Genomic DNA, 230,686 nt, shown 5'->3' with positions numbered 1-230,686 from the left:
GCAGTAAGAAACGGAAACGTAACGATGTCTGCAGGAAACCTTATTTCTAACGGACAAAGAAGAACTATTAGAATTTTAGGCGAAGTAGACAATCCTTCTGAACTTGAAAATTTTGTAGTTAAAACACAAGGTGGAGCAATTTACTTAAAAGACATAGCAAAAGTTACTTTTAAAGATGTAGATAAAACCACTTATGCAAGAGAGTTTGGTAAAAGAGTGGTAATGCTAGACGTAAAAAAACGCGCTGGTAAAAATATGATTGAAGCTGCAGATAAAATCAAAACCATAATTAAAGATGCCGAAGAGAATGTTTTTCCAAAAGATTTACAAGTTACCATTGCAAATGATCAATCTTCAAGGACTTTAAACCAGGTTGATGATTTAGTAAATAATATCATTTTTGGTATTATTCTAGTAGTTGGCGTTTTAATGTTTTTCTTAGGATTCAGAAATGCGCTTTTTGTTGGTTTTGCAATTCCAATGTCTATGTTTATGTCGTTTATGATATTAAACGGACTAGGTTACACCATGAACACCATGATTCTTTTCGGGTTAATTATGGGACTTGGAATGCTTGTAGATAATGGAATTGTAGTTGTTGAAAACGTTTACCGCTTAATGGAAGACGAAGGAATGGGCCGAATTGAAGCAGCCAAAAAAGGGATTGGAGAAATTGCCTTACCTATTATTATTTCAACAGCAACTACAGTAGCAGCTTTCGTTCCACTAGGAATGTGGCCAGGAACAATGGGACAATTTATGATTTATTTCCCTATTACTTTATCTGTTGTATTAGGTTCTTCATTATTTGTAGCAATATTTTTCAACTCCGTTTTAGTATCTCAATTAATGGATATTAACGAGAAAATCTTATCTAAAAAATCATTAATTCGTTTAAGTATAATTCTTGGCGGATTAGGAGCTTTTATCTTAATTTTTGGTGGAGCATTTAGAGCTTTAGGTTCTGTAATGATCTTTACAGCAATCATGTTTTGGATTTATAAATACGTTATTAAAGGATGGACAACTTCATTCCAAAATAAGGTTTTAACGAAATGGGAAAATTGGTATGAAAAAAGTTTAAAATTCTTCTTATCAGGAAAAAAACCAATTATCGTTTTTGGTGGAATGATCTTAATGTTTTGGATAGTATTATTTTTATATTTCGGATGGAGCGTAGGTAGTGGAAGAACAAAAGTGGAATTTTTCCCTGACAATACTCCAAATCAAATTATTGTTTATGTGGAATATCCACAAGGAACAGACATTGAAAAAACAAATAAAATTACTGAATCTATTGAAAAACGTGTTTATGCTGTTTTAAACTCTAAAGAATTTATAAATTTAGATAATAACACTAATTATTTAGTAGAAAGTGCAGTAGCACAAGTAGGTGAAGGAGCTGGTAACCCTCAAACAGATGGTGGTTCAACTGCAGAAATGCCACATAAAGGTAAAATTACAGTTTCTATGCGTGAATATAAGTTTAGAAACGGTCTGGATTCGGAAGATTTACGTAAAAAAGTCCAAGAATCTTTAAAAGATATTTATCCTGGTGTTTCTATTTCAGTTGAAAAAGACGCTGTTGGTCCGCCTGCAGGTTATCCTATCAATATTGAAATTAAAGGAGATGATTATGCAGAGTTAATTAATACTGCAGAAAAAATGAAAGATTTCTTAACTACAAAAAACATTCCTGGTGTAGATGAATTAAAAATTGATGTAAACAAAGGAAAACCAGCAATGAAAGTTGTAGTTGATAGAGAAAAAGCAGGAGAAATGGGTGTTTCAGCTGGTCAAGTTGGTAATCAATTGCGTCGTTCTATCTTTGGAGAAAAAGCAGGTGTTTACAAAAAAGACGGAGAAGATTATGATATTTATGTTCGTTTTAACGAAGAAAATAGATACAATAAAAGTGCCATTTTTAACCAAAACATCACTTTTAGAGATATGGCTTCTGGTCAAATTAAGGAAATTCCGGTTTCTACAGTAGCTTCACAACAAAATACTTCTTCGTTTAGTGCTATTAAGCATAAAAACACAAAAAGAGTAGTTGTATTATATTCTGCCTTAGCTCCTGGATTTACAGATGCAGGTGCTGCGGTTGCTCAAATTCAAGCAGAAATGGCTAATTTTGATAAACCAAAAACAGTTGAGTTTGATTATACAGGACAATTAGAAGAACAAGGAAAACAAATGTCCTTCTTAATGGGAGCTTTATTTACAGGGTTATTCTTAATTTTCTTAATCTTAATTTTCCAATTTAATTCGGTTTCAAGACCAGCTATTATTATGGTTGCCGTATTTTTAAGTTTTATAGGTGTATTCTTAGGACTAATGTTAACAGGTTGGCCATTTGTTATTATGATGACTATGATGGGAATTATTTCCTTAGCGGGAATTGTGGTAAATAATGGTGTTGTATTGCTTGATTATACCGATTTATTAATTGCCCGAAGAAAAGAAGAATTGAATCTTCCTAGTGATGCACAATTAGAAAAAGAAGATATTTTTAATGCTATTGTTATTGGAGGTAAAGCTCGTTTAAGACCAGTTTTACTTACAGCAATCACTACAGTATTAGGTTTAATTCCATTAGCAATTGGTTTTAATATTGATTTCTTTAGCTTATTTGCAACTGGAAATCCTCATATTTATATGGGTGGAGACAACGTTATATTTTGGGGACCTTTAGCGTGGACTGTAATCTTCGGATTAATCTTTGCTACTTTCCTAACATTAGTAGTTGTACCTGTATTATTCTACTTAGTTAATATTTTTAAAATATGGTTAAAGAATAAAAAACTAACACCTGTTGAAGAATAAAAATTAAATTGAATCATAAAAAAAGCTCCTAATTAAATTAGGAGCTTTTTACTTTTATTATTTTCTTTAGTTATTTACCAAAGCATCTTGAGACCATTTTTTAACCGACTCCATTTTACTTTTAGAAAAATCAACTTCACTTAATGAATTCTCATTCCAAAAAAACCATTTCCCAACTTTAGCACCACTTTCATACTCACCCATTGTTTGTTTTGTTCCAGCTTCAGTATATGAAATCCACTTACCATGTAACTTCCCATCTAAATAAAAGCCTTCTTGACTAACCTGACCATTGTCAAAATAGTAAGTTGCTTTTACCATATTATCTACTACTTCAAATTTTGGTTTAATTTCTTGTGCAAAAAACATTCCCGAAACCAATAATGCCGCTACTAAAATTATCTTTTTCATATTTTCTTTATGTTTTAATTAATTATATAATATCAAATATATAAATTTATTTACAATAAAAAAACTTTCTCTTAACAATTTGGTAACATTGAGTAAAAACTTAACATTAGAAAAAAAGCCAACACATTGTGTTGGCTTAAAAAAAATACATATTTTAATTAGAACAACTAACTATTTCAATAAAGAATCTAACAATTCTACTAATGATGGTGATGATGGTCTTGGAGCGTCAGCATTAACAATTTCTCCATTTGGCCCAACAAGAATAAATCTTGGAATACCATTGATTTGATATTCCTTTACAAATTGTGAGTTCCAGTCGTTATCTGCGAATAACTGTATTCCACCTAATTCTTTATTTGTAACAAACTTTACCCATTTCTCATGGTCTTTTACTTTGTCAATAGAAATACTTACAAATTCAATATTATTAGCATGATACGCTTCTTCAACTTTCTTTAAATGTGGAATTTCAGCTATACATGGACCGCACCAAGTTGCCCAAACATCAATGTAAACATATTTCCCTTTTAAACTTTCTAATGATGTTTTCCCTCCTTTATGATTCTCATAATTAAATGTAGGTGATGGAGTTCCAACTAATTTAGCAGCAACCTTTTTTTGATTAAAAAACTGAGTCAACATCATTTCTTCCTGTGCAATAACAGGTTTTATTGCTTCAACTAATTTTTTATTTAAACCTTTACTCTCTAAAGCCGCTAAATCTTTCCCTTTTTTATCAGCTAAAGCCGCCTTAAATGTAGCTTCATCTTTTGCCATTAATTCTTCTAAAGACATTTCAAACTTTTCATCTGTTAATGCCTTTTGGGCAAGGTAATTACTCTCTTCTGCTCCTTTTCCTTTATAAACTATAGTCTCATCAAACTCTTTTGCATTCATTGTCAATTTTAAGTCGTCCCCATCTTTTAAAAATAATAACGATGATTCTTTACCGTCTGAAAATTGATGAAGTCCATCTGTAGTTTCAAAAGTAGCTTTAAAAACACCATTTTTTATTGGAATAACTTCTACAAAACGATTTGGACCATAGATTTTTAAAGTGTCGCTATTTCTATTTTCAATTTTAGCAGTAAACGTTACTTTGCTTTTCTTTTCAGTTTGACTAAAAGATACAAAAGACGAAAGCAATAATAAGTAGATTATTTTCTTCATAGTTTTATAAGTTTTTCGTAAAGTTATTTAATTATTTGAAAATAAAATTAAAAAAAGGTTAATCTTTAAAGGATAATAATTAGATTAAACTATTAAAATTAAATTTTGTTAGTACTTTTGCACCCGAGACCTGTGGTCGAACAGTATGAAATAAAAAACAATTTTCCAATGTACAGAAGTCATTCATGCGGAGCTTTAAACGCTTCACACATTAATACAGAAGTAACCCTTGCAGGTTGGGTTCAAAAATCACGTGATAAAGGATTCATGATTTGGGTCGATTTAAGAGATCGCTATGGAATAACTCAATTAATTTTTGACGAACAAAGAACTGACAAAACGGTTATTGAAAAAGCAAAATCATTAGGAAGAGAATTTGTAATTCAGGTAAAAGGAACTGTTATCGAAAGAGAATCTAAAAACCCTAACATGCCGACAGGTGAAATAGAAATTTTAGTTTCTGAACTTACTATTCTAAACGAAGCGCTTCTTCCTCCTTTTACAATTGAAGATGAAACTGATGGTGGTGAAGACATTCGAATGAAATATCGTTATTTAGACATTCGTAGAAATCCGGTAAAAAACAATTTAATTTTCCGTCATAAAGTAAGCATGGAAGTCCGTAAATTTCTTTCTGATGAAGGTTTTTGCGAGATTGAAACACCTTACTTAATTAAATCTACACCAGAAGGTGCTCGTGACTTTGTAGTGCCAAGTAGAATGAATGAAGGTCAGTTTTATGCACTTCCACAATCGCCACAAACGTTCAAGCAATTGTTGATGGTTGGCGGAATGGATAAATATTTCCAAATTGTGAAATGTTTCCGTGATGAAGATTTACGCGCAGACAGACAACCTGAGTTTACACAAATTGACTGTGAAATGGCTTTCGTAGAGCAAGAAGATATTTTAAATATTTTCGAAAACTTAACACGCCATTTATTAAAAGAAATTAAAGGTGTAGAAGTAGATAAGTTTCCTAGAATTACTTACGACTATGCCATGAAAACATACGGTAACGACAAACCAGATATTCGTTTTGACATGAAATTTGGTGAGTTGAATGCAGTTGCTCAACACAAAGAATTCCCAGTATTTAATGCTGCTGAATTAGTGGTTGGAATTGCTGTACCAGGTTGCGCATCGTACTCAAGAAAAGAAATTGACGCTTTGATTGATTGGGTAAAACGCCCTCAAGTTGGTGCTCTAGGAATGGTTTATGTGAAATGCGAAGCTGATGGAACTTTTAAATCATCAGTAGATAAATTTTATGATCAAGAAGATTTGCAGCAATGGGCTGAAGCTACCAATGCTAAAGCTGGAGATTTAATTTTAGTACTTTCTGGACCTGCTGATAAAACACGTGCACAACTTTCTGCACTTCGTATGGAGCTAGCAACACGATTAGGATTACGTAAAGCTGATGATTTTGCTCCTTTATGGGTTGTAGACTTTCCTTTATTAGAATGGGATGAAGAAAGTGGACGTTATCACGCAATGCACCATCCTTTTACTTCTCCTAAACCAGAAGATATTAAATTAATTGAAACAGAACCAGGAAAAGTAAGAGCAAATGCTTACGACATGGTTTTAAACGGAAATGAAATTGGCGGAGGTTCTATTCGTATTCACGATAGAGAATTACAGTCCAGAATGTTTGATTTATTAGGATTTAGCAAAGAAGAAGCATTGGCACAATTTGGATTCTTATTAAACGCCTTCGAATATGGAGCGCCACCACATGGAGGTTTAGCATTTGGTTTAGATAGATTAGTTTCAATTTTAGGCGGACAAGAAACCATTCGTGATTTTATTGCTTTTCCAAAAAATAATTCTGGAAGAGATGTAATGATTGACGCACCATCTAAAATTGACAACAAACAACTGGACGAATTACACATTCAATTGAATATAAAAAATTAACAATGAAGTATTTAATCAGATTACTTGTTCTTGCTGTTATTGGTTTTGTTTCTTATGGTTATTTTCATAAAAATCAAGGTAATATTGAAGGTGACAAATGGGTAGGAATAGGAATTTTGATTATGGCTTTAGTTTTAATGCCGGTATTTATTTACCACAGATATAGAACAAAAAACGCTAAAGATTATATGTTTAAAACTTACCAAAAAAAAGACGAAAACATTGAAAATCAATAATTTTATAAATAAAATGTCGTTTCAGTTATGTGTTTTTAGAAAATAAGTATATCTTTGGCGCATTATTAATTATTTTATATTACAAAATGGCTACAGGCACAGTTAAGTTCTTCAATGAAGAAAAAGGTTTCGGATTTATTACTAATGACGAAACAGGTAAAGATATTTTTGTACACGCTACAGGATTAAGAGTTGATTCTTTAAACGAAGGTGATAAAGTACAGTTCGAAGAAGAAGAAGGAAGAAAAGGTATCGTTGCTGCTCAAGTAGTAGTTATCGAAGACTAATAAAGATTTTGATTACCACAAAAAACCCAGCAAAAGCTGGGTTTTTTTATTTCACATCAAATTCATAATTTGAATACACATCTGCTATTTCGTCAAAGATTTTGAACAACCCTTCTAAATCATCAGTTGTTACTAATCGTTGTTTATATTCTTTAAAACTGTGAATTCCTTTAAAGTAGTTTGTATAATGTCTTCTCATTTCTACAATTCCCACTCGCTCATTTTTCCATTCTACAGACCAAATTAAATGATTTTTTGCAGCATCAATTCTATCTGCCATTGATGGTGGAGCTAAAATTTCGCCGGTATTAAAATAATGTTTTATTTCATTAAATATCCATGGATATCCAATTGCCGCTCGGCCAATCATCATTCCGTCAAGACCAAACTTATTTTTATATTCTAATGCTTTTTCTGGCGAATCAATATCTCCATTACCAAAAATAGGCATAGTAATTCTTGGATTATTTTTAACGCGAGCTATGTGAGACCAATCTGAATGCCCTTTATACATTTGCGCTCTTGTTCTTGCATGAACAGTTAATGCTTGTACTCCAATATCTTGTAAACGCTCTGCAACCTCATCAATATTTATAGAATTTTCATCCCAGCCTAAACGCGTTTTTACAGTAACTGGAAGACTTGTTCCTTTAATAACGGCTTTAGTTAAACGCACCATTAAATCTACATCTTTTAAAACCCCTGCTCCTGCTCCTTTACAAACAACTTTTTTTACAGGACAACCAAAATTAATATCTACTAAATCGGGCTGAACCGTTTCAACAATTTTAGCAGACATTTCCATGGCTTCTTCATCTCCTCCAAAAATTTGAATTCCAACTGGTCGTTCGTAATCAAAAATATCCAGTTTCTTTTTACTTTTCATAGCATCGCGAATTAACCCTTCTGAAGAAATAAATTCAGAATACATTAAATCTGCCCCATGCAATTTACAAAGTCTACGAAATGGCGGATCACTCACGTCTTCCATTGGCGCTAATAGTAAAGGAAAATCGGGTAATTCTATGTTTCCAATTTTTGGCATTAATTGTGTTTTTTTTTGCAAAAATACAATAAGATTTTTGATTGTCACTTTTTTGAATGTTGATTTCTATGAATTCTAACTTCAAGAAACCCATTTCTTACTATAACAATCCAAAACTTTGAATTATATTTGCAGATTATATGTTACTATATTGAAAAGCGTTAAGGATTGAAGCGACATCCTTTTGTGTAATGAAATGAAACAAAAGATATAGCGAAAAGCCTGACCGTAACGAAGAGGAGGTAACGCCCAAATAAATGAAGAATGAAGAACATTAGAAATTTTTGTATTATAGCTCATATTGACCACGGTAAAAGTACGTTGGCTGACAGATTATTAGGCGCAACGCAAACTGTAACTGCTCGTGAAGAAAAAGCACAATTGCTAGACAATATGGATTTAGAGCGTGAACGTGGTATTACCATTAAGAGTCACGCCATACAAATGAATTACAAACATAATGGTGAAGATTATATTTTAAATTTAATTGACACTCCAGGACACGTAGATTTTTCTTACGAAGTTTCTCGTTCTATTGCTGCTTGCGAAGGCGCTTTATTGATTGTAGATGCAGCGCAAAGTATACAAGCACAAACAATTTCAAATTTATATTTAGCGTTAGAAAATGACTTGGAAATTATTCCAGTTTTAAACAAAGTTGATTTACCAAGTGCAAACCCTGAAGAAGTTAGTGATGATATAATTGATTTATTAGGATGTAAACTAGAAGATATTATTCATGCCTCTGGTAAAACAGGCTTTGGAGTTGATAAAATTTTAGAAGCGATTATTGAAAAAGTTCCTGCTCCAAAAGGAAATGTAGAAGAACCTTTACAAGCCTTAATTTTTGACTCGCACTACAACCCTTTTAGAGGAATTGAAGTAATATTTCGTGTTGTTAATGGTGAAATTAAAAAAGGGCAAAAAATTAAATTCATGGCAACCGGCAATGAATATTTTGCTGATGAAGTTGGGACTTTAAAATTGAACCAAGTACCTAAAGACAAAATTTCTACAGGTGATGTTGGTTATTTAATTTCTGGAATTAAAGAAGCGAAAGAAGTTAAAGTTGGTGATACCATTACAGATGCAAAAACTCCAACTACAAATATGATTACTGGTTTTGAAGATGTAAAACCAATGGTATTTGCAGGAATTTATCCTGTTGACACCGAAGATTTTGAAGATTTACGTGCTTCAATGGAAAAATTACAATTGAATGATGCTTCTTTAGTATTTACTGCTGAAAGTTCTGCAGCATTAGGATTTGGTTTCCGTTGTGGATTTTTAGGAATGCTTCACATGGAAATCATCCAAGAACGTTTAGAACGTGAATTTGACATGACTGTTATTACAACAGTTCCTAACGTTTCATATCATGCTTACACAAAAAAAGAACCAGATACTGTTTTAATTGTTAATAATCCTTCTGATTTACCTGAACCTTCAAAATTAGATAGAGTTGAGGAACCATACATTAAAGCTACAATCATTACCAAAGCTGATTTTGTAGGTAATGTTATGAGTTTATGTATTGAAAAGCGTGGTGTAATTACCAATCAAACTTATTTAACTACTGAACGTGTTGAGTTAAATTTCGACATGCCTTTAGCAGAAATTGTATTTGATTTTTATGATCGATTAAAAACCGTTTCGAAAGGATATGCTTCTTTTGACTATGCTCCTATTGGAATGCGCGAATCTAAATTAGTAAAACTAGATGTTTTATTAAACGCACAATCTGTTGATGCACTTTCAGCTTTAATTCACGAAAGTAATGCTTACTATATTGGTAAGAAAATGTGTGAAAAACTGAAAGAATTGATTCCAAGACAACAATTTGACATTCCAATTCAAGCAGCTATTGGAGCCAAAATTATTGCTCGTGAAACGATAAAAGCATTAAGAAAAGACGTAACTGCCAAATGTTATGGTGGAGATATTTCTCGTAAGCGTAAACTTTTAGAAAAACAGAAAAAAGGTAAAAAGCGAATGCGTCAAGTAGGAAATGTTGAAATTCCACAAGAAGCGTTTATGGCTGTTTTAAAATTAAACGATTAGATTAGATTACATGTAATAAATGTTAAAAAAGTTTAGATATTTCAAAATATCTAAACTTTTTTGCTTTATTATTCTACTTTATTTAGCAAAGTTTATTAATTTTAGTTAAATTGATTTTTCCTCCCAAAGAAATCACTATGAAAAAAATATATTATTTAATTCTATTATTATCTACTAGTTTATTTTCTCAAACAATTATTGTTGATGATACAAGAACTGCAGATAACCTTGTTGACGTATTAGTAACCGATCCTTGTGTAGAAACATCTAACATATCTTTTTCGTCTGGTCAATCTGTTGCTTATTTTAATCAGAACGGATCTGTTTTCCCAATAACTGAAGGTGTAATAATTAGAAATGGTATTGCAGCAAATACTCAAGGAACCTACACCGGAACAAACTTAGGTACAACAGCAACTGGAGGTGGAACTGATGCTTTTTTACAAAATTTAAGCAACACAAATAGTGGTTCAACAGGAGCATTAGTCGATTTGGCTTATTTAGAATTTGAATTTACAACCTATTCAAATTCATTTAATTTTGATTTTGTATTTGCTTCAAATGAATATGGTGAGTTTCAATGTTTATCAAGAGACATTGTAGCATTTGAACTTACAAACATTAATACTGGAGTTATAACTAATATTGCTTTAGTACCTACTACTTCAAACCCAATATCTACAGCAACTATTAAGGACGAAATATATAATGCTTCTTGTAGCTCAACTAATCCAACGTATTTTGACGTATACAATGTAGCCAATCCTGCTGCATCAACATTGAATATGAGAGGTCATTCTATATCAATGAGTGGAAGCGCCAGTATAATACCACTTAATCCATATCGATTAAAATTAGTAATTGGAGATTATATTAGTACAAACTATGACTCTGCAATATTTATAAGTCCCTTAAATTTTACAAGAGATTTCTCTCTTGGAAATGACACTACCATTTGTACAGGAGATACTTTTCTATTAGACGCAACTATAGATAGTTCATATGATTATCAGTGGTTTTTAAATACTTTTCCAATATCTGGTGAAACCAACCCAACTTATACCGTAACTCAACCCGGAACGTATTATGTAGAAGTTACAAAAGGAGGTTGTGTCATTTCAGATGAAATTATTTTCAACTCATTAATGGTGAACAACCCGAGTGATTTGTCTACTTGTGATTCTGGAGGAGCTACAAACATTTATGATCTTACCATCAATAATGAATTTGCATTAGGAATTGACGATGTCATTTATGATGTATTTTATTTTGAGACAGCTGCTGACATTACATCAAATAACTTCATTCCTATTTCAGACTTAACGAATTATTCTGGTGCGGATGGACAGACTATTTATATTAAAATTTTAAACATAAATACAGGTAATTTTTGTGACGCAGTTTATTCATTTAACTTAACTGAAATTGCAAATATTATTGCAGGTTCTACTACTCCAGGTTCTACTTGTGAAAATCAATTAACTTATGATTTAAGCACTCACAATACCGAGGTAGAAAACGGCCAAACTGGAACAATCATAACATATTATAATAACCAAACAAATGCAATTGCCGGTACTGGTGCTATTGGAAATATTGGCACAATACCATCGGGATCAACTACATATACATTTTGGTTTAGAATTGAAGACGTAACCAATCCTAATTGTTTTGATGTAACTAGCGTGGTGGTTACAGTCTATCCATTACCATTAGTCGATACACTTACCAATATTCAAGAATGTCATTCTTATTTCTTACCAGTAATCACAAACGGAACCTATTATTTACTTTCTGGTGGACCAACTACTCCTGGTCAAATTCAATTTAATTCAGGCGATGAAATTGACCAAGGTGGTACTTATTATATTTTTTCAGGTCCAGATGCAAACGGTTGTACAAATGAAAGTAATTTTGAACTATATTTTGTAGATGAGTATGTTCCAATACTTGATAATTGTGGTGAATTTATAGTTCCGAATCCACCTTATGGAATTGGGGCATTCTATACTGCTCTTGGTGGGCCAAGCGGAACTGGAACTTTAATTCCTACTGGAACCACCTTTACCAACAATACACAATCATCTATTGTTGAAACTATCTATTATTATGCAGAAGTTCCTACCGGGACTCCATGTAGAGATGAACGTTTCGATATTAACATTCACCCTATTCCGCTTGTAGATACACCAATCGATGAAACTCGATGCAATTCATATACATTACCTCCACTTACAAACGGCATGTATTATACTGGATCTGGAGGAACAGGAACAAATTATCCTGTTGGTCAAGTAATAAACACTTCAGAAACTATTTATGTTTATAACACCGCTCCATACATAGATGTGAACGGAAATCCTCAAGTTTGTGATGACCAAAATTCTTTTCAAGTAAATATAATTGACCCTAATATTTTTGGAAATATTTTTGCTTGTGAAACATACACTCTCCCTTTATTATCATTTGGCGGATATTTTGACGCTCCAAATGGTGGTGGAAACCCAATTAATCAAGCAGACCCAATAACTTCTTCTCAAGTCGTTTATTTTTACGCTAATGTTACTGACGCTTCAAATTGTGCTGAATTTTTAAATTATAATATTACAATTTACCCGCAAGTTCCAGTTGATACAATAGACGACGGCAACTATTGTGGTGAATATATTTTACCAACATTAACAAACGGAACTTATTATACCTTATCAGGAGGGCCAACTGTTCCTGGACAAAGTACGTTAAGCGCTGGAGGCATTATAAATTTAACAGGTGGAATTTCACCAGGAACTTATTATATATACAATGAAATAATTCACAATAATGCAGACGGAACAACAAGAACTTGTTTTAATGAAGATCCTTTCACAATTACAATTTCTCCTTTTCCCGACTTGTATCAGTATGCTTCTAGTAGACCAGAATGTAATCCTTACTTTTTAGCAACACCTGCAGTTGGAGCTTATTACACAGAACCTGATGGTCCAAACGGAACAGGCGTGCTTGTAGACCCAAATATTGAATTCACAACAACTGAAACTTTTTATTTCTATTATGAAGATAATGTAAGTGGCTGTAGAGTTGATAAAAGATTTCAAATTTTATTTAATGGAGTTAATTTACCTCCTATTGACGATATCGTTTCTTGTGATAGTGCAATGTTAGATGCAAACCTATTAAACCATCTTCCTCCAGAAGGAGCTCAAGCCTTATATCATATAGAATTTCATTTAAATGATCCAACCGGACCAATTATTGATCCAAACACTTATGTATTTAATTCAACAAATACACCAACTCCTCAAACAATATGTTTATATGCTGTTAATGACGATGGGTTTTTAATTAATTGTCCAGATGAACAGTATTTTACTGTTTCTATATTAGAAACACCAGTATTGCCAAGCTATGCTGCATTAAACAATCAAAATTATTGTGGTGTATATACACTGCCAGCTTTACCAGTAATACCTGTTGTGACAACCGGAACATATACTGTAAATTATTATAGTCAATCTGGTGGAAACACAGCCAATATCATAAATCCTTCAAATTATACTTTTACAAATAATTCTACATCACCAGAAACGCATATTGTTTGGGTTTATGCCGAAACTACTATTGATGGAACTGTTATATGTTCTGATGAAGAAACGTTTCAATTCACCGTTTATCCATTATTAGACTTAACTATTGCTGGTGGTATTATTTGTGTTGATGCTAATGATCCAAGCGTAACCATATCGCCATTATTATTAGATTCTGGTTTAAATCCTGCTGATTTTACTGTAGAATGGTATTTAAACGGAAATCTAATGGGAACTGGCCCAACTTATCTTGCAACTACAGCAGGAACTTATGATGTAGTTACTATAAAAGTATTAGCCGACAATCCTCCAGATTGTAATTACAAACCTACCACTGTTTTAGTTGAGCAATCAAGCGCTGCAACTGCAACAGTAAGTGTTAGTGAACCATTTGATAATGTTGCAGTAATTACAATAAATATTGAGAATGGAATTGGTACATATATTTACCAATTAGACGACGGAGAATTTCAAACAAGTAATCAATTTACCAATGTTAGTTCAGGTGAACATATAATAACGGTAAGAGATATTTTTGGATATTGTGGTGATTTTATATTAAATGCTACAGTAATTAACTATCCTAGATATTTTACACCAAATGGTGATGCTACAAATGAAACATGGAACATATTTGACTTAGCAATTGACCATCCTGAATCAATAATATCAATTTTTGATAGGTATGGAAAATTAATCAAACAAATTTCGCCAAATGGAACGGGTTGGGATGGAACTTATAATGGCAAAAAACTTCCTTCAACTGATTATTGGTTCAATGTAAATTATATATATGAAGGGCAAGAAAAAATATTTAGAGCTCACTTCTCCTTAATAAGATAAAAAAAGACCGAGTAAAAACTCGGTCTTTTTTTAACTATTTTTTAAATTGATAATTTCTTGTTCTGTTAGAAATCTCCAATTTCCTCTTGGTAAATTTTTCTTTGTTAAACCTGCAAAAGTAACACGATCTAATTTAATTACATTGTATTTTAAATGTTCAAATATTTTACGGACTATCTTAACATTGGCAGTTTTCATCTTAATACCAATTTCACTTTTAGGCTGATCTTCTATATAAGTTACTTCTTCAACGTAAACTCTAAATTCGTCAATTGTTAAACCATTTGAAATTTTTTCCAAATCATCATACTTAAGATTTTTATCTAAAGTTACTTGATATAACTTAGATGATCTTTGATTTGGTGATGTAAATTTGGTAATAATATCAGTATCATTAGTAAATAACAACAAACCCGTTGTGGTTTTATCCATTCTTCCTACAGGCTGTAAGTTAGCTTTAGTAGCTCCTTTTACCAATTCCAACACATTTGAATCACCTCTATTCTCATCATTTACTGTTGAAAAATTCTTAGGCTTATTCAATAAAAGATATTCTTTCTTTTCAGGTGTAATGGTTGTTCCATCAAATTGAACCACATCGGTTAATTTCACTTTATAACCCATTTCGGTTACTGGAACTCCGTTTACCTTAACATTTCCGCTCTGAATATAAATATCCGCATCTCTACGGCTACACATCCCTGAATTGGCAATGTATTTATTTAATCTTATTTCATCTGGGTTTTTTGGCGCTTTTGGTGCTTTTGGTGCTTTTTGCTCCCCTGGTTTAGTCGCAAATTTTGATGCCGTTTTTCTTATCGGCGCATTTCCTCTAGAAGTACTTGGTTTTTTAGCTCCACCTTGTCTTGCTGAGGTTCCTTTTTTCTTACTGTTATCTCCTTGATGACGAGTCATTTCTTAATATATTTTTTGCAAAGATATAACTAATATGTGGATATCAATTTTTTTCCGTGCAACAAAACCTCAGGTTCTATTAAAACAATACAAAAAACGCCTGCTACAATAACTAATTTAATTAAAAAATGAAGTTTTAAAAAATCTTGTTTAGTTTTTGAATTCCAAAGTTTTAATAAGAAAAATATAAGAACTAAATAACTGATATAAAAATAAATATCCATATAGCCAACATCAAAAACATCTATTAAAAAGTAAACTGGAATAATCGTTAAAGCAGTTAAAATAGTAATAATATATTTTGCTCTTACTTCTCCATATAAAACTGGAATTGTTTTATAGTTTGATACTAAATCACCTTCGATATTTTCTAAATCTTTTACAAATTCTCTTATCAAAATCAGTAGGTATAAAAATGTAGCGTGAGCAAATACAACACTATAAAAATTCTTAAAATACATTAATACTCCAAAAAAAGGTAAAACGGCTAAAAGAGCAGCAACAAGGTTTCCAATAAAAGGGAACTTCTTTAACTTATGAGAATAATACCAAATAATAAAAATATAAGCAGAGAAAAACAAAATGGCTCTCCACGATATAAAACTGGCTAAAAAGGCAACAAATAAATTAATAGAAAAATAAACTTTTAGTTTAGTGTCTTGACTTACTAGTCTATCTATCATTGCTTTTCTAGGGCGATTAATTAAATCTTTTTTACTATCATAAAAATTATTAATAATATAACCTGAAGCAATGGTTAACGAAGATGCCATTACTATTAAAAACAACTTCACATCTAACAAAACATCAAGAGCCCGTCTGTCAGTTGCTAAAATAAATATTGCAGATAGATATTGTGCTAATGCAATAACCCAAATATTATAACCTCTAACAACAGAAAATAAACTGAAGATTTTAGTTATTAATAATTTAGCTTTTCTTGACAGCATTTAAAATTGGTAAACTACTTCTAATTTATAGTCTTTTAAAGATTCTTTTGCTTTATCGATATCTTGGGTGAAGCCTAAAATGTAACCTCCACCACCAGAACCACAAAGCTTAAGATAGTAATCGTTTGTATCAATGCCTTTTTGCCAAACTTGGTGAAATTGTTCTGGAATCATTGGTTTAAAATGACTTAAAACAACTTTAGATAGTTTTTTTGTATTTGCAAAAAGTGATTTAACATCTCCGTGTAGAAAGTTTTCCACACAATCATCAGTATATTTTATGAATTGAGATTTTAACATTTTACGGAACCCATTATCTTTCAAACTTTCCATAAAAAGAGTAACCATAGGTGCAGTTTCACCAACAATTCCTGAGTCTATTAAGAAAACAGCTCCTTTACCATCAACACTTTGAGAAGGAATTCCTGTTGGTTCAATATTATCTTTAGAATTAATTAAAATAGGTAAACTTAAATAACTGTTTAAAGGATCTAATCCAGAACTTTTACCATGGAAAAAAGATTCCATATTAGAAAAAATTGTTTTTAATTTCAATAATTTTTCTCTCGTTAGATTTTCTAAAACCGTGATTTTATCTGTTGCGTATTTATCATATATAGCAGCAACTAAAGCCCCACTACTTCCTACTCCATATCCTTGAGGAATACTAGAATCGAAATACATTCCGCTAGCAACATCGTTTTTCAAAGCAGCCAAATCAAAAGAAACCAATTCTGGTTTATCTTTTTGCATTTGACTTAAATAAGATGCAAATCGCAATAAACTTTCGTTAGACTTAATAGCTTCGTTTGAAGGGTTTTCAGAAACCTTTAGAGTTCCTTTGTAAAAATTATAAGGAATAGACAATCCTTTCGAATCTTCTATAATTCCGTATTCGCCAAAAAGTAATATTTTAGAATAAAATAAAGGGCCTTTCATATCTTTTAATTGATAATTAATAATGGACAATTAATAATTATTGTTTCTTTGAAGTATTTATTATACTGATAAGTAACTTTAATATTTCAATTATTTTTAATTTATTATTTTGAAAACACTCTTCTTTTAAAAAGCCTGTTTCAAACAGCAAATCTAACCAATATTCTGTTTCATTTGCTTCTTTAAGAGCAATTGATAGCTTATGAATAAAATCGGCTTTACTCTGTGCATGTTCTGCTTCACGAACATTTGCACCAATTGACGTACCTGAACGCAACAATTGTCTAGACAAAACAAACTCTTTTTTATCAGCCAAATCTTTATAAAGATATACAATTTCTTTAGCAAACTCAAAAGTTTTGTCTTTAATAACGTTTTTCTTCTCCATTATCAACTGTTAATTATTCATTATCAATTGACTTCCATTTCCAATTTGATCACAAATGTACTGCTCGTTTTGGCAATAGCCAACTAATTCATTGTTAATAAATTGCAAAACTTTATCTTTTACATTTTCTGGATACAAAACATGTACATTTGCACCTGCATCCAATGTAAAACAAACTGGAGTTTGCGTTGCATTTCTAAAACTCCAAATTTTATTAATAATTTCTAAAGTATTTGGTTTCATTAAAATAAAATAAGGCATCGAAGCCATCATCATAGCATGTAAAGTCAAGGCTTCACTTTCTACAATTTTAACAAATTCTTCAATATCTCCAGATGATAAAATTGCCTTAATTTTTGACAAATTTGTGTGCGCTTGTTCAAATCTTTGCTCAGCAAATGGATGTCCTTTCATTAAATTGTGACCCACTGTACTTGAAACTTGTTTTTCACCTTTATCTACTAATAAAATAGTGTCTTGGTAATTTTTAAAATTGGCATGTAAATTTTCAAATGGAACTCCGAATAAATCAGATGAATTTTCAGTTACTGAATGTCTTCCCCAAATTACCACTTCGCCTTTTACACTTCTACACGCGCTTCCCGAACCTAATCTGGCTAAAAAAGAAGCTTTTTGATAAAAATAATCATCTGTTATTGTTGAATTAAGTTCTTTTTCTAAACTCATTATATTCATGGCTATTGCTGCCATTCCCGAAGCAGAAGACGCAATTCCCGAACTGTGTGGAAATGTGTTCTCGGTATCAATTACAAAATGATATTCTTTTATATAAGGACAATATTGCTCAATTCTTTGAAAGAATTTTAAAATTTTAGGTTTAAAATCTTCTTTGGGTTTGCCTTCAAAAAATAAATCGAATGTAATTTCAGAATTGTCTGTTTTCCTAGTTACTGCTAAAGAAGTAATCGTTTTACAGTTGTTCAACGTAAAACTGATAGAAGGATTTGCAGGAATTTGCTTCGCCTGTTCGCCATTTTGGCTCGAGTGATTTTCTTTCTTTCCCCAATATTTTACCAAAGCAATATTACTTGGCGCACTCCATTTAAAGTTTGCTTTTTCAACAGAAGAAAATTGGGTTGCAATAAAATCCTTTTCAGTTAACATAATCGTTTATTTTATGCAAAAATACCAATTTAGATGAATTAGTTTATTGGAATAATCGTTAATTTGCATCAAAATTAGCATTTCATGAACAAGTATTTAAAAATAGCGTATTTCGTAATCATCTGTTTGGCTGTTGGCTACTTATCAAGTTTAGTCACTCAATCGTCAATTGCCACTTGGTATCCAACATTAGAAAAACCTGTTTTTAATCCACCTAATTGGGTTTTTGCACCTGTTTGGACATTGCTTTTCATTATGATGGGAGTTTCTGCTGGATTAATTTGGGGTAAAATTACAGAGCAAAAAGAATTGGTCAAAAAAGGATTGTTATTTTTTATTGTACAACTAGCTTTAAATGCACTTTGGTCGTATTTGTTTTTCGGACTTTGCAATGTTTTATTAGCTTCAATTGAAATTGTAATCTTACTTTTAGTGATTTACGAAACGTATTTAATTTTCAAAAAAATTGACAAAAAAGCAGCAATGTTATTGGTTCCGTATATGGCCTGGGTAAGTTTTGCTACTATTTTAACCGTTAGTATTTTAGTGTTGAATTGGTAATACTGATTTATAATTAAGTTTTTAATGATGATTTTTCGTCCGTTCGAGTGATTTTAGAAGAAAATTATATCAAGAACAAGAAAAAAATTTATTAAAAACGGTTCTCGATACATTTTTTGTTCCGTTTTACTACACAAAAAACACTCGAACTGACGTTTTAAATAGCTTCTGAAATTATAAAACCTCCTGTCCAGGCGTTTTGGAAATTAAAACCTCCGGTAATGGCATCAATATTTAATACTTCACCAGCTAAATACAGGTTTGGCAACAATTTACTTTCCATTGTTTTAAAGTTAATTTCTTTTAAATCAACTCCACCTGCAGTTACAAATTCTTCCTTAAAGGTACTTTTTCCATTTACCTGAAAAACGCCATTTGTCAATTGTTCTGCTAACTGATTAATTTGTTTTTTAGACAAATCTGCCCATTTAGTTTCTTCAGAAATTCCTGAAGCCAAAACCAAACTTTCCCACAAACGATTTGGGAATTCGAAAGGCGATTTTTTAATGATTGTCTTTTTTGTATGTTCTTCTTTCAGGTTTTTCAAAACATCAACAGCTTCTTCTAAACCGATATCATTTAGCCAATTAACCAAAAGAGCAAATTGGTAATTTTTATCGGCTAATTCTCGTGCTCCCCAAGCTGAAAGCCTTAAAATTCCAGGCCCGCTCATTCCCCAATGTGTAATTAACAAAGGTCCACTTGCGCTTAATTTAGAGCCTTTTACTTTTACCGAAGCAAAAGCCGACAAACCCATTAAATCTTTAATTCTAGGATCTTTGATATTAAATGTAAACAATGATGGAACAGGCGGAATAATTGTATGACCAAGTTCGGAAAGCATTTCCCAAACTTTAGGATTACTTCCTGCTGAAATAATTAATTTTTTACAAGCAAACGTTTCTTTATTGGTTTCTACTTTCCAAAATTCTTCGGTTTTAAACAAAGACTGAACACTTTGACCTGTTAAAACTTGAATGCCTAATTTATGAACATTGTCCGTAAAACAATCGATAATGGTTTGTGAAGAATTAGATTCAGGAAACATCCTTCCGTCTTCTTCAATTTTCAATGCAACTCCATGATTTTCGAACCATTCAATAGTATCTCCAGAACAAAACTGATGAAAGGGTCCGCGTAGTTCTTTTTCGCCACGAGGATAAAATTTAACTAAATCATTTGGTACAAAACAAGCATGCGTAACATTACATCTTCCGCCACCAGAAATTCGAACTTTCGACAAAACTTCTTTACCACGTTCTAAAATAGCAACTTTTAAATGTTTATTCTTTTCAGCAATATTTATAGCCGTAAAAAAACCAGCCGCACCACCACCTACAATAATTATATCAAAATCTGTATTCATATTCTATCTGGAAAATCGGAAATAATTCCGTTTATTTTATATTTCTTAATTCGTTCAATATCGGCAACATCATCAACGGTCCAAGTGTTGATTTTAAATCCTTTTTCGGTTGCCATTTTACAATTGTCTTCCGTTAATAATGAAAAATGCGGATGAATGTATTTTGCCGAAAACTCATCAGCCCACTCCATGGCTTGTTCCACACTTGCTTGCGTTAAAACCGCTAATGGAACATTTGAATTCAACTGACTTACTTTATAAAGTTCGTCTCTTTGGAAACTAGAAACAATGAAATTTTCCATTTTCCAATTGTATTCTTGTATATATTTTTCAATTATTTGCAGTGCTGGCTTTGCCGTATCATGTCCTTTTAATTCGATATTAACCTTGCATTTTCTGTTTATCAAGTTTAAAACCTCCTCTAATGTTGGAATTTCAAATACACCATCAACCTTTAGTTTTTTTAATTCTTCTAAAGAAAAGTTATGAATTTCCCCACTTCCATTGGTTATTCTATCTAAAGTAAAATCATGAAAAACCACTAATTCACCTGAAGCACAAACATGCACATCAAGTTCAATTCCATAAACATTTAAATCTAATGCTTTTTGAAAGGATGCCAATGTGTTTTCGCTTACGTAGCCTTTTGCTCCGCGATGCCCAAAAGATTGAATCATTTTAATTGAATTATCTTTACAAAGATATAATAGATTCTTTTGTATTCCGTTTAAATACAGAGAACACTTAAAAAAAGAAAGATGAAAAAGATAGTTTTAGGAATAATAGCTACTTTATTTATAATGTGCAGTCCTATTAAAACGGAAGTTAGAGACGATTTTAGAAGCAGTTCTAAACAAGAAACAAAAAATTTCTTGAAAGAAGTAAACGGAACTTCAAAGTCTAAAAGTGTATTGATTTTAACGAAAGGATACAAAGGTGAAAAGATAATGGCTACACAAGAAGGCAAAACAGTTTACTCTAAATATCCTATTACCAATCTGAAAACGCATTTAGCTGATTATTTTAGCTTTGACAACAACAAAACACTTATAATTAAAGATAACTTTTCTAAACAAGAAGTCATAATTGAACCTAAAAATGCAGCAAAATACAAGTTCATTTATCTAAGAAAAGACTATGTAAAAGATGTTGCTACTTATAAAATAACATTTAGTAATACTTTGAGGGCTTTATAAAAAAAAGGAATTACAAAATAAAAAAGCCTCTAACTAAAATAGTTAGAGGCTTTTTCTGTGCGGGTAAAAGGACTCGAACCTTCACACCTTGCGGCACCAGATCCTAAGTCTGGCGTGTCTACCAATTTCACCATACCCGCTGATATGATTTTGAGATTGCAAATATATATAAATGTTCTTTATTATGAAATAATTATTCATTATTAAAAATAAAATTTATATTTTTATCAATCATTAACCCTTTTTTATGAAAAAAACCTACTATAACCTTAAAACAATTGCTTTAACTCTATTTTTATTATTAAGTTTCAGCATAAATTACAGTCAAACTAAAGAAGATGTTGCTAAAATCACATCGGAATATGACTTAAAAAAAGGAGAACTTCTTTATGAGAAAGTCAAAAAAAGAGAACAATTAGAAAAACTAAAGGCTATTGAATTTGCCAAAGCTAACAACTTACCCATTTTCAAAGAAAAGGAAGATGGCTCTTTTGAAGAACTAATGTATCTTTTACCTACGGGAGAACCAGTATATTACGCACTTGATAATGCGAATGCTGCAACATCAACTCGTGTAAACTTTCTACGTTCTGGTGGAGGTTTAGGGTTGAATCTAACGGGAACCGGAATGGTTCCGCGTATTTGGGATGGAGGACCTATTAACGCTACTCATCAAGAATATAACGGAAGAACCGTATTTGGGGATGGGCAAACTACAACAAATACAAATAGTTTTCACGCAATTCATGTTACCGGAACGGTAATAGCCGCTGGAGTTGTTACAAATGCAAAAGGAATGGCTTATCAAGCTACTGCAAGAACTTTCGATTGGAATGATGATGAATCTGAAGCAATATCAGAAGCAATGAACGGAATGCTTTTATCAAATCATTCCTATGGAGTGCCAGTTTCTTCTGTGTCTAGCACACCTTGGTACATTGGTGCTTACTCTCAAGAATCATATAACTGGGATGTAATTGCTTATAATTTTCCTTTTTATTTACCCGTTATGTCTGCAGGAAATGATGGCTCAAATGCCAATCCAAGTCCTACAACCACAGGTTACGATAAATTAAATGGTAATAAAACCGCAAAAAATATACTAACTGTTGCCAATGCCCAAGATGCAACAGTTAATGCAACAACTGGAGCTATTACAGCATTTGGAACAATCAACTCTTCTTCAAGTCAAGGTCCTTCTGATGATAGAAGAATTAAACCAGACATTTCTGGAAATGGAACCACTCTATATTCTACTGGTAACGGAAGTGGTACTGGCGGAGGTAACACTTCTTATGCATCATTAACTGGAACATCAATGGCAGCTCCAAATGTTACCGGTACTTTAACTTTAATACAACAACATTACAATAACGTCAATGGAAAGTTCATGAAAGCCGCAACCTTAAAAGGTTTAGCTTGTCATACCGCTACTGATAGAGGAAGAACTGGGCCGGATGCTCAATATGGTTGGGGATATTTAGATGCTAAAACTTCTGCTGAAACAATTACTAATAATGGTTTGACTTCATGGATTTCAGAAGAAACTCTAACTCAAGGGCAAACTTTCACTATGCAAGTCGTCGCTACAGGTGGAGGAACTCCTTTATTGGGTTCAATTACTTGGACTGATGTTCCCGATGCTTCAAAAATTAATAGTGGAACTCTTAATGAATCTACTCCAGACTTAACCAACGATTTAGACATTAGAATAACACAAGGAGCTAATACGTTTTACCCATGGAAACTGCAATCTAGCGCTACTGCAAATGCAACGAGAACTGGAGACAACGATGTTGATAATGTTGAAAGAATTAATATTGATGCACCAACTGCTGGAGCCGTATATACAATTACTGTTACTCATAAAGGAACTTTAGCTGATGGACCTCAAAAATTCGCATTAGTAGTAACCGGAATTACTTCTAATTTTACTTTTAAATCAATGGCAGACACTAAAACTGTCTGTTCTAACGTTGGGAGCACTGTTTACGATTTTTCACTAACTAAAATTGGAGGTGCAAACGTAAATTTATCAGCTCAAAATGTTCCTGCAGGAGCAAACGTTGTAATATCTCCAACTTCAATGAGTGCAAGTGGCTCATTTACAGTGACAGTTAATAATTTATCAGCTGTTAGTGCAGGCACATATGAAATTGATATTATTGGAGATAACGGAAGTGAAACTGAAACAAGAAAAGTAACTTTAACTGTGTTTCACGATAACTTCACAAGCTATTCTCAAACCACACTTTTACCAGCTGATGGAAGTTTAACAATATCAACTTCTCCAACATTTACTTGGACAGAAAACATTAATGCTGAAAGCTATAATTTACAAGTTTCAACAAGCCCAACATTTTCTTCAACTGTAATTAATACTACAACCACTTTAACATCTTATTCAGCTACAGGTTTAAATGCTGAAACTGTATATTATTGGAGAGTAATTCCTTCAAACAGATGTGCAACAGGAAATAGCTCATTAATTAAATCGTTCCAAACCGGAACAATAAATTGCTCTTACAGTTATACAAATGGCACAAACGTAGCGATAAGTAATGCTGCAGATAACTCAGGTATTGGTGCTGGTAACGGATGGAGTATTTCTACGATTAATGTTCCTGATTCATTTACAATTGGAGATACTAATATGGACTTACTTCTTAATCATACCTATATACAAGATATGACAATGTATCTTGAAGCACCAAGTGGAGATTACATCATATTAGCTGAAGAAGTTTGTGGAGATAATGATAATATTAATGCAAAATTCATAGATTCAGGAGTTGCTCCAAGTTGTGTTACTGGTCCACCTGCACTTATTGGTAATGTTCTACCTACTGAGCCATTAAGTAATTTCCAAAACTTAAATTCTAATGGAGATTGGTTATTGTATGTAAATGACCCTTATGCAGGAGATGACGGTATTATTGATAGTTGGACTTTGAATTTATGTGGGTTAAGCGCTATCGGGAATTTACCTTCATTATTAAACAATGGGATAACTGTTTTAAATAACTCAACACATAATATTACTAATACAGAAGTAAGCGCAACAACTTCAGCACAAACAGCTGCACAACAAACCTATACTATTGTTTCTGTACCTGGAATTGGAAATATTAGAAGAAATTCTACTATATTAAACGTAGGAAGTACATTTACTCAAGACGAAGTTAATAATGGAATAATCAACTATATAAATACTGAAGTAGCAGCCAACACAACTACTTTTAAAGTTGACATTAAGAACTCAACAAATGGATGGCTTCCTAATCAAGTAATAAATATTAACATTGTTGAATGTGGCGACATTTCATCTACTTGGAATGGTTCTTCATGGTTAAATGGAACACCTAGTAAAGTAACAGCAGTTACTTTTGCAGGAAATTATAGTTCATCATCAGATATTGAAGCGTGTTCTGTAGTGGTTAATACTGGAGTTAATGTAACTTTTAATTCAGGAAATACATTAATTGTAAATGGAGCAGTTACTGTTAATGGAACAGGTTTGTTGTCTATTGAAAACAATGCTGGTTTACGTCAGATTGATGATAGTGCTGTAAATTCTGGAAACATTATTGTAAAAAGAACTGCTACACCAACTATTCGTTTAGATTATACCGCTTGGTCTTCTCCAGTTACTGGGCAACAATTACAGGCATTTTCACCAAACACAGTATCAACACGTTTTTACCAATACTTATATACAGGTACAACAACGCCAACCGCTTATCAATCTGTTACTGCAACAACTAATTTCTTAGCCGGTAAAGGATATATGATTCGTGCAGCGGATAATGCATCGTCTACTGTTGCTTCAGCTTATAACGGACAGTTTACTGGTGTTCCAAATAATGGAATTATAAACCAAAATATGGGTCAAGGTTTTAATTTGTTAGGTAATCCTTATGCATCGCCAATAAGTGCTAACTCATTTTTAACGGCAAATTCAAGTGTTGGAACCTTGTACTTCTGGACCAATACAACTGCAGCTAGTGGAGGTGTTTATCCTCAAAATAACTTTGCTGCCTATACTTCTGGTACAGGAGGTGTCGCTGCTTTTGCAAGTGGAAAGGTTCCAAATGGAACCATTCAAACAGGTCAAGGTTTTTATTTAAGAAAAACAACTGCAGGTACAACCAATGCTATATTTAATAATGCCCAAAGAGTCAATGCCTCAGTAAGCACACAATTTTACAGAAATGCAGAAACAACTTCTGTAGAAACAGAGAAACATAGAATTTGGTTAAACCTTAACGATAATTCAAATGCTTATAATCAAATTTTAGTAGGTTATGTTGAAGGAGCAACTAATGGTGCTGAAAATAATTTTGATGGTTTATCTTTAGAAAGTAGTTCATCATCTATATATAGCATTATTAATGATGATAAATACGTTATTCAGGGTAAGACCTTACCTTTTACCGATGAAGATATTGTCCCTTTAGGCCTTAATGCTATAACTGCAGGATTATACAACATCTCTTTAGAAACAATTGACGGATTATTTACAACCCAAGATGTTTTCTTGAAAGATAAATACACAAACATAACTCACAACATCAAACAATCAGCATATCAGTTCTCAACTCAAGACGGAATATTTGATGATAGATTTGAATTGGTATATAGAGCAGGTGTTTTATCAAATGATGACTTTACAAACGATAATGATGTTTTAGTGTATACTCAAAACAATCAAATTGAAGTGAATTCATTAAAAGAAAATATTGCAACAGTAAGAGTGTTTGATGTATTAGGTAGAAATATATTTACTGCTGAAAATGTAGGAGAAAAAGAATTATCTATCAGTTCTATAAATGCAAATAATCAAGCTTTATTTATAAAGGTAACGCTCACAACAGGAGAAGTGATTACTAAAAAGGTAATTTTCTAAAAAATTATATAGTAAATAAAAAAGCCCTTAAGTTTTTCTTAAGGGTTTTTTTATCTATTAAAAACTATATGAAAGACCGATTCCTAAAATTTGTTTCAATTGAATTTTAGGACCTTTTATAACTTGAACTCCCGCAACATCTTCTTTAGTTTTAATATCGTCATCATAAATCAAATGAGTCGTTATATTTGCTTTTACATATTTATTAACGGTCATTTCTAGCTGTAATTGCCAATCAACATCAATGTTTCCGAAGTTATTTAAGTAGTCAGAATATAAAGTAAGTCTGTTTTCCATTTCTATATTTTCGAAGATTGTTTTTTTCCATTTTCCAGAAATTAAAGCTCCCACTTCTGTTCGAATATTTTTTCCTTTTCGAATTAAATTTCCAAAATCATCATACTCTGCTTTTGTAACTCCATACGCTCCTTGATTAGCTAATCTCTCGTCAAAAACTAAAGTGGTTTTTAAAGTTAATGGAGACATGTAAACATCTAAATTTAAGTCTTCTCTAGTATAATTCGCTCCAATTCCTAAAAAAATATATGCTGGCGCAAAAGGCTTTGAAATTGCCAGTTCTGTATTGGGATAAGCATATCCATTAGCAAATTGAGTATTAAAAGTAAACTTTGCAACATGAAACCAATTGGAAATAGTATCTGTTCTATACCCAAAAGTAGAATTTAATAAAAATTGATCATCTGTTTTTCTTGCATCCTGACCTTCTTGCTTGTTAATTCCATAACGAATGACTAACTCATTATTCCACATCATATTATCCTTCAAATATTTTCTTTCAAAACTCCCTTTAGCCAATCCTGAAATAGAAGTATTTCCTCCAGCATTCCAATTAAGAAATGTAATTTGTGTAATATCTAAACCTACTTTATTTTTTTTTATCCAATTACTAGTTGTGTCTGGCAACGTAGTTCTTACAGTTTGCGCATAATTATTTTCTACTAAACAAAAAAGTAGAGCGAATAAAACAATTTTCTTCATGATTTTAAATAGTAATTATAGTTTTATAAATATAGTTAGGGTCTAATTTGCAAATATTTTGTAACTCAAGAACGCTTCCATGTTCAATAAAATTGTCAGGGATTCCTAAATTAACAACTTTGTTCTTGTATTCTTTTTTTGTAACAAATGAATTAATAATACTTCCAAAACCACCTTGTAAAGCTCCATCTTCAATGGTAATAATTTTGTCGTATTTTTTAAAAATAGCATGTAATTCCATTTCATTTATTGGTTTTATAACTGGAAAATGATAATGCGAAATAACTTGATTTGGCTCAAGTTTAGTAATTGCATTTTTAACATTTGAAGCAATTGTTCCTGTAGACAAAATGGCAATAGCTTTACCTTTAACTAAACATTTCACTTCGTTTAAGTCTAATTTTTGAAAACGTTGTTGCCAATTTACAATTTCTCCCCGACCTCTAGGGTAGCGAATTGCAATTGGCTGGTTTAAGCCTAAAGAAGCTGTATACATAATATTGCGTAACTCTACTTCATCTTTTGGAGCACAAATAATCATATTTGGAATACAATTTAAATACGAAATATCAAAAACACCATGATGGGTCGCTCCGTCTTCACCTACAAGACCAGCTCTATCTAAACAAAAAATAACAGGCAAATTTTGTAGTGCAACATCATGAATAATTTGATCATAAGCTCTTTGCAAAAAAGTAGAATAAATGTTACAAAAAACAACCATTCCTTGTGTTGCCATTCCTGCTGATAATGTAACAGCATGTTGCTCAGCAATTCCTACATCAAAAGCTCTTTTCGGAAAAGATTTCATCATATATTTCATAGAACTTCCTGTTGGCATTGCAGGTGTAATTCCAATAATTTTTTCGTTTTCGTTTGCTAATTCTACTAAGGTTAGTCCAAAAACATCTTGAAATTTTGGAGGTAAATTTTCTTCATTTTTTGGATGGATTTTTCCGGTTTTTGCTTCAAATTTTCCGGGAGCATGATATTTCACCTGATCTTCTTCAGCTAATTGAAGTCCTTTACCTTTGGTTGTAATAACATGTAAGAATTTTGGACCTTTAACTGATTTTAATCGAGTTAATTCTGATAGTAAAGCATTAAAATCGTGACCGTCAATTGGTCCAGAATAATCAAAATTTAAGGACTTAATGATGTTATTTTGTCTCGGATTCTTCCCTTCTTTAACAGCGGTTAAATAATCTTTTAAAGCACCCACACTTGGGTCAATTCCAATTGCATTATCATTTAATATTACCAATAAATTAGCATCGGTAACTCCAGCATGATTTAGTCCTTCAAATGCCATTCCACTTGCTATTGATGCATCGCCAATAACAGCAATATGTTGTTTTTCAGACTCTCCTTTTAATTGAGAGGCAATTGCCATTCCTAAAGCTGCTGAAATTGAAGTTGAAGAATGCCCTACTCCAAAAGCATCATAAATACTTTCACTTCGTTTTGGGAAACCAGAAATTCCATTTAATTCTCTATTCGTATGAAAAATAGATTTTCTTCCAGTTAATATTTTATGTCCATAAGCTTGATGACCAACATCCCAAATCAATTGATCTTCAGGCGTATTAAATATATAATGCAAAGCAATTGTTAATTCAATAACTCCTAAACTAGCGCCTAAATGTCCTCCTTTTTGCGAAACAATGTCAATGATAAAATCCCTTAACTCTTGAGCAAGTTGAGGCAGTTGATTTTCAGAAAGTTTCTTTAAATCACTAGGGTTTTGTATTTGAGAAAGTAAATTTTCTTTCATGTAACAAAAGTACTAATTGGAAGTTGTATTTTTGTACTTATGGAGAATATTTTTACTGACGAATATTTCATGAAAAAGGCTTTAGTGGAAGCAGAAACTGCTTTTGAAAATGGCGAAATTCCTGTTGGAGCAATTATTGTTATTGATAATAGAATAATTGCCCGTAGTCATAATTTAACTGAATTATTAAACGATGTTACGGCTCATGCGGAAATGCAAGCAATAACAAGTGCGGCAAATTTTTTAGGTGGAAAATATTTAAAAGGCTGTACTTTATATGTAACCTTAGAGCCTTGTCAAATGTGTGCAGGAGCATTATACTGGAGTCAAATTTCTAAAATTGTTTTTGGAGCATCTGATGAAAATCGTGGGTTTCAAAAAATGGGAACGCAATTACATCCAAAAACTCAAATTGTTTCTAGTGTTTTAGAAAATGAATGTGCCGATTTAATGCGTAAATTTTTTCAATCAAAAAGGAAGTAAATTAACTTAAATATTTGGTCTCATTTTTGTGTATATTATTTTAATTACTAATTTTTAATCTTCTTTACTATGTTAAAAAATTTATTGGATAAAATGGATTCAAAATCAATTTCTGCTATTATCATTGGTTTAGCAATTGTTGTTACATCTTATGTTTTAGGAGGTGCTTTTAAAAATAGAAATGAAAACTTAGATTCCATTTCTGTTGTAGGACTTGGCACCAAAGACTTTGTTTCTGATGAAATATTATGGACGGGAAGTTTTTCAACAAAAAGTAATGAAATTAAAGAAGCATATAATAAGATTATTTCCGATCAAAAAATTGTATCTGACTTTTTCATTAGTAAAGGATTTAAACCTACTGAATTTGCATTTGGAGCCGTAAATTTTAATAAAAAGTATAGAGAGATTAGAAAAGAGAATCCAGATAATCCCTATCAAAATCAGTACGAAACTATTTTTGACGGTTATGAAGCTACCCAAAGAATTACTTTTAAGGCTAAGAAAAATCCTGAGTTAATGAAGAAGATAGAGCAAGTATCTAGTAAAACAGCAGAGCTGATTAACTCTGGAATTGAACTTACTTCAAATCCTGTGCAATATACCTATTCTGATTTACCAGATTTAAAGCACAGTTTGATTGAAAAAGGATCGAAAGATGCGAGAGAACGAGCAGAAAAAATTGTAAAATCGGCAAACGGAAGTTTAGGTAAATTAAAAAGTGCTAATATGGGTGTTTTTCAAATTACTGGGCAAGGCTCAACCGAAGAAGACAGTTATGGTGGAAACTTTGATATTTACAGCAAAAATAAATCGGCAAGGATAACAGTAAGATTAGAATATGAATTGGAGTAAATTCGTAAAAAAATAGAAATAAAAAAACCGCTAATCAATTAAGAATAGCGGTTTTATTTTTTTACTTGATTTGTTCACCTTTTTCATTAAAAAAGTGATATTCAAGATACGTGTAAGCATCACGAGGTATAATTTTCACCCATTTTTTATGTTCAAAAAACCATTTTGAACGTATCGATGGAAAACCTTTCTCAAGGTAAGCTGCCACAAATGGATGTGTGTTTAACACAACTTTTTTATGGGCTTTAATAATTTTTTCTAGGTCAAACGCAATCTTGTCAATAATTAAAATTGGAGCTTCAATTTCCCCATTTTCATTAGGGTCTTCTTCTCTAGTTTTAATATTTACTTCAGGTCTAACTCTTTGTCTAGTAATTTGAATTAATCCAAATTTACTAGGAGGCAAGATTTTATGCTTGGCCTTATCGTCACTCATTTCTTCTCTTAAGAAATCATATAACTCTTTTCTATTTTCGGCATTTTGCATGTCAATAAAATCAACAACAATAATACCGCCCATATCTCTAAGACGCAATTGACGCGCAATTTCTGCAGCAGCAATTAAGTTAACTTCCAGTGCTGTTCCTTCTTGAGACTGTGCTTTGTTTGAACGATTACCACTGTTAACATCTACAACGTGTAGAGCTTCAGTATGTTCGATAATCAAATATGCACCTTTACTCATCGAAACAGTTTTACCAAAAGAAGTTTTAATTTGTCTTTCAATATTGTATTTTTCAAAAAGAGGTAAATCTTTTGATTGGTAGTGTTTTACGATAGACACTTTATCCGGAGCTATTTCTTGCAAATAGTCCTTGGTTTGCAAATACAAATCTTCATCATCAATTTGAATACTCGTAAAGGTATCATTAAAAACATCTCTTAATATTGAAGATGCTTTATTTACCTCTCCTAATACTTTTGATGGATGATGAGCTGTTTGTAATTTTTTGCACATTACAGACCATTTGTCTACTAATGTTTGTAAATCTTTGTCTAATTCAGCTACTTTTTTGCCTTCGGCTACTGTTCTCACAATAACCCCAAACCCTTTTGGTTTAATAGATTTTACAAGTCGTTTTAAACGCTCTTTTTCTTCTTTAGATTCTATTTTTTGAGAAATAGACACTCTTTCAGAAAACGGAACTAGAACTACATATCTACCCGCTAAGGAAATTTCAGAACTAATTCTGGGTCCTTTTGTAGATATTGGTTCTTTTACAACTTGAACTAATACAGATTGGTTAGCACTTAATACATCAGTGATAACACCATCTTTATTAATTTCAGTTTCAAATGGGTGGTTTTTGAGTGAATAATCTTTTAGTTTACCTGCGCTTACAAGTTTTATGAACTTCATCAAAGAAGGTAAATTAGGTCCTAAATCATGATAATGCAAAAAAGCATCTTTCTCATAACCTACGTTTACAAATGCAGCATTTAATCCTGCAACTGGCTTTCTTATTTTGGCAATAAAAATATCACCTACTTGAAAGTCGCCTCCTTTTTCTTCCTCTTTGTGTAATTCAATTAGTTTTCCATCTTTCAATAAGGCAAAATCTACAGCTTCAGAACTTGATCGAATAATTAATTCTTTGTTCATGCAGTACATTTTTATCCTAACTATTAGTTTACAGTTTATTGTTTACAGTATGAAACCGTAACTCATAACTCATAACTGAATCGCAAGGATGGATTAACATTTTTTTACAGGCTTTTACCCGATAATCAGTTTTTGCTGATTAATTTCAATGAACTTTTCTAAAACAGAAAAAGTAGTTTTAAACTACTTTTTCTTCTTGTGACGGTTAGCTCTCGCTCTCTTCTTGCGTTTGTGAGTCGCTACCTTATGTCTTTTTCTTTTTTTACCACTTGGCATAACGTGTAGTTTTTTTAGATTAATAATAATTTATACAGCTACTTCTGTTTTCGTTTTTATGCTTTCAACAAATACTTTTGCTGGCTTAAATGCTGGAATGTTGTGAGCAGGTATTTTAATAGTTGTATTTTTTGAAATATTTCTACCTGTTTTTTCTGCTCTAGTTTTAATTATAAAACTACCAAACCCTCTTAAGTAAACATTGTCTCCTGTTTCTAATGAGTTTTTTACTTCTTCCATAAAAGACTCTACTGTTGCTTGAACATCTCCCTTTTCAAGACCTAATTTTTCAGAAATTTTTGCTACGATGTCTGCTTTCGTCATTTTCTTTGCGTATTAATATAATATTTGTGTACTTTTTTTGAGGTTGCAAATATACAAATTAAAAAAAGAATAAATCAACCATAAATAAATTAAATTTCAGTGCTTTATTTATAATTTTGCTTTTTAAATAAATGCAATGGATTTTTCTAACTTATTATTAGATTGGTATTTACAAAATAAACGCAATCTTCCGTGGAGAAAAACGACAAATCCTTACCACATTTGGTTATCGGAAATTATATTACAACAAACAAGAGTTGCCCAAGGATTGCCTTATTACAAAGCTTTTTTAGATGAATTTCCCAACGTGAAAACTCTTGCAAATGCTGATGAAGAGAAGGTTTTAAAATTATGGCAAGGTTTAGGTTATTATTCTCGAGCAAGAAATTTGCATTTTACTGCCAAGGAAGTTTCAAAGGAATTAAATGGAGTTTTTCCAAAAGATTATAGTGGTTTGTTGAAGCTTAAAGGGGTTGGCGAATATACAGCTGCTGCAATTGCCTCTTTTTCTTATAACGAACCCGTTGCGGTGTTAGATGGAAATGTTTTCAGGGTTTTGTCTCGGTATTTCGGTATTGATTTAGATATTTCTTTACCTAAAACTAAAACAGAATTTCAAAAATTAGCACAAAGTCTTCTTCCTATTAATAACCCAGCAACCTTTAATCAAGCAATAATGGAATTTGGGGCATTGCAATGCGTTCCTAAAAGTCCTAATTGTAATGATTGCATTTTTAACTCAAGTTGTTATGCTTTACAAAAAAAGGAAGTTTCAAATTTACCTTTTAAATCTAAAAAAGTAAAAGTCACAAAACGTTTCTTAAATTATTTAATTATAGAAGATACAAACAATAACATTATTGTTGAAAAAAGAACAAATAAAGGGATTTGGCAAAATTTATTTCAATTTCCTCTTATTGAAGAGTTTGAAGAAAAAAGCAGTAATGCATCAATGAAATTAATCAAAAAATTTACTTTTAACAAAAAACAACCTAATGAGATAAGCGTAATTAACGAAGAATATATTAAACACAAACTTTCACATCAAGATTTACATATTCGTTTTTATAAATTGAGTTTTGACTGCGAAATAAAAGATGCAGAAAGTATCGAAAAAATAAAAGAATATCCATTTCCCATTGTATTGCATAATTTTATAGAAACAAACTTTTCATAATACATTCAAATATATTATATTTGATTAACTAAAATCATATACGCCATGAACGGAACATTAAATAAAGTTTTATTAATAGGACATTTAGGAGACGAAGTAAAAATGCATTATTTCGACGGAGGTAATTGCATAGGTAGATTTCCATTAGCTACAAATGAAGTTTACATTAATAAAACAACTGGTGAAAAAATTACTTCAACGGAATGGCACAATCTTGTTGTTAGAAACAAAGCAGCTGAAATTTGTGAAAAATATCTTTCAAAAGGAGATAAAATTTATGTTGAAGGTCGAATAAAATCAAGACAATGGCAAGCTGAAGATGGAACAACAAAATATACTAATGAAATACAAGTAACAGAGTTTACTTTTTTAACTACAAAAAAAGAATCTGAACCTTCAAGCAAGCAAAATTTCAAATCGGATAACACCGAATCAGGAAAAATGACTAATTTTGACAACAATAAAGAAAAAGGTGAAAACGATGATTTACCTTTTTAATGTTTAATTAATACCTTTTGAATTGGATACAGATCCTTCCAGTTTGCTTTCAACCATAGATGTTGAATTTACATTCAGCATAGTTGCTGTTTTGTTTTTACTTATTTGCTCTGCTTTTATTTCAGGTTCTGAAGTGGCTTTGTTTTCTTTGTCGCAAACTGACTTAGACGAACTTGCCGAGAAAGATTTCAACAAAAGCTCAAGTATTGAAGCGTTATTAAAAGCGCCAAAAAAATTATTAGCTACAATTTTAGTCACTAATAATTTTATAAATATCGCTGTTGTTATTTTATTCTCTTCATTAAGCGAAAAACTTTTCAAATCTGTCCCTGAAGGAATTTTTAGATTTGTTTTAGAAGTTGTAGTGGTTACTTTTTTAATATTATTGTTTGGAGAGGTATTACCTAAAATTTATGCAAGTAGAAACAATTTACATTTTTCTAAAATGGTTTCAACTCCAATTTTTATTTTAGATAAATTATTGTCGCCTGTTACAATTCCTATGCGAAACATAACCGTTTATATTGAGAAAAAATTTAGTGTTAAATCAAATTTTTCAATCAATCAGTTGTCACAAGCGTTAGAATTAACAAATCAATCTGAAACAACAGAAGAGGAACAAAAAATATTAGAAGGAATTGTAACCTTTGGAAACACCGAAGTTAGACAAATTATGTCTCCTAGAATTGATCTTTTTACGCTAGATATTGAAGAAAAATTTGAAGATATAATGATTAAAATTGTAGAAAAAGGTTATTCGCGAATTCCTGTTTATAAAGACAATATTGATCAAATTGAAGGCGTTTTATTTATTAAAGACTTAATTCCGCATATTGACTCAACAAATTTTGATTGGCAAAGCTTAATTAGAGCTCCTTTTTTTGTTCCCGAAAATAAAAAATTAGACAATTTGTTGAAAGATTTTCAAGGCATGAAAAATCATCTTGCAATTGTTGTTGATGAATATGGAGGAACTTGCGGATTAGTTTCTTTAGAAGATGTCTTAGAAGAAATTGTAGGTGATATTAGCGACGAGTTTGACGATGAAAATATAATTTATTCTAAAATTGACGATAAAAACTTTCTTTTCGAAGGCAAAATAAGCTTGAAAGATTTTTACAGAATTGTAGATGTTGTTGAAGAAGATTTTGAGCAATCTAAAGGTGAGGCAGAAACTTTAGCAGGGTTTATTTTAGAAATTTCTAGAAGCTTTCCAAAGAAAAACCAAAAAATAATTTTTAATAATTGTACGTTTACAATTGAAAATTTAGACTTAAAAAGAATAAAACAAATAAAAGTTACGTTAGCATAAAATGAAGTTTACTTATTTACATCGATTATTATTCTTTAGTTTCCTGTTCTTTTTAGTTTCTTGTGGAGATGAATCTATACCAAAACCAAATTGTCAGCTTAGTTTAGAATATCCAGACGCTACTTATGATAGATTAGCTTCAAAATGTAATTTTGAATTTGATGTAAATACACTTTCAAAAGTTTCTGTAAAAGATGATTGTGCATTAGAAGTAAATTATCCAAAAATGAAAGCAACTCTTTATTTAACTTATAAGCCTGTTAATAATAATATAGAAAAGTTATTAAGAGATGCTCAAAAACTAACCTATGAGCACGTTATTAAGGCTGATGACATACTAGAGCAGCCGTTTATAAATGCTGATAATAAAGTTTATGGTATGTTTTACGAAGTTGGAGGAAATGCCGCTACAAATGTTCAGTTTTATGTTACAGACAGTACTAAAAATTTTGTAACTGGAAGTTTATATTTTTATGCAAAACCAAATTTTGATTCAATACTTCCTGCTGCAGATTACATTAAAACTGATGTTCGTAAAATAATTGAAACAATGAAATGGAAATAAAAAAATCCTGCTAAAAGCAAGATTTTTTTATTTTTAGAAGTTTTAAAAACTAAATAGTGTCTTTTTTCTCAACTTCAGTAGCTTTATATGTTTCTCCACCGGCTACAGCATCGATAGTTTTAATTAATGAAGCTTTGTTTTGCTTAGTCTTGTCAAAAGACACAGTAGCTAGTTTGCTTTCAAAATCTACTTTTGCTTCTTGAACACCATCTAAACCTGCCAATTTACTTTCAATTGCATTAGCACAACCCATTTGACAAGTCATTCCTTCAATAGCAAAACTCTCAGTTTCAAGATTTTCAGCTGCAATTGTTTTAGAAACTGTATCAGTCGTAGTCTCAACAGGAATAACTTCTTTGCTTTCAGTCTTTTCATTCTTGCAACTTAAAAATGCCGCAGATGTAAAAACAACTAGCATAAAATTTTTTACATTTTTCATTCTTTTATTTTATTTAAATTGAGTACTCTATTTATTTATATTACAAAATTACTAAAAATTGAGGGGTTATTTAAAAATAAAGTCTGAATTTTGAACTCATAAATAACGAAAATGGAAAGCAAAAACACAAAATGGTATTTATTATTTTTTCTAGGTGCAGTTTGGGGGAGTTCTTTTTTATTAATGAAGTTAGGCTTAAAAGGTGTAAATTCTATTCAATTGGGAAGTTTGAGAATTTTATTTGCCGCTGCTTTTTTAATAATTATCGGGTTTAAACATTTACCAAAAATTCCATTACATAAATGGAAGTATATTGCTATAACTTCTTTATTTGGCACATTTTTACCTGTTTATTTGTTTGCAATTGCATTATCCAAAATAGACAGTTCTGTAAGTTCTATTTTAAACTCTTTAACCCCTTTAATGACTTTAATTATAGGAATGTTGTTGTTTAAAGTAGATACTCAAAGAAGGCAAATATTTGGAGTTTTAATTGGTTTTATTGGATGTTCTTTATTGGTTTTATTCGGTGAAGGAGAAAATACAACAGAAAATTATTATTATGCGCTATTAATTCTTTTAGCATCTTTATTTTACGGAATAAACGTAAATCTTATAAAAAAATATTTATCCGACTTAAAACCATTAACCATAAGTGCTGGAAATTTCACTATCATGACAATTCCAGCATTGACTGTTTTGATTTTTTCTGGTTTTTTTGAAATTGCAGACCAACCTATAGTTCAAAATTCATTAATTTACATTGCTATTTTAGGCGTTATAGGAACTGGACTTTCAAATATTTTATTTTTCAAATTAATTCAAATTTCTTCACCGGTTTTTGCATCGTCAGTTACATATATAATACCTGTTGTTGCAATTTTATTAGGCTATTTTGTAATGAACGAAACGCTTAATTTTATTCAAGGAATTGGGGCTTTAATTGTTTTATTAGGTGTTTACTTTTCGAGTAGAAAATAAAAAAAACGCTCAATTTCTTGAGCGCTTTTAAATATTTTATTGCTTTTCTTATTTGAAATCAGCATCTGTAACTCCTTCATTAATTTTAACTTCCGAAGTTATTAATTCTAATTCAATACCTACATTCATTTTAGTAATGTATGGGAATTTAATTCCTTTTACATCTTTATAATCTTCGTAGTAAGTTACTTGTGTCATTTTTTGACCTGCTTGTTCTAATTCTTTAGATTCTGCAACTTTTAATCCGCTTTCAACATCATAGAAATATGTTGTTTTTCCGTTTTTAATAGCATAAGCATCTTTACCGTTCATTGTTTCAATTCCTGATAAAACAACCTCTTTATTAGTAAGTAAGCTTAATTCCTTAAATGTTCCGGCAGCATCTTGCATGTTTTTTAAATCTTCACCTGTAAAGTCTTTTCTTTGACCTTGTTGAACCATGTAAGCTTCTTTTTCATTAACTACTTGTTTCATCATTGTCATTCCCATAGCTTTCATTTCAACCGCTAACTTATTAGGTGCAGTTTTGATAATCATTTCTAAAGGAGTTCCTTGAATTTCTCCATTTGAAAAAATAGCAATTGTTTTTACGTTTTTCAACGCTTTTTCACCACCAATAGCATCTATATGTTTTTTGATTACTGATTGAGCAGTTACGCCAGCAGGAATTTCTTTTTTAACTTCAGGTTTTTGAGTTGGGTTACCAAATTTATCAAAATAGAAAATTGGCAACTTTTTGTCTTTACTTAATCGTTCTAAACCAGGAAGAACATCTGCAGCTTTACCAACAATAACAACTCTTGTATTGCTGTCTAAAAAGTATTTTTTTGCAGCGTTTTGAATGTCTTGTGCTGTAACGGCATTGATATTTTTGATGTAATTTTCATAAAAATCCGCAGGAAGGTTTTGAGTTTCTTTGTTTAAAGCATAACGAGCAACCGTTTCTGGTTTTTCAATTTGCATTACAAAGTTTCCAATATATTTAGATTTTGCATTTTGTAAATCTTCATCAGAAACTAATTCTGTTCTAATTCTTTTTAATTCATTGAAAATTTCAACAACAGCACTATCTGTAACCGTATTTCTCACTGATGCGCTTGATCTAAATTTACCAATGTATTTTCCTGAAGACAATGAAGAATATGAACCGTAAGTCCAACCGTGTTTTTCACGTAAGTTTAAAAACAATCTTCCTTCACCACCACCACCAAGAATTTGATTTGCTAAAATTGCAGCAAAATAATCTTTGTCGGTCATTTTTAATTTCGAAAGATTTACTAATGAAACTTCAGATTGTACTGCATTTGAAGCATCAATAAAGTTAATTCTACTGTATTGAACATCTAAAGGATCAGAGTAACTTAACTGAGGAGCAATTGCTTTTTTCCAATCTCCAAATAAATCTTCAACTTCTTTTTTGATTGTTTTAAAGTTTACATCTCCAACAATTACTAAATAAGCATTTCCAGGAACATAATACGTATTGTAGTTTAACTTAACATCAGCTAAACTTACATTTTTAAGCGTTTCTTCTGAAGTATATTCTCCGTTATAATGTTCTTTTCCATAAGTTAGAATGTTTTCAACTCTTCTTGCAATTGAAGTAACGCTTTTTTCATCAGCCTTAATTCCTTCAATAATTTTAGCTTTCGCTTTATCAAATTCTTCTTGGCTAAATGTAGGGTTGATAACTCCATCAGACATTAATTCTAATATTCTTTTTGAATATCTAGATAAACCTGAAGCATAAGCACCGTTTGCCGAATAATTAATATTCGCTCCAAGGAAGTCTACTTCTTCATTAAAGTCGTCCTTTGAGATTTTTTCTGTTCCACTTCCTAATAAAGAGCTTAGCAAATCAGAAACACCTTTTTTGTTTCCTTCCGCATATGGAGGATTGTCAAGTGTTAAACTATACGTTACTCTAGGAAGTTTTGAATTTTCTACAACTAAAACTTTAAGTCCGTTTTTCAACGTAAAACTTTGAGGTTTTTTAATGTTAACCGTTGGTGAAGGTCCAGATTTTGGTTGCGTTCTATCTTGTGCTTGCATTGTTATTGTTAAAAATAAACAGGCTGCTATATAAACTATTTTTTTCATAATAAATATCTTAGTTTTTCGCTTTTTCTGCAGTTGGTACATAATCTAAAATCAATCTTTGATTTGGTTTTAAATATTTGTTTGCTACTTCTTTAATTTCTTCTCTAGTAATTGAACGGTAAATATCAATTTCAGTATTAATTAAATTAATATCTCCATAAAGTAAGTAGTAAGTTGCTAAATTATCAGCAATACCTTCAACACTTGCGTTGTTGTTTACATATTGGCTTTCAAACTTATTTTGTAATTTTAAATAATCTTTTTCAGAAATTAATTCTGTTTGCATTTTTAAAATTTCATCATCAATTTCTTTCAACATGTCAGCAGTTGTATTTGTTCCCATTGGTAAACCATAAATGAAATACAAACTGTAATCTTCTTGACTGTAATTAAAAGCTCCAATTTGTAAAGCCATTTTCTTTTCGTCTACCATTTTTTTGTAAAGTTTAGAACTTTTACCGTCAGATAAATAAGAAGAAATCATATCTAAAACTCTAGCATCTCTTGTTTTCATTGATGGAGTTCTATATGAAGCAACAAGCATAGGAATTTGAATATTTGGATCTTCCCATGAAGCTTTAAATTCTTTAGTAATAGGTTCCTCTACTGCTTTAGTTCTTGTAACTGGAGTCCCTTTTGGGATAGCAGCAAAGTATTTTTTAATCCATTCTTTAGCTTGTGCTTTGTCAAACTGACCTGCGACAACTAAAACCGCATTATTAGGGATGTAGAATTTCTTATTGAAAGCTTGAAACTCTTCTAAAGTTGCAGCATCTAAATGCTCCATTTCACCAATAGTAGTCCATCTGTATGGGTGATTTTTAAACATGTTTTCTTTAACAGCCTTGATAAGGTTCCCGTAAGGTTGATTGTCTACACGCAGTCTCTTTTCTTCCTTTACAACTTCATTTTGAGTATCAACACCTATTTGATTAATTACAGGATGCATTAATCTTTCCGATTCCATCCACAAAGCTAATTCTAAGTTGTTAGAAGGAAATATTTCATAATAATATGTTCTGTCGTCAGTAGTATTTGCATTGTTTTGACCACCATTAGCCGTAACAATTTTAAACCACTCACCGCGTTCGATGTTTTTTGTTCCTTCAAATAATAAATGTTCGAAAAAGTGAGCAAAACCAGTTCTGTTTGGCTGTTCATCCTTTGCTCCTACATGGTACATTACTGATGTAATAACTACTGGAGCTGAATTATCTTGATGCAAAACAACATGGAGTCCATTGTCTAAATCAAACTCTTCAAATTCTACTTTTTGCGCATTAGCAGAAGCGCTAATAAATAGAGCTGTACTTAAAGCCATTAAAGATTTTTTCATAAATTAATTATTGTTTAGTATTCTTCTTATAGATCAATTAGACGTAAATTTAAGATATTGTTACATATTAATGACGTCTTTTTTAATTTAAAAAAAATATTTAATTAGATATAATTGTTTGATATAATTATTGTTGTATATTTGCAAACTTGAAAAATTAACTAAATACACATTTGTTATGTATGCAATCGTAGAGATAGCAGGGCAACAATTTAAAGTAAGCAAAGACCAAAAGGTTTATGTACACCGTTTAGCAGAACAAGAAGGAGACAAGGTTTCTTTTGATAAAGTTATGTTATTAGACGATAATGGTACTATTACCCTAGGCGCCCCAGCTATAGATGGAGCTTCAGTTGAAGCAAAAATCTTAAAACACCTTAAAGGAGACAAAGTAATTGTTTTCAAAAAGAAAAGAAGAAAAGGTTACAAAGTTAAAAATGGTCACAGACAATCTTTAACTCAAATTGTAATTGAAGGAATTCAATCTTCAGGAGCAACTAAAAAAGCTGCACCTAAGAAAGAAACTGCTCCTAAAACAGAAGCTGCGCCAAAAGCAAAAGCATCTAAAAAAGGTGATGATTTAAAAAAGATTGAAGGAATTGGACCAAAAGCTGCTGAGGCTTTAGTTGCTGCAGGAGTAGATACTTTTGCTAAATTAGCTTCAACTAGTGTTGATTCAATCAAAGAAATTTTTGATGCATCAGCTTCAAAATTATCTCATTTAGATCCAACAACTTGGGCTCAACAAGCAACTTTAGCTGCTGAAGGGAAATGGGATGAATTACAAAAATTACAAGACGAGTTAAACGGTGGTAAAGCTGTTTAATTAATTATTAACTTAAAAACTTAAACATCATGGCTCACAAAAAAGGTGTCGGTAGTTCGAAGAATGGTAGAGAATCAGAATCGAAACGTTTAGGCGTAAAGATTTATGGTGGTCAAGCAGCTATTGCTGGGAATATCATTGTAAGACAAAGAGGTTCTAAACATAATCCAGGTGAAAATGTTTACATGGGTAAGGATCATACTTTGCATGCAAAAGTTGATGGAATTGTACAATTCCAAAAGAAGAAAGATAATAAATCTTTTGTTTCTATTACTCCATTTGAGGCGTAATATTGACTTATGTAAATATAAAAAACCCAATTCTTACGGATTGGGTTTTTTTTATTTCTTTATTTTCAAAGTCTCTAACTGAAATTTAATATTACTTAAAAACAATTTAAACACATTGTTCTGCAAATGCTTTTAAACAGTATTTTTACTTAAAACACATCTTCCAATAGGGAATAACCTTGACACAAAGGCTCTTTAATCGGTTAAAAAACTTCTAACACAAAGTGTTAAAATAAAAAAAATGCCTAATCATACAATTAGGCATTTTAATTAATTAATCAATAGCTTACTCAAAAATAATCTTTCTTGTAAGTTTTATATTCTCACCTTCTAAGTTTAATAGATAAACACCAGATTGATAATTTTTAACATTAATTGATTGCTCTAATGAGAAGTCATTTATTTCGTTTGAATAAACGACTCTTCCGTTTAAGTCTACTAAACTAACTTTTAATGAACCTGAATAATTAGCAATTGCAATATTAACAATACCATTAGAAGGGTTAGGATATATATTTATCCTATTATCAACAACAACATCTTGATTAGATAAAACTGTACTTGTAAACATCCCAGAGAAAATACCTCTTCCGTAAGTTGCAGCAAAAACAGTGTTGTCATTTCTTAAATCTAAATCTACAACTTTAACATTACTCATACCATTATAAGACTGATTCCATGTTGGAGATGCACTACTAAAGTTATTTGTATACCAAACTCCAAGCTCAGTTCCTATAATAACTTCTTCAAGATTTAATGGGTTTTGCAAAATTGCTTTTACAGGAATATCAGGAAAATTACCTTCTTTATTTTGCCATGTAGTTCCACCATTTGAAGTGTACCAAATACTAATTACATTATAATTATGCATGGTAACAAAAATCTCATTTTCCGATTGACCGTATTCCACATCAGAAATACTTCCTACAAAACCTGATCCTGTTATATCAGTCCATGTAGCAAATGAATTTGCATTTGTTAGCTTCAACAATTTACCATTTCTACAACCTATCAAAAGAGTGGTTGAAGTAGTTGTATATTTAGAAACTGTCATTGCAGTTGCTGAACTAGTCAACAAAGCATTTGTTAAAAGTGTTTTTCCAACTGTTCCTGACTTAAGGTTAGTATACCTTCTAATTTGGTAAACAGGGGCTGAAGTAGAGTAATCAGCATATAAAATATCTAAACTAGAGTCTAAAGTCATTGGCGCAATAAATGCACCATTACTTCCCGACTCACTATTTATTACTCGTGTAGCTCCTGCAGTAGTTCTATAATTAATACTATTATTGTATACATAATTAGAAATATAATATTTATCAACACCTTGATCAAACATTGTATAAGCACCATCTCCACCTTGAGATTGGAAACTAGCGTTTATACCCGCACCTACACCGCCGAAATACTGTGTTCCATTGTCTTGAGCACCTGCTGCAAAATATTCTCCTGATAAATTTCCTCCTGTAGCCCCCGTTGGAGCAACTCCAACACTATAAAACTGAGTAATATTTAAACCTCTATTTCTAGAAACAATAGTTGCTCCCGAATTACTTGAGTAAAACACACCTCCATCATTTCCAAAAACCATTACAGTTGAGCTCCCGTTTGCAAAAGCCATACCATGCTGATCTGAATGTACATTATTATAACCCCCAAGACCATACCAATGACTAATTTGAGACCAACTAGAGCCCGAATTTGAAGATTTAAACAAATCAATACCACCGGCATAAGCAATTTGGTCATTATTTGGATCAACTTCTAACATTAAATCATAAAAAGCTTGTCCCCTTGTAAAATCTGTTCCCATGCTTGTTTCCACATCAATAGGCACAGCTAATGTTGTAGTAGTCGCAAATCCATTATCAGTTCTATATAAGCCTACAGCTGCCGTTGTTGATAATTCTGCTAAAACATAAACTTTATCTGCAGCTTGTTTTGAAACAGCTATCTGAACTCTATCTCCATTTGCAACAGCATACCTTTGTGTAAAAGTATTACCATCAGTAGAAGAAAAGATAATTCCCCCTCCATCACCATAAACTACACTCCCAGTTGTTGAAAGCCATATTTTATTGTCAACCCCAATTTCAATATCATTTGGACAATGTTTATTCCCAGAAAATGTTAATGGTAAACTTACTTCTGTCCAAGTTGAACCTCCATTTACTGACTTATACAATCCAAAAGCAGGTCCTCCTAAATATGTTGCAGCATTAGCAGAACCGTAAAAAGAGTCTCCAGCAGCTACATAAATTTCAGAAGTTCCCCCATTATTCCTAACTTTTATATCATTGATATGTTGCTGGCCAGGAACCAAGTTACCTGTAAACCCTCCTGTAACGGTTGGATTTATTGTACCATTAACACTTCCTGCTCCTAGAGCAGCTTCTAAAATATCTCCATCTGATTGAGAAATCATCACTGAAGGAATGGTAATTGTAGCATCAGTTCCTCCCATTGGGATTGGGGTACCACCAACGTTATTCATCATAATTACAGCAACGGCCCCAGCATCTTGTGCAGCTTTTACTTTTATAACAAAAGAACACGAACCTCTTCTGATTAGAGCAATTTTACCATTTAATGCCGCAGCATTAGTTATTGTTTCACACCCATCAGAAGCTGGGGCTGTATTATCTTGAACAAGAACGATATCACGTGTTAAAGGCAAAGAACTTAAATCTCCAAATGCTGTTGTAGGATAACTAGCATAATTACCGGCAATTCCAGTTGGGCTATTAATTGTAATTGAAGACTCAGATTCAAATGTTGTAGGACCTGTAATTCCACCAAATATATTTGTCCATGTTGTTCCTCCATCAGTAGATTTCCAAACTCCATCTCCATTAACATCTCCACCAACATATGACTCACCCGTACCTACATAAAATACATTAGAGTTATTCGGGTCAACAGCAATTGAAGTAACGGCTAAATTATCTGGAATATTTACTCTTGACCATGTTGAAAGTGAATTAGAAATATTAGTATTTTTCCACAAACCACCACTTACTCCACCAGCAAAAACAGTCTCATTTGTTACATCATTTGGATCGAATAGAACTGCCCTAACACGTCCTCCAACATTATTAGGACCTCTTTCCACCCAATTATTATCACTTGCGTCTCCTGGCGTTCTTCCAGCAGCAAGATCTGCAGCTCTTTCGTCAGCAAGTTTTTTTCTTAAAAGCGCAACATTTATAGGATTAGGTTTTCCAGTTGAAGGGTCTATAGTTAATTCCCATTCTTGCTCATAATATTTATTAGGAGGCAATCCAGCTGATTTTCTTTCAGACTTTGATAATTGCATACTATTCTTGAAAGGAGAATTTGCTAAAAAATTTTCATGTTTTTTTCTTAAAACTTCTATCTCTGATAAATCTTTTGTTTCTTTTTGTGACGAAACTTGAGTTTTTACAGAAACTTTTTTTTCTTTTTCAAGAACCTTTACAACTTCATCAGTATTAGCAGTAATGACATTTTGAGATTCTTCTTTAACAGCTTTAACTGTGATTTCATTTGTTTTATTTAATAGTTGCTCATCATTTTTAGATTTTGAACAACTAAAAAACAAAAATGCAACAAAACTTAAAATTAAGAGTACATTTTTTTTCATAATATAGTTTTTTGGGTAATTTGAACAAAGAAAGCACATTTTTTTTACTTTTAGAAATAAAAATTGTGATATTCTTATAATTTTAACTCTTGTTTGATTGAATTGTATTAAATAACTGTAAAGCTTTACCATCAGTAAGCATAGAAACAAAGTGACAGATGTTCAACAATCTATCATAAAGGGATGCTTTTTCTTGTTGGTAACGCTCCGGCAACAATTTCAAGATTAAATTATCATAATTCGAAGGGTTTCCATTTGATTTATTGATATAAGCTGTGCAAAAAACATCTAAAAGGACATTGATTACTTTATAGCCAATTACTTCTTTTTCAATTACTTCTTTGCTTTGGTATACGTTTTTAACACTAATTTTTATAATATCATCCATTTGTGCTTTGTACTGACTTTTGTCCATTATCGCAAAAGGGAAGTTGCCTGAAAGTATTGCTTCTTCATTTGCCATAAATATCTTTACTGCATCTTGAATTAAACTTCCAATAGCCAAAGCACGTAAATAACTTATTCTATCTTCTGTAGTGGTAAGTTCGTTGTATTTTTTAGAATCGATTCCGTTTTTGACTAATTTGATTAAGTATTCTAATGCAAATTCTTCTTGAATTAACCCTAAGTTAATTCCATCTTCAAAATCGATAATGGTATAACAAATATCATCTGCTGCTTCTACTAAATAAGCCAACGGATGACGTTCAAAACCAATATCATTCCCAGATTTATTTGGAATTAAACCCAATTCTTTTGCGACTTCAGCAAAGAATTCTTTGTCTTGTTGAAAGAACCCGTATTTTTTATCGCAAATGTTTTTGGTTGGTTTTTTAGGCAAACTTTCTTTTGGATATTTTGTGAAAGTTCCAAGCGTTGCATAGGAAATTCTTAATGCCCCTTCTATCCCCTCACGAGAAGAAGTAAGCACCGAAAAACCATTTGCGTTTCCTTCAAAATCAATTAAATCTTGCCATTCTTTATCAGAAAGCTGGTCTTTATATTGTTGTCCGTTTCCGTTTGTGAAGTATTCGCCAATTGCTTTTTCACCAGAATGACCGAAAGGCGGATTTCCAATATCGTGTGCTAATGAAGCTGCTGCAACAATGGCTCCAAAATCGTTCATTTGGTAACCGTGAATTTCAGCCAAATAAGGCCTTTTTTCTAAAACTTGTTTCCCAACTAATCTCCCTAAAGAACGACCTACAACCGAAACTTCTAAACTGTGCGTTAATCTTGTGTGTACAAAGTCGGTTTTTGATAATGGAATAACTTGTGTTTTGTCTTGTAAACTACGAAACGCTGCCGAAAATATAATTCGGTCGTAATCGACTTCAAATCCTAAACGTGTATCGTCTTGTTCTTTTCGTAGTCGTTTACTTGTGTCGCCTTGTCTTTTTAAAGACAAAAGTTGTTCCCATTGCATCATAATGATTTAAGATTTTTGATTAACGATTTTTAATTTCAGAATTAAAATTTACTCTTTATCGTTTGCTAAAAAGAATACTTTTGATTTTTTTGGGTATTTATCGTAACTGATATCGCTTGGGTTTTCAATTATTGACTTGATGTTTACCTCATCACCAATTTTAAAACCAGCTACTACTTGTTTGTAATCTAACAAATAAGGACCACAGAAGAAATTTCCATCTGCATCTTTCTCAATAATTCCTGTATGAACTCCTTTTTTTTCTTTTGACATGTCTTTTTTATTTTATTTTTCAAATGTACGAATTGAAATGCAATTTTTATATAAAAGAAAAAGTGTCAGAAACAAACTGACACTTTTAATAAAATTATAATAATAGTTTTGCAACTTCAACAATTGCTTTTATCAATGTAGTAAGTAATTTGGTCTTTTGCCACCATTTAAATCTACCTTTTCGCATTCTTTATTGGATTTTAAAAATTAATAAATTGAATATTCTAAAAAAACTCAAGCTTCATAAAGTCTCGGAGCTATATCTTTCAATTTTAACATTTTATACAACAAAAAAACTTGGTGGTGTGATATCGATTTTATACTTTTGAAGTATGAAAAAAGTAGGTGAGGTAACCTCATCATCTTTATAGCTTAAAAATATAAATGGCCGGCAAGCTTTTAAATTTTAAGTTCCAAGTTAGGGATGTTGTAAAGCGTCCCTTTTTTTATACAATTTGTTTTTTTATTCCCTCAGCATTTATTTTAGAGATTATAATTCTTATAAAAGGCTTCAATTAAGAAGCCTTTATTATTATATATTGTTGATTATTTTGTAGTTTAAGAACCGCACATTTCACAGTCTTCTGGTCCTGCATCTTTAGCGCGAGCTAACATTGCTTTGAACTCATCTTCTGTCATTGCTGCATTTTCAGTTTCTACTGCAACGGCAATTGGTTCCGCTTTTTTATCGTTATTTAAAGTAAACTTAATAGCATCTACCGCAGCTTTTGTTCTTAAGTAGTACATTCCTGTTTTTAAGCCGCTTTTCCAAGCATAAAAATGCATAGAAGTTAATTTTGCCATTGTAGCGCCTTCCATAAACAAGTTTAACGATTGCGATTGATCAATAAAATAACCTCTTTGACGAGACATGTCAATAATGTCTTTCATACTCAATTCCCAAACTGTTTTGTACAATTCTTTAATGTCTTGAGGAATGATATCAATATTTTGAATAGAACCGTTATTACGCATGATTTCTTGCTTAAGATTTTCATTCCATAAACCAAGTTCTACTAAATCGTATAATAAATGTTTGTTAACAACAATGAATTCTCCAGACAATACTCTACGTGTATAAATATTTGAAGTATACGGTTCGAATGCTTCGTTATTTCCTAAAATTTGAGAAGTTGAAGCAGTTGGCATTGGCGCTAATAATAATGAGTTACGCACTCCGTTTGCCATTACTTCAGTTCTTAATGCTTTCCAATCCCATCTTCCAGATAAATCTTCGTCTTTTATGTTCCAAAGATTGTATTGGAATTCTCCTTTAGAAATTGGTGAACCTTCAAACGTTGAATATGGTCCTTCTTCTTTTGCTAATTCCATTGAAGCTGTAACTGCTGCAAAGTAAATTGTTTCGAAAATTTCTTCGTTTAATTTCTTAGCTTCATCACTTGTAAACGGCAACCTTAGTAAAATAAAAGCATCTGCTAAACCTTGTACTCCTAATCCAATTGGACGGTGACGCATGTTTGAATTCTCTGCTTCAATTACTGGATAATAATTTCTATCAATTACTCTGTTTAAGTTACGCGTAATTCTTTTGGTAACATCAAATAAGAATTGGTGATTGAATTTACCATCTTCTACAAACATTGGCAATGAAATAGAAGCCAAGTTACATACTGCAACCTCATCTGGCGATGTATATTCTAAAATTTCAGTACATAAATTAGAAGAACGAATAGTTCCTAAGTTCTTTTGATTTGATTTTCTGTTTGCTGCATCTTTGTACAACATATATGGAGTTCCTGTCTCAATTTGAGATTCAAGAATTTTTTCCCATAATTCACGAGCCTTAATGGTTTTTCTTCCTTTTCCAGCTTGTTCATATGATAAGTATAATGCTTCAAATTCATCTCCATATACATTATCTAAACCTGGACATTCATTTGGACACATTAAAGTCCAAGCTGCATCTTCTTCAACACGCTTCATGAATAAATCACACATCCACATTGCGAAGAATAAATCACGAGCACGCATTTCTTCTTTTCCGTGATTTTTCTTTAAATCTAAGAAATCAAAAATATCTGCATGCCAAGGCTCAATATAAATTGCAAAACTACCTTTACGTTTTCCACCACCTTGATCTACGTAACGAGCCGTATCGTTAAATACACGTAACATAGGTACAATTCCGTTTGAAGTACCGTTTGTTCCACGAATGTATGAACCTGTTGCTCTTACATTATGAATTGCTAAACCAATTCCTCCGGCAGATTGAGAAATTTTTGCAGTTTGTTTTAATGTATCGTAAATACCATCAATACTATCATCTTTCATTGTTAACAAGAAACAAGATGACATTTGCGGTTTTGGTGTTCCTGCGTTGAATAAAGTAGGCGTTGCATGTGTGAAGAATTTCTTCGACATTAACTCATACGTTTCAATAGCTGATTCGATATCGTTTAAATGAATACCAATAGAAACACGCATTAACATGTGTTGCGGACGCTCAACAATTTGTCCGTTTATTTTTAATAAATAGGAACGCTCTAAAGTTTTAAAACCGAAATAATCGTAATTAAAATCGCGATTATAGATAATTGTAGAATCTAACTTTTCAGCATTTTCCATAATTACATTATATACTTCCTCTGAAAGTAAAGGTGCTTTTTTACCTGTACGAGGATTCACATAATGATACATCTCTGTCATTGTTTCAGAGAATGATTTAGTAGTGTTTTTATGTAAATTAGAAACAGCAATACGCGCTGCTAACTGAGCATAATCAGGATGCGTAATAGTCATAGATGCAGCCGTTTCCGCAGCTAAATTATCTAACTCTGAAGTACTTACGCCGTCATATAAACCTTCAATTACACGCATAGCAACCTTAACCGGGTCGACTAACTCGTTTAACTCGTAGCATAAAAATCTAATTCTATCTGTAATTTTATCAAACATTACAGGTTCTCTTCTACCATCTCTTTTTACTACATTCATATGACTTTTGCTTTTAGTTTGTTTTATTTATTTTGTATTCTTTTGATTGCTTACTTATTAAAAGTCTGCATCAAAGCTTATTTTTCCAGATTCTGAATCGGTGTTCATTACACCTGCTTTTTGATATTCAGCAACACGTTTTTCAAAGAAATTAGTTTTCCCTTGTAATGAAATCATATCCATAAAATCGAATGGGTTTGAAGAGTTATATTCTCTTTCACAACCTAATTCTACCAATAATCTATCCGTTACAAATTCTAAGTATTGCGTCATTAAAGTTGCATTCATACCTATTAAACTTACTGGAAGCGACTCTGTAATGAATTCTCTTTCGATAGTTAAAGCATCTATAATAATTTCTCTAATTCTTGCTTTTGGCACTTTATTTACCAAGTGATGATTATGCAAATGCACGGCGAAATCACAATGCACACCTTCATCACGAGAAATTAATTCGTTCGAAAAAGTTAATCCTGGCATTAACCCACGTTTCTTTAACCAGAAAATTGAACAGAATGCTCCTGAAAAGAAAATTCCTTCTACGGCTGCAAAAGCAATTAATCGTTCTGCAAACGAATCAGATTCAATCCATTTTAAAGCCCAATCTGCTTTTTTCTTAATTGCAGGAAAAACTTCAAGTGCATGAAACAATTTATCTTTTTCAACCTCATCTTTAACATAAGTATCAATTAAAAGAGAATAGGTTTCACTGTGAATGTTTTCCATCATGATTTGAAATCCATAAAAGAATTTCGCTTCAGCATATTGCACTTCGTTTACGAAATTTTCTGCTAAATTTTCATTTACGATTCCGTCAGAAGCTGCGAAAAATGCCAAAATATGTTTGATGAAATATTTTTCATCATCGCTTAATTTATTATTCCAGTCTGAAATGTCTTGGTGTAAATCAATCTCTTCAGCAGTCCAAAAACTAGCTTCCATTTTCTTATACCATTCCCATATATCATGGTGTTTAATTGGAAAAATAACAAAACGGTCTTTATTTTCTTGTAATATTGGTTCGACTACTGACATAGTTACTTGATTTTTATTGTTTTAAAAAGAATAATATTTACTTCTAATGGGGTTTACAAAGTTTGTCATTTGAAACGAGAAATGAAAGTCAAACTTATTCACAATTAAGCCAAGTTTTTAACAACGAGTAAAAAAATTCCTACTCCTTGTGAAGGATTTAATTTATTGATTATCAACTATTTAAATAAAATAAAAAACAGAGGAAAACCACTCTTATCAGCGATTAAACCTACTGTTAAAGAGTGTTTTACAGAATACGCAAAAGGGGTTACTTTTTTAAATCTTCGGCAATTTTTTCTAATTCAGAATACCATTCTTCTCCAAATTTTCTAACTAGTGCTTCTTTTACAAATTTATAGATAGGAACACCAAGTTCTTTTCCTAATTCGCAAGCATCAGAACAAATATGCCATTTGTGATAATTAACCGCAGAAAAATCAGAGTATTCTTTTACACGAATAGGGTATAAGTGACAAGAAACTGGTTTTTTCCAATCAACAATACCTTCGTTATACGCTTGTTCTATTCCGCAAAGCGCAGTGTCTTTGTCAAAAATTACATACGCACAGTCTTTACCATCAATTAAAGTAGTTTCAAGCTCACCAAAATCAGAAACAGTATGTGTTCCTTGTTCTTCGATTGCTGCAATTCCTTCAGGACGAAGGAATGGCTTTACTTTTGGATAAATTTCTGCTAATATTTTAGTCTCTGCTTCGTCTAAAGGTGCACCAGCATCTCCGTCCACACAACACGCTCCTTTACAAGCAGATAAATTACAAACGAATTCTTTTTCTAGAATCTCTTCGGAAATAATGGTTTTATTTAACTGAAACATCTTAAAATAATTAGTTCACAAAGATAGCTATTTGATTTTTGATTGAAGATTGTTGAATAAAGATTTTGATTGTATTTCTAATTAATAAAGTATCGTTAAAATGAATTTAGCATTCATTACTTATATTTATATTTGCAAAAAATAAATGTAAGATGTTTGACTGGAAAGAGATTTTTACCATAAGTATGATTCTATTCGCTGTTATTGATATTGTAGGAAGCATTCCTATTATTGTTGATTTACGCAGTAAAATTGGCCATATTCAGTCTGAAAAAGCTACAATTGTTGCAGCAATAATTATGATTGCGTTCTTATTTGTAGGAGAAGAAATTTTAAAATTAATTGGCATTGACGCTAATTCATTTGCCGTTGCGGGTTCGTTTGTATTATTCTTTTTAGCACTAGAAATGATTTTAGGAATTCGACTTTACCGAGAAGACAATCCTACAACTGCTTCAATTGTTCCCATTGCTTTTCCTTTGATTGCTGGGGCTGGAACCATGACTACATTGCTTTCTTTAAGAGCAGAATACGACAAAATAAATATTATTATTGCCATAATAATTAACGTAATTGTGGTTTATGCTGTTTTAAAATTGTCTGGTAAAATTGAAAAAATATTGGGCGTTAACGGATTAGGCATAATACGTAAAATATTTGGCGTAATATTGCTTGCTATATCAGTTAAGCTTTTTGCAGCAAACGTAAAAGGTTTGTTTATTTAAAAAACTAAATTTAGATTAAAATGAAAATATTTACATACATCGTTATTGTCTTAGCCATATTACTAATTGGTTTAAACATTACTCAGATTGATCCAAAAAATCCTTTTGAAGGAAATTCTTCAGTTGCCCTAATTGGAATTGTTGCTACATTATGTGCAGTTATTTTAATTGTCATTTTAAAAATGTCAAAAACTATTGAAGAAAAAACAAAAAACTTGTAATTTATGTTCGATGCTTTAATTATTGGAGGAGGTGTTTCTTCAGTTTCATGTGCACTTGTATTAGGTTCGGCTCATAAAAAACCTTTTGCCGAAAATAAAAAAATTGGAGTTATTGTACATCAAAAGGCATCTTCTTTACAAAATGCCGTTTTTAATAACGCATATGGCATTCCAAAAGGCAAATTAGGATCAGAACTACTTACTGAAACTACTGAGCAATTAAAAGAATTGTATCCTCATGTTGTGCAAATTGAAGATGAAAAGGTTTTAAAAATTGAAAAACAAACTAAAGGTTTTTTAGTTGAAACCAATAAAAATAAATACACTTCAAAAATTGTTATTATAGGTATTGGAGCTGGTAATCCGTTTACCATTGAAGGCTTAGAGAACTACGTTATTCCTCATAAAAAACTTCCGCTAGAAAAAAACAGAATTCAGCTTAAAAATGAAGATCATTTTGTTGAAGAAGGTATTTATGTAATTGGTGTTTTAGCCGGACATAGAAGCCAACTTGCTATTGCATCAGGAAGTGGCGCAAGTGTAGCTACAGATGTATTAACGTTATGGAATGAAGGAAAACAAACTATGGTTCATGAAGCTGTGAATAAATAAAGTTATTTAATTTCCAACACCTTCTTTACCATTTCATCTTCATTTAAAATGATTTGGTAATACTCCTTTTCATCAAACAGTTGTTTGACAAATTCGGCAAATAAATAATTATTTACTTTTTCTTTTTCAGAAGAAAAGTTTAAAATAAATCCACTTTGTGCAACGTATTTTTTAAAACCTGATAAATACTTTTCATTATTCAGTAACTCTTCTCTTAATTGTTCTTTTGTTAATTTATTAAAAAAGTTTCTATCATTGTCTATTTGTTCAAAAACATAATAACTTAACAATCCAGATTGCATTATCATGAGAGTAACATCATCCATGTTTTTAGCTTGAAAAGGCACAAAAATATCAGGAGATATTCCGCCTCCGCCGTAAACGATTCTTCCTTTTTTGGTTTTAAACTTTAAACTGTCGGCTACCTTAATTGTGTCTGCTTCATATAATTCTCCGCTTTCAAAACGCTTTTCAAACTCATTAAAATATTGCGCTCCTTTGTCTGCATAAGGTTTTTGTATAGAACGACCAGAAGGCGTGTAATATCTTGCAACCGTTAATCTAACAGCAGATCCATCTCCTAAAGGCATTTCTCTTTGCACCAATCCTTTTCCAAAAGATCTTCTACCTACAATTGTTCCTCTATCGTTATCTTGAACCGCACCTGCTAAAATTTCACTTGCTGAAGCGCTATTTTCATTAATTAGAATATAGACTTTTCCGTTTTCAAAATCTCCTTTATTAGTTGCTAATGTTTTGTCTATATTACCTTTTTTATTTTTCGTTTTAACTATTAATACATTTTCTTTTAAAATTTCATCAGCAATTTGATTGGCAATTTCTAAATAACCGCCTCCGTTATCTCTTAAATCGATAATTAATTCATTCATGCCTTGTTTTTTCAAATCTAAAAGTGCTTTATGGAATTCGGTATAAGTAGTTTCTGCAAATCGGTTTATTTTAATGTAACCTTTCTTGTTATTAACCATTAAGGCTACATCAACGCTTTTTATTGGAACAACTCCCCTAGTTACAGTAAATTTAAATTTTTTATTGACTGATTTTCTATAAACTAAAAGTTCAATTTTTGAATTCTCTTGCCCTTTTAACTTAGCTAATAAAGTATCGTTTGTAATATTTTTATCGAACAATTGCGTTTTACCTGCAAATAAAATTCGGTCACCCGCTAAAATTCCTGCTTTTTCTGAAGGACCATTAGGTATTGGTTTAATAACAGCTAATGAATCTTTATACATATAAAAATTTACTCCAATCCCTACGAAGTCACCTTTCATGCTTTCGTTTACAAATTGAAGTTCGTTTTTAGCAATATAAACTGAATGTGGGTCTAAATTTTCAAGAATTCCATTTACGGTTAAATCTACTATAGAATCAGTATTGATTTCATCAACATATTCTCTTTCGATAAAATCTATGAGTTTATTAAGCTTATGTTTATATGTGTTTTTACCAGAAAGTTCAGGAGAATTATTCAAGTTATTACCCAAAAGCAATCCAAAAGCAACTGCCATTGCAATTATGATGGGAAAATAAATCTTATTAACTTTCATGTGTAATTATTTACTTAAGTCTGGAAACAATTCTACTTCTACTCCTGCTTTTCTTAAAAAATCTACACCTGAAGTATCTTTATATTCTTCGTGATAAACGACTCTTTTTATTCCGGATTGATGGATTAACTTACTACAATCTTTACAAGGAGAAAGAGTAATATATAACGTAGCGTTTTCACATGATTGTGTAGAACGTGCAACTTTTGAAATCGCATTTGCTTCTGCATGTAAAACATACCATTTTGTAAGATTGTCTTCATCTTCACAGCAATTTTCAAATCCAGAAGGTGTTCCATTGTAACCATCAGAAATAATCATTCTGTCTTTTACAATAATGGCTCCAACTTGTTTTCTTTTACAATAAGACAACTGTCCCCATTCTTTAGCAATTCTCAAATAAGCTTTGTCGTATTTTGATTTTTTCTCTGACATTATCTGTTCCAAATTTCATTTTCAATTAACATTGGCAAAACTAAACCAATTATAAAAGCTGACAATACTAATGCCCAATCTCTTTTAGAAAATCTAAAAAATGTTTGCGCTATGTAACTAATTACAAGAACTACAAATACTACAATTATTTGTGAAGCTTCTATTCCTAATGCAAATTCTAATAACGGTAATAATTTATCAGCTGCGCTTCCTGGCAAAATAGAATTAAAATAATTTGAAAAACCTAATCCATGAATTATTCCAAAAAACAAAGTAACAACAGCAACAAAAGAAATGCTTTCTTTTCTTGATGATTTTCCGGCGGTAAAAAGATGAAATACAGCGGTAATTAGTATCGTAATGGGAATTAAAAACTCAACATATTTTGGAGCAATAACTACTGTTCCAAAAACAGACAATATTAATGATAATGTATGTCCTAATGTAAAAAGAGAAACCAATAAAAAAATACGTTTCCAGTCCTTAAAAGCATAAGGAACCATTAAAGCAATTAAAAACATTACATGATCATAAGCATGAATGTCTAATACATGATCGAGACCTAATTTAAAATAAAGCCAGAATTGGGACATGAGTAAGTGTATTTTGATTTATTCAAACTTACAATTTATTTTATAATTTATTAAACGCTTTAATAAAACCTTGCAATTTTTTTCTAAAAAATGAAATATAAAGTATATTTGCATAACATTAATACATATAGCTATGTCATTTTCAGATTTATTTGATAACGAATTTAAAAACAGAAATAAAAGTCATTTTTCTGCAATTGTTAGAGTTGCTTTGTCTGACGGAGAATTGTCTTCAGAAGAAAGAGAATTTTTAGACAAATTAGCAATTAGACTTGATATTTCAAAAACAGAATATGAAGAGATTTTAGAAAACCCTTCAAAATATCCTATTAACCCTCCAGTTTTATATACTCAAAGATTAGAGAGATTGTATGATTTAGCTAGAATGGTTTATGCTGATCATGTTTTGGGACCAAAACAAAAACAAATTTTAACTCGCCTTTCATTAGGTTTAGGATTTACACCAAGTAATGTTGAATACATTGTGAATAAAGCGCTTTCATTATTAGTTCTAAATGTAGATTTAGATACTTTTATGTATGAAATGCAACACATGAATAAATAAAAAAAAGAAAAGCCCTTCATTTAATTGTGAAGGGCTTTTATTATTATGAATTCTTCATGAATTCTTCGGCTTTTTCTACCATATTAAAACTTCCACAAAAGAACGGAACTCTTTGATGTAATTCTGTAGGTTGAATTTCCATAATTCTATTATAACCATCAGATGCTTTTCCACCTGCTTGTTCTGCTAAAAATGCCATAGGATTACATTCATATAACAATCTTAGTTTACCTTTTGGAGCTTTAGAACTTGTTGGATAAATATAAATTCCTCCTTTAATCATATTTCTGTGAAAATCAGAAACCAAACTTCCAATATATCTAGATGTATAAGGACGATCGCCTTCTTCTGCTTGACAATATTTTAAATAATTTTTAACTCCTTGAGGAAAATGAATATAATTCCCTTCGTTTATTGAATAAATGTGTCCGTCTTTAGAAAATTGCATATTGGGATGCGATAAGTAAAATGTTCCAATAGCGGGATTTAATGTAAATCCATTAACACCGTGACCTGTTGTATAAACAATCATGGTAGATGTCCCATAAATAACATAACCCGCAGCAACTTGTTGTGTACCGGGTTGTAAAAAATCGGCTTCTGTTACTGGAGTGCCTACTGGGGAAACTCTTCTATACACTGAAAATATTGTCCCCACTGAAACATTTACATCAATATTTGAAGAACCATCTAAAGGATCCATTAAAACAACATATTTATTATTATGACTGTTATCTGAACCTGCAACAGTAATGAAATCGTCATTTTCTTCGGAAGCAATTCCACAAACAATTTCTCTATTAATTAAAGTTTGAATAAACACTTCATTTGCATAAACATCTAACTTCTGTTGATCTTCTCCTTGAATATTTTGTTCTCCAGCAGCACCAACAATATCTACTAATCCTGCTTTGTTTACTTTATAATTGACAACTTTTGCTGCCAAACGAATAGAGTTAATTATTCTCGATAATTCTCCAGTTGAATATTGAAATGAGGTTTGATTTTCAATAATAAATTCGCCTAAAGTGGTATTTCTTTCTTCCATTAGTACTATGTGTTGTTGTGTTATGCTACAAATATCGTGTTTTTTGTGAAATGAGTAAATTATTTCGGTATATGTTTATCAGAATCTTATTTTTGTACATCATAAATAAATCTTTACCCAAATGATTATTCGAAAAGGAGAACCAAAAGACATGCAAGCTGTTTTAGATTTAATCATAGAACTTGCAATATTTGAAAAAGAACCCGATGCAGTTGTGGTTACTGTAGAGGATTTAATTCGCGATGGTTTTTCTGAACAACCGCTTTTTCATACTTTTGTTGCTGAAAGAGATAATGAAATTATTGGAATTGCTCTTTATTATTATCGATATTCTACTTGGAAAGGAAAAACTATTCATTTAGAAGATTTAGTGGTTAAAGAATCAGCTCGTGGAACTGGTGCTGGCATTGCTTTGTATAGCGAAATAATTAAACAGGGTAAAAAAGACAATGTGCGAAGAATTGAATGGAATGTTTTAGATTGGAATACAAATGCAATAGAGTTCTATAAAAAATCAGGTGCAAAAATATTAGAAGATTGGTATGTAGTACAAATGGATGAAGCAGGTATTGAATCTTTTGTAAAAAATAACTAGAGGATAAGATTATTTCGTTCCTCGTAATGACATAAAAATGAAAATATTTAAATTTGGTGGAGCTTCTGTAAAAGATGCTGATGGAGTAAAAAACGTATTGAATGTAATGCAGCAAGTAGGGCATGAAAATGTCTTAGTGATTATTTCTGCAATGGGAAAAACCACTAATGCTTTTGAAGAAGTAATTAAAAATTATTTCGAAAAATCTCCAGCTTTACAATCGTCTATTCAAGAAGTAAAAAAATACCACAATCAAATTTTATTAGATTTATTTGATGATGAAGAGCACGACGTTTTTTATACGGTAAACAGTCATTTTGAAGATTTAGAATATTTTATTAGGAGTAACAAATCGCCAAACTACAATTTTGTATACGATCAAATTGTAAGTTTTGGAGAACTTTTATCAACAACAATTGTTAGTGCTTATTTTAACGAAAACGGATTGTATAACAATTGGATTGATGTGCGTAATCTTATTAAAACAGATAACACATACAGAGATGCAAATGTAGACTGGGAAGCCACTCAAAAAAGAATTACAAAAAACATAAAAAAGAACACTTTAAACATTACACAAGGTTTTATAGGCGCAGATGACAATAACTTTACAACTACTTTAGGACGTGAAGGTTCCGATTATTCTGCAGCAATTTTTGCTTATTGTATAGGTGCAGAAAGTGTTACTATTTGGAAAGATGTACCAGGAGTTTTAAATGCTGACCCAAGATATTTTGAAAATGCTCTTTTATTGAATCAAATTTCATATAGAGAAGCAATTGAATTGGCTTTTTATGGAGCAAGTGTTATTCACCCAAAAACATTACAACCGCTTCAAAAAAAAGAAATTCCTTTATACGTAAAGTCATTTATTAACCCGCTTTTAGCAGGAACAAGTGTTTCTCGTGGAGCCGATTTAGAACCGCACATTCCTTGCTATATTGTTAAAAAAGGACAATTGTTACTTTCGCTTTCTTCGTTAGATTTTTCATTTATTATGGAAGAGCATATCAGCGAAATTTTTGCGCTATTTCACCAACATAAATTAAAAGTAAATCTAATTCAAAATTCGGCCATTAGTTTTTCCGTTTGTATTGAAGACAAATTCAATAATTTTATGGAAGTGAAAAATATTTTGGCTAAAAAGTTCAAAGTAACATTCAACGAGAATGTATCGCTTTACACGATTAGACATTTTGACGAAAACGTAAAAGAAATTGTAGAAAACAATAAAACGGTTTTGCTAAAACAAATTTCAAGAGAAACCATGCAAATTGTAACGAAAGAGTAGTTTATTTTACTTAATTGACTAAAGAATTAGGCTTATAAATACTACTTTTGAAAAATAAGAGTTATAGTATTTATGGCACAAAGGTGGATTTTATGGGTTTTTCTGTTTTTTGTTTCTGGCATATTTGCTCAAGAAATAGAAACCCCTTATAAATCTAAAAAAATAGCCGTTTCAAAAGACACAATTTTTATTGAAAAAGTAAGTATTAACCAGGCTTTCTTTAAAATTTTAGACAAAAGTGGAAACCCTATTGATTCTACAAATTATGAAATAGATTTTAGGAAAAGTACGTTAATTTTTAAAGATAATTTTAATTCGAATGATTCACTGACTGTTCGCTATTTAAAATTTCCAGAATTTTTAACCAAAACTTATTCGATTTACGATGATGACAAAGTCGTTTCAAACGAAGCGGGAAAACTTTACACCATAAAAAACGAAACAAAAAATAATTTTAAACCTTTTGATGGCCTAACCACTTCTGGAAGTATTTCTCGAGGAATTACTGTTGGGAACAATCAAAACACGGTAGTAAATTCAAATTTAGATTTACAGATTACAGGAAAAATTTCAGATAAAGTAAATCTTAGAGCTTCTATTCAAGACAGTAATATTCCATTACAAGATGGTGGATATTCCCAAAAATTAGATGAGTTTGATCAAATTTTCATTGAATTATTTTCAGATAATTGGAACATAAGAGCAGGTGATTTATTTTTAGAAAACAGGCAATCTCAATTTTTAAATTTCAACAAAAAAGTTCAAGGTCTTTCTACACATTTCACTTTGGGCACACCCGAAAAAAAGACCGAAATTTTTGCCTCAGCAGCATTAGTACGTGGTCAATATGCAAGAAGTACGTTTACTGGTCAAGAAGGAAATCAAGGTCCGTATAAATTAAAAGGGAATAATGGCGAATTATATGTTTTAGTAATTTCAGGTTCTGAACGTGTTTATGTAAACGGAATTTTACTAGAACGCGGAGAAAACAACGATTATATAATTGATTATAATGCAGGCGAAGTCATTTTTAATTCGGTTTTTCCTATCACTTCTGAAATGCGTATTAATATAGAATATCAATATACCGATAGAAATTTTACGCGTTTTGTAACCTACGGAGGAATAACGCACGAACAAGAAAAGTTTAAAATTGGTGGTTTTATTTATTCTGAAAACGATGTAAAAAACCAACCTTTACAACAAAATTTATCGACGGAACAAGTTGATATTTTGCAAGATGCTGGTGACGACAGTGCTTTAATGACAGCTCCTTCTGCTTATTTAGATTCGTATTCTGATAATAAAATTTTATACAAAAAAGAGTTTATTGGAGCTGTCGAAGCCTTTGTTTTTTCTAATGATGAAACAGATGAATTATATAACGTACGATTTACTTTCGTAGGAAACAATCTTGGAAATTACATTTTAAGTAACAGCAATACAATTGGAAAAATTTACGAATATGTGGCTCCGGTTGCTGGAATTCCTCAAGGAAATTTTGAACCAACTATTCCGTTAATTGCACCTACAAAAATTCAAATTGCAACTGTTTTAGGAAGTTACACGCCTTCTGATAAAACAAATGTTGATTTTGAAGTTGCAGTGAGTAATAATGATAAAAATTTATATTCTAATATAGACGATAATGACAATAAAGGAATAGCAGGAAAACTAAATGCTAATCAACGAATTTTTACTGGGAAAATAGATATTGATGCTTTTGCAAATATTCAGTTTATTCAAAAAGATTTTAGAAGCATTGAACGTTTATTTACTATTGAATTCAATAGAGATTGGAATTTAACAAATCCATTGGGCAACCAAAGTTTAATTACTAACGGATTAAATTTTAATTTAAAAGAAAATGGTTTTGTAAAATATCAATTTGAAAAGTTAGATTTCTCAGAAACTTTTTCAGGAAACAAACATCAATTATCTGCAATAGTAAAACGTAAAAAAAGCGTTTTAAATACCGAAACTAGTATTTTAAAAAGTGATGGTTCTTATGCTAAATCAAATTTCTTTAGAACACAAAATCAACTGAAATATCATTTCTACAAAAACTGGATTGGTGGAAGTTTCAGACATGAAAACAATAAAGAAACCTTAACAAGTACAAATGCATTAAGTAATTTAAGTCAGCGTTTTTCTGAAGTTGGAGCTTTTGTAGGTCGTGGCGATTCTACTAAAGTTTTTATAGAACTTGGTTACTTAAACAGAGTGAATGATAGTTTACAAAGCGGCTTTTTAAAAAGAGTAAATCAGTCTAATTCTTATTATTTAAAATCGCAATTAATTAAAAACGAACAAAGTAATTTAAGTGTTTTTGTTAATTATAGAAATTTAAAATTTGATGATTCAGCAAAGGAAAATGAACCGTCATTAAATTCGAGAATTTTATACAACACTAACTTATTCAAACAATTAGTTCAACTAACAACTGTTTACGAAACCACATCTGGAACAATTGCACAACAAGAATTTACATATTTAGAAGTAGAGCCAGGACAAGGAGTTTATGCTTGGAATGATTATAATAATAACGGAATTCAGGAACTTCAAGAATTTGAAATTGCTCCATTTCCAGATCAAGCAAAATATGTTAGGGTCTTTTTACCTAATCAAGTTTTTGTCAAAACCAATAAAAATAAGTTTTCTCAGTCAATTATATTTAATGGTTTAGTCTGGCAAAATGAAACTGGTTTTAAAAAGGTTATATCTCACTTTTATAACCAAACTTCATTATTAGTAGAACGAAAAAACATTCGAAGTTCAAATGAATTTAATCTTAATCCGTTTGAAGGTTCAAGTGAAAATGTATTAGGACAAAACAATTCTTTTAGAAATAACTTATATTTTAATAGAGGAAAACAAAAACATTCAACCACTTATTCTTATTTAACCAATTCTGTTAAAAATCTATTAAGTATCGGTTCACAAGAAAACAATTTGCGTTCTCATCAATTGCAATATATGCATTTATTAAAAAAGAGTTGGTTGTTACAATTAAACAGTTCAATAGGAACTTCAGAGAGTATCTCAGATAATTATGCCACACGTAATTATTTTATAAACAGCTATGAATTGGCTCCAAAAATCTCTTATTTGTTTTCAAAAAACGCAAGTTTAGATGTATTTTACGAATTCAAAAATCAAGAAAACACTATTAATTTAATGGAAAAAGCTACTCAAAATAAATTTGGAACATCTTTTACATTTAATAGTGAAAAAGGATTTTCAATAAATGGAGAATACGCTTATTATGATAATAATTTTACTGGAAATGAAACATCACCTGTAGGATTTCAAATGCTAAAAGGATTACAAAACGGAAAAAACGGGGTTTGGCGTTTACTTTTACAAAAAAACATTACACAATATTTAGATGTAAATGTTAATTATCAAGGAAGGAAATCAGAAACAAGTAACACAATTCATATAGGAAGCATTCAATTAAGAGCATATTTTTAGTTAATTATTTAGAATTATTCTAATAATCTAATTAATTTTACATTTTTATACAAAAAACAGTCCAAAATGAAGCGTTTTCTAATTATTACTATATTATTTATTACTAACTTAACTGTTGCACAGTTGAGTAACAGACATTGGTTGCCACCATTGCATGCTAATGAAGAATCCGATTCAAATTTAATTTTAGATCATTACTTATATTTATCTACCCCTGAAGTAACATCTTTTCAAGTAATTGTAAAAAATGGAGCTGGAATTCCTATTTCTGGTTCGCCATTTACTATTTCACAAGGAAATCCTGTGAGAATTCAAATTGGAGCAGGACAGCCTTCTACAATGTTTTTAGACAAGATAGATGTTGGAAGTGTTAAATCTGACAAAGGTTTAATTTTAGAAGCTCCATTTGATTTTTATGCTAGTTTTAGAGTACGATCTGCAAATCATGCCGAATTTTTATCATCAAAAGGAGAAACTGGTGCAGGAACTGTTTTTAGGTTAGGTAGCCTACCTCAGTCAGATTTTGGAACTATCCGAAATTTTGTTTCTAGTTTTATGGCTACTGAAGATAATACAACGGTAAATCTAAGTGATTATGATCCTAATATTTCATTTATAATTGGCAATACTACTCAAGTTTTAGCAAATCAAAATTTTACATTAAACCAAGGACAAAGTGTTGTAATATCAGGGTATGCAAATACAACTGAAAATTTAGCCGGTTTTGTAGGTGCGTTATTAACTTCCGACAAACCAATTGTTGTTAATACGGGGAATTTAGCAGGCGGATTATCTCCTGCAAATCAAGGTCAGGATTTTAATTTAGATCAAATAGTACCCTTATCGCAAGTAGGTACAGAATATGTTATTGTAAAAGGTAGTGAAAATGATGAATCAGAATTTCCATTAGTAATAGCACATGTAAACAATACAGAAATTTTTGTAAATGGAAGCACAACACCATTAGTAACTCTAAATGCTGGTGAATATTTTTTAATCCCTCCTTCAAATTATAATGGAGCATCGGGTAATAGAAATATGTACATAAGAAGTAATGAAAAAATATTCTTATATCAAATAATTTCTGGAAGTAATTCAAGTAATGCTACTTCTGGGTTTTATTTTATTCCGCCATTAAGTTGTTTTTGGCAAAAAAGCGTAGATTTAATACCTTCATTTAATAGTATTGGAGGAACAAATTATTCTGGAAGCATTATAATTGCAGCTGAAACTGGATCCCAAATAAACATAAACAATATACCAACTACAGCTTCTCCAATTACGGTTGCTGGAAACCCAAATTGGGTTTCATATAAAATTACTGGATTAAATGGAAATGTAAAAGTAGAATCTACAGGAGCATTAGCTGTTGGGGTATATGGATTTAGTGGTAACGCTGGTTATGGAGGTTATTTTTCAGGTTTTGGAAACGTCCCAAATGATTCTCAAACTGTTATATGCACAGGCAATATTGTAAACCTTTTCGACAGAATACCAGGTAATCCAGATACTGGCGGTACATGGACACTTCCAGATGCTACAACATTTACAGGCACATTAATGTTTGACCCCGCAACTAGTCAAGTTGGGGTTTATACTTATACATTTACAAAAACATGTGATGGTATTAGTAGGAGTTATCCTATTTTATTAGATGTCTCAATACAACAAGGTCCTTACGCGGGAGCTAATTCAACTCAATCATATTGTACAACAGATGCAATAACCGATTTATTTAGCTTGCTTGGAACTGGTGTTACAACTGGTGGAAACTGGACTTTTAATGGTGTTGCTAGAGCAAATGGAAGTTTAGACCCATCGACAGATGTATCAGGAAATTATACTTATACAATCCCTGCAAGTGGTGTCTGTGATGCAACTTCTGCTACAATTACTATAACTGTAAATCAAACACCTTCAATTGTTGCAGTTTCTGATTATGAAGAATGCGATAATACTTTAGTTGATAGTGACGATACAAATGGACAAACGGTCTTTTCATTAACTACTAAAAATAGTGATGTATTAAATGGTCAAACAGGTATTAATGTTACATATCATGATTTAGAATCTCAAGCTATTGCAGGAACAAATGCAATTACAACCATTCATACAGCAAATAGAATTATTTATGTTCGCTTAACAAACACTTCAACTAATTGTTACGCTACAACTTCATTTAATTTGGTTGTAAACCCAAAACCTGTCGCTGTTAGTGAAATTTTTCTAAAACAATGTGATGATGATACTGATGCTAGTACAAACTTTAATTTAACTGATGCTAACGATTTTATTTCAACAGATACTAGCTTAATCTTTACTTATCATAACTCACAATCTGGAGCAAACAATAACAATGATTTAATTGCTAATGAGTTGAATCATATTGCATCAAACGGAAGTGTTATTTGGGTAAGAAGCGAAACGCCTAAAGGGTGTTACAGGGTAACTAAAGTTAATTTAGTAGTGTCTACAACTCAAATTCCTGCTTCGTTTAACCCAGCTCCATTAGAAGAGTGTGATGATTATGTAGACGCAACTAATTTAGCAAATGATGGTTTTGACAATTTTGATATTGAAACTGCCTTTACTCAATTAATTAAAAATGTATTCCCTGTTGGACAAAGACCTTTTCTTGAAATATCATATTACGAGTCTTACGATGATGCATTGTTAATTGTGAATCCAATTACTAATTCAACTGATTATAGAAATATAACGGCAAATGCTCAGCCTATTTGGGCAAGAGTAGACAGTAGTTTAAATACTGATAGTGGTTGTAAGGGTATTAAAGAGCTTCGACTTGTTGTAAACCCTTTACCAGATGTGGATTTAGGTGTAAACTTTACCCTTTGTGTTGATCCTGTAACAGGAATAGGTTCTGAAATTGTAGATGCTACACCCGCAACTCCTGGAAATTATCAATATGTATGGACTCCTTCCAACCCTAATGTTGATGCATTAGGAAATGAAAGTGCTCAATTTGATATTACACAAGCTGGTACTTTTTCAGTAATTGTTTCTAATTCTACTACAGGTTGTCAAAATTTCGACAGTATAACAGCAGACTTTTCTTCTGAACCTGCTACATTTACCGCTAATGTGATAACTCCAGCTTTTTCCACAGGCTTAACAACAATTGAATGCATTGCTACTGGTGGTTTTGGTACATATGAGTATAGTCTAAACCTTATTGATTGGCAAACTAGCCCAATATTTACAGATTTACCAAATGGAACTTACACCGCATATGTAAGAGATATTCAAGGCTGTGATATATTGTCAGTTCCTAATCTATTTGCAATAACTTATCCTAACTTTTTTACTCCAAATGGAGATGGGTATCATGATACATGGAATATAACTGATTTAGATGATACTTATAATGCTAATATTTTTATCTACGATAGATATGGAAAATTATTAAAGCAAATTACTCCTAATGGCCAAGGGTGGAATGGAACTTTTAATGGACAGCCATTACCATCAACAGATTATTGGTTTAGAATTGAATATACAGAAAGTAACGTGAGAAAAGAATTTAAATCACATTTTAGTTTAATTAGATAAGATGGACGGAGTAATTAAAACATCTATAGAAAATAATATTGCAACGGTAAGTTTTTTTCACCCCGCTAGTAATTCTTTTCCTAGTTTACTACTCGCAAATTTAACTCAAGAATTAAATGTCTTGAGCGAAAATAATTCAATTAATCTAATTGTTTTGAAAAGTGAAGGTAATGGTGCTTTTTGTGCTGGAGCCTCTTTTGACGAACTTTTAAAAGTGAATAATTTAGAAGAAGGTAGGTTGTTTTTCTCTGGCTTTGCCAATGTAGTTAATGCTATGCGTAATTGCTCAAAAATCATTATTGGAAGAGTTCATGGAAAAGCAGTTGGTGGTGGAGTAGGAATAATCTCCGCTTGTGATTATGTTTTTGCTACAAATAATGCTTCAACAAAATTATCTGAATTAGCAATTGGTATTGGTCCATTTGTAATTGAACCAGCGGTATCAAGAAAAATAGGTAAAACTGCAATGACAGAAATGACTCTTGCTGCTACCGAATGGAAAACAGCCGAATGGGGTCTAAATAAAGGCCTGTTTACTCAATTATTTAGTTCTTTAGATGAACTGGATAATTCTTTAAGTAACTTTGCTTTAAACCTTGCAAGTTATAACCCTGAAGCACTTACTGAAATAAAAAAAGTAATATGGGAAGGAACCGAAAACTGGAATACATTACTTTATGAAAGAGCTGAAATATCAGGAAAATTAGTTTTATCTGATTTTACAAAAAATGCTTTACAAAAATTCAAAACCAAATGAGTTATTTCGTAACATTACAACCTGCTACTATTGAAGAAAAAATAGCAAATGCACCTGACGAAAGTTATCAAATAGGATTAGCAATTGGCAGTTATTTGCCTTTTGTAGTTTTAATTATTATTGCCTATATAATGTACTATAGGGCTAAAAACAACAAACCTAAAGATTAATTTTTCTTGTTTTTAACCACCCTGTAATGCTTAATCTTTCTTGTTTTACAGGCTTTACTTCATGCTCAAGAATCTGGCTTTCAAAAACAACCATTCTTCCTTTTAATGGGTAAACCTTAATGTCATCTTCACCGTCTTTATAAATGACTAATTCTCCGCCATATTCTGGCAACCAATCTTCATCATTTAAATAACATACTAATGATAATTTTCTACTATCATCATTTTGAAAAGTATCTAAATGTCTTTTATAAAAAGTTCCTTCAGGGTATAGTGCATAATGAAATTCTCTTTCTTGAATTCCTAAAAAACAAGTCCTATTAAGGTAATTAGTAAAATGTTCTATTTTTTCAAAAAACGCTAATTCTTTTGCATTAGCTAGTTTTTCATCTATCCAAAAAATAAAATCACCTCTAATTGCTTTCACAATTAATTCATTGAATTGGTTTCCAATAGCAGCTTTTTTAAAATCTTCTTCATCATACTTATCAAGTAAGCTTGAACGGAGGTTTTCAACTTCTTTCATCAAAAAGAAGTCATCAACAATACTATATTGCTGGTTTAAAAGATCGTCAATTATCTTTTCGTATTGCGGGTTCAATTGTAGATCTTCCATATTTTAAAAGTGGGCAAATATAGTGTTAAATAGCATATAAAAATTAGTAAATTTTATTTAGTAAATTTGCAGTCATAATTATCTTAAATATGAGTAACATAAGAATAACAAAACAATTTACTTTTGAAACTGGCCACGCGTTATATGGATATGATGGAAAGTGTAAAAATGTTCATGGGCATAGCTATAAATTGTCAGTAACTGTAATAGGAAAACCGATAACTGATTCTTCAAATGTAAAATATGGAATGGTTATAGATTTTACAGATTTGAAAAAAATTGTAAAAGAAGAAATTGTTGACATCTTTGATCACGCAACTGTGTTCAATCAAAACACACCACATATTGAATTAGCCAAAGAATTAAAAGATAGAGATCATCATGTAATTTTAGTTGATTATCAACCTACCAGCGAAAATATGGTAATTGACTTTGCAAAAAAAATAAAAAAACGTCTTCCGGAAAACATTAATTTATTTTCTCTTAGACTACAAGAAACTGAAACTTCATTTGCAGAATGGTTTGCTTCTGATAATTAAAAAAAAGCCTCAATAAAATTTATTGAGGCTTTTTAAATATTAACTTAATTTAACTAACTTATTTTTTTACGATTAAGAATTCACTTCTTCTGTTTTGGGCATATTCTTCTTCAGTACATTTTTTACAATCTACTTTTGGTTCGCTTTCACCAAATCCTTGACCCGTAATTCTTTCTTTAGAAATTCCTTTAGAAATAATATACTGAACTGTAGATTTAGCTCTTCTGTCTGATAAATTCATGTTGTATTTATCTCCACCTCTACTATCTGTATGAGATTTAGCAAATATTACCATTTCTGGATATTCATTCATAACTTCAACTAATTTATCTAACTCAGCAGCTCCTTCTGCAGTAATATTACTTTTATTGAACTCAAAAAATATTGGTTGTAAAATAACTTCTGTTTCAGTAATAATTGGCTTAATTGGTTCTAAGTTTATTACAACTGTAGACTTACCTCCTTCAGATTTTTCCATTGTTCCTACTCCATTCTCATAACCTAATCTTGAAGCTTGAACGGCGTATTCCATATCACAGTTAACCTTAAATATGCTTTCTCCATTTTCTGAAGTTTCTGACTTTCCAACAAGTTCTAATTTCTCATCAATCATTGCTACAGTAGCGCCTTGTAATAGCTTACCTGTTTTAGCATCTTTTACAGTTACAGTAGTTTCTACTCCACAAATAGGGTCCGCAATGTAAATATTATCTACACCATCTCTATTACTAGAAAAGAAACCAACTTTGTTCTTTGTATTAAAACTAAAAGCAAAGTCATCTTTTTCAGAATTTACTGGTAACCCAAGATTCATTGGTTCAGAACTATCATTTAAATTAACTTTAAACACATCAAATCCTCCTAAACCAACTCTAGAGTCAGAAGAAAAATATAATATATTATCATCTGTTACGAAAGGGAAACTATCATTTCCTTCTGTATTAACTCGTGATCCTAAATTTTCAGGTGTTCCATAAGAATCTCCATTTACACTTACCTTCCAAATATCTTCTCCACCTAAACCTCCAGGCATATTTGAAGAAAAATATAATGTTTTTCCGTCTTTACTAATACTAGGGTTTCTTACAGAGTAGGCAACATTATTAAATGGTAATGCTTTTTTATTAGACCAAGAATCTCCTTCTTTGGTTGCTTTATAAAGATAAATTTTACCAAACTTTAATTGTTTTTCTTTATCTTTTTCAAAGCCTTTACTTTCATTAAAACTCTCACTTGCAAAATACATTGTTGAGCCGTCAGAAGTAATCGTAGCCGGACCATCATGCCATTTTGTATTTAAGTTATCCACAGTAGTAGCTTCACTTATTGTTTTATTTGAATTATAAGTTGCTTTATATAAATCCAAATAAGGCTCTTCATTTAAACCATACTCTTTTCTTGATGTGTTTCTTGCACTTGCAAAGTAAAGTGTATTGTCATTAGTTAAAAAAGCTCCAAAATCTGCTTTATCACTACTAATATCAGATTTGGTTGCTCCAAATAATTTGAATTGAGCATTAATGTCTGAAACATAATCTTGATTATCTGTAAAAGCTTTTGCTCTACTATCATTTGGCTTCATTGAAGCAAATGTCTTCATTTGTTTATTAGCTTCAGTATAGTTTCCTTCAGCTTTTAGCATTTGAGCATACTGAAAATATGTTTCAGCATCTTGTTTTTCTTCAACTAATTTTGCAAACCACTTTGTTGCTTCTTTAGTATTAAAGACATTATAATAACTATCCGCTAATTGCTTATATACATAATTATCAGCTTTGCCTTTGTCTACTAATTTTAAATATTCTTGTGCTGCCTCAGTATATTCATATCTATCGAATAACTTGTCAGCTGCTTTTGTGTCTTTGTTTTGTGCACTTAGTATTCCACTAGCGATTACAAAACTTAAGGTGATATATAATTTCTTCATGTTTTTGTCGCTTTATAATTAGAAATATCTTGGTGAACTTGATACTTTTTTAGAGAATTTCAAATCAAACAACAAAATAATTTCGTGTGAAGCTGGAGTTGAAACGTCTAAATCTGAAACAATATGGTCATATGCATAACCAATTCTAATGTCTGGTGTTATAGCATAATTTACCATAGCTCCAAAACTGTCATCTAATCTATAAGTTGCGCCTATTTCAAATTTCTCATTAAACAAAAAGTTTGTAGATAAATCTAAAGATGCTGGTGCACCAAATGCAGATTTCAACATAAAAAATGGTTTGAATTTAATAGATTCATTAACATCGAATACATATCCTCCAGTTAAAAAGTAATGTGAATATTCAGAACCATACTCTCTTCCATTAAAATCTAAATGTTTAGACTTTAACATATTTGGTACTGAAAACCCTAAATAATATTTATTGGTATAATAAAATAAACCAGAACCAATATTCAAATAAGCGTTACTCGTGTTCTCAGCAAAAGCTGGATCACTAGCGTCTGGTAATGTATTATAAACATCGCTATACAAACCTACTTTATGTAAAGTAACACCAGCTTTTAAACCAAATGCTAATTTATGTTCTTCACCTAAATTTAAGGTATATGAAAAATCTCCATAGATATTATTTTCCTCAACAGGACCAATTTTATCTGAGATAACAGACAAACCTAAACCTACATTTTTACCGGCACGTGTATGCCCAAAAAATGTTCCTGTTGTTGGAGCATCTTCAATATCAACCCACTGTTTTCTATACAATAAACCCAATGATAGATTTTCCTTACTTCCTGCATAAGCAGGATTCATAACACTCATATTGTACATATATTGTGTGTAATGAGGATCTTGTTGTGAAAAGCCTTCTATTACAAAGCTTAACAATAATATCGAAACTAAATATAGTTTGTTCATTTTTATTTTGATTAATTATAGAACTACTCTTACTTATAAAATAAGAGTAGTTCATAGTTGTATTTTATTGTTCTCTATTGATATAAACCCATCCAGTTCTTGAAGCCATGTCATTAAATTGAATAACATAGTAGTAAGTTCCATCTGGTAATTCATTTCCGTTATTAGACTTACCTACCCATTCATTTGTATAGTTTGATTTAGAATAAACTTCTTTACCATATCTATTAAATATTTCAACTTTTTTAACATCAAAACCAGATAAATCCCAACTATCGTTTAATCCATCTCCATTTGGAGAAACTCCTTTAGGAATAGTACAACTTTCAACAAATACAACTAATTCTCCAACTTGACTACATGAAGCATTGTTTGGAGTAAAGAAATAGGTTGTTGAACCTAAAACAGAAACATCAGCAACAGCTGGTGACCAAGTTCCGCTATATCCTTCTAGTGATTGAAGTGGTAATTGGAAATTTGAACCAACACATACTTCTACATCATTAAAAGTTGGAACTTCTTCACTATTTATAACTAATTCATACTGACTAGTTCCACTATTTATACAGTTTGTAGCGTCTTGAGCAAAAGTATAAGTAATAGTATAAGTACCTGGGAAGCTTGAAGATAAATCTACTTCTCCTGTTGAAGGGTTTATAACTATATTAGAATTATTTCCAGCGAATGTTCCTCCTGTGTTAAATCCAGTAACTGACGTATCAGGTAAAGGGTTAGAAGTGCTTGAAATACAAACTGGACTTACATATGTAAATGTTAGAACCGGATTAGTAAACACAAATGGATCAATTGTAAATGTATATGGTTCTGAGAAACAACCTGTAATTAAATCATGAACAATCAACGTATACGTTCCAGGAGTTACGCCTGTAAAGTCAACACTTGTTTGAGTTGTTGTTGATGTACCATTACTTAAGATATACTCATAATCTGTAACATATAATGTATAGAAACCAACATCTGAATAATCTTCTGGGTCAAGTAGTGACCAGTCTGCAGGATCCCAAGTAACGCTTGGTAAAGTTGCAGTAGTTAATCTTCTGTAAGTATATCCAACTCCAGGAGTAAACACTGTTCCGTTGATTCCCCAAACATCTAAAATTACATCTGTGCTATTTGATAAAGCAATTTGGTCATTGTTATTAACACCTCCACAAGTTGTAAAACTTAAATCTGGTGTAACTCCTCCTGTATTTGCACTTGTACTTAATTTAATGACAACTACATCGTTATTAGATAAAGTTCCTGATAAAACTAAATCACATGAAGGAGCTGCATTTCCGTTAGTATACACTTTTAACTTGTAATTACTTAGGTTAACAGTAGCTCCTGTTCCATTGTACACCTCAACATAAGTTAATGCTCCAGTAGCTGCGTCAGTAACTTCAGATATAAATAAATCTGAAGCGGTATTTAACTGCATATTTAATGGAGATAATACTTCAAATGTTGCTGTTTGATCAGCACATGTTGGTAACGAAGTAATATCTATTGTTGGAACAGGTACAGAGTTTACAACAATTGTAATTGTATTAGTCAATGTGTTATTACAAGTTCCATCATTAATGTTACTTAATAGAACAACTACATCAGTAGTAGGATTAGGAACTGTAATTGTAGCAGAACCTGTAGCGTCTAAATCAACCGTTTGAGCAGTAGCTGTACCTATCGTATAAGTTACAGTTGCATTTGGTGTTCCTGTGATGGTAAATTCAGCATCACTTCCTAAACAAATTGAAGGGTTAACAGCAGTTAAGCTAGTAACAGTAGGTAAGGCTCTTACCACAACTGTAGATGAATTTGTTAAAGCCGTGTTACAAGCTCCGTTATCAATATCTGATAAATTTAACACTACGTTTCCAACAGCTGGCGCCGTAACAGTAATTGTTACAATACCTGAAGCGTCAATCGGAATTGTTTGAGTAGCTCCCGTTCCTATTATATAACTTAAAGTAGTATTTGCCGAACCAGTTACAGTAAATACAGCATCCTCACCAACACAAATTGGAGTATTTGAAGTAACATTAGTTACTGAAGGAGCCGGGTTTACTACTACAGTATAAGGTGTAAACACTGTTGCACATTGACCTGCATCTGGCATAAATGTGTAAGTTGTTGTTTGTGTATTATCAACCGCAGGTGACCATGAACCTGTAAAGCCTTCTATAGATGTTGTTGGCAATGTAATCACATCTCCAACACAGAATGGGCCAACTTGAGTAAATGTTGGATTGTATACTGGGTCAACTAAAGTAATAGCAATAGCATCGTTTATTGTACAGCCATTTATTGTAAAATTAAATCCTGTATAATCTCCTGCAGGTAAATTTGAAATAATAATATCTCCATTTACATTGGCTGTATAATTAATTGGTCCTACTGGTGCCGTATCTTGTGTATAAGAAACTCCATAAGTATCTCCTGGTGTAAATCCAGAAACAGTAATAGATCCTTCTGTACCATTACAAGTTGAAGGGTTAACTGAAACAAATGAAGGCGCAGATTGTATTGAAAAAGTAGCTGAATAATATAATCCTCCATTGTCAAGGACAAGACTGTCATCACATTGAGTAGGGTCATCATTATCTCCAGTTACATCATAATAAACTTCAATAATATAATTACCAGGTGTATTTGTAGTTAAATCAATAGCAGAAGAAACTTCTTGCCATCTTTGATCTCCACTTGAACAAGAAGCACCTCCTGTTGGATAAGTACCCGTTGTACATTCTTCTAGTAATGGTAAGTTTACAACTGTAAATGCTCCAGGAGCACTAGAAGCTTCATACACTCTATAATTTAATCTTGCACTACAAACATTTGAAGTAGCTGTTTTAAAAGTTCTTAATTCTGCTCCATTAAAAATTAGGTTTCCAGAAGCTTGAACATAAGTACCTAAATCGCTATTTGGGAAAACATTCATTGCTGATCCTATAGTTTGAGAACCAGAAGTTGTATTGAAAAATTCACCGTTAGCGGTTGTATTACAATCATCTAATAAGACAGCACTAGCTATTGTACCAAAAGTACATGTAGCCAATACTTGAACATTTAAAGTGACTGTAGACGCACATTGTCCAGCATCTGGTGTAAATGTATAAGTACCTGATGTCATATTATCAACTAATGCAGGTAACCAAGATCCTATAATACCATTATTAGAAGTGTTAGAAAGTACTGGCGCTGTATCTCCAGAACAAATAGGTGCTGGTGAAATAAACGAAGGCACAGTTTCTGCATTTACTGTAATTGAAACATCTATTGGTATAGCACACTGACCTGCGTCTGGTGTAAATGTGTAAACTCCCGAATTCACATTATCAACTAAAGCAGGTAACCATGTTCCTGTAATTCCATTAGTTGAAGTATTAGGTAAAGTCGGCGCTGTAGTGTTTTCACAAAACGGAGCAATTGCATTAAAAGTTGGAGTTACTAAGTCTAAAACTGTTATTTCAACAAAATCAGAAGTTGCACAAAGTGAGTTAGTATCTGTAGATTGTACATTTACTGTATAAACTCCTGGTGCAGGAGGTGTAAACGTAACTGTAGAACCAGTAGTTGCACTTAATCCAGTATTTGGAGTCCAATTATAAATTCCGTTACCACCTGTTGCAGTTAAATTTACCGTTTCATTTATACAAATTGTTGGATTTACTGGTGTTAATTCAACGTCTGTAGAAGTTGAACCACCTGAAGTTACTGTAACAGAATAATCACAAACTGCTCCTGCATAACCATCAATCATTAAATAATATGTTTGACCAATAGTCAACCCTGTAAATGACAATGCATTTACTCCAGGGTTCATTGGAGAAAAACAATTTATAGAAGTTACAGGCCCACTACCACAAGTAGCAGCTGTAAATACATAAAACTGAATTCCTGAGCCATTCGTACAGTTTCCTACATTTACATCCATTGTAATTGAAGTTGCTGTTGCTTGAAAGGTCAAGAAAGAGTTGTTTTCAATAGAACCACAAAAAGCGGTTGTTAATTGAGACCATGTATTTACAGTATATGTGTTTGATGTGTTACCACAGTAACCATCTAAGTTACATACAGGCGCAGCTGTAGGACAGTCATTTCCTGCTGGCGAAGAACCACTACAACCAGGAAATAATGTATTAAACGTTCTAGGTCCTGACCAAAAACTTAAACCATCTGTAGAACCACAATCAGATAATACATAAAACTCATATGGAGTATTAGGGTTTAATCCAGTTACTGTAAAAGGATTAGATGAAGCATTAATTATTGTAGAAGCTCCTGTAGGATAACCTGAACCTGCAGGTTGAACCACAATTTGCCAATTAGAAACCCCAGTATTAGTATCCGTCCAAGACAATGTTGCCTCAGTTGAAGTAATACCTGTTACAGTTAATGCTGTAGGTTGTCTACAAGGAGGTGGAGGTGAACAAATAATTGTTGCATCCCAACCAATACCCGTTACTGATGAATCAGAATTAAATACAAATGTCAAACATCCTGAAGCGCTTGTCGCAGTATATTGAGGCGGTAATGCAGTTCCTGCATAAGTACCTACTAAAGGTGAAGCAGAAGTTGGACCATCATAAATTCTTAGACTATCACAACAGCTCTCTAAACCAAAAGTGTTAAAAATAACGGTTACAACTTCTCCAGCATTATCAGGACAAATTGTTGTAGTAACATTAGTTTGACTATTAGAATAGTTACCAGTAGCTCCTCCTTGATCATAAAAATGATCCCCAGCACAATAAAATGGCTGTGTTGTAAATGTTGCTTTTGTTGACCATAAACTTAAGTCAGTTGTAGGAGTACAAATAGCACGAACATAAACATCATATGTTGTTTGTGAATTTAAACCTGTAATTGTATATGGATTTAAACTTGTTGTAACACCCACAGAACCAGCAGTTGGAGCTGGTGAACCAGCTGGTAACCAAATTACTTCCCATTGAGTAGCAGAGCCTGTTTCAGTCCAGCCAACATTTGCAGTTGTAGCTATAATTGCTGTCATAGTTAAAGCTGTTGGTTTAGGACATGTTGGCACTGGTGCACAAGTTACGTTTGATGTCCATCCAACTCCTGTAACACTTCCATCTGAAGTGAAATTAAATGTCAAGCATCCATTTGCTGCCGAAGAAGTAAAGGCTGGCGGCATATTAGTACCTGTGTAAGTTCCTAATAAAGGTGCTGCTGTACTATTTCCATCATAAATTCTTAAAAAATCCCAGTTATTTTCAATATTAAATGATGTAAATGTAACCGTAACTAATTCCCCAGCATTTGTAGGGCAAATTGTAGTCGTAATGTTTTCACTATTAGAATAATTCCCTGAAGCACCACCAGAATCTACAAAATTACCTCCGCAAACAGGTGGTAAAGCTGTAGTTGTAAAATTCATTCCTCCAGACCAAGCACTTGAATTATCTGTTCCACACAATGCTCTTACATAGTATGTATAATTTGTTAAAGGAGAAAGACCTGTTAAGTTATAAGGTCTCGTTACTGGCGAAACGACTGTTCCTGTACCCTGAACAAAACCAGCAGGGCCATATTCAATTGCAAACTGAGTAGCAGGACCAGTATATGTCCAGTTTAAAGTTGCAGATGTAGATAATGGTGTAACAGTTAATGCCGTTGGCACTACAGTACATGCTTGATCTACATTTACATTATCAACAATCCATGCATCACCGTTGTCATTTTCCATAACAAACGCAATGTAAATACTTTGATTTGCATATGCTGTTAAAGGAATAACTTTTTGTTCAAAAGGAGCATTTATGATATCTAACTCTGTGTAGGTTACAAGTGTAGTTGTAAAATCCGCAGGATTATTTTGAGAAGCAGTAGAGATCTTTACTTTATAAATACTCCCCTGCTCTCCGTTAGCAATAGATCTTGCAAAAAACCTAAGTTGTCCATCTGTTGGAACCGTAACTAATGGAGTAACCATCCAATCTTCAGCTATTCCAGAAGTAACATCTTCTTTGTTAATAATTGCAGCCTTACCTCCGGCATAAACCCAGCCTAATCCAGTTGCAGTAGTTGTAGTCCAACTTCTTGTTGTACCAATCCCATTGTCAAAAGTAGTCCAACCCGTTGGTGGAAATGTCGCACCTTCGAAACCTTCAGACAATTGCCCGTAACTAAAGAAAGTGAATAATGACATGAAAAAAAGTAATAATTTTTTCATTATGTTATGTTTTTGTTATGATTTGATTAATTTTCAAAGTTAGTAATTATAAGTGTTCAGAAAACATCTGTCGATGAAATGTAACAATTATCCGATGAAATGTTTTTTTTAACATAGTATATTTTATGTATTTTTGCATACTCACATTTAAAATCAAAACTTGAAAGAAAAAAATAAAATATATTTTGCATCTGACCAACATTTTGGAGCACCTACATCAGAAAAAAGTTTTCCACGCGAACAAAAATTTGTAGCTTGGTTAGATGAAGTAAAAAAAGATGCTGATGCTATTTTTCTTTTGGGTGATTTATTTGATTTTTGGTTTGAATATAAAACAGTTGTTCCAAAAGGTTTTGTTAGAGTTTTAGGCAAATTAGCTGAAATTAGAGATTCTGGGATTCCGATTTATTTTTTTGTTGGAAATCACGATTTATGGATGCACGATTATTTTCAAAATGAATTAAACATTCCTGTTTTTCACGATAATGAAGAGTTTACTTTTAACGGAAAATCTTTTTTAATAGGACATGGTGACGGAAAAGGACCCGGAGACAAAGGATACAAACGCATGAAAAAAGTGTTTACAAATCCTTTTTCTAAATGGTTGTTTCGCTGGTTACATCCAGATATTGGTGTAAAACTAGCTCAATATTTATCGGTAAAAAATAAATTAATTTCTGGGGAGGAAGACGTAAAATTTCTAGGAGAAGAAAACGAATGGTTAGTTCAGTATGCCAAACGCAAACTAGAAACCAAACACTACGATTATTTTATTTTTGGACATCGTCATCTACCAATGATTATTGAGGTTTCTGAAAATTCTAAATATGTCAATTTAGGAGATTGGATAGGTTACTTTACCTATGGTGTTTTTGATGGAGAAACTTTCGAATTGAAAGAATATAAAAATTAATCTTGTTGTTCTAATTCTTCAACCTCTTTTTCTAAATCTAATTTTCTGAATGAAGGAGAAACAATAGCTGTCCCAAAAACTGTCACTAAAGTCATACACCCTCCAAAAACAACAGCTGGCACAACTCCCATTAATTTAGCGGTTAAACCACTTTCGAAAGCACCTAATTCATTAGAAGAACCCACAAAAATAGAATTCACAGAAGAGACTCTTCCACGCATATTGTCTGGAGTATGTAATTGCAATATAGTATTTCGAATCACGACTGAAACACCATCGGCAACACCACTTAAAAATAAGGCTACAACAGAAATCCAAAATATTTCTGAAACACCAAAAACAATTATACAAAGTCCAAATACAAAAATGGCCGTTAATAATTTTACCCCCGCATTTTTATTCAACGAAAAATAAGCTGCTGCTAACATGGTTACGATAGAACCTACCGCTGGTGCAGCACGAAGAATTCCAAAACCTTCCGACCCAACTTTTAAGATGTCTTGCGCAAAAATGGGCAATAATGCAACTGCTCCTCCAAATAAAACTGCAAACATATCTAAAGAAATAGCTCCTAAAATAGTTTTATTATTGAATACAAATTTTACCCCTTCTTTTAAACTTTGAAATATAGGTTCACCAATTTTAGGATTTAAAATAGGCTTTTTAGAAATTTGGGTCAACCAAAACAAAGCAAACAGAGTACATCCAAAAACCAAACACATTGACCAATGTACTCCTATAATTCCAATAGAAACTCCAGCTAAAGCGGGACCAAACATAGAACCCATTTGCCAAGTTGAACTACTCCAAGTTGCAGCATTTGGGTAATTTTTCTTTGGAACAATTAAAGATAAAAGTGAAAAAACAGTTGGACCAATAAAAGCTCTCACTAATCCTCCGCAAAAAACCAAAGCATAAATAATTCCTAAAGTTGTCGATGTAGAAAGTGACTCAACAACACTTGGAACCGTTACTAAAAAAAGTCCTAAACTAATGATTGAAAAACCTAAAAGGCATTTCATAAGCAGACTTCTTTTTTCATTCTGGTCAACGATATGTCCTGCAAATAAAGCCATTGAAACAGCTGGAATAATTTCCATTAAACCAATAATTCCTAATGAAAGTGGATCTTTTGTTAAACTATAAACTTCCCATTCAATAATTACAAATTGCATGGACCAAGCAAAAACCAATGCGAATCGCATGGAAAGAAAAAAACGAAACTCTTTAAATCGTAATGCTGCGTATGGGTCTTTTTTAGCCATTTGAAGGTTTGATATCGCGTAATTGAAGCTGCAAAGTTACAACATCTCGCCATTCATTTTCTTCTAAAGAAACAATTGCATCAAACTTTTGCAAATTTTTAACAACTGATAATTTATCCCCAATTTTAAACCCAATTGCTCCAAAACTTTGCGAATTATCCTGCTTAACAAAAGCTTTTAAATGTTCGTCATCTGAACCTAAACTTTTAGCATAACCAGAATCAGTTAGTTCTTTTACTAAAAACAAAGGCGTCATATTTTGAGGGCCAAAAGGTTCAAATTGTTTTAAAATACGCATCAATTTTGGGTTCAATTCTGTTAAACGAATTTCAGCATCATATTCTAATTCTGGAATCAACAAATCAGGATGAATGGTTTCTTTTACTGTTTTTTCAAATGCACTTTTGAAGTTTTCGTAATTTTCTTCTAGGAGTGTCATTCCGGCTGCATACATATGTCCGCCAAATTGTTCCAAATGTTCTTCGCAAGCTTCTAATGCATTATAGACATCAAAATCTTTTACCGAACGTGCAGAAGCAGCTAATTTATCGCCACTTTTTGTAAAAACAATTGTGGGTCTATAATAGGTTTCGATTAATCGAGAAGCTACAATACCAATTACGCCTTTGTGCCAATTTTCTTGATACACCACAGTAGAAAATCTTTTTTCTTCATTTGAAATGGTAATTTGAGATAAAGCTTCTTTGGTAATTTGTTTGTCTAATCCTTTACGTTCGTTATTATTGTCTTCAATTTCTTTGGCAAACTCTTCGGCTTGAGCCAAATTGAATTCGGTTAATAAACGCACCGCATAATCGCCATGCTTAATTCGGCCAGCAGCATTGATTCGAGGAGCCACAACAAAAACAACGTCGGTTATGGTAATTTCTTTCTTTTTTATGGATTGAGTTAATGCCTTTATTCCTGGTCTTGGATTAGAATTTATTACTTCTAATCCAAATTTCGCTAACGTTCTATTTTCTCCCGTAATAGGAACAATATCAGCCGCAATTGCAGTCGCAACCAAATCTAAATATGGAATTAAATCTTCTGTTGTTTGATTTCTATTTTGACCTAAAGCTTGAATTAATTTGAACCCAACTCCACAACCGCATAATTCATCATAAGGATACAAACAATCTTCACGTTTTGGATCTAAAACGGCAACGGCTTCGGGCAATTTATCTCCAGGTCGGTGATGATCACAAATGATAAAATCAATGTCTTTTTCTGCAGCATAATTTACATGGTCAATCGATTTTATTCCGCAATCTAAAGCTATAATTAAAGTAATTCCGTTGTCTTCAGCAAAGTCAATTCCTTTATAGGAAATTCCGTAACCTTCGGCATAACGATCTGGAATATAAGTAGCAACATTGGGGTAAAATGTTCGTAAATAACTTGAAACCAATGAAACTGCTGTTGTTCCATCTACATCGTAATCGCCAAAAACCATTATATTTTCATTGGCAGCAATTGCTTTTTCAATTCGCGCAACCGCTTTATCCATATCTTTCATTAAATATGGATCATGTAAGTCGTCTAAAGATGGACGGAAAAAAGTTTTGGCTTGTTCGAAGGTTTCAATTCCTCTTTGAACGAGTAAAGTCGCAATAATTTCATCGACTTGAAGTGCATTTTGTAAGGCTTGTACTTTTTGTTTTTCGGGCTTTGATTTTAAATTCCAACGCATACCTAATTATGAATTAAAAATTATGAATTATTTTGAATGGCTTATATAATACAAATGTATGATTATTTTTTCTCAGAAAGCGCATTTGCTTCAAAATGAATTCCTTCCCAACCAAACTTCATAAAATTTCGAATATTTTGATGGTCTTCTTCGTTTGGTGTTTGTAGAACTTTTTGGTAATGTTCGCCAAATAAAAACAAAGTCACTGTTGCATCTAATTGGTGTAGTTTTGCAAATGAAAACACTTTACAAGAGCCATTATTTGTGTTTGCTTCGTTGACAAAATCTCCGTTTTTGAATTTTGTAGGAGTAAACTCAAATGCATTATCAATTGTATTTATGACTTCTGAAAAATTAATAATTTCAGCTTTTTTTACTTTATTTATGAGTTCTAAAATAGTCATTTTATTTGTTTGTTTTATTGTCATTTCGACGTTAGGAGAAATCACATTGTCTAATTTATTCAAAATGATGATTTAAAAATTCAAATTCAGAATTAAACTTTTTTATTAATTCTAATTTCTTTTCTCTTCTCCATTTTTTCAGTTCTTTTTCTCTTGCAATAGCTTCCTCAACCCAAACAAATTTTTCGTAATAAACTAAAAATCCTAAATTATATTTTGAAGCAAACGTTTTGTTTCCTTGTTCTAAATTTTCTTTGTGTTGCTGTAATCGTTGTTTTAAATTATTTGTCATACCAATATAAAAAGTAGATCTATATTTATTGGTAATTATATAAACATAATAAGAATGAAAGTCTAATTACGGATTGAATTCATTCATGATTTAATTTTACTTTATGTGATTTCTCCTTGCGTCGAAATGACAAAGTCTTACTTATGAAAAATAGTCTTTATATCAACAGTTGCAAACTTTCTAAACATTTCCATTACACCACAGTATTTTTCAACTGATAAATCAACAGCGCGTTGTAATTTCTTCTCATTTAAATTATTTCCATAAAAATGATATTCAACCGTTACGTGGTCGTACACTTTTGGATGTTCTTCTGTTAAGTTTGCAGATGTTTCAATTTTAAAATCAGTTACTTCTAACTTCATTTTTTCTATTAATGAAGCCACATCAAGACCCGAACAACCCGCTAAAGCAGAAAGCATCATTGCTTTTGGTCTTAAACCTGCTCCTTCGCCACCATTTTCTTCTCCGGCATTGATTAATACAGTTTCTCCACTAGGATTTGTAGATTCAAATTGCATTTTCCCTTTCCAAGTTGTAGTTACGTTGTGTGTTGTCATTTTTTATATTTAGCTAAAAGTTTCCATTTCCCAATCTTCAAAATCTGGTACAACATCATATTTAGAATCACAAATACTTCTTATATACTTAGCTGCTCTAGTGATTGAATAAGATTGATTTAATACTTTCCCTTCATGATTTAATTCCAAGTTATTCAAATAAACGCTATAAACTGTTTGAACAAATGTCGCTTCTTCTTTTAATTCTTCTCTATAGTCAATTCCTTCAAGAATCGTTTTATCATCAATTACAAAGTTTAAATTACCATTTGTATAATAATAAACGAACAACATCAAACTTTTTTTAAAATCAATACTTAATTCCATAAAACAACATTTACTTTAAACTCTTCCCACCAACACAAACCACAATTTCGCCTTTTGCAGGTTTCGCTTCAAAGTGTTTTAGAACTTCATCGGCAGTTCCACGAACGGTTTCCTCGTGTAGTTTCGACAATTCACGAGAAACAGAAACGGGTCTGTCGGCACCAAAGTATTGCACATATTCGGCAAGCGTTTTATTTAATTTATGAGGCGAAACGTAGAAAATCATGGTTCTTGTTTCTTCGGCTAAAGCTAAAAAACGCGTTTGACGACCTTTTTTATCGGGTAAAAAACCTTCGAAAACGAATTTATCATTAGGCAAACCACTATTTACTAAAGCAGGCACAAAAGCAGTGGCACCAGGTAAACATTCTACTTCCACTCCGTTTTCTACACAAGCACGCGTCAATAAAAAACCCGGATCGGAAATAGCTGGAGTTCCAGCATCACTAATAAGTGCAATGGTTTCGCCAGCTTGCATGCGTTTTACCAAATTTTCAACGGTTTTATGTTCGTTGTGCATGTGGTGACTGTGCATGCGTGTAGCAATTTCGAAATGCTTTAGCAATTTTCCGCTTGTACGAGTATCTTCGGCTAAAATTAAATCGACTTCTTTTAAAACGCGAATTGCTCTAAAAGTCATGTCTTCAAGATTACCTATTGGTGTTGGAACTAAATATAATTTTCCCATTAAACTTGTTGTATAAAATACAGCTTTTATAAATTATTTTTAAACACATAGGCACATAGTTTAACTATGTTTCTGTTAGAAATTTTAGAAAATACTTTTTACACAGTAGCTATGTAAACTAATAAAACCTTAACTATTTTATATAAAACTCTATGTTTCTATGTGGTGAAAAGCTACAATTAATTGAATTTTTTTTCTACTATTTCCAAGAAACGATTTTCGAATTCTTCTTTTCCGTCCCAATTGTTATAATCTGGCTTAACGAAATCGTTGATAAATCCTTGCGCTTCATCAAAAGAATCGAATGTGTTTAATTGAGAAAGCACTCGGTTGAAATCATCTGAACTTCCTCCAAATAATTTTTTCTCAAAAGCAATTCTATCGTTTAGTCCTATGTTTATTCCTTTCGTTAATCTATCGTTAAGCGACATTGTTTTTGGTTCTTCAAAAACTACTTCAGGAACTTTTTCAATTATAATTTCTTCTTTTACTTCTGCAACAGCTTCTTCTTTTGCTTCAAACAAATCTTCAGCTATTTCAGGTTTTGATGCTTCAACAGCTTCAAAAGTAAGTTCTGCAACTTGCTCTACTTCTACGGGAACATCATTTACTTTTACAAAATCGGGTTCTTGAAAATCTCCACCAAAAACATCGTCAAATAAAACCGATTGAGGTTGCTTAAGGTCGTCTTCATGAACTAAAGATTTTTCTTCTTCAACTTCTTCCTCGGTTTCCGCTTCCGATACAACTTCCTCTTCAATAATTGATTCTTCAACTGGTTCTTCTGTCTTAGCTTCAACAACTGGTTCTTCAATTTTTTCCTCAACTACCGCTTTTTCTAGTACATCAGAAACTTTTTGATTTTCTAATTTATGCTCTAAGTCTTCACGAGAAATTTCTTTTTCAGCGATAGCAATATTTTCTTCATAAAAACGTAAAACCGTTAATTGATCGTACAGTTTTTTTGTCTCTTCATGTAGTTGAACCGTTTCAGAACGATTTTTTAACTTCAAAACTCGGTGTGCAATGCTGATTAGTTCGGCTTCTAACTTTTTCTTCATAACTTAAAGGAATAGAAATTGAATAATTATAAATTTCTTGTAAAAATATTATTTTAAAACTTGAAAATAAAGAACTTACTTAAAAACTTATATTGTTTGTCTTTAGTGTAAATTTACGTAAGTTTGTTACGACTACAAAAGTAGTGGATTCTAATATTAATTGACCGAAATATACGAAATGTTTCTTGAAAATACAGTAAATCAACACGAACAATTTGGCTGGATAGAAGTAATCTGCGGCTCAATGTTTTCTGGAAAAACAGAAGAACTCATTCGTCGTTTAAAAAGAGCTCAATTTGCCAAACAAAAAGTTGAAATTTTTAAACCGGCAGTTGATACTCGTTACGATGATGAAATGGTGGTTTCTCATAATAAAAATGAAATTCGTTCTACGCCAGTACCAGCTGCTGAAAATATACGAATTCTTGCTCAAGGTTGCGACGTTGTAGGTATTGATGAAGCTCAATTTTTTGACGATGAAATTGTTGCTGTTTGTAATGATTTGGCTAATAGCGGAATTAGGGTTATTGTTGCTGGCTTAGATATGGACTTTAAAGGAAATCCTTTTGGACCAATGCCTGCGCTTATGGCAACTGCCGAATATGTTACTAAAGTTCATGCGGTTTGTACACGTACCGGAAATTTAGCAAATTATAGTTTTAGAAAGTCTGAAAACGACAAATTGGTAATGCTTGGTGAAACTGAAGAGTATGAACCATTAAGTAGAGCTGCTTATTATAAAGCGCTTAGAGAAAACTTAGAAAAATAAATTCTTTTGAATTATACTTTACAACATATTATATCTACTTTAGACATTAAAAATCAAGAAAATTTTCCTGATTTTAATGTAGATAATATTTCTATTGACAGCCGTTCTTTGCAAAACAACAGCGGAACACTTTTTTTTGCTTTAAAAGGCAATAATCACGATGGACATCAATTTATTGAACAACTTATTAAAAAAGGAGTTGCTTTTTTTGTTGTAGAATACATTCCAAATCATTTAAAAAATAAAGCGCACTTTATTGTAGTTAAAAACACTTTAAAAGCGCTACAAAAAACGGCAATTTATTATCGTAATCTATTTCAATTTCCAACCATAGGAATTACAGGAAGTAACGGAAAAACAATTGTGAAAGAATGGCTTAACTTTCTTTTGAGCCCTAATTTTAACATAGTAAGGAGTCCGAAAAGTTATAATTCACAAGTTGGGGTTCCATTATCGATTTTTGGAATCAATGAAAATCATAATTTAGGAATTTTTGAAGCCGGAATTTCCCAAAAAGGAGAAATGGAAAAACTTCAAGAAATTATTCAGCCAACTATTGGAGTTTTTACCCATTTAAGTAGTGCTCATGATGAAAGTTTCGCGAATTTGGATGAAAAAATAAAAGAAAAAACAGCACTTTTTAAAAAATGTGAAGTTGTACTTTTAGAAAAAAATGCAGAAGTAGAAAAATACATCAGTTCACCAATAATTACTTGGAGTTTTGACAATAATAAAGCTGATTATTTTTTGTCTAAAAACACAAAGAGTAATAAACTTACAGAAATAGAAATTACAGGGAAAAACCTTGATTTTAAAGTTTCAATTCCTTTTAATGATGAAGCTTCAATAAAAAACGCAACTACGTGTATTATTGCAATGCTGTATTTAAAATATGAAATAAAAGATATTCAAGAACGAATTCAACAATTGTATCCTATTGAACTTCGATTGCAAGCTAAAAAAGGGATTAATAATTGTTTACTAATTGATGATTCTTATTCGTCAGATTACCAATCCTTACAAATAGCATTAGATTTTTTAGAACAACAAAAATTACACAGTAAAAAAACTATAATTCTTTCTGATGTTTTTCAGGGCGGATTACCTTTAAATGAGTTGTATCAAAAAGTTGCAAGCGCTATACAAAACAACAAAATAGACAGAGTAATTGCAATTGGCGAAACCATTAGCGGATATTTGAATGAATTGCCAAATGTAATTTCATTTCCAAATACAAATGACTTTTTAAAGCAGTTTAACCTCAATTCATTTGAAAACGAAACCATTTTAATTAAAGGAGCTCGAAATTTTTATTTTGATGAAATTGTGGTGGTTTTAGAAGAAAAAAATCACGAAACTGTTTTAGAAATTAATCTTGATGCCTTAAGTCATAATCTAAATTTTTACAAATCGAAACTATCTCCTAAAACCAAAATTATGGTTATGGTAAAAGCTTTTGGTTACGGAAATGGCGGTTATGAAATTGCAAAACTATTAGAACATAATAATGTTGATTATTTAGGTGTTGCTTTTGCTGATGAAGGAATTTCATTAAGAAAAGCCGGAATTAAAATTCCAATTATGGTGTTGAATCCAGAAAACAGTAGTTTTCATGCCATGATTGCTTACGATTTAGAACCTGAAATATATTCTTTAACAGGATTAGAAGCTTTTTTAAAAGTCGCCAAGCAACAAAATATTACTTCATACCCAATACATTTAAAAGTAGATACGGGTATGCATCGTTTGGGTTTTGAATCACATGAATTACCTGAATTGAAGAAGCTTTTAAAAAACAATAATTTTATTGAGGTAAAAAGTGTTTTTTCACATTTAGCCGCTTCAGATGATATTACATTTAAAGAATTTACCGAATTACAATTTAATAGGTTTGAAAAATTCTATAATGAACTAATTAGTGTATTGCAAAAAAAACCAATCCGACATATTTTAAACACTTCAGGTATATTTAATTATCCTCATTATCAAATGGAAATGGCACGCCTTGGAATAGGACTTTATGGTGCAGGAAATTCTGATAATGAAAACAAAAATCTTCAAAATGTAAGTACTTTAAAAAGTATTATTTCGCAAATTAGAACAGTTGAAAATGGCGAAAGTATTGGTTATAGCCGAAAATATTTAGTCAAAGAAAAAATGAAAGTAGCCACAATTCCTATTGGTTACGCAGATGGAATTAGAAGAGGTTGGGGAAATGGCGTTGGGTACATTTTAATTCACAATCAAAAGGCTCCAATTTTGGGTAATATTTGTATGGATATGCTTATGGTTGATGTAACTTCTATAAATTGTAATCCTGGTGACGAAGTTATAATTTTTGGTGAGCAGTTAACCGTAAATGAAATTGCAGAAAAAACAAACACCATTTCTTATGAAATTCTTACAGGTATTTCTCAACGTGTGAAACGTGTTTTTTACAAAAATTAAAAGCAATGTCCCTTATTTTTTATAAATTCGCAAATAATTAACCAATTAAACTAAATAAATATGTTAAAAGAGTTCAAAAATTTCATAATGACAGGAAATGTAGTTGAGTTTGCTGTTGCTGTAATTATGGCTGGTGCTGTTGGCGGAGTTGTAAATGGTTTCGTTAATGACATTGTAATGCCTTTCGTAGGTTATTTCAGTGGAGGTGTTGACTTTGCAGATAAAAAAATCATCTTAACAGAAGCCGTTGCTGCATCTGAAGGGGTTGCTGAAGTTGCTGAAGTTGCAATTCGTTATGGTACTTGGGTTAATACATTAGTAAACTTAGTAATTGTAGGTTTTGTAATGTTTATGATTGTAAAAGCTTATAATAAAACTAAAAAACCAGTTGTTGAAGAAGCTTCTGCTCCAGCAGGACCATCTCAAGAAGAATTATTAGCAGAAATTAGAGATTTATTAAAAAAATAGTCACATCGCTACATTATATATTCTAACTAAATCCCGTTTTACAAGCGGGATTTTTCTTTTTGATAAATTTTTGTGAAAAATTCATGAAGTCTCATTATTCCAAATAATATTCTATACTTTTGTATTCTAAATTCATAAAAATGAAAGTAGCAGTAGTAGGCGCAACCGGAATGGTTGGTGAAATTATGCTAAAAGTATTAGCAGAAAGAAATTTTCCGGTAACAGAATTAATTCCTGTTGCATCTGAGAAATCAGTTGGAAAAGAAATAGAATGGAATGGAAAATCTTATAAAGTAGTTGGTTTACAAACTGCTGTAGAAATGCGTCCTGATATTGCATTATTTTCTGCAGGCGGAGAAACTTCATTAGAATGGGCTCCAAAATTTGCTGAAGTGGGAACGACAGTTATTGATAATTCTTCTGCTTGGAGAATGGATCCTTCAAAAAAACTAGTAGTGCCAGAAATTAATGCTTCATCTTTAACAAAAGAAGATAAAATTATTGCAAACCCAAACTGCTCTACTATTCAAATGGTGTTAACATTAGCTCCTTTACATGCAAAATATAAAATAAAAAGAGTTGTTGTTTCTACTTATCAGTCTATTACGGGTACTGGTGTAAAAGCAGTACAACAATTAGAAAGTGAATATGCAGGTACAAAAGGTGAAATGGCTTACAAATACCAAATCCATAGAAATGCAATTCCTCAATGTGATGTTTTTGAAGAAAACGGATATACAAAAGAGGAAATGAAATTAGTTCGTGAAACACAAAAAATATTAAACGACAAAACTATTGCTGTAACTGCAACTGCTGTTCGTGTGCCAATTGTTGGCGGTCATAGTGAAGCAGTTAATGTGCAATTTGAAAACGATTTTGAAGTGAATGAAATTCGTGAAATTTTACACAATACTTCTGGAATAACGTTACAAGATAATTTAGATGCTTTTACTTATCCAATGCCTTTGTATGCAGAAGGAAAAGACGATGTTTTTGTGGGTAGAATTCGAAGAGACGAAAGTCAACCAAACACTTTAAATATGTGGATTGTAGCTGATAATTTAAGAAAAGGTGCTGCTACTAACACCATTCAAATTGCCGAATACTTAGTTGCCAATAAATTGGTATAAAATACAAATGAAGAAAAAGTTTGCCATATTAAATTTCATTTTGATGCTTTCGGTATTATTTGCCGTTAGCTATCAATCGTTGCATACTTTTTCACACCATAAACACGAGGAAATAAAATCTGTTTCTTTAGAAAAAACTTTTACAAAAAACTTATCAGAGAAAGAAAATTGTCCGGTTTGTGATTTCAAATTTACCAGTTTTCTTTCTCCAGAGGTTTTTACTTTTACTTTCTTTCCTCCTCATTTTGAGATTCCTTATCAGTTTTCAGTTAATGAAAATTTTAATTCAATTTGTGATTGTTTATTCTCTCCTAGAGGACCACCTTATCTAGTTTAATTTACTATTTATTTTTGCAAAAATGAGCTTCAACTTTATTTTAAGTTGTAGCAATTTCTTTATATATATTAATTAAACTACAATGAAAAAAATAATTCAATTAGTCATCATATTTACATCTTTATTAAGTTATTCACAAAATAAACTTACTGGAAAAATAACAACGGAAAAGAATATTCCTTTACAAAACGCCATAATTCATATTACAGAAAACAACACTTTTACAGAAACAAATGAATTGGGTATTTACACATTTGAAAATATTCCCAAGGGAGAAATAACAATAGTTGTACACTTATTAGGTTACGAACAAAAGACAGAAAAAACAAACAGTATTTCTTCTACAGAATTAAATTTTATTCTTCAAGAAAAAGAACAACATTTAGACGAAGTAATTGTTTCAACGGCTTTCAATAAAATGCAATCGCAAAATGTGATGAAAGTAGAACATCAGTCTGTTAAAGAAATGCGTAAAAACGGAAACATAGCTTTGATGGATGGATTATCAGAAGTTCCTGGTGTAAGTCAAATTTCAACCGGAACTTCTATTGGAAAACCGGTAATTAGAGGCTTAAGCGCATCTAGAGTTTTGGTTTACGCGCAAGGAATTCGATTAGAAAACCAACAATTTGGCGAAGAACACGGACTTGGATTAAGTGCTTCTGGAATTGAAAGTGTAGAAATTATTAAAGGTCCTGCTTCTTTATTATATGGTTCTGATGCAATAGGCGGAGTAGTCTATTTTAATCCTGAAAAATATGCTCAATTTGGAAAACAGGAAGCTAATTTTTTACAACAATTTTCAAGCAATACGCAAGGCACAAACACTTCTTTTGGATATAAAGCAACACCAGGGAATTGGAAATTTTTAATAAGAGGAAATTATAATTCTCAAGCAGATTATAAAATTCCAAATGGAGATAGAGTCATCAACACGCGTTCAATTGAAAAGGATTTAAAATATGGAATTGGTTATTCTAATTCGCATTTTTCAACCGATTTTCGATACAATTATAACAACTTAAATTTAGGGTTACCTGAAGAAGATATTGAAAATTCAGGTTTTAGAAATCCGTTGTTTCCGAAACAAGATATTGACAATCATATTTTAAGTTTAAACCAAAAATTTTATTTCAAAAACTCAAAATTAGAAGCAGATTTAGGTTATATTTTTAACAACAGAAAAGAAATAGAAGACATAGATGAAACAGCTTTGCATATGAAATTAAAAACAGCAAACTATAACATCAAATACTATTTTCCAAAATGGAAAAATTTTGAAACTATTGTTGGAATTCAAGGAATGAATCAAACCAATTTAAACTTTGGGGAAGAACGATTAATTCCTGATGCAATAATTAAAGACTTTGGCGCATTTATGACTTCAAATTACGAATGGAACAAAAACGCTATTCAGGCAGGAATTCGTTTTGATAAAAGATCCATTTCAACTTCAGAATATGGAAATTTTGGAGACGAAGGTTATTTTGAAGCTTTAGATAAACAATTTGAAAGTTTTAATTTCGCATTGGGATACAAAACAAACTTAACTGAAAAAATCACAACCAGATTCAACTTAGCTTCTGGATTTAGAGCGCCAAATCTATCTGAATTAACTTCAAATGGAGTTCATGAAGGAAGTAATCGTTATGAAATAGGGAATTCTAACTTAAAAAACGAACAAAATTTTCAAGCCGATTTAAATTTGGAATACAACAGTGAACATTTTGAAATTTTTGCAAATGGCTTTTACAATCATGTAAATAACTACATTTATATTGAACCAACTTCTACAACTATAGATGGAAATGATGTGTACAATTACGTTCAAAACAATGCGTATTTATTTGGTGGAGAAGCAGGAATTCACTTTCATCCACATCCGTTAGATTGGTTGCATTTTACTAGTAGTTTTGAAAACGTAACCGCTAAACAAGAAAATGGGGATTATCTTCCATTAATTCCTGCAAATCAATGGAAAAACAATTTAAAAACGAACTTTAACTTGTCTAACTGGTTCCAAAAAAATTATATTTCAGCACAAATAAATTATACTTATAATCAAAATAACACAAGTGCTTTTGAAACAAAATCGAAAGATTATACTTTGGTAAATTTAGGTTTTGGAGGAGAAATGAATTTTGGTAAACAAAAAATTGATGTTTATTTAAATGCAAACAACTTGTTTGACAAAAATTATATTGCTCATTTGTCACGATTAAAAAATGACGGCATTCCAAATATGGGTCGAAATATTGTTTTAGGATTGAATTTTGATTTTTAATTAACAACTACTTTAAAATCAAATTCTTATTTTTGATAAAACTGAAAAAGCAAACATGAAAAAAACAATAACAATAGCAACTATTGTTTGTACATTAACTATGAACGCACAAACAAAAATTAATTATCCGGTAACTAAAAAAATAGATCACGTAGATACTTATTTTGAAGAATCTTTAAATGACCCTTATCGTTGGCTAGAAGACGACAGAAGTGCTGAAACAGAAGCTTGGGTTAAAGCTCAAAACGAAGTTACTTTTGGATATTTAGAAAAAATTCCTTACCGAAATAAGTTGAAAACTCGAATGGAAAAATTATGGAATTATGAAAAAATTTCAGCTCCATTTAAAGAAGGAAAATATACATATTATTACAAAAATAACGGTCTACAAAATCAATCGGTTGTATATAGAAAAGATACTAAAGGTAAAGAAGAAATCTTTTTAGATCCAAATACTTTTTCAAAAGACGGAACAACTTCTCTTGGTGGTTTAAACTTTTCAAAAGACGGTTCGCTTGTTGCTTATGCGATTTCAGAAGGCGGAAGCGATTGGAGAAAAGTTATTGTGATGAAGACTGCAAACAAAGAAATTATTGGGGATACAATTGTCGACATTAAATTTAGTGGTGTTTCTTGGTACAAAAACGAAGGTTTCTATTACTCAAGTTACGATAAACCAAAAGGAAGTGAACTTTCTGCAAAAACTGATCAACATAAACTGTATTTCCATAAATTGAATACTGCTCAAAAAGACGACAAAGTTATTTTCGGGTTAAATGAAAAAAGAAGGTATGTTGGAGGTTATGTTACTGAAGATGAAAATTATTTAATTATTTCTGGAGCAACTTCTACTTCAGGAAATGAGTTATATTATAAAGATTTATCTAAAAACGGACCTATTATAAACATCGTTAATAATTTTGACAATGATAATAATGTTTTAGACAATGTAGGAACTAAATTTTATATATCTACTAATTATAACGCACCAAATAAACGAATTGTAACTTTCGATTTAGCAAAACCAAGTCAAGAAAACTGGGTAGATTTTATTCCAGAAACTGAAAACGTATTATCGCCTTCAACTGGTGGTGGTTTTATTTTTGCGGAATACATGAAAGACGCCGTTTCACAAATCAAACAATACGATTATGATGGAAAATTAGTCCGTGAAGTTGAATTGCCTGGAATTGGTTCGGCAGGTGGATTTGGTGGCAAAAAAGAAGAAACGACTTTATATTATTCTTTCACTAATTATGTTACTCCTGGTACAATATATTCGTTTGATCCAAAAACAGGAAGTTCTAAAATATATAACAAGCCAAAAGTAGATTTCAAAAGTGAAGACTTCGAATCAAAACAAGTGTTTTATACTTCGAAAGACGGTACAAAAATACCTATGATTATTACCTATAAAAAAGGAACTGAACTAAATGGAAAAAACCCAACGATGCTTTACGGTTATGGTGGATTCAACATTAGTTTAACACCAAGTTTTAGTATTGCTAATGCTGTATGGTTAGAAAACGGCGGAGTTTATGCAGTTGCTAATTTACGTGGTGGTGGTGAATATGGTAAAAAATGGCACAATGCAGGAACGCAAATGCAAAAACAAAATGTATTTGACGATTTTATCGCTGCGGCTGAATATTTAATTGCAGAGAAATATACTTCTTCTGATTATTTAGCGATTTCTGGTCGTTCAAATGGAGGATTATTAGTTGGTGCAACGATGACACAAAGACCCGATTTAATGAAAGTAGCATTGCCAGGCGTTGGTGTTTTAGACATGTTGCGTTACCATACTTTTACAGCTGGTGCAGGTTGGGCTTACGATTATGGAACAAGTGAACAAAGCAAAGAAATGTTTGATTATTTAAAAGAATATTCACCAGTACATAATGTAAAAGCAGGAACAAAATATCCTGCAACTATGGTTACGACTGGAGATCATGATGACAGAGTAGTTCCTGCACATAGTTTTAAATTTGCTGCAGAATTACAGGCAAAACAAGCGGGTTCTAACCCAACATTAATTCGTATTGATGTTAATGCTGGTCATGGTGCTGGAAAATCTGTTGCAGCAACCATACAAGAATTTGTAGATATGCAGGTATTTACGTTATACAATATGGGGGTTAGAGAATTGAAAAACTAATCCTATTATAAAACGAGACCTGACAGGTTTTAAAAAACCTGTCAGGTCTGTAAAAATCCCGATTTAAATTAAATCGGGATTTTTTATATACGATAGTTAATTTCCATCTTGTGTGATTTCTCCCTATGGTCGAAATGACAAAAAAACATACTAAAACCTATTATCTCCATCTAAAAGATTTCCAAGACCGCCAAGTAAGCTTCCTTCTCCTTTATCTTTTCCACCCATTTGTGGTGCAGATTGTATAATTCTATCGGCTAAACGACTAAATGGTAACGATTGAATATAAGCAATTCCAGGTCCTCGAAGCGTAGCGAAGAAAACACCTTCACCGCCAAAAATGGTGTTTTTTATTCCACCTACAAATTCAATATCGTAGTTGATGTCTTTGGTAAAACCAACAATACAACCTGTGTCAACTTTTAAAACTTCTCCTGCTTGTAATTCTCTTCTTGCCAATGTTCCACCGGCATGAACAAAAGCCATTCCATCTCCTTCCAGTTTTTGCATAATAAAACCTTCTCCGCCAAACAAACCTCTTCCAAGTTTTCTAGAAAAATCAATTCCTACAGAAACACCTTTTGCAGCACATAAGAATGCGTCTTTTTGGCAAACAAATTTTCCACCGTATTTATTCAAGTCAATTGGAACAATTTTCCCAGGATAAGGTGATGCAAAAGACACTTTTTTCTTGCCGTATTCAATATTTTGATAAGCTGTCATAAACAAACTTTCACCGGTTAATACACGTTTCCCAGCAGACAATAATTTTCCGAAAATTCCACCCTCTTGTTGGCTTCCATCGCCAAAAATAGTTTCCATTTTGATTCCACTATCCATCATCATAAAACTTCCAGCTTCAGCTACAACAATTTCTTGCGGATCTAGTTCTATTTCTACATATTGCATTTCTTCACCAAAAATTTGGTAATCTATTTCGTGTGCTTGCATAATTTTATAGTTTTATTAATTGGTCGAGGATTTTAAAAAAATGTTACGAAATATTTTAAAGGCAAAAAAAAGCCTCACGATTTGTGAAGCTAATAATTTATATAAACTAATAATCTAATTTCACGTAACCAATATATTTGCTAATTTTTGCTTTGCGTTTATTAATATATGATGATGAATTTGTTGCTTTAAACCTTCTTGGATTTGGTAAAATTGCAGCTATTCCTGCAGCTTCATATTTAGTCAAATTTTTAGCTTCTTTTTTATACCAATGTTTAGCCGCAGCTTGAGCACCATAAACACCATCACCCATTTCAATACTATTTAAATACACTTCCATGATGCGTTCTTTACCCCAAATTAATTCAATAAGCACGGTGAAATAAGCTTCTAAACCTTTTCGTAAATAACTTCTTCCTTGCCAAAGGAAAACGTTTTTAGCTGTTTGTTGAGAAATGGTACTTCCGCCTTTTAGTTTTTTACCTTTTTGATTGCTTTCAAATGCTTTTTGCATGGATTTAAAATCGAATCCATTGTGTTCTAAAAACAAACCGTCTTCACTTGAAATAACTGCTTTTTGAAGGTTAGGAGAAATGTGTTCTAACGCTACCCAATCATGAGAACAAACCATTTCTTTATTTTCAGAATTTTGTTCAAAAGCTCTAATTGCCATTAATGGTGTAAATGGTACAGGTACAAATTTAAATAGAATCACAAAAAATAAACTGATCCCAAAAAACCATAAAAACATTTTAAAGAAGAAAAATAAAATTCTTTTTCCTGGACTTTTTTTAGAAGTTTTTGGAGAACTTTTTTTCTTTATTTTTTTTGCTACTGCCATATTTTAAACTAAATCTGCTAATTCTTTTCCTATTAAACTTCCTATTGCAACTCCCATTCCACCTAAACGAACCCCACAAAAAACATTGTTAGAAAGTTGTTCTACAATTGGTTTTTTATGATTTCCAACACCCATAACTCCACTCCAGCGGTGTTCAATTTCAAAATTTTGATGGGGTAAAATTACTGTTTTTAATAATTCCTCCAACTTGTCTTGAATAATTTTTGATTGAGATAAATCGGTTGTAGTTTCTCCATCAAAATCAAGATTTCTTCCTCCTCCAAATAAGATTCTGTTTCCAATGTTTCGAAAATAATAATATCCTTTATCTAAATGAAAAGTTCCTTTAATATCTAAATTTTCAATAGGTTTTGTAATTAAAACTTGTGCTCTTGCAGGCTGAACTTTATTATTCGTTAACTCTGAAGCAAAACCATTGGTTGCAAATAATAATTTATTAGTAACAAACGAAATTTCATTGGTAACAACCTTAACTTTATCATTTAAATCTTGAAAAGAAGTCACGTTTTGCTGATTTAAAATCAGAATATCTTTTGAAATGGCTTCCTTTAATAAAGCTTGCATCATATTTCCGGTATCAATTTGTCCTTCAAACGGATTGAAAATTAGATTTTCGAAAATATTTTGAAAATTAAATCGATCTATTTCTTTTGCAAAAACATCGGCTTTAAATAAAGGTTTTAAAATGTCATTTATAAAGGGTAACTTTTGAATACATTCGTTATAAAAAGCTTCGTCGTTTTTTAAAAATAGCTCGTAACCGCCGTAAGGTTTGAAATCGACAACATTATCTCCTAAACGATTTCGAAGTAATTTTAGCCCTTGAATTCTTTTTTGAACCAATTGAATTACTTCTTCTTCTGTATGGGTTTTTAAATCGTCTATAATTTCTGAAATACTTCCAAAACAAGCAAATCCAGCATTTTTTGTACTTGCTCCTTGTGGTAAAATTCCTTTTTCTAAAACAAGAATTTTTGCTTTTGGAAATTTATCTCTGAGTGCTAACGCACAATGTAATCCAACAATTCCACTACCTACAATTGTATAATCGACATTGGTAAACCAATTTTTTAATTCCCAATAACTCAACTGCATTATTCTTTATTTTTAAGAAGTTTTTTTTGCTTGAAATAGTTCCAAACTAAAGGAAATGTTGTAATTGCAATTAGTGTAAGAATAATCGTTTCAATATGCTTTTTCAAATCGATATCAAATTGCTCTAGAAATATATTATAAAGATAATGTCCTGCAAAAACTAAAGTAAACGACCACAGTAAAGAACTAAGAATGTTATACAACATAAACTTACTTTTTTTCATGTGAACAATTCCAGCTATGATGGGTACAAAAGTTCTAATTATAGGTAAGAAACGAGCAAAAATGATTGCTTTTCCTCCATGTTTTTCAAAAAATATTTGAGATTCTATTAAATATTTTTTCTTAAAAAAGAAACTATCTTCTTTATTGTATAAAAATTGCCCGCTTCTTGATCCAAACCAATATCCAAAAACATTTCCTAAAGTAGCGGCAGTTGCAATAAGTAAAGAAAGAATAGTAACATTTGATAAATCACTTGGAATTAAAAAGAATGTTTCCACTAATTCTCTGGTATAAATTCCTGATAAAAACAACAAACTATCTCCTGGTAAAAAGAAACCAGCAAATAAACCTGTTTCGGCAAACACAATGAACAAAACCATGTAAATCCCTATAGGAATTCCATTTATTTCCATCGTTATATAAAACTCTGGGTTAAATAATTTTGTCCAGTGAAATTCATTCATTATTAATTGGTTTAGTTTCCCATTTATCGATTACAGCTGTTGCTAACGAATTTCCTAATACATTTGTCATACTCCTAGCCATATCACAAAAATGATCAATTGGCAATATTAAAGCGATTCCTTCGGGAGGAATTCCAAACATAGCACATGTTGCAACAATTACTATTAAAGAAGCACGAGGTACCCCAGCAACTCCTTTACTAGTTAGCATAAGAACAAGTAACATTGTTAATTGCTCTCCAACAGACATATCAATACCATAAACTTGAGCAATAAAAACACTTGCAAAAGTCATGTACATCATGCTTCCATCTAAGTTAAATGAATAACCTAATGGTAAAGTAAAGGAAACTATTTTATTTTGACAACCAAAACGCTCTAATTCTTCAACTAATTTTGGAAAAACAGCTTCAGAACTTGTAGTAGAAAAAGCTATTAATAATGGGTTTTTAATTCTTTGAAGTAAAATGAATAATCTTTTACCTAAAAACAAATAACCAACGATTAAAAGTATAATCCATAAAACGGCAATACCTATTACGAATGCTATTAAATAATGTGCATATAATTCAAAAATACCAAATCCATGTTTAGCTACAGCCGCGGCGACTGACCCAAAAACACCAAATGGTGCAACCCACATAATATAGGTTACCATTTTAAGAATTACATGAGACAAGGTGTCTAATGAAGAAATAATTAATTTTCCTTTTCTACCTAATGAAGCTAAGGCTATACCAAATAAAATTGAAAAAATTACAATTTGCAGAATTTCATTAGTTGCCATTGCTTCAAAAATACTTTTAGGCACTAAATGTTTTACAAACTCTTCCAATGAAAACGTTTGTGTTTTTTCAATTATTTCAGAAGCTCCATCTAATTGATCTAATGAAATTTCCGTTTTTTTACCAGGATTTAAAGTATTAACTAAAACTAACCCAAGTAATAATGAAATTAATGAAGCTGTTACAAACCAAGCCATTGCTTTAGCTCCTACTCTGCCAACCATTTTTAAATCGCCCATTTTTGCTATTCCTACAACTAATGTTGAAAAAACTAATGGCGCAATTATCATTTGAACCATCCTAATAAAAATGGTTCCTAATAATTTTACATTTTTTGAAAATTCTTCTTGAAAACTTGGGTAATAATAATGAGTAATTGCTCCTGCAAAAACCCCTAAAATTAAAGCTACAATAATAGCAACGAATAATTTATTGTTTTTCACTGATTTTTTAAATTATTCAGTAAATGTATGTAAAAAAGGAATTAGTTATTCTAGTTTATCAACGGATTTTGCAACAACCATCGATACAGCTGCATCACCAGTTACATTAACCATTGTTCTACACATATCTAATGGCCTATCTATTGCAAAAATAAGCGCCAATCCGGCTTCAGGAATTCCAGCTTGCGCCAATACAATTACCAACATAACCATTCCTGCTCCAGGTACTGCAGCACTTCCAATTGATGCTAATGTTGCTGTTGCTATAATTCCTAACTGAACTCCAAAACTTAAATCCATACCAAATGCTTGTGCAATAAAAACCGCCGCAACGGCTTGATACAAACTTGTACCGTCCATATTAATTGTGGCTCCTATTGGCAGTACAAAACTCGCTACCTCATCATCAACTCCTAAATTATCAACCACTCTTTCCATTGTGACTGGTAAAGTAGCCGCACTAGAACTTGTAGAAAATGCTAATAATTGGGCAGGAGCAATTCCGTTAAGGAAAAATTTTGGGCTTCTATTAGTAAGCACTTTTACAATTAGGAGATAAATTCCTATCATAATAGCTAAACCTAAAACAACGGTTAAACCATACATTCCAAGTGCTTTAAATAAATCTAGACTTGGAGATTCTGCTACTAAAGATGCTAATAATGCGAAAACCCCAAAAGGCGCTGCAAGCATTATAATATCAATCATTTTTAGAATTGCTTCATTGAATCCATCAAAAAATGCTTTTACAGGCATGGCTTGTTCTGCAGGAATTAGTATTAATGCAATTCCAAAGAAAACTGCAAAGAAAATTACTTGAAGCATATTTCCATTATCTGCCGCTGCACCGACAATATTACTTGGAACAATATCTTCTAATGCTTGAAGCGGTCCTGCTTCTTTTTGGTTTTCCGCAGCGGCGATTTTTGAATTGGCATCGTTAGAATAACTACCTACCAATTCTGTTCTTGTTTCTTCAGAAATAAAACTTCCCGGTTTAATAACATTTACTACAACCAAACCTATAGAAACCGCAAAAACTGTTGTAAGAATATATAACCCAATGGTTCTTCCACCCATTTGAGAAAGTTTTGAAATATCTTTTAAATCAGAAACACCCTTAATTAAAGAAGCTAAAATTAACGGAACTGCAATAAGTTTTAATAAATTGATAAATATGTTACCAAAAGGTTTTACCCAGTCAACAATTACTTGTTTTCCCCAATCAAATTGTATTAAAATAAAAGCAAATAATACCCCTAATAACATTCCTAGTAATATTTGCCAATGCAGTGCCAGTTTCTTCATATTGTATACTTTCTATTTTAAAACGTGAAAATAGGGATATTTTTCAAAAAATCAGTAATTTTAGCCTAGATATTAAATTTATAAGAATGAAAAAGTATTTAATTTTAATTTTAAGTATAACTAGTTTAACAATGACCGCACAAGATATAATGACTCCTGAATTATTATGGAAATTAGGTAAAGTTTCTCCTCTTGGAATTTCTAAAGATGGGAAAAACATCATTTATAAAGTAAGTACCCCTTCGGTTGAAGAAAATAAATCCAATTCCAAATACTATAGCATTCCTGTTTCTGGCGGAAAAGCCATAGAACTTAAAGAATATAAAAGTCTAATTAACGATAAAAACATTTCCGCAGATGGAAAATGGACACTTTCAGATAAAGAAGTGAAAATAAATAAAGTTGATGGAAAGGATTTTTATCCAGAGTTAGAAAAAAGTGATGTTAAAATTTATGATGCACTTGACTATCGTCATTGGGATACTTTTAATCACGGAAATCATAATCATGTAATTTTAACCAATTCAAATGGAGAAGAAATAGACATCATGAAAGACGAACCATATGACGCACCTCAAAAACCTTTTGGTGGAGATGAAGATTATATTTGGTCGCCTGATGGTTCTAAAGTAATTTACGTATCTAAAAAGAAAATAGGAACGGCTTATGCTACTTCAACAAATACCAATTTGTATGAATACGATTTAACTTCAAAAACAACTAAAAACTTAACTGAACAGAATTTAGGTTATGATGTTGCTCCACAGTTTTCACCTAACGGAGATTTATCTTGGTTGCAAATGAAACGCGATGGTTTTGAAGCCGATAAAAACGACATCATTGTTCGTCACAAAGGATTAGACATAAACTTAACATCAAATTGGGATGGTACTGTAGATAGTTTTACTTGGAGTAAAGACGGCAAAAAAGTGTATTTCTTAGCGCCAGTTGATGGAACAAAGCAATTGTTTGAAGTCAACTTTCCAGGATTAACAAAAATTGCAGTTCGAGTTCGTCAAATTACAGAAGGTCAATTTGATGTGAACCAAATTATAGGTCTTCATGAAAACACTGTTTTGGTTACCCAAAGCGATATGAATCATGCCAATGAAATATTCAGTTTTGATTTAAAGAAAAATTCTTGGAAACAAATTACCAATATAAATACAGAAGTATATTCAAAATTAGCTTTACCAAAGGTTGAAAAACGAATGGTAAAAACTACCGATGGGAAAGAGATGTTGGTTTGGGTTATTTTACCTCCAAATTTTGATGCAAAAAAGAAATATCCAACACTTTTATATTGTCAAGGTGGACCGCAAGGCGCATTATCTCAGTTTTATTCATTTAGATGGAATTTTCAAGTAATGGCTTCACAAGGTTATATTATTGTGGCTCCAAATAGACGTGGAATGCCGGGTCATGGTGTAGAATGGAACGAACAAATTAGTAAAGATTGGGGCGGACAAGCAATGGACGATTATTTAAGCGCTATTGATGATGTTGCAAAAGAATCTTATGTTGATAATGAACGATTGGGTGCGGTTGGCGCAAGTTATGGCGGATATTCGGTGTTTTATTTAGCTGGAATTCACAAAAACAGATTTAAAACATTTATTGCTCACGCTGGAATTTTCAACACACAAAGTATGTATGGAACTACAGAAGAAGTATTCTTTACCAATTGGGATATGGGTGGCGCTTATTGGGAAAAAGAAAATGTTTCTGCACAAAAAGCAGTTAACGAATTCAACCCAATTAATTTAGTAAACAACTGGAATACGCCTATATTCATTATCCAAGGAGCGAAGGACTATAGAGTTCCTATTGGACAAAGTCAAGAAGCATTTCAAGCAGCACAATTAAAAGGAATTAAGAGCCGATTTATGCTATTCCCTGAAGAAAATCATTGGGTTTTAAAACCACAAAATGGGTTGGTTTGGCAACGCGAATTTTTTAAATGGTTGAAAGAAACGCTTTAAAAACACAAAATCAATAACAATTTCAAGTTTCAAACTTGTTGTTGATTTTTGAAATTTAAATTTGTACTTGAATATGATGCCATTTGAAGAAATTGAGTTTACTATAAAAAAGTTTCATGATTTAGAAATGACTATTGAAGCGGCTGAATTTTTAATTAAAAACTACGAATTAGAACATCCTAATTTTAAAGGTTTTGAATTGAGAGAAAAAGCCGAACCCAGTTTTATATTGTTTACAACCGAAGGTGTTTTTGGAAAACCTCAAATTATTAGAATTCCCGAAAACACTTTTGAATTTCCATTGGTTTTAAATCTAAACTTATTGGCACATGAAATGTTGCATGTAAAACAAAAATATAAGATAAGTATTGTTGAAGATAAAAACGAACGCGAATGGCAGGCTTATTATGAAAATTTATTTCACAAAGAATTTCCTTTAATTCCTGAATTAACTGATTTTCATAAAAAAGCATTTGCCAACAAAGCATTAGAATATTATAACCGAATGGGGGAAAATTCAGAATTACAATTAAAATATAGAGAACAGAAAAATGAAGTTGAGCAATTAGTTTCTTCACAATAAAAAAAGTCCTGCAATGCAGGACTTTTTTGCTTTTATATTTTGAATACTAATAACCTAGTTTCGTTCGAACACGTTGTAAAACGCCATTGGCCACTTTACTTGCTTTTTCAGCTCCTTTTAACAACAAAGCGTCTACTTCTTCTAAATTGTTAATGTAGTAATTGTATTTTTCTCTTTCGGTAGCGAACTTTTCAACGATAAGTTCAAATAATTCTTGTTTTGCATGTCCGTATCCGTAGTTTCCACCTTCATAATTAGCGCGCATTTTTTCTATTTGAACTGGAGAAGCTAATAGTTTATATAAAGTAAAACAATTACAAGTATCTGGGTTTTTTGGTTCTTCAAGTGGTGTACTATCTGTTTCAATAGACATTATTTGTTTTCGCAAAGCTTTATCATCTAAAAATATATTGATAAAATTATTTGCCGATTTACTCATTTTTCCACCATTTGTTCCTGGAATAATCATAGTTCCTTCGTCAATTTTAGCTTCAGGCAAAACAAATGTTTCTCCCATTTGATGATTGAAACGAGAAGCCACATCGCGGGTAATTTCTAAATGCTGTAATTGATCTTTTCCAACTGGTACTAATTCTGCATCGTATAATAAAATATCGGCCGCCATAAGCATTGGATAAGTAAACAAACCTGCATTAACATCATCTAATCTATCTGCTTTATCTTTAAACGAATGTGCTAATGTTAAACGTTGAAACGGAAAGAAACAACTTAAATACCAAGATAATTCGGTAGTTTGCGGAACATCTGATTGACGATAAAAAACCACTTTATTCACATCTAAACCACAAGCTAACCAAGCCGCAGCAGTACTGTAAGTGTTTTCGCGAAGCGTTTTTCCGTCTTTAATTTGAGTAATTGAATGTAAGTCAGCAATAAACAAAAACGGTTCGTTATTAGGGTCATTTGCCATTTTAATTGCCGGAATAATTGCTCCTAATAAATTTCCTAAATGTGGAGTTCCTGTACTTTGAACTCCCGTTAATATTTTTGCCATTTTTATATATTTTGTACAAAAATAGGTTTTTTACCCAAATGGTAAAAGAGTAATGCTAAAAGGTTGAAGAATATTGCTATTTTTGACCTTCATATAAAAAAGGTAATTAGTTTGTGCTCTAACCCTGATGGAAGTGATAGCTTACTGAACTTGTTTCAGTAACTAAAACGAACAGCAGGAATGTAATTTAAAAAATGCCCGAAAGTTGGGTTTTAAAATATTGTAAATGAAATTATTTAAAATAGTCTTTTGGATTCTTTGGCGCATTTGGTTTTATGTGTTGATAATGGCTCCTATTATTGTTTTATTTCCAGTTCTGTTTGTTTTGGTTTTATCTGACAAAACCTATCCTCAGTTTTATAAAGTTGCTCGTTTTTGGGGAAAATTAATTTTATTTGGAATGGGTTTTTACTATAAAATTGATTTTGAACAACAGCTTGAAAAAGGAAAAAGTTATATGCTTGTTGCCAATCATACCTCAATGACAGATATTATGCTGATGTTGGCAGTTGTAAAAGATAATCCTTTTGTTTTTGTAGGAAAAAGAGAATTAGTAAAAATTCCTGTTTTTGGTTTTTTCTATAAACGTGTATGTATATTGGTTGACAGAAGTAGTAGTAAAAGTAGGTTTAAAGTGTTTGAATTGGCTCAAAAAAGACTTCATCAAGGATTAAGTATTTGTATTTTTCCTGAAGGTGGAGTTCCTGATGATGAAAGTATAGTTTTAGATACTTTTAAAGACGGTGCATTTAGATTAGCTATTGAGCACAAAATTGCTGTTATACCTATGACATTTGCCGATAATAAAAAACGTTTTTCGTTTACTTTTTTAAGTGGAAGCCCGGGAAAAATGCGCGTAAAAGTTCACAAAGCAATAGAAACTCAAAACCTTGTTATTGAAGACAAAGGAAAAGTAAAAGACGAAGTAAGAACTATTATTTTAGAACAACTAAATACTTTTAATAATTAACTAAAAAAAGTCTCGCAAATTGCGAGACTTTTTAAGTTTCAAAAGTATGGGATTTGAAACAAACTTAACTTAAGCTTAACCAACAAAGCTTAAAAACTAAAACTTATCCCAGAATACAATCCTATAAAATAAGGCTTGAAATTTCCAGAATCATTACTAAAAGTATTGATTTGGTATTTAAACATTGGTTGAAAATTTGCTTGAAAAGATTTCCAAAACGCATATTTAAAACCCAAACCGACATTACTACTAAAATGTATATTGTTTAAATTATTTGCTTTACCTATTTCCATTTCTGTTCCATTTGAAACCAATGATACGGAATTAGAATTTAAAAAAAGAGTACTCATTCCTCCTACTAAATTAATTCCAAATTTTTTATCTAACAATTTATAGTTTAACTCTAATGGAATTTCTATGTAACTAATATTTTGACTTAAAGAACCTGTGTTGTTTTGAACGTAATTTTCAACATCATTGCTATTACTCATTGCTTGTTTATTGGCTAAAATAATGTTTTCACCATTTCTATTTCTTTCTATTGTCTTAACATTATAATTTACAGAGCGTAAAGTGGTTGTGTAATAAACATCGTTTGTTGAATAATTAAAAGCTAATGTATTTACTCCTGATTTTAAACTAAACTTATTAGACATTTCATATTCTAGACCTAAACCAAAACTTAATGAATTTTCATATGATTTAGAATTGTCCTTAAATTGCTCATCTATAGCCGAACCACTAGATGTTGAATTAAAATAAACAGGCGAAGCGTTTGTGCTAACCGCCCATTTATTTCTTTTCTCTTTTTCTTTTTCATCAGCATCTTCCCCTTCTAACTTTTCTTTAAGCAATTTCTCCAATGGGTTTTCTTCAGTTTCAACTGAAGCCAAAAGGATACTATCTTCAACTGCATTTGCAATTATATTTTCATTCTCTATTAATAGAGAATCTGTTTTTTCTATACTTGATGAGTTTTCTGAAACAACCATTTCATTATTAATACCTTTATTTGAATTTAATAACTTAAGTTTAGATTTATTAATTAAACTGTTGTTTTCTCCCTCTTTCTTATTGAAAACCAACTGACTATCCTCTTTAGAATTAGCATTTTGCTTTACAAACAATTGTTCGTTACTCTCAATATTTGATTTATTTTGTGTTTTATCATTAGTTACTAAATTTTGGTTTTCACTAATAGAATTTAAACTATTTACAAATAATTGATTATTGTCTTTTTGGTTTGATTTTTTTTGCAATTTATTATTAGTTGCTAAACTTTGATTTTTACTAATAGAATTCGAATTGTTTTCGTTAACAGATAATTGTTTATTATTTGATTTCGTTTGTGTTTTATTATTGGTCACTAGACTTTGATTGCTAAACACTTCTCTTTTATTGATAGAAGGTTTATTGTTCTTTTTTTGACTTTTGTTTGAAACGACTCCTCTATTTGAATTGCTATTTATGGTATTGTATGTGTTTTTATCCAATTCTTTACTATTGACAGAATTCTTGTTCTCTAAGACAACATTGCTGTTGTTGTTTAACATTTTTTCATCTAACAAACCTTCGCTTTTAATTGACGTTGGATTTAATTGATTGTTGAATTCGTTTCCTTTTGTATTTGCTTCTACGTTTGAAATAGAATTTTCATTTATATTATCTGAATCATTATTTATTAAACTTGTGTCGTTTCCTTTATTTATAAAAACAAAAAAAACAATTGCTAAAGAAGCAGCTATTCCGCTTGTCTTAAACCAAAATGGGATAACTCTTTTTTTCTTTTCTTTTTTATTTAAACGTGCTGCAATATTATTCCAAGAATCTGAAGGTGGGTTGACTTCAAAATCTTTAAATTTTTCTTGAAAAAGACGTTCTAAATTTTTACTTTCTTTCATTTTACTTTGGGAATTGAAGATTGCTCATTCAACTCTATCTTTTCTTTTAATATTCCTTTTGCTCTAGCTAAATTTGATTTAGACGTTCCAACACTTATTCCTAACATTTGTGCTATTTCTTTGTGTGAATACCCATCCATTACATATAAATTAAAAACTAACCTATAACGGTCTGGTAATTCTTGTATTATTTTGGTTAAAAATTCTATCGAAACAGTATCATCTTCAATTTCCAAACTTGTTTCGTCTGGAATGTTTTCTGAAATTATTTCAAATACATTTTGATTTCTATATTGTTGTAAAACATAATTTATTACAACTCTTTTACACCAACCTTCAAAAGAACCTTTAAAATCATATTTATCAATTTTTTCAAAAATCAACAAAAAACCTTCCTGTAAATTATCTTGAGCTTCTGCATAACTTCTCGAATACTTAAGACAAACTGCAAAAATTTTAGGACTTAGAGTCTTATAAACCTGCTCTTGTGCTTTAGTATTTCTTCTTTTACAGTCATTTATAAGTTGCTCTATAATCACCTATGATTTACTAATTAATCAACAACAGGAACTTCTACTTCGAGAAAAATATCTTCTCCGCTTGTATTTGTTCCTTGCCAAAATTTAAAAATATATGATCCGTTGTTTGTTACATAAAAATACATTGTTGCTTCAACTAATTCTTGTTCTAAATCTTGACATGAAGAGCTTTCGCTTACAATGCTTTGTACTGCTATTGTTCTAATATTTAAATCTTTTTCATAATAAAACCCATTAAACCCATGACAAGTTGTTGGTTTATAATACCAAACTTTTATAGGATGTGTTTCACCTAATATAAATGAACTAGGGAGCTCAACCTCAACAACAGGTAAATTTTCATAATGAACATTAGGTCCGTCATCTTCAGGACTACATGATATTGTTAAAAATATAAAGCTTAAAAGCATTAGTATTCTTTTCATATACTTACATTGTTTAATTTACAGATGCAAAATAATTAAATAGGTTGCGTGTAAAAACAAAAAAATCACGTTTTTCAACGTGATTTTTTATTTAACTATTTTTTTCCTTCAAAAATTCTTTAATTTTTAATTCTAATTCATCCATTAGTTCTGGATTATCTTTAATTAAAGATTTAACTGCATCACGTCCTTGCCCTAACTTAGTTTCTCCATAGCTGAACCAAGAACCACTTTTCTTTACAATTTCGAATTCAACTGCTAAATCTAAAATCTCTCCTACTTTAGAAACTCCTTCTCCATACATGATGTCAAATTCTGCAGTTCTAAAAGGCGGTGCAACTTTATTTTTTACAATTTTAACTTTAGTTCTATTTCCTATAACGTTATCGCCATCTTTAATTTGAGTAGATCTTCTAATATCAACCCTTACAGAAGCATAGAATTTCAATGCATTTCCTCCTGTTGTAGTTTCTGGACTTCCAAACATTACTCCAATTTTATCACGTAATTGGTTAATGAAAAATACCGTACATTTCGTTTTGTGAATTGTTCCGGTTAATTTTCTTAATGCTTGAGACATCAAACGAGCATGTAATCCCATTTTAGAATCTCCCATATCGCCTTCAATTTCACTCTTTGGTGTTAACGCAGCAACTGAGTCAATTACAACAATATCAACTGCTCCCGAACGAATTAAACTTTCTGCAATTTCTAATGCTTGTTCTCCATTATCTGGTTGTGAAATAATTAAATTATCAATATCAATTCCTAATTTTTCAGCATAAAAACGATCAAAAGCATGCTCTGCATCAATAAAAGCAGCAATCCCACCTGCTTTTTGCGTTTCTGCAATAGCGTGTAATGTTAAAGTCGTTTTTCCTGATGATTCAGGACCGTATATTTCAATAATTCTTCCTTTCGGATATCCATTTACTCCTAATGCAATATCTAAACCTAATGATCCTGACGAAATTGTTTCTACTTCTTCTACAGCAGAATCTCCCATTTTCATTACTGTTCCTTTACCATAAGTTTTATCAAGCTTATCTAATGTAAGTTGTAAAGCCTTTAATTTAGCGTCTTTTTCTGAACTCATTTTCTGTATATTTTTCGTAAAAATACTTCTTTTTTTTATGGAAACAAATATTGTTAATATGTTTCCTTTTAACCTTATATTTTGTCTAACTTATATAAATTCATACCTTTGCAAAAATATTTTTCTCACTTAAAACGTTTATAGCATGCAACTGTATAACACCTTAAGCGCAGAAGAAAGAGCTCAATTAATTGATGAAGCAGGTAAGCAACGTCTTACACTATCTTTCTATGCGTATGCCAAAATTGAAGATACTAAAAAATTTCGCGACGAATTATTTATTGCTTGGAATGCACTTGATGCTCTAGGCCGAATTTATGTTGCCAACGAAGGAATTAATGCTCAAATGAGTGTTCCTGCCGATAATTTTGAAGCTTTTAAAGAAACTTTAGAAGTGTATGATTTCATGAAAGGGATAAGATTAAATGTTGCAGTTGACCAAGACGATCACTCCTTTTTAAAGCTAACCATAAAAGTGAGGCATAAAATTGTTGCCGATGGATTAAATGATGACACTTTTGACGTTACTAATAAAGGAATTCACTTAAAAGCACAAGAATTTAATAATTTATTAGAAGATCCAAATACTATTGTAGTCGATTTTAGAAATCACTACGAAAGTGAAGTTGGACATTTTAAAGGAGCTATAACTCCAGATGTAGAAACATTTAGAGAAAGTCTACCCATTATTAACGAGCAATTACAAAACCATAAAGAAGATAAAAATCTTTTAATGTATTGTACAGGTGGAATACGTTGTGAAAAAGCAAGTGCGTATTTTAAACACCAGGGCTTTAAAAACGTCTACCAACTAGAAGGTGGAATTATTGAATATACACGTCAAATAAAAGAAGATAAAATTGAAAGTAAATTCATTGGTAAAAACTTTGTTTTCGATCACAGATTAGGAGAAAGAATTACCGACGATATTGTTTCTCAATGCCACCAATGTGGAAAACCTTGTGATAATCACACCAATTGTTTTAACGACGGATGCCATTTATTATTCATTCAATGTGACGAATGCCAAGCCGCAATGGAGAATTGTTGTTCTACCGAATGTTTAGAAATCACCCATTTACCTTTAGACGAACAAGTAAAGCTAAGAAGAGGAAAGCAAGTTGGAAATAAAGTTTTCCGTAAAGGAAAATCTGATGCTTTGAAATTTAAAAATTCTGGCGAGCTTCCAAATAAACCTTTAGCAAAGGTAATAAGTAAAAACATTCGCCAAAAAATAACCGTTAAAAAAGTATTAGTTGGAAAAGCCGAACATTATTTCACAAAATCAAAAGTTGCACAGTTTTTAATTGAAAACAAAGAACTTTCTGTTGGCGACAAAATACTTATTTCAGGTCCAACAACTGGAGAACAAGAATTGACAATCACTACTCTTTTTGTAGACGGAAAATCTTGTGAAACATCAAAAAAAGGAGATCAAATTACTTTTGAAGTGCCTTTCAGAATTCGCTTATCGGACAAATTATATAAAATTTTAGGATAATGACTACTTCTGGAAAAATTGAATTGATGGCGCCAGCTGGAAATTTCGAATCCATGCAAGCCGCTTTAGATAATGGTTGCGATTCTATTTATTTTGGTGTCGAACAATTAAACATGCGAGCTCGTGCAACAGTAAATTTCGTTTTAGATGATTTACCTGAAATTGCTCGTAGATGCAACCAAAAAAACGTTAGAACCTATCTAACCTTAAATACTATTATTTACGATCACGATTTATCAATTGTAAAAACACTATTAACAAAAGCCAAAGAAGCAGGTATTACAGCCGTTATTGCTTCTGATCAAGCGGTAATTATGTCAGCCAAAACAATGGGAATTGAGGTGCATATTTCTACCCAATTGAATGTTACCAACATCGAAACCGTTAAATTTTATGCTTTATTTGCCGATACAATTGTACTTTCTCGAGAACTGAGTTTGCGTCAAGTAAAAAAAATAACGGAAGATATTGAGAAAGAACAAATTAAAGGCCCAAGTGGCAATTTAGTTGAAATTGAAATCTTCGGTCACGGAGCTTTATGCATGGCGGTTTCGGGAAAATGTTATTTGAGTTTACATTCGCATAATTCCTCTGCAAATCGTGGTGCTTGTAAACAAAATTGTAGAAAAAAATATACGGTAATTGACCAAGAATCTGGTTTTGAAATAGAAATGGACAACGAATACATGATGTCTCCAAAAGATTTATGTACGTTAGATTTTCTAGACCAAGTTATCGATTCGGGAATAAAAGTATTAAAAATTGAAGGTCGAGGTCGTGCTGCTGATTATGTGGCAACGGTTATCAAAACCTATCGCGAAGCAATTGATTCTTATTACGAAGGAACTTTTACCAAAGAAAAAATTAGTATTTGGATGGAAACTTTGTCAACCGTTTACAATCGTGGTTTTTGGAGTGGTTATTATTTGGGACAAAAATTAGGTGAATGGTCAGATAATCCGGGTTCGAGCGCAACTCAGAAAAAAGTATATGTTGGAAAAGGAATGCATTATTTTCCAAAATCTAATATTGCTGAATTCAAAATTGAAGCTTACGACATTAAAAAAGGAGATAAACTTTTAGTTACAGGCCCAAGTACAGGTGCACAAGAACTAATTTTAGAAGATTTTTTGGTAAACGATTTAGCTTCCGAAAAAGCATCAAAAGGAGACAGTTGTACTATGAAAGTGCCGTTTAGAATTCGTTTATCAGATAAACTCTATAAAATTGTAGAAAACTAATGATCGTTGTTACTTTACAAAGAGATAAATGTATTGGTTGTAATTACTGTGTAGAAATGGCTCCAGCACAATTTCAAATGTCAAAAAAAGACGGAAAAACAGTTTTAATAAATTCAACCAATTCAAAAGGTTTTCATACTATAAAATCAAATGATTATCTAATATTAGAAAATTGTGAACTAGCAGAAAAAGCATGTCCCGTTAAGATCATATCTGTTAAGGTTACTTAAATCTAAAGTGAAATATACTTTTCAAAACCTATTTACGTTAAAAATGTAAATAGGTTTTTGCGTTATCACTAAAATTTCAGTTTATTTTTGTTTAAAAATTATACTATCTTTACACTCAAATACACTATTGACAAGTAGTTCTGTATAACAGAACAATCACTATATATTCAAAAATTATGGCATGTACAAACTGTTCTACGGGGACCGATGGCGGAGCTCCAAAAGGATGTAAAAATAATGGGACTTGCGGCACCGATAGCTGCAACAAACTAACTGTTTTCGATTGGCTTTCAAACATGAGTTTACCTCAAGGTCAAGAACCTTTTGATTGTGTTGAAGTGCGTTTTAAAAACGGACGAAAAGAATTTTATAGAAATACAGAAAAATTACCTTTATCTATTGGTGATATTGTAGCTACAGAATCTTCTCCAGGTCACGATGTAGGAATTATTAGTCTTTCAGGAGAATTGGTAAAAATCCAAATGAAAAAAAAGCACGTAGATCCAAAAGGCGAAGTGCCAAAGATTTACAGAAAAGCGACTCAAAAAGATATTGATATTTGGAGCGAAGCTCGTGCCAAGGAAGAAAAAGTAAAAGTAAAAGCTAGAGAATTAGCCATTTCATTGAAATTAGAAATGAAAATTTCTGATATTGAATTTCAAGGAGATGCCTCTAAAGCAACTTTTTATTACACAGCTAATGACAGAGTAGATTTTAGACAACTTATTAAAGAATTTGCACAAGAATTCAAAATAAGAATCGAAATGAAACAAGTTGGTTTTCGTCAAGAAGCAGCTCGTCTTGGAGGAATTGGATCTTGTGGTAGAGAACTGTGTTGTTCAACTTGGTTAACAGATTTTAGAAGCGTAAACACAGCAGCAGCACGTTATCAACAACTTTCATTAAATCCGCAAAAACTTGCGGGTCAATGTGGTAAGCTTAAATGTTGTTTAAATTATGAGTTAGACACTTATTTAGACGCTTTAAAAAGTATTCCAGATATGGATACAAAGCTTTATACCGAAAAAGGTTCTGCCGCTTGTCAAAAAATAGATATCTTTAAAGAATTAATGTGGTTTTCATATGAAAATCAATCTTCTCAGTGGCATATTTTATCTGTAAAACAGGTAAAAGAAATTATCGAATTAAATAAGCAAAAGAAAAAAGTTCTTGCTCTTGAAGATTTTGTAATTGAACAACCAAAAGCAAATACTGAAAACTTCCAAAATGTTGTAGGACAAGATAGTTTAACTCGTTTTGATAAACCAAAAAAGAAAAACAATAATAATAAAAATAAAAAAAGAACTAAACCAACTATTAACAAAAATGTTACTAAGAAAAAATAAGTTTGCTTTTATACTATTAATTGGCCTAAGTTTTATGTCTTGCGACAAAGACCGAGTTTTTGATGAATATAAAAACATAAATGGTTCTTGGAAAAAAACAGATACCATTAGTTTTTCATTTGAACAAAATGACACTATTAAACCGTATGATTTATTTTTAAACATAAGAAGTAATAACGATTATCCTTATAATAATTTATATTTAATTGTATCGTTAAAACAACCCGATAATTTGGTTAAAACAGATACTTTAGAGTATTTAATGGCTAATCCAGATGGTTCATTAATGGGAGAAGGTTTTTCAGATATTAAAGAAAGTAAGCTTTGGTATCAAGAAGGGTTTATTTTTAATAAAAAAGGAAAGTACAATATATCTATTTCACAAGCAGTAAGGGAAACTGGCGATATCGAAGGTGTTCAAGATTTAAAAGGAATTACAGACCTTGGCTTTAGAATAGAAAAAACAAAATAATTTATGGCAAAAAATCAAACTAATAACCAAGATTTTTCAAAATATATTAAAACATTTTGGAAGCTATTTTTATTTGGTGTTATAGGGGTAATTTTATTATTCTTATTTGCATCATGGGGATTTTTTGGAGAAATGCCAAGTTTTGAAAAATTAGAAAATCCAGATTCAAATGTAGCTACAGAAATTATTTCTTCAGACGGTGAAGTAATTGGGAAATTTTATGCAGAAAACAGAGTTCCTGTAAAATATGCCGATCTTCCTAAACATTTAGTAGACGCCTTAGTTGCTACAGAAGATGAACGTTTTTATGAACATTCTGGTATTGACGCTAAAGGTACATTTAGAGCAGCGCTATCTTTAGGAAGTAGCGGTGGTGCAAGTACAATTACACAACAATTGGCTAAAAATTTATTTCATGGTGCAGATGGCTCAAAAAACATTGTATTAAGGGTTCTTCAAAAAATAAAAGAATGGGTAATAGCCGTTCGTTTGGAAAGACAGTATTCAAAAAAAGAGATTCTTGCCATGTACTTAAACGAAGTAGATTTTGTTAACGGAGCCGTAGGAATTCGTTCAGCTTCTAAAATTTACTTCAATAAAGAACCTAAAAATTTAACAATAAATGAAGCAGCAGTTTTTGTAGGAATGCTTAAAAACCCTTCTTTATATAATCCAAATAGAGAAAAAAGAATTCAAAGAGTAACAGATAGAAGAAATACTGTTTTAGGCCAAATGGTTAAAAACAATTTACTATCAAAAGAAGAAAAAGAAAAACTGGAGAAAGAACCTATTGTTTTAGATTTTAAACCAGAAAGTCATAGTGAAGGTAGTGCAACTTATTTTAGAGAATATTTGCGTGATTACATGAAAAAATGGGTAAAAGATCATCCAAAAGAAGATGGTACTGAATATGACATTTATAGAGATGGTTTAAAAATATATACAACCATCGATTCACGTATGCAAAAATATGCCGAAGAAGCAGTTACTGAACATTTAACAAATCTTCAAGCAGAATTTTTTAAAAATGCAAAGGGAAAGAAAAATGCACCTTTTGTAAATATAACTGAAGACCAAACAAACGGAATTATTACCAGAGCGATGAAATCTTCAGAAAGATGGAGACTTCTAAAAGATGACGGTAAAACAGAAGATGAAATTATTAAATCTTTCGACATAAAAACCAAAATGAAAATTTTCACTTGGGCAGGAGAAAGAGATACAATCATGACGCCTAAAGATTCTATCATATATTACAAACATATGTTACAAACCGGAATGATGGCTATGGAGCCACAAACCGGACATATAAAAGTATGGGTAGGAGGAATTAATTACAAACATTTTCAATATGACCATGTGGGTCAAGGTGCTAGACAAGTTGGATCAACATTTAAACCTTTTGTTTATGCAACAGCAATTGAGCAATTAGGGATGTCTCCTTGCGATTCAATAATTGACTCACCATTTACAATGCCAAAAGGAAAATGGAATATCGATGAAGCATGGTCGCCAGGAAATTCTGATGGTAAATTTAGAGGATTACTTACTTTAAAAAGCGCATTGGCAAACTCTGTAAACACTATTTCTGCAAAACTAATGGATAGAATTGGTCCAAAAACAGTTGTTGATATGGTTCATGAATTAGGTGTAACTTCTGAAATTCCAGAAAGACCAGCGATTGCATTAGGAGCTGTTGAAATTACTGTTGAAGAAATGGTAGCTGCATATAGTACTTTCGCAAATCAAGGAGTATATATAAAACCAACATTTATCACTAAAATTTCTGATAAAAATGATGTGGTTATAGACCAAATTATACCTGTAAGTAAAGACGTTGTTAATACAGATGTTGCTTATGCTGTATTGAAATTATTAGAAGGAGTTACCGAGGGAGGTTCTGGAACAAGACTACGTTGGGGAGGAGCTGGTTTTAGAAACTATGATTATAGTTTTACAAACCCTATTGCAGGTAAAACAGGTACAACCCAAAATAATAGTGATGGATGGTTTGTAGGAATGGTTCCTAATTTAGCTGCTGGAGTTTGGGTTGGAAACGATGATCGTTCGGCTCACTTTAGATCTACTTTTTACGGTCAAGGTGCAACTATGGCTTTACCTATTTGGGGTTTATTCATGAAAAAATGTTATAAAGATTCTGATTTAAGTGTATCTAAAGATGCGTTTGATAGACCCGCAAAACTTTCTATAAAAGTAGATTGTTGGAAAAAACCTGCAGTTGATACAACAGCAGTTGATGAACCAGACATGGATGAATTTGGATTATAATTTATAAAAAGAAATAATGATAAGTAGAAAAGTTAATAATGTTCAAGAAGCCTTACAAGGTATTGAAAACGGTATGACTATTATGTTAGGCGGTTTTGGTCTTTCTGGAATTCCAGAAAATAGTATTGCCGAATTGGTGCATAAAAACGTAAACAACTTAACTTGTATTTCAAATAATGCAGGTGTAGATGATTTCGGATTAGGTTTACTATTACAAAAACGTCAAATTAAAAAAATGATTTCTTCTTATGTAGGAGAAAACGCAGAGTTTGAGCGTCAAATGCTTTCTGGAGAATTAGATGTAGAATTAACGCCTCAAGGAACTTTAGCTGAAAAATGTCGTGCTGCACAAGCAGGAATCCCTGCATTTTTTACTCCAGCTGGTTATGGAACAGAAGTTGCCGAAGGAAAAGAAACACGCGAATTCAACGGAAAAATGCATATAATGGAATTGGCTTATGAAGCCGATTTTTCAATTGTAAAAGCATGGAAGGGTGACGAGGCAGGAAATTTAATTTTTAAAGGAACAGCACGAAATTTTAACGCACCAATGGCTGGAGCTGCAAAAATTACTATTGCAGAAGTAGAAGAATTAGTGCCTGTAGGAACTTTAGACCCTAATGAAATTCATATTCCAGGAATTATGGTAAATAGAATTTTTCAAGGGGAAAAGTTTGAAAAAAGAATTGAGCAACGTACCACAAGAAAAAAAGATTAAAATGGCTTTAGATAAAAATCAAATTGCACAGCGAATAGCAAAAGAAGTAAAAGATGGTTATTATGTAAACCTTGGAATTGGTATTCCTACTTTAGTTGCAAATTATGTTCGAACTGATATTTCTGTAGAATTTCAATCTGAAAATGGGGTTCTAGGAATGGGTCCTTTTCCTTTTGAAGGAGAAGAAGATGCCGATATTATAAACGCAGGAAAACAAACCATAACAACATTGCCAGGAGCAAGTTTTTTTGACTCCGCTTTTAGTTTTGGAATGATAAGAAGTCAAAAGGTCGATTTAACTATTCTTGGAGCAATGGAAGTTTCAGAAAATGGCGACATTGCCAACTGGAAAATTCCCGGCAAAATGGTAAAAGGAATGGGTGGTGCTATGGATTTAGTAGCTTCAGCCGAAAATATTATCGTTGCTATGATGCATGTAAACAAAGCAGGTGAATCTAAATTACTTAAAAAATGTAGTTTACCATTAACTGGTGTTGGTTGTGTGAAAAAAGTAGTAACAGAATTAGCTGTTTTAGAAATAACGGATAAAGGATTCAAACTTTTAGAAAGAGCACCTGGAGTTACGGTTGAAGAAATTCAAAAAGCAACAGAAGGGACTTTAATTATTGAAGGAGATATTCCTGAAATGAAGTTTTAGATTTTAACGAAAAATCACAATTTAAAACCTGCACAACCGCAGGTTTTTTTATATAACAAAAAAATAATTATTATATAAAACTTATTTTTTTAACATTTTTAATAAAATATATGTAATTTTTTTTCAATTAGTGTTGATATATTTGACAATCAAATCTTATTTAACACAAACTACTAATTATGAAAAAAAATCTACACAAGAAAATTGCCTTGCTAACAGCAGTTTCATTTTTTTCTTTAACAGCCTCAGCTCAAGAAGTAAACAAATCAATTAAATTAAAAAAAACAGACGTTTTTGGCCAAACAAGTTTTTTATCTTTTAATGAAAATTCAACTTATAAATCAAATGATTTTGAAAAAGTATTTAAAGAACAATTAAACATTCAAGACGGAACTCAATTTGTAAAGTTGTATACAGAAACTGATAAATTAGGTTTCACCCATGATAAATACCAAATGTATCAAAATGGCGTTAAAATTGAATTTGCTACATATACTGTACATTCAAAAAATGGAAAAATAACCGCAATGAATGGAGAAATGTACAAAACCAATGCCGTTTCTCTTGTCCCAGAAATCACTTCTCAAGACGCACTACAAAAAGCAATGCAACACCTTAATGCCAAACAATATCTTTGGGACAATCCTACCGAGGCTTCAAAATTAGATAATTATAAAAAACCACAAGGTGAACTTGTTTTGTTGCCTATGTTCGATGATAACTCAAAAAAAATATCTGAAGCATCAAACTTAAAATTAGCTTATAAATTTGATATTTATGCAACTCAACCTTTAAGCAGAGGAGATGTATATGTAGATGCTCAAACTGGAGATGTTTTGTTCTATAATGCAACGATAAAACACGCAACACATTTTGGCTATTCTTCTTCAATATTTAATAAAGATTCTAAATGCGACACTTTTTTAACTCAAGAAGAAACGAAAAAAATTGCAACATGTTTTGATGCTTTGGTTTCTGGAACCGCAGCAACACGTTACAGTGGCTCAAAAACGATTCAGACTACATTATCTGGTTCAAATTACGTTTTAAAAGACGCTACTCGTGGCAGTGGAATAAATACCTACGACTTAAATACAAGTACGAATTATAATTCAGCAGTTAACTTTACAGATAACGATAACAACTGGACCACTGCAGAACATACAGCAAACAAAGATAACGGTGCTTTAGATGCGCACTGGGGAGCTGAAATGACATACGACTATTGGATGACAAAACACAACCGTAATAGTTTTAATAATTCAGGAGCAACAATAAACAGTTACGTTCACTATAGTTCTAATTATGATAATGCTTTTTGGGACGGTTCAAGAATGACTTATGGTGACGGAAGTGGAACCTATTTCGACATCCTTACATCTTTAGATGTAGCAGCTCACGAAATTGGACATGCAGTTTGTACTTACACTGCTAATTTGGCTTACCAAAGAGAGTCAGGAGCTATGAACGAAGGTTTCTCTGATATTTGGGGAGCTACAGTAGAATATTACGCTGCACCAAATAAAAGCACATGGTTAATTGGTGAAGATATTGAAAGACGTTCAGGTCATTTGGCTCTACGTTCAATGAGTAACCCAAAAAGTGAAGGACAACCAGATACTTACGGTGGAACATATTGGATAAACCCAAACTGCGGAACACCAACACAAAGTAATGATTATTGTGGCGTACACACAAATTCAGGAGTTTTAAATCATTGGTTTTATATTTTAGTTCAAGGAAAATCTGGAACAAATGACATTGGCAGTTCTTATAACGTTACAGGAATAGGAATGGACAAAGCTGCAAATATTGCTTATCGTTTAGAAAGTGTCTATTTATCAGCAAATTCAACTTTTGCAAATGCCAGAACCTACGGAATACAAGCAGCAACAGATTTATATGGAGCAAACTCTGCTGAAGTTATTGCTACAACAAATGCTTTTTATGCAGTAGGTATAGGTAGTGCTTACCAAGGTGCGACAGACACACAAGCACCAACTGTTCCAACAAATTTAATTGCAAGCGGTACAACAAATACAACAACAACTCTAAACTGGACTGCTTCAACTGACAATGTGGGTGTTGTAGGATATGATATTTACCAAGGTACTTCAAATCTTGGGACAGTTACTGGTACTTCAGCAAATATTACTGGTTTAACTGCAAGCACAACTTATTCATTTTCTGTTAGAGCTAAAGATGCGGCCGGAAATGTTTCTGGATCAAGTAATACAGTAAACGTAACTACAACTGGCTCTTCTACAGGATGTTCTGGAGCAATATCTTCGTTCCCATATTCTGAAGGATTTGAAAACACTATTGGAGCTTGGACACAAGATTCGGCAGATGATTTTGATTGGATTGTAGATGCAAATGGAACACCTTCAAGTAATACAGGACCTTCTTCAGCAATTCAAGGAACGTATTATATTTATGTAGAAGCATCAAGTCCAAACTATTCAAACAAAAAAACTATTTTAAACTCACCTTGTTTCAATTTAACAAATGCTCCATCTGCAACTTTCAATTTCAAATACCATATGTATGGTGCTTCAACAATGGGAGCTTTAAAATTAGAAGCAAGCACAAATAATGGTTCAACTTGGACTGAAATTTGGAGTAAATCTGGTAACCAAGGAAACAGTTGGTTAACTGCAAATGTAAGTTTAGCAAGTTACATTGGAAACACAGTTCAATTACGCTTTGTAGGATCAACAGCTGCAACATGGCAAGGAGACATTGCTGTAGATGATGTTTCATTAACTACTGCTTCAGCTCCTGTTTGTACTAATGTAAACATTAACATGACATTTGACAATTACCCAGAAGAAACAAGTTGGGAAATTTTAAACGCAAGTAATCAGGTTGTGTTTTCTGGTGGTACATACGGAAGTCAAGCAGACGGATCTTCATTAACTGTAACAAAATGTTTAGATGCTGGTTGTTATACATTTACAATTAAGGATACATATGGAGACGGAATTTGTTGTTCTTATGGAAATGGTAGTTATACTGTAACTTCAAACGGAATAACATTTGCAAGCGGTGGAACTTTTGGAGCAAGTCAATCTACTAACTTTTGTGTAGGAACTTCTTCTTTAATTTCGAATGTATCTACTACAACAGAAACCCAAACAGAAATTCCATTTTCTATTTACCCAAACCCTGTTAAAGGAGACATTTTAAATGTTCAAATTGGGAAAGACTTAGAAGATTATAAAATCTACAACATTATGGGGCAACTGGTTTTACAAGGGAAAATTAGCAACGGACAAATCAATGTTAGTTCTTTAAATACTGGAGTTTTCATAATTGAAACAAATACATACAAAGAAAAAATAGCAAAAAAATTCATTAAAGAATAAATTTCCCTTAGTTAAGTAAATGAAAAGGCTGCTCTAGATTTCTAGGCAGCCTTTTCTCTTTTAAAATATTTATCTATTTACAAATTCGCAAAGAAATCATTTCCCTTATCATCGGTAATAATGAATGCTGGGAAATCTTTAACTGTAATTTTACGAACCGCTTCCATTCCTAATTCTTCAAAATCAACAACCTCAACTTTTAAGATATTGTCTTTTGCTAAAATAGCAGCTGGTCCTCCAATAGAACCTAAATAGAAGCCGCCATGTTTTGCACAAGCATCAGTAACTTGTTGCGAACGATTTCCTTTGGCTAGCATAATCATACTTCCGCCTGCCGCTTGAAACTCATTTACATAAGGATCCATTCTACCCGCTGTTGTTGGTCCGAAACTTCCTGAAGGCATTCCGTCTGGAGTTTTTGCAGGTCCAGCATAGTATATTGGATGGTTTTTAAAGTAATCAGGCATTGGTTTACCCGCATCTAATAATTCTTTAATTTTAGCATGAGCAATATCACGAGCCACAATAACTGTTCCGCTCAATTTTAAACGTGTTTTGATTGGATATTTTGTCAATTCAGCTAAAACTTCATTCATTGGTTTGTTTAAATCAATTTCAACAGCTGGTTCTAAATGAGGTGCTACTTCTGGTAAAAACTGACCTGGATTGGTTTCTAATTGTTCTACGAAAATACCATCTTTGGTAATTTTACCCTTAATATTTCTATCGGCAGAACACGAAACTCCTAGTCCAACCGGACAAGAAGCTGCATGACGTGGTAAACGAATTACACGAACATCATGTGTAAAGTATTTTCCTCCAAATTGTGCACCAATAGCGCTTTCTTGACAAATTTCTTGTACTCTTTTTTCCCATTCTAAATCACGGAAAGCTTGACCGGCCATATTTCCTGAAGTTGGTAACTCATCAAAATAACCAGCAGATGCTTTTTTAACCGTTGCTAAATTGGCTTCGGCAGATGTTCCTCCAATTACTAAAGCTAAATGGTAAGGTGGACAAGCAGATGTTCCTAAATCTTTGATTTTTTCACGAACAAATTCTTCCATTCCTTTCTCATTCAATAATGATTTCGTTTTTTGGTATAAGAATGTTTTATTTGCCGAACCTCCACCTTTTGCTAAGAATAAAAATTCGTAAGAACTTCCTTTTTTAGCATAAATATCTATTTGTGCAGGTAAGTTGGAACCCGAATTCTTTTCTTCAAACATGCTAATAGGCACAATTTGAGAATAACGAAGGTTCTTCTTTTCGTAGGTATTGAAAATCCCTTTTGAAAGCCATTCAGCATCATCTACGCCTGTAAATACGTTTTCTCCTTTTTTAGCCATTACGATAGCGGTTCCTGTATCTTGACAAGAAGGCAATTCGCCTTCAATAGCAACAGAAGCATTTTGTAATAAATTATACGCCACAAAACGATCGTTATCGGTCGCTTCTGGGTCATCTAATATGTTTGCTAAACTTTTTAAATGTTTTGTTCTAAGCATAAATGAAACATCGTTCATTGCTACTTCAGATAATAACTCTAATCCTTTTGGATCAATAGTTAAAATTTCTCTGTCGCCTAGCTTTTCAACTTTTACGTATTCTGAAGAAATTTTCTTGTATTGTGTATCGTCTTTTAAAATAGGATACGGGTCTTGGTATATAAAATCCATGTGTGTTGTTTTTAAAAACGTAAAGTTAAGGATAATTGAAGTATTTGTGAAATTCTAGTTTATCAAAAAAATTAATTACATTTTATTCATTAATGTTTTAAAAGCTCTATATAATTATTAGCAATTTCTTCAACTAAAGAATCGTCCTTTATTTTTGATTTATTAGCTAACATAACAATAACTAGTTTAGAATTAGGATAAATTTTTAGTTCACTTCTAGCAGAAATAGCACCACCTCCATGACCATAATAAAAATTATTATATCCATCCTTACGTGCAAAAAAACCCATTCCGTAATCTGTTTTACGGCCATCAATTAACTTTTGAGATTTTATTAACTCTATTAATGTTTCTTGTTTTAATATTCTATTTGGAAATAAATACCCATTTCCTAACTTAATTAAATCTTCTGAAGTTGATAAATGACATCCTGAAGAATACATTGAATTATTATAAACATATTTTGCTTTTTCTTTTTTCTCGTCTATAGACGAATAAAAGGTAACAGTATTGTCATCATATATTCCATCATTAATAAAAGTATTACTCATTTTTAAAGGCTCAAAAATAAATTCATTCTGAACTTGAAATATATCTTTATTTGTAACTTTTTCTATTATAAACCCAAGTAACTTATAACCATAGTTACTGTAACAAAATTTCGTGTAAGGTTTTATTAATAATGAATCTTTACGAAAAACTCTGTAAAAATCTTTTTTTGAATAAGTGTTTTCAGGTGTCCAATCCTCTTCACTAGGATGTCTAATTAACCCTGCAATGTGTCCAGCAATTTGTTTGATTGTAAAACTATATTGTTTTTTAGGAAGACTATCTAAATATAAATAAGGACTTTTGTCCCAATCTAAAGTTCCATTTTCAAACAGTTTGCCTAAAACTGAAGCGGTTATTGTTTTTGTTATACTAGCAATTTCAAACTTTGTTTTAGAAGGTATGACAGGTGTCTTTTTGTCTAAATCAGCAAATCCAAATCCTTCAGAAAATATTATAGTATCATTATAAGAAATACTAATCGACATCGCTGGAATATTTTCTTTTTTAAGATATTTTATCGCAAGCCTTTTTGTTTTCTCATTTGTTTTACTAAAATCAAGTTGAGAAAAACTAATAAAAGGAATAAATAAAAATAGTAAAAACCTCATAAATTAATATTTTAAAAAAACCAAGTCGCCACAAAAATGGCAGTAATTACACAAATTAAATCTACTAAAAGCATCGTAGTTAATGCATAACGAGTATTTTTTATATTCACAGAGCCAAAATAAACCGCAATTACATAAAAAGTGCTCTCTGCACTACATTGAAAAATACTGCTCAATCTTCCGGTTAAGGAATCGGCTCCAAAAGTATTCATCGAATCAATCAAAAATCCCCTTGAACCTGCAGAACTAAAAGGTCGTAATAAAGCAACTGGTAAGGAATCGACAATTTGTTTATTTACACCAATATTTGAAAAAACAAAAGCCAAACCATTACTTATAATATCAAACAATCCGCTATTTCTAAATAATGAAATGGCAGCTAACATTCCTAAAACATATGGAAAAATAGTAACGCCAGTTTTTACACCGTTATTTGCACCTTTTACAAAAGCATCAAAAACGGTTGTATTCGCTTCGGCAAATAATTTCTCTTTTTTGAACGCATAAAGCAAGGTAAAACCAATTATTGCTAATAATATTAATCCCGAAAGATTAGATGTAAAATAATTTTTTCCAATAATATCCAAATGATTTACATACATCAATAAGCCAATAATTGCCCCAATTAATGTCATTAAGCCAATTGCCAATGAAGCACTTTTGAAATTGATTTTTTGTTTGATTCCCACAATTATAAAGGCTGCGATGGTACCAATAAATGAAGTAATAATACAAGGCAACATCACATCTGCAGGGTTACTAGAACCGGCCGCTGCTCTATATCCAATAATTGAAGTTGCAATTAACGTTAAACCGGAAGCATGCAAACACATAAACATAATTTGCGCATCACTAGCTCTATCTTTATCTTCATTGAGCTCTTGCAAACTTTCCATAGCTTTTAAACCAAAAGGTGTTGCAGCAGAATCCAATCCTAAAAAGTTGGCCGCAAAATTCAACGTCATATAGGAAATAGAAGGATGATTTTTAGGAATACTTGGAAATACTTTTACAAAAACTGGACTCAAAACTTTGGCTAATTTTCCGGAAACTCCAGATATAATTAACAATTCCATCAATCCACAAAAGAAAGCTAAATAAGCTATAAGCGGTATTATTATATCTACTAAGCTGCTTTTGCAAGTTGCCAATAATCCATCCGATTTTTGAACACCGCTGTAAATTTGTACCGTTTGATTTTTGTATACATACGTCGTATCAGGATCTGACAAATTACGATTAACAATCATTGTTTTATCGTCTTTCAGTTGGATACTGTCTTTTATAAAAGCAGGAACTTGATCTATATATTTTTCAGATATTAAAATAGGATTTCCTTTTTCGCCATTCAACACATAATCAATAGTATATGTTGTACCAGAAAACAAACTGATTACCACAAAGACAATTGATGAAATAAAAATTGCTAACCAAAACCTACTTAATACCATAATTTGAATTTTTTAACCACTAGGTTCACAAAGATAAAAACTAAGTTCACTAAGCCATTTATTTTTTAAACAAAGTGTTTTGAAATTTATACATGAATTATTTCATCGTCAATTAAAAGCTCTTCTCTTCTAAAACGGAGAAAAACTTGTGCCACTGCAATAACGTCTTTTTCGCAGTAGGTTATAATTCTATCGATATCGTTTTCAATATAAAAAACTCGAGCCACTTCGCTACCATCAATATCTCCTTTTGGAGAAGGAACACCTAATACTTTCGTTAATAATTTTAGCGAAGTAAAATGTTTGTAATCACCAAATTTCCACAATTCTAAAGTATCTAAATGTGGAACTTCCCAAGGTTTTTTTCCAAATAAATTCAACTTATCCGGCAAGGCAACCGAATTGATAATCATTCTTCTGGCAATAAACGGAATGTCAAATTCCTTTGCATTATGTCCGCATAAAACATGTTGCGCACCATTAAAATGTTGGTTCAATAAATTAGAGAAATCTTGAAGAATTTTCTTTTCTTCACCCCAAAAACTAGTGACTCTAAAATTTCTAACATCTGCTTTATTGACAAAATAACCCACTGAAATAGTAATGATTTTCCCAAATTCAGCCCAGATACCAGCACGTTCATAAAAATCTTCGGCTGTAACCTCATCACGACGCTGGTATTGTGTTTTATTTTCCCAAAGTTTTTTGGTTTCTTCATCCATTCCTAAATATGAATCATACTCAGGAACCGTTTCAATATCTAAAAATAGAATATTGTTAAGGTTAATTTTTTCAATCATATAATTAATTAATGAGTTGTTTTTCTTTTTTCTAACATCTTATACGCTTCTTCTACATAAACATATAAATCATTGCTGTGCGGATCAGTTTCTGTTTGCAATCCTTTTAAATGCCCTAGACGAACAATAATTAAATTATCTTGAGGAATAACAATTACAAACTGACCTAGATGACCGCGCATATAAAATAAGTCTTTGCCTTTTATAGCATGTAACCACCAGCCATATCCATATTGTGGACTTTCAGCGAAACGAGGCGTAATGCATTTTTTAATAAACGTTGAGTCTAAAATTTGTTGTCCGTTCCAATTTCCATTATTTAAATACAGTTTTCCAAAACGAGCAAAATCGCGCGCATTACTTGCAATACAACAATAGGCTTTTTCAATTCCATCCGGTTCATGATCTAATTGCCAAAGCGCTTCGTTTTCTGCTCCCATTGGTTGCCAAAAGTATTTAGAAACATAATCTGAAACATATTCACCAGTTGCTTTTTCAATACACATGGCTAACAATTGTGTTGCACCGCTTAAATATTTAAAAGATTGTCCTGGTTTTTTATTGATTTCTAAACCAAGCATTACTTTCTTTAAATCGTCATCAAAATAAGCACGCGTAACAATAGAAAGTGGACTGTAATATTGCTCATCCCAATTTAATCCTGAAGCCATTGAAGATAAATCGCCAACGGTAACTTCTTTTGCAAATTCGCCTTTTAACTCAGGAATAAAGTCGATTACTTTTTGATCCAAACTTTTAATTTTTCCTTCCATTATAGCTTTACCAAGTGCCATGGTAATCACACTTTTTGCCATTGAAAAAGAATTAGATTTTGAATCTTTGTTATAACCATCAAAATAACTTTCGTGAAAAACACTATCGTTTTGAATAATTAAAAAAGCTGCCGTTTGCAGTTCTTTATGTGTTTTTTCTAAAGTTGAAGTAGCTTCTATTGAATTATAATCTTTGGCTAGTGCCCAAGGTTGAGCAGTTCCCTTTTTAATTGCTCTATTAGGGAAATCTTTATAATCTTCTAAAAAAGCTGTGGTATAGCCTTTAAAATAAATTGTTTTTACCGCTCGAAGTAAGTAATCTACATCGAAAATATACATTAAGATAATTATAGATACTAATACTATGGCGAGCCATTTGAAAAAACCTTTTAGAAACTTCATGTTTTCATTTTAAGAATGTGATATAAAAGTAAGAAAAAAGAATATTTTTAAAAGAGTTTTAGAAAAGAGTTTGTTGTTTAAGCGGATTTTCATGATCAATAAGCCATTTCTTACGCCAAAGTCCGCCTGCGTAACCTGTTAAAGAACCATCTGAACCAATTACTCTATGACATGGTACAACTATCCAAAGTGGATTTTTGCCATTTGCAGAAGCTACTGCTCTAATTGCTTTTACATCGCCTAATTGTTTAGATAAATCTAGATAAGAGATCGTTTTTCCATAAGGAATTTCTAAAAGTGCTTTCCATACTTTTTTTTGGAAATCAGTTCCTTTTGGATTCATTAAAAAAGTAAATTTCTTTCTATTGCCTTCAAAATATTCATTTATTTCTTTAACTGCAGACTTCAACTCTAAAGGGATTGTTTTAGAAATTTCACCTTCTTGTAGAACTGAAATAAGACAAACCCCATTTTCATCACCTTTAATTTTTGCGGTTCCTAGTGGTGTATTTATAAAAACTGTTTCCATTTTATAAATATAAAAAAAACCACTCAAAAATGAGTGGTTTTCTAACCTTAAGATGTAATAGTTGAATTAATATATTTTTATTTTACAGAACCTTTGATAATAAGAACCTTTGGCGCAGCCCCTTCTTCATTTGTAGTTACAGTAATTGTTTTGTGAAAATTTCCTGGTGCAGCTGCATTATAAGTAGCTTCAACTGTTCCTTTTTCTCCTGGTTTAATTGGAGTTTTTGTATAATTTGCAGCAGTACAACCACAAGATGGTTTTACATTAGTTAGCAAAACCGTTTCTTTTGATGTATTAGTAAAAGTAAATTCATAAGTTACTGGTTTACCTTTTTCAATATCTCCAAAATCGTGTGTTTCACTAACCCATTTCATAGAAGAAATAGTTGCAGGTGCTGATTGATTTGTTACAAGAGCTTTTGCTTCTTGTGTTGTTGGAGCTTGAGCAAAAGACAAAGCCGATATAAATAAGGCTGCAATTGTTACTTTTAATGTTTTCATGATATAATTTTTTGTTTTTTTATAATTTTGATAAGCAAATCTAATAAGTAAATAGTAGTTTTGTTGTTAAGCATTCATTAATTGTTGTTAATGACATGTTAACGGTAAATAAAAATGAAATTAAACAAACTAAATATAGTAATTATTATAGGTTTTCTTGCCATTATAGGTACAATGGTAATGCAATTGTTTTTATTAAATCAAGCTTATTTATTTGAAAAAAGAGAAATTGAAGATAAAATTCATTCTTCATTACTTAAAGTTGTTTCTAGAATTTATGCTGATAATAATAATGATTTACCACATGTTGATTTTATTAAAAAAACTTCCTCAAATTATTACATTGTTAATGTCCAAAATGTTTTTGAAAACGTAATATTAGAACATTATTTAAAAACTGAATTTGCAAAAGTAAAACTCGACCTTGACTTTGAATATGCCATTTACGATTGTGGAACAAACAAAATGGTTTATGGAAATTATATTTCAACGAAAGGAGAATCTGACAATAAGTGCGAAGATTGTTTTACAAAAAACGATGAATTAATTTATTATTTTGCACTAAGATTTCCAAACTTAAGCGAAAATCTATTCAGTAGTTTATATAAATATTGGGCATATAGTTTTGTTCTTTTTATTGTACTTATCATTTATGTTTATTCGGTAATTTTACTCTTAAAGCAAAAACAATACACTGAACTACAAAATGATTTTATTAATAATATGACGCATGAATTTAAAACACCGTTAGCTTCAATATTAATAGCTTCAAACTATGCAAAAAAACAAAAAGAAATAATTGAAAATCCTAAACTATCAAAATACATTGAGATTATCATTAATCAAAGTGCTAAACTAAACGAACATATTGAGAATATTTTAACTGTTGCGAAATCTAGTAATAACTCTATAGAACTTCAAAAAAGTAAAGTGGAAATTCTTAAAAACTTAGATTTAATTAAAGAAAATATTGAACTCAAGCATCAAAAAGAAGTTGTCTTTAAGATTTTGTTTCAAAAAAATTATTTAATAAATGCCGATGAATTTCATTTTTATAATTTATTGTTTAATTTATTAGATAATGCAGCAAAATATTCAATTGAAAAAACAGTTATAGAAATTAATTTTTTTGAAACCGATAAAAACTACAACTTAACTATAAGTGATAACGGGCCAGGAATTCCTGAAAAAGACCTGCCTTTTGTTTTTGATAAGTTTTACAGGGTTGCTCGAAAAAACAATAAGGACATTGAAGGGTTTGGAATTGGATTAGCTTATGTTAAAAAAATATGTGAATTACATAACTGGAAAATAAAATTATCAAACAAAAATAATGGTTTGTTAGCTGTAATTGAAATTCCAAAAAAAGACATTTATGAATAAGAAAAAGATTTTATATGTTGAAGATGATGAAACTCTAGCTTTTTTAACAGCAGATAATCTAGAGCAACATTTTGATGTCACCCATTCTAATAACGGAAAAGAAGCTTTTGAATTATTTTGTAATTCTGATTTTGATTTATGTGTATTAGACATTATGTTACCAGACATGGATGGCTTTGAAATTGTATCAGCAATTAGAAAAAGAAATGAAGAAATTCCAATTATTTTTTTATCAGCAAAAACATTAAAAGAAGATAAAATTAACGGATTAAAACTTGGCGCAGATGATTATTTAATAAAACCCTATTCTATTGAAGAACTTATTTTAAAAATTGAAATATTCTTAAACAGAAGTCAAAAAAACAGTATTGGAACTCATCAAAACTATAATATAGGCTCGTTTATTTTCGAACCTGAAAATTTTTTATTAAAAACTGGAACTAAAAAAATAACACTTACAGAACGAGAGACAACACTCTTAAAATTATTTCTAGACAATGCTAATAGTGTTTTAAAAAGAGAGAAAATTCTAAATACTTTATGGGGAAATGATGATTACTTTTCAGGAAGAAGTTTAGATGTTTTTATTTCAAGATTAAGAAAAATATTTAAAGACGAAACCCACGTAAGAATTGAAAACATTCCTCGCGTGGGCTTTAAACTAATTATTGAATAAATGTCATTAAAAACTATGAATATACGCTTCTAATGATTGTAATTCTTCATCACTCATAGCTTTAGTAATAGCAAAATTTGCTTTCATTACTTCATATTGAGACGGGTCTACAATTGCTTCTCCTTCTCCTTTTAAAAAGGTTACAATGCTGGAGTTTTTCTCTTTATAAATACCTGAAATTTCTTTTAAACTTGGTCCAACAACTTTTGTAGATGGTTGATGGCAAGCTACACAAGTTCCTTTTCCTTCAAAAATTTCTTTTCCCTTATTTACTATTGCTAAATCGCCATCAGAAATATTTTCTGTAGCTTCGTTAGTAGTAGTAACTTCCTCAGTAGTTTCAATTTTTCCAAAAGGCTCTTCCTTTTTCTTATCTGAACAACTAACAATTGCTAACATTGCAATTGCCAACAAACTTGTTTTAAATACTTTCATAATGCTAATTATTTATTCCTTCAAATGTATTTACTTCTAATTAAATATTTTATGATAAATGTCAGAAAAGTTACTTTTTAAAAAAAACACTCCCTTAAAAATACATTTTGCAATTGTTAATAAAATTTGTTGATAAAATTTTGCAATTGTTCTTGTTTAGTTAACTTTGCCTTATGATGATAGAAAAACACATAGCAGCATTATTATATAGATTTCAATGCGTTACCTTACCGGGTTTTGGTGCTTTTATTAGCGAACTAGAATCTGCTAAAGTTGCTGGAAGTGCTAGCACATTTAATCCGCCAAAGAAAAAAATAACTTTTAATCCAAACGTTAAAAATAACGATGGACTATTAGCTAATCATATTGCATTACAAGAAAACATTAGCTTTGAGAAAGCTTCTGAAGTTATTGCTTTTCAAGTTTCAAAATGGATCACATCTTTGGAACAAAGAGAAAAAGTGGTTTTAGCTAAAATTGGTGAAATTTCTACAAATGCAGATTTAAATTGGGTTTTTGAACCTTATGAAGATGTAAATTACCTAACCTCATCTTTTGGGTTAACAAGCTTTGTTTCGCCTCTTATTACAAGAGAACAGTTAAAAACTCAAGTAGAAGAACTTGAAGAAAAAGCTCCAATTATTTTTACTCCTGAAAGAAAAAACAATTATAGTTTTGTGAAATACGCAGCTTCAATTGTTCTTTTTTTAGGCTTAGGAACTGTTGGATACAAAATGTACAATGATCAGCAAGTTGCTAATCAAACTTTATTCGTTGAAAAACAAGTACAAGAAAAAGTTAATCACAAAATACAAGAAGCTACTTTTTTCATAAGCAATCCGTTAAGTACGGTTGAACTGCCCGTAAAAGAAGAGTTAAAGCCTTATCATATTGTGGCCGGAGCTTTTAGAAATGAAGAAAATGCTCAAACAACATTAAACAACTTAAAAGAAAAAGGTTTTTCTGCTCGCCTTTTAGAAAAAAATAAATCGGGTTTAATTCCTGTTGCTTATGAAAGTTACTCTTCTCTCGAAGAAGCGCAATTGGCAAAACAAAAAATACAAACCGAACAAAATACTGAAGCTTGGCTTTTAATTGAATAACAAAAAATCCCAAAATTTGGGATTTTTTTATGTCTTATTATTTCTTTGGTTCTTACCTTTGTAAAAAAACAAATGGAAGCAAAATTCTCTTCTGATTCTCTTACTACTTTAACTGATTTAGTTTTACCTGGTGAAACCAATCCATTAAATAATTTATTTGGTGGTGAATTATTAGCTCGAATGGATAGAGCTGCAAGTATAACTGCACGTCGTCATTCTAGAAGAATTTGTGTAACGGCATCGGTAAATCATGTTGCTTTTAACAGAGCCATTCCTCTAGGAAGTGTTGTTACGGTAGAATCGAAAGTTTCTAGAACTTTCAATTCATCAATGGAAATATACATAGATGTTTGGATTGAAGACCGTGAATCTGGAATTAAAAACAAAGCAAACGAAGGCATTTACACATTTGTAGCTGTTGATGAAACTGGAAGACCGGTTCCAGTACCTCCGGTTGTACCACAAACCGATATTGAAAAACAACGATTTGAAGCTGCTTTACGCAGAAAACAACTGAGTTTAGTTTTAGCAGGGAAAATGAAACCGAGTGAAGCAACAGAATTAAAAGCCTTGTTTTCGTAAAACATATTTAATAAAAAAGGACACTTTACGTGTCCTTTTTTATTCTACAAACCCATATTCTGGATACGTTTCTTTTAGATAATCTTCAGCTTTTGATGGAATAATAACAATTACAATATAAGAAGACAAAAACAGAGCAACTAAAATTAAGCTTATTCCAAAAAGCACATAATCATTTGGTAAAGTATCAATTTTATTTGAAAAGCCATTAAAAACATGTATGGGTAACATTAAAATTGCAGAAAAAGAGCCATAACCCGAAATTATTTCTTCAAACATCCATTTTTTACCTGTTTTTTTGGTTCTTTTTTTAAACTTTTTTCGTTCAAAAATTAGCGCAACTATCGTTAAAAAGAAAATAACTATTATTGCTACAGTAAAAATTTCATAAAAAAAGACGAGTTTAAAGAGCCAAAATAGACCAAATACTAATGTGATGGTGAGGAATATTTTTGGTATCGTAAAAAAAGCTTTAAAATGCTTCCAAATTAATTTGTTGTATTTTTTCCCTAAAGCAGCTTGCCTTTTTTCAACCACATCCATGAACCCAAAAACACCAAACTTTTTAAATTCAATTTGTAAAGCGTCTTCAAAGTCTATTTTAGGGTTTTCTTGCCATTGCGTTTCTATAGAATTAGCCAAATGATCTACTAACTCAGTTTGTAAATCATACCATTCTACATAATGTTGGCGTGTAAATTCGTATAAACGATCTATTTGCTGTTTATTTAGTTTCATATAAATAATTCTTCTTAAAGGAATTAAACTTAACAACTGTTTTTATAAAATAAAACATATATGCTATTATAACATAAGAAAAAACAGTAAATATATAAGGTGAATTCGTTGACTTAAAAGTTGGAGAAAGAAACAGTTGTAAATAATAAATTATTGCTAAAATGCCTCCAAGTTTTTCAATATAATAAAAACGTTCTTTTAAATAAACATGAAAGTATATTACTTGAAAAAGTGCCAAACACATAATTATTATAAAAAACAAATTACCAAATGTAAAAGCTTTAGAAAAGAACTCGTTTATTCCTCCAAATTTAATAACAAAGAAAAGTAATAGCCCTAAAACAACATTAAAAGGTTTTGCTAAAAAAAACAAAAAATGTTTAATTGAATGTAATGAATATTGAGACTTACTATCTGTTTTACTTTGCTTCATAATTTCCTTTTTATGAGCAATCATATAACTTTTAAAAGCGTCATAAAAATTAAGGTTTTCAACTTCCATTTTCTCTTCTACTGCGTTTGCAACATGATCTACCATTTCCATTCGAATATCGACATATACAAAGCCTTCATGCTTGAGATAATTGTCTATAGATTGTATACTTTCTTTTGATAGTTTCATCTCAATAACTCAATTTAGGATTCACAATAGTTTGCATATTTTTAATGAACTCTTCCAATTCAGCTAAACGATTTACGGTTTCTGTTGTACCTTTTTCAGTGAGTTTATAATATTTTCTTAAACGATTGTCTACTTTCTCCACTTCAACATCAAGCAAACCTTCCGCTTCTAATTTATGTAAAGCAGGATACAAAGCTCCTTCGGTAATGTTCAATTCGCCTTTGGTAATCTCTTTTACTTTTTGGGTAATTTCATAACCATACATTCTTCCTTTTTCTTCCAAAAGCTTCATAATAATGGTATTTAAACTTCCTTTATACAATTGTGAGTTTTTCATCCTGATGATTTTAGCACTACAAATCTATACATAATTTTCTTATGTATAAAACTCTTAGGTATATTTTTTTGTTTCTTATCGTTATAATCTTTAGTATTTTTGTAAAAAATAAAAACATGTCAACATTTTATAAACTTGCTGTAAAAGAAGTTAGAAGAGAAACACCAAGTTCGGTTTCTATACTTTTTAATATACCTGAAGAATTAAAACCCAACTATACATTTATTGCCGGTCAATATGTTACCTTAAAACTAACTTTAGATGGTCAAGAAGTGCGTAGAGCGTATTCTATTTGCTCTTCTCCAAAAAGTGGCGAATTACGAATTGCGGTAAAAGCAGTTAAAAATGGTTTTTTCTCCACTTTTGCTAACGAAAAATTAGCTGCTGGAAATGTAATTGAAGTAGGAACACCCGAAGGTAAATTTACTTTTGCACCAAGTTTTGATAAACAAAAAAATTACGTTGCTTTTGCAGCTGGTAGTGGAATTACACCTATTTTATCAATTATTAAAACGGTTTTAGAAGAAGAACCAAAAAGCACTTTTGTTTTGGTTTACGGAAATAAATCGCCTGAAGAAACTATTTTCCATGAAGAATTACACCAATTGCATTTACAAAATGTAGCCCGCTTTTTTGTTCATTATGTTTACAGTAAATCGAACATTGATGGGGAATTATTTGGAAGAATAGATAAATCAGCTGTGAACTTTGTTCTAAAAAACAAGCACAGCGAAAAATCTTTTGATAAATACTATTTGTGTGGTCCAGAAGAAATGATCAACTTGGTTTCAGAGGTTTTAAAAGAAAACAACATTGTTGAAAAAGATATAAAATTTGAATTATTTACTGCTTCTACTGCAGAAAATAAAGAAGCTGGAACGTTAGAAGGACATACAAAAATTACAGTTTTAGTAGATGATGAAGAAGCAACTTTTGAAATGAGCCAAAAACAAACTCTTCTAGAAGCAGCTTTAAAACAAGGTTTAGACGCTCCTTATTCTTGCCAAGGCGGAATTTGCTCTAGTTGTATTTGTAGAGTTACAGAAGGATCTGCTGTAATGAAAAAGAATTCTATTTTAACCGATTCAGAAATTGCAGAAGGTTTAGTTTTAGCTTGTCAAGCATTACCAACAACAGATGTTATAAAAGTAGATTTTGACGATGTTTAAAATATAAATGAAACACAAAAAAAGGAGCTAATTAAGCTCCTTTTTTATTTTATCTACTACCGTTTTAGGTATAATACTTCGCATTACATCATCATAGCCTTCCACTTTTTTATTTCCATAAACAGATGTTGGCAATAAAGGATATTGTGCTCTATTTGAAGTAATAGAATTTTCTAAAGGCTGATTAAACGGTTTAAAACCCGCATAAGGATGCGTTGCTCCCCATAAAGTAATTACTTTAACACCTAACATTGCCGCAATATGTGCATTTCCACTGTCCATTGAAAGCATTACGTCTAAATTAGAGATAAGTTCTAATTCTTGTTTTAATTTAATTTTTCCTGCAATTACGATTACATTCTGATGATTTCCTCTTAACTGATTCAGTTTTTGAATTTCTTCATTTCCACCACCAAAAAGAACAATTTTATAGGTTTCTTCTTTTGCTAAATCGTCAATTACATTTTGCATTAAATCTAATGGATACACTTTAGAATCATACTGTGCAAAAGGAGCAATCCCAATTAACTTCATTCCCTTGAAAAACAGAATCTCTTTTAAAATTTCTTCTGACAAAATTGTCTTTTTTGGAAAAATTGGATTTGATAAATCTATTGAAAAACCTAATTTATTAAATGTTTCAACGTGACGGTCAAACATTGATTTAACAGGCTTAAAAACCTTGTTTACTGCTCTTGTTAATGCTTTTTTATCTGCTCTTCCTTTATCTGTTGCGGCAACTTTTGTTCCTGATAATTTAAAAAAAGTTCGAATAACTTGAGTTCGAAGCACATTATGTAAATCGGCTATTGCTGTAATTTCTAACTTTCGTAAATCTAAAAACAAACGCCATAAACCTAAAAATCCTTTATGTCTTTCTTTTAAATCTATTGGAAAAAAATCAAGATTAGGAATCTCATTAAAAAAAGGCTCGAAAAAAGGTCTGGAAACCACCGTGATTTTTACATCAGGGTACTGAATAGAAAAAGCCCTCAACACAGGAACGGTCATTGCGACATCGCCCATAGCAGAGAGCCTTATTACTACTATATGTTTTTGTTTAGACATCTAAAGATGACTATTTTTTGTTTTGATACAAAACAGGATTTAAATCATCATCGTTATACATTTTCATTTGTTTGTATACTTTCATGAATTTATCACCCTTTTCAATATCTGCAATTAATTGACTAATAGAAGCAAACATATCGTTCTTTTGATCTAAAAGTACATTTAACTTTTCTTGACACTTTGCTTTATGTTCAGCAGAAGCAGAAGTACGTGTTGCTTCTTCATTCATGTGGTAAATTTTTAATGCTAAAATAGATAATCTATCAATTGCCCATGCTGGACTTTCAGTATTGATTTTAGCATCAGGCTTTACTTGAACATCTTTATATTTATCTAAAAAATAACTATCAATATATTCAACCATATCAGTACGAACTTGGTTAGAAGCATCAATTTGTCTTTTCAATGTTAATGCGGCAACAGGGTCAATATTTGGATCACGAATAATATCTTCATAATGCCACTGAACAGTATCTACCCAGTTTTTAGCAAATAATAAATGTTCAATTGAACCTTTTTCATAAGGGTTTTGAGTAGGCTGATACGCATCATCAATAACATGATATAGTTTTATACTCTCTTCAAAAATAGGGTAGGCAAATTCTGCAAACATTATTAAATGGTTTTAATTTCTACAAAAATAAGGATTTTTTGTACTTTTATCCTGAAAAAACAAACTTTATTCCAATGCAAATTCACTATATCTCTGAGCAGAACAGTATCTTAAATCATTTTTTAACACAAATAAGAGATGTTAATATCCAAAAGGACAGTATGCGTTTTAGAAAAAACATAGAGCGTATAGGTGAAATAATGGCTTATGAGCTAAGTAAAACATTAGAGTACAAAGAAATTAGTGTACAAACACCTTTAGGCATAAAGCACACTACAACTATTGCAGACAACGTAGTCTTATGCTCTATTTTAAGAGCAGGATTAGCACTACATACTGGATTCATGGATTTTTTTGATGATGCTGAAAACGGATTTGTGTCAGCCTACAGACATCATTATAATAACGATGACAAGTTTGAAATTTTAGTTGAATACCAAGCTGCACCTTCTTTTCAAGATAAAAACCTGATTCTTATTGACCCAATGTTAGCAACGGGGCAATCATTAGTAGCTGTTTTTAATAAATTAATTGTTGAAGAAACGCCCAAAGAAATCCATATAGCAGTTGTAATTGCAACACCAGAAGGAATTCAGTTTTTAGAAGAGAATTTACCTCAAAATTGTCATTTATGGGTTGCTGCTTTAGATGAAAAACTAAACGAAAAAAACTATATTATTCCAGGACTTGGAGACGCTGGAGATTTAGCTTATGGAGATAAACTATAATTGAGTTATAAAAAAGAAAACGCCTAGAAAAAAGAATATATAAAGTGTTGTTTCTTTTACCCAATTTGTTTTTAAATCTTCCAAAAAATTAGCTCCAATAATAGCTAAAGGCGCTAAACTAAAAGCCAAATATCCGTTGTTTTTATTGGCAGAAAGAATAAAAATTCCAACGCCTAAGACAAAAGAAAAAAGCACCTTTTTGTAAGACGTTTGCATATTTAACATTTTCTGATTCATCCCCATTATAAAACTTACAAATAGTAATAATGATACAGAAGTAAAAATTGCCAGCGCTAAATTTTGATATACGTTTTCAAAATAAGAGAAGTTAAATCCAACGTAAGTTTTGTTAATTAGCCTTTCATAGAGTGAATTATCTAAAACATCATTAAACAAAAAAAATAAAATAGCTACTGTAAAAAGTGCAATAAAAGGAATTAACCAATTTTTAAAATCTCTTGATACATCTAATATAATTGAAATAAACACTAAAATGATGTAAAAAATACTCCAAAAATGAAATAATGCAGATAGAAATATCCAAAATGAAGCATCAAATATTTTTTCTTTGGTATTGAGCATCGATTTCAAAGAGATTAACCTTCTTAAGGCCAATAACAGTAAAAAATTAGAAATTAGAATATTCTTATTTTCAAATATAGCTGGAAAAAACATCATGAAAATAAAAAACAATAATGCCGCGTACGTATTGTTCTTAGTTAAATTGTTCTTTAGAGAAATAAAGTTTACTAATACAGTTGAAGCAATAATTAAAAATAAAAATAATGATTGATTTAAGACATTTGGCCAATCAAAATAGAGTTTATTTTCACTAATAATCAATGAAAAAAAACAAATAACTATTAAAAACCCAATTAATAAATAATTAATTGGTCTTGTTTTACTAAAAACGCTTGCTATCATAAAGATATTTTATACTTTTGTGATGTAAATATAACATTTTATATAATGAAATCATTTTTTGAAGCTATAGGTAGTCTTTTTTCAGACTTTTTATTTTTACCTTTTGACGCACTAAGACAGTTAGAATTAACAAACTGGTGGGCAGCTAATTTTATCAACTGGTTCTTTATTCTTATTTGTTGTGGTGCTTTTGTGTATTGGATTAAACAATTGAACATTTTCAAAGCAAATAATGAAGATGATCAAGATACAACGGCACACTCATTCTTAAAATAAAAATTCCCCTTTTTTAAAGAGGAATTTAATATCATAAATCAAATCCGATATCTTTTCGGTAATTCATCTTATCAAAGTGTAACTTATTTATATTTTGATAAGATTTTTTTATGGCTTCCTCAAAGCTATTTCCATATGATGTTATAGCCAAAACTCTACCTCCATTACTAAGAACTTTACCGTTTTCTAGTTTTGTACCTGCATGAAAAACCAATGAATCTTCAACAGTATCAAGTCCTGAAATTTCTTTTCCTTTCTCATAATCTTCAGGATAACCACCAGAAACAACCATTATTGTAGTTGCGCTTCTTTCGTCTATTTCCAACTCAATTTTATCTAATTCTTGTTTTGCCATAGCATCAAAAATCGCAACCAAATCAGATTTTAATCTTGGCATCACCACCTCTGTTTCAGGATCACCCATTCTTACATTATATTCAATAACGATTGGTTCTCCTTTTACATTAATTAGTCCAATAAAAACAAAACCTTTGTATTCAATATTGTCTTTTTGCAAACCTTCAATAGTAGGTTTCACAATTCTTGTTTCTATTTTTTCAAGCAAAATAGCATCCGCAAAAGGAACTGGAGAAACTGCCCCCATTCCACCAGTATTTAAACCTGTATCGCCTTCACCTATTCTTTTATAATCTTTAGCTGTTGGAAGAATTTTGTAATTTTTACCATCTGTTAAAACAAAACAACTTAATTCAATTCCGTCTAAAAACTCTTCGATAACCACTTTTGAACTTGCATCGCCAAATTTAGCATCGACCAACATGTTTCTAAGTTCGGTTTTAGCTTCTTCTAAATCTTGTAAAATTAAAACACCTTTTCCTGCGGCTAAACCATCCGCTTTTAAAACATAAGGAGCTTTTAATGTTTCTAAGAAAGCGCAACCCGCCTCAACAGTATCTTTTGTAAAACTATCGTAAGCTGCAGTTGGAATATTATGTTTTACCAAAAATTCTTTGGCAAATTCTTTACTTCCTTCTAACTGCGCACCTAATTTTGATGGACCAATTACTGGAATCGTTGCTAATTGAGAATCATTTTTAAAGAAATCATAGATTCCGTTTACCAATGGATCTTCAGGCCCAACCACAACCATTTGAATGTTTTCGGCTAAAACCAATTGTTTAACCGCTTGAAAATCATTTGGATTTATAGCAACATTTGTTGCAATTGCTTCTGTTCCAGCATTTCCTGGTGCAACAAAAAGTTTTGTGCAATGTTTGCTTTGCAGCATTTTCCAAGCTAAAGCATGTTCTCTTCCGCCAGAACCTAAAAGTAAAATAGTCATGTTGTTGTGTTGTTTGTTGCTGCAAAAATACTTTGTTTTATTTTTAAAAAAAAGTTTGAAGTTAATAGTTTAAGGATTTTGGTTTTTTTATTTTTGATTCAAATAAATTCCAATGTTTAACTTATTTAATCTTACTTTAAAACTAAATGGTTTTCCAATTAAGAAAGCGCAAGCTGACTTTAAGGAAATATTGAATGTTACTGATGAAGATTACGCTAAATATATTGAGCATAAAAAGCGAGAAATTGTTGAATTTCACTTAAAAAACAATACTTTTTATAAAAATTTAGCGGAAAAGGAAACTTTTGAAAACTGGAATAATTTACCAATTTTAAATAAAAAAAACTTACAAAAACCACTAAAAGAAAGACTTTCTAAAGGTTATTCAGAAAAATCAGTATTTGTAAATAAAACTTCTGGTTCAAGCGGCGATCCTTTTGTTTTTGCAAAAGATAAAGAAGCACATGCGATTACTTGGGCTTCTATAATTCATCGTTTTGGTTGGTATAATGTTGATTTTAACAAGTCTTATCAAGCGAGATTTTACGGAATTCCATTAGATTTTATAGGCTATCAAAAAGAACGTTTAAAAGATTATTTAAGTAAGCGCTATCGATTTCCAATCTTTGATTTATCGGATAAAAAATTAGATGGCGTTCTTAACCATTTTAAAACCAAAAAATTCGATTACATTAACGGATACACAAGTTCAATAGTTTTATTTGGGAAATATTTAAAAAGTAAAAATATAATACTAACAGATGTTTGTCCGGCTTTAAAAGTCTGTATGGTGACTTCTGAAATGTTGTTTGATGAAGATAAAGCTCTTCTCGAAAAACATCTTGGAATTCCAATAGTGAATGAATATGGAGCTTCAGAATTGGATTTAATTGCTTTTCAAAATCCAAAAGGAGAATGGCAAGTAAACTCGGAAACTTTGTTTGTAGAAATTTTAGACGAAAATAATCAACCCGTTCCAAATGGTGTAGAAGGAAAAATTGTAATTACTTCATTATACAATAAAGCACATCCGTTTATTAGATATGAAATTGGAGATGTTGGTGTTTTAGACGAAAAAAGTACCGCCAAGAAACCCATTTTAAAAAAATTAATTGGAAGAACAAGTGATGTAGCGCTTTTACCTAGCGGAAAAAAATCGCCTGGTTTAACTTTTTACTACGTAACTAAAAGTATTATTGAAGACGATGGAAATGTAAAAGAATTTATAGTTCGTCAAACGAAATTAGATACTTTTGAGATAGATTATGTAAGCGAAATAGAACTCAGTAAAGAACAAATTGACGCAATTGAAAAAGCAATAGAAAAGTACTTAGAACCAGGTTTACTTTTTACTTATAATAGAAAAGAAATATTGAAACGAACCCAAAGAGGAAAATTAAAGCAATTTCAATCGATGCTTTAATTACGATATTTCATAAATCCGCGGTACATCCAATGGAGCATATAATATAATGATTGGAATGTGTTTAACTTTTCAACATCACGATAAAACTCCCATTGATATTTTAATAAATTCAATTTGTTTCTTGAAAGTGAATTTTCTCTAATTCTATAAATAGCTTGAGTTTGTTGTATTCCACTAGCATAAGGAATCTCTTTTAAATATTGCAACCACAAACCCATATCTTGACGTTTTCTAATCTTTGGCATATATTTCTTGCCTAAAGTATTTATGTCTAAAAACGCGGTTAAACAACTTATAGAGTTGCTTTTTAAAACATCTGTATAAGTTACTTTTTGAGGAACTATAAAGTCAGAATATACAAATTCTAAATCTTCATTAGAACGCCTATAAGATGAAAAAACAAATGGAGCATTACTTGTTTGAATTGCCTCAATACTGTTTTGTATAAATTCAGGAAACCAAATGTCATCAGAATCAATAAAAGTCATGTACTCGCCCGATGCTTTTTCAATTCCTTTATTTCTGGCAACACCACTTCCTGAGTTTTGATCTAACTTAAAAAAATGTATTCGAGTGTCAGATTGTTGGATTTTCTTAACTATCTCTTCAGTGTTGTCTGAAGAACAATCATCCACTATAATCATTTCCCAATTGGTATAGGTTTGATTTTGAACCGACTGTATGGTTTCGGCAATATATTTTGCAGAATTATAACTAGGCGTTATTATAGAAACTAATCCGCTCATTAATATGCTTTTTCTTCGCCTTTAAAAATATTAATAACGGTTTGAAATATAATTTTAACATCCATTAGTAACGACCAATTCTCAATATAGAATACGTCAAATTTTATTCTGTTAATCATATCATCATCCGTTTCTATTTCTCCTCTATATCCTTTTACTTGTGCTAAACCGGTTATGCCAGGTTTGACATAATGTCTCACCATATATTTTTGAATTTTTGAAGCGTAAATTTTGTTTTGTGACCATAAATGAGGTCTTGGCCCTACAATTGACATATCACCAAGTAAAACATTAAAAAATTGAGGCAACTCATCTATGCTTGTTTTACGAATAAATTTCCCAATTTTTGTAACCCTTGGGTCATTCCTTGAAGCTTCCATTTCAGTACTTTCATTTATTTTCATAGAACGAAACTTATAACAAACAAAATCAGACTCGTTTATACCTGGCCTATTTTGTTTAAAAAATATTGGTCCTTTAGATTCAAGTTTTATAAGTATTGCCATTAATGGAACTAGCCATGATAATAAAAGCGTAATAACAAAGAAAGAAAAAACAACATCAAAAACTCTTTTAAAAGCTTTTATATAGGGTTCATCTAAAGGGGTTTTTCGCAAAGAAAGAACAGGAAACAACTCGTAATAATCTACCTTAAGATTTTTTGAAAAAATAGCTTTAGTATCAGGTATAAACTTTAATTCAATTTTATTTTGATCGGTAAAAAATATTAAATCCTTTAATTTTTCATTTGAAATTTCATTTAAGGAACAATATATTTCATCTATTTTTTCAGACATGCAGAAATCTTTTATTAAATCTGATTTACCAATTATGTTTTTATTTTCTTTTTTATCAGAAAAAAATCCTTTAAAATGATAACCATAATCTGGTCTGTTCTCAAAAATATTTTTTAAATCAATAGCTTCTTTAGTATAACCTACAATAATTGTATTTCTATAGTTATTACCGGTAATTAGTCTGTACTTTTTAATGTAAAAGAATAAAAAAGCTTTAAAAATCAAAACAACACACAATAATGCTGTTGAGTAAAGAGCTATAGCCGAGCCACTAAAATTAGACGTCTTATAAAAAGGAAAAAAAGAAATTACAACTAATAAGAATAATAGAAATTGTACCGTGACTTTAGTTAAAATTTGAACAGGAGTGGTAAATCGATATACCGCATAAAGCTTTGAGAAAAAAGACAAAATAGTCCATGCTAAAAAAAGATAGGTCCCAAAAAAAAGATAGGACACATTAGAACCTTTAAAAAAGTAAGGAAAAAGTAACAATACAGCTACAATATCAAAAAAGTAACTAATTGGCCTTAAATATTTAGAATATCTTTTTTGCACTAATATTTAGTAAATATATTTGGTAAAATCTTTATGTTCTTCTTTCGCTAATTCTTCTGCAGACAATGACTTAAAGTATTCATAAGTAATTTTCATTCCTTCAGCTCTACCAACTTTTGGTTCCCATCCCAAAATTTCTCTTGCTTTTGTAATATCTGGTTGACGTTGCAAAGGATCATTCATGGGAAGATCTTTATAAATAATTTTTTGAGTTGTACCGGTCAATTTAATAATTTCTTCCGCAAAATCTTTAATGGTTATTTCATCTGGATTACCAATGTTTACAGGCATATGATAATCTGAATGCAATAATCTCCATATTCCTTCTACTTGATCATCTACATAACAAAATGAACGTGTTTGACCACCATCTCCAAAAACAGTTAAATCTTCACCTCTTAAAGCTTGCCCAATAAACGCCGGAATTACACGGCCGTCATTTAGTCGCATTCTGGGACCATATGTATTAAATATTCTTAAAATGCGAGTTTCTACTCCGTGAAAAGTATGATATGCCATGGTTATAGACTCTTGAAAACGCTTGGCTTCATCATAAACCCCTCGAGGACCAATCGTATTTACATTTCCATAATATTCTTCAGTTTGTGGATGTATTAATGGATCTCCATATATTTCAGAAGTGGATGCAATAAGTATTCGTGCTTTTTTAACTCGTGCTAAACCTAATAAATTATGCGTTCCTAATGACCCAACTTTTAAAGTTTGAATAGGAATTCTTAAATAATCGATTGGGCTTGCTGGCGATGCAAAATGTAATATATAATCTAATTCACCTGGAACATGAACAAATGTTGTTATATCATGATGGTAAAATTCGAAATTTTTTTCCTTAAATAAATGTTCAATATTTTTCAAGTCACCTGTAATAAGGTTATCCATTCCGATAACAAAATATCCTTCTGCTAAAAAACGATCACATAAGTGTGAACCTAAAAACCCTGCTGCACCTGTTATTAAAACTCTTTTCATTCTAATTTTCTTCTTTTTTGTTATAGTTAAATAAGCAATAAAATAGTGTAAAAAACACAACACCTCTTTGCCTCCATAAAAAAGACTCCGTCAAAAATAAGCTTATCATTAGGATTGCAAAAGCAATATGCATAAAATTTTTGCTTTGAAAAGCATTTTTTATATTAATAAACAATATAATCAAAAAAAACACAAAGCCTATTAACCCTAACTCTGCAAAAACTTGTACATATTGATTATGAAAATTCTTTTTTTGGTAACCTTCTTTATATTCGTTTCCTGGGAAAACATTATATTTTATTCCTTTCTCTTCTATTTTCTGATAAGATGCATTAAGACCAAAACCTTTTAAAAAAATAGATTCTTCTTTTAAAAACTCAAAAAACAAACGAGCTTGATAAACTCTAAATGCAGTTCCTGGGAAGAAATCATTTGGCGAAAAGGTTTTATTATTCCATGCTTCATATATAGTAACCTTGTGCTTTTCAGAAGGGAGTCCAGAAATCACATCATGTCCAATGCCTTTACTCGTGTTGGTTTTAAATTCATGAATAAAAAAATTATTTATCGTTTTGTAAAAAAGTGAGCTAATTAAAATTGAAATAATTAAAATCAAATTTCTTAAACGCATTCTATTTGATGTTTTAGAATAAAAAGAAAAATAAATTCCAACTAGTACAGCGGTTGAAAACAGTATCGCATTTACATTCAGCATAAAAATAAAAACAAGCAAAAGAACCACAATAAAATAATCCAATTTGCTTTTTGTTTGTTTAATTAAAAAGTAAATAAATGCTAAGCTAGAAAAAGCGCCAACATAAACAGCATTTAATTCTTTAGGAACTAATCCTAAATCAGAAGTATATTCTCCATGAAAGAAAAATACACTTGTGTTTTTCAAAATAAAAAACCTTGCTATTGCTCTTAAAATAAAATACAATGCTATAATAAACATACTATAACTAAACCATTTTGAAACAACAGTTAAATAGTTTTTTTGAAAAACCAAAAAACTTAGAGGAAAAATAAAAAAACTAGTTTGCCTAATTATGGCGTTAAAAGTATCTTCTTTATTTATTGTCCAAATAAAAGAAAGTGTTAACCAAGCAAAAAAAAGAAAAAAAGCATAATCTGAAAAACTATTTTTTTTAATGCTTAATTTATTAATATTAAGAAGTGTTGCAAGTAACAATAATACAATAAAAACACTGTTAATTATTAATGGAAACGTGAGTGTTGACAAAATACATAGTAGTAAAATCAAAAATAAATTCGATTTTACTAAATTTAAGTAAGTCTGAAAAAAATTAATTTTCACAATCTAAAGTATTATCGATTGCAATTTAACTAAAGTTTTTAAAACTAATCAATATTAATAATTTAAATAAAACAAACTCTTATTGCAATAATTTTTGTTTACTAATTTTTAATAAGTTTAAAAGTTTGTTGTTTATTTGTATTTTATATATTATTAAAGATATTCTTAATGAAAACAGCCTTAATTACAGGAATAAATGGACAAGACGGGTCTTATTTAGCAGAATTATTATTAGAAAAGGGTTATGAAGTACACGGAATCATAAGAAGAAGCTCAACTTTTAATACAGAGAGAATTGAACACTTATATATTGACAGTTTAATTAAAGACCTTCATAAAAAGAAGAAAATAAACCTTCATTATGGTGATATGACCGACTCTACCAATCTGATACGAGTAGTGCAACAAATTCAACCAGATGAAATTTACAATTTAGCAGCGCAATCGCATGTAAAGGTTTCTTTCGACATGCCAGAATATACGGCAGAAACTGATGGAATTGGTACTTTGCGCCTTTTAGAAGCATTAAGAATATGTGGTTTAACTCATAAAACAAAAATTTACCAAGCTTCCACTTCTGAACTTTATGGTAAAGTACAAGAAATACCTCAAACAGAAACAACTCCTTTCTACCCAAGATCTCCATATGGAGTAGCAAAAATGTATGCATTTTGGATTACTAAAAATTATCGTGAATCATATGGAATGTATGCTGTAAACGGAATTCTTTTTAATCATGAATCTGAACGTAGAGGAGAAACATTTGTAACGCGAAAAATTACTTTGGCTGCTGCAAGAATCAAACACGGCATACAGGATAAATTATACTTAGGTAATTTAGACGCCTTAAGAGATTGGGGTTATGCAAAAGACTATGTGGAGTGCATGTGGTTAATGCTACAACAAGATGTTCCTGAAGATTATGTAATTGCAACGGGTTTACAATATTCTGTTCGATATTTTTGTGAATTAGCATTTAAAGAAGCCGGTATTGAAATTGAATGGCAAGGTAAAAATGAAAACGAAAAAGGGGTTTGTAAAGAAACTGGTGTTGTATTGATTGAAATTGATGAGAATTACTATAGACCCGCTGAAGTTGAAACCCTATTAGGTGACCCAACAAAAGCAAAAACAAAGCTAGGCTGGAACCCAAGCAAAACTTCAATAGAAGAGTTGGTAAAAATAATGATGAAGCACGATTTACAATACGTTAAATTACCTAGAGTATGCTAAAGAATTCGAAAATATATATTGCAGGTTCAAACGGAATGGTGGGCTCAGCTATTCTAAGAAACCTAAAGGAAAATGGGTTTGAAAATATAATTACAAAATCATCAAAAGAGCTAGATTTAAGAAATCAAAAGGCGGTTTTGGATTTTTTTGAATTGGAAAAACCAGAATTTGTTTTTTTAGCTGCGGCTAAAGTTGGTGGGATTCACGCTAATAGCACTTATCCAGCAGGTTTTATTTATGATAACATGATGATTCAAAACAATATAATTCATTCAGCTCATATTCATAAAGTTAAAAAACTATTGTTCTTAGGTAGTTCATGTATTTACCCGAAATTTGCCGAACAACCTTTAAAGGAAAACTGTTTACTTACGGGAGCTTTAGAGCCAACTAATGAAGCTTATGCAATTGCAAAAATTTCAGGTTTAAAAATGTGCGAGTTTTATAAAAAACAATATGGAAGTAATTTTATCTCGGCTATGCCTACTAACTTATATGGCATAAATGATAATTTTGATCTAGAAAACTCGCATGTTCTGCCAGCTTTATTACGAAAATTTATTGAAGCAAAGAATAACAACAAAAAAGAAGTTGTAGTTTGGGGATCAGGAACACCTTTGCGAGAATTTTTATTTGTTGACGACTTAGCTGAGGCTTGTATTTTTTTAATGCATAATTATAACGACACGGAATTTGTAAACATTGGTACTGGTTTAGACGTAACTATAAAAGAATTAGCAGAAACCATAAAAGAAATCGTTGGCTTTTCTGGAAACTTAGTTTTTGATGCTTCAAAGCCAGATGGAACCCCCAGAAAACTTCTCGATGTTTCAAAAATAAATAATTTAGGTTGGAAATATAAAGTTGATTTAAAAAATGGAATTGAAAAAACACTAGAATGGGCAAAAGAAAATGATTTTAAAGTGTTTAAAGTTTAAACAAAAAAGTGCAAGATTAATCTTGCACTTTTTTGTTTATCCACTTTAGGGTAATATCTACTCCATTTTCTAAATTATAAGGTAATTTTCCACATATTTTTTCTAGTTCAGATGTGTCGTAAACCATATTTGTTATCATGTTATTATATCTAAATGTAGTGAGAGGAACTTGCTTCCATCCTAATTTAGCAAGAATGTCACCTAGAATTGCAATTGATTTCAAAATATAAACAGGAATCTCTCTTGTAGTTCTTCCGTTTGTTTTTTTTGTAATTAAATCAGACCATGTTTTAAGTTCTAATGGAGGGTAATCAGTTAAATAATATGTTTTATCTTTGTTTAAAACTTGTGTTGAACAAAACAATAAATTTTCTAATTGATATACTGAATTACCAACAAATCCAAATGATTTTTTAGGATTATGCCCTTTAGGCAAGAAAAAAGTGCCGTTTTTTATTGTGTCAAAAAAAGTACGATATGGAACATGGAAAAAAGGCCCCCAAATAGATGTTGGCCTAACTATAATATAATCATGTACTGCATTTTTTTTAACAATTCCCTCTCCTATCATTTTACTCTCTCCATACAAATTTGGTGGACAGTAATCATTATAATCTTTTGGGGTATAATCAATACTGCAAACCATTCTACTCGAAGCATAAATTGTTCTTTTGACTGATTTTAATTCATTCACAACTTTAACAATGTTCTCTACTCCTTTGATATTTGCAGAATATCCGTTTATGTCTTTATTTTCGTCTAAATCAGTTCTAGCGGCAAAATGAAAAATATAATCTGGATTAAACTTTTTTATTGTTGAACTTAATTGATTATAATCTAAAACATCTCCTTCTACCCATTTATTAATGTGTAAATTGTCAATTGGTTTTTTAATGTCATAATTTAAAACCTCGTTGTTTTTATCGCAAAAAAAACGAACCAAATTAGATCCTATAAAACCTGAGCCTCCAGTAATTAATATTCTTTGCATACTACTTAATTCTGTTTTTTATAATTTTAGCAGGATTTCCATAACAAACTACACCTTCTGGTATGTCTTTAAAAACCACACTACGAACTCCAATTACTGCACCTTTATTAACAGTTACGCCAGGAGAGACGTAAACTTCACTTGTAATCCAAACTTGATCATTAATTGTTATTGGTTTTGCAAAAATATCAAATGTAGTTTTTATATATTCATGTCCTCCGGTATTGAAAAAATTCCTATGAGCTATAGAAACATTAGACCCAATTTTTATTTCAGCCAAATTGTATAAATAACAATCTTCCCCAATCCATGTATTATCACCTATAGACAACTTCCATGGATAAGTAATTTTTACACTTGGTCTAATTAAAACGTTTTTACCAATTTTTGCCCCAAAGATCTTTAATAAGAAATTTCTATACCCGTACATAAATTGTGGCGAAGTGTGAAACAAAAAGTATTGAACTAACCCCCAAAGCTGTACTTTAAACTTTCCGCCTCCTCTAAACTTTTCTGGTACTTTAAAAGTACTTAAATCTTGGTATAACATAATAAAAGTAATAACAACAAACTTAAGCATTACTTTGAAAATTTTAAAGTATAATAATATAAATATATGAAGAAGGTGAAATTTAAATTAAAACCAGTATTTTTTAATGATAATAATTATCAATACTTTTACCTGATTTTAATTTAAATTAAGTCTTAAGTTGAAAATAAATTTAAAAAAATACTTATTATATTCTTCAATTCTCATTATTTTTAGTGAAGCGCTTTACTTTAAATTTTTAATTGATTGGAAGTTATTTTATGTAATAATTTTAAGTAATTTTTATTTTCTTAGCCGATTAAAAAAGATTGTAGTTGACAAAAATATTTTTTTAATATTTTTGTTCTTACTAATTCATGGGTTAATTAATTATTTTTTTCTTTGGATACCTATAAATTTTTTACTGTCTCAACTAATTGGAATTGGTCTTATATCTACATATTATTACAACTTTGTTAATTACTTTAACAAGAAGAAGATAATTGAGTTTTATTGCAAGACAGCTCTATTTATAGCGGCTATTGGGTATCCTATGTGGCTTTTAGATATTAATCTAAATGATGGTATTCGATTCCAAAGTATTTTTACAGAACCGGCACATTATGCAATTGTTGTAATTCCTGCTTGTTATTATTTTTTAAAAGAAGAAAAATATAAAAATTTTATAATTATTTTCGGTTCGTTAATTTTAAGTCAATCTTCTATAGGTTTTTTAGGTTGTGCATTAATGTTCATATTGCCAAATATTAACAAAAAAAGAATTGGTTACTTTTTTAGCCTTATACCAATTTTAGTTATTATAACATGGGCGCTATACGAATACAACCCAAGGGTTAATTTAAGAGTTAATGGAACTTATGAAGCTTTAAAATCTTTAAATCATGGAAAGTTTGACTATAAAACAAATGAAAGTAGTTATGCTTTATTAAGCAATTTGTTTGTAGCAAAAGAAAATTTTTTAGACCACCCCTTAGGATCAGGGCTTGGAAGTCACCATTATATGCATACAAAAAAATATTATTTTGAAATGCGACCACCATCCTATATGATTGAACTAAAAACTTCAACTATAAACTCAAAAGATGCTGCTTCTCTTTCAATTCGTTTATTTTCAGAATTAGGAATATTTGGCTTGCTCTTTATATGTATTTTGATTTATATTTTTATTCAAGTATTTAGCTTAAAAGATATGTATTTTGAACAAGGAATTATAATTTATTTAATTTTAAAACTTATTAGAGATGGTCATTATTTTCCTCCAGAATTCTATTTCTTTGTATTTATATTATATTTCTCATTAAGAGATAAAGTTAAAATTTTTGGTAATGAGAGAAATTAATCATATAACTGAAAACGTATCGTTTGAAAGCGGTGGTGTAAGGACTGTTCTTTTGTTGTTACACGAATATTTATTAAAAAATAATATAAATTCTAAAATAATAACTAACAAAAAAGAAGTTATTGATGAATTCATTGAATTTAAAACAGATAAAATATGGTGTTATTCATCACAAATAAAATCTTTTTTAAATACCTTAAATGAGAATAATTCCTTTCATTTGCATGGCGTTTATACATATAGTCAATTTATTGCTTCGGAAATTGCTATTGAAAAAAAACTCCCCTATATAGTTTCTCCTCATGGAATGTTAGAACCTTGGATTCTTGAAAAGAATCCAATAAAAAAAAGAGTTTATTTAAAGTTAATTTTAAATAAAATTTTAAATAATGCTAAAGTATTACATTGTATTACCCCACTTGAAAAAGATAGTTTATTCCAACTAACTAATCATAAAAACATTGTTGAAATACCTAATTTAATAAACCTAAATAACATTCCAACAAACTTAAAACACGAACCAAATGAAGACTATTTTATTTTTATTGGGAGAATTGACCCAAAAAAAGGAATAGACTTATTAATAAATGTATTTAATAGTATTAAAAAAAATAAGGTAAAACTAAAAATACTGGGAAGTGAAAACGAATATTGCATTCAGCTTAAATTGCTTGTAAAAAAATTGAATTTAGAAAATAACGTTGAATTTCTTGGCGGTGTTTTTGGAGAAGAAAAATATCATTTAATAGCTAACGCAAGGGCATTAATTGCGCCTTCGTATTCAGAAGCTATAGGAATGGTTAATCTTGAGGCTGCTTCGTGTAAGACACCTGTAATAACTACTTATCAGACTGGTTTAAAAAGAGAGTGGAACGATAATGGCGGGATATTAATTAATCCAAATATTGAAGAGTTAACAAAAGCCATTAACGAAAGTCTAAATTGGGGTATTCGTGAAAGAAATGAAAGGGGAGTTTCATTATATAATTTTGTAGATAATAATTATAGCTGGGCTAAAAAAGGGATGCTATGGAAAGAATTATATAACAACATATAAAAAAAGGGCTTTTTCGAAGCCCTTTTTTTATATGTTGTTATATTTTTAGAAATTACTTAACAGATGAAGATAAAACCGATTTCATTTCTAGGTTACCAATGAAAGAAGGTGGGTAAATTTTATCATGAATTAATTTATGAACTGAAGTTGGGATGTCTAATACCATACCATCATTATTAGCATAATATTTTAAATAATCTTCCGGTTTATAAACTAAATCTTCTCCGTTCTTAATAGTAATACCTTTCAAAGTAAAAGTTGCTTGCTCAGCATTTAAACTAAATCCAATCCCCAGATTAAAAGGGGTATATCCATTAGGTAAATCAAATTGAATAGTCTGTGGTTCTGTAGATCCTATTATTGCTTTTTTAATTCTACTATTAGCAACCTCATAGTCATTTTCATCATAAACAAAAAGTTGAACAGTATCATTTTTTTCGTAAATAGCGTCTAATAAAACTACATAACTATTTGATTCAACATTTTCTACAGAAGAAGTATCTTCTTGTTGGTCTGCTTGTTTCTCTTTTCCACATGAAAAGAATAATGTTGCAATAACTAAAATTAAAGCTGTTTTTTTCATTTTTAAAATTTGATTTTTATGGTACAAATATAATATATTTTTAATTTGATTTGTTTTTTTTTTTATTGTATAAACAACTGACTTACAATGTCTTGAATAAAAAGAGCTTGTTGAATAATCATTTAAAGGGTTTCAATTAGAGTTATTTAAAATAATAATCGCTAATTTCGATTTAAAATTTAGATAATGAAATCTAAAAAAATTACAATTATTACTGCCAATTATTATCCAGAAGATACAGCCATAGGATTATATACTTCCCAATTTGCAGAATATTTAAAAAACAATAGTTTTAACGTTACTGTTTTAACTGGATTCCCTTATTATCCAAATTGGAAAATTCCAGAAAACTATGAAAACAAACCTTCTTTTTATAAAGAAATCAATAACGGTGTTGAAGTAATTAGATACAAACAATATGTACCATCAAAAGTGAATTTTAAAAGTAGAATATTAATGATTCTAAGTTTTAATTTTGGATTGTTGGTTAATTTATTTAAACTTAAAAAATCTGACTTAGTTATTTGTATTGTTCCTTTTACTACAAACTGTTTTATAGGTAAACTATATTCATTAATTTACAAAACTAAATTTTGGATACATCTTCAAGATTTTGAATTTGATTTGTTAATTGATTCTGGTATAGGATCTAAAAAATCTTTTTTTACTAAATTGTTTTTTAAATTTCTTTTAAAAACTGAAAGTATTATTCTAAACTCTGCAGATCTAGTTAGCACAATTAGTAATTCTATGATGGGTAAGGTTTACGAAAAATCAAATCCAAAAAACACTTTTTTCTTCCCTAACTGGGTTTCTATTAATAATATAAATCCTGAGACATCTAAAAAACACAACTACTTTAACCCATTAAAATACAATTTACTGTATTCTGGAAATATTGGTGAAAAACAGGATTGGAACTTTTTTATTGAGTTTTGTAAACTAATAAATAAAGATGATAATATTGAAATTGTTATAGTGGGTAATGGTGGTTATAGTGATAAATTAAAAGAGAGGGCTGGCATCTATGATTTTATAAAATTTAAAGATGTTGTGCCTTATAGTGAATTATCAGATTTACTTTGTTCTGCAGATATTCACTTTTTGTTTCAAAAATATGATGTAGTAGATTCGGTAATGCCTTCCAAATTATTAGGAATGATGGCAAGCACAAGACCTTCGATAGTAACAGGTAGCAGCGAATCTGAAGTAAATACAATTCTAACAAACTCTAAAGGTGGTTTTTATTGTTCTTCAAATAAGCCTGTTGATGTATATCAGAAAATAATTGAACTGAAAAATAATGCTGAAAAAACATTTGTAATGGGACAAAATGCTAGAAAATATGTTGAAGAACATTTTGATTCAGAATCTGTTCTAAGCTCTTTCTTGTCTAAGGTAAATCAAATTACACATGAAAAATAAACTTATAATAATATTAAATTTTGCAGTAATAAGCTTATTTCTTTTTCCTTTTTTTAAGGAAAATATTTCTTCCTTGTTTTTGATAGTAACTTCTATTTTAACTTTTTTTAATCTTATAATTAATAAAATTAAGTTTAAATTTTCTAAAGAGACTTTGCTTTATAGTTTACCTTTTTTTATAATACTATTCACAAACTTATTTGCAGTAGACGCAGAAATTGATTGGAAAAACATAAGTAAATCATTAATGTTTTTAATATTTCCTGTTGTATTTTTAAATATAAATGGTGATGTTTTTAAAGAATTAGAGAGTAAGTATATTTATTACTTTAAATATGCATGTATTGTTATAGGTATATATTATATAGTTAGTTTTTTATTTAATCATTCTTTTCTAGACTTTTTCAAAGAAGATTATAATGAGTCTGTTTTTAGAAGATATGTTTATAACGATGTTGCTATTTTTAAAATTCACCCTACTTATTATTCCTTGTTTTTAAATGTTGGTATTGTTCATTCATTAACCAAAAGTAAAGAAGAAAAAAAGAGTTTGAATGTTGTTTTTATTTTGTTTTTTATAATAATGATTTTATTGCTTTCATCTAAAATGATTATTATAATAACTCTTTTTTCTATTTTATACATTACACTTAAAAACAACTCTTTCAAAAAAAGATACTTAGTGGGGATTATGGTATTGTTCTTGACAGGAATATCTTTTTTACCTGGAATAAAATCTAGATTTATAGAAATGGTTAATGATTATAAAGGTCCTCCAAAGGGACTTTACTTTAACTCTACAAATATTAGGAAAAGTATTTTTGATTGTTCATTAACAATTCTAAAAGAAAACTATATTAAAGGTGTTGGTTTTTCAAATATACAAACAGAATTAAATAATTGTTATAAATCGAATTATGACTCTAGCTTTTTTGAAAATCATAACTATCTAACTCATAATTATTTCATGTACATATTTATTGGCTCTGGTATATTAGGCTTTCTGTTTTTTCTAATATATTTAGGAAACATAATTAGAAATTGCTTAAAGTTTAACAACCCTATTTTGAACACAATTCTTTTTAGTAGTATTATTGTTTTCTTTTTTGAAGATTTCTTATACAGACATTATGGTCTTTTTTTCTTCAACTTGTTTATATTTAGCTATATTAAATACTACGAATATTACGACCAACAAAGTGCTTTAAATGGGCAATAAAAAAATCTATATAACACAATATACTGTTTCTTTTATTCACTTCTATTTTAACCCTTAAAGCCTCTTTTAGAGCGCTATTAACATTTGTGCTAATTCCACCATGTTGCATAACTGCTGTAATCTCATTTATATAAAACGAATTGATTAATTCTAGGTTCTTTAAAAAGAAAAAATAATCACTTGCTGACTTATATTTTAAACTAAACTTTTCGTTCTGAAATAATGATTTATGATGAAACGAACCTACATGTGCAATTTTCATATATTGATGAAATTGTTTTTTAATAATAGGAGTGCCTAAAATTTTTAATTGCTTATCATTTTCATCCACAAGTCTAACTTTTGAATGCAAATAATTAAAGTTTGTGTTTATGTTAGAATGATATATCTCTAAAGCGTTCTCTATATAATAATCATCGGAGCCTAAAAAACTTATCCATTCACCAGACGCCAACAACAAACCTTTATTCCAGGCGTCATATATACCCTTATCTGGTTCAGATATATACTTAAAAGATATGTCTTTATCTGTAAACTCTTTTTCGTATTTTTTTACAATGCTCAATGTGCTGTCTGATGAGTTTCCATCAATAATTAAATATTCAAAATTTTTAAAAGATTGATTTAATAGAGACTTAATCGTTCTTTCAAGTGTTTTTTCGCTATTATACGTTGCAGTGATTATTGAGAAAGTAAAACTCATCTTCTATTTTAAAATTATAATTTTTAAGACAAACATTGTGATGGAAAATATTATCCATTTAACAAATTTTATTTATTAAAAAGCCTACCTAAAGCACTCAATGGTTTATATAAAAAATTCACTTTTTTAAGGTGATAATTAAAATAATACTTAGATAATTTAATTTTTGTTGAAAAATTAATTTTTTCATTTTTGTTAACAAAAAACAAATCACACTTCCATATGAAAATAAAATCAAATCCTTTTGAATCCATATACTGAATTAGCTCTTCTTCATTGCAATTATTCTCTATCGAAAACGTTGAAAAATAAATAGAATCAAAGTTTATTGTTTTAATAATATTAAACTCTCCGCCTTCAGTATCAATACTACAGTAGTCAACTCTAGTAATATTGTTTTCTTGTAAAACATTATTTAAATGATAGGTTTGTATGTTTATTTCTTCACACCCACTGTTCTTTTCTCTCTTTAACTCTTCCTCTACCCTAATCAATTGCTCCTCATTAAAAAAATCTGAAAAACCACTAAACATCTCTAAGTCTTTATTTCCATAAAATGACTTAAACAATAATGTTGTTTCTTTTTCACTTACACCGCCATTAATCAATTTACACTTTCTGGCTTTAGATAACTTTTTAAAGATGATAGGGTTTGGCTCAAAACAAATTCCCTTCCAATTATTACTTTTTTCGAAAAAAAATGAGTTTGAAAAAGTAACCCCATCATATGCCCCTATGTCGACAAAAAAGCCATCTCTTTTATTTTTTAAAAGAGTATTTACTATTTCATCTTGGTTAAATTGTGACTGAAAAATATTTGACATAATGATTAAATTTGCTTTCTAATTGACTTTAAACTTAGCTTTATAACAATTGAATACAAAGAAACTAAATATATTGTTGAACTTATAATTAAATATATTTTTAAATCTTTTAATTCAGAAAAATAATTGAACCCGATAATAGTTGCAAGACAAAGAAGTATAGAAATTGTTAAATACAATAAATTAATTTTATTAAAGATTAACTTTTCTTTAATTTCCTTGTGAAAGATCCTAATTAAATAACTAGCGCTAATAATAGTTGCTAAAGATGAAGAAATTACAACAGCATTACCACCGTATAATTTTCCGAAAAAGTAACTAAATGTTATAATAATGACTGTCATCAAAAAATGAGCTTTTATTAATAACAAAAGTTCTCCTTTTGCAATACATGCAAAATAAGCCGGGGAACTTAAAATATTTACAAAGACTCCAACTGCTAGTAAATACATACTAAACATAAAATACTGGTTAAAATCACCAATCCAAAAATAAGAAATTAGTGGTGTTAATATTATCAAAGTAGACATTAATAATAAACTTAATAAGTATGTTAAGCTAAAATTTATTAAATATATGTTTTCTGTTTTTTGTTTACTCGTATTCATTGAATGCACTAAAACCGGAATCATTACTTGATTAGCATTTACAATAAATGCTCTAACTTGAAAAATTAACTTGTTTGCCATTTCATAATATCCGAGAAAAGATAACCCTCCAAATTTTCCAAGAAATGCTTTTGTGATTGGGTCGGCAAACATAACTAATATCGAAATTAGTTGAAACTTTAAACCAAAGCTAGTTACAACCTTAAATGTTTTTGTATTCCAATTCGATATTTTAATTAATAGGTTTTTAAATTCAAAGGCGACCAATAAATATGAAGCAATTAATAAAAATAAAGCTTGTAATAATTGTCCATAAGCGACACCAATTAAACCATATTTGTCTGTAAGAAAAATAACGCTCAACAAAAAAATAATTGATGATAAAATTAGTAGCACATTTTTAAAATAATTTTTTTGAATTCCTTCTAAAACTGAAGTAAATATACCTGACAAAGAGTTTATAATCAGGGATAATAAAGAAAGTGGAACTATACTAACTGCGTAAGAATAAAATTTTTCTTCAACTATATATTTAAGAATATATTTACTAAATGGAAAAATAACAGCTGAAAGTACTAAGAAGAATCCCAGCAATGATAAAAATGAAGTAAAAATTATTTTATTGATTGAATCAGTATCTTTTTGCGCATAAGATTCTGCTACAAACTTTACTATACCTGATGTAATTCCAAGGTTTGCAATATTTGCTACTGAAGTTGTGGCAAGTATCAAAGACCAAATTCCAAGTTGTTGAGCTCCAAGTTTTTCTAATAAAATTTTATATATTACCAAATAAACCAGACCAACTATACCTACTTGAAGTACAGAAAAAACAACATTTATAGATATTCTCTTTTTTGAATTTAATTCCATTAATAATCTAAAATTAATCTTCCCAAACTAAATTCAACAACATTAGGGTTTTCTAATGGTTGATTTTTAATAATTACATCTCCTGTTGAATAAATATTACCTATTAAACTTTTAGTAGGAAAAAAAGTCATGTCATTTGAACCTCTATGAAAAAATGAAAGTGTATTTGTTACCGTTAAATTTGTTCCGTTAAACTTTCCGTTTCCCCAAGCAAAAAAAACATTCATATCAAATGTATTTCCAGAAATAGTGAAATTTGATACATTGTTACTTTCTACATATATAAAGTCGCTAACAACTTCTAAATAAAAATCACCTGTTCCTGCTCCGTCACTTAAATCCATTGAGAATAATTTTAAATTTGGATAAGTCAACACCCCATCACTCTTAATATCTTGATCTGTTTTACAATGTATTTCTTCAAGGTTAGGTGTAGTAACATAAACAATCGTTTGTCCATAATCTCTAGCTAAATTACAAGTAGAGTTATCTTTTACGATTAACATACCTTCTTTTACTTCAACATCTAAATTATCAATAATATTATCTGATGTTTTTATTGTAACATCATAAGTTGGACCTTCTTTTATAACAAGTCCAACTCCATCATACACTTTAATTTTAGTGAAATTTTCTAACGGAAAGGTTTGCGTTATTCTACTGCCGTTGCCTTTAAAACAATCTTCAGATATACCACAACTCGTTAGTATAAATAATAAACTTGTAATTAATATATAGTTATAGTGCTTCATCATAATCTAATTCCTAAGGTTGCTTCAATAGCTTCTGCTCTTCCTCCGTGGGTTTTTAGACCAACTCCAGTAAAAATGTTCTTATAAATATAATATTTTGCTCCTAATCGTTGGTAAATATCAATTTCATAGTCAAATGGTTTATACACATAATAACCTACCTGAGCTTCTATAGATAATTTATTAATAAACAATTCATGTCCTACAAATAAACCAATTCTCTTATAATCGGTATTTGGATCAACAGGTGGCTTGTCTGGAAAAGCAACTGAAGAAAACTCAATATAATCTTTTAAATATCTCGAAAAGAAAACATCGGTACCTAATTGCAAAGCGCTTTTTCTTCCAATACGCTTATCAGCATATAAACCAATATGATAAAACTGACGCTGTCCTAAACCGGGAACTGGTCCTTCTGAAACACCTGTTCTAAAAGCAATATTATATTTAATTCGTTCTTTATAAAATTGTTTTGGAGGCAAAGAATCAACTATAAATTCTTTTGTGTCGTTAAGATTATAATTTAAGCCAACATTAAAAGCAATAGTGTTAATTCCGCTATTAGGTGCTTTAAACCTTCCATTTGAAAAATGAGTAAGCATAAATCCTGCCTGAAAACCTATTCTATCAATAATATTTTCTTTTTTATATTGTAATAAAAAGTAATTATTATCCATTATTTTAGTTCCAAATGCGTTATTTTTATTGTTTGTTTCTTTATCATAAGGATGAGATGTCATTCCAATTCCTTGAGAAACTCGAAACATTAAATGACGATTTAAAAAATAAAAATTATAATGCACGCCAAGTGCTACATTATAACCTAAATAATGATTCTTAAAGTCTAAATAATGAAATGAAACACCATAGTCTGGATAATTATATACTTGTTCCCATTCTTTTTTACCATAGGTTTTCCAGTTATAACTTAACATAAAACCATCTGGATGACCTGTAATTAAGTGACCAATATCATTTGTATGCTTATACACATTACCTCTAAAAATTTGTGCATCTATATAAGTATTGTTCTTGTCTTCTTGAGCCAAGACAGGAATAGTTATAAAAAGTAAAAATAATAGAATGCTTTTTTTCATTTTTAGTTTATAGCAATTGGGTACACTTTTTTAAACTTTCTTTCCAATTATTAATTGGAATTCCAAATGTAGTTGTAATCTTTGTTTTATCCAAAACACTATATTTTGGTCTTTTTGCCGATGTTGGATAAGCTTCCGTTGGAATAGATTTTAAATTAATTTGAATGTGATTTAATGTAAAAATTTCTTTTGCAAAATCATACCAAGAACATTCACCTTTATTTGAAAAATGATAAATACCAAAACTTTTGATTTTCATCTTTTGATTTTCAACTATAAAAAGTAATACTTCTGCTAAATCAATTGCATTTGTAGGTGTGCCAATTTGGTCGGAAACAACAGACAATTCGTCCTTTTCATTTCCTAAACGAATCATGGTTTTCATAAAATTATTTCCAAATGGAGAATACACCCAAGAGGTCCTAATGATAAAATGCTTATTCCAAGTGTTCTGAATGGCAATTTCACCATCTAGTTTAGTTTGCCCATAAACTCCTGTTGGATTTGGGACATCGTCTTCTGTGTATGATTTTTTAGCAGTTCCATCAAAAACAAAATCGGTAGAAATATGAAGTAAAATAGTATTATATTGTTTACAAACTTCTGCTACATTTTTAGCGCCAGTTACATTAATTAAATGTGCTTTTTCGGGTTCGCTTTCTGCTTTATCAACTGCAGTGTATGCAGCAGCATTAATACAAAATTGAGGTTTATATTGCTTAAAAATGGCTTCGCAATTCGCAGAATTTGTAATATCTAAATCACTAGAAGAACAAAACACAAAATCGATTGAAGGGTAATTATCAACAATCGATTGAATTGCTTGACCTAACTGTCCGTTGGCTCCGGTTACTAAAACTACCATACTTTTTTGGCGTTTTCTAAAGTAGGTAAAAACTTATCTTTTTCAGAAATTATTAATTTCTCGGAAGGAAAATTCCAATCAATATTTATAGTATTATCGTTAAAAATAATACCGCCTTCGCTTTCTTTATTATAAAAATTATCACACTTGTAAAAGAAAGTTGCTGTATCGGATAAAACTAAAAAACCATGTGCAAAACCTCTTGGAATAAAAAATTGTTTTTGGTTTTCAGCTGAAAGCAATACCGATTCATATTGACCAAAGGTTGCTGATTCTGGACGAATATCAACAGCAATATCTAAAACTTCACCTTGTAAAACACGAACTAACTTTGCTTGCGCGTGTTCTCCACATTGATAATGTAAACCTCTTAAAACTCCTTTTTTAGAAACAGACTGATTGTCTTGAACAAAGTGAACATTTTGTCCTACTCCTTTTGCAAATGTTTTCTCATTATAGCTTTCCATAAAACTACCTCTTTCGTCAGAAATAATTTTGGGTTCAATAATAAAACAACCTTGTAATTTAGTAGCTGTAAAGTTCATGTTTATTTTTTAATCAAACTCATTAAATGCGTACCATAACCGCTTTTTAATAATGGTTCTGCTAATTTTTCCAATTGTGCAGCATCAATAAACCCCATTTTATAGGCTGCTTCTTCAATAGCACCAATTTTTAATCCCTGGCGTTCTTCAATAACTTGAACAAACTGTCCGGCTTGCATTAACGAATTAAAAGTTCCTGTATCTAACCAAGCAGTTCCTCTATCTAAAATACTTACTTGTAGTTTTCCTTGTTTTAAATATTCTTTATTTACATCAGTTATTTCTAATTCACCACGATGACTAGGTTTAATGTTTGCGGCTATTTCAAGGACAGAATTGTCATAAAAATAAATTCCTGGAACAGCATAGTTTGATTTAGGGTGTGAGGGTTTTTCATCAATAGATAGAACTTTACCTTCAGTATCAAAATCAACTACTCCATAACGTTCTGGATCAAGCACATGGTAAGCATATACAATTCCTCCGTTTGGATTGTTATTGGCTTGTAATAATTCGGCTAAACCAGTTCCATAAAAAATATTATCTCCAAGAATTAAAGCAACTTTATCGTTACCCACAAATTCTTTTCCAATGATAAATGCTTCAGCTAAACCATTTGGGTTTTCTTGTACTGCGTATTCAAATCGACAACCTAAATTACTTCCGTCACCTAATAATTTTTCAAATAAAGGCAAATCTTGAGGAGTAGAAATAATTAAAATTTCGCGAATACCAGCCGTCATTAAAGTAGACAATGGGTAATATATCATTGGTTTATCATAAATAGGCATCAATTGCTTACTTACGGCCAATGTTAAAGGGTGTAAACGTGTTCCTGAACCTCCTGCTAATATAATTCCTTTCATATTTTTATAAACTTAAACTAAATAGATACTCCGTAGTTACTCCATAGATACTCCATACATAACCCATATAAACCTTTTTCTATTTTTTAAACTTTTCTAAATACCATTCTATGGTTTTAAGAATTCCTGTATCAAAATTTTCATCGGCTTTCCAACCTAAATCATTTTCAATTTTAGTAGCATCAATTGCATAACGCATATCATGACCCGGGCGATCTTTTACAAACGTAATTAAATCTTGATATTTTCCTTCTTTTAATGGAATTTTTGAATTTAATATTTCACAAATAGTATTTACTATCTGCAAATTATTTCTTTCATTTCTTCCACCAATATTATAGGTTTCACCTGCTTTACCAATTTTAAAAGCCAATTCAATGCCTTTACAATGATCTAAAACATACAGCCAATCGCGTACATTTTTTCCATCGCCATAAATGGGAATAGGTTCACCTGTAATTGCTTTACGAATGATTGTTGGAATCAACTTTTCGTTATGTTGTTTTGGTCCGTAATTATTAGAACAATTAGTAGTAATCACATTCATTCCGTAGGTGTGAAAATAACTTCTAACTATCATATCTGAACCTGCTTTTGAAGCAGAATACGGACTATTTGGCGCATAAGGTGTGGTTTCTTCAAACAAACCAATTTCGCCAAGTGTTCCATAAACCTCATCGGTAGAAACATGGTGAAAACGAGCATTTTTAAAGTTTTCTTTATAATCATTTGGGCCGTTCATCCAAAGTTTTCTGGCTGTGTCTAATAAATTAAACGTTCCTAAAACATTAGTTTTAATAAAAGCTTCCGGACCAGAAATAGAATTATCTACATGGCTTTCGGCAGCGAAGTGAACTACATCATGAAATTGATGTTTAATAAATAATTCTTTTATAAAATTACCATCACAAATATCTCCTTGTATAAAAGTGTATCTATTATGATTTTCAGTTTCTTTTAAGTTTGCTAAATCACCCGCATAAGTTAATAAGTCAAGGTTAACTATATGATAATCTTGGTTTTTTTCCAAAAAATAAGGAATAAAATTAGATCCAATAAATCCAGCTCCACCTGTTACTAAAATATGTTTCATAACTAAGCTATGTTTCTTTTACTAATTTGACGTTTGTAAAATATTTGTAAACCAGAAAAAATAAAAAATAAAAAGAGGAATAAAAAAGGTAGTATTAATTTCATTTTACCATTTACACCTTTAGTATCTTTTATATTAATAATTGAACTTACTTGTTTTATAGTCTTATCGTTATTAATCAAATTAATTTTATGAATACCTTGCTCACTAACCAATGCATCTTTAGTTTTAATAATTTCGTTTAATTGGTTGTTTTCATTATAATAAACTAATTTATCGCTTTTTTGTTCATTTGAAGATGTCTTAGCAAAATCATTTAACAATTCATTAATTTGAGAAATTGTACTGTCGTTCGCAATCATTTTTAACTGTATATTATTAATATACTCTTTTTGAATAGTATTATAATAATTAGAACTGTTTAAAAACGCTAAAATAGGTTGAACAGTTGCCTCTTCTGTAGTTTGACCTATTGTTGAAAAATTAATAATATGATATGGATAATTTTTACTAGTTAAACCATCTTTTAAAATTGTTTCCAAATCTCCATCTTCAGCCATAAGTCTTATTAACTCAAAATTTAAATTGGCTTTATCGTTATTTTGGTTTTCTATAAATTTATAAACATCAATTATAGGTTCAATCTTAAAAGAATTAATTTTTGAAGGTTTTTTAATTCCAATTTCTTTTAAATAAACCGTATCATTTTCTTTTCTTTTTGCTTCTAGTAAATCAATTTGAGAGTATAAATAATCAGTACTTCCAAAATTTGGAATAACAATAACCTGATGGTTATAAGATTTATTATTTTTATCTAAAAAATAACCTGCAACTATTCCAATAATTAATAAAACAGTTAGCAGTAAAAATTTCTTTTTTATAAATAAAAACAAATCAAATATAGAATCAATTCCTTTTTGAAATAAAGATCCTACTTTAGTAAACACTTGACCTAAATCTATTTCTTGGTCTTGAGGGTTTGAGCTCATAATGATTATTTAACGTTGAAAATTTGTTCTAGAATTTTAATGGTAATTAAGTACGTTGGTTTTACACCTGTTGTTCCTAATCCTCCTGAAGCTAGTGTGCTACCTGTTTCCAAAGGGTTATCAGATGCATAATAAGCATATCGAACTTTTACATTTGGGTTAATACTTTTTCTAATTTTAGAAGCCGATTGAATTGCTTTTTGATAATAAGCTCCTTCCATTTCTAAACCTATAGCTTTCCAAGTTGATTCATGGAAAAACTTTAATAAATCTCTATTTTGTAAAGAGGTACCAAGAACAGTAACCATTGGTCCTGCAAAAACAGGCATATCATGTCCTTTAAACATTTCTGCTGTTAATTCATTTTCAAAAGGGTAATTGTCTGCAGTTCCTTCGTTTATGTGTGCACAAGGAATCATAATGTCTCCTTTTCCGCCTTCAAGAATTCCAGCTTTACCCATTATCGAAACCGATTCAACATTAATAAATGTTTTGTCTTTTCCTTTTTTATATGGTTTTAAAAGCTCATCAATAGTTTCGTAGGCTTGTTCCCCAAAAGCATAATCCATTACAATTAAAACGGGTTTTTCACCATTAATTTGTGCAGTTGGAAATGCTGATTTCTTTAAATCAATCTTTGCAGTATCAAAAATTTGAACATCAATATTGGTTCCTGAAGTATCTGGTAAAAAAACCATTCCTTGTTGCATGGCAACAGTTTCTACTTTTTTACGTAAATCGTTATTAGAAGAACTGCTTAAATCTTCATAAATCACATAATCAGACTTTCCTTTGTATTTAGATTCTAAAACGGGTTTAGCAAAAATAGAATTCATTACACTGTGCATATTGGCACTTATAACATGAATTGGTCTTTGTAATAAATTATTTTTTTCTAAAACTTCTTTAATGTTATTTGCCCAAATTTCTCCATAAATATGGTGTCCTAAGCGCTCTCTAAGAATAGGACTAAAAGTAATAGTACGTTTATTATTATCTACTACTTCTTCAATAGCTAGTTTTCCTAACCAATATACAATATGTAAAAAACGTTCTGGAGCATCTGCTGTAGCAAAATCTGGGTAAATACTTTGTACTTCTGCAAATGTTCTTCCTAAAATATTAGCGGCATGAGAAATTGCTTTTTCTCTTTCCACTAAAGTAAGTTTTTTAGTATTTAAAACTGTTTCTTCTAATTTTTCCCAATCGCGAGAAACCTTTCCTTCTTCATCAATTAAAACGCGATCTTTAATTTTATGAGATTCAATAAAAATAAAGGTTAAATGGGTTAAAATATCATAAATATCTGAACGTCCACGTGTAATTTCAATATTCATTTGTTCATCGTCAATACGATAACAATTTCTTCTTCTTTTTGGAGGAACAATTGCTTTAAAATGAGAATTTGAATATCCTTCATCTGAAGTTAAATTAATATATCTGCATTGTTCGATACCAATAGGTAATCGCTCAATTACATATAATAATCCGCTTAATTCTACTTTTTCTTCTGCAATACTTCCGTAAATTTCTGGTCGAAGTGATAGTAAGGCTTCTCTTAAAGTTTCTCCTGAAACACCCATTGGTTTATAAAAACCTCTGTTAAATAAATGTCTCATGGTAATGTACAGTCGTTCAATAGCTGCTGACGACTCTTGCGCTCTAGAACGCGAAATGTTTTTAATTTCTTTCATTTATATTATTTATATCTAACCAACAAAGGTAAGATTTTTTATTATTAGTTAGTAAGGATTAGATTTATAGCAGGTTCATTGATGCTAATTTGCTCTAGTGGATCTTCATTGTTAATGAGTTTATACCATTTTCCACCCGTAAAAACAAAATAAAAATCACGATCCACATGATTGTATAAAACATATGGTTGATATCCTTTTGATGTTCTGTTATCTGAGATTAATAGTTTTTCATAAGCTACAAAAATTCCATTGGTTGGCATGGTTAAATTGAATTCTGAAACATCAAATTTATGTTTTATAACTCCTTTTTTTACAGTAACAATAAAATCTCTATTTAATAATTCATAACTTGGATTTCCTAAAGAATCAACGCTGAAAAAACGAATTTTTAGAGAAGCGCTGTCAATTCTACAATCGGTAAAAATGGTGACTTTTTTTATGAATTTTAGTTTCTTGTATTTTGAATCATAAGGAAAATATTTTGCTTCCACTTTTGGACCGTTATCAAAAGCTTGCATAATAGTGTGATCTACATTTCCAATTTCTAAATACTTGGATTGTTTCTTCATTAAAACAACCACATCATTAAGTTCATACAATTTTGGCATAAGCTCAATATTCATGAATTCGGCTTGTTTTAAAGTCTGTGTTTCATATCCTAAAACAGAGATGATTAATTTTTTATCTTTTTCCTTAACGTTAATAGAAAATGTTCCGTCTATTTCAGTAGTAGTTCCAATATTCTCATTTTCAACCCAAATATTTACAAATGGAATAGGTTCGCCAGTACTGTTATCTTTAACGATTCCTTTTACTTGTGCGGAAAGGGAAAATGTAGTTAGTAATAAGAAAAAAAATTGCTTCATATTAATTGGTTAATGTGATTTGTAAGCTTATATCGTGAAAACCTTCTTGATTTTTTGCTTTATAAATCATTAAAAAGGCTTTGTTGTTTGAAATGGAGTAAACTGTTGCTTCATTATTAAAAAAACCTTTAATTTTAGGTTCATAACTAATTCCTTTGTGTTTGCCTTTTTGTCCTTCAATTGTATAAATATATTCGAATTTGTTTTCTTCTATAACTAAATTTTCAAATCCAATCATTAAGCCTTCTTCAGGAAAAATAATATTATATTCTGAAATATCTATCGTTTGAATTTGTTTTCCTTTTTTACAGGTAATAATAATATCTTCTTTTATTAAATCATCTTTAATTATGTTAAGTGAATCGATTGTAAATAATCTTAATTTAAGTATTGAGTTTTTTACTCTTGAGTTAGTAATGAACTTAATTTCTTTAACATGTTTAAAAACGTAAAATTTATCTTCAAATTGGAATAGTTTGGCCCAAATATGTGATGTTCCTCCATTACTAAAACCAGTTCCTTTTTTCTTTATATCTCCAATAATTAATTCCTCATTGTTTCTTTTATCAGTAACAACAACTTCATTTAAGTTATAAATTTTTGGAGCAAGTTTTATAATTAAATTTGAATCTTTGGATATTTTTTTATCAAAATAACCCAAATTAGAAGCATGAATTATGTTTAAAGAATCTTTTTGAGGTAAAATAAAATTTCCGTTTTCATCTGTGTTTACTCCAATTTTAGAGTTTTCATACATAACTGCTGCATAAACAATAGGCTTATCTGAAATACTATCCAAAACAATTCCTTTTACTTGAGCAGAAAGGGAAAATGCAGCAATGAATAAAATCAAACTCAAAAATCTTTTCTCTTTCATCTTTTTTCTATTCTCTTTTTTCTATTCTCTTTCTAATTTATCAGCAATAATTCTATTATCACTTAATCTTGGTAATTTATTTTGTCCGCCTAATTTTCCAATAGATTTCATATACTCTTGAAAACCATTTTTAATTACTTTAGTAATTACCAATGTTCTTAAAACTTTACCTACAATTAAATCGTCATAATAAATGTTTTGCTTTCGCATAGCATTATCTATTTGTAACGCAAATTCTTCTAAATTATTAGGTTCGTTTTCAAATTCAATAAACCATTCATGATATGGTAAGCCTGAAGTTGGGTTAATTTGTGGTGCAACAGTAAATTCGTTTATTCTTACATCTGAGTTTTCTGTTGCTTCTTGTAAAGCACTTTCTACTTCTTTTGCAATGACATGTTCTCCAAAAGCCGATATAAAATGTTTTATTCGCCCGGAAACAATTATTCTGTAAGGTTTTAAAGAAGTAAATTGAACGGTATCGCCAATATTATAGGCCCAAAGTCCTGCATTGGTAGAAATGATTAGAACGTAGTTTACATTAAGTTCAACTTCACCAATAGTAAGTCGTTTTGGATTTTCAGTGTAAAATTCATCTGCTCTTATAAATTCGTAAAAAATTCCCGAGTTCAACAGCAGCAACATTCCTTTTTCTTTTTGGGAATCTTGGTAAGCGAAAAAACCTTCTGAAGCTGGAAAAAGTTCTATAGAATCTACTTTTCTTCCTAATAAATTTTCAAACTTAGCTCTGTAAGGTTCGAAATTAACGCCACCATAAATGAATAAATTAAAGTTTTTGAAAATTTCGCCCACAGGCTTATTTGCTTTTTCTTTTAACTTTTCAAAATACATTTGTACCCAAGAAGGAATTCCGGAAATAACCGACATATCTTCATGAATTGTTTCTTCAACAATTGCATTTACTTTGGTTTCCCAATCTTCAATACAATTGGTTTCCCAACTGGGCATTCGGTTTTTTTGTAAATATTTTGGAACAAAATGTGCTACAATTCCGGAAAGTCGGCCTAACTGAACTCCGTTTTTATCTTCTAAAACCGGACTTCCTTGTAAGAATATCATTTTTCCATTTACAAAATCGGCTTTTCCTGTTTCTTGAATGTAACTCAAAATAGCATTTCGAGCCGCTTGAATGTGAAAAGGCATTGATTCTTTTGTAAGCGGAATGTATTTTGCTCCAGAAGTAGTTCCAGATGTTTTGGCAAAATATAAAGGTTTTCCTTTCCAAAGTATATTTTCTTCGCCTTTTACAACTCTATCTATATAAGGTTTCAGTTGTTCATAATCGCGAACAGGAACTTGCTCAGCAAATTCTTGAAACGTTTTTATTGTATGGAAATTATGATCTTTACCAAACTGTGTTTCTTTGGCCATAGCCAGTAATTCTTGAAACGTTTTTTCTTGAGTAACTATAGGATTAGTTGCCCATTTTTGTGTGGCAGTATGAATTCTTTTCGCAAATAATTTTGCTGCAAAAGCTTTTAAAGTCATAAGTTATTCAAAATTAATGAATTGTGTGGGGTCAATAGGGAAACCATCTTTCCAAAGTTCAAAATGAAGATTTGTACTTGTATTATTAGATGTTGAATTACCCGCTAAAGCAATAACTTCTCCTGAGCGAACAGTATCACCTTGATTTTTAGTTAAAGAAGCCGCGTTTTTATAGACCGATAAAATAACATCTTGATGTCTTATAATAATTACATATCCGTTTGACGGTGTCCAATCGGCAAAAACAATGGTTCCGTTAGCAATAGATTTAATTGGTGTATTGTTTGCAACAGCAATTTTAACGGCTAAATGTTTATTTGTAGTATTGAATTTTTCAATAACTGGACCTTGAACAGGTGGAAATAATACAAAGTTAACTTTTGGTTTTGCTGACTCAAAGACGTTATATTTATCTTCATTTTTTGTTTGTTCTTTCAGTTGAATTTCGGCTTCAGAAGCTGCAGTTTTAGAAACATCTAATTTTGCCCTTTCGGCTGCTATTAATGAATCTTTACTCAATTTAGCATATTCGACATCTCCAGTTAATATTTTTTTAATAGAAGAAATATATAAATCATTTAATTTAACTGCATTTTCTAAAGAGTCTGTTTTAATCGTTAAATGTAAAGCGTCTTTTTTTAGTTTAGTGGAAGCATAACCTGGAATATATTCTCTTAATGATGTAAATGCAATTATGTAAGTAGTAATCCCTATTAAAAAAATAGAAGAAAGCATTAGAACCACAAAAACATTCATTAAATTTAGCTTTAATGAAAATGTTTCTTCAAAAGTATCTTCATTTAAAACAACCAACCTTCTCTTATTTAAGAGTTTTCGAAAGATTTTTCTGAAAAAAAGTTTTCTTTTTAAATTTTTAGTAGACATTTAAGCTAAAATTGTTTCTACAAATATAGTAATTACTATGCGTTTTTGTAATTAGGTGTATAATAATTCGTTAAAAAATATAAGATTGTTATTTTCTTTTTATCTTTGCTGTATAATTTTTGAAATCATGAATACATTATCAATATTTTTAGGTGTTATTGGAGCGCCGCAAGTTATATTAATTGTTGTTATTGTTTTATTACTTTTTGGTGGTAAAAAAATTCCAGAATTGATGAAAGGACTTGGTGGAGGTGTTAAAGAATTTAAAAACGCCATGAAAGACGAAGAAAATAAAGAGTCTAAAAAAGACGAAGAAACTACTACTAAAGAGTAATTCTTTTCTTTTTTAAATAAAAATCCCAAACACAAAAAAGCGTTTGGGATTTTTTTTATTTTCTATAATATCATCGAAAGTTGAATTCGTTTTCTTGCTTCATCCACCTCAACTACTTTTACTTGCACGTGTTGGTGTAGCTTTACTACTTCGTTTACATCTGAAACATAACCTTCTTTTAGTTGGGAAATATGTACTAGTCCGCTTTCTTTAATTCCAACATCTACAAAACAACCAAACGCGGTGATGTTATTTACAATTCCGGGTAAAATCATTCCGGTTTTTAAATCCTTCATGGAACGAACATTAGCGTCAAATTCAAATACTTTTGCTGCTTTTCTTGGATCTAAACCTGGTTTCTCTAATTCTTTTAAAATATCTTGTAAACTTAAAATTCCTATTTCTTCTGAAACATATTTTTCAGGTTGAATCTTACTTATCATTTCTTTATTAGCAATCAATTCGTTCACCGAAACTTTTAAATCTTTTGCCATTTTTTCGACAATTTTATAAGCTTCTGGATGAACGGCTGAATTGTCTAATGGATTTTTTCCGTCTTTAATTCTAATGAAAGCTGCTGCTTGTTGGAATGCTTTTTCGCCTAATCTCGGTACTTTTTTAATTTGCTTTCGGTCTTCAAATGGTCCGTTTTCGGAACGATAATTCACAATGTTTTCGGCCATTTTTTCACCAATTCCAGAAACATAACTCAATAACGATTTACTGGCTGTATTAATATTAATTCCTACAGAATTTACACAACGAACCACAACCGTATCTAATTCTTCTTTTAATTTATTTTGGTCCACATCGTGCTGGTATTGCCCAACTCCAATAGATTTTGCATCAATTTTTACCAATTCGGCCAAAGGATCTGAAAGTCGTCTTCCAATCGAAACTGCTCCACGAACGGTTACATCATAACTTGGAAATTCATCTCTTGCAATTTTAGAAGCAGAATAAACCGAAGCACCAGCTTCTGAAACTACAAAAACCTGTACCGGCTTGTCGAATGCTATTCTTTTAATGAAGAATTCGGTTTCACGACTAGCTGTTCCATTTCCTATCGAAATTGCTTCAATATTGTAAGCATTTACCATAGAACGGATTTTTTTCATTGCCATGGCACTTTCGTTTTGTGGCGCATGTGGATAAATGGTTTCGTTGTATAATAAATCGCCTTTTTCGTCTAAACAAACTACTTTACATCCGCTTTTATAACCTGGATCGATAGCTAAAACTCGTTTTTCACCTAATGGTGGCGCTAATAAAAGTTGACCTAAATTTCCAGCAAAAACATCTATTGCTTTAGCATCGGCTTTTGTTTTTGCTTCTTGTAAGGTTTCGTTAGAAATAGCGGGCTCTAATAAACGTTTATAACTGTCTTTTATGGCTAATTCTATATGCGAAGCACAATCTGATTTTTTATTTTTTATGATATTTTCTTCAATGAAAGCAATTGCTTCTTCTTTATCAATTTCCACTCTAAATTTGATGAAACCTTCATTTTCTGCTCTAAGTATAGCTAATAATCGATGCGAAGGTACTTTTGAAATAGGCTCTGACCAATCAAAATATTGTACAAACTTTTGCGCTCCTTCATCGTCTTTTTTAGCTTTTACCACTTTCGTAGTAATTTCCGCCTGACGCTGGAACATTCTTCTTAAACTCTTACGAATGTAGATGTTTTCATTAATCCATTCGGCAACGATGTCTCTTGCACCTTGCAACGCTTCATCTTCATTTACAACTTTTTCATTCAAGTATTTTGAAGCCAAAAACTCAACATCATCAGTATTTTGTGCCATGATGATTTTTGCTAATGGTTCTAATCCGTTTTCACGAGCTGTATCGGCTTTTGTTTTGCGCGTTTTTTTATACGGTAAATAGAAATCTTCTAATTCTTGTAAATCGAAACTATTTTCAATTTTCAATTTTAATTCGGGCGAAAGTGCGTTTTGCTCTTCAATTGATTTTAGAATAGAATCTTTTCGTTTTACAATTTCTTCATATTGTTTGGCAAGTTTGGCAATATTTTCAATTTGAACCTCATCTAAATTTCCAGTAAAATCTTTTCGATATCGCGAAATAAAAGGAATCGTACAATCTTCTGAAAGTAATTGTAAAGTAGCTTGTATGTTTTTATCTGAAGTAGCAACTTCTTTTTTAATGAATTGTATGTTTGTCATGATGAATTTAAACTATAAGTAGATTAAAGTGCTAAAATACTATCTTTGGGTAAAACTCTAAACTTTTGAAATCAATATTAATTTATTTTATTATAATAAACACTTTTACTTTCTTTTGTTTTGGTTATGACAAACAATTGGCAAGAAAAAACAAATGGCGTATTCCTGAACGAACTCTTTTCTTTTTAGTTTTAGTTGGCGGAACAATTGGTGGTTTAGGAGCTATGCAAGTTTTTAGACACAAGACGAATAAAACCTCTTTTATGTTAGTCGTTTATGGTATTTTAATTCTTCAATTGGTATTACTTTATTTTGGAACGGATTTCTTGAAACGCTTTACCTAAATTTTCAATTACATCGGTTATTAACATACTTTCTTCACTTTGTGTTTGTAAAGTGATATCTGCTGAAAGGCCGTGCATGAAAACAGCTAATTTTGCAGCATTTATAGGTTCATAACCTTGTGCTAAAAAAGCTAAAACAATTCCGGTTAATGCATCGCCAGAACCTCCTTTTGCTAATCCGGCATTTCCAGTTGTATTTATGAAAGAAGTTATTCCATTTGTAATAAACGTTTTGTGTCCTTTTAAAACAATAATACATTTGAATTCTTTCGCTTTTGCTATTGCTGTATTTCTTCTTTCTTCTTCTGAATTATGATTTCCAAATAAACGATCGAACTCTTTTGGATGTGGTGTTAAAATTGAATTTTTAGGCAATTGAATGAACCAGTCTTGATTTTTTGCCAATATGTTTAAAGCATCTGCATCAATAACTATTGGATAGTTTGCTTTTAAAAGTACCGAATAAACTAATTTTTGTGAACCATCATCTAATTCTAAACCTGGACCTACTGCAAGACTATTGAATTTTAAAAAATCTATTTGTTCTTCTCTAAAATGAAGCATTGCTTCTGGAATTGAGCCGTACATTGAACTTCGTTCTTCTTTAGGAATAGAAACGGTTAATAAACCTACACCGTTTCTTAAACATGCTCTTGAAGCAATAATTGCAGCGCCCATTTTTTGTTTACTTCCAGCAATCAGCAATGCATGACCAAAATCGCCTTTGTGAGAATTTGGTAGCCTTTTTTTTAATAGTTTACTTATAGTATCAATTTCTAAATTTTTCATTTGTAAAAATTAAAAATCGTTTTCGTCAAATTTAAAATTACGTTTCATGAAATTTAAAGCTACTTCTACAATTTCACCCATTGAATCAGCTTTTTTAAATTCAAGATCAAAAGTATAATCGTAAATTTCTTCCCGAAGTTGTTCAATATGCGACTGAGGAGCCAATTTTGTAGATTTCATTGCTTCTAGCAAATCGTTTAATCTAATTTCAGAATCTAATAATCTTTTTACTAAAATAGAGCGTTCTTCATTTTGATATTGTTCTATAGCATCTTGGTTTAATTTATCTAAAACCAACTTATTAAAAAGAAAGTTTTCTTTAAATAAATGGGGTTTATAAAGTTTAAAACTTCCTTCATAACATTGTTGATCAAAATCAATTGCTCTAATTCTAAAAACCCTTTGATCAAAATCATAAAAAGGAACAATTACAAAATTATAAGCACGCATATCCCCTAGTAGCCCAATTGTACATCGTTCGTTAAACTTTACAAATTCTTTTGCAATTTGTGCTTTTTCTAATTCGCTACAATTTTTTAAATTGTTTTCTAAAAAAATGTCGCCAGGGATTCCTAAAATATGTTCCTCAATTAAAGTGTCTCCAAAAACTAAAAAATTAATTCTATTTGGAGATAAAATATGCTCTAGCTCTAAACCAAATACACGCGAAGCGTCGGCTTTTTTTATATAAAAATGAGTATAATTATCATTTAAAATATTTCTTATTTTTATACGAAAAGGTTGTGAATTTCCAAAAGTGCAAAAATCGATATAATCTACATTAAGAAATTGAATGTTTTTTATATCACCATCGGAGTGTAAAAGAGTGTAAATCTTTTTTAAACTATTATCTATCTCAACTTTTTCAAATTCATTATAATAAACCCTAACCCATAAAGTATCTTTATCATCTTTATCGAAAACAGAAATAGCTCCTTGAAACCTAAGTAAGTCGTCATAAAAAATATTAATACGTGTTAATCTTTTATACTTTTCTAAATAACTTCTTAATTCTTCATTTATAGGGTAATTCTCTTTTTTAAACTGTGGTTTATTATCGCTCATGTAAAATTTAAAATTAGTAGGTAAATTTAACGAATAAAGCTGTTCCAAAAAATGAAACAGCTTTATAATTATTAATTTAGTTGATTTATTGTATTTGAATTACACAATCATCTTGTTCTATCATTGATTTTTCTTTAAGTACAACTTTAGTAATTACTCCAGCTCTTGGTGCGCAAATGGTGGTTTCCATTTTCATAGCTTCAATAATAAATAAAGGAGTATCTTTTTCTATTTTTTCGCCTTCAGTAACCAGTATTTTAAGTAAACTTCCTTGTAAAGGAGCGCCAATATCATTTGGTCCGTTTACTTTTGCATTGGTAACTTTAACTGATTTTACAGATTTATCTTTTACCAAAACGTTTCTGGTTTGACCATTAATTTGAAAAAACACTTCTCTAAAACCTTCATCATTTGGTTCTCCAACATATCTTAATTTAATAATGATGTTTTTTCCTAAATCTAAATTTACAATTATTTCTTCATTTGGTTCTAAAGGATAATAAAAACTAGGAGTTGGTAATTTTTCAACTCTTCCAAAGTACTTTCTAAAATTATAAAAGTCTTCAAAAACTTTTGGAAACATAATATAAGATAATAAATCTTCAACGGTTAATTTAGTGTCAAATTTTTGATGTAATTCTTTTAATTGTGCTTCAAAATCAATTGGTTTTAAATGTGCATTTGGTTTTTCAGTATAAGGTTGTTCTTTCTTAAGAATTAATTTTTGTAGTTCTTTTGGAAAACCTCCGTATGGTTGACCCAAATCGCCTCTAAAAAGTTGTTTTACCGATTCTGGAAAAGCCAATGTATCTCCTTTTTCAATTACTTCTTGAGCAGATAAATTATTAGAAGTCATGAACAATGCCATATCTCCCACAACTTTTGAAGACGGAGTTACTTTTACAATATCACCAAATAAATGATTGACAATTTTATAATTCTCTTTAATGGTTTCAAATTTATCTTCTAAACCTAAACCTCTAGCTTGTGGCAATAAATTAGAATATTGTCCGCCTGGAATTTCGTGGTCATACACTTCAGCAGTTCCAGCTTTTAATTCACTTTCAAACGGATAATAATATTCACGAACTACTTCAAAATAATTAGAATATTCGTTTAATTTTTTAAGATTAATCGGGTTTTCTCTTTCCGTACCTTCTAAAGTAGCTACTAACGAATTAAAATTAGGTTGTGATGTTAATCCGCTCATAGATGCTAAAGCAACATCTACCACATCTACTCCTGCTTCGATAGCTTTTAAGTAAGTTGTAGATTGAATTGACGAAGTATCATGTGTATGCAAGTGAATGGGTATAGAAATATGTTTCTTTAACTCCGTTATTAACACTTGTGCCGCATAAGGTTTTAATAAACCAGCCATATCTTTAATGGTTAACATATGTGCTCCTGCAGCTTCTAGTTCTTTGGCTAAATTTACATAATATTCTAAATTGAATTTTTGGCGTTCTGGATTTAAAATGTCACCTGTATAACAAATACAAGCTTCTGCAATAGCATTTGTTTTTTCGTTTACCACTTTTATACTGTGCTTCATTCCTTCAATCCAGTTTAGCGAATCGAAAATTCTAAACACATCGATACCGTTTTCGGCACTTTTAATGATAAATTGTTCTAAAACATTATCAGGATAAGCCGAATAACCAACCGCATTACTTCCTCTAAATAACATTTGAAGTAAAACATTTGGCGCTGCTTTTCTAATGTGTCTTAAGCGTTCCCATGGATCTTCATGTAAGAAACGCATCGTAACATCAAAGGTAGCTCCACCCCAAACTTCTAATGAAAAAAGTTGTGGGAAATTTTTAGCCATTCCTTCGGTTACTTTTAAAATATCATGATTACGTAATCTCGTTGCAAAAAGCGATTGGTGAGCATCGCGCAAAGTAGTATCGGTATAGAAAATTTTAGTTTCATTTTTAATGTATTGGATAAATTTTTCTCTACCCATTTCATTTAATAAATCTTTTGTTCCTTTTGGATATTCTGTTTCTAAAACTTGTGGAACATGTGGTTTTCTAAATACTTTATCAGTATCTATTTTTTTAACATCTGGATGACCGTTTACTTTAACTTCGGCTAAATATTTGATTAATTTAGTTGCTCTATCTTTTGAATATTCATAACGTGGAACTAATAAGTGTGGATTTTCTGGTATGAAATTTACGGTTGCCTCTCCATTTCTAAAAGTTTCGTTAGACATTACATTGGTTAAAAACGGAATATTTGTTTTTACACCTCTAATTCTAAATTCTTCTAAAGTTCTTCTTAATCTGTCAGAAGCCCCTTTTAATGTTCTTCCGCTTGACGAAACTTTTACCAGCATAGAATCGAAGAAAGGTGAAATAGTTACCCCAGAATAACAGTTTCCTTCGTCTAAACGAATTCCGTAACCAGCAGCATTTCTATAAGCTATGATAGTTCCATAATCGGGCTTGAAATCATTTTCAGAATCTTCTGTAGTAATTCTACATTGAATTGCCCAACCTTTACAAGGAACATCTTCTTGGCTATGAATAAATATTTGATTGTGCGATAACGGATGACCAGCAGCAATAATTAATTGCGAACGAACAATATCAATTCCTGTAATTTCTTCAGTAATGGTATGTTCTACTTGAATTCTTGGGTTTACTTCAATAAAGTAAATATTTTCTTCTTGATCGACTAAAAACTCAACGGTTCCTGCGTTATTATAATTTACATATTTTGCAATTTTAATTGCATAATCGTATAATTTTTGTTTTGTTTCATCTTTTAAAATAGAAGGAGCAATTTCAATTACTTTTTGAAAACGTCTTTGAACAGAACAGTCTCTTTCATATAAATGCACTACGTTTCCATAGTTATCTCCTAATATTTGTACTTCAATATGTTTTGGGTTATCAATAAATTTTTCAATAAAAAGAGTATCATCTCCAAAAGATTTTAAAGCTTCGCTTTTTGCATTAACAAAAGCAGTTTTAATTTCTTCAGCACTTCGAATAACGCGCATTCCTCTACCACCACCACCTGCAGCAGCTTTAAGCATTACTGGAAAACCAATTGCTTTTGCTTCTGACAAAGCATCTTCAATTGTTTCAAGGTTTATTTTTGAATCTTGGATAAGTGGAACCCCAATTGCTCTTGCTACTTTTTTAGCTTCTACTTTGTCACCTAATTGTAACATTGCTTCTACTTTTGGTCCCACAAAAATAATCCCTTCTTCAGAACACCTTTTAGCAAAAGTTACGTTTTCAGATAAAAAGCCGTAACCAGGATGAATAGCATCGACCTGATTTTCTTTTGCAACCTTAATGATTTCTTCAATATCTAAGTAAGGTTTAATCGCTTCAGAATCGTTACCAATTTGAAAACTTTGGTCGGCTTTGTAACGATGTAAGGAATAACGGTCTTCAAAAGTATAAACTGCAACTGTTTGAATTCTTAATTCAGTAGCTGCTCTAAATACACGAATAGCAATTTCTCCTCTATTAGCAACAAGGAGTTTTTTAATAATAAAAGTAGTAGACATATAATTTTGAGTATGTGTTGTTCCTCAAAATTATAAAATATTTAAACTAAAAATTATCTAAAATATAGGTTTTTAAATAAAGAGGTGAATTTATATGTATTTGATAATTATAAGGTTAAATTTTAAGAATATGATAAAATAATTAATCCTGAACTATAAAATCTTTAGGGTCTTCTTTTTTAAATTCAGGTTGAATATTTATGTGATTAATTCCAAATTTTTCGAAAAGTACCTCTTCAATTTGATGCAATAAGCTATTAAACTCACTCATTTTTATATCTTCCTCACAATCTAAATGTGCTTCTAAATGCAATTCTTCTTCATTTAAATGCCAAACATGTATGTGATGTAATTTTTTTACTCCATTTATTTTATGTACTTCTTTAACGAGCTCTTTAATGTTAATTTCTTCAGGTGTAAAAAGCATGAGCATTTTTGTTGCTTTTTTTAGTAAATCTATTCCAACAACAATTAGATAAATAGCTATTAATAAAGTAAGAATAGAATCGATCCAATAAATTTTATAAAATAGCATTAATAATCCTCCAACTAAAACCGCTACAGAGGCCATCATATCGGTAAGTAAATGTAAATAAGCCGATTTCATGTTTAGATTTTTATCGGCATCTTTTTTTAACAAAAGAACCGAAACTCCATTGACTACAATACCTAATAAAGCCAACCATATTACTAAAGTAGGCTGAATTTCTTGTGGTTTTAAAAAACGTGTTAAGGCTTCAAATATTAGATAAAAAGCTACTAAAACTAAAGTAAAAGCATTTACAAAAGCTGCTATTAATTCTGCGCGTTTTAATCCAAAAGTTTGGTCTAAAGAAGCTTTTTTTCGAGATAGTTTATGAGCAACATAACTAAAAACTAGTGATAAAACATCAGAAAAATTATGAAGAGCATCAGAAAGTAAAGCTAAACTTCCTGAAATAATTCCGCCAATTACTTGTGCCAATGTAATAACCACATTTAGTATTATGGAAAAAAATAAATTTTTTCCTTGGACTTTGTGATTATGACTATGACTCATTTTTTTATAAAATTAGATAGTAAGAAAGTTGGACAGGTTAAAAAAAATTCTAAAAGTCTATTATTTACAAGCAATTTTATTTACTCTATTGGCATGTCGGCCACCTTCAAACTTTGTATTTAAAAAAGTATCTACCATATCAACAGCTTGTTGAATTGAAGTATATCTTGCTGGAATACTTATAACATTGGCATCGTTATGTTGACGAGCCAATTCTGCAATTTCTTTTGTCCAACACAATGCAGCACGAACACCTTGATGTTTATTAGCTGTCATAGCAATTCCGTTTCCTGAACCACAAATAACAATTCCTAAATCGGCATTTTTCATTTGCACATCATAGGCTACCTCATGTCCAAAATCTGGATAATCAACACTGTCAAAAGTATCTGTTCCATGATTAATAACAGTGTGCATTTTTTCTTCTAAATACAGTAAAATTGCTCTTTTATAATCTGGACCTGCGTGGTCATTTCCTATTGAAATTTTCATAATGTAGTTGTGTGTTGTTATTTTACAAAAATACTAAAGTAATTTTGTATAATTTATAATATTATTTTTAATATTTTTATAAAAACTAATTTTATTTAAATGAAGCAATTATTACTTATACTTTTAATTACATTTTCAGGATATAGTCAAACATTAATTGGTGATAAACTTTATGGAGAAGTTGCAGAAGATATATTTGGGGAACATGTAGCAATATCATCAGACGGAAACACTATTATTGTTAGTGCTCGTTTAAATGATCAAAATGCTGATTTATGTGGAAGTGCGGTTGTATATAAAAACATTACAAACGTTTGGACTCAAGTAGGGGCAAGATTTTATGGAACTTCTTACCTTGAAGGTGTAGGTAAAAATGTTGCTATATCAGCTGATGGTTCTATTATTGCTATTGCGGCAAATAAATTAGATAATGGTTCTTCTCAATCTGAAGGTGTAGTTTATGTATATCAAAATATTTTAGATAATTGGGTTTTATTAGGCCAACCCATTTTAGGTAAAAACTATGGAGATTTTGCAGGTACAAATATAGATTTATCCTCAGATGGTACAATTATTGCAATAACTTCACCAGGAAATGATGATAATGGAAGTAATTCTGGGCAATTAAGAATTTTTCAATACATTTCAAACACATGGACACAAATAGGACAAGACATTAACGGATTAAATGCTTTAGATGCTTTAGGTTATGATGTTTCTTTGTCAAATAATGGCACTAGAGTTGCTGTAAGTGCAATAAATGATCTCAATAATAACCAAACCGGATTTGTAAAGGTTTTTGATTATATTAATAATATTTGGACACAAATAGGGCAAACTATAAATGGTATTGCTGCTGAAGATCGTTTTGGAACATCAATTGCTTTATCAGGAAATGGAAACACATTAATTATAGGTGCGACAGGTAGTGATGTTAATGGTTCAAATTCTGGAGCTGTTTCTATCTATGATTATGTATCAAATAATTGGGTTCAAGCAGGACAAACAATTTATGGAACTAGTAGTTTTGGTTGGGAAGTATCCATTACTGAAGATGGTAATATAATTGCAACGGGTTCTTTATTTATTAATTATTATAAAGGTCAGATTAAAATTTTTCAAAGAAACTCAAATAATTGGATACAAATAGGAAATAACATTGATGGAGATTTTAATTATGATAATTTTGGTACAAATATGATATCGTCTGATGGAACCACAATTATAACAGGAGCTCAATACAATGATTTTATAGGAAGTAATGCTGGACAAGTAAAAGTATATGATTTAACATCTCTTTTAAATAGTAATGGGTTTGTACAGGCTAATTTTTTAGTTTACCCTAACCCAACATATGAAACACTTACAATTGAATTAAAAAACAACTTAGAATTAAAAAAAGTAAATTTTTATAATACTTTAGGACAAATTGTAAAAACTTCTAAAAATACTACTACAAACGTTTCAGATTTAGCTAAAGGAACTTATTTTGTAGAAATTATTACCAATCAAGGTAAAGCAACTAAAACGATTGTTATTGAATAATTAGCTTATAAAATTTAGATTTAAATAGGTTTACTTTTCAGTAAACCTATTTTGCTTTTAATATATAACTATATATAAATCAATACTTTAATAACTTAAAATTTACATTGTTAATTAAAAAACGTAATTAATTGATAATCAGTTAATCTTAATTTAACATAAGTTGTTAATAACTAAATATAGAAAATAAGAAGTTTTTTTAGATTATAATATAAATTTTTATAAGCAAAAAGAGGAATGAATAAAACATAAAAAGTTGTTGAATTTTATTTAAAAGTTATTAGCTTTTTTTAATAGGTTATTAACAAAAAATAGATAGGTAACTTTTCTACAAAACATATAAAAATTTGAAATGAACAGTTGTTAATAACTAAAAAGTAAAAAAAGTTTAGAAGATAAAAATCAGTAGTTTATATAAAAATTACATTGTTAATAGTTTTGTATAACTAAGTAAAACTTAAAAAAGAACAGAAAAAATAAAAAGTTTTAGCAACTATTAACAAGCTATAATAACCATCATTTTTTTTAAATTTAATTAAATCTTTTTTTGTTGTATTTAATATATGTTGAAAACTTTCAATTTTTATTTTAGTTATATTTAGGTTAATTCTGAAATGTAAATTCTTAATTCTAATTAGTATTTCGTAACTTTCAACTTTAATTAGAAAATGATACATGAGTAAGAAACCAAAAAAATTTGGAAAAAAAGTAAAAGATTTCACTGCACAAATATTTAAAATCCTTTCAAAAGATCCTTCAAAGTCTTTTAACTACAAGCAAATTGCTGCTTCATTAGAACTTAATGATACCAAAAGTAGAAACGAAATCATTCGCGATTTAAAACTTTTAAAAGCACAAGACAAAATTCACGAAACCGAAATAGGAAAATATCAAGTAATTTCTAAAGCAGAATATTACGAAGGATATTTAGATATGACGTCACGTAAAACTGGTTATTTTGTTTGCGATGAACTAGAAGATGATGTTTTTGTACCCAAACAAAATTTAAATCACGCTTTAGATAAAGATAAAGTAAGAGTATATATTTATAACCGTAGAAGTTCTCGTAAACCAGAAGCTGAAATTTTAGAAATTTTAGAAAGAGCTAAAACAGAGTTTGTTGGTGTAATTGATATTCAAAAAAACTTTGCTTTTGTTACTACTACAAATGCTAAAATGTATACCGATATTTTTATTCCAAAAAATAATTTAGGCGATGCAGAAAATGGAGATGTAGTTTTAGTAGAAATGGAAGATTGGCCTAAAAAAGCCGATTCTCCTTTTGGAAAAGTAATAAAAGTGCTAGGTAAACCTGGAGAACATAATACCGAAATTCACGCTATTTTAGCTGAATACGGTTTACCTTATGATTTTCCTATTGAAGTTGAAGCGTATGCTAATAAAATAGATACTTCTATAACAGCTGAAGAAATTGCAAAACGTAGAGATATGCGCGATGTTTTAACATTTACCATAGATCCAAAAGATGCAAAAGATTTTGATGATGCTTTATCGTTTCAAGTGTTAGAAAATGGAAATTATGAAATAGGAATTCATATTGCCGATGTTTCGCATTATTTACAAGAAGGCACTATTTTAGATGATGAAGCGTATAATAGAGCAACTTCTGTTTATTTAGTAGATAGAGTAGTTCCAATGTTACCAGAAGTACTTTCAAATTTTGCTTGTTCGCTACGTCCACACGAAGAAAAATATACTTTTTCAGCTGTTTTTCAATTGAATAATAAAGCAGAAATTGTAGATTCTTGGTTTGGAAGAACAGTAATATATTCTGATCAACGTTTTGCTTATGAAGAAGCACAGCAAATAATAGAAACAAAAGAAGATATTATTCCAGCTGAAATTTCAATTACTGGAAAAGAATATAAAGTTCCAAAACCTATAGTTGAGGCGACTTTAAAATTAGACGAATTAGCAAAAATTCTTCGTTCGAAACGAATGAAAAACGGAGCTATTTCCTTTGATAAAGTAGAAGTAAAATTCAACTTAAATGAAGAGGCTGAACCAATTGGAGTTTATTTTAAAGTTTCTAAAGATGCCAATCATCTTATTGAAGAATTCATGCTTTTAGCGAATAGAAAAGTAGCTGAATTTATTGGTAAACAAAAGAAAACCTTTATTTATAGAGTACATGATGAACCTAATGATGATAAACTTTTTGGTTTACAAAATTTGATTTCAAAATTTGGTTACAAATTAGATTTGCGAAATAAAAAAGATATTTCTAAATCGTTAAACCAATTAATGCAAGATGTTAACGGTAAAAAAGAGCAAAATTTAATTGATACACTTGCAATAAGAACCATGAGTAAAGCAAGTTATTCTACCGAAAACATTGGTCATTACGGATTAGCTTTTGATTATTACAGTCATTTTACATCACCTATTAGACGTTATCCTGATGTTATGGTACATCGATTACTTCAATATTATTTAGACGGCGGAAAAAGCGCCGATGAAGAAGTATATGAAGAAAAATGTAATCATTCTTCAAACATGGAAGGTTTAGCTACACATGCTGAAAGAGATTCTATCAAATACATGCAGGTTAAATACATGCAAGATCATAAAGATGAAGAGTTTTTAGGTGTAATTTCTGGTGTTACCGAATGGGGAATTTATGTAGAAATCATTGAAAATAAATGCGAAGGAATGTGTCGTATTCGTGAAATTAGAGACGATTACTATACGTTTGATGATAAACAATATGCTCTTGTAGGTGAAGTTTCTAAAAATATTTTACAATTAGGTGATGAAGTTTACGTTAAAGTTAAAAATGCCGATTTAGTTAAAAAACAATTAGATTTTACGTATTTAAGAAAAAAGGAATAGTTTTTGAATTATAAAACTATTGTAAATTTAAACTTAAAAACAATGAAAAAAATAGTCTTTACCTTATTATTAATCAGCTCAGTAGCTTTTTCTCAAGTCGAAAAAAAATTAGGAGAATTTAATAAAGTAACTTCATTTGATAAAATAGATGTTACTTTAATTCAAGGAACTGAAAACAAAATTATCCTTCATGGAGCAAGTGCAAATGAAGTAGAAATTGTAAATAAAAATGGTGAATTAAAAATAAAAATGCCATTAACTAAAATGTTAAGTGGCGATAATATTTCTGCAACCGTTTATTTTACAAAATTAGATGCTGTTGAAGCAAATGAAGGAAGCAGAATTGCAACAAAAGATGCAATTTCAGCTATTAGTTTTGATATTATTTGTAAAGAAAATTCAGAAGTAAAATTATTAAACCTACAAGCTGATAAATTACAAGTTAGAACTACACAAGGAAGTATAGTTACACTTAAAGGAAAAGTAAAAAACCAAGATGTTTTATCAAATTCTGGTGGAAAATACGACGGTCAAGATTGTGTAACTGAACAAACTGTTGTTACCGTAAACGCTGGTGGAATTGCAAATGTTTTCGCAACTGATTTAGTAGAAGCGAAAACAAGAGCGGGTGGTGAAATAAAAATTTATGGTAAACCAAAACAAATCAACCAAAAAACAATTGCTGGTGGAACAATAGTTCAAGTTAAATAAATTATTTTTTTTAACTTCGTAGTTCAAACATCTATAACCCTATTTTTTAATGCTGCATGATATTTTAACAGCAATTCCATTAGGAATATTATTAGCTTTTACTATTGGACCAGTTTTTTTTGTATTACTTGAAACTAGTATTACAAAAGGCTTTAGAGCTGCTATGGTATTTGATTTTGGTGTTATTTTTGGGGATTTAGTTTTTATTTTAATAGCTTATTTTAGTACTAATCAACTTTTAGAAAAATTAAAAGACGATCCAAGTTTATTTTTTCTTGGAGGAGTTATCATGTTAAGTTATGGAATTATATCTTTTATTAAACAAAAAAGAAGTTTTAAACTTCAAATAGAAGTAGATGTTAAAGACGAAATTAACCAGCCTAATAATTATTTAAATCTTTTTTTTAAAGGCTTCTTACTTAATTTCATTAATATTGGAGTTCTAGGTTTTTGGATGGTTATGATTATATCATTTGGACCAAAATTAAATATGGAACCTAATAGAATTATTGTTTTTATTGCTACTATTTTAATTGTTTATTTACTTATTGATAGTGTTAAAATAATAATTGCTAAGCAGTTAAAAAGTAAATTAACACCCTTTATTATTTATAAGATTAAAAATGTAATAAGTATAATTCTTATTATTTTCGGAATTTTTTTAATGATGCAAGGCTTTTTTCCTGATGAGAAAAAAATGATTGAAAAGAAATTAGAATTACTTAAAAAATAAAAAAGAGCTACAATATGTAGCTCTTTTTTTTGAGGCATCGTCCGGATTCGAACCGGAGTAGACGGTTTTGCAGACCGGTGCCTAGCCGCTCGGCCACGACGCCCTTCTTAATTCGAAAGCAAATTTACATATATTTTATAGTAACGCAAGAAATATTAAGTAAATTTTAATTTTAATCTTCAAATTTCTTAGTTAATTAAACCTAGTTTTGATGCAAAATAGTAATATTCAACAATATGAAGAAATTTCAATATTTAAAACCTTTATTAAATTTTGTATTAATTGCTTTATTAATAAATACAATTAGTAGAATATTTTTATTTTTCTGTTTTAAAGAACGTGTTTTTGAAACAGAAAACTATTACCAAATATTTTTTATTGGTTTACGTTTTGATTTAATTGTTATTACTTATTTGTCTGTTTTACCTGCACTTTTATTGAGTTTATTATCTGATAATTTTCTCCAAAAAATAAAAGGGTTCTTTAAAATATACTTCATTTTATTTTTATTTATCTTTTTATTAATGGAATTATCTACTCTAGATTTTATCCATCAATACGATACAAGACCTAATAGATTGTTTCTAGATTATTTAATTTACCCAAAAGAAGTAATTGGAACTTTACTTAAAAGTTATTTACCATCTTTAATTATTTCTATCGTTTTATTAGGTTTAGCTTTATTTATTGCTTTTAAATACGCTAAAAAATTATTTTATCCAGTTTTAGGAACACCCTACAAATCAAAATTAATTCTATTTCCATTAGTTGCATTTTTTCTTTTTTTAGGAGCACGTTCTAGCTTAACCTCTAAACGACCTATAAATGCTAGTAATGCCATTTTTTGTTCTGATCAAATGACCAATTCATTAGGTTTAAATTCAACTTATACCGTTGCTTTTGCAGCTTATTCATTAAAAGAAGAAGGAAGTGTAAAAAAATATGGAAAAATGGATGAACTTGAAGCCTTTTCTCGTGTAAAAAAATACATGAACGCTACTGATTTTATTGATGATGATATTCCATTTTTACACATTCAAAAACCTGATTCGGTTTCAGAAAAATACAATGTTGTTTTCTTTTTACAAGAAAGTCTTGGTGCAGAATATGTGGGTAGTCTTGGCGGTTTACCATTAACTCCTGAGTTTGATAAACTTACTAAAGAAGGCTTATTGTTTACCAATTTGTATTGTACAGGTACACGAAGTGTAAGAGGTATTGAAGCAGTTGCAACCGGTTTTATTCCAAATCCTTCTGAAAGTGTGGTGAAACTAAGTAACGCACAACAAGGTTTTTTTAGTTTAGCTGATGTTTATGGAAGATTAAATTATGATACCAGTTTCATTTATGGTGGTATGGCTAATTTTGATAATATGGCTTCTTTCTTTAATGGTAATGGTTATAAAAACATTATCGACGAAACAGATTTCGATAACGACGGACAAAAACATGCTTTTAAAGGAACTTGGGGATATTCTGATGAAGACTTAGCTGTAAAAGCAAATGAATACTTTAAATCACTTGGAAATAAGCCTTTTTACTCATTAATGTTTTCTACTTCTAATCATGAACCATTTGAATTTCCTGATGGTAGAATTGAATTATACGACAAAACAAAAAATACAGTAAATAATGCTATGAAGTATGCCGATTTCTCTATTGGCAAATTTTTTGAATTGGCTAAAAAAGAAGCTTATTTTAAGAATACAATTTTCGTTGTTATTGCAGATCATAATACAAGAACCTATGGTAAAAATTTAGTTCCTGTTCATAAATTTCATATTCCAGCTTTAATAATAGCTCCTAATGTTGAAAAAGGAAGTACTTATACTAAACTTTCTAGCCAAATGGATATTCCATCCACTGTTTTAGCTTTATCTGGTGTTACTTCTCAAACAACAATGGTAGGAAGAAATTTATTAAAATTACCAGAATCAACTAAAGGAAGAACGATTATGTTATTTCATGAAACGTATGCTTTTAGAGTAGGTGATGATGTAATTATTATTAATCCAAATACAAAACCTTTACAGTTTAAAATAGAAAATAACGATCAAACTTTAACTCCAGTTGCATTAGATGAAGAGCTGGCTAAAGATGCACTAGCACACATTATAACATCTAGTATTTTATATAAAGAAAGAAAGTATAAGTTAAAAAATTAAATTAAAAAAAGCCCTGAATTTTCAGGGCTTTTTTAATTATCTACTTTCTTTCATTTCAATTGTAACCATTTCAACATCACCACCAATAGGAGGATTTATTTTCGAAACAGCAACTTTAACTTTAGTTACCGTTTTACTTTCTTTAAGTACTCTATCGATTATCCTTTTTGCAACATGTTCTAGTAAATGCGAACGAACAGCCATTTCTGTAACCACAATTTTATTTAGTAAAACATAATCTACCGTATCGTGTAAATCGTCTGTTTCTGCAGATGGTTTTAAGTTGGTTTTAACTTCTAAATCCACTTTATAATCACTACCTATTTTTCCTTCTTCTATTAAACAACCATGATAAGAATAAGTACGAATGTTTTTTAATTTTATTGTTCCCATATTTTTTACTTTAAAAAGTTTATAACCTAAAACCTATAACCTATAACCTTTTTTTTATCTTTGTCAAAATTAATAATTCTTATGTCAACTGAAGAAAAATCATTGAATTTTATAGAACAAATCATTGAAGAAGATTTAAAAAATGGTTTGTCAAAAGATAAATTACGTTTCCGTTTTCCGCCTGAACCAAATGGATATTTACATTTAGGTCATGCAAGTGCAATTTGCTTAAATTTTGGACTAGGAATCGATTATGATGCCCCTGTAAATTTACGTTTTGACGATACTAATCCATCTAAAGAAGAACAAGAATTTGTAGATTCTATTAAAAAAGATGTAGAATGGCTTGGTTTTTCTTGGGATAAAGAATGTTATGCATCTGATTATTTTCAACAATTATACGATTGGGCTGTTGAGTTAATTAAAAATGACAAAGCTTATGTAGATAGTATTTCTGCTGAAGAAATGGCAATTCTTAAAGGAACTCCAACTCAAAAAGGTACCGATTCTCCTTATAGAAATCGTTCTGTTGAAGAAAATTTAGATTTGTTTGAGCGCATGAAAAAGGGTGAGTTTGAAAAAGGAGCTCATGTTTTACGTGCCAAAATAAGTATGGGTGCAACCAATATGTTAATGCGTGATCCTATTATTTATAGAATTATGCATGCACATCACCATAGAACAGGAAACGATTGGTGTATTTATCCAATGTATGACTGGGCCCATGGTGAAAGTGATTATTTAGAACAAGTTTCGCATTCTTTTTGTACATTAGAATTTTTACCACATAGAGAATTATACGATTGGTTTTTAAATCAAATTTATGATGAAACCAAAGTAAGACCAAAACAACGTGAATTTGCTCGTAGAAATCTTTCACATACTGTTGTTTCTAAAAGAAAATTAGCACAATTAGTGGAAGAAAAGCATGTTTCAGGCTGGGATGATCCTCGTATGAGCACCATTTCTGGTATGCGCAGAAGAGGAATTACTTCAACTGCTATTCGTAATTTTGCAAAGACTATTGGTATTGCAAAACGTGATAATTTAATAGATGTTTCATTATTAGATTTTTGTATTCGTGAAGATTTAAACAAAGTTGCTCCTCGTGTAATGGCAGTTTTAAATCCGGTTAAATTAGTAATTACTAATTATCCAGAAGGTCAAGAAGAATGGTTAGAAGCAGAAAACAATCCAGAAGATGAAGTAATGACTTATCGTCAATTGCCTTTTTCTAGAGAATTATATATCGAAAGAGAAGATTTCCAGGAAGAAGCACATAAGAAATTTTTCAGATTGACTTTAGGAACAGAAGTTCGTTTAAAAAATGCGTATTTCATTAAAGGTGAATCAGTTGTAAAAGATGCTGAAGGCAATATTACTGAAATTCACTGTACATATGACGTAGATACTAAGTCAGGAAGTGGTACAGAAGCAAGTCAACGTAAAGTAAAAGGAACTATTCATTGGGTTTCCGTAAAACATGCAGTTGAGGCAGAAGTAAGACTTTATGATAGATTATTTACTACTGAAAACCCAGATGGAAATAAAGATGTAGACTTTAAAGAATTTATCAATCCAAATTCTCTAGAAGTAATTACTGGTTATGTAGAACCAAGTTTACAAACAGCAAAAGAACTAGATCATTTTCAATTTCAACGTTTAGGTTATTTTTGTGTAGATAATGATTCATCTGCTGAAAAATTAGTTTTTAACAAAACAGTTGGATTAAGAGATACTTGGGCAAAAGTTAGTTCTCGATAAAACTATTTTGTTTTACTGAATTAATTTGAGCATCATTAATCAAATTATAAACGTGTCTGGTTTTTAAACTTGACACGTTTTTTATTTATCAATTATTATTATCGATTATTTATTTCATATTAGTATTATCTATTATTATGAAAAACTATCAATTAATATTTTTTAATAAATTTAAACTTTTAAAAACAGCTTTCATATTTAGATTTTAGTCCATTTTTAAATTTAGGTAATATGATTTTATATTTTAGTAAATAAAGTTGTCAGAAAAAGCTTTATTTTAAGTTTGAAGAAAAAAACACCTTAAGTTTGACATCTAACCCTGATGGAAGTGAAAATCTTGTTATTGCGTAATAATATTTACTTTTTTGATTGCTTCGTTTCTCGCAATGACAAATTGAAACGAACAGCAGGAATTACATTTAAAAAATACGCTTACGTTTGGTTTAAAAAAAGCCACCAATTAAAAAATTGATGGCTTTAAGGTTTATTTGTTGGTTAAGAAATATTATTCTTCATTTTCTGGCTCTACTTCTGTGCTTCCTCCAAAAATATCTTTTTTACCAGTTCCTACTCTTTTATTACTATTTGCTTTTTTCATAGCTTCCCCAACCTGATTACTTGCTGTAAAACTAGCAACCATGTTATTTAACATTTCGCTACCCGCTTGAGGTGAATTAGGTAATAAAATTAAGTTAGAATTAGTATCAGCACCAATTGCTTGTAACGTATCGTAATGTTGTGTAACTACAATTAATGCCGAAGCTTCTTGTGAGTTAATACCTACTCTATTCAATACATCAACACTTTCTACAAGTCCACGTGCAATTTCTCTACGTTGGTCTGCAATACCTTGTCCTTGTAATCTTTTGCTTTCTGCTTCTGCTTTCGCTTTTGCTACAATTCTAATTCTTCCTGCTTCTGCTTCATATTCTGCAGCTGTTTTTTCACGATCAGCGGCATTAATACGGTTCATTGCATTTTTAACTTGAATATCCGGGTCAATATCTGTAATTAAGGTATTGATGATATCGTAACCGTAAGTAGACATTGCCTCGTTTAATTCACGTTTTACTGCAACCGCAATATCGTCTTTTCTTTCGAAAACATCATCTAATTTTAATTTTGGAACTTCGGCACGTACAACATCAAATACATACGATGTAATTTGATCGTGCGGATATTCTAATTTATAAAAAGCTTCATATACTTTTTCTTGTAATACTTTAAATTGAACAGATACTTTCAATTTAACGAATACGTTATCTTTTGTTTTTGTTTCAATGATAACATCTAACTGTTGAATTCTTAGGTTTACTTTTCCTGCAATTCTATCTACGACCGGGATTTTTAACTGTAGTCCAGAAGTTCTTGTACTGGCATATTTTCCAAAACGCTCAATAATAGCAGCTGTTTGTTGTTTTACTGTAAAAAAGGATGCAAAAAGTAAAAACAATCCTAAAACTAAAATAATGGGTAAAAACATAATATAAGTTTAATTGGTTATAACTATTATACGCTTTTTTAAGAGAAAAGTTACATCTTTTAAATAATAAACTTACTTTTGCCACCCAAACATAACATTATGAATAAGATTTTAGTAGTATTAGTTACTTTTTTAACATTCTCTGTGAGTGCTCAAAGAGGTTTTAAAGACAGTAATAGAATAGGTATTGGTGCAGGTTTAACCCAAATGAATATTTATACAGATAATTTTTCTGTTAACCCTGAAATGGGTTGGATAGGTGGTTTTAGTGTAAGAGGAAATTATTATAACGATTGGCAAATGAGTTTTGGTATGTTTTTTACCGAAAGTAATTTTTCTATTCCAACTCTCGGAACTTCAGGAACTGAAGATTTAAGTTTTAAACTTTCTGCTGTACAAATTTATATTTTACCAAGTTATGTATTATCTGAAAACCATCTTAATTTAGAGTTTGGTCCTGTTTTACAAGTAAACGGTAAACTTGGTGTGGATAAGGATAAAGAGACAAATATTTTATTAGATCAACCTACTTTAGTTGCTAAAGATATTTTAGATGTTTCTAAGTTTAATGCTAATTTTTATGTTGGTTTAAACGCCGGAGTTAAAAACTTTAGAGCAAGAATTGGTTACCAATATGGGTTAACAAACATGTTTGGAAATTTAAAAAACAACGATAAGGTTAAATTATCAGGTGAAAAGTTTAAAGGTCACTTAGGCTTAATCAGCGGACAATTAACGATTTATTTATAAGAAAATATATTTTAACAAAAAAGCCCTGAATTTTCAGGGCTTTTCTTTTATAAACTAGCAATTGCTTTTTCAATTCGTTTTATACTTTCTTCTTTTCCTATCATTTCAATGATATCAAATAAATGCGGTCCTTTTAAAGCGCCTACTAAGCTTAATCGTAGCGGTTGCATTACTTTACCCATTCCTATTTCATTGGTTGTCATCCACTCTTTTAAAAGCGTTTCAATGTTTAATGAAGTAAAATCTTCTATTTTATTCAATTCAGCAATTACTTGTTGCATTAAAGCTGGCGTTTCTTCTTTCCAATTTTTAGCTGCTTTTTCATCATAACTTGTTGGAGCCACAAAAAAGTAATCAGCTAAATCGTATAAATCCGTTACAAAATTTGCTCTTTCTTTTACTAATCCAACTATTTTTGTTATTTGTTCATCCGTCATGCTGAGCTTGTCGAAGCACTTTTTATCCAATTCAACTTTAAATAATTCTGCTAATTCAGCATCTTCTTTTGTAATTAAATATTGGTGATTGAACCATTTGTTTTTCTCAGGGTCAAACTTCGCACCCGATTTATTTACTCTATTTAAATCAAATTTTGCAACCAATTCTTCTAGTGAAAATAATTCTTGTTCAGTTCCATCGTTCCAACCTAATAATGCTAGAAAGTTCACAACCGCTTCTGGGAAAAATCCGTTTTCTCTATAACCCATTGAAGTTCCTTCTTCTGTTTGCCATTCTAGTGGAAATACTGGGAAGCCTAATTTATCACCATCACGTTTAGAAAGTTTTCCGTTTCCAATTGGTTTTAAAATTAACGGTAAATGTGCAAATTCAGGTGCATCCCAACCAAAAGCTCTGTACAATAAAACATGTAAAGGCATTGATGGCAACCATTCTTCACCACGAATAACATGCGAAGTTTCCATTAAATGGTCGTCCACAATATTCGCTAAATGATAGGTTGGCATTCCGTCACTTTTAAACAAAACTTTATCGTCTAAAAGATTGGTATCAAACTTAACATCACCTCTAATAATATCTTTTAATTCTAAAATTTCATTTGTTGGTGTTTTAAAACGCACTACATAATGTTCTCCATTAGCAATTCGTTCCTTCACTTTTTCACGTGAAACAGTTAATGAATTGTCTAATTGCTCTCTAATGGTATGGTTGTAAATAAACGTTTCTTTATTTGCTTCTTTCTCTTTTCGTAAAGCATCTAAAGCTTCTGGTGTATCAAATGCATAATAGGCCCACCCCGATTTTATCAGTTGGTCTGCATATTGCTTATACATTTCTTTACGTTCGCTTTGTTTGTAAGGTCCAAATTTTTCATTCTTTCCTATCGTTTCATCAGGAGCAATTCCTAACCATTCTAATGCTTCAAAAATATAAGCTTCAGCACCTGGAACAAAACGTGTTTGATCGGTATCTTCTATTCGTAAATAAAAAGTCCCGTTATTTTTCTTAGCAAATAAGTAATTGAATAAAGCAGTTCTTACACCACCTATATGTAAAGGTCCTGTCGGACTTGGAGCAAATCGTACTCTTACTGGTTTTGACATTTTTCTTGAAATTTGATGCAAAGATACAATTTGATGTATTGTTTTGCTAATCACTAATTACTTTTGACTAATTACTTTTTATATCGTATTTTTATCAGTTATTAACAAGTTATCTACATTTTGGAAGCTAAGAACACAATTTACAACAAGTTAGAAGACTTCATTAAGAAGTTTTACTATAACGAACTTATAAAAGGAAGCATTCTTTTTTTAGGAATAGGTTTGTTGTATTTTATTGCTACGCTTTTAGCCGAGCATTTTCTTTGGCTTTCAACGTTTGGTAGAAGTTTTCTTTTCGGAATTTTTATCCTTTTCGAATTGTTTTTGCTTTTCCGATTTATTCTTTTTCCAATATTTAAATTGGTAAAACTTCAAAAAGGATTAAATTATTTTGATGCATCGCAAATAATAGGAACACATTTTACCGAAGTAAAAGACAAACTTTTAAATTTCCTTCAACTTGCGAATCAAGATAATCCATCAGAATTATTATTAGCTTCGATAGACCAAAAAGCAAATACATTACAACCGGTTCCTTTTTCCAACGCTATTAATTATTCGAAAAATAAAAAGTTTCTTCCTTATTTAATAGCACCAATTGTTTTAATTTTCCTTTTTATTTTTTCGGGAAATCTAACTATTTTATCAAACAGTTTTGATAGAGTGGTTCATTTCACCAAACAGTATGAATCTCCTGCTCCATTTAAATTTGTAGTGTTGAACAAAGAATTGAATGTAAAACAAAATCAGAATTTTACATTACAAGTTTCAACTGTTGGTAAAATTGCTCCCGAAAATATCAGTGTTATTATTAATGATGCTTCGTACTTTTTAGAAGAAGTTAAACCGGGTTTGTTTCAATATACGTTTGAAAATGTAAATAAAAACATTGCTTTTTCATTAGAAGCAAACGATGTTAGTTCTCAAAATTATACGTTGAATGTTATTGATGTGCCATCGATTCAATCGTTTAAAATGATTTTGAATTTCCCAAAGTATTTAAACCGTAAACAGGAAATTGTAAGCGGACTTGGAAATGCTATTGTTCCTGAAGGCACTGTTGTAAATTGGCAAATTCAAACTGCTTCAACTTCGCGTATTGATTTTGTTACACAACAAACGGCTTCTTTCAATAAAAACGAAAACACTTTTTCTTTACAACGAAAAATCAATTCTAATTTAGATTACGCAATTGTTACTTCAAACAAAACCATTAAAAACTACGAAAAACTAGAATATCAAATCACAGTAAGTAAAGATCAATTTCCAACTATTACAACCCAACTTGCTCCCGATTCTTTGAAATTGAAAAGTAAAATTATCGTGGGTCAAGTTGCAGATGATTTTGGTTTATCCAAATTATATGTTGTGTATTACCCTAAAGGAAATGCAAGTCAAACTAAAAAAGGTGTTTTACCTATAAAAAACGGAACGGTTGATCAATTTATTTATAGTTTTCCAAATGGTTTATCTCTTGATAAAGGTTTAGAATACGAATATTACTTCGAAGTGTTTGATAATGATGCCGTTAATGGTTTAAAGAGTTCAAAATCAAGTGTTTATTTACATTATGAGCTTACTAATTCGCAAAAAGAAGACAAACAACTAAAAGAACAGCAAGAAAATATCAATAGCCTTGAAAAATCGCTTAAAAATCAAGACAAGCAATTTTCTGAAATGGATAAGTTGGAGAAATTAAACAAAGAGAAATCACAACTTGATTTTAAAGACCAAAAGAAAATTGATCAGTTTTTGGAGAAACAAAAAAAACAAGATGAAATGATGAAAGAGTTTTCTAAAAACCTTTCTAAAAACTTGGAGGAATTCAAATCTACTGATAAAGAAAAAGAAGAGTTAATTCGTCGTTTAGAGGAAACCCAAAAACAATCTGAAAGAAATGAAAAACTTTTAAAAGAATTAGAAGAGCTTTCTAAAAAATTACAAAAGGAAGAATTATTTGAAAAAGCAGATAAGTTAAAACAAAACAGTAAAAATCAATCTAAAAATCTAGAACAATTAGTTGAGCTTACTAAGCGTTTTTATGTTGAAAAAAAGGCTGAACAAATTGCGGATAAACTAAATGAATTAGCAAAAAAAGAAAATAAACTTTCAGACGATAAACAGAATAATACATCTGAAAAGCAGGCTGAAATTTACAAAGAGTTTAAAGAATTATCAAAAGAATTAGAGGAGTTAAATAAACAAAACGAAGAGTTAAAAAGTCCTTTAGAAATTCCTGACACAAAAGCGGAAGAGAAATCTGTTGAAGAAGATTTAAATAAAGCCAAAGAAAAATTGGACAATAAAAATCTAGATGGTGCAAAACCAAAACAGAAATCTGCTGCCAAGAAAATGGAAGAAATGAGTCAGTCGATGTCTGCTTCTATGCAAGGTGCTGAAATGGAACAAATGGAAGAAGACGCAAAAGCATTGCGTCAAATTTTAGATAATTTATTGACCTTTTCTTTTGATGAAGAAACCTTAATTACAACTACTAAAGAAACTCAATCACGTTCTTTACAGTTCAACAGAATCTTAAAGAAACAACAAGAACTAAAGAATCAGTTCAAACATATCGATGATAGTTTGTTTGCTGTTTCATTGCGTAATCCTATGATTAGCGAAATAGTTCTAAATGAAATTGGTGAAATACATTATAATTTAGATAAGACACTAGAAACCTTAGCGGATAATAATATTCAAAAAGGCGCTTCTCACCAACAATATGTTTTATCATCTGCAAATAAGTTAGCTGATTTTTTAAGTAATGTTCAAAACCAAATGCAGATGCAGATGTCGGGTCAAGGACAAGGTAAACCTAAAAAAGGAAAAGGAAGTGGAATGCAACTTCCAGATATTATAAAGAAACAAGAAGGTTTAGGTGAGAAAATGAAAGACGGAATGAAACCCGGAGAGAAAGAAGGTCAAGGAAAAAAACCGGGTGAAAAAGGAAAAGAAGGTGAATCAGGAAAGGGTTCAGAAGAAGGTGAAAATGGTTCAGTAGGTAATGCAGGCAAAGTGCTTGAAATTTTAAAAGAACAACAACAACTTCGTGAAGCATTACAAAACGAATTAAATAAGCAAGGAATGTCTGGTGTTGGACAAAGTGCTTTGGATAAAATGAAAGAGATCGAAAAACAATTAATTAATAAAGGTTTTAAAAACGAAACACTACAAAAGATGTTGAATTTAAAACACGAATTACTAAAATTAGAGAAGGCTATTCAACAGCAAGGAGAAGATACAAAAAGGAAATCTAATACAAATAAAGATGATTTTAATGGCACCACTACTCCAATTTCTGAAGAGCTAAAAGAATATTTAAATAGTATTGAAATTTTAAACAGACAAAGCCTACCTTTGCAACCAAATTTTAATAACAAAGTACAACACTATTTTAAGCACAATGATTAGTTTTAATTACGAAACCGATTTTGAATTAGAGAACGAAGAAGCTTTTGAAAATTGGATTATTGATATTGTAGATTCTGAAGCCTCTGCTGTTGGTGAAATAAATTATGTTTTTTGTGATGATGAATACCTTCATAAAATCAATGTTGAGTATTTAAATCACGATACTTTAACAGACATTATAAGCTTCGATTACACAGTAGGAAATTTAATACAAGGAGATATTTTTATTTCTATCGAAAGAGTAATCGATAATGCGAATGATTTTAAGGTTTCTTTTGAAGAAGAGTTGAAACGAGTTATGGCGCATGGTATTTTACATTATTGTGGATATAAGGATAAGACGGATGCTGATGCAGAATTAATGCGTAAAAAAGAAGAAGAGAAAATTAAACTGTTCCACGTGGAACAGTAATTTTTAAATATTAATCTAATGTTTCACGTGGAACAATGAGTTTATTTCAAAATACATACGATGTAATTGTAGTTGGCGGCGGTCACGCTGGTTCCGAAGCGGCAGCTTCGGCGGCAAATTTAGGCTGCTCTACCCTATTGGTTACAATGAATATACAAAACATTGCACAAATGTCTTGTAATCCTGCTATGGGAGGAATTGCAAAGGGACAAATTGTAAGAGAGATTGATGCGCTTGGAGGTTATTCTGGAATTGTTTCGGATGCTTCAGCAATTCAATTCAAAATGTTGAACAAATCAAAAGGTCCTGCAATGTGGTCTCCACGAGTTCAAAGCGACAGAATGAAGTTTGCTGAAGAATGGAGAATGATGTTGGAGGGAACACCTAATTTGGATTTTTATCAAGAAATGGTTTCTGGACTTTTAACTGAGAACGGAAAAGTTGTGGGTGTAAAAACATCCTTGGGACAAATTATAAAAGCAAAAACAGTCGTTCTTACTAATGGAACTTTCTTAAATGGTTTAATGCATATTGGCGATAAACAATTTGGAGGTGGTCGTGCTGGTGAAGGTGCTGCTTTCGGAATTACCGAAGATTTGGTTAAGTTAGGTTTTGAATCGGGTAGAATGAAAACAGGAACACCTCCTCGTGTAGATGGTCGTTCCTTGGATTATTCTAAAATGATAGAACAACCTGGCGATGCTATCCCTGAAAAATTTTCTTATTTAGATAGTTCAAAAGCTTTAACCGAACAACGTTCATGTTGGATGACATACACTTCTCCTGAAGTACATGATTTACTTCGAGAAGGATTTGAGCGTAGTCCAATGTTTAACGGTAGGATAAAAAGTATTGGACCTAGATATTGTCCTTCTATTGAAGATAAAATTAATCGTTTTGCCGATAAAGATAGACACCAGTTGTTTGTTGAACCTGAAGGTTGGAATACATGTGAGATGTATGTAAACGGATTTTCTACTTCTCTTCCAGAGGAAGTTCAATTTAAAGCGATGCGTTCTGTAGCTGGTTTTGAAAATGTGAAATTCTTTAGACCTGGTTATGCTATTGAATACGATTATTTCCCTCCTACTCAATTGAAACATACTTTAGAAACTAAGTTAGTTGAAGGTTTATTTTTTGCTGGACAAATAAATGGAACTACAGGATATGAAGAAGCAGCTTCTCAAGGTTTAATGGCAGGTATAAATGCGGCTTTAAAAGTTCAAGAAAAAGAACCTTTTATATTAAAACGTAATGAAGCGTATATAGGCGTTTTGATTGACGATTTAATTACGAAAGGTACAGAAGAACCTTATCGTATGTTTACTTCTCGTGCAGAATATAGAACACTATTGCGTCAGGACAATGCCGATTTCAGATTAACTCCAAAAGGACATGCTTTAGGTCTTGCTTCTGATGAGCGTTTAATTCGTATGGAAAAGAAGCTTTCTCAATCATCTGAAATGGTAAACTTTTTTAGAGAAACAAGTATCAAGCCAGAAGAAGCAAATCCGGTTTTAGAAGAAAAAGGATCTTCACCAATGGCTCAACCTGATAAAATGTTTAAAGTGCTTTCTCGTCCCCAAATTGATTTAGACGATTTTCTTAAGTTTAAAAAAGTAGCAGCTTATGTTGAGGAAAGAAATTTAGATAGAGAAGTAATTGAACAAGCAGAAATTCAAGTGAAGTATTCTGGTTATATTGAAAAAGAGAAAAATCATGCAGATAAATTGAATCGTTTAGAAGATGCAATTATTCCTGAGAATTTTGATTTCGATAAAATTAAATCTATTTCAATTGAAGCAAAACAAAAGCTAAATAAAATCAGACCTAAAACAATTGCGCAAGCATCTCGTATAAGCGGTGTTTCACCAAGTGATATTTCGGTCTTATTAATTCATATGGGACGATAATATAATTTAAGAATGTTGATTGCCGGTTTTTGATTTTTGAAGTTTTTTGTATTCTGAAATCAAAAATCGTTAATCTTCAATCAAAAATCAAATGTTTCACGTGAAACAATTTGGTTAAGCACTACTCTACTTATGTTTTTTAAAAATAATTTAAAGTGAACTTTACAAATAGTACTACATATATAAAAGTTTCAGATCATTCGGTTTCAAAAGAATCGTTTGATTTGCTTTTTAATGAGGAATATGAAATTTTAAAAACAACTCCTCAACCAAGTTTAGAAAAACTTCCTTTTTATTATGAAAGCGAAGATTATATTTCACACACCGATTCAAAAAGAACCTTGTTTGAAAAAGTTTATCATTTAGTAAAAAGTAATGCTTTAAAAAGCAAAGTGAATTTAATCACGAAGTTAATTCCGCAAAAAGGAACTATTTTAGATATTGGATCTGGAACAGGCGATTTTTTAATGACAGCCAAAAATAACGGTTGGAATATAAAAGGTTTGGAACCAAATTTAAAAGCAAAACAAATTGCTGTTTCTAAAGGAGTTGTTTTTGAAGAGGATTTAGAGAGTATTGCTGACAATTCAATAGATGTAATAACTATGTGGCATGTTTTAGAACATGTACCCAATTTAGACGAACAGTTTACGCAATTGAAAAGAATTGTAAAACCAAATGGATATATTGTAATTGCGGTTCCAAATTATAAATCTTTTGATGCAAAATATTATAAATCATTTTGGGCTGCTTATGATGCGCCAAGACATTTATGGCATTTTTCAAAAACTACCATTCAAAAGTTAGCAGCAAATTATAATTTAGAATTAGAAAAAGTAAAACCCATGTGGTTTGATAGTTTTTATGTAAGCTTACTTTCTGAAAAATACAAAACTGGAAAAATGAATTTCGTGAAAGGGTTTTTAATCGGTTTGACTTCAAATGTTGTTGGAATATTTAAAAATGAGTTTTCTTCACACATTTACATCATAAAAAACAAGTAAAAATCATTTTAAAGCTGTTTTTTTAGCCTTTCTTTGATTTGAAAATGTAAATTACTGTCAATTTTCAGAAAGTGTCTTAAATCAGCTTTTATTTGATTGAATTTTTATAACCAAAAACAATTAAAAATTATTTAATCAATAAATTTTATCTATATGTGTAATTTTATTGAAAACTTTATAACTAATTACTATTTTTACCAAAATTTAAATTAAAAATGAAAAGAGCCTTATTAATTTTAGGAATTGCATTTGCAATGATTTCTTGTAACAAGAACGAACAAAAAACAGAAAACTTTAAAACTGCATATATCGATACTGCCGAATTATTGAAAGAATATGATAAGTATAAAGCCGAAGAAGAAAAATTTAAAGTGAAATCTGAAGAAATGAGTAGGCCATTAGAGTCAAAATTCAGAGCTTTTGAGAATGAAGCTAAAAGTTTTGAAAGTAATGCAAGAGTAAAAGGTCAAGCTTGGGCGCAACAAAAAGGTGCTGAATTACAACAAAGAGAACAACAATTAGGTATTGAACAAAATGCTTTAATTCAACAATTGCAATTAGAAGGAGCTCAATTAAGAGACTCTATCATTAAAGAAGTTAGACAATATATTAAAGACTTCGGTAAAAAAGAAGGGTATGATTATATTTATGGTACAGGAGATGCTGCAACTATTTTATATTCAAAAGATTCTTACAACATTACCAAAGAAGTTTTAGAAAAATTAAATAAAGATTATTCTTCTAAGGCTGCTACTGAGCCAAAAAAATCGGAAGCTACTAAAGAAGAAGAAGAGAAAAAATAATCTTCATTTTATATAAATTAAAATCCAGCAATTGCTGGATTTTTTTTTGAATTCATTTCTCTATATTTGTATTATAAACTATACGCCTTATGGAATTTTTATCTGCCGAAGCCAATTACACCCTCCGATTTATCAATCAAACCAATAAATCCATCTTTCTAACAGGTAAAGCCGGAACCGGAAAAACCACTTTACTAAAAGAAATTATTGCTACAACACATAAAAACACTGTTGTTGTTGCGCCTACAGGTATTGCCGCCTTAAATGCTGGAGGCGTTACCATTCATTCTATGTTTCAATTGCCTTTTGCAGCATTTATTCCTGATAATAAGCAAGTTGCACAATTTTCAGGAGCTATAAAATTTGAAAATAGAGATACGCTTGGTCGTCATTTTAAAATGAATGCGACGAAAAGATCTATTATTCGAAACATGGAATTACTTGTTATTGATGAAGTTTCCATGCTTAGAGCCGATGTTTTAGATGCGATTGATTTCATGTTGAAAAAAGTACGCAGAAACGAACGACCATTTGGCGGAGTTCAAGTTTTATTTATAGGAGATTTACTACAATTACCACCAGTTGTTAAAAATGAAGAATGGCAAATGTTGCGTAATTATTACAACGGAATGTTCTTTTTTCATTCGCACATTATTCAGCAATATCCACCTTTATATATTGAATTAGATAAGATTTTTCGTCAAACGGATGCTGAATTTATCGATGTATTAAATAATTTACGTCATAATAAAATAACGCCTTCAGATATTGCAATACTGAACCAATTTGTACAACCTAATTTCGATTTAAAAAAGAACAAAGGATATATCACTTTAACTACTCACAATGCAAAAGCAGATGCAATAAATGCCCAATCCTTACAAGATTTAAAAGAGAAACAATTCACCTATTTACCAGAAGTGGTTGGCGATTTTCCTGATAAAATTTTTCCGCTCGATGAAAAATTGCATTTAAAAGTCGGCGCTCAGGTGATGTTTGTGAAAAACGATCTTAATTTTGATAAGCAGTTTTACAACGGAAAAATGGGCGTTATAAAATCGCTTTCAAGCAACGAAATTAGGGTTCATTTTCCAGAAGAAAATAAAACCATTGAGGTTGAACGTTACGAATGGCAAAACATTAAATACAAACTCAACGAAAATACTAAAGAAGTTGAAGAAGAAGTAATTGGAACTTTTGTCCACTACCCTATTAAATTGGCTTGGGCAATAACCGTTCATAAAAGTCAAGGTTTAACTTTTGACAAAGCTGCGCTCGATGTTTCGCAGGTTTTCGCGCCTGGACAGGCATATGTTGCCCTTTCGCGTTTACGTTCCTTAAAAGGGCTTATTTTACTCTCTCCGTTGAATATGAACGGCGTTTCTAGCGACGAAGATGTGTTGAGTTATGCTGAAAATAAAGCTTCTGAAGACATTCTACAAGATGCATTGGTACAAGAAACCAATACATTCTTACTTCACACTTTGCTTAAAACGTTTGATTTCAAAGAGTTAATACAAGAATGGCGCAACCATCAATTCAGTTATAAGGCTGAAGCACCAAAATCGCCAAAATCAAAACACCTCAATTGGGCCAAATTGCAATATGAAACCATTGCTAAGATTGAAGCACCTTCGAGTAAATTTATGTCGCAATTGCATAAAATTTTCCACGTGGAAAAATTGGACGCTCCTTTTTTACAAGAACGCTGCGAAGCCGCTTATGATTATTTTTTCAAAACTTTAGATCAAGTAGCGGAAGAATTATTGTTAAAGATTGAAGAAATAAAACGCACCAAAAAAGTAAAAGCGTTTTACGACGAATTAATGGTTTTAGAAGAAATGCAAATCAAAGCCATTTTACAATTGAAAAAGGCCAGATTACTGACACAAATCATTACCGAAGGAAAAGAAATTTCGAAGAAGAATTTGGTTTCAGATGAAATGAATGTCTATAAAATTAATAAACTCGTTGCCGTTGCCGAACGTTTTAGAACCGAACATGCCACATTAATTGACGATGAAGACGATGATGTTTCGTATTATGAAGCTCCAAAAAAGAAAAAGAAAAAAGAACCCAAAAAAGCAACTGTTGAAATTACTTTAGAACTTTGGATGCAAGGGAATTCTATCTACGATATAGCTAAACAGCGCAAGTTAACACCATCTACTATTTTCAATCATTTTACCAAATTAATTCAAATGGAAACGGTTGAGTTAGCCGACATTTTACCCGAAGATAAAATCGTAGCTCTAGCCGCTGCTTTTAAAGATTTTAAGGGTGAAAGTTTAGGCGAATTGAAAGAAAAACACGGCGATGCATTTTCTTGGGACGAACTTCGTTTGTTTAAAGCGAGTTTGAGGAGTTAAAATTTTTTGAAGAGTTTGTCATTCCGAGGAACGAGGAATCTAATATAATTAACTCTTACTATTAAAAGCAATAAATTTTATTCACGAACTTTTTTAATTATTTTATAAATCTTATTTGTAAGTTCAGTTTAAAATATAATTCTTCGTTTTCTTCGTAAATAGTACCAAAATCGTGTCGACTAGAACTTGCTGTATCTAATTTTGTATTATTGAATAAATAATCTTCAAATTCATTTTTATTGTATATATGATAACATAAAACATCTCCATTTTCTTTAACAATTAGATATCCTCCAGTTGCATCATATTGTCCAGTCCAAACTTTTGAAGGCATCATTCCTAAAGCAATGTCGGTTAAAAAGCGTTTAATTTTATATTCGTAAAATTTATGTTCGTTAGAAATATCGAATTCTAAAGGGTTTTTAGCGCTCAAATTCTCCACTAATCCTGAAATATTTGATTTTTCACTAGAATAAAAATCATAAACGATTTGAGACAAAATTTCAGGCAACTTACTGTCAATAAGAATTAAATTATTTGAGAATATTTGCCTTTCAGTTTTAATGAAATCGAATTGCCCTTTTAGTTGTAAAACAGAATTAATTCTATCCATTATTTTACTTCTTGAATCTATTGAATTAATTTTTACAATATCTGATTTACTTAATTTATTGTTAGAAATTTTAAAAATAAAATTAGTTGTTTTTCCTGCATTAAGTAATGTAGATGGACTTCCTAGTTGTGATTTTATACTAAAACCTAAAGTTGGTTGTTGATTTGTTCTTTGGTCATGAACAACAATTGTAATATCAGTTTTAGTAGTAGAGCTAGCTTTTAAAGAAAGACAATTTATGGATTCCATAAACTGCACAATTTCGGGTACTGAAAAGGTTCTTTCTTTATTCGTTTTAATTTCTTCGAGTAAGAATTTTGCTTTTTCTTTAAATTCTGAAATTGCAATTTTCAACACTTCTTCTCCGCCAGAAATAAGTATAATTTCATCTTGAATAGTGAATTCAAAATTTTCGTTGTTTTCTTTTCTTAATACACGCAAAATAGGATAAACTATTCCTTCAAGTTTCTCAATATCTTTATTTCCAAGAAATAATTGTTTATCTCCAAGTAATTTGAATAGTGTGTAAATTTCACTCCATTCGCCCTTATTTCCTGTAATCATAAAAGTTTTAGTTTTTCTATAATCTTTTTTGCGGTCGCTTGAATTGCTGGTACAGCAACTGAATTACCAAATTGTTTATATGCTTGAGCGTCAGAAACTACAATTTTGTAATCATCAGGAAAACCTTGTAATCTAGCCCATTCCCTAGGTGTCATTTTTCGGATTCCTTCTCTATTTACTTTGCCAGTTATGTGCGTAATTGGAGTAAAATCAGTTAATCTAAAATCGTAAACTAAATTTCTTTCTCTACCCATTCCACCACAAACGACAGCGTTTGCAGTTCCATCTAATGGAATAATTTCATATCCAAACCCATTCCCTTTATTTTCGTGTCTAGCTTTGTGATTTCTTAATGTGTTTATATAAGTTTCAGATAAATAATACTTTACAGAAACAGTTTCAGTTTCTAAAATATCTTTTAGTGTTAGTTTTTCATTTATAGGCTTAGGATATTTAAATTCTGTAACACCTAAATCTTTTCTAAAACCTACAATAAAAATTCTTTCCCTATTTTGTGGCACACCAAACTCCTTTGCATTTATAATTTGTGGCTCTGGCACAAAATAACCTAAATCTTCTCTTAAAACATTTAAGATTGTCTCTAAAGTTTTTCCACTATCATGACTTCTTAAGCCTTTTACATTCTCTAAAAATATAGCTTTTGGTTTTTTCTTTTTTATGATTTCTGCAACATCAAAAAACAAGGTTCCTCTTGTATCTTCAAATCCTCCACGTTTTCCAGCAATTGAAAATGCCTGACAAGGAAATCCAGCACATAGAATGTCAAATCCGTCAGGAATATAATTTTTAGTAGCTTTTTTAGTAATGTCTCCAAATGGAACTTCTCCAAAATTTGCTTTATATGTTTGTTTTGAATATTTGTCCCACTCACTTGTAAAAACGCATTTACCTTTTAAATTTTGAAAAGCTAATCTAAATCCTCCAATACCAGCGAATAAATCGATAAACTTAAAATTAGGCTCTTTAGGCGCAGGAAAAGGGATGTTTTCTTGTTGGAATATTAAATATTGCAATGCTTCTTCTGCAACTAAATTAGATATTTTTTCTTCTGGGTATTTATATTCAATTAGATTTTTTACGTGTTCAATTGCATCTGGTTTATAGAATTTAGAAACTCCGTTTTTGTGATTATGTAAATAATGTGTAAAGGCAGCTTCCGTATCTTTTTCAGATTCTATAAGTCTGATTTTGAATTTTTTATCTTCAAAATTTTTTATCGATATTTTTTCTTTTAGAAGCACTTTCGTTTGTTTTATTTTACTGTTGCAAGTTATGAAAAATTTCTCATTTAGTGTTGGAATGAGCAATGTGCATATAGCGGTTTTTGCCTTTTATAACTAGATTCCTCATACCTGAATCTAGCCTTAATACACTTAACTAACTCAACATATAGACCGCTAAAACCGCAGGTACAAAATAAATTACAATAGTACGTGCACCATCATAATCTTTAGCAATACGTTGTCCAAATAATAAAAAGATAAGTGTTAAACACGATAAGTTAGCACCATAAAGCGCCATAACTGTAGAATCTTTAGTCACTAAATTGATTATTCCAGAAATACACAATACACCAGAAAGGATTTCTAAAACCAAAATGATGAATAACGACATAGGTACTTGGTTGGCAAAAATAGTTCCTGCAAAATGTTCTTTAAGCCAAGAAACATTTCCTTTCCAGTCTTTTATTTTATCATATCCAGATTGTAAAAAAGTTACGGCAAGTAACAACAAAATTAAAATTGAAGCTGCGTGTGTCATAATTATTGTTTTTTATGAATTAATCGGGTTAGTTTTATCGATAAATCGGTTAAAATAATTTTACTATTTCCATTTCTTTCAATATGGTAAATAGCGGTTTCAAGTTCTTTAAAGATATCATTTATATTGCTTCCATCTACAAAAGGAGCAAATTTTTCTAAATTAAAATTGGAAACGGTTGGTTCAAAAAACACCAATTCTTTCGCTTGGTAATTCGCCATTAACGCTTGTCTGAAAAAGTAAATGCAATAGTTTAAAAACTGCTTTTGCACTTCTCTACCCAAGCCCGCAATGTTTTCGCTCCATTTTATTAAATCTAAAATAGCAGCTGCATTTCCTTTGGCTTTAAACGCACTTCGTATCCATTCAATAAACCATTCTTCAAACGGATATTCGTCGGCATCTTTTTTTAAGATGTGCAATGCTTTATTGTAATTTCCTTCGCTTTGGTGTGCAATTTTCAACGCTACATTTTGGTCGCAGTTTTCACGTGAAACCAAATTTTCAGCAATAACACTTTCACTAATTCCTATAAAATCTAATACTTGGCAACGCGAAATAATGGTTTGCAATAAGTCGTCTAAATGTTCAGTTATTAAAATGAAAACCGTTTTGTTTGGTGGTTCTTCTAATAGTTTTAGTAACTTGTTAGAAGCGGCAGTATTCATTTTATCGGCCATCCAAATGATCATTACTTTGTAACCGCCTTCGTATGCTTTTAACGAAAGTGCTTTATTAATTTCACTTGCTTCGTCTACTCCTATTTGACCTTGCTTTTTTTCGACCCCAATTTTCTTATACCAATCAAATAAACTTCCGTACGGATTTTCATGTAAAAATTCCCTCCACGAAACCATGAAATTTGCACTTACCGGATGTTTTTTTACATCTTCGTTAGTGGCAACTGGGAAAACAAAATGCAAATCGGGATGCGAAAAATGGTCGAATTTTAAATTACAAGCTTCATTTCCATTGGTATTTTCTTGATCCATGTTTCCACACAAAATATATTGTGCATACGCAATTGCCATCGATAACGTTCCGCTACCTTCCGGACCAACAAAGAGTTGCGCATGCGGAATCCGTCCGGCAGTGGCACTTTTTGTTAAATGGTTTTTTATATGATCTTGTCCTAAAATATCTTTAAAAAGCATAGCACAAACCTAATTGAAATAATTATTTTTCACTTCATAAAAGTAAAAAAATATTAATTAATCCGTTAAGTCTAATTATCTAAAACGTCAGTTCGAGTGTTTTTTGTGAAGTAAAATGGAACAAAAAATGTATCGAGAACCGTTTTTAATGAATTTTTTCTTGTTCTCGATATAATTTTCTTCCCGAAACTTCGGAAGAAAATCACTCGAACTGACGAAAAATTACCATTAAAAACTAATTACACCAAAATGTTAATTTAAACATGAACATATTCGTCATCTTCTACAGAAAAAGAATTATAACAGAATTTTATACCAATTTAAAACACAAAATTTTATATTTGTCTACTTCAAAACGAAAATCAAATTATGAAAACACTAAACGATTTTAATTTTAATAATAAAAAAGCAATAATTAGAGTAGATTTTAATGTGCCTTTAGATGAAAACTTTAAAGTAACAGACAATACTAGAATCGAAGCGGCCAAGCCAACTATTGATAAAATTATTAATGAAGGCGGAAGTGTTATTTTAATGAGCCATCTGGGAAGACCAAAAGGTGTGGAAGAAAAGTACTCTTTAAAACACATTCTTGCTGAAACTGAAAAAGTTTTAGGAAGAAACGTAAAATTTGCAAAAGACTGTATTGGAAACGAAGCAGTTGAATTAGCAGCAAATTTAAAAGCGGGTGAAGTTTTATTGCTTGAAAACTTGCGTTTTTATACAGAAGAAGAAAAAGGAGATGTTGCATTTGCACAAAAATTAGCCAACTTAGGTGATATTTATGTAAACGATGCATTTGGTACAGCACATAGAGCACATGCTTCAACAACTATTATTGCGCAATTTTTTTCGGGTAAAAAATGTTTCGGAAATTTATTAGCCAAAGAAATTGAAAGCATAGAAAGAGTTTTGAATAATTCTGAAAAACCCGTAACTGCAATTCTTGGAGGTTCTAAAGTGTCTTCAAAAATCACCGTAATTGAAAATATTTTAGACAAAGTAAACCACATGATTATTGGTGGCGGAATGACTTTTACCTTTATAAAAGCTTTAGGGGGAAAAATTGGAAATTCTATTTGTGAAGATGACAAATTAGAATTAGCCATTGAAATTCTTAAAAAAGCGAAAGAAAAAGGAGTTCAAATTCACTTACCAGTCGATGTAGTCGCTGCTGATGCTTTTTCAAACGATGCAAATACACAAGTGGTTGATGTAAAACAAATTCCTGACGGTTGGCAAGGTTTAGATTCTGGACCAAAATCGTTAGAAATTATAAAACGCATTATTTTAGATTCAAAAACAATTCTTTGGAACGGTCCATTAGGTGTTTTTGAAATGGAATCTTTTGCAAACGGAACCATTTCATTAGGAAATTATATTGCAGAATCTACTCAAAACGGAGCTTTTTCACTTGTTGGCGGAGGAGATAGTGTTGCTGCTGTTAAGCAATTTGGCTTTGAACCAAAAATGAGTTACGTTTCAACGGGCGGTGGAGCTATGTTAGAAATGTTAGAAGGAAAAACTTTGCCAGGAATAGCGGCAATTTTAAACGATTAAACTATAAAGTACTCTATTCTGTTTAGTGCCCCAAACTTAAAAAGAATAATATGAAAAAAATTAAAATAGTAACACTTGCGCTTTTGTTGGGTTATACAGGTTTTGCTCAAGAAAGCCAACAAAGTGAAGTTTCATTAACATTGCCAAAAGTTTCTTATATAGATTCTCTAAAAGCTACTTTTGTTAACCACAGTACAAGTAATTGTATTGATCAACGTTGGTTAGAAGAGCTTTCAAACGATGATTTATACGAGGAAATGTTTTCAGACATTAATACTGTTGATATTGATTCGGTTGTAGATTATGAATTATCTACTGATTTACTGAAAAGCAGGTTAAAAAAGTTGAATGCAAAAACGCCTTTTGTAATTGATTATAATCCTGCGTTAGAAAACGTAATCAAATCTTATTTAAAGAATAGAAAAGCAAGCTTTGAACGTTTAATGGCTATTTCTGAATATTATTTTCCAATGTTTGAAGAGCATTTGTCAAAATACGATGTTCCATTAGAAATAAAATATTTGGCCATTGTAGAATCGGCATTAAACCCTAAAGCGCGCTCAAGAGTTGGAGCAACAGGTTTGTGGCAATTTATGTATCCAACAGGAAAACAATTTAACCTAGAAGTTACTTCTTATGTAGACGAACGTTACGATCCGCTTCAAGCGACCGAAGCAGCTTGTCAATATTTATCAAGTTTATACAATATTTTTGGCGACTGGAGTTTGGTTTTAGCATCATATAATGCCGGACCAGGAAATGTTTCAAAAGCAATTCGCCGTTCGGGCGGAAGCCAAAATTATTGGAACATTAGAAGAAATCTTCCACGTGAAACCGCAAATTATGTTCCAGCTTTTTTGGCAACGTTATATATTTACGAATTTCAAAAAGAACACGGTTTACAGCCAAAAAAAGCACCGGTCACCTATTTTGAAACGGATACAATAAAAGTTAAAAAACAACTTAGTTTTCAGCAGGTTTCAGATTTATTAGATATATCAGTTGAAGAAATTAAATTTTTAAACCCAATTTATAAGTTAGATATTATTCCTTATAACGAAGAAAAGCCACGTTTTTTAAGATTACCAAAAAACAAACTAGGTGTTTTCGTTTCTAATGAGGAAAAAATTTACGCTTATGTAGATTATGTTGATGCTAAGAAAGAACAACCAATAAGTTATGCATCTTCCTCAAAAACATCTTCTAGTAGTTCAAACTCAAGTGTTCAATATCATAAAATAAGACGCGGTGAAAGCCTTGGTTTAATTGCTCAAAAATATAATGTATCTATAAGTTCGTTAAGAAGTTGGAATCATATAAGAGGAAATAACATTCAAGCAGGAAAAACTTTAAAAATTTATTCTTCCTCAAAATCATCAAGCTCTTCATCAAGAAACACTAGTAATAGCGGTACTTACACTGTTAAATCGGGTGATTCATTATATACAATTGCGAAGAAATTTCCTGGTGTTTCTGTCGACAACATAAAAAAATGGAACGATATTAGTGGTAATAATATTCAGCCAGGAATGAAGTTAAAAATTAAAGGATAAAAAGCTTAAATATCTATATATGAAAAAGATTATTTTATTAATTGTAAGTGTTGTGTTTTTTGTTTCATGTAAAGACTCTGAAGCAGATAAAAAAGCGATTTTACCAGAATCAAATGCAAAAATTAATAATGTTTCTATTATTATAGATGAAAGTATGTGGGCTGGTGAACTAGGCGACAGTATTCGTAAAAAATTTGCCGCACCAGTTGATGGTTTACCTCAAGAAGAGCCATTATTTACATTAAATCAATATCCTACTAAAATATTTGAAGGTTTTGTTAGAAAGAGTAGAAATATTGTAATTGTTCAAAAATCTGATAAAACAGGATACAGCCACAAAGTAAATCAGTTTGCAAAACCACAGCAAGTTTTTTATGTTTTTGGAAAAAACAATGCAGAAATTTTAACTGTTTTAGAACAAAGATCAGCAGAAATTATTTCGAAAATTAAAGCGGGCGATATTATTGAAAATCAAGTTCGACTTAAAAAAGCAGCAGTTAGCGATGATAAAGTGCGTGCTAAATTTGGAGTTGGATTAACTCTAGGTTTTGGTTATAAATACGATATGGTTGAAGATGATTTTCTTTGGATAAGAAAACAATTCAATAATGGCGCTAGTTATAATAGTGTTTTAGTGTATGAAGTTCCATTTGAAACTATTGAAAAAGACAATAATATTGTAAATAATATTGTTCAAATGCGCGATTCTATTGGTAAAAAATTTATTCACGGAACTTTACCAAATACTTGGATGATTACTGAGCCAGCGTATGCGCCTTATTTATTTGAAACTACCGTTGCTGGTAGAAAAACCTATTTAACAAAAGGAACTTGGGACTTGAAAAACGATTTCATGGCCGGACCGTTTGTGAACTATGCCATAAAAGACGAAAAAAACAACCGTTATTTAATTTTAGAAGGTTTTACATTTCATCCTTCAAAATCTAAAAGAGATTTAGTGTTTGAATTGGAAGCAATCATACAATCGGTTAAGTTTTTAAAATAATCCAAAGGCGGTATGCTTCAATTCAAAATAAAGCGATTTAACGAACTTTCTACTCAAGAACTATATGAATTGCTTCAACTGCGCGCTGAGGTGTTTGTAGTGGAGCAAGATTGCGTTTATCAAGATGTTGATGGCAAAGACCAGAAGGCTTTACATGTTTTAGGTTATTACCAAGGAAATTTAGCCGCTTACACACGTATTTTTGATAAAGGCTACTATTTTGATGAAGCTTCTATTGGTAGAGTGGTTGTGAGTCCGAAATACAGAGATAAAAAATTCGGACACGATTTAATGCGTGTTTCAATTGAAGCCGTTAAGGAACACTATAACGAAACAGCAATTACCATTTCGGCACAAGAATATTTAAAAAAGTTTTACGAAAGCCATGGTTTTGAACAAACCAGCGAAATGTACTTAGAAGACGATATTCCGCACATTCAAATGAAACGCGATTAGTTACAACTTGTAGCTTATGGATAACATTATAATGCGTGGTAAAATATAAGTCGTGTTGTTTGAAATTAAAAAATCAGAGAAACTATTATTTACCTTTAAACCGTTATTTAAATAGTTTTGAGCAGAAAGTTCAAATCGAAACGGATTATTCTTTTTTTGGTAACTTAAATAGGCATTTGATATGCGGTAATTAGTTTTTTGGTTATTACTGTTTTGGTTAAAAGTAACTTCATAATCTGTTTTAAAATTGAAGTTTTTTAAGAAATCAACATCCAAATCAAAAGAAAATCGGTCGTTTGTAAAAGTAGATTTAGTTAATCCAGAAAACTGACTATAATCTTTATTATAACCTACACTAACTGATGGCCATTTTTTGGTTGCAGTGCGAAGTTTTAATCCAAAAGATTGATTGTTTCTTTCATTTGTGGTGGTTGTGCCGTTTAAGGTTTGAACATAGTTAAACCAACTTAAATTGGTATTGAATTGCAAACGAAAGCGGTATATTTTTTTACTGATGTTTCCATTGATACGCCAATTTGTTTCTGGATTATCGGTTAAAATTGGTGTTGAAAACTGATTGATGCCATCAAGTTCTATTGCATTTCGAATGGTTCTGATTTTTTTATTAAAACTAGCATTGGCAAACAACATTAAGCCGCGATACATACTGTTTTTGGTATAGTGCAAGCTAGCCGAATGGAAACGTTCATTTTTTAACAAGGCGTTTCCTTTGTAAACCGAATTATAACTTTGCAATGTATAGCGTTCTAACAAGCGAGTTGCATCAGGAAAATCGTTGCTTAACTTATAATTGAATTTTAAGCTTTCCGATTGGTTGAACTCGTATTCACTATTCCATTGTGGTTCCAAATACGTTCGATTCAATGAGTAATCAGAAGCGATTTGTTTTGTTTTTAAATGGTAAAAATGCGTGTAAATGGCTGGTTTATTAATCCACTTCCCAATTTTGAATTTATATTCAAAACCTACATAAAAATCGTTTAAAACATAATCCAAATCGTTACCAAATCCGTTATCGGCAAAATTATTAATTGAACCATCTGTTAACAATTGTTTTTCAGAAATGTTTAATTGAGTACTGCCAAAATTATTTCCAACATTCGTGTACAAATGATTGAAATTATTCAGAATCCAATAATGCTTAAACAACACATCAACACTATTGTTTTTTACGTTTTTAATTTGTTGAATGTTGTATTCACTATCATTTTGTAGCGGAATTAATCCTGCTAAAAATTCGGTGTCGGTTAACCAAGTATTTTGCGGCTTATTGTTTTCAAAACTGTGGTTAAGTACAAAGGTAGTAGTGTGATTTTTATTTTTAAATTGCTTGTGCCATTCTAAAAATTGTTTCCACTGCGAATTATCGGCGTTTTGAATATTCTGAAAATTATTTTGTGCGCCATCACGAACCGAAAGTATTTGGTTGTTAATATCGTTACTACTCGCTTGAATTTGACCATTATAAAACCACTTTGATTGGTTAGTGGGTGAATAATTTAATTTTATATTTCCAATACCTAAAAGCGCTTTATTTTGCGTTTTGTTCGTTTTGTTTTCAAAAGTAAAAGCATTATTTTGTAGATATTCGTTTTCTGATTGACTTAATGATGCGGTAAATAGCTTGGAGAAAATTCCAAAACCTTCTATGTCGAGTTTACTGTTAATTTCTTGACGGAAATTTATCGCTGAAAATTGTGATTTGTTTTCTACTACATCTGTATTATCAGACGCGAAGTTATACAAATTGGTTAGCGATTTTCTTCCCGAAATAAAACTGCTCACGCCACCTTGAAAACGCATCAAATCTTCAAATGAGAAAGTACGTTTTCCAACATTGTTAATGTCGCCAATATAGCTTACGTTGGTTTTGGGTGCATAATAAAATAAACCAGTATGACCTAAATAAAATCCGTTATCGTTAGCTACTTCTGCTCCCGCTTCTACATCGCCAAAAACAAACTTCTTTTTATCTTCTTTTAGTTTGATGTTCATAGCCAAGTCTTCAGAATCGGAAACTTGTTTTAGGAAACCCACTTCGTTGAAGTTATCAATAACTTCTACTTTATCTACAGCATTAGCAGGAATGTTTTCTACGCCTAACTTTGTTCCGCCCCCAAAAAATGAATTATTTTCTACTAAAAACTTGGTTACTTTTTTTCCTTGAACCGTAATACCACCGTTTTTATCTACCTCAACTCCAGGTAATTTTTCTAATTGTTCTTTCAGCTTACGTTCGTTGCCGCTAGTAAAAGCTTTGACATCGTAAATAAGCGTATCTTTTTTTACTATAACGGGCTGGTAATCGTAATTGATAACAATTTCTTTGAGTTCCTGTCCGGTTTCTTTGAGTTTGAAAATATGTTCGCGAATGGTAAAATTTGCGGGCAGATTAAGAATAGCTTCTTCGAAACCCAAATACGACACTTTTACCTCGTAAGGGGTATCTTTTTCCAATTCTAGTTTGTACCGACCCAAATGATCGGCGATTGCAAATTTTAAACCCGAGTTTTCAACCATGGGTTTTGCAATTACATTAGCATTTTGCAACGGATTACCAACGCTATCTTGTACAACGCCAGTAAGGGTTTGGGAGAAAGAGAAAAATGGTAAAAAGAATAAAAGTAATAAGAATTTTAGCATTAAAAATATTTACTTTTCTTCAAGATGTTTTTTTACAGCTTTTGTAATTTGATTTTGATATTCTTCATTACTAATTCTTTTGCCTTTTGTAGGTAAAATTATTCTTTCTTGTGAAGAGTTAAACTCTATTTTAATTGCACCAAAAACAATATTTCTCTCTTGAAGTTCTAAAATTAAACCAGGTAATCCACCATAACCTGCAGGTCCAAATTGACAAGGTATTTCTGGACAATACCAAGCAATTACAGGATGTCTAAACTCTCCTCTTGTATTTATGACTACATATTCAGTTATTGCTTTATAACAGGTATAGTTATCAATTTTTTTACTTTCATTTGTTAAAACCCAATTTTTATCTAAAGGAGAAATAATTAAATATTCATCTTCATTAAACGCTCCTTCTGAATTATTATAATATATTGAGTCATTATAAATGAATTTAGGTTTTTTACATCTACTCATACTCAAAGCATTTGAAATGTTTTTATCATCTAATCCCATCGATTGTAAACTTTCAAATTTCGAATTAGTATTATTAAATAATAATTGAAACTCAATAAGCTTTGCTGCATTAATTTGTTCAGCAAACATTTCACCAATCACTGGATTTTTAAGCATTTTTTGGTCTTCTAATATTTTAAAGTTATACGTTATAACATTGTTTTGACTATTAGATTTACTTATAAAAAACAAAAAAAGTAATAAAATCGAATATTTTTTCATATTAACTATTTAAAAACAACTCAAGAATTTTTTCTTGAGTTGTCATTTTTATTTCTAATTAACCATTTAAACAATTTTTATAAGCTGTTAAACCATATTCATATGCTTGTTCAACAGTGTATCCATTTGCTTCATATGCATCCATTACATCATTTGCCAATTGATCACATTTAGGTAGTTTTAATACAACTTGTTCTGTTTTTTTAACAGAATTTATTAGGTCATCTTTTAAAATTTATTTTCCTTCACCAGTACTTGCCATTCCAGATACTGAAAAAGCGATAAGTGCTACTGCACTAAACATAAATTTTTTCATACTCTGTTTTACTTTTTAAATTATTATTTTTTAGTTTGGATACCCGTTTGTAAAAAAATTGAAAGTTATTGGATTTGTGTTACAGTAAAAATGTACATTTTGTTAAAATTTTGTTTGGGTTGAATTATTAAAAATCAATGTTTTCAATAAAAACGAGCGTTTTTATTGTTTTTTTAAGTTTTAAAAAAGCGTTTAAAGTGGTTTTTATAGAAAGCAATAGTGCTTAAATCTTCGTAATTACCAGCTCTACTCTACGGTCTAATAAAGCGCCTTTACCTAGTGGTTGTGTGTTGCCATAGCCTTTATAAGTCATTCTTTTTTTGTTTATTTTTCTAAAACCTAAGTATTTAAAAACAGCAAGTGCTCTGTTGGTAGACAACTCTCTTTTTCGGGTTTCTCTATCTATGGCTTCTTTATGATAGGTAGGTGTGCAACACACGTGTCCTTGAATTTCAAATTCAATGTTTTTGTATCGATATAATAGTTTGGCAACACGTTCTAATTCTTGTTTTGCTTTATAAGAGAGCTTACTGCTTCCTCTGTCGAACAACAATTTATCAAGATAAATTCTGTCGCCTACAACAGGGTTTTTAGGCACTGTACTATAAACACCAGGAATTTTTAAATCTTCAATAATAACCGGTTTGTAGTTTACAACAACATCTACCCTTCTATTTTTTGAACGCGCTTCTGGAATATTGGTTTCTAAATCTTCGTCAATTAAAATTTTACCTTTTCCTTCAAGGGTAATTATAATTTTACTTTTTATGCCTTTACTTACTAATTTATCTTTTACTGTATTGGCTCTTTTGGTAGATAAATCAAAATTATAAGCATCTTTACCTCTATCGTCACAATACCCAAAAATTTCAATGGTTTCTACATTGGAAGTGTCAATTTTTTGTACGAACTTAACTACAGCTTCTGCTTGTTCGTCTTTTAAATTGTATTTGTCAAATTGAAAATAAATTGAGTGTACTTCTTCTTCTTGTGCGAAAGAAACAAGAAAAAATAAACTAAATAAAAGGGATAAAATTTTATGCATGTTATTTTTTTAATATGGTTTTATATTCTGTTTCGTTATTTAAAATGCTTTTCGCTTTATTAATTACGGTGTTGTTTTGTGTGTAATTTAAATATAAACCATCACGATATTGAAAGCGAATTATTAATTCATCATATAGTAAGTTAAGAATTTCTTTTTTATGAGTAAGAATTTCTTCATTCATACTTTTTTCAATTGCAGTTTGTAAAAGCGCATATTCTTTAGAAATTCCGCTTTCAATTTTTTCTTTTTTAGCCGTTTCTAAAACCTTTTTTAAAGCTAAACTGGTTTCTGTAGCGAAATTGTACTTGTCGTGCTTTAAAAACTGTTTAAATGCATTAAAATCGACTTCACTTAAGTTGTTTGGTAAGCCCGTGTTCTGATAATTGTAATATAATTGCGTTGCAAAATCAAAAATTGCATCGTTTTTAATTAAATCTTCAGTTACAGCACTAAGCTTTGTTTCTTCAATAATAACATCAGGTAAAATTCCACCGCCATCATAAACACTTCTTCCACCTTTAGTTTTAAATTCGTTAAAATCGTCTTGTTTTATCTTTATGGCTTTTCCGTTCGCGTCTTTTCTTGCGTAATCTAATGCTTGAATGCATCTTCCCGAAGGTGTAAAATACCTTGAAATGGTTACTTTAACTTGTGTTCCATAAGAAAGGTTTAAAGGGCGTTGAACCAATCCTTTTCCAAAACTTCTATTTCCCACAATAACCGCTCGGTCTAAATCTTGTAAAGCACCAGCAACAATTTCAGAAGCTGAAGCACTTTTTCCATCGACTAAAATAGTTAATGGAATTTCTAAATCTACCGGTTCGTAATTGGTTTTGTAAGTATTGTTGTGTTTTACGTTTTTCGACTTTGTTGTTACGATCACTTCGTTTTTAGGCACAAAAAGGTTGCAAATGTTTACCGCTTCATGTAACAAACCACCCGGATTTGCTCTTAAGTCTAAAATGATTTTTGTAGCGCCTTTACTTTTTAAGTCTAAAAGAGCCGCTTTGGTTTCTTTGCTTGCCGTTTCGGTAAATTTACTTAAAACGATATAACCTGTACTAGCATCTATTAATGAAAAATAAGGAACTGCTTTAATATCAACTTCGTCTAAAACAATAGCGATTGCTTGTTTTTTATTTTGACGAATAATTTCTAGGTTTACTTTTGTGTTTTTTGCGCCTCTTAAAAGTTGTGAAGCGTCTTCTTTGTATTCTTTTAAATTGATATCGCCAATTTGTACAATTTCATCACCTGCTTTTAAACCTGCTTTATCTGCCGGAAATCCTTTGTAAATTTCTTTAATGAAAACTCTACCTTCTTTTCGGGTTACCATCGCACCAATTCCTGTGTATTCTCCAGTGGTGTTTATTTTGAATTTTAAAACATCTTGTTCGTTAAAAAAAACAGTGTAAGGATCCAGTTCAATCAGCATGTTTTTAATGGCATTATCCATTAGTTCACCAGGATTGGTTTCGTCTACATAGTTTTGATTTACGGTTTTAAACAAATTGGTAAAGATTTCAATTTGTTTAGCGATTTCAAAAAAATCGTTTTTAAAACTTACCCCAACAAATAAAAAGGCTAAAGCAAATGCGGGAATCAATATTTTTTTTTGAAGAAAAGATTTCATTCTTTTTAAGATAGGTTTAGTTTACGAATTTAATTATAAAACGTCAAAAATTAAACCAAAAAGAATTATTCTTTCATTTTTTCGGCAAATTTTTCAAAAAGGCGAATGGTTTTCTCATTGATTTCTTGATAAGAAAGCACTTCTTTTGATTGGTAGAAAAACATCATGGCCATAGGTTTATCAATGTTTTCTGAAAGAATATTTTTATTCAGTCGGTAACATTCTCTAAGTATTCTTTTTAAACGATTCCTATCGACTGCATTTTTGAAATATTTTTTTGAAACTGAGACACCAAATTTAATTAATTCTTCATTTTCAAATAAATTTTCTGCGTAAACTAATCGCAAAGGATATTTAGAAACAGATTGTCCTTCTGAAAACAGAAGACCAATTGTTTTTTTGCTTTTTAATTTTTCGTTTTTAGGATAAGTAAATGCCATGGGGCAAAGATATGGTAAAGATTAACTATAAGAAATATCATTTTCTTTTTCTTCGTTAAAGATCATAAATTTATAAAAAGTAAAATTTGAGACTCCAAATAATAAAATTGTTAGACTTCTAAAAATAGGAGCGTTTAAATAATATTTACTTATAAAAAAAACTCCAATTTGAATAACAAAAAGAACGGATGAAATAAGTAACCAAAAATTTTTGTTTTCATCTTCAAAAAGATAATTATATAAGGCAATTCCGCCTATTAATGATGTTAAGAACCCGTTTAGTATCCAAGGATAAATGTCAGCATTTAAAAATTCATTTATAAGTAAAATAAAATATAAATAAGTGAAGAAAAATGGTATTGAAGCCAAAAATAATGCGAACCAATTTTTATTTTTAATGCTATTATAAACAATTAAAAAGATTAAAAATCGATATATAAGAGATATAATTGAGCCATATAAAGAACGTTCAGGAGTGTCTTCCAAAAACATAACATATGCAAAGAAAAACAATATTAAAGCACTTAAATAAATTACGTTTTTTTTATGAGAATGTAAGAAGTAAATAATTACCAACAAAGGTATTCTTGATCCTCCAATAATATAATTAATAATTGGAAAATCAGAAAAGTCAAAAAAAGAAAATACAGCAATTACTATGAAGTAAATGATTGTAAGTATTAAAACAGAACTACTACTGCTTAATGTTTTCATTTATACTTATTTGATAGCAAAAATATGAAGCTAAAATAAAAAAACGAATCATATAATGATTCGTTTTTTTATTTTATTTTAAGGAAGTTTATTTTTTTTCAAAAACATTGTTTGTTAAGTCAACATCGGCCATTAATCCGCTCGGATCAATTACGATTGCTTTTATCGACGTTTTTGTTTTTTGTATGTCAAAGCTAAATGTTGGGCTTGACCAATCCCAGCCTTTTAAAACCGTTCTGTTTATTGAATATGAATTTGGTTTTTCCCAACGCATTAAAGTGTTTGGAATGTAAAACAATTCGTTACTTCCATCTTCATAAACGACAAGTAAGTCAATAGGCATAGGCATTCTTCCTATTCTTTCTAATGTAACTTTTGTGTTTTTATCAGCATCAGCTACTTCTTTTATTGCATAATCAATTGTGTTGGTAGTTTGTGTCCAATCTACTAAATACCAATCTAAATTGGCTCCAGAAACTTTTTCAGCCGAACGCTTAATGTCATTTGGAGTAGGGTGCGTTAATTTGTAATCTGCATAATAACGTCTTAATGTTTTCATTAGATTTTCAGTACCAATAACATAACCTAATTGCGCTAAAAACACTTCACCTTTACTGTATGCAGATATTCCATATGCCATATTAATGTCATATCTATCGGCATGTGTAGAAAGTGGTTGTTCTTTTCCGCTTTTTACTAAATAACGATAACCGTTATATGCGCCTTCAAAAGGATTATCTACTTTTTCTTTTCCAGGTAAAACGGTTTCCATTGCTAAATCTGAAATAAATGAAGTAAACCCTTCGTCCATCCATTCATGTTTAGATTCGTTTGAAGCTAATACAAATTGAAACCAAGAATGTGCAAACTCATGAGCAGTTACTCCAACTAAGCTTCCAAAGCTTCTGTTTCCTGTAATTAACGTACACATTCCGTATTCCATTCCACCATCTCCACCTTGAATAACTGAATATTGTTTGTATGGATATTCACCCACATTCTTATTGAAAAAATCTAATAATTCGGCTGTTTTTGGCTGAAGGTTTTTCCAGTTTTCTAAGTTTTCAGCTTTGTTTTTATACAAGAAGTGTAGCTCAACATCATTTGGACCTAAAATCATATCATGAATATATTCATTGTCTGCTGCCCAAGTAAAATCATGAACATTTGGCGCCACAAAATGCCATGTTAATGTTTTTGTTCTTTTTGAATGCTTTACTTCTACACCTTTGTCTTCGTAACCGTGACCAATTTCATTTTTGTTTTGTAAATAACCTGTTCCGCCAACTGTATAATTTTTATCAATTGTAAGTTTCACATCGAAATTCCCCCAAACTCCATGAAACTCTCTTCCAATATAAGGGTCAGCATGCCAACCTTCGAAATCATATTCGGCTAATTTTGGATACCATTGTGTCATTGAAAGCGCTACGCCTTCTTCAGAATTTCTTCCAGACCTTCTAACTTGTAGAGGAACTTGACCTTCAAAATCAAGAGTAAAAGTGGTTTTTTGTTTAGGAAGTATAGGTTCGTTTAGAGTTACTTCTAGGATTGTTCCAACCACTTTTGTTTTTGCGAGAGTACCATCTTGCTTAAAATTTTTAATATTTAAAAATCCTATTTCATTAGGTTTTAAAGTACTGATTCTGCTTTCTTTTATTTCTTTCCCGCCTTGTTTAAATGATCTAACCATTCGTTTATCTGGATCAGCAATTGTTTGTAATCGCATATCCATTTCACTTCCTGGTTGGAAAGCGTTGTTGTATAGATGGTAGAAAACTTTCTTTAAGGTATCAGAAGAATTATTGGTATAAACTAATTCTTGACTTCCGTTGTATTGATAGTTTTTCACATCCATTTTCACATCCATCTTATAATCAGCATGTTGTTGCCAATAACCCGGATTAGGATTGTTTTGTGCAAACCCTAAAATGGTAAAAAGAGATAAAATAAAGGTTTTTTTCATAATTACATGTTTAAAAAAACCACAAAGACATTTAAAAAACGGCTTTGTGGTTTAAAATTTAAAATATTAAAATTTTATTATTTCGACATTTTTTCAGCCATTAATAATGCATTATAAGCATTAACAATTTTACCTGTTTTAGAAGCATCAGCAAAGTTTACTTTGTGTTTGTCTTCTCCTACAGTAACTGTGTTTTTTAAAGGAGTTCCACTTTCCATGATAATTTGTTTCACTTGTGAAGCACTTAACTTTGGATAGTAAGAACGAATCATTGCAGCAACACCAGCAACGTTTGGCGATGCCATTGAAGTTCCTTGTAAATATTCATACGTTTGGTCTGGAGTAGTAGCATATATTTGTACTCCAGGAGCATAGATATCTACATTTTTCTTACCATAGTTAGAAAAACTAGCTGCCATTTTAGAACCATATTCTGGGGCTAATGCACCAATAATTAATACATTGTTAGAAATTTCTGGAGCACCATCATAAGAATCTGAAGGATATTTGTTTTCAACATCTAAATCTTTAGAGTCATTACCTGCAGCAAAAATAACTAATACATCTTTTTCAGCAGCATATTTTAATGCGTCTTGAACCCATTCTTTATTTGGAGAAAAGTATTTACCGAAAGAACCATTAATTACTTTTGCTCCATTATCTACAGCATAACGAATTCCTAAAGCGATATCTTTGTCATACTCATCTCCATTTGGAACAGCTCTAACAGCCATAATTTTTACATTAGTCGCAACACCGTCTCCACCTTTACCGTTACCTCTAACTTGAGCAACAATTCCTGCTACGTGAGTTCCGTGTTTAGCGTCTTTCGCAACCGGTCCAATTACGTTATTGTTACCATATTTTGTATCGTTAATGTCGTTTGGATTATCTCCAACTATAGAACGGCCGTCAAAATCAACATTTAAGTTATAGTTTAATTGACCGTAAACATAGTCAACTCCACTTTGAATTCTTTTATCGAAAGCTTCTTTAGATTGTCCAGAAAGAATTTGAGTAAACATTCCTTTATATTGAAGAAGTGTTTCATCTGTAGTTTCCATTGCTTTAACATCATCTAAATTAAAGTTGTCTTTTTTAAGATGCGCTTTTATAGCTTTATCAGCATTAACAATCATGTCAATTTGCTGTTTAGTTTGCATAATTCCAGCTAATTCTTCGTCTAATTGTGCTTTTGCTTTTTCATAATCAGGTGTTCCTGGTCCTTTTTTAACGATACGAGTTAACTCTAACTGTTCATCATTACTATCTCCTAGGAAATTCCAACCATTTATATCATCGATGTAACCGTTGTTGTCATCGTCAATTCCATTTCCGGCAATTTCTTTAGGGTTCACCCAAATCACCCCTTGTAAGTCTTCATGTCTAATATCTACACCAGAATCTACAATACCAACAATTACAGTTGATCCTTTTTTCCCTTTTAATAATTCAGCATAAGCTTTATCAACACTCATTCCAGGGACCGTATCTTTCACTAAATCTAAATGACTCCATCTTTTAAGGTCTTTTTCAGCTAAAGGAGTTATTTTTAAAGGTAAATTGTCAATGTTCTCTACAGGAGTAGAAACCATAGTTTTAGCACCACCACAACTAGCTAAAGCAAAGGCTAATGCCGCTGTTAAGTACAAAGGTTTAATCATTTTCATTTGTGTAATTTTTTGGTTATAAATTTTATATATGTCAAAAATCTGCTTAATTTGTTACAAAACAGATATACTTAACTTTATTTTAAGATTTCATTACAGGTAAAAACATCTTTTAATCTCACCCCTTTTTCGGTATGTTGAACCGTTATTATTTGATTGTGAGCATCATGTTCTAACCATAAATAATAATTATTATCAGCAGCAGCTTTTAAAAAAATTTCTTTTTCATCCATCGATAATAAAGGTCTAGTATCATAACCTGTAACATATGGAATTGGAATATGGCCTGCTGTTGGTAACATGTCTGCACAAAAAACAATGGTTTTACCTTTGTAATTAATATGTGGTAACATTTGTTTTTCGGTGTGACCGTCTGCGTAAAATATGCCAAAGCCTAATTCTTTAGAAAAGCCAAAATTTCCATCAGGTCTTTCAATAAAATTTAATTGTCCGCTTTCCTGCATTGGAATAATATTTTCACGTAAAAAAGAAGCTTTTTCTCTAGCATTTGGTTTGGTTGCCCATTCCCAATGGTTTTCATTAGTCCAAAACTTAGCATTTTTAAAAGCGACTTCATAGCCTGTTTTGTCTTTGTTCCAAATTACACTTCCCCCGCAATGGTCAAAATGCAAATGTGTCATAAAAACATCGGTGATGTCGTCTCTATAAAATCCTGCATTTTTTAATGATTGGTCTATACTAAAATCACCCCATTGGTAATAATATCCAAAAAACTTATCCGATTGTTTATCCCCCATTCCATTATCGATCAAGATCAATCGATTTTCGTCTTCAATTAACAAGCAACGGGCTGAAATATCAATTAAATTATTATTATCAGCCGGATTAGTTCTGTTCCATATAGTTTTTGGAACCACTCCAAACATGGCGCCTCCGTCTAATTTAAAATTTCCTGCTTCAATAGAATGTATGATCATATTAGAATTTTGATGCAAATTACAAAATTCTAAAGAAATCTTCAGCATAGAATTAAGTATAAAGTAAAACTATCGACCAATAAGTTATAAAAATGTTATTCTTTGAGGAAAAAAACATATTATGCCTTATATTTGCGGTTAATTTAGACAAAATCAAAATAACAAATGATTAAAGTTTCTGATGATGCAAGTAAAAAAATCGTAGCAATGATGCAAGAAGATGGTTTTGATGCAACTAAAGATTACGTTAGAGTTGGCGTAAAAAGTGGTGGTTGTTCTGGCTTGTCTTACGATTTAAAGTTTGACAAAGAGTTGGGAGAAAACGATAAAGTTTTTGAAGATAATGGAGTTAAAATAGCGGTTGAAAAGAAAAGCTTTCTTTATCTAGCAGGTACAATTCTAGAATTTTCTGGCGGATTAAACGGAAAAGGTTTTGTATTTAATAACCCTAATGCACAAAGAACTTGTGGTTGTGGGGAAAGTTTTTCACTTTAAAAAAAAATAATGTCAAAATATACCGAAGACGACTTAAAAGTCGAATTAGAAAACAAAGAATACGAATACGGATTTTACACCGAATTAGACTCGGAAACATTTCCTATAGGTCTTAATGAGGATATTGTTCGTGCAATTTCTTTGAAAAAAGAAGAGCCAGAATGGATGACAGAATGGCGCTTAGAAGCTTTTCGAGCATGGAAAGAAATGATAGAGCCAGAATGGGCAAATGTTCATTATGCAAAACCAGATTTTCAAGCCATTTCGTATTATTCAGCACCAAAGAAAGTTGATCCAAACAAGACTTTAGATGATGTTGATCCTGAATTATTAGCGATGTATAAAAAGCTAGGAATTTCAGTTGACGAACAAAAGAAAATGAATAATATTGCCATGGATATTGTGGTCGATTCGGTTTCTGTAGCTACAACTTTTAAGAAAACTTTAGCAGAAAAAGGCATTATTTTTATGAGTATTTCTGAAGCAATAAAAGAGCATCCAGAATTAGTTCGTAAATATTTAGGAACTGTTGTGCCTCAAAAAGATAATTTTTATGCAGCTTTAAATTCGGCTGTATTCTCAGATGGAAGTTTCTGCTATATTCCAAAAGGAGTTAAATGTCCAATGGAACTTTCTACTTATTTTAGAATTAATCAGGCAGGAACAGGTCAGTTTGAAAGAACACTTTTAATTGCTGACGAAGGAAGTTATGTTTCATATTTAGAAGGTTGTACCGCTCCAAGTCGTGATGAAAATCAATTACACGCAGCCGTTGTTGAGTTAATTGCTTTAGATGATGCTGAAATTAAATATTCAACTGTACAAAACTGGTTTCCAGGAAATAAAGAAGGAAAAGGTGGTGTTTATAATTTTGTAACGAAAAGAGGTTTGTGTGAGAAAAACGCAAAAATTTCTTGGACACAAGTAGAAACTGGTTCAGCCGTAACTTGGAAATACCCTTCTTGTGTGTTAAAAGGAGATAATTCAATTGGTGAATTTTATTCAATTGCTGTAACTAATAATTTCCAACAAGCAGATACAGGAACAAAAATGATTCACTTAGGAAAAAACACTAAGTCAACCATTATATCAAAAGGTATTTCTGCAGGAAAATCACAAAATAGTTATAGAGGTTTAGTACAAATTTCTGCAAGAGCTGAAAATGCTCGTAACTTTTCACAATGTGACAGTTTGTTGATGGGAAATAATTGTGGAGCACATACTTTTCCATATATAGAAAGTAAAAATACTTCTGCAATAATTGAACACGAAGCTACAACCTCAAAAATTGGTGAAGACCAAGTTTTTTATTGTAATCAACGTGGAATTCCAACAGAAAAAGCAATTGCTTTAATTGTAAATGGTTTCAGTAAAGAAGTATTGAATAAGTTACCAATGGAATTTGCTGTTGAAGCACAAAAATTATTGGAAATTTCGTTAGAAGGTTCTGTTGGATAGTAAAAAATTAATTAAGAATAAAACACATTCAAAAAATGTTATCAATAAAAAATTTACACGCTTCAATTGAAGATAAAGAAATATTAAAAGGAATTAACCTTGAAGTTAAGGCTGGGGAAGTACATGCGATTATGGGACCAAATGGCGCTGGAAAATCTACATTATCTTCTATTATTGCTGGAAATGAAAATTACGAAGTTACACAAGGTGAAATTTTCTTAGAAGGAGAAGACTTATCAGAATTAGCACCAGAAGAAAGAGCGCACAAAGGTGTTTTCTTATCATTTCAATATCCAGTTGAAATCCCAGGTGTTTCGGTAACGAACTTTATTAAAACTGCAATTAACGAAAGCAGAAAAGCAAAAGGTTTAGAGGACATGCCTGCTAACGAAATGCTAAAGTTGATTCGTGAAAAATCAGAATTATTAGAAATTGATCGTAAGTTTTTATCTCGTTCGTTAAACGAAGGTTTTTCTGGAGGAGAAAAGAAAAGAAATGAAATTTTTCAAATGGCAATGTTAGAACCTAAAGTGGCTATTTTAGATGAAACCGATTCTGGTTTGGATATCGATGCACTTAGAATTGTTGCCAATGGTGTTAATAAATTAAAAAGCAAAGACAATGCAGTAGTTGTAATTACGCATTATCAAAGACTTTTAGAATATATTGTTCCCGATTTTGTTCATGTATTAATGGATGGAAAAATTGTGAAATCAGGAGGAAAAGAATTGGCTTTAGAGTTAGAAGAAAGAGGTTACGATTGGATTAAAGCTGAATTAGTCTAAAGACAAAAAAAATGGAATTAAAAGATAAATTAATATCGTCATTTATGGCATTTGAAGAAAAAATTGACACTTCTTCTTCATTACATGATGTTCGATCTGCAGCAATAAAAAATTTCGAAAACAAAGGTTTTCCTTCTAAAAAAGAAGAAGCTTGGAAATATACTTCTTTAAATGCAGTTTTAAAGAATGATTTTTCGGTTTTCCCAAAAAAGGAAAATGCAGTTGAATTTGCAACTGTAAAAAAATATTTTTTACACGACGTTGATACTTATAAAGTAGTTTTCGTGGATGGAATTTTTTCTTCTTTCTTATCTTCAACAACACATGATGGATTAGATGTTTGTTTAATGTCTTCTGCCTTGAACAAACCGAAATACAAGATGGTTATTGACGAGTATTTCAATAAAATTGCCAGCAAAGACGAAAGTTTAACAACTTTAAATACCGCATTTGCAAAAGAAGGTGCTTATATAAATGTTCCAAAAAGTAAAGTAGTAGATAAACCAATTGAAATTATTTACTTTTCAACAGGAAATGAAGCCGCTTTAATGGTTCAACCAAGAAACTTAGTAATTGTAGGAGAAAATGCTCATGTTCAAATTATTGAGCGTCATCAAAGTTTGAATAGCAATCCTGTTTTAACGAATTCAGTTACCGAAATATTTGCTCAAAAAAGAGCTATTGTAGATTATTATAAAATTCAAAACGACGTACAAACAGCCAATTTAATTGACAATACTTACATTGCGCAAAAGCAAGAAAGTAGAGTAGCTGTACATACGTTTTCATTTGGAGGAAATATTACACGTAATAATCTAAACTTTTATCATCAAGGTGAACGAATTGACTCAACCTTAAAAGGAATTACAATTATTGGCGACAAACAACATGTTGATCATTATACTTTAGTGCAACATGCAACACCAAATTGCGAAAGTCACCAAAATTATAAAACTATTTTAAGCGACAGTTCAACAGGAGTTTTTAACGGAAAAATTTTCGTAGAAAAAGAAGCGCAAAAAACAAATGCTTTTCAGCAAAACAATAATATTCTTCTAAGTGATAAAGCAACAATTAATGCAAAACCTCAATTAGAAATCTTTGCTGATGATGTTAAGTGTTCACATGGTTGTACCATTGGTCAATTAGACGAAAGCGCATTATTTTATATGCAACAACGTGGAATTCCTAAAAAAGAAGCTCGTGCGTTATTAATGTTTGCATTTTCTAATGAAGTAATTGAAAGTATTAAAATACCTGAATTAAAACAACGTATTACAAAAATTATCGCAACTAAATTAGGTGTAAACTTAGGTTTCGATTTGTAGTAATTTAGATTCATATTAAAACATAAAATCCGTCTTTTTGACGGATTTTATGTTTTAAATATTTTTTAAAAAATACGTCATTTGCCTTATTAATTTTTGTTCCTTAAATATTTAGTTTTACAAAAAACATATATTATGAATAAATTTATTTCTGCTTTTTTACTTATTGTAAGTATAAATGTAAATTCTCAAGAAAAACAAACTAAAATTTTTGCCCCTTTTAATCCAAAAGCTTTAGTTTATAAATTAGCTGACATAAATCCAGATTTATATCAATTTAAAGGCGCAATTAAGACAATTAAGACAAATGGTTATTCAATTGAAGAGTTTGACCAAAAAGGCAGGTTAATACAGTCATTTTCAATTGATGATGAAGGACGAAAAAAAATCACAAAAAAATATATTTACACAGATGCCTTTACAATTAAAACGACTACATATGTAGATGAAGGCGGCATTATAAATGGCGAATACAAACTAGACAAAAGTGGAAATATAATATCATACATTTATGTGGGCGGTGAAAATACACCTGATTATTATGATAAATACAATATTCGATATGAATATAATAATGGTCTTTTAACTAAAGAAATTGTAGATGTTTCTGAAAAAGGTTATGAGCATAAAAACGAAATAACAACTTATAAATACGATGAAAAAGGAAGAGTTGTTGAGTCTCGATTTTGGTATGATGCTAACGAAGATATTGAGTTTTTAAACACTTATGACTATTCATTATTTGAAAAAAGCAAAACAATATCGGCATTAATTGGAAATGGATATTACAGTAAAACTTACACCTATAATAACAATCTTACACTTGTAAATCAAACTGTGAAAGAAGGAGATT

General features: G+C 30.7%; 196 protein-coding genes and 2 tRNA genes (2 of these 198 only partly in view). 87 read left to right on the top strand and 111 right to left on the bottom strand.

Annotated features, from left to right (window positions below; genetic code table 11):
* Positions 1–2,826 carry the 3' portion of an efflux RND transporter permease subunit gene (locus OLM55_RS04225; protein WP_264560173.1) on the top strand. The gene continues 654 nt to the left of window position 1, outside the view, so the window shows 2,826 of its 3,480 coding nt (coding positions 655–3,480); the start codon falls outside the window, past its left edge; it ends in the stop codon at positions 2,824–2,826.
* Positions 2,827–2,892: 66 nt separating this feature from the next.
* On the opposite strand, the gene OLM55_RS04220 is transcribed toward OLM55_RS04225, so the two are convergent.
* Together OLM55_RS04220 and OLM55_RS04215 are read right to left on the bottom strand one after the other, a co-directional pair.
* Positions 2,893–3,237: a toxin-antitoxin system YwqK family antitoxin gene (locus OLM55_RS04220; protein ID WP_264560172.1), complete on the bottom strand. Its 345-nt coding sequence runs from the start codon at positions 3,235–3,237 to the stop codon at positions 2,893–2,895.
* Positions 3,238–3,408: 171 nt separating this feature from the next.
* Positions 3,409–4,410: a TlpA family protein disulfide reductase gene (locus OLM55_RS04215; protein WP_264560171.1), complete on the bottom strand. Its 1,002-nt coding sequence runs from the start codon at positions 4,408–4,410 to the stop codon at positions 3,409–3,411.
* Between the two features lie 168 nt (positions 4,411–4,578).
* On the opposite strand from OLM55_RS04215, the gene aspS reads away from it, so the two are divergent.
* From aspS to OLM55_RS04200, 3 genes are all read left to right on the top strand, one after another.
* Positions 4,579–6,333: an aspartate--tRNA ligase gene (gene aspS / locus OLM55_RS04210; protein ID WP_264560170.1), complete on the top strand. Its 1,755-nt coding sequence runs from the start codon at positions 4,579–4,581 to the stop codon at positions 6,331–6,333.
* Between the two features lie 2 nt (positions 6,334–6,335).
* Positions 6,336–6,569: a hypothetical protein gene (locus OLM55_RS04205; protein ID WP_264560169.1), complete on the top strand. Its 234-nt coding sequence runs from the start codon at positions 6,336–6,338 to the stop codon at positions 6,567–6,569.
* A gap of 86 nt (positions 6,570–6,655) precedes the next feature.
* Complete coding sequence (locus OLM55_RS04200) at positions 6,656–6,856, top strand: cold-shock protein (RefSeq protein ID WP_264560168.1); 201 nt, start codon at positions 6,656–6,658, stop codon at positions 6,854–6,856.
* Positions 6,857–6,902: 46 nt separating this feature from the next.
* Here OLM55_RS04200 and dusB read toward each other — a convergent pair whose 3' ends face one another.
* Positions 6,903–7,901, bottom strand: a complete 999-nt coding sequence (dusB, locus tag OLM55_RS04195; protein WP_264560167.1) for a tRNA dihydrouridine synthase DusB — start codon at positions 7,899–7,901, stop codon at positions 6,903–6,905.
* Between the two features lie 264 nt (positions 7,902–8,165).
* Between dusB and lepA the strand changes: the two genes are divergently transcribed.
* Entirely contained in the window at positions 8,166–9,962 is a 1,797-nt protein-coding gene (lepA, locus tag OLM55_RS04190; RefSeq protein WP_264560166.1) for a translation elongation factor 4, read from the top strand.
* 137 nt (positions 9,963–10,099) lie between these two features.
* Entirely contained in the window at positions 10,100–14,389 is a 4,290-nt protein-coding gene (locus tag OLM55_RS04185) for a T9SS type B sorting domain-containing protein (RefSeq protein ID WP_264560165.1), read from the top strand.
* A gap of 30 nt (positions 14,390–14,419) precedes the next feature.
* Here OLM55_RS04185 and OLM55_RS04180 read toward each other — a convergent pair whose 3' ends face one another.
* The 5 genes from OLM55_RS04180 to OLM55_RS04160 are packed head-to-tail and all read right to left on the bottom strand — an operon-like array spanning position 14,420 to position 18,706.
* A complete protein-coding gene (locus OLM55_RS04180; protein WP_264560164.1) occupies positions 14,420–15,304 on the bottom strand; it encodes a pseudouridine synthase in 885 nt (294 codons plus the stop codon).
* A gap of 29 nt (positions 15,305–15,333) precedes the next feature.
* Positions 15,334–16,254 carry a geranylgeranylglycerol-phosphate geranylgeranyltransferase gene (locus OLM55_RS04175; protein ID WP_264560163.1) on the bottom strand — a complete coding sequence of 307 codons (921 nt, stop codon included), beginning with the start codon at positions 16,252–16,254 and terminating at the stop codon, positions 15,334–15,336.
* Positions 16,255–17,193 (bottom strand): mevalonate kinase, encoded by a 939-nt coding sequence (locus OLM55_RS04170; protein ID WP_264560162.1) that lies wholly within the window; start codon positions 17,191–17,193, stop codon positions 16,255–16,257. It abuts the gene before it with no gap.
* A 37-nt stretch (positions 17,194–17,230) separates the two neighbouring features.
* On the bottom strand, positions 17,231–17,581 hold the full coding sequence (locus tag OLM55_RS04165; RefSeq protein ID WP_264560161.1) for a four helix bundle protein: 351 nt from the start codon (positions 17,579–17,581) through the stop codon (positions 17,231–17,233).
* A 9-nt stretch (positions 17,582–17,590) separates the two neighbouring features.
* Entirely contained in the window at positions 17,591–18,706 is a 1,116-nt protein-coding gene (locus OLM55_RS04160) for a diphosphomevalonate/mevalonate 3,5-bisphosphate decarboxylase family protein (RefSeq protein ID WP_264560160.1), read from the bottom strand.
* Between the two features lie 84 nt (positions 18,707–18,790).
* Here OLM55_RS04160 and OLM55_RS04155 point away from each other — a divergent pair, with 84 nt between their 5' ends.
* Complete coding sequence (locus tag OLM55_RS04155; protein ID WP_264560159.1) at positions 18,791–19,267, top strand: TspO/MBR family protein; 477 nt, start codon at positions 18,791–18,793, stop codon at positions 19,265–19,267.
* A gap of 157 nt (positions 19,268–19,424) precedes the next feature.
* On the opposite strand, the gene OLM55_RS04150 is transcribed toward OLM55_RS04155, so the two are convergent.
* Both OLM55_RS04150 and OLM55_RS04145 read right to left on the bottom strand, forming a co-directional pair.
* Positions 19,425–20,633, bottom strand: coding sequence for an NAD(P)/FAD-dependent oxidoreductase (locus OLM55_RS04150; RefSeq protein ID WP_264560158.1), 1,209 nt, complete (start codon positions 20,631–20,633; stop codon positions 19,425–19,427).
* The gene (locus OLM55_RS04145) at positions 20,630–21,310 is read right to left on the bottom strand and encodes a glycerophosphodiester phosphodiesterase (RefSeq protein ID WP_264560157.1); all 681 of its coding nucleotides are present in this window, start codon (positions 21,308–21,310) and stop codon (positions 20,630–20,632) included. Before OLM55_RS04145 ends, OLM55_RS04150 begins: the two co-directional genes overlap by 4 nt.
* 81 nt (positions 21,311–21,391) lie before the next feature.
* Between OLM55_RS04145 and OLM55_RS04140 the strand changes: the two genes are divergently transcribed.
* Complete coding sequence (locus OLM55_RS04140; protein ID WP_264560156.1) at positions 21,392–21,829, top strand: hypothetical protein; 438 nt, start codon at positions 21,392–21,394, stop codon at positions 21,827–21,829.
* A gap of 58 nt (positions 21,830–21,887) precedes the next feature.
* Here the strand turns inward: OLM55_RS04140 and OLM55_RS04135 are convergent.
* Positions 21,888–21,969: transfer RNA gene (locus OLM55_RS04135), tRNA-Leu, on the bottom strand.
* A 107-nt stretch (positions 21,970–22,076) separates the two neighbouring features.
* Here OLM55_RS04135 and OLM55_RS04130 point away from each other — a divergent pair.
* Positions 22,077–26,735 carry a S8 family serine peptidase gene (locus tag OLM55_RS04130; RefSeq protein ID WP_264560155.1) on the top strand — a complete coding sequence of 1,553 codons (4,659 nt, stop codon included), beginning with the start codon at positions 22,077–22,079 and terminating at the stop codon, positions 26,733–26,735.
* Positions 26,736–26,792: 57 nt separating this feature from the next.
* Here OLM55_RS04130 and OLM55_RS04125 read toward each other — a convergent pair whose 3' ends face one another.
* Positions 26,793–27,734 (bottom strand): DUF3078 domain-containing protein, encoded by a 942-nt coding sequence (locus OLM55_RS04125; protein ID WP_264560154.1) that lies wholly within the window; start codon positions 27,732–27,734, stop codon positions 26,793–26,795.
* Positions 27,735–27,738: 4 nt separating this feature from the next.
* Entirely contained in the window at positions 27,739–29,508 is a 1,770-nt protein-coding gene (locus OLM55_RS04120) for a 1-deoxy-D-xylulose-5-phosphate synthase (protein ID WP_264560153.1), read from the bottom strand.
* A gap of 39 nt (positions 29,509–29,547) precedes the next feature.
* Here OLM55_RS04120 and OLM55_RS04115 point away from each other — a divergent pair, with 39 nt between their 5' ends.
* Both OLM55_RS04115 and OLM55_RS04110 read left to right on the top strand, forming a co-directional pair.
* Entirely contained in the window at positions 29,548–29,991 is a 444-nt protein-coding gene (locus OLM55_RS04115; RefSeq protein ID WP_264560152.1) for a nucleoside deaminase, read from the top strand.
* A 69-nt stretch (positions 29,992–30,060) separates the two neighbouring features.
* Complete coding sequence (locus OLM55_RS04110; protein WP_264560151.1) at positions 30,061–30,846, top strand: SIMPL domain-containing protein; 786 nt, start codon at positions 30,061–30,063, stop codon at positions 30,844–30,846.
* A gap of 61 nt (positions 30,847–30,907) precedes the next feature.
* On the opposite strand, the gene OLM55_RS04105 is transcribed toward OLM55_RS04110, so the two are convergent.
* Together OLM55_RS04105 and OLM55_RS04100 are read right to left on the bottom strand one after the other, a co-directional pair.
* Positions 30,908–32,449: a ribonuclease E/G gene (locus OLM55_RS04105; RefSeq protein WP_264560150.1), complete on the bottom strand. Its 1,542-nt coding sequence runs from the start codon at positions 32,447–32,449 to the stop codon at positions 30,908–30,910.
* A 306-nt stretch (positions 32,450–32,755) separates the two neighbouring features.
* On the bottom strand, positions 32,756–33,049 hold the full coding sequence (locus tag OLM55_RS04100) for an HU family DNA-binding protein (RefSeq protein ID WP_264560149.1): 294 nt from the start codon (positions 33,047–33,049) through the stop codon (positions 32,756–32,758).
* Positions 33,050–33,185: 136 nt separating this feature from the next.
* Here OLM55_RS04100 and mutY point away from each other — a divergent pair, with 136 nt between their 5' ends.
* The 4 genes from mutY to gldD are packed head-to-tail and all read left to right on the top strand — an operon-like array spanning position 33,186 to position 36,601.
* Positions 33,186–34,226, top strand: a complete 1,041-nt coding sequence (mutY, locus tag OLM55_RS04095) for an A/G-specific adenine glycosylase (RefSeq protein ID WP_264560148.1) — start codon at positions 33,186–33,188, stop codon at positions 34,224–34,226.
* Between the two features lie 45 nt (positions 34,227–34,271).
* Complete coding sequence (locus OLM55_RS04090; RefSeq protein WP_264560147.1) at positions 34,272–34,724, top strand: single-stranded DNA-binding protein; 453 nt, start codon at positions 34,272–34,274, stop codon at positions 34,722–34,724.
* A gap of 22 nt (positions 34,725–34,746) precedes the next feature.
* Positions 34,747–36,036: a gliding motility-associated protein GldE gene (locus OLM55_RS04085; protein WP_264560146.1), complete on the top strand. Its 1,290-nt coding sequence runs from the start codon at positions 34,747–34,749 to the stop codon at positions 36,034–36,036.
* A 1-nt stretch (position 36,037) separates the two neighbouring features.
* On the top strand, positions 36,038–36,601 hold the full coding sequence (gldD, locus tag OLM55_RS04080; RefSeq protein WP_264560145.1) for a gliding motility lipoprotein GldD: 564 nt from the start codon (positions 36,038–36,040) through the stop codon (positions 36,599–36,601).
* Positions 36,602–36,650: 49 nt separating this feature from the next.
* Here gldD and OLM55_RS04075 read toward each other — a convergent pair whose 3' ends face one another.
* Positions 36,651–37,040, bottom strand: a complete 390-nt coding sequence (locus OLM55_RS04075; RefSeq protein ID WP_264560144.1) for a heavy-metal-associated domain-containing protein — start codon at positions 37,038–37,040, stop codon at positions 36,651–36,653.
* Between the two features lie 111 nt (positions 37,041–37,151).
* Between OLM55_RS04075 and OLM55_RS04070 the strand changes: the two genes are divergently transcribed.
* Positions 37,152–38,021, top strand: coding sequence for a DMT family transporter (locus tag OLM55_RS04070; protein ID WP_264560143.1), 870 nt, complete (start codon positions 37,152–37,154; stop codon positions 38,019–38,021).
* A gap of 48 nt (positions 38,022–38,069) precedes the next feature.
* Here OLM55_RS04070 and OLM55_RS04065 read toward each other — a convergent pair whose 3' ends face one another.
* Together OLM55_RS04065 and OLM55_RS04060 are read right to left on the bottom strand one after the other, a co-directional pair.
* Entirely contained in the window at positions 38,070–40,121 is a 2,052-nt protein-coding gene (locus OLM55_RS04065) for a M16 family metallopeptidase (RefSeq protein ID WP_264560142.1), read from the bottom strand.
* 10 nt (positions 40,122–40,131) lie between these two features.
* Positions 40,132–41,457, bottom strand: coding sequence for a M16 family metallopeptidase (locus OLM55_RS04060; protein ID WP_264560141.1), 1,326 nt, complete (start codon positions 41,455–41,457; stop codon positions 40,132–40,134).
* A 178-nt stretch (positions 41,458–41,635) separates the two neighbouring features.
* Between OLM55_RS04060 and rplU the strand changes: the two genes are divergently transcribed.
* A complete protein-coding gene (gene rplU, locus OLM55_RS04055; protein WP_264560140.1) occupies positions 41,636–42,283 on the top strand; it encodes a 50S ribosomal protein L21 in 648 nt (215 codons plus the stop codon).
* Positions 42,284–42,312: 29 nt separating this feature from the next.
* Positions 42,313–42,573 carry a 50S ribosomal protein L27 gene (gene rpmA / locus OLM55_RS04050; protein ID WP_264560139.1) on the top strand — a complete coding sequence of 87 codons (261 nt, stop codon included), beginning with the start codon at positions 42,313–42,315 and terminating at the stop codon, positions 42,571–42,573.
* Positions 42,574–42,859: 286 nt separating this feature from the next.
* Here the strand turns inward: rpmA and OLM55_RS13255 are convergent, their stop codons facing one another.
* From OLM55_RS13255 to OLM55_RS04015, 6 genes are all read right to left on the bottom strand, one after another.
* On the bottom strand, positions 42,860–46,195 hold the full coding sequence (locus OLM55_RS13255) for a PA domain-containing protein (RefSeq protein WP_319800102.1): 3,336 nt from the start codon (positions 46,193–46,195) through the stop codon (positions 42,860–42,862).
* Between the two features lie 82 nt (positions 46,196–46,277).
* Entirely contained in the window at positions 46,278–47,621 is a 1,344-nt protein-coding gene (gene dgt, locus OLM55_RS04035; protein WP_264560587.1) for a dGTP triphosphohydrolase, read from the bottom strand.
* 51 nt (positions 47,622–47,672) lie between these two features.
* Entirely contained in the window at positions 47,673–47,897 is a 225-nt protein-coding gene (locus OLM55_RS04030; protein WP_264560138.1) for a hypothetical protein, read from the bottom strand.
* A gap of 558 nt (positions 47,898–48,455) precedes the next feature.
* Complete coding sequence (locus tag OLM55_RS04025; protein ID WP_264560137.1) at positions 48,456–50,852, bottom strand: ribonucleoside-diphosphate reductase subunit alpha; 2,397 nt, start codon at positions 50,850–50,852, stop codon at positions 48,456–48,458.
* A 57-nt stretch (positions 50,853–50,909) separates the two neighbouring features.
* Entirely contained in the window at positions 50,910–51,887 is a 978-nt protein-coding gene (locus OLM55_RS04020; RefSeq protein ID WP_264560136.1) for a ribonucleotide-diphosphate reductase subunit beta, read from the bottom strand.
* 268 nt (positions 51,888–52,155) lie between these two features.
* Positions 52,156–52,722, bottom strand: a complete 567-nt coding sequence (locus OLM55_RS04015; RefSeq protein ID WP_264560135.1) for a DUF3109 family protein — start codon at positions 52,720–52,722, stop codon at positions 52,156–52,158.
* Positions 52,723–52,874: 152 nt separating this feature from the next.
* On the opposite strand from OLM55_RS04015, the gene OLM55_RS04010 reads away from it, so the two are divergent.
* Genes OLM55_RS04010 through OLM55_RS04000 form a run of 3 tightly spaced genes read left to right on the top strand, consistent with a single transcriptional unit; the run spans position 52,875 to position 54,280 of the window.
* The gene (locus OLM55_RS04010) at positions 52,875–53,447 is read left to right on the top strand and encodes a MarC family protein (protein ID WP_264560134.1); all 573 of its coding nucleotides are present in this window, start codon (positions 52,875–52,877) and stop codon (positions 53,445–53,447) included.
* A 20-nt stretch (positions 53,448–53,467) separates the two neighbouring features.
* Positions 53,468–53,668 carry a hypothetical protein gene (locus tag OLM55_RS04005; RefSeq protein ID WP_264560133.1) on the top strand — a complete coding sequence of 67 codons (201 nt, stop codon included), beginning with the start codon at positions 53,468–53,470 and terminating at the stop codon, positions 53,666–53,668.
* Between the two features lie 3 nt (positions 53,669–53,671).
* Positions 53,672–54,280, top strand: a complete 609-nt coding sequence (locus OLM55_RS04000) for an FAD-dependent oxidoreductase (protein WP_264560132.1) — start codon at positions 53,672–53,674, stop codon at positions 54,278–54,280.
* A gap of 2 nt (positions 54,281–54,282) precedes the next feature.
* Here OLM55_RS04000 and OLM55_RS03995 read toward each other — a convergent pair whose 3' ends face one another.
* From OLM55_RS03995 to OLM55_RS03985, 3 genes are read right to left on the bottom strand one after another with little or no spacing between them, the layout of a single operon-like run.
* Positions 54,283–55,851, bottom strand: a complete 1,569-nt coding sequence (locus OLM55_RS03995) for a S41 family peptidase (protein ID WP_264560131.1) — start codon at positions 55,849–55,851, stop codon at positions 54,283–54,285.
* 6 nt (positions 55,852–55,857) lie between these two features.
* On the bottom strand, positions 55,858–56,286 hold the full coding sequence (locus tag OLM55_RS03990) for a deoxycytidylate deaminase (protein ID WP_264560130.1): 429 nt from the start codon (positions 56,284–56,286) through the stop codon (positions 55,858–55,860).
* Complete coding sequence (locus OLM55_RS03985; protein ID WP_264560129.1) at positions 56,286–56,879, bottom strand: HupE/UreJ family protein; 594 nt, start codon at positions 56,877–56,879, stop codon at positions 56,286–56,288. Before OLM55_RS03985 ends, OLM55_RS03990 begins: the two co-directional genes overlap by 1 nt.
* A gap of 133 nt (positions 56,880–57,012) precedes the next feature.
* Between OLM55_RS03985 and OLM55_RS03980 the strand changes: the two genes are divergently transcribed.
* Positions 57,013–57,444, top strand: coding sequence for a TerB family tellurite resistance protein (locus OLM55_RS03980; protein ID WP_264560128.1), 432 nt, complete (start codon positions 57,013–57,015; stop codon positions 57,442–57,444).
* A 43-nt stretch (positions 57,445–57,487) separates the two neighbouring features.
* Here the strand turns inward: OLM55_RS03980 and fbp are convergent, their stop codons facing one another.
* Positions 57,488–58,492: a class 1 fructose-bisphosphatase gene (gene fbp, locus OLM55_RS03975; RefSeq protein WP_264560127.1), complete on the bottom strand. Its 1,005-nt coding sequence runs from the start codon at positions 58,490–58,492 to the stop codon at positions 57,488–57,490.
* Between the two features lie 121 nt (positions 58,493–58,613).
* Between fbp and OLM55_RS03970 the strand changes: the two genes are divergently transcribed.
* The 6 genes from OLM55_RS03970 (at position 58,614) to OLM55_RS03945 (ending at position 68,349) form a co-directional block, all read left to right on the top strand.
* Positions 58,614–59,087 (top strand): GNAT family N-acetyltransferase, encoded by a 474-nt coding sequence (locus OLM55_RS03970; protein ID WP_264560126.1) that lies wholly within the window; start codon positions 58,614–58,616, stop codon positions 59,085–59,087.
* A 37-nt stretch (positions 59,088–59,124) separates the two neighbouring features.
* Positions 59,125–60,378, top strand: coding sequence for an aspartate kinase (locus OLM55_RS03965; protein WP_264560125.1), 1,254 nt, complete (start codon positions 59,125–59,127; stop codon positions 60,376–60,378).
* Between the two features lie 72 nt (positions 60,379–60,450).
* Complete coding sequence (locus OLM55_RS03960) at positions 60,451–63,852, top strand: hypothetical protein (protein ID WP_264560124.1); 3,402 nt, start codon at positions 60,451–60,453, stop codon at positions 63,850–63,852.
* 66 nt (positions 63,853–63,918) lie between these two features.
* Positions 63,919–67,422, top strand: coding sequence for a T9SS type B sorting domain-containing protein (locus tag OLM55_RS03955; protein WP_264560123.1), 3,504 nt, complete (start codon positions 63,919–63,921; stop codon positions 67,420–67,422).
* A 1-nt stretch (position 67,423) separates the two neighbouring features.
* Positions 67,424–68,179: an enoyl-CoA hydratase/isomerase family protein gene (locus tag OLM55_RS03950; RefSeq protein WP_264560122.1), complete on the top strand. Its 756-nt coding sequence runs from the start codon at positions 67,424–67,426 to the stop codon at positions 68,177–68,179.
* Positions 68,176–68,349 (top strand): hypothetical protein, encoded by a 174-nt coding sequence (locus OLM55_RS03945; RefSeq protein WP_264560121.1) that lies wholly within the window; start codon positions 68,176–68,178, stop codon positions 68,347–68,349. The genes OLM55_RS03950 and OLM55_RS03945 overlap by 4 nt, the downstream gene beginning before the upstream one ends.
* Here the strand turns inward: OLM55_RS03945 and OLM55_RS03940 are convergent.
* Positions 68,339–68,965 (bottom strand): 2OG-Fe(II) oxygenase, encoded by a 627-nt coding sequence (locus OLM55_RS03940; RefSeq protein WP_264560120.1) that lies wholly within the window; start codon positions 68,963–68,965, stop codon positions 68,339–68,341. The two genes, OLM55_RS03945 and OLM55_RS03940, sit on opposite strands and share 11 nt — an antisense overlap.
* A gap of 89 nt (positions 68,966–69,054) precedes the next feature.
* Here OLM55_RS03940 and OLM55_RS03935 point away from each other — a divergent pair, with 89 nt between their 5' ends.
* Positions 69,055–69,504 carry a 6-pyruvoyl trahydropterin synthase family protein gene (locus tag OLM55_RS03935; RefSeq protein WP_264560119.1) on the top strand — a complete coding sequence of 150 codons (450 nt, stop codon included), beginning with the start codon at positions 69,055–69,057 and terminating at the stop codon, positions 69,502–69,504.
* A 58-nt stretch (positions 69,505–69,562) separates the two neighbouring features.
* Here the strand turns inward: OLM55_RS03935 and OLM55_RS03930 are convergent, their stop codons facing one another.
* From OLM55_RS03930 to OLM55_RS03920, 3 genes are all read right to left on the bottom strand, one after another.
* On the bottom strand, positions 69,563–71,431 hold the full coding sequence (locus OLM55_RS03930) for an OmpA family protein (RefSeq protein WP_264560118.1): 1,869 nt from the start codon (positions 71,429–71,431) through the stop codon (positions 69,563–69,565).
* 18 nt (positions 71,432–71,449) lie between these two features.
* Positions 71,450–72,370 carry a type IX secretion system membrane protein PorP/SprF gene (locus OLM55_RS03925; RefSeq protein WP_264560117.1) on the bottom strand — a complete coding sequence of 307 codons (921 nt, stop codon included), beginning with the start codon at positions 72,368–72,370 and terminating at the stop codon, positions 71,450–71,452.
* Between the two features lie 64 nt (positions 72,371–72,434).
* Complete coding sequence (locus tag OLM55_RS03920; protein WP_264560116.1) at positions 72,435–78,569, bottom strand: gliding motility-associated C-terminal domain-containing protein; 6,135 nt, start codon at positions 78,567–78,569, stop codon at positions 72,435–72,437.
* Positions 78,570–78,729: 160 nt separating this feature from the next.
* On the opposite strand from OLM55_RS03920, the gene OLM55_RS03915 reads away from it, so the two are divergent.
* Positions 78,730–79,482: a UDP-2,3-diacylglucosamine diphosphatase gene (locus tag OLM55_RS03915; protein ID WP_264560115.1), complete on the top strand. Its 753-nt coding sequence runs from the start codon at positions 78,730–78,732 to the stop codon at positions 79,480–79,482.
* Here the strand turns inward: OLM55_RS03915 and OLM55_RS03910 are convergent.
* The 8 genes from OLM55_RS03910 to OLM55_RS03875 all read right to left on the bottom strand — a co-directional run bounded on the left by OLM55_RS03910 (position 79,479) and on the right by OLM55_RS03875 (position 85,772).
* Positions 79,479–80,747 (bottom strand): MFS transporter, encoded by a 1,269-nt coding sequence (locus tag OLM55_RS03910; protein ID WP_264560114.1) that lies wholly within the window; start codon positions 80,745–80,747, stop codon positions 79,479–79,481. The two genes, OLM55_RS03915 and OLM55_RS03910, sit on opposite strands and share 4 nt — an antisense overlap.
* On the bottom strand, positions 80,740–82,440 hold the full coding sequence (gene recJ / locus OLM55_RS03905; protein ID WP_264560113.1) for a single-stranded-DNA-specific exonuclease RecJ: 1,701 nt from the start codon (positions 82,438–82,440) through the stop codon (positions 80,740–80,742). The genes OLM55_RS03910 and recJ overlap by 8 nt, the downstream gene beginning before the upstream one ends.
* Before the next feature lie 62 nt (positions 82,441–82,502).
* On the bottom strand, positions 82,503–82,907 hold the full coding sequence (locus OLM55_RS03900; protein WP_319800101.1) for a HopJ type III effector protein: 405 nt from the start codon (positions 82,905–82,907) through the stop codon (positions 82,503–82,505).
* A complete protein-coding gene (locus OLM55_RS03895) occupies positions 82,900–83,175 on the bottom strand; it encodes a GIY-YIG nuclease family protein (protein WP_264560585.1) in 276 nt (91 codons plus the stop codon). The genes OLM55_RS03900 and OLM55_RS03895 overlap by 8 nt, the downstream gene beginning before the upstream one ends.
* 98 nt (positions 83,176–83,273) lie before the next feature.
* Positions 83,274–83,696: an OsmC family protein gene (locus OLM55_RS03890; RefSeq protein ID WP_264560112.1), complete on the bottom strand. Its 423-nt coding sequence runs from the start codon at positions 83,694–83,696 to the stop codon at positions 83,274–83,276.
* Between the two features lie 9 nt (positions 83,697–83,705).
* Positions 83,706–84,023 carry a hypothetical protein gene (locus tag OLM55_RS03885; RefSeq protein WP_264560111.1) on the bottom strand — a complete coding sequence of 106 codons (318 nt, stop codon included), beginning with the start codon at positions 84,021–84,023 and terminating at the stop codon, positions 83,706–83,708.
* A 10-nt stretch (positions 84,024–84,033) separates the two neighbouring features.
* The gene (gene rsmI, locus OLM55_RS03880) at positions 84,034–84,711 is read right to left on the bottom strand and encodes a 16S rRNA (cytidine(1402)-2'-O)-methyltransferase (RefSeq protein ID WP_264560110.1); all 678 of its coding nucleotides are present in this window, start codon (positions 84,709–84,711) and stop codon (positions 84,034–84,036) included.
* Positions 84,712–84,890: 179 nt separating this feature from the next.
* On the bottom strand, positions 84,891–85,772 hold the full coding sequence (locus OLM55_RS03875) for a hypothetical protein (protein WP_264560109.1): 882 nt from the start codon (positions 85,770–85,772) through the stop codon (positions 84,891–84,893).
* Positions 85,773–85,950: 178 nt separating this feature from the next.
* Here OLM55_RS03875 and OLM55_RS03870 point away from each other — a divergent pair, with 178 nt between their 5' ends.
* The 7 genes from OLM55_RS03870 (at position 85,951) to OLM55_RS03840 (ending at position 95,366) form a co-directional block, all read left to right on the top strand.
* The gene (locus tag OLM55_RS03870; RefSeq protein WP_264560108.1) at positions 85,951–86,541 is read left to right on the top strand and encodes a thymidine kinase; all 591 of its coding nucleotides are present in this window, start codon (positions 85,951–85,953) and stop codon (positions 86,539–86,541) included.
* Positions 86,542–86,547: 6 nt separating this feature from the next.
* A complete protein-coding gene (locus OLM55_RS03865) occupies positions 86,548–88,989 on the top strand; it encodes a bifunctional UDP-N-acetylmuramoyl-tripeptide:D-alanyl-D-alanine ligase/alanine racemase (RefSeq protein ID WP_264560107.1) in 2,442 nt (813 codons plus the stop codon).
* 60 nt (positions 88,990–89,049) lie between these two features.
* The gene (gene mscL / locus OLM55_RS03860; protein WP_264560106.1) at positions 89,050–89,457 is read left to right on the top strand and encodes a large conductance mechanosensitive channel protein MscL; all 408 of its coding nucleotides are present in this window, start codon (positions 89,050–89,052) and stop codon (positions 89,455–89,457) included.
* Between the two features lie 140 nt (positions 89,458–89,597).
* Positions 89,598–90,587: an aspartate-semialdehyde dehydrogenase gene (locus tag OLM55_RS03855; protein WP_264560105.1), complete on the top strand. Its 990-nt coding sequence runs from the start codon at positions 89,598–89,600 to the stop codon at positions 90,585–90,587.
* Positions 90,588–90,594: 7 nt separating this feature from the next.
* Positions 90,595–90,924: a hypothetical protein gene (locus OLM55_RS03850; protein ID WP_264560104.1), complete on the top strand. Its 330-nt coding sequence runs from the start codon at positions 90,595–90,597 to the stop codon at positions 90,922–90,924.
* 82 nt (positions 90,925–91,006) lie between these two features.
* The gene (locus OLM55_RS03845) at positions 91,007–93,208 is read left to right on the top strand and encodes a TonB-dependent receptor (protein WP_264560103.1); all 2,202 of its coding nucleotides are present in this window, start codon (positions 91,007–91,009) and stop codon (positions 93,206–93,208) included.
* Positions 93,209–93,263: 55 nt separating this feature from the next.
* Positions 93,264–95,366 (top strand): prolyl oligopeptidase family serine peptidase, encoded by a 2,103-nt coding sequence (locus tag OLM55_RS03840; protein ID WP_264560102.1) that lies wholly within the window; start codon positions 93,264–93,266, stop codon positions 95,364–95,366.
* 150 nt (positions 95,367–95,516) lie between these two features.
* On the opposite strand, the gene OLM55_RS03835 is transcribed toward OLM55_RS03840, so the two are convergent.
* The 6 genes from OLM55_RS03835 to OLM55_RS03810 form a co-directional block, all read right to left on the bottom strand.
* Positions 95,517–96,317 carry a TIGR00266 family protein gene (locus OLM55_RS03835; RefSeq protein WP_264560101.1) on the bottom strand — a complete coding sequence of 267 codons (801 nt, stop codon included), beginning with the start codon at positions 96,315–96,317 and terminating at the stop codon, positions 95,517–95,519.
* A gap of 106 nt (positions 96,318–96,423) precedes the next feature.
* On the bottom strand, positions 96,424–97,158 hold the full coding sequence (gene mtgA / locus OLM55_RS03830; protein ID WP_264560100.1) for a monofunctional biosynthetic peptidoglycan transglycosylase: 735 nt from the start codon (positions 97,156–97,158) through the stop codon (positions 96,424–96,426).
* A 3-nt stretch (positions 97,159–97,161) separates the two neighbouring features.
* Positions 97,162–98,274: an NAD(P)/FAD-dependent oxidoreductase gene (locus OLM55_RS03825; RefSeq protein WP_264560099.1), complete on the bottom strand. Its 1,113-nt coding sequence runs from the start codon at positions 98,272–98,274 to the stop codon at positions 97,162–97,164.
* Entirely contained in the window at positions 98,274–98,963 is a 690-nt protein-coding gene (locus OLM55_RS03820; RefSeq protein WP_264560098.1) for a DedA family protein, read from the bottom strand. The genes OLM55_RS03825 and OLM55_RS03820 overlap by 1 nt, the downstream gene beginning before the upstream one ends.
* Positions 98,956–100,191 carry a dicarboxylate/amino acid:cation symporter gene (locus OLM55_RS03815; RefSeq protein ID WP_264560097.1) on the bottom strand — a complete coding sequence of 412 codons (1,236 nt, stop codon included), beginning with the start codon at positions 100,189–100,191 and terminating at the stop codon, positions 98,956–98,958. The genes OLM55_RS03820 and OLM55_RS03815 overlap by 8 nt, the downstream gene beginning before the upstream one ends.
* A gap of 45 nt (positions 100,192–100,236) precedes the next feature.
* Positions 100,237–101,499: a dicarboxylate/amino acid:cation symporter gene (locus tag OLM55_RS03810; protein WP_264560096.1), complete on the bottom strand. Its 1,263-nt coding sequence runs from the start codon at positions 101,497–101,499 to the stop codon at positions 100,237–100,239.
* A gap of 86 nt (positions 101,500–101,585) precedes the next feature.
* Between OLM55_RS03810 and OLM55_RS03805 the strand changes: the two genes are divergently transcribed.
* Positions 101,586–103,481, top strand: coding sequence for a S9 family peptidase (locus tag OLM55_RS03805; RefSeq protein ID WP_264560095.1), 1,896 nt, complete (start codon positions 101,586–101,588; stop codon positions 103,479–103,481).
* 76 nt (positions 103,482–103,557) lie between these two features.
* On the top strand, positions 103,558–104,064 hold the full coding sequence (locus OLM55_RS03800; RefSeq protein ID WP_264560584.1) for a hypothetical protein: 507 nt from the start codon (positions 103,558–103,560) through the stop codon (positions 104,062–104,064).
* 46 nt (positions 104,065–104,110) lie between these two features.
* Here OLM55_RS03800 and trpS read toward each other — a convergent pair whose 3' ends face one another.
* A complete protein-coding gene (gene trpS, locus OLM55_RS03795) occupies positions 104,111–105,079 on the bottom strand; it encodes a tryptophan--tRNA ligase (protein WP_264560094.1) in 969 nt (322 codons plus the stop codon).
* A 226-nt stretch (positions 105,080–105,305) separates the two neighbouring features.
* On the opposite strand from trpS, the gene OLM55_RS03790 reads away from it, so the two are divergent.
* Positions 105,306–106,049, top strand: coding sequence for a lysophospholipid acyltransferase family protein (locus tag OLM55_RS03790; protein ID WP_264560093.1), 744 nt, complete (start codon positions 105,306–105,308; stop codon positions 106,047–106,049).
* 89 nt (positions 106,050–106,138) lie between these two features.
* Here OLM55_RS03790 and OLM55_RS03785 read toward each other — a convergent pair whose 3' ends face one another.
* From OLM55_RS03785 to recA, 4 genes are all read right to left on the bottom strand, one after another.
* A complete protein-coding gene (locus OLM55_RS03785; RefSeq protein WP_264560092.1) occupies positions 106,139–107,950 on the bottom strand; it encodes a hypothetical protein in 1,812 nt (603 codons plus the stop codon).
* On the bottom strand, positions 107,947–108,489 hold the full coding sequence (locus OLM55_RS03780; RefSeq protein WP_264560091.1) for an RNA polymerase sigma factor: 543 nt from the start codon (positions 108,487–108,489) through the stop codon (positions 107,947–107,949). The genes OLM55_RS03785 and OLM55_RS03780 overlap by 4 nt, the downstream gene beginning before the upstream one ends.
* Positions 108,490–108,503: 14 nt before the next feature.
* Complete coding sequence (locus OLM55_RS03775) at positions 108,504–108,914, bottom strand: hypothetical protein (protein ID WP_264560090.1); 411 nt, start codon at positions 108,912–108,914, stop codon at positions 108,504–108,506.
* A gap of 91 nt (positions 108,915–109,005) precedes the next feature.
* Positions 109,006–110,010: a recombinase RecA gene (gene recA / locus OLM55_RS03770; protein WP_264560089.1), complete on the bottom strand. Its 1,005-nt coding sequence runs from the start codon at positions 110,008–110,010 to the stop codon at positions 109,006–109,008.
* Positions 110,011–110,155: 145 nt separating this feature from the next.
* Between recA and OLM55_RS03765 the strand changes: the two genes are divergently transcribed.
* The 9 genes from OLM55_RS03765 to OLM55_RS03725 all read left to right on the top strand — a co-directional run bounded on the left by OLM55_RS03765 (position 110,156) and on the right by OLM55_RS03725 (position 121,833).
* Positions 110,156–111,511, top strand: coding sequence for a rhodanese-related sulfurtransferase (locus tag OLM55_RS03765; protein WP_264560088.1), 1,356 nt, complete (start codon positions 110,156–110,158; stop codon positions 111,509–111,511).
* Positions 111,511–112,752 carry a peptidase U32 family protein gene (locus OLM55_RS03760; RefSeq protein ID WP_264560087.1) on the top strand — a complete coding sequence of 414 codons (1,242 nt, stop codon included), beginning with the start codon at positions 111,511–111,513 and terminating at the stop codon, positions 112,750–112,752. Before OLM55_RS03765 ends, OLM55_RS03760 begins: the two co-directional genes overlap by 1 nt.
* Entirely contained in the window at positions 112,752–112,982 is a 231-nt protein-coding gene (locus OLM55_RS03755) for a ferredoxin (RefSeq protein ID WP_264560086.1), read from the top strand. The genes OLM55_RS03760 and OLM55_RS03755 overlap by 1 nt, the downstream gene beginning before the upstream one ends.
* Before the next feature lie 176 nt (positions 112,983–113,158).
* The gene (locus OLM55_RS03750; protein ID WP_264560085.1) at positions 113,159–114,328 is read left to right on the top strand and encodes a stage 0 sporulation family protein; all 1,170 of its coding nucleotides are present in this window, start codon (positions 113,159–113,161) and stop codon (positions 114,326–114,328) included.
* Positions 114,309–114,800 carry a gliding motility lipoprotein GldH gene (locus OLM55_RS03745; protein ID WP_264560084.1) on the top strand — a complete coding sequence of 164 codons (492 nt, stop codon included), beginning with the start codon at positions 114,309–114,311 and terminating at the stop codon, positions 114,798–114,800. The genes OLM55_RS03750 and OLM55_RS03745 overlap by 20 nt, the downstream gene beginning before the upstream one ends.
* A 3-nt stretch (positions 114,801–114,803) precedes the next feature.
* Positions 114,804–117,089: a penicillin-binding protein 1A gene (locus OLM55_RS03740; RefSeq protein WP_264560083.1), complete on the top strand. Its 2,286-nt coding sequence runs from the start codon at positions 114,804–114,806 to the stop codon at positions 117,087–117,089.
* A 16-nt stretch (positions 117,090–117,105) separates the two neighbouring features.
* Positions 117,106–117,807 carry a CoA transferase subunit A gene (locus OLM55_RS03735; protein WP_264560082.1) on the top strand — a complete coding sequence of 234 codons (702 nt, stop codon included), beginning with the start codon at positions 117,106–117,108 and terminating at the stop codon, positions 117,805–117,807.
* A 1-nt stretch (position 117,808) separates the two neighbouring features.
* The gene (locus OLM55_RS03730) at positions 117,809–118,465 is read left to right on the top strand and encodes a CoA transferase subunit B (RefSeq protein ID WP_264560081.1); all 657 of its coding nucleotides are present in this window, start codon (positions 117,809–117,811) and stop codon (positions 118,463–118,465) included.
* A 179-nt stretch (positions 118,466–118,644) separates the two neighbouring features.
* Complete coding sequence (locus OLM55_RS03725; RefSeq protein WP_264560080.1) at positions 118,645–121,833, top strand: M4 family metallopeptidase; 3,189 nt, start codon at positions 118,645–118,647, stop codon at positions 121,831–121,833.
* A 77-nt stretch (positions 121,834–121,910) separates the two neighbouring features.
* On the opposite strand, the gene OLM55_RS03720 is transcribed toward OLM55_RS03725, so the two are convergent.
* From OLM55_RS03720 to OLM55_RS03690, 7 genes are all read right to left on the bottom strand, one after another.
* Positions 121,911–123,512 carry a fumarate hydratase gene (locus OLM55_RS03720; RefSeq protein WP_264560079.1) on the bottom strand — a complete coding sequence of 534 codons (1,602 nt, stop codon included), beginning with the start codon at positions 123,510–123,512 and terminating at the stop codon, positions 121,911–121,913.
* A gap of 89 nt (positions 123,513–123,601) precedes the next feature.
* Positions 123,602–124,672 carry a serine hydrolase domain-containing protein gene (locus OLM55_RS03715; protein WP_264560078.1) on the bottom strand — a complete coding sequence of 357 codons (1,071 nt, stop codon included), beginning with the start codon at positions 124,670–124,672 and terminating at the stop codon, positions 123,602–123,604.
* Positions 124,673–124,683: 11 nt separating this feature from the next.
* The gene (locus OLM55_RS03710) at positions 124,684–126,123 is read right to left on the bottom strand and encodes a nucleoside recognition domain-containing protein (RefSeq protein ID WP_264560077.1); all 1,440 of its coding nucleotides are present in this window, start codon (positions 126,121–126,123) and stop codon (positions 124,684–124,686) included.
* An 86-nt stretch (positions 126,124–126,209) separates the two neighbouring features.
* Positions 126,210–126,923, bottom strand: a complete 714-nt coding sequence (locus tag OLM55_RS03705) for a 3'-5' exonuclease (RefSeq protein ID WP_264560076.1) — start codon at positions 126,921–126,923, stop codon at positions 126,210–126,212.
* An 8-nt stretch (positions 126,924–126,931) separates the two neighbouring features.
* Positions 126,932–128,098, bottom strand: a complete 1,167-nt coding sequence (locus OLM55_RS03700) for a serine hydrolase domain-containing protein (RefSeq protein ID WP_264560075.1) — start codon at positions 128,096–128,098, stop codon at positions 126,932–126,934.
* Positions 128,099–128,156: 58 nt separating this feature from the next.
* The gene (locus OLM55_RS03695) at positions 128,157–128,627 is read right to left on the bottom strand and encodes a methylated-DNA--[protein]-cysteine S-methyltransferase (RefSeq protein WP_264560074.1); all 471 of its coding nucleotides are present in this window, start codon (positions 128,625–128,627) and stop codon (positions 128,157–128,159) included.
* Positions 128,628–128,704: 77 nt separating this feature from the next.
* A complete protein-coding gene (locus OLM55_RS03690; protein WP_264560073.1) occupies positions 128,705–129,130 on the bottom strand; it encodes a DUF1573 domain-containing protein in 426 nt (141 codons plus the stop codon).
* 114 nt (positions 129,131–129,244) lie between these two features.
* Here OLM55_RS03690 and OLM55_RS03685 point away from each other — a divergent pair, with 114 nt between their 5' ends.
* Both OLM55_RS03685 and OLM55_RS03680 read left to right on the top strand, forming a co-directional pair.
* Positions 129,245–130,513: a sensor histidine kinase gene (locus OLM55_RS03685; protein ID WP_264560072.1), complete on the top strand. Its 1,269-nt coding sequence runs from the start codon at positions 129,245–129,247 to the stop codon at positions 130,511–130,513.
* Positions 130,506–131,189, top strand: a complete 684-nt coding sequence (locus OLM55_RS03680; RefSeq protein WP_264560071.1) for a response regulator transcription factor — start codon at positions 130,506–130,508, stop codon at positions 131,187–131,189. Before OLM55_RS03685 ends, OLM55_RS03680 begins: the two co-directional genes overlap by 8 nt.
* Before the next feature lie 6 nt (positions 131,190–131,195).
* On the opposite strand, the gene OLM55_RS03675 is transcribed toward OLM55_RS03680, so the two are convergent.
* Entirely contained in the window at positions 131,196–131,624 is a 429-nt protein-coding gene (locus OLM55_RS03675) for a c-type cytochrome (protein WP_264560070.1), read from the bottom strand.
* A gap of 173 nt (positions 131,625–131,797) precedes the next feature.
* Here OLM55_RS03675 and OLM55_RS03670 point away from each other — a divergent pair, with 173 nt between their 5' ends.
* Both OLM55_RS03670 and OLM55_RS03665 read left to right on the top strand, forming a co-directional pair.
* Positions 131,798–132,727 carry an SPOR domain-containing protein gene (locus tag OLM55_RS03670; protein WP_264560069.1) on the top strand — a complete coding sequence of 310 codons (930 nt, stop codon included), beginning with the start codon at positions 131,798–131,800 and terminating at the stop codon, positions 132,725–132,727.
* A 72-nt stretch (positions 132,728–132,799) separates the two neighbouring features.
* The gene (locus OLM55_RS03665; protein ID WP_264560068.1) at positions 132,800–133,309 is read left to right on the top strand and encodes an acyl-CoA thioesterase; all 510 of its coding nucleotides are present in this window, start codon (positions 132,800–132,802) and stop codon (positions 133,307–133,309) included.
* A gap of 39 nt (positions 133,310–133,348) precedes the next feature.
* Here OLM55_RS03665 and OLM55_RS03660 read toward each other — a convergent pair whose 3' ends face one another.
* The 3 genes from OLM55_RS03660 to OLM55_RS03650 are packed head-to-tail and all read right to left on the bottom strand — an operon-like array spanning position 133,349 to position 135,006.
* Positions 133,349–134,047: a hypothetical protein gene (locus OLM55_RS03660; RefSeq protein WP_264560067.1), complete on the bottom strand. Its 699-nt coding sequence runs from the start codon at positions 134,045–134,047 to the stop codon at positions 133,349–133,351.
* Positions 134,034–134,669 (bottom strand): hypothetical protein, encoded by a 636-nt coding sequence (locus OLM55_RS03655; protein WP_264560066.1) that lies wholly within the window; start codon positions 134,667–134,669, stop codon positions 134,034–134,036. The genes OLM55_RS03660 and OLM55_RS03655 overlap by 14 nt, the downstream gene beginning before the upstream one ends.
* 1 nt (position 134,670) lies before the next feature.
* Entirely contained in the window at positions 134,671–135,006 is a 336-nt protein-coding gene (locus tag OLM55_RS03650) for a PadR family transcriptional regulator (RefSeq protein ID WP_221259458.1), read from the bottom strand.
* Positions 135,007–135,122: 116 nt separating this feature from the next.
* Here OLM55_RS03650 and OLM55_RS03645 point away from each other — a divergent pair, with 116 nt between their 5' ends.
* The gene (locus tag OLM55_RS03645) at positions 135,123–136,175 is read left to right on the top strand and encodes a ferredoxin--NADP reductase (protein WP_264560065.1); all 1,053 of its coding nucleotides are present in this window, start codon (positions 135,123–135,125) and stop codon (positions 136,173–136,175) included.
* Between the two features lie 27 nt (positions 136,176–136,202).
* Here the strand turns inward: OLM55_RS03645 and OLM55_RS03640 are convergent, their stop codons facing one another.
* Positions 136,203–137,243 carry a glycosyltransferase family 9 protein gene (locus OLM55_RS03640; protein WP_264560064.1) on the bottom strand — a complete coding sequence of 347 codons (1,041 nt, stop codon included), beginning with the start codon at positions 137,241–137,243 and terminating at the stop codon, positions 136,203–136,205.
* A 10-nt stretch (positions 137,244–137,253) separates the two neighbouring features.
* Positions 137,254–137,859, bottom strand: a complete 606-nt coding sequence (locus OLM55_RS03635; RefSeq protein WP_264560063.1) for a DUF4254 domain-containing protein — start codon at positions 137,857–137,859, stop codon at positions 137,254–137,256.
* Between the two features lie 74 nt (positions 137,860–137,933).
* Between OLM55_RS03635 and upp the strand changes: the two genes are divergently transcribed.
* Positions 137,934–138,587 (top strand): uracil phosphoribosyltransferase, encoded by a 654-nt coding sequence (gene upp / locus OLM55_RS03630; RefSeq protein WP_264560062.1) that lies wholly within the window; start codon positions 137,934–137,936, stop codon positions 138,585–138,587.
* On the opposite strand, the gene OLM55_RS03625 is transcribed toward upp, so the two are convergent.
* Positions 138,582–139,511, bottom strand: a complete 930-nt coding sequence (locus OLM55_RS03625) for a DUF6427 family protein (RefSeq protein ID WP_264560061.1) — start codon at positions 139,509–139,511, stop codon at positions 138,582–138,584. The two genes, upp and OLM55_RS03625, sit on opposite strands and share 6 nt — an antisense overlap.
* 45 nt (positions 139,512–139,556) lie before the next feature.
* Here OLM55_RS03625 and OLM55_RS03620 point away from each other — a divergent pair, with 45 nt between their 5' ends.
* Complete coding sequence (locus OLM55_RS03620; RefSeq protein ID WP_264560060.1) at positions 139,557–139,787, top strand: DUF6341 family protein; 231 nt, start codon at positions 139,557–139,559, stop codon at positions 139,785–139,787.
* A 31-nt stretch (positions 139,788–139,818) separates the two neighbouring features.
* Here the strand turns inward: OLM55_RS03620 and purD are convergent, their stop codons facing one another.
* The gene (gene purD / locus OLM55_RS03615; protein WP_264560059.1) at positions 139,819–141,090 is read right to left on the bottom strand and encodes a phosphoribosylamine--glycine ligase; all 1,272 of its coding nucleotides are present in this window, start codon (positions 141,088–141,090) and stop codon (positions 139,819–139,821) included.
* 112 nt (positions 141,091–141,202) lie between these two features.
* Here purD and OLM55_RS03610 point away from each other — a divergent pair, with 112 nt between their 5' ends.
* Positions 141,203–142,513 carry a phenylacetate--CoA ligase family protein gene (locus tag OLM55_RS03610; protein WP_264560058.1) on the top strand — a complete coding sequence of 437 codons (1,311 nt, stop codon included), beginning with the start codon at positions 141,203–141,205 and terminating at the stop codon, positions 142,511–142,513.
* Here the strand turns inward: OLM55_RS03610 and OLM55_RS03605 are convergent.
* The 4 genes from OLM55_RS03605 to OLM55_RS03590 are packed head-to-tail and all read right to left on the bottom strand — an operon-like array spanning position 142,510 to position 146,562.
* Positions 142,510–143,262 carry a glycosyltransferase family 2 protein gene (locus tag OLM55_RS03605; protein WP_264560057.1) on the bottom strand — a complete coding sequence of 251 codons (753 nt, stop codon included), beginning with the start codon at positions 143,260–143,262 and terminating at the stop codon, positions 142,510–142,512. The two genes, OLM55_RS03610 and OLM55_RS03605, sit on opposite strands and share 4 nt — an antisense overlap.
* Positions 143,262–144,617 (bottom strand): undecaprenyl-phosphate glucose phosphotransferase, encoded by a 1,356-nt coding sequence (locus OLM55_RS03600; protein ID WP_264560056.1) that lies wholly within the window; start codon positions 144,615–144,617, stop codon positions 143,262–143,264. The genes OLM55_RS03605 and OLM55_RS03600 overlap by 1 nt, the downstream gene beginning before the upstream one ends.
* Before the next feature lie 6 nt (positions 144,618–144,623).
* Entirely contained in the window at positions 144,624–145,607 is a 984-nt protein-coding gene (locus tag OLM55_RS03595; RefSeq protein ID WP_264560055.1) for a UDP-glucuronic acid decarboxylase family protein, read from the bottom strand.
* Position 145,608: 1 nt separating this feature from the next.
* Positions 145,609–146,562 (bottom strand): O-antigen ligase family protein, encoded by a 954-nt coding sequence (locus tag OLM55_RS03590; protein ID WP_264560054.1) that lies wholly within the window; start codon positions 146,560–146,562, stop codon positions 145,609–145,611.
* 531 nt (positions 146,563–147,093) lie between these two features.
* Here OLM55_RS03590 and gmd point away from each other — a divergent pair.
* Both gmd and fcl read left to right on the top strand, forming a co-directional pair.
* Complete coding sequence (gene gmd, locus OLM55_RS03585) at positions 147,094–148,158, top strand: GDP-mannose 4,6-dehydratase (RefSeq protein WP_264560053.1); 1,065 nt, start codon at positions 147,094–147,096, stop codon at positions 148,156–148,158.
* On the top strand, positions 148,152–149,096 hold the full coding sequence (gene fcl / locus OLM55_RS03580; RefSeq protein ID WP_264560052.1) for a GDP-L-fucose synthase: 945 nt from the start codon (positions 148,152–148,154) through the stop codon (positions 149,094–149,096). Before gmd ends, fcl begins: the two co-directional genes overlap by 7 nt.
* A gap of 16 nt (positions 149,097–149,112) precedes the next feature.
* Here fcl and OLM55_RS03575 read toward each other — a convergent pair whose 3' ends face one another.
* Entirely contained in the window at positions 149,113–150,087 is a 975-nt protein-coding gene (locus OLM55_RS03575; RefSeq protein WP_264560051.1) for an NAD-dependent epimerase/dehydratase family protein, read from the bottom strand.
* A 1-nt stretch (position 150,088) separates the two neighbouring features.
* A complete protein-coding gene (locus OLM55_RS03570; protein WP_319800100.1) occupies positions 150,089–150,667 on the bottom strand; it encodes a WcaF family extracellular polysaccharide biosynthesis acetyltransferase in 579 nt (192 codons plus the stop codon).
* 502 nt (positions 150,668–151,169) lie between these two features.
* Here OLM55_RS03570 and OLM55_RS03565 point away from each other — a divergent pair.
* Positions 151,170–151,976 (top strand): hypothetical protein, encoded by an 807-nt coding sequence (locus OLM55_RS03565; protein ID WP_264560050.1) that lies wholly within the window; start codon positions 151,170–151,172, stop codon positions 151,974–151,976.
* Positions 151,963–153,033: a glycosyltransferase gene (locus OLM55_RS03560; protein WP_264560049.1), complete on the top strand. Its 1,071-nt coding sequence runs from the start codon at positions 151,963–151,965 to the stop codon at positions 153,031–153,033. Before OLM55_RS03565 ends, OLM55_RS03560 begins: the two co-directional genes overlap by 14 nt.
* Before the next feature lie 52 nt (positions 153,034–153,085).
* Here the strand turns inward: OLM55_RS03560 and OLM55_RS03555 are convergent, their stop codons facing one another.
* Positions 153,086–153,616: a hypothetical protein gene (locus tag OLM55_RS03555; RefSeq protein ID WP_264560048.1), complete on the bottom strand. Its 531-nt coding sequence runs from the start codon at positions 153,614–153,616 to the stop codon at positions 153,086–153,088.
* Positions 153,617–153,802: 186 nt separating this feature from the next.
* On the opposite strand from OLM55_RS03555, the gene OLM55_RS03550 reads away from it, so the two are divergent.
* A complete protein-coding gene (locus tag OLM55_RS03550) occupies positions 153,803–155,041 on the top strand; it encodes a WcaI family glycosyltransferase (protein ID WP_264560047.1) in 1,239 nt (412 codons plus the stop codon).
* Positions 155,031–156,260, top strand: coding sequence for an O-antigen ligase family protein (locus OLM55_RS03545; RefSeq protein WP_264560046.1), 1,230 nt, complete (start codon positions 155,031–155,033; stop codon positions 156,258–156,260). The genes OLM55_RS03550 and OLM55_RS03545 overlap by 11 nt, the downstream gene beginning before the upstream one ends.
* Here the strand turns inward: OLM55_RS03545 and OLM55_RS03540 are convergent.
* The 15 genes from OLM55_RS03540 to OLM55_RS03470 all read right to left on the bottom strand — a co-directional run bounded on the left by OLM55_RS03540 (position 156,211) and on the right by OLM55_RS03470 (position 171,309).
* On the bottom strand, positions 156,211–156,963 hold the full coding sequence (locus OLM55_RS03540; protein WP_264560045.1) for a glycosyltransferase family 2 protein: 753 nt from the start codon (positions 156,961–156,963) through the stop codon (positions 156,211–156,213). The genes OLM55_RS03545 and OLM55_RS03540 overlap by 50 nt on opposite strands.
* 68 nt (positions 156,964–157,031) lie before the next feature.
* A complete protein-coding gene (locus tag OLM55_RS03535; RefSeq protein WP_264560044.1) occupies positions 157,032–157,787 on the bottom strand; it encodes an FkbM family methyltransferase in 756 nt (251 codons plus the stop codon).
* Positions 157,788–157,792: 5 nt separating this feature from the next.
* On the bottom strand, positions 157,793–159,268 hold the full coding sequence (locus OLM55_RS03530; RefSeq protein WP_264560043.1) for an oligosaccharide flippase family protein: 1,476 nt from the start codon (positions 159,266–159,268) through the stop codon (positions 157,793–157,795).
* Entirely contained in the window at positions 159,268–160,023 is a 756-nt protein-coding gene (locus tag OLM55_RS03525; protein ID WP_264560042.1) for a head GIN domain-containing protein, read from the bottom strand. The genes OLM55_RS03530 and OLM55_RS03525 overlap by 1 nt, the downstream gene beginning before the upstream one ends.
* Positions 160,020–161,117: an acyloxyacyl hydrolase gene (locus tag OLM55_RS03520; RefSeq protein WP_264560041.1), complete on the bottom strand. Its 1,098-nt coding sequence runs from the start codon at positions 161,115–161,117 to the stop codon at positions 160,020–160,022. The genes OLM55_RS03525 and OLM55_RS03520 overlap by 4 nt, the downstream gene beginning before the upstream one ends.
* Positions 161,118–161,124: 7 nt before the next feature.
* A complete protein-coding gene (gene rfbD, locus OLM55_RS03515; RefSeq protein WP_264560040.1) occupies positions 161,125–161,982 on the bottom strand; it encodes a dTDP-4-dehydrorhamnose reductase in 858 nt (285 codons plus the stop codon).
* A complete protein-coding gene (rfbC, locus tag OLM55_RS03510; RefSeq protein WP_264560039.1) occupies positions 161,976–162,527 on the bottom strand; it encodes a dTDP-4-dehydrorhamnose 3,5-epimerase in 552 nt (183 codons plus the stop codon). The genes rfbD and rfbC overlap by 7 nt, the downstream gene beginning before the upstream one ends.
* A 2-nt stretch (positions 162,528–162,529) precedes the next feature.
* Complete coding sequence (gene rfbA, locus OLM55_RS03505; RefSeq protein WP_264560038.1) at positions 162,530–163,393, bottom strand: glucose-1-phosphate thymidylyltransferase RfbA; 864 nt, start codon at positions 163,391–163,393, stop codon at positions 162,530–162,532.
* Between the two features lie 79 nt (positions 163,394–163,472).
* Positions 163,473–164,486 (bottom strand): dTDP-glucose 4,6-dehydratase, encoded by a 1,014-nt coding sequence (gene rfbB, locus OLM55_RS03500; protein WP_264560037.1) that lies wholly within the window; start codon positions 164,484–164,486, stop codon positions 163,473–163,475.
* Positions 164,487–164,488: 2 nt separating this feature from the next.
* On the bottom strand, positions 164,489–165,475 hold the full coding sequence (locus OLM55_RS03495) for a hypothetical protein (RefSeq protein ID WP_264560036.1): 987 nt from the start codon (positions 165,473–165,475) through the stop codon (positions 164,489–164,491).
* A gap of 5 nt (positions 165,476–165,480) precedes the next feature.
* Positions 165,481–167,169: a DUF6909 family protein gene (locus tag OLM55_RS03490; RefSeq protein WP_264560035.1), complete on the bottom strand. Its 1,689-nt coding sequence runs from the start codon at positions 167,167–167,169 to the stop codon at positions 165,481–165,483.
* A 44-nt stretch (positions 167,170–167,213) separates the two neighbouring features.
* Entirely contained in the window at positions 167,214–168,038 is an 825-nt protein-coding gene (locus OLM55_RS03485) for a carboxypeptidase-like regulatory domain-containing protein (protein WP_264560034.1), read from the bottom strand.
* Position 168,039: 1 nt separating this feature from the next.
* On the bottom strand, positions 168,040–168,915 hold the full coding sequence (locus OLM55_RS03480; RefSeq protein ID WP_264560033.1) for a carboxypeptidase-like regulatory domain-containing protein: 876 nt from the start codon (positions 168,913–168,915) through the stop codon (positions 168,040–168,042).
* A gap of 21 nt (positions 168,916–168,936) precedes the next feature.
* Positions 168,937–170,424, bottom strand: coding sequence for a GH3 auxin-responsive promoter family protein (locus OLM55_RS03475; protein WP_264560032.1), 1,488 nt, complete (start codon positions 170,422–170,424; stop codon positions 168,937–168,939).
* A 3-nt stretch (positions 170,425–170,427) separates the two neighbouring features.
* Positions 170,428–171,309, bottom strand: a complete 882-nt coding sequence (locus OLM55_RS03470; RefSeq protein WP_264560031.1) for a murein hydrolase activator EnvC family protein — start codon at positions 171,307–171,309, stop codon at positions 170,428–170,430.
* Positions 171,310–171,436: 127 nt separating this feature from the next.
* On the opposite strand from OLM55_RS03470, the gene OLM55_RS03465 reads away from it, so the two are divergent.
* The gene (locus OLM55_RS03465) at positions 171,437–171,643 is read left to right on the top strand and encodes a twin-arginine translocase TatA/TatE family subunit (protein ID WP_264560030.1); all 207 of its coding nucleotides are present in this window, start codon (positions 171,437–171,439) and stop codon (positions 171,641–171,643) included.
* A gap of 62 nt (positions 171,644–171,705) precedes the next feature.
* On the opposite strand, the gene OLM55_RS03460 is transcribed toward OLM55_RS03465, so the two are convergent.
* On the bottom strand, positions 171,706–173,832 hold the full coding sequence (locus OLM55_RS03460; protein ID WP_264560029.1) for a Tex family protein: 2,127 nt from the start codon (positions 173,830–173,832) through the stop codon (positions 171,706–171,708).
* A 65-nt stretch (positions 173,833–173,897) separates the two neighbouring features.
* Here OLM55_RS03460 and OLM55_RS03455 point away from each other — a divergent pair, with 65 nt between their 5' ends.
* Entirely contained in the window at positions 173,898–174,176 is a 279-nt protein-coding gene (locus OLM55_RS03455) for a DUF1294 domain-containing protein (RefSeq protein ID WP_264560028.1), read from the top strand.
* Here OLM55_RS03455 and OLM55_RS03450 read toward each other — a convergent pair.
* The 5 genes from OLM55_RS03450 to rpiB form a co-directional block, all read right to left on the bottom strand.
* On the bottom strand, positions 174,135–174,965 hold the full coding sequence (locus OLM55_RS03450; RefSeq protein ID WP_264560027.1) for an NAD(P)H-hydrate dehydratase: 831 nt from the start codon (positions 174,963–174,965) through the stop codon (positions 174,135–174,137). The genes OLM55_RS03455 and OLM55_RS03450 overlap by 42 nt on opposite strands.
* Positions 174,966–174,974: 9 nt before the next feature.
* A complete protein-coding gene (locus OLM55_RS03445) occupies positions 174,975–176,030 on the bottom strand; it encodes a hypothetical protein (RefSeq protein ID WP_264560026.1) in 1,056 nt (351 codons plus the stop codon).
* Between the two features lie 85 nt (positions 176,031–176,115).
* Complete coding sequence (locus OLM55_RS03440) at positions 176,116–179,562, bottom strand: pyruvate carboxylase (RefSeq protein ID WP_264560025.1); 3,447 nt, start codon at positions 179,560–179,562, stop codon at positions 176,116–176,118.
* Between the two features lie 142 nt (positions 179,563–179,704).
* The gene (locus OLM55_RS03435) at positions 179,705–180,601 is read right to left on the bottom strand and encodes a cation diffusion facilitator family transporter (protein ID WP_264560024.1); all 897 of its coding nucleotides are present in this window, start codon (positions 180,599–180,601) and stop codon (positions 179,705–179,707) included.
* Positions 180,602–180,661: 60 nt separating this feature from the next.
* A complete protein-coding gene (gene rpiB / locus OLM55_RS03430; RefSeq protein ID WP_264560023.1) occupies positions 180,662–181,093 on the bottom strand; it encodes a ribose 5-phosphate isomerase B in 432 nt (143 codons plus the stop codon).
* A gap of 99 nt (positions 181,094–181,192) precedes the next feature.
* Between rpiB and OLM55_RS03425 the strand changes: the two genes are divergently transcribed.
* The 4 genes from OLM55_RS03425 (at position 181,193) to OLM55_RS03410 (ending at position 186,935) form a co-directional block, all read left to right on the top strand.
* Positions 181,193–182,638 (top strand): T9SS type A sorting domain-containing protein, encoded by a 1,446-nt coding sequence (locus tag OLM55_RS03425; RefSeq protein WP_264560022.1) that lies wholly within the window; start codon positions 181,193–181,195, stop codon positions 182,636–182,638.
* A gap of 675 nt (positions 182,639–183,313) precedes the next feature.
* Positions 183,314–185,491, top strand: a complete 2,178-nt coding sequence (gene rnr, locus OLM55_RS03420) for a ribonuclease R (RefSeq protein WP_264560021.1) — start codon at positions 183,314–183,316, stop codon at positions 185,489–185,491.
* A 42-nt stretch (positions 185,492–185,533) separates the two neighbouring features.
* Complete coding sequence (locus tag OLM55_RS03415; RefSeq protein ID WP_264560020.1) at positions 185,534–186,202, top strand: head GIN domain-containing protein; 669 nt, start codon at positions 185,534–185,536, stop codon at positions 186,200–186,202.
* Between the two features lie 49 nt (positions 186,203–186,251).
* Positions 186,252–186,935, top strand: a complete 684-nt coding sequence (locus OLM55_RS03410) for a LysE family translocator (protein ID WP_264560019.1) — start codon at positions 186,252–186,254, stop codon at positions 186,933–186,935.
* A gap of 32 nt (positions 186,936–186,967) precedes the next feature.
* Here the strand turns inward: OLM55_RS03410 and OLM55_RS03405 are convergent.
* Positions 186,968–187,038: transfer RNA gene (locus OLM55_RS03405), tRNA-Cys, on the bottom strand.
* A 133-nt stretch (positions 187,039–187,171) separates the two neighbouring features.
* Here OLM55_RS03405 and OLM55_RS03400 point away from each other — a divergent pair.
* Entirely contained in the window at positions 187,172–189,100 is a 1,929-nt protein-coding gene (locus OLM55_RS03400; protein ID WP_264560018.1) for an LTA synthase family protein, read from the top strand.
* Between the two features lie 36 nt (positions 189,101–189,136).
* Here the strand turns inward: OLM55_RS03400 and folB are convergent, their stop codons facing one another.
* Positions 189,137–189,493: a dihydroneopterin aldolase gene (gene folB, locus OLM55_RS03395; RefSeq protein WP_264560017.1), complete on the bottom strand. Its 357-nt coding sequence runs from the start codon at positions 189,491–189,493 to the stop codon at positions 189,137–189,139.
* A gap of 81 nt (positions 189,494–189,574) precedes the next feature.
* Here folB and OLM55_RS03390 point away from each other — a divergent pair, with 81 nt between their 5' ends.
* Positions 189,575–191,257 (top strand): glutamine--tRNA ligase/YqeY domain fusion protein, encoded by a 1,683-nt coding sequence (locus OLM55_RS03390; protein ID WP_264560016.1) that lies wholly within the window; start codon positions 189,575–189,577, stop codon positions 191,255–191,257.
* Positions 191,258–191,762: 505 nt separating this feature from the next.
* On the opposite strand, the gene OLM55_RS03385 is transcribed toward OLM55_RS03390, so the two are convergent.
* Positions 191,763–192,740: an SPFH domain-containing protein gene (locus OLM55_RS03385; RefSeq protein ID WP_264560015.1), complete on the bottom strand. Its 978-nt coding sequence runs from the start codon at positions 192,738–192,740 to the stop codon at positions 191,763–191,765.
* A 99-nt stretch (positions 192,741–192,839) separates the two neighbouring features.
* Here OLM55_RS03385 and OLM55_RS03380 point away from each other — a divergent pair, with 99 nt between their 5' ends.
* On the top strand, positions 192,840–193,490 hold the full coding sequence (locus OLM55_RS03380) for a PorT family protein (RefSeq protein WP_264560014.1): 651 nt from the start codon (positions 192,840–192,842) through the stop codon (positions 193,488–193,490).
* A 47-nt stretch (positions 193,491–193,537) separates the two neighbouring features.
* Here the strand turns inward: OLM55_RS03380 and gltX are convergent, their stop codons facing one another.
* A complete protein-coding gene (gltX, locus tag OLM55_RS03375; RefSeq protein WP_264560013.1) occupies positions 193,538–195,052 on the bottom strand; it encodes a glutamate--tRNA ligase in 1,515 nt (504 codons plus the stop codon).
* A 120-nt stretch (positions 195,053–195,172) separates the two neighbouring features.
* Here gltX and OLM55_RS03370 point away from each other — a divergent pair, with 120 nt between their 5' ends.
* From OLM55_RS03370 to OLM55_RS03345, 6 genes are all read left to right on the top strand, one after another.
* The gene (locus OLM55_RS03370; protein ID WP_264560012.1) at positions 195,173–198,466 is read left to right on the top strand and encodes a DUF4175 family protein; all 3,294 of its coding nucleotides are present in this window, start codon (positions 195,173–195,175) and stop codon (positions 198,464–198,466) included.
* A complete protein-coding gene (gene ybeY, locus OLM55_RS03365; protein ID WP_264560011.1) occupies positions 198,459–198,878 on the top strand; it encodes an rRNA maturation RNase YbeY in 420 nt (139 codons plus the stop codon). The genes OLM55_RS03370 and ybeY overlap by 8 nt, the downstream gene beginning before the upstream one ends.
* Before the next feature lie 35 nt (positions 198,879–198,913).
* Positions 198,914–200,791, top strand: a complete 1,878-nt coding sequence (mnmG, locus tag OLM55_RS03360) for a tRNA uridine-5-carboxymethylaminomethyl(34) synthesis enzyme MnmG (RefSeq protein WP_264560010.1) — start codon at positions 198,914–198,916, stop codon at positions 200,789–200,791.
* A 155-nt stretch (positions 200,792–200,946) separates the two neighbouring features.
* The gene (locus tag OLM55_RS03355) at positions 200,947–201,795 is read left to right on the top strand and encodes a class I SAM-dependent methyltransferase (protein ID WP_264560009.1); all 849 of its coding nucleotides are present in this window, start codon (positions 200,947–200,949) and stop codon (positions 201,793–201,795) included.
* A gap of 215 nt (positions 201,796–202,010) precedes the next feature.
* On the top strand, positions 202,011–202,598 hold the full coding sequence (locus tag OLM55_RS03350; protein WP_264560008.1) for an OmpH family outer membrane protein: 588 nt from the start codon (positions 202,011–202,013) through the stop codon (positions 202,596–202,598).
* A gap of 89 nt (positions 202,599–202,687) precedes the next feature.
* Positions 202,688–204,967, top strand: coding sequence for a helix-turn-helix domain-containing protein (locus OLM55_RS03345; RefSeq protein ID WP_264560007.1), 2,280 nt, complete (start codon positions 202,688–202,690; stop codon positions 204,965–204,967).
* 97 nt (positions 204,968–205,064) lie between these two features.
* Here the strand turns inward: OLM55_RS03345 and OLM55_RS03340 are convergent, their stop codons facing one another.
* From OLM55_RS03340 to OLM55_RS03325, 4 genes are all read right to left on the bottom strand, one after another.
* Positions 205,065–206,144 (bottom strand): HpaII family restriction endonuclease, encoded by a 1,080-nt coding sequence (locus OLM55_RS03340; protein ID WP_264560006.1) that lies wholly within the window; start codon positions 206,142–206,144, stop codon positions 205,065–205,067.
* Complete coding sequence (locus tag OLM55_RS03335; protein ID WP_264560005.1) at positions 206,141–207,406, bottom strand: DNA cytosine methyltransferase; 1,266 nt, start codon at positions 207,404–207,406, stop codon at positions 206,141–206,143. Before OLM55_RS03335 ends, OLM55_RS03340 begins: the two co-directional genes overlap by 4 nt.
* Positions 207,407–207,542: 136 nt before the next feature.
* Positions 207,543–207,926, bottom strand: a complete 384-nt coding sequence (locus OLM55_RS03330; protein ID WP_264560004.1) for a DoxX family protein — start codon at positions 207,924–207,926, stop codon at positions 207,543–207,545.
* A 2-nt stretch (positions 207,927–207,928) separates the two neighbouring features.
* Complete coding sequence (locus OLM55_RS03325; protein ID WP_264560003.1) at positions 207,929–209,080, bottom strand: ATP-binding protein; 1,152 nt, start codon at positions 209,078–209,080, stop codon at positions 207,929–207,931.
* Between the two features lie 369 nt (positions 209,081–209,449).
* On the opposite strand from OLM55_RS03325, the gene OLM55_RS03320 reads away from it, so the two are divergent.
* Genes OLM55_RS03320 through OLM55_RS03305 form a run of 4 tightly spaced genes read left to right on the top strand, consistent with a single transcriptional unit; the run spans position 209,450 to position 213,655 of the window.
* Positions 209,450–210,640 (top strand): phosphoglycerate kinase, encoded by a 1,191-nt coding sequence (locus tag OLM55_RS03320; protein ID WP_264560002.1) that lies wholly within the window; start codon positions 209,450–209,452, stop codon positions 210,638–210,640.
* Between the two features lie 50 nt (positions 210,641–210,690).
* Positions 210,691–212,193, top strand: a complete 1,503-nt coding sequence (locus OLM55_RS03315) for a lytic transglycosylase domain-containing protein (protein ID WP_264560001.1) — start codon at positions 210,691–210,693, stop codon at positions 212,191–212,193.
* A gap of 19 nt (positions 212,194–212,212) precedes the next feature.
* The gene (locus OLM55_RS03310) at positions 212,213–213,199 is read left to right on the top strand and encodes a DUF4837 family protein (protein WP_264560000.1); all 987 of its coding nucleotides are present in this window, start codon (positions 212,213–212,215) and stop codon (positions 213,197–213,199) included.
* A gap of 12 nt (positions 213,200–213,211) precedes the next feature.
* Positions 213,212–213,655 (top strand): GNAT family N-acetyltransferase, encoded by a 444-nt coding sequence (locus OLM55_RS03305; RefSeq protein WP_264559999.1) that lies wholly within the window; start codon positions 213,212–213,214, stop codon positions 213,653–213,655.
* On the opposite strand, the gene OLM55_RS03300 is transcribed toward OLM55_RS03305, so the two are convergent.
* The 9 genes from OLM55_RS03300 to OLM55_RS03260 all read right to left on the bottom strand — a co-directional run bounded on the left by OLM55_RS03300 (position 213,656) and on the right by OLM55_RS03260 (position 225,767).
* Positions 213,656–216,319 (bottom strand): TonB-dependent receptor, encoded by a 2,664-nt coding sequence (locus tag OLM55_RS03300; RefSeq protein WP_264559998.1) that lies wholly within the window; start codon positions 216,317–216,319, stop codon positions 213,656–213,658. It abuts the gene before it with no gap.
* A 9-nt stretch (positions 216,320–216,328) separates the two neighbouring features.
* Positions 216,329–217,042, bottom strand: a complete 714-nt coding sequence (locus tag OLM55_RS03295; protein ID WP_264559997.1) for a GLPGLI family protein — start codon at positions 217,040–217,042, stop codon at positions 216,329–216,331.
* A gap of 539 nt (positions 217,043–217,581) precedes the next feature.
* On the bottom strand, positions 217,582–218,403 hold the full coding sequence (locus OLM55_RS03290; RefSeq protein ID WP_264559996.1) for an OmpA family protein: 822 nt from the start codon (positions 218,401–218,403) through the stop codon (positions 217,582–217,584).
* A 1-nt stretch (position 218,404) separates the two neighbouring features.
* Positions 218,405–220,039: a S41 family peptidase gene (locus OLM55_RS03285; protein ID WP_264559995.1), complete on the bottom strand. Its 1,635-nt coding sequence runs from the start codon at positions 220,037–220,039 to the stop codon at positions 218,405–218,407.
* 65 nt (positions 220,040–220,104) lie between these two features.
* Positions 220,105–220,479: a ribonuclease P protein component gene (rnpA, locus tag OLM55_RS03280; protein ID WP_264559994.1), complete on the bottom strand. Its 375-nt coding sequence runs from the start codon at positions 220,477–220,479 to the stop codon at positions 220,105–220,107.
* Between the two features lie 21 nt (positions 220,480–220,500).
* The gene (locus OLM55_RS03275) at positions 220,501–221,193 is read right to left on the bottom strand and encodes a hypothetical protein (RefSeq protein WP_264559993.1); all 693 of its coding nucleotides are present in this window, start codon (positions 221,191–221,193) and stop codon (positions 220,501–220,503) included.
* Between the two features lie 88 nt (positions 221,194–221,281).
* Complete coding sequence (locus OLM55_RS03270; RefSeq protein ID WP_264559992.1) at positions 221,282–223,159, bottom strand: M1 family metallopeptidase; 1,878 nt, start codon at positions 223,157–223,159, stop codon at positions 221,282–221,284.
* Between the two features lie 77 nt (positions 223,160–223,236).
* The gene (locus tag OLM55_RS03265; RefSeq protein WP_264559991.1) at positions 223,237–224,829 is read right to left on the bottom strand and encodes a S8 family peptidase; all 1,593 of its coding nucleotides are present in this window, start codon (positions 224,827–224,829) and stop codon (positions 223,237–223,239) included.
* A 77-nt stretch (positions 224,830–224,906) separates the two neighbouring features.
* Complete coding sequence (locus OLM55_RS03260; RefSeq protein WP_264560582.1) at positions 224,907–225,767, bottom strand: MBL fold metallo-hydrolase; 861 nt, start codon at positions 225,765–225,767, stop codon at positions 224,907–224,909.
* Between the two features lie 165 nt (positions 225,768–225,932).
* Between OLM55_RS03260 and OLM55_RS03255 the strand changes: the two genes are divergently transcribed.
* The 5 genes from OLM55_RS03255 to OLM55_RS03235 all read left to right on the top strand — a co-directional run.
* On the top strand, positions 225,933–226,262 hold the full coding sequence (locus tag OLM55_RS03255) for a HesB/IscA family protein (RefSeq protein WP_264559990.1): 330 nt from the start codon (positions 225,933–225,935) through the stop codon (positions 226,260–226,262).
* 9 nt (positions 226,263–226,271) lie between these two features.
* The gene (gene sufB / locus OLM55_RS03250) at positions 226,272–227,720 is read left to right on the top strand and encodes a Fe-S cluster assembly protein SufB (protein WP_264559989.1); all 1,449 of its coding nucleotides are present in this window, start codon (positions 226,272–226,274) and stop codon (positions 227,718–227,720) included.
* A gap of 35 nt (positions 227,721–227,755) precedes the next feature.
* Positions 227,756–228,505 (top strand): Fe-S cluster assembly ATPase SufC, encoded by a 750-nt coding sequence (gene sufC / locus OLM55_RS03245; RefSeq protein WP_264559988.1) that lies wholly within the window; start codon positions 227,756–227,758, stop codon positions 228,503–228,505.
* Between the two features lie 11 nt (positions 228,506–228,516).
* Complete coding sequence (gene sufD, locus OLM55_RS03240; RefSeq protein ID WP_264559987.1) at positions 228,517–229,833, top strand: Fe-S cluster assembly protein SufD; 1,317 nt, start codon at positions 228,517–228,519, stop codon at positions 229,831–229,833.
* Between the two features lie 135 nt (positions 229,834–229,968).
* A protein-coding gene (locus OLM55_RS03235; protein WP_264559986.1) for a hypothetical protein crosses the window boundary here: on the top strand, positions 229,969–230,686 show its 5' portion. Its footprint extends 104 nt past the window's final position; 718 of the gene's 822 nt are visible here — the first part of the coding sequence; it begins with the start codon at positions 229,969–229,971; its stop codon lies off the right edge, out of view.

Origin of the sequence: Flavobacterium sp. N2270, from assembly GCF_025947225.1 — a bacterium.
Lineage (GTDB): Bacteria > Bacteroidota > Bacteroidia > Flavobacteriales > Flavobacteriaceae > Flavobacterium.
Note: the sequence above shows the minus strand (reverse complement) of the source record. Positions and strands in the feature narration are given on the sequence as shown.

Excerpts from the sequence above, each read along its gene's own strand:
- rfbB (WP_264560037.1), bottom strand. The coding sequence starts at position 164,486 with ATGAAACATATTTTAGTAACAGGTGGAGCTGGATTTATTGGATCTAAT.
- OLM55_RS03855 (WP_264560105.1), top strand. The coding sequence starts at position 89,598 with ATGAAAGTAGCAGTAGTAGGCGCAACCGGAATGGTTGGTGAAATTATG.
- OLM55_RS03270 (WP_264559992.1), bottom strand. The coding sequence starts at position 223,159 with ATGAAAAAAACCTTTATTTTATCTCTTTTTACCATTTTAGGGTTTGCA.
- OLM55_RS03845 (WP_264560103.1), top strand. The coding sequence starts at position 91,007 with ATGAAAAAAATAATTCAATTAGTCATCATATTTACATCTTTATTAAGT.
- lepA (WP_264560166.1), top strand. The coding sequence starts at position 8,166 with ATGAAGAACATTAGAAATTTTTGTATTATAGCTCATATTGACCACGGT.
- OLM55_RS04145 (WP_264560157.1), bottom strand. The coding sequence starts at position 21,310 with ATGATTCAATCTTTTGGGCATCGCGGAGCAAAAGGCTACGTAAGCGAA.
- OLM55_RS03565 (WP_264560050.1), top strand. The coding sequence starts at position 151,170 with ATGTGGCTTTTAGATATTAATCTAAATGATGGTATTCGATTCCAAAGT.
- OLM55_RS04065 (WP_264560142.1), bottom strand. The coding sequence starts at position 40,121 with ATGAAAAAAATAGTTTATATAGCAGCCTGTTTATTTTTAACAATAACA.
- OLM55_RS04110 (WP_264560151.1), top strand. The coding sequence starts at position 30,061 with ATGTTAAAAAATTTATTGGATAAAATGGATTCAAAATCAATTTCTGCT.
- fbp (WP_264560127.1), bottom strand. The coding sequence starts at position 58,492 with ATGGAAGAAAGAAATACCACTTTAGGCGAATTTATTATTGAAAATCAA.
- OLM55_RS03715 (WP_264560078.1), bottom strand. The coding sequence starts at position 124,672 with ATGAGGTTTTTACTATTTTTATTTATTCCTTTTATTAGTTTTTCTCAA.
- OLM55_RS03470 (WP_264560031.1), bottom strand. The coding sequence starts at position 171,309 with ATGTCTACTAAAAATTTAAAAAGAAAACTTTTTTTCAGAAAAATCTTT.
- rpmA (WP_264560139.1), top strand. The coding sequence starts at position 42,313 with ATGGCTCACAAAAAAGGTGTCGGTAGTTCGAAGAATGGTAGAGAATCA.
- OLM55_RS04155 (WP_264560159.1), top strand. The coding sequence starts at position 18,791 with ATGAACAAGTATTTAAAAATAGCGTATTTCGTAATCATCTGTTTGGCT.
- OLM55_RS03750 (WP_264560085.1), top strand. The coding sequence starts at position 113,159 with ATGGCATGTACAAACTGTTCTACGGGGACCGATGGCGGAGCTCCAAAA.
- rfbD (WP_264560040.1), bottom strand. The coding sequence starts at position 161,982 with ATGGTAGTTTTAGTAACCGGAGCCAACGGACAGTTAGGTCAAGCAATT.
- OLM55_RS03655 (WP_264560066.1), bottom strand. The coding sequence starts at position 134,669 with ATGAAACTATCAAAAGAAAGTATACAATCTATAGACAATTATCTCAAG.
- OLM55_RS03460 (WP_264560029.1), bottom strand. The coding sequence starts at position 173,832 with ATGACAAACATACAATTCATTAAAAAAGAAGTTGCTACTTCAGATAAA.
- OLM55_RS03485 (WP_264560034.1), bottom strand. The coding sequence starts at position 168,038 with ATGAAGCAATTTTTTTTCTTATTACTAACTACATTTTCCCTTTCCGCA.
- OLM55_RS03445 (WP_264560026.1), bottom strand. The coding sequence starts at position 176,030 with ATGAGCGATAATAAACCACAGTTTAAAAAAGAGAATTACCCTATAAAT.
- OLM55_RS04025 (WP_264560137.1), bottom strand. The coding sequence starts at position 50,852 with ATGAATGTAGTAAAAAGAGATGGTAGAAGAGAACCTGTAATGTTTGAT.
- OLM55_RS03605 (WP_264560057.1), bottom strand. The coding sequence starts at position 143,262 with ATGAGCGGATTAGTTTCTATAATAACGCCTAGTTATAATTCTGCAAAA.
- rplU (WP_264560140.1), top strand. The coding sequence starts at position 41,636 with ATGTATGCAATCGTAGAGATAGCAGGGCAACAATTTAAAGTAAGCAAA.
- upp (WP_264560062.1), top strand. The coding sequence starts at position 137,934 with ATGCAAATTCACTATATCTCTGAGCAGAACAGTATCTTAAATCATTTT.
- sufB (WP_264559989.1), top strand. The coding sequence starts at position 226,272 with ATGTCAAAATATACCGAAGACGACTTAAAAGTCGAATTAGAAAACAAA.
- ybeY (WP_264560011.1), top strand. The coding sequence starts at position 198,459 with ATGATTAGTTTTAATTACGAAACCGATTTTGAATTAGAGAACGAAGAA.
- rfbA (WP_264560038.1), bottom strand. The coding sequence starts at position 163,393 with ATGAAAGGAATTATATTAGCAGGAGGTTCAGGAACACGTTTACACCCT.
- OLM55_RS04090 (WP_264560147.1), top strand. The coding sequence starts at position 34,272 with ATGAACGGAACATTAAATAAAGTTTTATTAATAGGACATTTAGGAGAC.
- OLM55_RS03850 (WP_264560104.1), top strand. The coding sequence starts at position 90,595 with ATGAAGAAAAAGTTTGCCATATTAAATTTCATTTTGATGCTTTCGGTA.
- OLM55_RS03680 (WP_264560071.1), top strand. The coding sequence starts at position 130,506 with ATGAATAAGAAAAAGATTTTATATGTTGAAGATGATGAAACTCTAGCT.
- OLM55_RS03650 (WP_221259458.1), bottom strand. The coding sequence starts at position 135,006 with ATGAAAAACTCACAATTGTATAAAGGAAGTTTAAATACCATTATTATG.
- OLM55_RS03555 (WP_264560048.1), bottom strand. The coding sequence starts at position 153,616 with ATGAAAAAAACAGCTTTAATTTTAGTTATTGCAACATTATTCTTTTCA.
- OLM55_RS03570 (WP_319800100.1), bottom strand. The coding sequence starts at position 150,667 with ATGCTTAAGTTTGTTGTTATTACTTTTATTATGTTATACCAAGATTTA.
- OLM55_RS04175 (WP_264560163.1), bottom strand. The coding sequence starts at position 16,254 with ATGCTGTCAAGAAAAGCTAAATTATTAATAACTAAAATCTTCAGTTTA.
- mnmG (WP_264560010.1), top strand. The coding sequence starts at position 198,914 with ATGAGTTTATTTCAAAATACATACGATGTAATTGTAGTTGGCGGCGGT.
- OLM55_RS04205 (WP_264560169.1), top strand. The coding sequence starts at position 6,336 with ATGAAGTATTTAATCAGATTACTTGTTCTTGCTGTTATTGGTTTTGTT.
- dusB (WP_264560167.1), bottom strand. The coding sequence starts at position 7,901 with ATGCCAAAAATTGGAAACATAGAATTACCCGATTTTCCTTTACTATTA.
- folB (WP_264560017.1), bottom strand. The coding sequence starts at position 189,493 with ATGGGAACAATAAAATTAAAAAACATTCGTACTTATTCTTATCATGGT.
- OLM55_RS03415 (WP_264560020.1), top strand. The coding sequence starts at position 185,534 with ATGAAAAAAATAGTCTTTACCTTATTATTAATCAGCTCAGTAGCTTTT.
- OLM55_RS03805 (WP_264560095.1), top strand. The coding sequence starts at position 101,586 with ATGAAAAAGTATTTAATTTTAATTTTAAGTATAACTAGTTTAACAATG.
- mscL (WP_264560106.1), top strand. The coding sequence starts at position 89,050 with ATGTTAAAAGAGTTCAAAAATTTCATAATGACAGGAAATGTAGTTGAG.
- OLM55_RS03350 (WP_264560008.1), top strand. The coding sequence starts at position 202,011 with ATGAAAAGAGCCTTATTAATTTTAGGAATTGCATTTGCAATGATTTCT.
- OLM55_RS03640 (WP_264560064.1), bottom strand. The coding sequence starts at position 137,243 with ATGTCTAAACAAAAACATATAGTAGTAATAAGGCTCTCTGCTATGGGC.
- OLM55_RS03285 (WP_264559995.1), bottom strand. The coding sequence starts at position 220,039 with ATGAAATCTTTTCTTCAAAAAAAAATATTGATTCCCGCATTTGCTTTA.
- OLM55_RS03380 (WP_264560014.1), top strand. The coding sequence starts at position 192,840 with ATGAATAAGATTTTAGTAGTATTAGTTACTTTTTTAACATTCTCTGTG.
- OLM55_RS03660 (WP_264560067.1), bottom strand. The coding sequence starts at position 134,047 with ATGAAACTAAATAAACAGCAAATAGATCGTTTATACGAATTTACACGC.
- OLM55_RS03835 (WP_264560101.1), bottom strand. The coding sequence starts at position 96,317 with ATGCAAGCACACGAAATAGATTACCAAATTTTTGGTGAAGAAATGCAA.
- OLM55_RS03590 (WP_264560054.1), bottom strand. The coding sequence starts at position 146,562 with ATGTTTATTATAGCATTGTATTTTATTTTAAGAGCAATAGCAAGGTTT.
- OLM55_RS03945 (WP_264560121.1), top strand. The coding sequence starts at position 68,176 with ATGAGTTATTTCGTAACATTACAACCTGCTACTATTGAAGAAAAAATA.
- OLM55_RS04070 (WP_264560143.1), top strand. The coding sequence starts at position 37,152 with ATGGAAAGCAAAAACACAAAATGGTATTTATTATTTTTTCTAGGTGCA.
- OLM55_RS03550 (WP_264560047.1), top strand. The coding sequence starts at position 153,803 with ATGAAATCTAAAAAAATTACAATTATTACTGCCAATTATTATCCAGAA.
- OLM55_RS03530 (WP_264560043.1), bottom strand. The coding sequence starts at position 159,268 with ATGGAATTAAATTCAAAAAAGAGAATATCTATAAATGTTGTTTTTTCT.
- OLM55_RS04060 (WP_264560141.1), bottom strand. The coding sequence starts at position 41,457 with ATGAAAAAATCTTTAATGGCTTTAAGTACAGCTCTATTTATTAGCGCT.
- OLM55_RS04005 (WP_264560133.1), top strand. The coding sequence starts at position 53,468 with ATGAAAATATTTACATACATCGTTATTGTCTTAGCCATATTACTAATT.
- OLM55_RS03885 (WP_264560111.1), bottom strand. The coding sequence starts at position 84,023 with ATGGAATTAAGTATTGATTTTAAAAAAAGTTTGATGTTGTTCGTTTAT.
- OLM55_RS03635 (WP_264560063.1), bottom strand. The coding sequence starts at position 137,859 with ATGTTTGCAGAATTTGCCTACCCTATTTTTGAAGAGAGTATAAAACTA.
- OLM55_RS04150 (WP_264560158.1), bottom strand. The coding sequence starts at position 20,633 with ATGAATACAGATTTTGATATAATTATTGTAGGTGGTGGTGCGGCTGGT.
- OLM55_RS03475 (WP_264560032.1), bottom strand. The coding sequence starts at position 170,424 with ATGACTTTAAAAGCTTTTGCAGCAAAATTATTTGCGAAAAGAATTCAT.
- OLM55_RS03255 (WP_264559990.1), top strand. The coding sequence starts at position 225,933 with ATGATTAAAGTTTCTGATGATGCAAGTAAAAAAATCGTAGCAATGATG.
- OLM55_RS03870 (WP_264560108.1), top strand. The coding sequence starts at position 85,951 with ATGTTTCTTGAAAATACAGTAAATCAACACGAACAATTTGGCTGGATA.
- OLM55_RS03935 (WP_264560119.1), top strand. The coding sequence starts at position 69,055 with ATGAGTAACATAAGAATAACAAAACAATTTACTTTTGAAACTGGCCAC.
- OLM55_RS04215 (WP_264560171.1), bottom strand. The coding sequence starts at position 4,410 with ATGAAGAAAATAATCTACTTATTATTGCTTTCGTCTTTTGTATCTTTT.
- gldD (WP_264560145.1), top strand. The coding sequence starts at position 36,038 with ATGAAGTTTACTTATTTACATCGATTATTATTCTTTAGTTTCCTGTTC.
- OLM55_RS04130 (WP_264560155.1), top strand. The coding sequence starts at position 22,077 with ATGAAAAAAACCTACTATAACCTTAAAACAATTGCTTTAACTCTATTT.
- OLM55_RS03785 (WP_264560092.1), bottom strand. The coding sequence starts at position 107,950 with ATGAAAGAAAGTAAAAATTTAGAACGTCTTTTTCAAGAAAAATTTAAA.
- OLM55_RS03700 (WP_264560075.1), bottom strand. The coding sequence starts at position 128,098 with ATGAAGTTTCTAAAAGGTTTTTTCAAATGGCTCGCCATAGTATTAGTA.
- trpS (WP_264560094.1), bottom strand. The coding sequence starts at position 105,079 with ATGGCAAAAATATTAACGGGAGTTCAAAGTACAGGAACTCCACATTTA.
- OLM55_RS03765 (WP_264560088.1), top strand. The coding sequence starts at position 110,156 with ATGCAACTGTATAACACCTTAAGCGCAGAAGAAAGAGCTCAATTAATT.
- OLM55_RS03725 (WP_264560080.1), top strand. The coding sequence starts at position 118,645 with ATGAAAAAAAATCTACACAAGAAAATTGCCTTGCTAACAGCAGTTTCA.
- OLM55_RS03980 (WP_264560128.1), top strand. The coding sequence starts at position 57,013 with ATGTCATTTTCAGATTTATTTGATAACGAATTTAAAAACAGAAATAAA.
- OLM55_RS04140 (WP_264560156.1), top strand. The coding sequence starts at position 21,392 with ATGAAAAAGATAGTTTTAGGAATAATAGCTACTTTATTTATAATGTGC.
- OLM55_RS04160 (WP_264560160.1), bottom strand. The coding sequence starts at position 18,706 with ATGTTAACTGAAAAGGATTTTATTGCAACCCAATTTTCTTCTGTTGAA.
- OLM55_RS04075 (WP_264560144.1), bottom strand. The coding sequence starts at position 37,040 with ATGAAAAATGTAAAAAATTTTATGCTAGTTGTTTTTACATCTGCGGCA.
- OLM55_RS04010 (WP_264560134.1), top strand. The coding sequence starts at position 52,875 with ATGTTTGACTGGAAAGAGATTTTTACCATAAGTATGATTCTATTCGCT.
- OLM55_RS03325 (WP_264560003.1), bottom strand. The coding sequence starts at position 209,080 with ATGCTTTTTAAAGATATTTTAGGACAAGATCATATAAAAAACCATTTA.
- OLM55_RS03810 (WP_264560096.1), bottom strand. The coding sequence starts at position 101,499 with ATGAAGAAACTGGCACTGCATTGGCAAATATTACTAGGAATGTTATTA.
- OLM55_RS03425 (WP_264560022.1), top strand. The coding sequence starts at position 181,193 with ATGAAGCAATTATTACTTATACTTTTAATTACATTTTCAGGATATAGT.
- OLM55_RS03730 (WP_264560081.1), top strand. The coding sequence starts at position 117,809 with ATGGCTTTAGATAAAAATCAAATTGCACAGCGAATAGCAAAAGAAGTA.
- OLM55_RS03745 (WP_264560084.1), top strand. The coding sequence starts at position 114,309 with ATGTTACTAAGAAAAAATAAGTTTGCTTTTATACTATTAATTGGCCTA.
- OLM55_RS03645 (WP_264560065.1), top strand. The coding sequence starts at position 135,123 with ATGTCAACATTTTATAAACTTGCTGTAAAAGAAGTTAGAAGAGAAACA.
- OLM55_RS03545 (WP_264560046.1), top strand. The coding sequence starts at position 155,031 with ATGAAAAATAAACTTATAATAATATTAAATTTTGCAGTAATAAGCTTA.
- OLM55_RS04185 (WP_264560165.1), top strand. The coding sequence starts at position 10,100 with ATGAAAAAAATATATTATTTAATTCTATTATTATCTACTAGTTTATTT.
- OLM55_RS03525 (WP_264560042.1), bottom strand. The coding sequence starts at position 160,023 with ATGATGAAGCACTATAACTATATATTAATTACAAGTTTATTATTTATA.
- OLM55_RS03920 (WP_264560116.1), bottom strand. The coding sequence starts at position 78,569 with ATGAAAAAATTATTACTTTTTTTCATGTCATTATTCACTTTCTTTAGT.
- rsmI (WP_264560110.1), bottom strand. The coding sequence starts at position 84,711 with ATGGGAAAATTATATTTAGTTCCAACACCAATAGGTAATCTTGAAGAC.
- OLM55_RS03610 (WP_264560058.1), top strand. The coding sequence starts at position 141,203 with ATGTTTAACTTATTTAATCTTACTTTAAAACTAAATGGTTTTCCAATT.
- OLM55_RS03495 (WP_264560036.1), bottom strand. The coding sequence starts at position 165,475 with ATGAGCTCAAACCCTCAAGACCAAGAAATAGATTTAGGTCAAGTGTTT.
- OLM55_RS04105 (WP_264560150.1), bottom strand. The coding sequence starts at position 32,449 with ATGAACAAAGAATTAATTATTCGATCAAGTTCTGAAGCTGTAGATTTT.
- OLM55_RS03540 (WP_264560045.1), bottom strand. The coding sequence starts at position 156,963 with ATGAGTTTTACTTTCTCAATAATCACTGCAACGTATAATAGCGAAAAA.
- OLM55_RS03960 (WP_264560124.1), top strand. The coding sequence starts at position 60,451 with ATGGCACAAAGGTGGATTTTATGGGTTTTTCTGTTTTTTGTTTCTGGC.
- gltX (WP_264560013.1), bottom strand. The coding sequence starts at position 195,052 with ATGTCAAAACCAGTAAGAGTACGATTTGCTCCAAGTCCGACAGGACCT.
- sufD (WP_264559987.1), top strand. The coding sequence starts at position 228,517 with ATGGAATTAAAAGATAAATTAATATCGTCATTTATGGCATTTGAAGAA.
- OLM55_RS03290 (WP_264559996.1), bottom strand. The coding sequence starts at position 218,403 with ATGCATAAAATTTTATCCCTTTTATTTAGTTTATTTTTTCTTGTTTCT.
- OLM55_RS03450 (WP_264560027.1), bottom strand. The coding sequence starts at position 174,965 with ATGAAAAATTTAGAAATTGATACTATAAGTAAACTATTAAAAAAAAGG.
- OLM55_RS03295 (WP_264559997.1), bottom strand. The coding sequence starts at position 217,042 with ATGAAAAAATATTCGATTTTATTACTTTTTTTGTTTTTTATAAGTAAA.
- OLM55_RS03950 (WP_264560122.1), top strand. The coding sequence starts at position 67,424 with ATGGACGGAGTAATTAAAACATCTATAGAAAATAATATTGCAACGGTA.
- OLM55_RS03480 (WP_264560033.1), bottom strand. The coding sequence starts at position 168,915 with ATGAAAGAGAAAAGATTTTTGAGTTTGATTTTATTCATTGCTGCATTT.
- OLM55_RS03800 (WP_264560584.1), top strand. The coding sequence starts at position 103,558 with ATGCCATTTGAAGAAATTGAGTTTACTATAAAAAAGTTTCATGATTTA.
- OLM55_RS04180 (WP_264560164.1), bottom strand. The coding sequence starts at position 15,304 with ATGACTCGTCATCAAGGAGATAACAGTAAGAAAAAAGGAACCTCAGCA.
- OLM55_RS04115 (WP_264560152.1), top strand. The coding sequence starts at position 29,548 with ATGGAGAATATTTTTACTGACGAATATTTCATGAAAAAGGCTTTAGTG.
- recJ (WP_264560113.1), bottom strand. The coding sequence starts at position 82,440 with ATGCGTTGGAATTTAAAATCAAAGCCCGAAAAACAAAAAGTACAAGCC.
- OLM55_RS03710 (WP_264560077.1), bottom strand. The coding sequence starts at position 126,123 with ATGGTATTAAGTAGGTTTTGGTTAGCAATTTTTATTTCATCAATTGTC.
- OLM55_RS04030 (WP_264560138.1), bottom strand. The coding sequence starts at position 47,897 with ATGTCAAAAGAAAAAAAAGGAGTTCATACAGGAATTATTGAGAAAGAT.
- OLM55_RS03620 (WP_264560060.1), top strand. The coding sequence starts at position 139,557 with ATGAAATCATTTTTTGAAGCTATAGGTAGTCTTTTTTCAGACTTTTTA.
- OLM55_RS03735 (WP_264560082.1), top strand. The coding sequence starts at position 117,106 with ATGATAAGTAGAAAAGTTAATAATGTTCAAGAAGCCTTACAAGGTATT.
- OLM55_RS04015 (WP_264560135.1), bottom strand. The coding sequence starts at position 52,722 with ATGTTTCAGTTAAATAAAACCATTATTTCCGAAGAGATTCTAGAAAAA.
- OLM55_RS03665 (WP_264560068.1), top strand. The coding sequence starts at position 132,800 with ATGGAAGCAAAATTCTCTTCTGATTCTCTTACTACTTTAACTGATTTA.
- OLM55_RS04100 (WP_264560149.1), bottom strand. The coding sequence starts at position 33,049 with ATGACGAAAGCAGACATCGTAGCAAAAATTTCTGAAAAATTAGGTCTT.
- aspS (WP_264560170.1), top strand. The coding sequence starts at position 4,579 with ATGTACAGAAGTCATTCATGCGGAGCTTTAAACGCTTCACACATTAAT.
- OLM55_RS03490 (WP_264560035.1), bottom strand. The coding sequence starts at position 167,169 with ATGAAAGAAATTAAAAACATTTCGCGTTCTAGAGCGCAAGAGTCGTCA.
- OLM55_RS03300 (WP_264559998.1), bottom strand. The coding sequence starts at position 216,319 with ATGCTAAAATTCTTATTACTTTTATTCTTTTTACCATTTTTCTCTTTC.
- OLM55_RS04020 (WP_264560136.1), bottom strand. The coding sequence starts at position 51,887 with ATGTCAGTAGTCGAACCAATATTACAAGAAAATAAAGACCGTTTTGTT.
- OLM55_RS03970 (WP_264560126.1), top strand. The coding sequence starts at position 58,614 with ATGATTATTCGAAAAGGAGAACCAAAAGACATGCAAGCTGTTTTAGAT.
- OLM55_RS04120 (WP_264560153.1), bottom strand. The coding sequence starts at position 29,508 with ATGAAAGAAAATTTACTTTCTCAAATACAAAACCCTAGTGATTTAAAG.
- rnr (WP_264560021.1), top strand. The coding sequence starts at position 183,314 with ATGAGTAAGAAACCAAAAAAATTTGGAAAAAAAGTAAAAGATTTCACT.
- OLM55_RS03705 (WP_264560076.1), bottom strand. The coding sequence starts at position 126,923 with ATGATTGAAAAAATTAACCTTAACAATATTCTATTTTTAGATATTGAA.
- mutY (WP_264560148.1), top strand. The coding sequence starts at position 33,186 with ATGGATTTTTCTAACTTATTATTAGATTGGTATTTACAAAATAAACGC.
- OLM55_RS03595 (WP_264560055.1), bottom strand. The coding sequence starts at position 145,607 with ATGAAAAGAGTTTTAATAACAGGTGCAGCAGGGTTTTTAGGTTCACAC.
- OLM55_RS03790 (WP_264560093.1), top strand. The coding sequence starts at position 105,306 with ATGAAATTATTTAAAATAGTCTTTTGGATTCTTTGGCGCATTTGGTTT.
- dgt (WP_264560587.1), bottom strand. The coding sequence starts at position 47,621 with ATGCAATGGGAACAACTTTTGTCTTTAAAAAGACAAGGCGACACAAGT.
- sufC (WP_264559988.1), top strand. The coding sequence starts at position 227,756 with ATGTTATCAATAAAAAATTTACACGCTTCAATTGAAGATAAAGAAATA.
- OLM55_RS03820 (WP_264560098.1), bottom strand. The coding sequence starts at position 98,963 with ATGAATGAATTTCACTGGACAAAATTATTTAACCCAGAGTTTTATATA.
- OLM55_RS03760 (WP_264560087.1), top strand. The coding sequence starts at position 111,511 with ATGACTACTTCTGGAAAAATTGAATTGATGGCGCCAGCTGGAAATTTC.
- OLM55_RS03465 (WP_264560030.1), top strand. The coding sequence starts at position 171,437 with ATGAATACATTATCAATATTTTTAGGTGTTATTGGAGCGCCGCAAGTT.
- OLM55_RS03345 (WP_264560007.1), top strand. The coding sequence starts at position 202,688 with ATGGAATTTTTATCTGCCGAAGCCAATTACACCCTCCGATTTATCAAT.
- OLM55_RS03720 (WP_264560079.1), bottom strand. The coding sequence starts at position 123,512 with ATGGATTTTATATACCAAGACCCGTATCCTATTTTAAAAGACGATACA.
- OLM55_RS04200 (WP_264560168.1), top strand. The coding sequence starts at position 6,656 with ATGGCTACAGGCACAGTTAAGTTCTTCAATGAAGAAAAAGGTTTCGGA.
- OLM55_RS03985 (WP_264560129.1), bottom strand. The coding sequence starts at position 56,879 with ATGTCCCAATTCTGGCTTTATTTTAAATTAGGTCTCGATCATGTATTA.
- recA (WP_264560089.1), bottom strand. The coding sequence starts at position 110,010 with ATGAGTTCAGAAAAAGACGCTAAATTAAAGGCTTTACAACTTACATTA.
- OLM55_RS03560 (WP_264560049.1), top strand. The coding sequence starts at position 151,963 with ATGAGAGAAATTAATCATATAACTGAAAACGTATCGTTTGAAAGCGGT.
- OLM55_RS03330 (WP_264560004.1), bottom strand. The coding sequence starts at position 207,926 with ATGACACACGCAGCTTCAATTTTAATTTTGTTGTTACTTGCCGTAACT.
- OLM55_RS03755 (WP_264560086.1), top strand. The coding sequence starts at position 112,752 with ATGATCGTTGTTACTTTACAAAGAGATAAATGTATTGGTTGTAATTAC.
- OLM55_RS03520 (WP_264560041.1), bottom strand. The coding sequence starts at position 161,117 with ATGAAAAAAAGCATTCTATTATTTTTACTTTTTATAACTATTCCTGTC.
- OLM55_RS03340 (WP_264560006.1), bottom strand. The coding sequence starts at position 206,144 with ATGATTACAGGAAATAAGGGCGAATGGAGTGAAATTTACACACTATTC.
- OLM55_RS03995 (WP_264560131.1), bottom strand. The coding sequence starts at position 55,851 with ATGAAAGTTAATAAGATTTATTTTCCCATCATAATTGCAATGGCAGTT.
- OLM55_RS03265 (WP_264559991.1), bottom strand. The coding sequence starts at position 224,829 with ATGAAAATGATTAAACCTTTGTACTTAACAGCGGCATTAGCCTTTGCT.
- OLM55_RS03825 (WP_264560099.1), bottom strand. The coding sequence starts at position 98,274 with ATGCAGTTGAGTTATTGGGAATTAAAAAATTGGTTTACCAATGTCGAT.
- purD (WP_264560059.1), bottom strand. The coding sequence starts at position 141,090 with ATGACTATTTTACTTTTAGGTTCTGGCGGAAGAGAACATGCTTTAGCT.
- OLM55_RS03990 (WP_264560130.1), bottom strand. The coding sequence starts at position 56,286 with ATGTCAGAGAAAAAATCAAAATACGACAAAGCTTATTTGAGAATTGCT.
- OLM55_RS03675 (WP_264560070.1), bottom strand. The coding sequence starts at position 131,624 with ATGAAAGTATTTAAAACAAGTTTGTTGGCAATTGCAATGTTAGCAATT.
- OLM55_RS03670 (WP_264560069.1), top strand. The coding sequence starts at position 131,798 with ATGATGATAGAAAAACACATAGCAGCATTATTATATAGATTTCAATGC.
- OLM55_RS13255 (WP_319800102.1), bottom strand. The coding sequence starts at position 46,195 with ATGAAAAAAAATGTACTCTTAATTTTAAGTTTTGTTGCATTTTTGTTT.
- OLM55_RS03310 (WP_264560000.1), top strand. The coding sequence starts at position 212,213 with ATGAAAAAGATTATTTTATTAATTGTAAGTGTTGTGTTTTTTGTTTCA.
- OLM55_RS03890 (WP_264560112.1), bottom strand. The coding sequence starts at position 83,696 with ATGACAACACACAACGTAACTACAACTTGGAAAGGGAAAATGCAATTT.
- OLM55_RS03305 (WP_264559999.1), top strand. The coding sequence starts at position 213,212 with ATGCTTCAATTCAAAATAAAGCGATTTAACGAACTTTCTACTCAAGAA.
- rnpA (WP_264559994.1), bottom strand. The coding sequence starts at position 220,479 with ATGGCATTTACTTATCCTAAAAACGAAAAATTAAAAAGCAAAAAAACA.
- OLM55_RS03940 (WP_264560120.1), bottom strand. The coding sequence starts at position 68,965 with ATGGAAGATCTACAATTGAACCCGCAATACGAAAAGATAATTGACGAT.
- OLM55_RS03320 (WP_264560002.1), top strand. The coding sequence starts at position 209,450 with ATGAAAACACTAAACGATTTTAATTTTAATAATAAAAAAGCAATAATT.
- OLM55_RS03685 (WP_264560072.1), top strand. The coding sequence starts at position 129,245 with ATGAAATTAAACAAACTAAATATAGTAATTATTATAGGTTTTCTTGCC.
- OLM55_RS03440 (WP_264560025.1), bottom strand. The coding sequence starts at position 179,562 with ATGTCTACTACTTTTATTATTAAAAAACTCCTTGTTGCTAATAGAGGA.
- OLM55_RS03925 (WP_264560117.1), bottom strand. The coding sequence starts at position 72,370 with ATGAACAAACTATATTTAGTTTCGATATTATTGTTAAGCTTTGTAATA.
- OLM55_RS04220 (WP_264560172.1), bottom strand. The coding sequence starts at position 3,237 with ATGAAAAAGATAATTTTAGTAGCGGCATTATTGGTTTCGGGAATGTTT.
- OLM55_RS03840 (WP_264560102.1), top strand. The coding sequence starts at position 93,264 with ATGAAAAAAACAATAACAATAGCAACTATTGTTTGTACATTAACTATG.
- gmd (WP_264560053.1), top strand. The coding sequence starts at position 147,094 with ATGAAAACAGCCTTAATTACAGGAATAAATGGACAAGACGGGTCTTAT.
- OLM55_RS03875 (WP_264560109.1), bottom strand. The coding sequence starts at position 85,772 with ATGAAGAAAAAGTTAGAAGCCGAACTAATCAGCATTGCACACCGAGTT.
- rfbC (WP_264560039.1), bottom strand. The coding sequence starts at position 162,527 with ATGAACTTTACAGCTACTAAATTACAAGGTTGTTTTATTATTGAACCC.
- OLM55_RS03910 (WP_264560114.1), bottom strand. The coding sequence starts at position 80,747 with ATGGCTAAAAAAGACCCATACGCAGCATTACGATTTAAAGAGTTTCGT.
- OLM55_RS03690 (WP_264560073.1), bottom strand. The coding sequence starts at position 129,130 with ATGAAAACATTAAAAGTAACAATTGCAGCCTTATTTATATCGGCTTTG.
- OLM55_RS03260 (WP_264560582.1), bottom strand. The coding sequence starts at position 225,767 with ATGATCATACATTCTATTGAAGCAGGAAATTTTAAATTAGACGGAGGC.
- OLM55_RS03435 (WP_264560024.1), bottom strand. The coding sequence starts at position 180,601 with ATGAGTCATAGTCATAATCACAAAGTCCAAGGAAAAAATTTATTTTTT.
- OLM55_RS03400 (WP_264560018.1), top strand. The coding sequence starts at position 187,172 with ATGAAGAAATTTCAATATTTAAAACCTTTATTAAATTTTGTATTAATT.
- OLM55_RS03955 (WP_264560123.1), top strand. The coding sequence starts at position 63,919 with ATGAAGCGTTTTCTAATTATTACTATATTATTTATTACTAACTTAACT.
- OLM55_RS04170 (WP_264560162.1), bottom strand. The coding sequence starts at position 17,193 with ATGAAAGGCCCTTTATTTTATTCTAAAATATTACTTTTTGGCGAATAC.
- OLM55_RS04000 (WP_264560132.1), top strand. The coding sequence starts at position 53,672 with ATGTTCGATGCTTTAATTATTGGAGGAGGTGTTTCTTCAGTTTCATGT.
- OLM55_RS03575 (WP_264560051.1), bottom strand. The coding sequence starts at position 150,087 with ATGCAAAGAATATTAATTACTGGAGGCTCAGGTTTTATAGGATCTAAT.
- OLM55_RS03275 (WP_264559993.1), bottom strand. The coding sequence starts at position 221,193 with ATGAAAACATTAAGCAGTAGTAGTTCTGTTTTAATACTTACAATCATT.
- OLM55_RS03385 (WP_264560015.1), bottom strand. The coding sequence starts at position 192,740 with ATGTTTTTACCCATTATTTTAGTTTTAGGATTGTTTTTACTTTTTGCA.
- rpiB (WP_264560023.1), bottom strand. The coding sequence starts at position 181,093 with ATGAAAATTTCAATAGGAAATGACCACGCAGGTCCAGATTATAAAAGA.
- OLM55_RS03625 (WP_264560061.1), bottom strand. The coding sequence starts at position 139,511 with ATGATAGCAAGCGTTTTTAGTAAAACAAGACCAATTAATTATTTATTA.
- OLM55_RS03775 (WP_264560090.1), bottom strand. The coding sequence starts at position 108,914 with ATGAAAAGAATACTAATGCTTTTAAGCTTTATATTTTTAACAATATCA.
- OLM55_RS03315 (WP_264560001.1), top strand. The coding sequence starts at position 210,691 with ATGAAAAAAATTAAAATAGTAACACTTGCGCTTTTGTTGGGTTATACA.
- mtgA (WP_264560100.1), bottom strand. The coding sequence starts at position 97,158 with ATGGCAGTAGCAAAAAAAATAAAGAAAAAAAGTTCTCCAAAAACTTCT.
- OLM55_RS03535 (WP_264560044.1), bottom strand. The coding sequence starts at position 157,787 with ATGTCAAATATTTTTCAGTCACAATTTAACCAAGATGAAATAGTAAAT.
- OLM55_RS03930 (WP_264560118.1), bottom strand. The coding sequence starts at position 71,431 with ATGAAGAAATTATATATCACCTTAAGTTTTGTAATCGCTAGTGGAATA.
- fcl (WP_264560052.1), top strand. The coding sequence starts at position 148,152 with ATGCTAAAGAATTCGAAAATATATATTGCAGGTTCAAACGGAATGGTG.
- OLM55_RS03695 (WP_264560074.1), bottom strand. The coding sequence starts at position 128,627 with ATGGAAACAGTTTTTATAAATACACCACTAGGAACCGCAAAAATTAAA.
- OLM55_RS03740 (WP_264560083.1), top strand. The coding sequence starts at position 114,804 with ATGGCAAAAAATCAAACTAATAACCAAGATTTTTCAAAATATATTAAA.
- OLM55_RS03965 (WP_264560125.1), top strand. The coding sequence starts at position 59,125 with ATGAAAATATTTAAATTTGGTGGAGCTTCTGTAAAAGATGCTGATGGA.
- OLM55_RS03410 (WP_264560019.1), top strand. The coding sequence starts at position 186,252 with ATGCTGCATGATATTTTAACAGCAATTCCATTAGGAATATTATTAGCT.
- OLM55_RS03390 (WP_264560016.1), top strand. The coding sequence starts at position 189,575 with ATGTCAACTGAAGAAAAATCATTGAATTTTATAGAACAAATCATTGAA.
- OLM55_RS04165 (WP_264560161.1), bottom strand. The coding sequence starts at position 17,581 with ATGGAGAAGAAAAACGTTATTAAAGACAAAACTTTTGAGTTTGCTAAA.
- OLM55_RS04125 (WP_264560154.1), bottom strand. The coding sequence starts at position 27,734 with ATGAAGAAAATTGTTTTATTCGCTCTACTTTTTTGTTTAGTAGAAAAT.